This is a genomic window from Phenylobacterium zucineum HLK1, from assembly GCF_000017265.1.
Lineage (GTDB): Bacteria > Pseudomonadota > Alphaproteobacteria > Caulobacterales > Caulobacteraceae > Phenylobacterium > Phenylobacterium zucineum.
In genome coordinates, this window is sequence record NC_011144.1 from 3,546,944 (window position 1) to 3,766,172 (window position 219,229).

General features: G+C 71.0%; 216 protein-coding genes, 2 tRNA genes, 1 other RNA gene and 1 pseudogene (2 of these 220 cut by a window edge). 115 read left to right on the forward strand and 105 right to left on the reverse strand.

What is annotated here, in order from left to right:
- Positions 1-794 carry the 3' portion of a lytic murein transglycosylase gene (locus PHZ_RS17310; protein WP_041374375.1) on the forward strand. 496 nt of this gene lie to the left of the window's left edge, so the window shows 794 of its 1,290 coding nt (coding positions 497-1,290); its start codon lies off the left edge, out of view; its stop codon occupies positions 792-794.
- Here PHZ_RS17310 and PHZ_RS17315 read toward each other — a convergent pair.
- On the reverse strand, positions 791-2,101 hold the full coding sequence (locus PHZ_RS17315; protein ID WP_041373667.1) for an MFS transporter: 1,311 nt from the start codon (positions 2,099-2,101) through the stop codon (positions 791-793). The genes PHZ_RS17310 and PHZ_RS17315 overlap by 4 nt on opposite strands.
- Positions 2,102-2,206: 105 nt before the next feature.
- Between PHZ_RS17315 and motA the strand changes: the two genes are divergently transcribed.
- From motA to PHZ_RS17335, 4 genes are all read left to right on the forward strand, one after another.
- Positions 2,207-3,076, forward strand: coding sequence for a flagellar motor stator protein MotA (motA, locus tag PHZ_RS17320; RefSeq protein WP_012523670.1), 870 nt, complete (start codon positions 2,207-2,209; stop codon positions 3,074-3,076).
- A gap of 163 nt (positions 3,077-3,239) precedes the next feature.
- Positions 3,240-3,521: a hypothetical protein gene (locus PHZ_RS17325; protein WP_083770988.1), complete on the forward strand. Its 282-nt coding sequence runs from the start codon at positions 3,240-3,242 to the stop codon at positions 3,519-3,521.
- Positions 3,522-3,588: 67 nt separating this feature from the next.
- On the forward strand, positions 3,589-5,364 hold the full coding sequence (gene mnmD, locus PHZ_RS17330) for a tRNA (5-methylaminomethyl-2-thiouridine)(34)-methyltransferase MnmD (protein WP_012523672.1): 1,776 nt from the start codon (positions 3,589-3,591) through the stop codon (positions 5,362-5,364).
- A 66-nt stretch (positions 5,365-5,430) separates the two neighbouring features.
- Positions 5,431-5,832 carry a DUF6491 family protein gene (locus PHZ_RS17335; protein WP_012523673.1) on the forward strand — a complete coding sequence of 134 codons (402 nt, stop codon included), beginning with the start codon at positions 5,431-5,433 and terminating at the stop codon, positions 5,830-5,832.
- 39 nt (positions 5,833-5,871) lie between these two features.
- Here PHZ_RS17335 and PHZ_RS17340 read toward each other — a convergent pair whose 3' ends face one another.
- Positions 5,872-8,829 carry a TonB-dependent receptor gene (locus PHZ_RS17340; protein WP_012523674.1) on the reverse strand — a complete coding sequence of 986 codons (2,958 nt, stop codon included), beginning with the start codon at positions 8,827-8,829 and terminating at the stop codon, positions 5,872-5,874.
- A gap of 360 nt (positions 8,830-9,189) precedes the next feature.
- On the opposite strand from PHZ_RS17340, the gene PHZ_RS17345 reads away from it, so the two are divergent.
- Positions 9,190-10,323, forward strand: a complete 1,134-nt coding sequence (locus tag PHZ_RS17345) for a zinc-binding dehydrogenase (protein WP_012523675.1) — start codon at positions 9,190-9,192, stop codon at positions 10,321-10,323.
- Positions 10,324-10,344: 21 nt separating this feature from the next.
- Here PHZ_RS17345 and PHZ_RS17350 read toward each other — a convergent pair.
- Both PHZ_RS17350 and PHZ_RS17355 read right to left on the reverse strand, forming a co-directional pair.
- A tRNA-Val gene (locus PHZ_RS17350) sits at positions 10,345-10,419 on the reverse strand.
- Between the two features lie 62 nt (positions 10,420-10,481).
- Complete coding sequence (locus PHZ_RS17355) at positions 10,482-10,838, reverse strand: response regulator (RefSeq protein ID WP_012523676.1); 357 nt, start codon at positions 10,836-10,838, stop codon at positions 10,482-10,484.
- Positions 10,839-10,938: 100 nt separating this feature from the next.
- Here PHZ_RS17355 and PHZ_RS17360 point away from each other — a divergent pair, with 100 nt between their 5' ends.
- The 3 genes from PHZ_RS17360 to trhA all read left to right on the forward strand — a co-directional run bounded on the left by PHZ_RS17360 (position 10,939) and on the right by trhA (position 14,775).
- Complete coding sequence (locus PHZ_RS17360; protein ID WP_041374377.1) at positions 10,939-11,847, forward strand: N-formylglutamate amidohydrolase; 909 nt, start codon at positions 10,939-10,941, stop codon at positions 11,845-11,847.
- A 365-nt stretch (positions 11,848-12,212) separates the two neighbouring features.
- Entirely contained in the window at positions 12,213-14,045 is a 1,833-nt protein-coding gene (gene typA / locus PHZ_RS17365; RefSeq protein WP_012523678.1) for a translational GTPase TypA, read from the forward strand.
- Between the two features lie 49 nt (positions 14,046-14,094).
- Complete coding sequence (gene trhA, locus PHZ_RS17370) at positions 14,095-14,775, forward strand: PAQR family membrane homeostasis protein TrhA (protein ID WP_012523679.1); 681 nt, start codon at positions 14,095-14,097, stop codon at positions 14,773-14,775.
- Here the strand turns inward: trhA and PHZ_RS22820 are convergent.
- Both PHZ_RS22820 and PHZ_RS17375 read right to left on the reverse strand, forming a co-directional pair.
- Positions 14,658-15,209: a hypothetical protein gene (locus tag PHZ_RS22820; RefSeq protein ID WP_148216904.1), complete on the reverse strand. Its 552-nt coding sequence runs from the start codon at positions 15,207-15,209 to the stop codon at positions 14,658-14,660. The two genes, trhA and PHZ_RS22820, sit on opposite strands and share 118 nt — an antisense overlap.
- A gap of 80 nt (positions 15,210-15,289) precedes the next feature.
- Positions 15,290-15,742 carry a GNAT family N-acetyltransferase gene (locus tag PHZ_RS17375; protein WP_041373668.1) on the reverse strand — a complete coding sequence of 151 codons (453 nt, stop codon included), beginning with the start codon at positions 15,740-15,742 and terminating at the stop codon, positions 15,290-15,292.
- A 52-nt stretch (positions 15,743-15,794) separates the two neighbouring features.
- On the opposite strand from PHZ_RS17375, the gene PHZ_RS17380 reads away from it, so the two are divergent.
- A complete protein-coding gene (locus tag PHZ_RS17380) occupies positions 15,795-16,967 on the forward strand; it encodes an aminotransferase (RefSeq protein ID WP_012523681.1) in 1,173 nt (390 codons plus the stop codon).
- Positions 16,968-17,038: 71 nt separating this feature from the next.
- Here PHZ_RS17380 and PHZ_RS17385 read toward each other — a convergent pair whose 3' ends face one another.
- A complete protein-coding gene (locus tag PHZ_RS17385; protein ID WP_012523682.1) occupies positions 17,039-17,824 on the reverse strand; it encodes an SDR family oxidoreductase in 786 nt (261 codons plus the stop codon).
- Between the two features lie 80 nt (positions 17,825-17,904).
- Complete coding sequence (locus PHZ_RS17390) at positions 17,905-18,630, reverse strand: extensin-like domain-containing protein (protein ID WP_041373669.1); 726 nt, start codon at positions 18,628-18,630, stop codon at positions 17,905-17,907.
- Between the two features lie 98 nt (positions 18,631-18,728).
- Here PHZ_RS17390 and PHZ_RS17395 point away from each other — a divergent pair, with 98 nt between their 5' ends.
- From PHZ_RS17395 to PHZ_RS17410, 4 genes are all read left to right on the forward strand, one after another.
- Positions 18,729-20,204, forward strand: coding sequence for a M20 family peptidase (locus tag PHZ_RS17395; RefSeq protein ID WP_012523684.1), 1,476 nt, complete (start codon positions 18,729-18,731; stop codon positions 20,202-20,204).
- A gap of 123 nt (positions 20,205-20,327) precedes the next feature.
- Positions 20,328-20,945: an ATP-dependent Clp protease proteolytic subunit gene (locus tag PHZ_RS17400; protein WP_012523685.1), complete on the forward strand. Its 618-nt coding sequence runs from the start codon at positions 20,328-20,330 to the stop codon at positions 20,943-20,945.
- Positions 20,946-20,952: 7 nt separating this feature from the next.
- Entirely contained in the window at positions 20,953-22,557 is a 1,605-nt protein-coding gene (locus PHZ_RS17405) for an alpha-glucosidase family protein (protein ID WP_012523686.1), read from the forward strand.
- Positions 22,558-22,574: 17 nt separating this feature from the next.
- Positions 22,575-23,663 (forward strand): aromatic ring-hydroxylating oxygenase subunit alpha, encoded by a 1,089-nt coding sequence (locus tag PHZ_RS17410; RefSeq protein WP_012523687.1) that lies wholly within the window; start codon positions 22,575-22,577, stop codon positions 23,661-23,663.
- On the opposite strand, the gene PHZ_RS17415 is transcribed toward PHZ_RS17410, so the two are convergent.
- On the reverse strand, positions 23,660-24,736 hold the full coding sequence (locus tag PHZ_RS17415) for a L,D-transpeptidase family protein (protein ID WP_012523688.1): 1,077 nt from the start codon (positions 24,734-24,736) through the stop codon (positions 23,660-23,662). The genes PHZ_RS17410 and PHZ_RS17415 overlap by 4 nt on opposite strands.
- A 44-nt stretch (positions 24,737-24,780) precedes the next feature.
- Between PHZ_RS17415 and PHZ_RS17420 the strand changes: the two genes are divergently transcribed.
- Together PHZ_RS17420 and PHZ_RS17425 are read left to right on the forward strand one after the other, a co-directional pair.
- The gene (locus tag PHZ_RS17420; protein WP_148216905.1) at positions 24,781-25,686 is read left to right on the forward strand and encodes a D-alanyl-D-alanine carboxypeptidase family protein; all 906 of its coding nucleotides are present in this window, start codon (positions 24,781-24,783) and stop codon (positions 25,684-25,686) included.
- A 60-nt stretch (positions 25,687-25,746) separates the two neighbouring features.
- A complete protein-coding gene (locus tag PHZ_RS17425; protein ID WP_041373670.1) occupies positions 25,747-26,541 on the forward strand; it encodes an alpha/beta fold hydrolase in 795 nt (264 codons plus the stop codon).
- Here PHZ_RS17425 and PHZ_RS17430 read toward each other — a convergent pair.
- Positions 26,538-27,167 carry a glutathione S-transferase family protein gene (locus PHZ_RS17430; RefSeq protein ID WP_041373671.1) on the reverse strand — a complete coding sequence of 210 codons (630 nt, stop codon included), beginning with the start codon at positions 27,165-27,167 and terminating at the stop codon, positions 26,538-26,540. The two genes, PHZ_RS17425 and PHZ_RS17430, sit on opposite strands and share 4 nt — an antisense overlap.
- Before the next feature lie 67 nt (positions 27,168-27,234).
- On the opposite strand from PHZ_RS17430, the gene PHZ_RS17435 reads away from it, so the two are divergent.
- Positions 27,235-28,881, forward strand: a complete 1,647-nt coding sequence (locus PHZ_RS17435) for an acyl-CoA dehydrogenase family protein (protein WP_012523692.1) — start codon at positions 27,235-27,237, stop codon at positions 28,879-28,881.
- Between the two features lie 49 nt (positions 28,882-28,930).
- Here the strand turns inward: PHZ_RS17435 and PHZ_RS17440 are convergent, their stop codons facing one another.
- On the reverse strand, positions 28,931-29,566 hold the full coding sequence (locus PHZ_RS17440) for a TetR/AcrR family transcriptional regulator (RefSeq protein ID WP_012523693.1): 636 nt from the start codon (positions 29,564-29,566) through the stop codon (positions 28,931-28,933).
- A gap of 21 nt (positions 29,567-29,587) precedes the next feature.
- Positions 29,588-30,238: a TetR/AcrR family transcriptional regulator gene (locus PHZ_RS17445; protein ID WP_012523694.1), complete on the reverse strand. Its 651-nt coding sequence runs from the start codon at positions 30,236-30,238 to the stop codon at positions 29,588-29,590.
- 320 nt (positions 30,239-30,558) lie between these two features.
- On the opposite strand from PHZ_RS17445, the gene PHZ_RS17450 reads away from it, so the two are divergent.
- Together PHZ_RS17450 and PHZ_RS17455 are read left to right on the forward strand one after the other, a co-directional pair.
- Complete coding sequence (locus PHZ_RS17450; RefSeq protein WP_012523695.1) at positions 30,559-30,762, forward strand: twin transmembrane helix small protein; 204 nt, start codon at positions 30,559-30,561, stop codon at positions 30,760-30,762.
- An 8-nt stretch (positions 30,763-30,770) separates the two neighbouring features.
- The gene (locus PHZ_RS17455) at positions 30,771-31,346 is read left to right on the forward strand and encodes a cob(I)yrinic acid a,c-diamide adenosyltransferase (RefSeq protein ID WP_012523696.1); all 576 of its coding nucleotides are present in this window, start codon (positions 30,771-30,773) and stop codon (positions 31,344-31,346) included.
- Here PHZ_RS17455 and PHZ_RS17460 read toward each other — a convergent pair.
- Positions 31,343-31,630, reverse strand: coding sequence for a hypothetical protein (locus tag PHZ_RS17460; RefSeq protein WP_049758315.1), 288 nt, complete (start codon positions 31,628-31,630; stop codon positions 31,343-31,345). The two genes, PHZ_RS17455 and PHZ_RS17460, sit on opposite strands and share 4 nt — an antisense overlap.
- 158 nt (positions 31,631-31,788) lie before the next feature.
- Here PHZ_RS17460 and PHZ_RS17465 point away from each other — a divergent pair, with 158 nt between their 5' ends.
- The 14 genes from PHZ_RS17465 to PHZ_RS17530 all read left to right on the forward strand — a co-directional run bounded on the left by PHZ_RS17465 (position 31,789) and on the right by PHZ_RS17530 (position 45,220).
- Positions 31,789-32,538: an electron transfer flavoprotein subunit beta/FixA family protein gene (locus tag PHZ_RS17465; RefSeq protein ID WP_012523697.1), complete on the forward strand. Its 750-nt coding sequence runs from the start codon at positions 31,789-31,791 to the stop codon at positions 32,536-32,538.
- Positions 32,538-33,482, forward strand: coding sequence for an electron transfer flavoprotein subunit alpha/FixB family protein (locus tag PHZ_RS17470; RefSeq protein WP_012523698.1), 945 nt, complete (start codon positions 32,538-32,540; stop codon positions 33,480-33,482). The genes PHZ_RS17465 and PHZ_RS17470 overlap by 1 nt, the downstream gene beginning before the upstream one ends.
- 242 nt (positions 33,483-33,724) lie before the next feature.
- A complete protein-coding gene (locus PHZ_RS17475; protein WP_012523699.1) occupies positions 33,725-34,603 on the forward strand; it encodes a 3-hydroxybutyryl-CoA dehydrogenase in 879 nt (292 codons plus the stop codon).
- 67 nt (positions 34,604-34,670) lie between these two features.
- Positions 34,671-35,063: a YciI family protein gene (locus tag PHZ_RS17480; RefSeq protein WP_012523700.1), complete on the forward strand. Its 393-nt coding sequence runs from the start codon at positions 34,671-34,673 to the stop codon at positions 35,061-35,063.
- A gap of 3 nt (positions 35,064-35,066) precedes the next feature.
- Entirely contained in the window at positions 35,067-36,329 is a 1,263-nt protein-coding gene (locus tag PHZ_RS17485; protein ID WP_012523701.1) for an RNA polymerase sigma factor, read from the forward strand.
- Between the two features lie 77 nt (positions 36,330-36,406).
- Positions 36,407-36,829, forward strand: coding sequence for a VOC family protein (locus PHZ_RS17490; RefSeq protein ID WP_012523702.1), 423 nt, complete (start codon positions 36,407-36,409; stop codon positions 36,827-36,829).
- Positions 36,830-36,896: 67 nt separating this feature from the next.
- On the forward strand, positions 36,897-37,313 hold the full coding sequence (locus PHZ_RS17495) for a DoxX family protein (protein ID WP_012523703.1): 417 nt from the start codon (positions 36,897-36,899) through the stop codon (positions 37,311-37,313).
- A gap of 94 nt (positions 37,314-37,407) precedes the next feature.
- Positions 37,408-38,670, forward strand: coding sequence for a flagella assembly cyclic-di-GMP phosphodiesterase TipF (tipF, locus tag PHZ_RS17500; protein WP_012523704.1), 1,263 nt, complete (start codon positions 37,408-37,410; stop codon positions 38,668-38,670).
- Between the two features lie 46 nt (positions 38,671-38,716).
- On the forward strand, positions 38,717-39,604 hold the full coding sequence (locus PHZ_RS17505) for a TIGR01459 family HAD-type hydrolase (RefSeq protein WP_012523705.1): 888 nt from the start codon (positions 38,717-38,719) through the stop codon (positions 39,602-39,604).
- Between the two features lie 28 nt (positions 39,605-39,632).
- Complete coding sequence (locus tag PHZ_RS17510; RefSeq protein WP_012523706.1) at positions 39,633-40,055, forward strand: MaoC family dehydratase; 423 nt, start codon at positions 39,633-39,635, stop codon at positions 40,053-40,055.
- A complete protein-coding gene (locus tag PHZ_RS17515) occupies positions 40,052-40,999 on the forward strand; it encodes a bifunctional riboflavin kinase/FAD synthetase (protein WP_012523707.1) in 948 nt (315 codons plus the stop codon). The genes PHZ_RS17510 and PHZ_RS17515 overlap by 4 nt, the downstream gene beginning before the upstream one ends.
- Positions 41,000-41,173: 174 nt before the next feature.
- The gene (gene ileS, locus PHZ_RS17520; protein WP_012523708.1) at positions 41,174-44,098 is read left to right on the forward strand and encodes an isoleucine--tRNA ligase; all 2,925 of its coding nucleotides are present in this window, start codon (positions 41,174-41,176) and stop codon (positions 44,096-44,098) included.
- Positions 44,095-44,586 (forward strand): signal peptidase II, encoded by a 492-nt coding sequence (gene lspA / locus PHZ_RS17525; RefSeq protein WP_012523709.1) that lies wholly within the window; start codon positions 44,095-44,097, stop codon positions 44,584-44,586. The genes ileS and lspA overlap by 4 nt, the downstream gene beginning before the upstream one ends.
- A 79-nt stretch (positions 44,587-44,665) precedes the next feature.
- A complete protein-coding gene (locus tag PHZ_RS17530) occupies positions 44,666-45,220 on the forward strand; it encodes a DUF3035 domain-containing protein (RefSeq protein ID WP_041374382.1) in 555 nt (184 codons plus the stop codon).
- A 15-nt stretch (positions 45,221-45,235) separates the two neighbouring features.
- Here PHZ_RS17530 and PHZ_RS17535 read toward each other — a convergent pair whose 3' ends face one another.
- The gene (locus PHZ_RS17535; RefSeq protein ID WP_012523711.1) at positions 45,236-46,198 is read right to left on the reverse strand and encodes a TraB/GumN family protein; all 963 of its coding nucleotides are present in this window, start codon (positions 46,196-46,198) and stop codon (positions 45,236-45,238) included.
- 50 nt (positions 46,199-46,248) lie between these two features.
- Between PHZ_RS17535 and mutL the strand changes: the two genes are divergently transcribed.
- A complete protein-coding gene (gene mutL / locus PHZ_RS17540; protein WP_012523712.1) occupies positions 46,249-48,117 on the forward strand; it encodes a DNA mismatch repair endonuclease MutL in 1,869 nt (622 codons plus the stop codon).
- On the opposite strand, the gene rsmD is transcribed toward mutL, so the two are convergent.
- Together rsmD and PHZ_RS17550 are read right to left on the reverse strand one after the other, a co-directional pair.
- Positions 48,114-48,677 (reverse strand): 16S rRNA (guanine(966)-N(2))-methyltransferase RsmD, encoded by a 564-nt coding sequence (rsmD, locus tag PHZ_RS17545; protein WP_012523713.1) that lies wholly within the window; start codon positions 48,675-48,677, stop codon positions 48,114-48,116. The two genes, mutL and rsmD, sit on opposite strands and share 4 nt — an antisense overlap.
- 2 nt (positions 48,678-48,679) lie before the next feature.
- A complete protein-coding gene (locus PHZ_RS17550; RefSeq protein ID WP_083770989.1) occupies positions 48,680-49,912 on the reverse strand; it encodes a pseudouridine synthase in 1,233 nt (410 codons plus the stop codon).
- A gap of 12 nt (positions 49,913-49,924) precedes the next feature.
- On the opposite strand from PHZ_RS17550, the gene tadA reads away from it, so the two are divergent.
- Positions 49,925-50,377, forward strand: a complete 453-nt coding sequence (tadA, locus tag PHZ_RS17555) for a tRNA adenosine(34) deaminase TadA (RefSeq protein WP_041374385.1) — start codon at positions 49,925-49,927, stop codon at positions 50,375-50,377.
- Positions 50,374-50,829 carry a DUF6265 family protein gene (locus PHZ_RS17560; protein WP_012523715.1) on the forward strand — a complete coding sequence of 152 codons (456 nt, stop codon included), beginning with the start codon at positions 50,374-50,376 and terminating at the stop codon, positions 50,827-50,829. The genes tadA and PHZ_RS17560 overlap by 4 nt, the downstream gene beginning before the upstream one ends.
- Here the strand turns inward: PHZ_RS17560 and PHZ_RS17565 are convergent.
- From PHZ_RS17565 to PHZ_RS17580, 4 genes are all read right to left on the reverse strand, one after another.
- The gene (locus PHZ_RS17565; RefSeq protein ID WP_012523716.1) at positions 50,822-51,472 is read right to left on the reverse strand and encodes a GNAT family N-acetyltransferase; all 651 of its coding nucleotides are present in this window, start codon (positions 51,470-51,472) and stop codon (positions 50,822-50,824) included. The genes PHZ_RS17560 and PHZ_RS17565 overlap by 8 nt on opposite strands.
- 244 nt (positions 51,473-51,716) lie before the next feature.
- The gene (locus PHZ_RS17570; RefSeq protein WP_012523717.1) at positions 51,717-52,481 is read right to left on the reverse strand and encodes a sulfite exporter TauE/SafE family protein; all 765 of its coding nucleotides are present in this window, start codon (positions 52,479-52,481) and stop codon (positions 51,717-51,719) included.
- Between the two features lie 174 nt (positions 52,482-52,655).
- Positions 52,656-53,948 carry an MFS transporter gene (locus PHZ_RS17575; RefSeq protein ID WP_012523718.1) on the reverse strand — a complete coding sequence of 431 codons (1,293 nt, stop codon included), beginning with the start codon at positions 53,946-53,948 and terminating at the stop codon, positions 52,656-52,658.
- Between the two features lie 99 nt (positions 53,949-54,047).
- On the reverse strand, positions 54,048-55,373 hold the full coding sequence (locus PHZ_RS17580; RefSeq protein ID WP_012523719.1) for an acyl-CoA dehydrogenase family protein: 1,326 nt from the start codon (positions 55,371-55,373) through the stop codon (positions 54,048-54,050).
- Between the two features lie 135 nt (positions 55,374-55,508).
- Between PHZ_RS17580 and PHZ_RS17585 the strand changes: the two genes are divergently transcribed.
- The gene (locus PHZ_RS17585; protein WP_012523721.1) at positions 55,509-56,807 is read left to right on the forward strand and encodes an acyl-CoA dehydrogenase family protein; all 1,299 of its coding nucleotides are present in this window, start codon (positions 55,509-55,511) and stop codon (positions 56,805-56,807) included.
- Positions 56,808-56,860: 53 nt separating this feature from the next.
- Here PHZ_RS17585 and PHZ_RS17590 read toward each other — a convergent pair whose 3' ends face one another.
- From PHZ_RS17590 to PHZ_RS17600, 3 genes are all read right to left on the reverse strand, one after another.
- Positions 56,861-57,256 carry a hypothetical protein gene (locus PHZ_RS17590; RefSeq protein ID WP_041373673.1) on the reverse strand — a complete coding sequence of 132 codons (396 nt, stop codon included), beginning with the start codon at positions 57,254-57,256 and terminating at the stop codon, positions 56,861-56,863.
- A gap of 262 nt (positions 57,257-57,518) precedes the next feature.
- The gene (locus PHZ_RS17595; protein ID WP_012523722.1) at positions 57,519-57,881 is read right to left on the reverse strand and encodes a VOC family protein; all 363 of its coding nucleotides are present in this window, start codon (positions 57,879-57,881) and stop codon (positions 57,519-57,521) included.
- 25 nt (positions 57,882-57,906) lie between these two features.
- Positions 57,907-58,314 (reverse strand): hypothetical protein, encoded by a 408-nt coding sequence (locus PHZ_RS17600; protein WP_041373674.1) that lies wholly within the window; start codon positions 58,312-58,314, stop codon positions 57,907-57,909.
- Between the two features lie 150 nt (positions 58,315-58,464).
- Between PHZ_RS17600 and ctaD the strand changes: the two genes are divergently transcribed.
- Complete coding sequence (gene ctaD, locus PHZ_RS17605) at positions 58,465-60,120, forward strand: cytochrome c oxidase subunit I (RefSeq protein WP_012523723.1); 1,656 nt, start codon at positions 58,465-58,467, stop codon at positions 60,118-60,120.
- Between the two features lie 106 nt (positions 60,121-60,226).
- A complete protein-coding gene (locus PHZ_RS17610) occupies positions 60,227-60,673 on the forward strand; it encodes an RrF2 family transcriptional regulator (protein ID WP_012523724.1) in 447 nt (148 codons plus the stop codon).
- On the opposite strand, the gene PHZ_RS17615 is transcribed toward PHZ_RS17610, so the two are convergent.
- Positions 60,670-61,371 (reverse strand): NifU family protein, encoded by a 702-nt coding sequence (locus PHZ_RS17615; RefSeq protein ID WP_012523725.1) that lies wholly within the window; start codon positions 61,369-61,371, stop codon positions 60,670-60,672. The genes PHZ_RS17610 and PHZ_RS17615 overlap by 4 nt on opposite strands.
- Before the next feature lie 84 nt (positions 61,372-61,455).
- Between PHZ_RS17615 and PHZ_RS17620 the strand changes: the two genes are divergently transcribed.
- Complete coding sequence (locus PHZ_RS17620) at positions 61,456-61,869, forward strand: group III truncated hemoglobin (protein WP_041373675.1); 414 nt, start codon at positions 61,456-61,458, stop codon at positions 61,867-61,869.
- On the opposite strand, the gene PHZ_RS17625 is transcribed toward PHZ_RS17620, so the two are convergent.
- Positions 61,866-63,083, reverse strand: a complete 1,218-nt coding sequence (locus tag PHZ_RS17625) for an SAM-dependent methyltransferase (RefSeq protein WP_012523727.1) — start codon at positions 63,081-63,083, stop codon at positions 61,866-61,868. The genes PHZ_RS17620 and PHZ_RS17625 overlap by 4 nt on opposite strands.
- A gap of 216 nt (positions 63,084-63,299) precedes the next feature.
- Between PHZ_RS17625 and groES the strand changes: the two genes are divergently transcribed.
- Entirely contained in the window at positions 63,300-63,611 is a 312-nt protein-coding gene (groES, locus tag PHZ_RS17630; protein ID WP_012523728.1) for a co-chaperone GroES, read from the forward strand.
- A gap of 48 nt (positions 63,612-63,659) precedes the next feature.
- On the forward strand, positions 63,660-65,303 hold the full coding sequence (gene groL, locus PHZ_RS17635; protein WP_012523729.1) for a chaperonin GroEL: 1,644 nt from the start codon (positions 63,660-63,662) through the stop codon (positions 65,301-65,303).
- Positions 65,304-65,370: 67 nt separating this feature from the next.
- On the opposite strand, the gene PHZ_RS23265 is transcribed toward groL, so the two are convergent.
- Together PHZ_RS23265 and PHZ_RS17640 are read right to left on the reverse strand one after the other, a co-directional pair.
- On the reverse strand, positions 65,371-65,547 hold the full coding sequence (locus tag PHZ_RS23265) for a hypothetical protein (protein WP_183280302.1): 177 nt from the start codon (positions 65,545-65,547) through the stop codon (positions 65,371-65,373).
- Between the two features lie 60 nt (positions 65,548-65,607).
- Positions 65,608-65,964, reverse strand: coding sequence for a phage holin family protein (locus PHZ_RS17640; protein WP_012523730.1), 357 nt, complete (start codon positions 65,962-65,964; stop codon positions 65,608-65,610).
- A gap of 125 nt (positions 65,965-66,089) precedes the next feature.
- Here PHZ_RS17640 and PHZ_RS17645 point away from each other — a divergent pair, with 125 nt between their 5' ends.
- On the forward strand, positions 66,090-67,859 hold the full coding sequence (locus tag PHZ_RS17645) for an ATP-binding protein (protein WP_012523731.1): 1,770 nt from the start codon (positions 66,090-66,092) through the stop codon (positions 67,857-67,859).
- Positions 67,860-67,866: 7 nt separating this feature from the next.
- Here PHZ_RS17645 and PHZ_RS17650 read toward each other — a convergent pair whose 3' ends face one another.
- From PHZ_RS17650 to ssrS, 3 genes are all read right to left on the reverse strand, one after another.
- On the reverse strand, positions 67,867-68,706 hold the full coding sequence (locus PHZ_RS17650) for a TIGR00282 family metallophosphoesterase (protein WP_012523732.1): 840 nt from the start codon (positions 68,704-68,706) through the stop codon (positions 67,867-67,869).
- The gene (locus PHZ_RS17655) at positions 68,703-69,284 is read right to left on the reverse strand and encodes a 5-formyltetrahydrofolate cyclo-ligase (protein ID WP_012523733.1); all 582 of its coding nucleotides are present in this window, start codon (positions 69,282-69,284) and stop codon (positions 68,703-68,705) included. Before PHZ_RS17655 ends, PHZ_RS17650 begins: the two co-directional genes overlap by 4 nt.
- 44 nt (positions 69,285-69,328) lie before the next feature.
- Positions 69,329-69,488: non-coding RNA, 6S RNA (gene ssrS / locus PHZ_RS22265), on the reverse strand.
- Between the two features lie 111 nt (positions 69,489-69,599).
- Between ssrS and PHZ_RS17660 the strand changes: the two genes are divergently transcribed.
- Positions 69,600-70,637, forward strand: a complete 1,038-nt coding sequence (locus tag PHZ_RS17660; protein WP_041373676.1) for a fatty acid desaturase family protein — start codon at positions 69,600-69,602, stop codon at positions 70,635-70,637.
- Here the strand turns inward: PHZ_RS17660 and PHZ_RS17665 are convergent.
- Together PHZ_RS17665 and PHZ_RS17670 are read right to left on the reverse strand one after the other, a co-directional pair.
- Positions 70,634-70,969 carry a cell division protein ZapA gene (locus PHZ_RS17665; protein WP_012523735.1) on the reverse strand — a complete coding sequence of 112 codons (336 nt, stop codon included), beginning with the start codon at positions 70,967-70,969 and terminating at the stop codon, positions 70,634-70,636. The genes PHZ_RS17660 and PHZ_RS17665 overlap by 4 nt on opposite strands.
- A gap of 2 nt (positions 70,970-70,971) precedes the next feature.
- The gene (locus PHZ_RS17670) at positions 70,972-71,250 is read right to left on the reverse strand and encodes a DUF4164 family protein (protein ID WP_041373677.1); all 279 of its coding nucleotides are present in this window, start codon (positions 71,248-71,250) and stop codon (positions 70,972-70,974) included.
- A 137-nt stretch (positions 71,251-71,387) separates the two neighbouring features.
- Between PHZ_RS17670 and tkt the strand changes: the two genes are divergently transcribed.
- The 5 genes from tkt to fba all read left to right on the forward strand — a co-directional run bounded on the left by tkt (position 71,388) and on the right by fba (position 78,094).
- Positions 71,388-73,358 carry a transketolase gene (gene tkt, locus PHZ_RS17675; RefSeq protein ID WP_012523736.1) on the forward strand — a complete coding sequence of 657 codons (1,971 nt, stop codon included), beginning with the start codon at positions 71,388-71,390 and terminating at the stop codon, positions 73,356-73,358.
- 4 nt (positions 73,359-73,362) lie between these two features.
- Positions 73,363-74,559 (forward strand): formate-dependent phosphoribosylglycinamide formyltransferase, encoded by a 1,197-nt coding sequence (purT, locus tag PHZ_RS17680; protein ID WP_012523737.1) that lies wholly within the window; start codon positions 73,363-73,365, stop codon positions 74,557-74,559.
- Between the two features lie 197 nt (positions 74,560-74,756).
- Positions 74,757-75,767, forward strand: a complete 1,011-nt coding sequence (gene gap / locus PHZ_RS17685; protein WP_012523738.1) for a type I glyceraldehyde-3-phosphate dehydrogenase — start codon at positions 74,757-74,759, stop codon at positions 75,765-75,767.
- Between the two features lie 13 nt (positions 75,768-75,780).
- Positions 75,781-76,983, forward strand: coding sequence for a phosphoglycerate kinase (locus PHZ_RS17690; RefSeq protein WP_012523739.1), 1,203 nt, complete (start codon positions 75,781-75,783; stop codon positions 76,981-76,983).
- A 25-nt stretch (positions 76,984-77,008) separates the two neighbouring features.
- Positions 77,009-78,094 carry a class II fructose-bisphosphate aldolase gene (fba, locus tag PHZ_RS17695; protein WP_012523740.1) on the forward strand — a complete coding sequence of 362 codons (1,086 nt, stop codon included), beginning with the start codon at positions 77,009-77,011 and terminating at the stop codon, positions 78,092-78,094.
- Between the two features lie 73 nt (positions 78,095-78,167).
- Here fba and PHZ_RS17700 read toward each other — a convergent pair whose 3' ends face one another.
- Positions 78,168-78,938, reverse strand: coding sequence for a M48 family metallopeptidase (locus PHZ_RS17700; protein WP_012523741.1), 771 nt, complete (start codon positions 78,936-78,938; stop codon positions 78,168-78,170).
- Between the two features lie 91 nt (positions 78,939-79,029).
- Here PHZ_RS17700 and PHZ_RS17705 point away from each other — a divergent pair, with 91 nt between their 5' ends.
- Positions 79,030-79,278, forward strand: a complete 249-nt coding sequence (locus tag PHZ_RS17705) for a hypothetical protein (protein WP_041373678.1) — start codon at positions 79,030-79,032, stop codon at positions 79,276-79,278.
- Between the two features lie 140 nt (positions 79,279-79,418).
- The gene (locus PHZ_RS21900; RefSeq protein WP_012523742.1) at positions 79,419-79,955 is read left to right on the forward strand and encodes a 2'-5' RNA ligase family protein; all 537 of its coding nucleotides are present in this window, start codon (positions 79,419-79,421) and stop codon (positions 79,953-79,955) included.
- Between the two features lie 3 nt (positions 79,956-79,958).
- Here the strand turns inward: PHZ_RS21900 and bfr are convergent, their stop codons facing one another.
- Complete coding sequence (gene bfr / locus PHZ_RS17715; protein ID WP_012523743.1) at positions 79,959-80,444, reverse strand: bacterioferritin; 486 nt, start codon at positions 80,442-80,444, stop codon at positions 79,959-79,961.
- 109 nt (positions 80,445-80,553) lie between these two features.
- Positions 80,554-80,739, reverse strand: coding sequence for a (2Fe-2S)-binding protein (locus PHZ_RS17720; RefSeq protein WP_041373679.1), 186 nt, complete (start codon positions 80,737-80,739; stop codon positions 80,554-80,556).
- A 203-nt stretch (positions 80,740-80,942) separates the two neighbouring features.
- On the opposite strand from PHZ_RS17720, the gene PHZ_RS17725 reads away from it, so the two are divergent.
- The 6 genes from PHZ_RS17725 to PHZ_RS17745 are packed head-to-tail and all read left to right on the forward strand — an operon-like array spanning position 80,943 to position 86,109.
- Complete coding sequence (locus tag PHZ_RS17725) at positions 80,943-82,343, forward strand: cytochrome ubiquinol oxidase subunit I (protein ID WP_012523745.1); 1,401 nt, start codon at positions 80,943-80,945, stop codon at positions 82,341-82,343.
- On the forward strand, positions 82,343-83,368 hold the full coding sequence (gene cydB / locus PHZ_RS17730) for a cytochrome d ubiquinol oxidase subunit II (protein WP_012523746.1): 1,026 nt from the start codon (positions 82,343-82,345) through the stop codon (positions 83,366-83,368). Before PHZ_RS17725 ends, cydB begins: the two co-directional genes overlap by 1 nt.
- Positions 83,352-83,498, forward strand: a complete 147-nt coding sequence (locus PHZ_RS22490) for a DUF2474 domain-containing protein (RefSeq protein ID WP_086004018.1) — start codon at positions 83,352-83,354, stop codon at positions 83,496-83,498. The genes cydB and PHZ_RS22490 overlap by 17 nt, the downstream gene beginning before the upstream one ends.
- Positions 83,499-83,513: 15 nt before the next feature.
- Positions 83,514-84,164 carry a thiamine phosphate synthase gene (thiE, locus tag PHZ_RS17735; RefSeq protein WP_012523747.1) on the forward strand — a complete coding sequence of 217 codons (651 nt, stop codon included), beginning with the start codon at positions 83,514-83,516 and terminating at the stop codon, positions 84,162-84,164.
- A gap of 47 nt (positions 84,165-84,211) precedes the next feature.
- Positions 84,212-85,009 carry an inositol monophosphatase family protein gene (locus PHZ_RS17740; RefSeq protein WP_012523748.1) on the forward strand — a complete coding sequence of 266 codons (798 nt, stop codon included), beginning with the start codon at positions 84,212-84,214 and terminating at the stop codon, positions 85,007-85,009.
- Positions 85,010-85,050: 41 nt separating this feature from the next.
- Positions 85,051-86,109 carry a glycerophosphodiester phosphodiesterase gene (locus PHZ_RS17745; RefSeq protein WP_012523749.1) on the forward strand — a complete coding sequence of 353 codons (1,059 nt, stop codon included), beginning with the start codon at positions 85,051-85,053 and terminating at the stop codon, positions 86,107-86,109.
- Here PHZ_RS17745 and PHZ_RS17750 read toward each other — a convergent pair.
- The gene (locus PHZ_RS17750; RefSeq protein ID WP_012523750.1) at positions 86,106-87,953 is read right to left on the reverse strand and encodes an ABC transporter transmembrane domain-containing protein; all 1,848 of its coding nucleotides are present in this window, start codon (positions 87,951-87,953) and stop codon (positions 86,106-86,108) included. The genes PHZ_RS17745 and PHZ_RS17750 overlap by 4 nt on opposite strands.
- Positions 87,954-88,070: 117 nt before the next feature.
- On the opposite strand from PHZ_RS17750, the gene rpmE reads away from it, so the two are divergent.
- On the forward strand, positions 88,071-88,295 hold the full coding sequence (gene rpmE / locus PHZ_RS17755; RefSeq protein WP_012523751.1) for a 50S ribosomal protein L31: 225 nt from the start codon (positions 88,071-88,073) through the stop codon (positions 88,293-88,295).
- A 245-nt stretch (positions 88,296-88,540) separates the two neighbouring features.
- Here the strand turns inward: rpmE and rcdA are convergent, their stop codons facing one another.
- A complete protein-coding gene (gene rcdA, locus PHZ_RS17760) occupies positions 88,541-89,050 on the reverse strand; it encodes a protease adaptor protein RcdA (protein WP_012523752.1) in 510 nt (169 codons plus the stop codon).
- An 81-nt stretch (positions 89,051-89,131) separates the two neighbouring features.
- Positions 89,132-89,338, reverse strand: coding sequence for a DUF1192 domain-containing protein (locus PHZ_RS17765; RefSeq protein WP_012523753.1), 207 nt, complete (start codon positions 89,336-89,338; stop codon positions 89,132-89,134).
- Between the two features lie 94 nt (positions 89,339-89,432).
- Between PHZ_RS17765 and PHZ_RS17770 the strand changes: the two genes are divergently transcribed.
- Positions 89,433-90,398, forward strand: coding sequence for an NAD(P)H-quinone oxidoreductase (locus PHZ_RS17770; RefSeq protein WP_086004043.1), 966 nt, complete (start codon positions 89,433-89,435; stop codon positions 90,396-90,398).
- Between the two features lie 8 nt (positions 90,399-90,406).
- On the opposite strand, the gene PHZ_RS17775 is transcribed toward PHZ_RS17770, so the two are convergent.
- Together PHZ_RS17775 and PHZ_RS17780 are read right to left on the reverse strand one after the other, a co-directional pair.
- A complete protein-coding gene (locus PHZ_RS17775; RefSeq protein WP_012523755.1) occupies positions 90,407-91,639 on the reverse strand; it encodes a TetR/AcrR family transcriptional regulator in 1,233 nt (410 codons plus the stop codon).
- 71 nt (positions 91,640-91,710) lie between these two features.
- Positions 91,711-93,150: a helix-turn-helix domain-containing protein gene (locus PHZ_RS17780; RefSeq protein ID WP_012523756.1), complete on the reverse strand. Its 1,440-nt coding sequence runs from the start codon at positions 93,148-93,150 to the stop codon at positions 91,711-91,713.
- Positions 93,151-93,308: 158 nt separating this feature from the next.
- Here PHZ_RS17780 and PHZ_RS17785 point away from each other — a divergent pair, with 158 nt between their 5' ends.
- The 3 genes from PHZ_RS17785 to aceB all read left to right on the forward strand — a co-directional run bounded on the left by PHZ_RS17785 (position 93,309) and on the right by aceB (position 96,864).
- Positions 93,309-94,901 (forward strand): isocitrate lyase, encoded by a 1,593-nt coding sequence (locus PHZ_RS17785; RefSeq protein ID WP_041373680.1) that lies wholly within the window; start codon positions 93,309-93,311, stop codon positions 94,899-94,901.
- Positions 94,902-94,950: 49 nt separating this feature from the next.
- Complete coding sequence (locus tag PHZ_RS17790; RefSeq protein WP_148216907.1) at positions 94,951-95,160, forward strand: DUF4170 domain-containing protein; 210 nt, start codon at positions 94,951-94,953, stop codon at positions 95,158-95,160.
- Positions 95,161-95,262: 102 nt separating this feature from the next.
- Positions 95,263-96,864, forward strand: coding sequence for a malate synthase A (aceB, locus tag PHZ_RS17795; protein ID WP_012523759.1), 1,602 nt, complete (start codon positions 95,263-95,265; stop codon positions 96,862-96,864).
- On the opposite strand, the gene PHZ_RS21905 is transcribed toward aceB, so the two are convergent.
- The 5 genes from PHZ_RS21905 to PHZ_RS17820 form a co-directional block, all read right to left on the reverse strand.
- Positions 96,833-97,711: a DMT family transporter gene (locus PHZ_RS21905; protein ID WP_049758323.1), complete on the reverse strand. Its 879-nt coding sequence runs from the start codon at positions 97,709-97,711 to the stop codon at positions 96,833-96,835. The genes aceB and PHZ_RS21905 overlap by 32 nt on opposite strands.
- A 97-nt stretch (positions 97,712-97,808) precedes the next feature.
- On the reverse strand, positions 97,809-98,171 hold the full coding sequence (locus tag PHZ_RS17805) for a YdbL family protein (protein ID WP_012523761.1): 363 nt from the start codon (positions 98,169-98,171) through the stop codon (positions 97,809-97,811).
- Between the two features lie 11 nt (positions 98,172-98,182).
- The gene (locus tag PHZ_RS17810; protein WP_049758324.1) at positions 98,183-98,395 is read right to left on the reverse strand and encodes a YnbE family lipoprotein; all 213 of its coding nucleotides are present in this window, start codon (positions 98,393-98,395) and stop codon (positions 98,183-98,185) included.
- A gap of 36 nt (positions 98,396-98,431) precedes the next feature.
- The gene (locus tag PHZ_RS17815) at positions 98,432-101,446 is read right to left on the reverse strand and encodes an intermembrane phospholipid transport protein YdbH family protein (RefSeq protein WP_012523762.1); all 3,015 of its coding nucleotides are present in this window, start codon (positions 101,444-101,446) and stop codon (positions 98,432-98,434) included.
- A gap of 63 nt (positions 101,447-101,509) precedes the next feature.
- Positions 101,510-102,298: an SDR family oxidoreductase gene (locus PHZ_RS17820; RefSeq protein ID WP_012523763.1), complete on the reverse strand. Its 789-nt coding sequence runs from the start codon at positions 102,296-102,298 to the stop codon at positions 101,510-101,512.
- Positions 102,299-102,432: 134 nt separating this feature from the next.
- Here PHZ_RS17820 and PHZ_RS17825 point away from each other — a divergent pair, with 134 nt between their 5' ends.
- Positions 102,433-104,508: a 3-hydroxyacyl-CoA dehydrogenase NAD-binding domain-containing protein gene (locus PHZ_RS17825; RefSeq protein ID WP_012523764.1), complete on the forward strand. Its 2,076-nt coding sequence runs from the start codon at positions 102,433-102,435 to the stop codon at positions 104,506-104,508.
- An 82-nt stretch (positions 104,509-104,590) separates the two neighbouring features.
- Positions 104,591-105,796 (forward strand): acetyl-CoA C-acyltransferase, encoded by a 1,206-nt coding sequence (locus PHZ_RS17830; protein WP_012523765.1) that lies wholly within the window; start codon positions 104,591-104,593, stop codon positions 105,794-105,796.
- Between the two features lie 54 nt (positions 105,797-105,850).
- Here the strand turns inward: PHZ_RS17830 and PHZ_RS17835 are convergent, their stop codons facing one another.
- Together PHZ_RS17835 and PHZ_RS17840 are read right to left on the reverse strand one after the other, a co-directional pair.
- Positions 105,851-106,462: a YceI family protein gene (locus PHZ_RS17835; protein ID WP_012523766.1), complete on the reverse strand. Its 612-nt coding sequence runs from the start codon at positions 106,460-106,462 to the stop codon at positions 105,851-105,853.
- A 113-nt stretch (positions 106,463-106,575) separates the two neighbouring features.
- The gene (locus PHZ_RS17840; protein ID WP_049758325.1) at positions 106,576-107,166 is read right to left on the reverse strand and encodes an alpha-ketoglutarate-dependent dioxygenase AlkB; all 591 of its coding nucleotides are present in this window, start codon (positions 107,164-107,166) and stop codon (positions 106,576-106,578) included.
- Positions 107,167-107,336: 170 nt separating this feature from the next.
- On the opposite strand from PHZ_RS17840, the gene PHZ_RS23490 reads away from it, so the two are divergent.
- The 4 genes from PHZ_RS23490 to PHZ_RS17860 all read left to right on the forward strand — a co-directional run bounded on the left by PHZ_RS23490 (position 107,337) and on the right by PHZ_RS17860 (position 110,012).
- On the forward strand, positions 107,337-108,668 hold the full coding sequence (locus PHZ_RS23490; RefSeq protein WP_012523768.1) for an APC family permease: 1,332 nt from the start codon (positions 107,337-107,339) through the stop codon (positions 108,666-108,668).
- Complete coding sequence (locus PHZ_RS23495) at positions 108,665-109,243, forward strand: SAM-dependent methyltransferase (protein WP_012523769.1); 579 nt, start codon at positions 108,665-108,667, stop codon at positions 109,241-109,243. The genes PHZ_RS23490 and PHZ_RS23495 overlap by 4 nt, the downstream gene beginning before the upstream one ends.
- A gap of 77 nt (positions 109,244-109,320) precedes the next feature.
- A complete protein-coding gene (locus PHZ_RS17855) occupies positions 109,321-109,560 on the forward strand; it encodes a DUF2061 domain-containing protein (RefSeq protein ID WP_012523770.1) in 240 nt (79 codons plus the stop codon).
- 20 nt (positions 109,561-109,580) lie between these two features.
- Positions 109,581-110,012, forward strand: coding sequence for a Dps family protein (locus PHZ_RS17860; RefSeq protein ID WP_236611851.1), 432 nt, complete (start codon positions 109,581-109,583; stop codon positions 110,010-110,012).
- A 7-nt stretch (positions 110,013-110,019) separates the two neighbouring features.
- Here the strand turns inward: PHZ_RS17860 and PHZ_RS17865 are convergent, their stop codons facing one another.
- Positions 110,020-111,375: an erythromycin esterase family protein gene (locus PHZ_RS17865; RefSeq protein ID WP_012523772.1), complete on the reverse strand. Its 1,356-nt coding sequence runs from the start codon at positions 111,373-111,375 to the stop codon at positions 110,020-110,022.
- 80 nt (positions 111,376-111,455) lie between these two features.
- Between PHZ_RS17865 and PHZ_RS17870 the strand changes: the two genes are divergently transcribed.
- The 4 genes from PHZ_RS17870 to PHZ_RS17885 all read left to right on the forward strand — a co-directional run bounded on the left by PHZ_RS17870 (position 111,456) and on the right by PHZ_RS17885 (position 114,088).
- Entirely contained in the window at positions 111,456-112,025 is a 570-nt protein-coding gene (locus PHZ_RS17870; RefSeq protein WP_012523773.1) for an NUDIX domain-containing protein, read from the forward strand.
- Complete coding sequence (locus PHZ_RS17875) at positions 112,022-113,299, forward strand: nicotinate phosphoribosyltransferase (protein ID WP_012523774.1); 1,278 nt, start codon at positions 112,022-112,024, stop codon at positions 113,297-113,299. Before PHZ_RS17870 ends, PHZ_RS17875 begins: the two co-directional genes overlap by 4 nt.
- Before the next feature lie 12 nt (positions 113,300-113,311).
- A complete protein-coding gene (locus PHZ_RS17880; RefSeq protein WP_012523775.1) occupies positions 113,312-113,683 on the forward strand; it encodes a hypothetical protein in 372 nt (123 codons plus the stop codon).
- Positions 113,684-113,815: 132 nt separating this feature from the next.
- Positions 113,816-114,088 carry an usg protein gene (locus PHZ_RS17885; protein ID WP_012523776.1) on the forward strand — a complete coding sequence of 91 codons (273 nt, stop codon included), beginning with the start codon at positions 113,816-113,818 and terminating at the stop codon, positions 114,086-114,088.
- A gap of 15 nt (positions 114,089-114,103) precedes the next feature.
- Here the strand turns inward: PHZ_RS17885 and PHZ_RS17890 are convergent, their stop codons facing one another.
- The 4 genes from PHZ_RS17890 to PHZ_RS17905 are packed head-to-tail and all read right to left on the reverse strand — an operon-like array spanning position 114,104 to position 115,917.
- Positions 114,104-114,571 (reverse strand): hypothetical protein, encoded by a 468-nt coding sequence (locus PHZ_RS17890; protein ID WP_012523777.1) that lies wholly within the window; start codon positions 114,569-114,571, stop codon positions 114,104-114,106.
- A gap of 9 nt (positions 114,572-114,580) precedes the next feature.
- Positions 114,581-115,156 (reverse strand): response regulator, encoded by a 576-nt coding sequence (locus PHZ_RS17895; RefSeq protein ID WP_012523778.1) that lies wholly within the window; start codon positions 115,154-115,156, stop codon positions 114,581-114,583.
- Between the two features lie 25 nt (positions 115,157-115,181).
- Positions 115,182-115,529, reverse strand: a complete 348-nt coding sequence (locus PHZ_RS17900) for a hypothetical protein (protein ID WP_012523779.1) — start codon at positions 115,527-115,529, stop codon at positions 115,182-115,184.
- Between the two features lies 1 nt (position 115,530).
- Positions 115,531-115,917 (reverse strand): response regulator, encoded by a 387-nt coding sequence (locus PHZ_RS17905; protein WP_012523780.1) that lies wholly within the window; start codon positions 115,915-115,917, stop codon positions 115,531-115,533.
- Between the two features lie 358 nt (positions 115,918-116,275).
- On the opposite strand from PHZ_RS17905, the gene PHZ_RS17910 reads away from it, so the two are divergent.
- From PHZ_RS17910 to PHZ_RS21910, 3 genes are read left to right on the forward strand one after another with little or no spacing between them, the layout of a single operon-like run.
- Positions 116,276-119,248: a chemotaxis protein CheW gene (locus tag PHZ_RS17910; RefSeq protein ID WP_236611852.1), complete on the forward strand. Its 2,973-nt coding sequence runs from the start codon at positions 116,276-116,278 to the stop codon at positions 119,246-119,248.
- Positions 119,245-119,793, forward strand: a complete 549-nt coding sequence (locus tag PHZ_RS17915) for a chemotaxis protein CheW (RefSeq protein ID WP_012523782.1) — start codon at positions 119,245-119,247, stop codon at positions 119,791-119,793. The genes PHZ_RS17910 and PHZ_RS17915 overlap by 4 nt, the downstream gene beginning before the upstream one ends.
- A 49-nt stretch (positions 119,794-119,842) precedes the next feature.
- On the forward strand, positions 119,843-122,251 hold the full coding sequence (locus PHZ_RS21910; RefSeq protein WP_012523783.1) for a methyl-accepting chemotaxis protein: 2,409 nt from the start codon (positions 119,843-119,845) through the stop codon (positions 122,249-122,251).
- Positions 122,252-122,389: 138 nt separating this feature from the next.
- Here PHZ_RS21910 and PHZ_RS17925 read toward each other — a convergent pair whose 3' ends face one another.
- Together PHZ_RS17925 and PHZ_RS17930 are read right to left on the reverse strand one after the other, a co-directional pair.
- Positions 122,390-123,223, reverse strand: a complete 834-nt coding sequence (locus tag PHZ_RS17925; protein ID WP_012523784.1) for a CheR family methyltransferase — start codon at positions 123,221-123,223, stop codon at positions 122,390-122,392.
- On the reverse strand, positions 123,220-124,251 hold the full coding sequence (locus tag PHZ_RS17930) for a protein-glutamate methylesterase/protein-glutamine glutaminase (RefSeq protein WP_148217003.1): 1,032 nt from the start codon (positions 124,249-124,251) through the stop codon (positions 123,220-123,222). Before PHZ_RS17930 ends, PHZ_RS17925 begins: the two co-directional genes overlap by 4 nt.
- A 535-nt stretch (positions 124,252-124,786) precedes the next feature.
- Between PHZ_RS17930 and PHZ_RS21915 the strand changes: the two genes are divergently transcribed.
- Together PHZ_RS21915 and PHZ_RS17940 are read left to right on the forward strand one after the other, a co-directional pair.
- Entirely contained in the window at positions 124,787-125,377 is a 591-nt protein-coding gene (locus PHZ_RS21915) for a BLUF domain-containing protein (protein ID WP_049758329.1), read from the forward strand.
- A gap of 81 nt (positions 125,378-125,458) precedes the next feature.
- Positions 125,459-127,123, forward strand: coding sequence for an ATP-binding protein (locus PHZ_RS17940; RefSeq protein ID WP_012523787.1), 1,665 nt, complete (start codon positions 125,459-125,461; stop codon positions 127,121-127,123).
- On the opposite strand, the gene PHZ_RS21920 is transcribed toward PHZ_RS17940, so the two are convergent.
- The 5 genes from PHZ_RS21920 to PHZ_RS17970 form a co-directional block, all read right to left on the reverse strand.
- A complete protein-coding gene (locus PHZ_RS21920; protein ID WP_012523788.1) occupies positions 127,099-127,932 on the reverse strand; it encodes an FkbM family methyltransferase in 834 nt (277 codons plus the stop codon). The genes PHZ_RS17940 and PHZ_RS21920 overlap by 25 nt on opposite strands.
- Positions 127,933-127,975: 43 nt before the next feature.
- Positions 127,976-128,512, reverse strand: a complete 537-nt coding sequence (locus PHZ_RS17950) for a glycosyltransferase (protein WP_041373682.1) — start codon at positions 128,510-128,512, stop codon at positions 127,976-127,978.
- Between the two features lie 1,147 nt (positions 128,513-129,659).
- A tRNA-Ser gene (locus PHZ_RS17960) sits at positions 129,660-129,749 on the reverse strand.
- An 88-nt stretch (positions 129,750-129,837) separates the two neighbouring features.
- Positions 129,838-130,260 (reverse strand): PaaI family thioesterase, encoded by a 423-nt coding sequence (locus PHZ_RS17965; RefSeq protein WP_049758331.1) that lies wholly within the window; start codon positions 130,258-130,260, stop codon positions 129,838-129,840.
- Positions 130,257-130,721: a PaaI family thioesterase gene (locus tag PHZ_RS17970; RefSeq protein ID WP_041373683.1), complete on the reverse strand. Its 465-nt coding sequence runs from the start codon at positions 130,719-130,721 to the stop codon at positions 130,257-130,259. The genes PHZ_RS17965 and PHZ_RS17970 overlap by 4 nt, the downstream gene beginning before the upstream one ends.
- A gap of 169 nt (positions 130,722-130,890) precedes the next feature.
- Here PHZ_RS17970 and PHZ_RS17975 point away from each other — a divergent pair, with 169 nt between their 5' ends.
- The 3 genes from PHZ_RS17975 to PHZ_RS17985 all read left to right on the forward strand — a co-directional run bounded on the left by PHZ_RS17975 (position 130,891) and on the right by PHZ_RS17985 (position 132,971).
- Positions 130,891-132,084, forward strand: coding sequence for a thiolase domain-containing protein (locus PHZ_RS17975; protein ID WP_012523792.1), 1,194 nt, complete (start codon positions 130,891-130,893; stop codon positions 132,082-132,084).
- Positions 132,085-132,086: 2 nt separating this feature from the next.
- Positions 132,087-132,488 (forward strand): Zn-ribbon domain-containing OB-fold protein, encoded by a 402-nt coding sequence (locus tag PHZ_RS17980; RefSeq protein WP_041373684.1) that lies wholly within the window; start codon positions 132,087-132,089, stop codon positions 132,486-132,488.
- 171 nt (positions 132,489-132,659) lie between these two features.
- Positions 132,660-132,971 (forward strand): hypothetical protein, encoded by a 312-nt coding sequence (locus PHZ_RS17985; protein ID WP_049758332.1) that lies wholly within the window; start codon positions 132,660-132,662, stop codon positions 132,969-132,971.
- Positions 132,972-132,981: 10 nt separating this feature from the next.
- On the opposite strand, the gene PHZ_RS17990 is transcribed toward PHZ_RS17985, so the two are convergent.
- The gene (locus PHZ_RS17990) at positions 132,982-134,205 is read right to left on the reverse strand and encodes a CaiB/BaiF CoA transferase family protein (protein WP_012523794.1); all 1,224 of its coding nucleotides are present in this window, start codon (positions 134,203-134,205) and stop codon (positions 132,982-132,984) included.
- Between the two features lie 71 nt (positions 134,206-134,276).
- Between PHZ_RS17990 and PHZ_RS17995 the strand changes: the two genes are divergently transcribed.
- Both PHZ_RS17995 and PHZ_RS18000 read left to right on the forward strand, forming a co-directional pair.
- Entirely contained in the window at positions 134,277-135,443 is a 1,167-nt protein-coding gene (locus PHZ_RS17995) for an acyl-CoA dehydrogenase family protein (protein WP_012523795.1), read from the forward strand.
- On the forward strand, positions 135,440-136,222 hold the full coding sequence (locus tag PHZ_RS18000; RefSeq protein WP_012523796.1) for an enoyl-CoA hydratase/isomerase family protein: 783 nt from the start codon (positions 135,440-135,442) through the stop codon (positions 136,220-136,222). The genes PHZ_RS17995 and PHZ_RS18000 overlap by 4 nt, the downstream gene beginning before the upstream one ends.
- Positions 136,223-136,225: 3 nt before the next feature.
- On the opposite strand, the gene PHZ_RS18005 is transcribed toward PHZ_RS18000, so the two are convergent.
- Genes PHZ_RS18005 through pyk form a run of 6 tightly spaced genes read right to left on the reverse strand, consistent with a single transcriptional unit; the run spans position 136,226 to position 142,031 of the window.
- Complete coding sequence (locus PHZ_RS18005; protein WP_041373685.1) at positions 136,226-136,486, reverse strand: hypothetical protein; 261 nt, start codon at positions 136,484-136,486, stop codon at positions 136,226-136,228.
- A gap of 2 nt (positions 136,487-136,488) precedes the next feature.
- On the reverse strand, positions 136,489-137,124 hold the full coding sequence (gene eda, locus PHZ_RS18010; protein ID WP_012523797.1) for a bifunctional 4-hydroxy-2-oxoglutarate aldolase/2-dehydro-3-deoxy-phosphogluconate aldolase: 636 nt from the start codon (positions 137,122-137,124) through the stop codon (positions 136,489-136,491).
- Positions 137,121-138,092, reverse strand: a complete 972-nt coding sequence (glk, locus tag PHZ_RS18015; protein WP_012523798.1) for a glucokinase — start codon at positions 138,090-138,092, stop codon at positions 137,121-137,123. Before glk ends, eda begins: the two co-directional genes overlap by 4 nt.
- Positions 138,092-139,906, reverse strand: a complete 1,815-nt coding sequence (gene edd / locus PHZ_RS18020) for a phosphogluconate dehydratase (RefSeq protein ID WP_012523799.1) — start codon at positions 139,904-139,906, stop codon at positions 138,092-138,094. The genes glk and edd overlap by 1 nt, the downstream gene beginning before the upstream one ends.
- 19 nt (positions 139,907-139,925) lie before the next feature.
- Positions 139,926-140,582, reverse strand: a complete 657-nt coding sequence (gene pgl / locus PHZ_RS18025; RefSeq protein WP_012523800.1) for a 6-phosphogluconolactonase — start codon at positions 140,580-140,582, stop codon at positions 139,926-139,928.
- Positions 140,583-140,618: 36 nt separating this feature from the next.
- Positions 140,619-142,031 (reverse strand): pyruvate kinase, encoded by a 1,413-nt coding sequence (pyk, locus tag PHZ_RS18030; RefSeq protein WP_012523801.1) that lies wholly within the window; start codon positions 142,029-142,031, stop codon positions 140,619-140,621.
- Positions 142,032-142,170: 139 nt separating this feature from the next.
- On the opposite strand from pyk, the gene PHZ_RS18035 reads away from it, so the two are divergent.
- Positions 142,171-144,075 (forward strand): glycoside hydrolase family 15 protein, encoded by a 1,905-nt coding sequence (locus tag PHZ_RS18035; RefSeq protein ID WP_012523802.1) that lies wholly within the window; start codon positions 142,171-142,173, stop codon positions 144,073-144,075.
- A 56-nt stretch (positions 144,076-144,131) separates the two neighbouring features.
- Positions 144,132-144,377, forward strand: coding sequence for a hypothetical protein (locus PHZ_RS18040; RefSeq protein WP_041373686.1), 246 nt, complete (start codon positions 144,132-144,134; stop codon positions 144,375-144,377).
- Positions 144,378-144,390: 13 nt separating this feature from the next.
- Here PHZ_RS18040 and zwf read toward each other — a convergent pair whose 3' ends face one another.
- The gene (gene zwf / locus PHZ_RS18045) at positions 144,391-145,854 is read right to left on the reverse strand and encodes a glucose-6-phosphate dehydrogenase (RefSeq protein WP_041373687.1); all 1,464 of its coding nucleotides are present in this window, start codon (positions 145,852-145,854) and stop codon (positions 144,391-144,393) included.
- A gap of 181 nt (positions 145,855-146,035) precedes the next feature.
- Between zwf and otsB the strand changes: the two genes are divergently transcribed.
- The 3 genes from otsB to ligD are packed head-to-tail and all read left to right on the forward strand — an operon-like array spanning position 146,036 to position 150,829.
- Complete coding sequence (gene otsB / locus PHZ_RS18050; protein WP_012523804.1) at positions 146,036-146,758, forward strand: trehalose-phosphatase; 723 nt, start codon at positions 146,036-146,038, stop codon at positions 146,756-146,758.
- The gene (gene otsA / locus PHZ_RS18055) at positions 146,755-148,155 is read left to right on the forward strand and encodes an alpha,alpha-trehalose-phosphate synthase (UDP-forming) (RefSeq protein ID WP_012523805.1); all 1,401 of its coding nucleotides are present in this window, start codon (positions 146,755-146,757) and stop codon (positions 148,153-148,155) included. Before otsB ends, otsA begins: the two co-directional genes overlap by 4 nt.
- A gap of 10 nt (positions 148,156-148,165) precedes the next feature.
- Entirely contained in the window at positions 148,166-150,829 is a 2,664-nt protein-coding gene (ligD, locus tag PHZ_RS18060; RefSeq protein ID WP_012523806.1) for a DNA ligase D, read from the forward strand.
- A gap of 7 nt (positions 150,830-150,836) precedes the next feature.
- Here ligD and PHZ_RS18065 read toward each other — a convergent pair whose 3' ends face one another.
- Positions 150,837-151,190, reverse strand: coding sequence for a hypothetical protein (locus PHZ_RS18065; protein WP_041373689.1), 354 nt, complete (start codon positions 151,188-151,190; stop codon positions 150,837-150,839).
- Between the two features lie 144 nt (positions 151,191-151,334).
- Between PHZ_RS18065 and PHZ_RS18070 the strand changes: the two genes are divergently transcribed.
- Entirely contained in the window at positions 151,335-152,819 is a 1,485-nt protein-coding gene (locus PHZ_RS18070; RefSeq protein ID WP_012523807.1) for a carboxylesterase/lipase family protein, read from the forward strand.
- A 15-nt stretch (positions 152,820-152,834) separates the two neighbouring features.
- On the opposite strand, the gene PHZ_RS18075 is transcribed toward PHZ_RS18070, so the two are convergent.
- The 3 genes from PHZ_RS18075 to PHZ_RS18085 are packed head-to-tail and all read right to left on the reverse strand — an operon-like array spanning position 152,835 to position 155,810.
- Complete coding sequence (locus PHZ_RS18075; RefSeq protein ID WP_012523808.1) at positions 152,835-153,332, reverse strand: DUF421 domain-containing protein; 498 nt, start codon at positions 153,330-153,332, stop codon at positions 152,835-152,837.
- A 7-nt stretch (positions 153,333-153,339) separates the two neighbouring features.
- Positions 153,340-154,230: a non-homologous end joining protein Ku gene (ku, locus tag PHZ_RS18080; protein ID WP_012523809.1), complete on the reverse strand. Its 891-nt coding sequence runs from the start codon at positions 154,228-154,230 to the stop codon at positions 153,340-153,342.
- A 59-nt stretch (positions 154,231-154,289) separates the two neighbouring features.
- Positions 154,290-155,810, reverse strand: a complete 1,521-nt coding sequence (locus PHZ_RS18085) for a carboxylesterase/lipase family protein (protein ID WP_012523810.1) — start codon at positions 155,808-155,810, stop codon at positions 154,290-154,292.
- A gap of 176 nt (positions 155,811-155,986) precedes the next feature.
- Here PHZ_RS18085 and PHZ_RS18090 point away from each other — a divergent pair, with 176 nt between their 5' ends.
- The 7 genes from PHZ_RS18090 (at position 155,987) to PHZ_RS18120 (ending at position 166,729) form a co-directional block, all read left to right on the forward strand.
- Complete coding sequence (locus PHZ_RS18090; RefSeq protein ID WP_041373690.1) at positions 155,987-158,239, forward strand: outer membrane beta-barrel family protein; 2,253 nt, start codon at positions 155,987-155,989, stop codon at positions 158,237-158,239.
- A 57-nt stretch (positions 158,240-158,296) separates the two neighbouring features.
- Complete coding sequence (locus PHZ_RS18095; RefSeq protein WP_012523812.1) at positions 158,297-159,484, forward strand: aspartyl/asparaginyl beta-hydroxylase domain-containing protein; 1,188 nt, start codon at positions 158,297-158,299, stop codon at positions 159,482-159,484.
- 74 nt (positions 159,485-159,558) lie between these two features.
- A complete protein-coding gene (locus tag PHZ_RS18100; protein WP_012523813.1) occupies positions 159,559-160,359 on the forward strand; it encodes an ImuA family protein in 801 nt (266 codons plus the stop codon).
- On the forward strand, positions 160,280-161,869 hold the full coding sequence (locus PHZ_RS18105; RefSeq protein ID WP_083770995.1) for a DUF6504 family protein: 1,590 nt from the start codon (positions 160,280-160,282) through the stop codon (positions 161,867-161,869). Before PHZ_RS18100 ends, PHZ_RS18105 begins: the two co-directional genes overlap by 80 nt.
- A 163-nt stretch (positions 161,870-162,032) precedes the next feature.
- Positions 162,033-165,290 carry an error-prone DNA polymerase gene (locus tag PHZ_RS18110; protein ID WP_012523815.1) on the forward strand — a complete coding sequence of 1,086 codons (3,258 nt, stop codon included), beginning with the start codon at positions 162,033-162,035 and terminating at the stop codon, positions 165,288-165,290.
- A gap of 57 nt (positions 165,291-165,347) precedes the next feature.
- Positions 165,348-166,469 carry a WD40/YVTN/BNR-like repeat-containing protein gene (locus PHZ_RS18115; protein WP_012523816.1) on the forward strand — a complete coding sequence of 374 codons (1,122 nt, stop codon included), beginning with the start codon at positions 165,348-165,350 and terminating at the stop codon, positions 166,467-166,469.
- Positions 166,466-166,729 (forward strand): ubiquitin family protein, encoded by a 264-nt coding sequence (locus PHZ_RS18120; RefSeq protein ID WP_148216909.1) that lies wholly within the window; start codon positions 166,466-166,468, stop codon positions 166,727-166,729. Before PHZ_RS18115 ends, PHZ_RS18120 begins: the two co-directional genes overlap by 4 nt.
- Here PHZ_RS18120 and PHZ_RS18125 read toward each other — a convergent pair.
- The 5 genes from PHZ_RS18125 to PHZ_RS18145 form a co-directional block, all read right to left on the reverse strand.
- Positions 166,726-167,463, reverse strand: coding sequence for a glutathione S-transferase family protein (locus PHZ_RS18125; RefSeq protein WP_012523818.1), 738 nt, complete (start codon positions 167,461-167,463; stop codon positions 166,726-166,728). The genes PHZ_RS18120 and PHZ_RS18125 overlap by 4 nt on opposite strands.
- Before the next feature lie 55 nt (positions 167,464-167,518).
- A complete protein-coding gene (gene serA / locus PHZ_RS18130) occupies positions 167,519-169,093 on the reverse strand; it encodes a phosphoglycerate dehydrogenase (RefSeq protein WP_012523819.1) in 1,575 nt (524 codons plus the stop codon).
- A gap of 72 nt (positions 169,094-169,165) precedes the next feature.
- Complete coding sequence (locus tag PHZ_RS18135) at positions 169,166-170,350, reverse strand: phosphoserine transaminase (RefSeq protein WP_012523820.1); 1,185 nt, start codon at positions 170,348-170,350, stop codon at positions 169,166-169,168.
- Between the two features lie 121 nt (positions 170,351-170,471).
- Entirely contained in the window at positions 170,472-170,912 is a 441-nt protein-coding gene (locus tag PHZ_RS18140; RefSeq protein WP_012523821.1) for a hypothetical protein, read from the reverse strand.
- 66 nt (positions 170,913-170,978) lie between these two features.
- The gene (locus tag PHZ_RS18145) at positions 170,979-171,314 is read right to left on the reverse strand and encodes a hypothetical protein (RefSeq protein WP_012523822.1); all 336 of its coding nucleotides are present in this window, start codon (positions 171,312-171,314) and stop codon (positions 170,979-170,981) included.
- A 191-nt stretch (positions 171,315-171,505) separates the two neighbouring features.
- On the opposite strand from PHZ_RS18145, the gene PHZ_RS18150 reads away from it, so the two are divergent.
- The gene (locus PHZ_RS18150; protein ID WP_012523823.1) at positions 171,506-173,437 is read left to right on the forward strand and encodes an ATP-binding protein; all 1,932 of its coding nucleotides are present in this window, start codon (positions 171,506-171,508) and stop codon (positions 173,435-173,437) included.
- 125 nt (positions 173,438-173,562) lie between these two features.
- Complete coding sequence (locus PHZ_RS18155) at positions 173,563-173,952, forward strand: hypothetical protein (RefSeq protein ID WP_012523824.1); 390 nt, start codon at positions 173,563-173,565, stop codon at positions 173,950-173,952.
- 139 nt (positions 173,953-174,091) lie between these two features.
- Here the strand turns inward: PHZ_RS18155 and PHZ_RS18160 are convergent, their stop codons facing one another.
- Entirely contained in the window at positions 174,092-174,907 is an 816-nt protein-coding gene (locus tag PHZ_RS18160) for a PhzF family phenazine biosynthesis protein (protein WP_012523825.1), read from the reverse strand.
- 83 nt (positions 174,908-174,990) lie between these two features.
- On the opposite strand from PHZ_RS18160, the gene PHZ_RS18165 reads away from it, so the two are divergent.
- Positions 174,991-175,443 carry a GNAT family N-acetyltransferase gene (locus tag PHZ_RS18165; RefSeq protein WP_012523826.1) on the forward strand — a complete coding sequence of 151 codons (453 nt, stop codon included), beginning with the start codon at positions 174,991-174,993 and terminating at the stop codon, positions 175,441-175,443.
- On the opposite strand, the gene PHZ_RS18170 is transcribed toward PHZ_RS18165, so the two are convergent.
- The 5 genes from PHZ_RS18170 to rpsU form a co-directional block, all read right to left on the reverse strand.
- On the reverse strand, positions 175,440-176,009 hold the full coding sequence (locus PHZ_RS18170) for a nucleotidyltransferase family protein (protein WP_012523827.1): 570 nt from the start codon (positions 176,007-176,009) through the stop codon (positions 175,440-175,442). The genes PHZ_RS18165 and PHZ_RS18170 overlap by 4 nt on opposite strands.
- Entirely contained in the window at positions 176,006-176,806 is an 801-nt protein-coding gene (gene thiD / locus PHZ_RS18175; RefSeq protein ID WP_012523828.1) for a bifunctional hydroxymethylpyrimidine kinase/phosphomethylpyrimidine kinase, read from the reverse strand. Before thiD ends, PHZ_RS18170 begins: the two co-directional genes overlap by 4 nt.
- 8 nt (positions 176,807-176,814) lie before the next feature.
- Positions 176,815-177,639 (reverse strand): dihydropteroate synthase, encoded by an 825-nt coding sequence (gene folP, locus PHZ_RS18180; RefSeq protein ID WP_012523829.1) that lies wholly within the window; start codon positions 177,637-177,639, stop codon positions 176,815-176,817.
- 99 nt (positions 177,640-177,738) lie between these two features.
- Positions 177,739-179,622, reverse strand: coding sequence for an ATP-dependent zinc metalloprotease FtsH (ftsH, locus tag PHZ_RS18185; protein WP_012523830.1), 1,884 nt, complete (start codon positions 179,620-179,622; stop codon positions 177,739-177,741).
- A gap of 247 nt (positions 179,623-179,869) precedes the next feature.
- Positions 179,870-180,103 carry a 30S ribosomal protein S21 gene (gene rpsU, locus PHZ_RS18190; RefSeq protein WP_041373691.1) on the reverse strand — a complete coding sequence of 78 codons (234 nt, stop codon included), beginning with the start codon at positions 180,101-180,103 and terminating at the stop codon, positions 179,870-179,872.
- 177 nt (positions 180,104-180,280) lie between these two features.
- Here rpsU and PHZ_RS18195 point away from each other — a divergent pair, with 177 nt between their 5' ends.
- Entirely contained in the window at positions 180,281-180,940 is a 660-nt protein-coding gene (locus tag PHZ_RS18195; RefSeq protein ID WP_012523832.1) for a COQ9 family protein, read from the forward strand.
- Between the two features lie 4 nt (positions 180,941-180,944).
- Here PHZ_RS18195 and PHZ_RS18200 read toward each other — a convergent pair whose 3' ends face one another.
- Together PHZ_RS18200 and purE are read right to left on the reverse strand one after the other, a co-directional pair.
- Positions 180,945-182,027 carry a 5-(carboxyamino)imidazole ribonucleotide synthase gene (locus PHZ_RS18200; RefSeq protein ID WP_012523833.1) on the reverse strand — a complete coding sequence of 361 codons (1,083 nt, stop codon included), beginning with the start codon at positions 182,025-182,027 and terminating at the stop codon, positions 180,945-180,947.
- An 8-nt stretch (positions 182,028-182,035) separates the two neighbouring features.
- Positions 182,036-182,530: a 5-(carboxyamino)imidazole ribonucleotide mutase gene (purE, locus tag PHZ_RS18205; RefSeq protein WP_012523834.1), complete on the reverse strand. Its 495-nt coding sequence runs from the start codon at positions 182,528-182,530 to the stop codon at positions 182,036-182,038.
- A gap of 143 nt (positions 182,531-182,673) precedes the next feature.
- Between purE and PHZ_RS18210 the strand changes: the two genes are divergently transcribed.
- Positions 182,674-183,309, forward strand: coding sequence for a GGDEF domain-containing protein (locus PHZ_RS18210; protein WP_012523835.1), 636 nt, complete (start codon positions 182,674-182,676; stop codon positions 183,307-183,309).
- 29 nt (positions 183,310-183,338) lie between these two features.
- Here PHZ_RS18210 and PHZ_RS18215 read toward each other — a convergent pair whose 3' ends face one another.
- Genes PHZ_RS18215 through PHZ_RS18225 form a run of 3 tightly spaced genes read right to left on the reverse strand, consistent with a single transcriptional unit; the run spans position 183,339 to position 184,609 of the window.
- A complete protein-coding gene (locus PHZ_RS18215) occupies positions 183,339-183,554 on the reverse strand; it encodes a YdcH family protein (protein WP_012523836.1) in 216 nt (71 codons plus the stop codon).
- 14 nt (positions 183,555-183,568) lie between these two features.
- Complete coding sequence (locus PHZ_RS18220; protein WP_012523837.1) at positions 183,569-184,012, reverse strand: TIGR02444 family protein; 444 nt, start codon at positions 184,010-184,012, stop codon at positions 183,569-183,571.
- A 3-nt stretch (positions 184,013-184,015) separates the two neighbouring features.
- On the reverse strand, positions 184,016-184,609 hold the full coding sequence (locus PHZ_RS18225) for a UbiX family flavin prenyltransferase (protein ID WP_012523838.1): 594 nt from the start codon (positions 184,607-184,609) through the stop codon (positions 184,016-184,018).
- 133 nt (positions 184,610-184,742) lie between these two features.
- Here PHZ_RS18225 and PHZ_RS18230 point away from each other — a divergent pair, with 133 nt between their 5' ends.
- Entirely contained in the window at positions 184,743-184,916 is a 174-nt protein-coding gene (locus PHZ_RS18230) for a YdcH family protein (RefSeq protein ID WP_041373692.1), read from the forward strand.
- Between the two features lie 41 nt (positions 184,917-184,957).
- On the opposite strand, the gene PHZ_RS18235 is transcribed toward PHZ_RS18230, so the two are convergent.
- From PHZ_RS18235 to PHZ_RS18270, 8 genes are all read right to left on the reverse strand, one after another.
- Positions 184,958-185,656, reverse strand: a complete 699-nt coding sequence (locus PHZ_RS18235) for a DUF1013 domain-containing protein (RefSeq protein WP_041373693.1) — start codon at positions 185,654-185,656, stop codon at positions 184,958-184,960.
- A 92-nt stretch (positions 185,657-185,748) separates the two neighbouring features.
- Complete coding sequence (locus tag PHZ_RS18240; protein ID WP_012523841.1) at positions 185,749-187,404, reverse strand: M10 family metallopeptidase C-terminal domain-containing protein; 1,656 nt, start codon at positions 187,402-187,404, stop codon at positions 185,749-185,751.
- A gap of 134 nt (positions 187,405-187,538) precedes the next feature.
- A complete protein-coding gene (locus PHZ_RS18245; protein WP_012523842.1) occupies positions 187,539-188,288 on the reverse strand; it encodes a DUF72 domain-containing protein in 750 nt (249 codons plus the stop codon).
- Positions 188,289-188,328: 40 nt separating this feature from the next.
- Positions 188,329-189,474 (reverse strand): 3,4-dihydroxy-2-butanone-4-phosphate synthase, encoded by a 1,146-nt coding sequence (gene ribB, locus PHZ_RS18250; RefSeq protein ID WP_012523843.1) that lies wholly within the window; start codon positions 189,472-189,474, stop codon positions 188,329-188,331.
- Positions 189,471-190,040 (reverse strand): NADPH-dependent FMN reductase, encoded by a 570-nt coding sequence (locus PHZ_RS18255; RefSeq protein ID WP_041373694.1) that lies wholly within the window; start codon positions 190,038-190,040, stop codon positions 189,471-189,473. Before PHZ_RS18255 ends, ribB begins: the two co-directional genes overlap by 4 nt.
- 79 nt (positions 190,041-190,119) lie before the next feature.
- The gene (locus tag PHZ_RS18260; RefSeq protein ID WP_012523845.1) at positions 190,120-191,877 is read right to left on the reverse strand and encodes a class I adenylate-forming enzyme family protein; all 1,758 of its coding nucleotides are present in this window, start codon (positions 191,875-191,877) and stop codon (positions 190,120-190,122) included.
- Between the two features lie 6 nt (positions 191,878-191,883).
- The gene (locus tag PHZ_RS18265) at positions 191,884-193,221 is read right to left on the reverse strand and encodes an acyl-CoA dehydrogenase family protein (RefSeq protein ID WP_012523846.1); all 1,338 of its coding nucleotides are present in this window, start codon (positions 193,219-193,221) and stop codon (positions 191,884-191,886) included.
- Positions 193,222-193,322: 101 nt separating this feature from the next.
- Positions 193,323-194,090: a crotonase/enoyl-CoA hydratase family protein gene (locus PHZ_RS18270; RefSeq protein WP_012523847.1), complete on the reverse strand. Its 768-nt coding sequence runs from the start codon at positions 194,088-194,090 to the stop codon at positions 193,323-193,325.
- A 70-nt stretch (positions 194,091-194,160) separates the two neighbouring features.
- Between PHZ_RS18270 and PHZ_RS18275 the strand changes: the two genes are divergently transcribed.
- Positions 194,161-195,384, forward strand: a complete 1,224-nt coding sequence (locus PHZ_RS18275; protein ID WP_041373695.1) for a serine hydrolase domain-containing protein — start codon at positions 194,161-194,163, stop codon at positions 195,382-195,384.
- Here the strand turns inward: PHZ_RS18275 and PHZ_RS18280 are convergent.
- Entirely contained in the window at positions 195,381-196,856 is a 1,476-nt protein-coding gene (locus tag PHZ_RS18280; RefSeq protein ID WP_012523849.1) for an MATE family efflux transporter, read from the reverse strand. The two genes, PHZ_RS18275 and PHZ_RS18280, sit on opposite strands and share 4 nt — an antisense overlap.
- Positions 196,857-197,045: 189 nt before the next feature.
- Between PHZ_RS18280 and rfbB the strand changes: the two genes are divergently transcribed.
- From rfbB to rfbA, 3 genes are read left to right on the forward strand one after another with little or no spacing between them, the layout of a single operon-like run.
- The gene (rfbB, locus tag PHZ_RS18285; RefSeq protein ID WP_012523850.1) at positions 197,046-198,110 is read left to right on the forward strand and encodes a dTDP-glucose 4,6-dehydratase; all 1,065 of its coding nucleotides are present in this window, start codon (positions 197,046-197,048) and stop codon (positions 198,108-198,110) included.
- Positions 198,107-199,009, forward strand: a complete 903-nt coding sequence (rfbD, locus tag PHZ_RS18290; RefSeq protein ID WP_012523851.1) for a dTDP-4-dehydrorhamnose reductase — start codon at positions 198,107-198,109, stop codon at positions 199,007-199,009. The genes rfbB and rfbD overlap by 4 nt, the downstream gene beginning before the upstream one ends.
- Positions 199,006-199,899, forward strand: coding sequence for a glucose-1-phosphate thymidylyltransferase RfbA (gene rfbA / locus PHZ_RS18295; RefSeq protein WP_012523852.1), 894 nt, complete (start codon positions 199,006-199,008; stop codon positions 199,897-199,899). The genes rfbD and rfbA overlap by 4 nt, the downstream gene beginning before the upstream one ends.
- Before the next feature lie 15 nt (positions 199,900-199,914).
- Here the strand turns inward: rfbA and PHZ_RS18300 are convergent, their stop codons facing one another.
- The gene (locus PHZ_RS18300) at positions 199,915-201,339 is read right to left on the reverse strand and encodes an amino acid permease (RefSeq protein ID WP_012523853.1); all 1,425 of its coding nucleotides are present in this window, start codon (positions 201,337-201,339) and stop codon (positions 199,915-199,917) included.
- Between the two features lie 116 nt (positions 201,340-201,455).
- Here PHZ_RS18300 and PHZ_RS18305 point away from each other — a divergent pair, with 116 nt between their 5' ends.
- Positions 201,456-203,207 (forward strand): DUF885 domain-containing protein, encoded by a 1,752-nt coding sequence (locus PHZ_RS18305; protein WP_012523854.1) that lies wholly within the window; start codon positions 201,456-201,458, stop codon positions 203,205-203,207.
- Positions 203,208-203,322: 115 nt separating this feature from the next.
- Positions 203,323-205,410, forward strand: a complete 2,088-nt coding sequence (locus PHZ_RS18310; protein WP_012523855.1) for a redoxin family protein — start codon at positions 203,323-203,325, stop codon at positions 205,408-205,410.
- Positions 205,411-205,491: 81 nt separating this feature from the next.
- Here the strand turns inward: PHZ_RS18310 and PHZ_RS18315 are convergent, their stop codons facing one another.
- On the reverse strand, positions 205,492-206,130 hold the full coding sequence (locus tag PHZ_RS18315) for a TetR/AcrR family transcriptional regulator (RefSeq protein ID WP_041373696.1): 639 nt from the start codon (positions 206,128-206,130) through the stop codon (positions 205,492-205,494).
- Positions 206,131-206,286: 156 nt separating this feature from the next.
- On the opposite strand from PHZ_RS18315, the gene PHZ_RS18320 reads away from it, so the two are divergent.
- The 3 genes and pseudogenes from PHZ_RS18320 to PHZ_RS18325 all read left to right on the forward strand — a co-directional run bounded on the left by PHZ_RS18320 (position 206,287) and on the right by PHZ_RS18325 (position 208,567).
- Complete coding sequence (locus PHZ_RS18320) at positions 206,287-207,102, forward strand: UDP-2,3-diacylglucosamine diphosphatase (RefSeq protein WP_012523857.1); 816 nt, start codon at positions 206,287-206,289, stop codon at positions 207,100-207,102.
- 52 nt (positions 207,103-207,154) lie between these two features.
- A pseudogene (locus tag PHZ_RS23660) lies at positions 207,155-207,337 on the forward strand (TetR/AcrR family transcriptional regulator); the annotation flags it as partial.
- A 132-nt stretch (positions 207,338-207,469) separates the two neighbouring features.
- The gene (locus tag PHZ_RS18325) at positions 207,470-208,567 is read left to right on the forward strand and encodes a glycosyltransferase family 4 protein (protein ID WP_012523858.1); all 1,098 of its coding nucleotides are present in this window, start codon (positions 207,470-207,472) and stop codon (positions 208,565-208,567) included.
- A 67-nt stretch (positions 208,568-208,634) separates the two neighbouring features.
- Here PHZ_RS18325 and PHZ_RS22270 read toward each other — a convergent pair whose 3' ends face one another.
- Positions 208,635-209,855, reverse strand: a complete 1,221-nt coding sequence (locus PHZ_RS22270) for an OprO/OprP family phosphate-selective porin (RefSeq protein WP_012523859.1) — start codon at positions 209,853-209,855, stop codon at positions 208,635-208,637.
- A 204-nt stretch (positions 209,856-210,059) separates the two neighbouring features.
- On the opposite strand from PHZ_RS22270, the gene PHZ_RS22835 reads away from it, so the two are divergent.
- From PHZ_RS22835 to PHZ_RS18345, 3 genes are read left to right on the forward strand one after another with little or no spacing between them, the layout of a single operon-like run.
- Complete coding sequence (locus tag PHZ_RS22835; RefSeq protein WP_012523860.1) at positions 210,060-210,704, forward strand: DUF47 domain-containing protein; 645 nt, start codon at positions 210,060-210,062, stop codon at positions 210,702-210,704.
- A 28-nt stretch (positions 210,705-210,732) separates the two neighbouring features.
- Positions 210,733-211,734 carry an inorganic phosphate transporter gene (locus tag PHZ_RS18340; RefSeq protein WP_041374418.1) on the forward strand — a complete coding sequence of 334 codons (1,002 nt, stop codon included), beginning with the start codon at positions 210,733-210,735 and terminating at the stop codon, positions 211,732-211,734.
- 1 nt (position 211,735) lies between these two features.
- The gene (locus PHZ_RS18345) at positions 211,736-212,182 is read left to right on the forward strand and encodes an NUDIX hydrolase (protein ID WP_012523862.1); all 447 of its coding nucleotides are present in this window, start codon (positions 211,736-211,738) and stop codon (positions 212,180-212,182) included.
- Positions 212,183-212,199: 17 nt separating this feature from the next.
- Here the strand turns inward: PHZ_RS18345 and phnE are convergent, their stop codons facing one another.
- The 3 genes from phnE to phnC are packed head-to-tail and all read right to left on the reverse strand — an operon-like array spanning position 212,200 to position 214,807.
- Positions 212,200-213,003: a phosphonate ABC transporter, permease protein PhnE gene (gene phnE, locus PHZ_RS18350; protein WP_012523863.1), complete on the reverse strand. Its 804-nt coding sequence runs from the start codon at positions 213,001-213,003 to the stop codon at positions 212,200-212,202.
- On the reverse strand, positions 213,003-214,016 hold the full coding sequence (phnD, locus tag PHZ_RS18355) for a phosphate/phosphite/phosphonate ABC transporter substrate-binding protein (protein WP_012523864.1): 1,014 nt from the start codon (positions 214,014-214,016) through the stop codon (positions 213,003-213,005). The genes phnE and phnD overlap by 1 nt, the downstream gene beginning before the upstream one ends.
- Positions 214,013-214,807: a phosphonate ABC transporter ATP-binding protein gene (gene phnC / locus PHZ_RS18360; protein ID WP_012523865.1), complete on the reverse strand. Its 795-nt coding sequence runs from the start codon at positions 214,805-214,807 to the stop codon at positions 214,013-214,015. Before phnC ends, phnD begins: the two co-directional genes overlap by 4 nt.
- Positions 214,808-215,241: 434 nt before the next feature.
- Here phnC and PHZ_RS18365 point away from each other — a divergent pair, with 434 nt between their 5' ends.
- Positions 215,242-216,513, forward strand: a complete 1,272-nt coding sequence (locus PHZ_RS18365; RefSeq protein WP_012523866.1) for a type III PLP-dependent enzyme — start codon at positions 215,242-215,244, stop codon at positions 216,511-216,513.
- A 104-nt stretch (positions 216,514-216,617) separates the two neighbouring features.
- Positions 216,618-217,673 carry a 1,9-bis(guanidino)-5-aza-nonane synthase gene (locus PHZ_RS18370; RefSeq protein ID WP_012523867.1) on the forward strand — a complete coding sequence of 352 codons (1,056 nt, stop codon included), beginning with the start codon at positions 216,618-216,620 and terminating at the stop codon, positions 217,671-217,673.
- Positions 217,674-217,718: 45 nt separating this feature from the next.
- Here PHZ_RS18370 and PHZ_RS18375 read toward each other — a convergent pair whose 3' ends face one another.
- The 3 genes from PHZ_RS18375 to PHZ_RS18385 form a co-directional block, all read right to left on the reverse strand.
- The gene (locus PHZ_RS18375) at positions 217,719-218,105 is read right to left on the reverse strand and encodes a VOC family protein (protein ID WP_012523868.1); all 387 of its coding nucleotides are present in this window, start codon (positions 218,103-218,105) and stop codon (positions 217,719-217,721) included.
- Between the two features lie 10 nt (positions 218,106-218,115).
- Positions 218,116-218,949: a TIGR00266 family protein gene (locus tag PHZ_RS18380; protein WP_041373697.1), complete on the reverse strand. Its 834-nt coding sequence runs from the start codon at positions 218,947-218,949 to the stop codon at positions 218,116-218,118.
- Positions 218,950-219,011: 62 nt separating this feature from the next.
- Positions 219,012-219,229 carry the 3' portion of a molybdopterin-binding protein gene (locus tag PHZ_RS18385; RefSeq protein ID WP_012523870.1) on the reverse strand. 547 nt of this gene lie beyond the right edge of the window, so the window shows 218 of its 765 coding nt (coding positions 548-765); its start codon lies off the right edge, out of view — the gene reads right to left on this strand; it ends in the stop codon at positions 219,012-219,014.

Consider the following 219,229-nt stretch of genomic DNA (forward strand, 5'->3'; position numbering starts at 1 on the left):
CGGTCGCCACCCTGGCCGCCCAGGGCCGACGCCGGGCCTGGGCCGAGGGCGAACTGATCGCCGCGCTAAAGATCATCCAGTCGGGCGAGCACCCGCGCGCGCGCCTGAAGGGTTCGTGGGCCGGGGCCATGGGCCAGACCCAGTTCATCCCCACCACCTTCCTCTCCACCGCCGTGGACTTCGACGGCGACGGCCGGCGCGACATCTGGGGCTCGCGCGGCGACGCCCTCGCTTCGGCCGCCAACCTGCTGTCGAAGGCCGGATGGGTCCGCGGCCAGAGCTGGGCCCGCGAGGTGACCGTGCCCGCGGACTTCGACTTCAGCCTCACCGAAGGGCCGCGCCTGACGCCGGCCGAGTGGGCCGCCCGGGGCGTGACCCGCGCCGACGGCCAGCCATGGACCGACGCCGACCTGCAGGCGCAGGCCCAGCTCGTCGCGCCCGCCGGCGCCAGGGGGCCGCTGTTCCTGCTGTTCCCGAACCACTTCGCCATCCGCCGGTACAACAACAGTCTGGCCTATGCCCTGGGCGTGGGCATGCTGGCGGACAGCTTCCTGGGCATGAACGGGACCGTGCGTCCCTGGCCGGACGAGCAGCCCCTGTCGCTGGTGGACCGCATGACCGCCCAGCGCGCCCTGGCGGCCCTGGGCTTCGATCCGGGCGCGCCGGACGGGGTCGTGGGCATGAACACCCGCACCGCCCTGCGCAACTGGCAGAAGGCGCGCGGCGTCGTCGCCGACGGCTATCTCTCGCCCGAGATGGTCCGGCGCCTGAAGGCCGAGGCGGGCGTCAGTTAGCTGCCGCCCTCGTCGCGCTTCTCGAGGGTGGCGATGGCGGTGGCCGCGCGCGTGGCCGGCTCGGGGTCGGCATTGCGCAGCTGGCGGTTGCGGAAGGCGTAGACCAGCATCGCGCCCATCAGCACCGCGTTCAGCAGGAACGGCGCGGGCCCCACGTGCTGGTAGAGCCAGACGAACAGCGGGGCGAGCACCACGTTGATCCCGTTCACCGCCGCGATCGCGCCGGCGACGCGGGCCTGCTCGTCCATGTCCACGGCGATGGACGAGCCGGCGGTGAATCCGGGTCGGGCGAAGCCGAAGCCGAGGCTGGAGATCGCATAGCCGGCGACCACGATGTAGTAGTCCGGCGCCAGGGCCACGACCAGGTTGCCCAGCGCCGCCACCGCCACGCCCCAGCGCAGCAGCTGGCGCGGCGTCATCTGGAACATGCGGATCAGGCCCCACTGGGCCAGCAGGCCCGCGACGGCCCCGAACATCATGGCGATGGCGATGAAGTACTGGGCCTGGGTCGGCGACATGCCGAGCTTGTCGATGATCAGGAAGCCCAGGGTCTGGGCCTGCGCCGTCTGGCAGGTGGCGACGATGAAGCCGTAGAGCAGGAAGGGCGTGACCCGGGGATCGCGCCACATGGGCTTTTCCTTCGGGGCGCCGGCCACCACCGGCTTGCGCGGACGCCTGGCCTCGGCCGAGACGGGCGTCTCGGGCAGGTAGCGCCAGACCACGAACAGCATGGCCGCGGCGATCAGGGCGAAGGTGAAGAGCGGCCCGGCCAGGCCGATCACCGGATAGATGAAGAGCGGCGCCAGGAAGGGGCCGATGACGGTGCCGAGGCCGAAGGCGCCGGCCAGGCTGGCCATGGCCTGGGTCCGCCCTTCCGGCGGCGTGCGCTCGGCCACGTAGGCCTGGGTCGCCGGATTGGACGCGGCCCCGAACAGGCCGAACAGCGAGCGCGCCAGCAGGAAGAGCACGAAGATCACGATCGGCGCGGCCATGTGCCGGAGCCCGGCGCTGACCACCAGTCCGCACATGAACATCGAGACCATGAAGCCCGAGAGGCCGACCAGCATCAGCGGCTTGCGCCCATAGCGGTCGGACGCGCGCGCCCACCAGGGCGAGGAGACCGCCCAGAGCACCGCCGAGAGCGAGAAGATCGCCGCCACCATCGGGTCGGGGATGCCGATCGAGCGGCCGATGGCCGGCAGGACCGAGATCAGCCCCGTGTTCCCGAGGGCCGTGGCCAGAGAGACGCCGAAGATGATGGCGAACGGCCGGCGGGCCAGGCCCTGCGGAGGCTCGGGATTGGGCATCGTGGGCCGGGTTATGCCCGTCAAGCCCGCGCCCGCAAACCGGGAATGACGCTCACCCGCCATTAAACATTAACCGCCATGCTCCTCCGACCTTCGGGGGACCTGATGTTTCAGATCATCGGCATCGTGCTGCTGTTCGCTCTGGTGTTCGGCAGCTACATCATCTCGGGCGGCAACATGGGGGTCATCCTCCATGCGCTTCCCCATGAGATGATGGCCATCGGCGGCGCGGGCGTGGCCAGCTTCCTGATCGCCAACTCCCTGCCGGTGATCAAGGCGACGGTGGGCAACTTCGGAAAGGTGTTCGGCGGTCCCAAGTGGAAGGCGGCCGACTACCGGGACCTGCTCAGCCTGCTGTTCCTGCTGACCAAGACGATGAAGTCGAAGGGCGTGATCGCCCTCGAAAGCCACATCGAGAACCCCACCGAAAGCACGATCTTCACCCGCTTCCCGAAGATCATGAAGGACCACTTCGCCATCGACTTCATCTGCGACACGCTGCGGATGATGACCATGAACCTGGAGGACCCCCACCAGGTCGAGGACGCGATGGAGAAGCAGCTCGAGAAGCACCACCACGAGGCGCAGCAGCCGAGCCACGCCCTGCAGACGCTCGCCGACGCCCTGCCGGCCCTGGGCATCGTGGCCGCCGTGCTGGGCGTCATCAAGACGATGGGCTCGATCACCGAGCCGCCGGAAGTGCTGGGCGGCATGATCGGCTCGGCCCTGGTCGGCACCTTCCTCGGGGTGTTCCTCGCCTACGGCCTCGTGGGACCGATGGCCACCCGGATGCGCGAGGTGATCGACGAGGAGGGCTCGTTCTACCGGATCATCCAGTCGGTGCTGGTGGCGCACCTGCACGGCAACGCCGCGCAGATCTCGGTCGAGATCGGCCGGGGCAGCGTGCCCTCGGGCGCGCAGCCCAGCTTCATCGAGCTGGAAGAGGCCCTTTCCAACATCCCGAACGAGGCGTGACGCCCCGCCCCTGCGGGCGCCGTCATATGTTAAGAATTTCGATCACAAACGCGTGATTTTTCGCCTTGCGGAGCCGCCCTGCCCCGGCTTATTCCTCCGCTGCGCCCCTGGCCTGCTCCGCTGGCGAGGGGACCGCGAGTGACACTCAAAGAGGACTAGGGACATGACCAACGAAATGCTCCGCAAGCTGCTCGTCGCCGGCGCCGCTGTCGCCGCCCTGACCGTGGCCGCCTGCCAGAAGACCGAAACCACCGAAGCCGCTCCGGAAGCTGCTCCGGAAGCCGCCGAAGCTCCGGCCGCCGACGCCGCCGCCGCGACCGACGCTGCTGCTGCTGACGCCGCCGCCGCCGCCGAAGGCGCCGCTGCTCCGGCCGCCGACGCCGCCGCTGCGACCACCCCGGCCGCTCCGGCCGCGGACGCCGCTGCTCCGGCCGAGAAGCACTAAGCTTCTTCACGCGATTTCGCGTAAAGGAAGGGCCGCTCCCGAGGGGGCGGCCCTTTTCTTTTGGCCCATGACCGACGTCCCCCCGCCGCATAGCCCGCTCGCCTGGACCGACGACGGCCAGCCGCGCTCGCGGCTGTTCGGCGACGTCTACTTCTCCGCCCAGGACGGCCTGGCGGAGACGCGGACGGTGTTCCTGGAGGGCTGCGGCCTGCCGCAGGCCTGGGCCGGCCGGCGGCGGTTCACGGTGGGCGAGCTGGGCTTCGGCACAGGCCTGAACATCGCCGCCCTGCTGGATCTCTGGCGCCGCGAGGCTCCCGCCGGCGGCCGCCTGCACGTCTTCACCGTCGAGGGCTTTCCGATCACCGCGGAAGAGGCCGGACGGGCGCTCTCGCGCTGGCCCGAGCTGGCCGAAGCTGCGCAGGCGCTGGTCAGCCGCTGGCCGGGCCGCGCGCGCGGCGTCCACCGGCTGGAGCTGCCCGAGTACGCCGCCATCGTCGACGTGGCGGTCGGCGACGTGCGCGAGGCCCTGGAGGGCTGGACCGGCCGCGCCGACGCCTGGTTCCTCGACGGCTTCTCGCCCGCCCTGAACCCGCAGATGTGGAGCGACGAGGTCCTGGCTCTGGTGGGCGCGCGCTCGGCGCCCGGGGCGCGGGCCGCCACCTTCACCGTCGCCGGCCAGGTGCGCCGCGGCCTCGCCGCCGCGGGCTTCGAGGTCGAGAAGCGCCCCGGCTTCGGCCGCAAGCGCGAGCGCCTGGAGGCCCGCAGGCCTGGCGCGCCGGCCGACTTCGAGCCGGGCCGGGTGGCCATCGTCGGGGCTGGGATCGCCGGGGCCGCCGCCGCGCGGGCCGTGCGCGCCCTGGGCGGCGAGGCGCTGGTCTTCGACGCCGAAGGACGCGGCGCCGGCGGGTCCGGCAATCCCGCGGGGCTGGTGACGCCGCGGCTCGACGCCGGCCTCGGGCCTCCCGCCCAGCTGTTCGCTCGCGCCTTCGCCCGCGCCGTCGGCCTCTATGAGGCGCTGCCCGAGGCGATCGTGGCCCGCGGCGTGCTGCAGCTCGCGTCCGCCGAGCGGGACCCCGCCCGCTTCGGGAAGATCGCGGCCTCGGACCTCTTCGAGCCCGGCGCCCTGACCCTGCTGGAGCCCGCCGAGGCCGCCGACAGGCTGGGGGAGCCCGCCCCCGCGGCCCTGGACCAGCGGCCGGCGCTCGTGGTGGACCCTGCCCGCATCCTCGCCGCCTGGGCCCCGGACGTCCGTCCCGCCCGCGTGGCGCGGATCGAGCGGGCCGACGACGGCTGGCGCCTCATGGACCCGGAGGGGACCGAGATCGTCCGCGCGGGCGCCGTCATCCTGGCGGCGGCGCTGGACTCGCGGGACTTGGCGCCCGACGTGCCGCTGCAGCCGGTGCGGGGCCAGGCGAGCTGGGCGCGCGGGCAGAGCGTCGGTTCGGCCGCGGCCTGGGGCGGCTATGTCCTGCCGACCGGCGAGGGCGTGCTGTTCGGCGCCACGCACGACCGCGACGACGCCGGCCGCGACCTGCGCCCCGCCGACCACGCCCGTAACCTCGAGACCCTCGCCCGCGCCCTGCCCCGGCTCGCGGCCCGGCTTTCGCAGGGGCCGCTGGAGGGCCGCGCCTCGGTCCGCGCCGTCACGCCCGACCGCCTGCCGGTCGCGGGCGGGGCGGACGGCCGCTTCCTCCTGACCGGCTTCGGCTCGCGCGGGCTCTCCATGGCGCCGCTCCTGGCCGAGCACGTCGCCGCCCTCGCCCTCGGCGCGCCCTCGCCTCTGACCGCGGCCCAGCAGGCGCTGGTCGCGCCGGACCGCTTCGGCCGGCGCGTGCGTTCCTAACGAGCGGCGCGGACCCTATAGTGGCGTTGCTCGGGGGACGTCCTATCCGCCAGGAGGATCCGAGACATGAACTGGAAGATCGCACCCGTAGCCGTGGCCGCGGGCCTGCTGGCCCTGGGCGGCTGCGCCGCGCCCCGGGCCGCGGCGACGGCCGAGCCGGGCGCGCGGCCGGACCGCCAGTGCTTCTGGAACCACCAGGTGAACAGCTTCGCCTCGGCGGACAACCGGATCGTCAACGTGCGGGTCGGCGTGCGCGACGTCTACCAGATGGAGATGTTCGGCCCGTGCCACGACGTGGACTGGTCGCAGAAGATCGCGCTGGTCTCGCGCAGCGGCTCGATCTGCACCGGCTTCGACGCCGAGATCGTCGCGGAATCGCCGCTCGGGCCGCAGCGCTGCCAAGTGAAGAACATCCGCAAGCTCACCCCGGCCGAGATCGCGGCCCTGCCCAAGCGGGCGCGGCCCTGAGAAGGAAGCGCGCCGGAGAGGCTCCGGCGGCGCCAGTCCCTAGAACCGCTTGCGGACGCCGACCTTGAAGGTCCGTCCCAGCGGGCTGCCCGTGAACGGGTCGTAGCTGAGGTCCAGCCGGGCGAACGACGGGTCCTCATCGAAGACGTTGTCGACCGAGAGGGTGACCGTCGTGTCCCAGGGCAGGAGGACGCGGTAGTCGATCTCGGCCAGCCAGGTCTCGTCGATGGTCTTGCCCGGCCCGGTGATCGCCGCACGCTGGTCCACGTAGGAGTCGATGTAGTTCACCGTGAAGCGCAGGTTGTGCGGCCCGGTGGAGTACTCGACGTAGCCCGACCCCTTCAGTTCGGGCAGCGAGGTGGCGATCAGCTGGTAGTTGAGGAAGCCGGCCGCGTCATAGGCCTGCTCGACGGTGACGCCCTCCACTTCGAAGTCGTCGATCTTGTACTCGAGTGTGTAGGTCGCCGACAGGCCGGCCCGCAGGTTGCCCCCGAACACTTCGCCGAAGTCGTAGTCCGCCAGGACGTCGATGCCCGACGTCTTGATCTTCGGGCCGTTCACCCACTGCGTCCGGACCCGCGCGATCGTGGCGGTCGAGCAGGCGCCCTGGAAGTCGAACCGCGACTGCAGCCCGGCGTACTCGGCCGTGCCGCAGCGGGTGGTCGCCCCGCCCGGGAACATGGTGTTGACGATCGAGCCCGACGGCTCGCCGACGATCGGGTTGTCGAAGTCGAACCGCCACCAGTCGACCGTGGCCTTGAACCGGCCGACGTCGAAGATCGCGCCCAGGCTGAAGTTGTCGGCGGTCTCGGGCTCCAGGTCCGGGTTGCCGAACAGGTCGATGGCGCGGAACGAGCCGGCGATGAAGCTCAGCGCCGTCACGCTGCTGTTGTTCAGCTGGGTCAGCGGCGGGCCGCGGAAGGTGGTGCCCACCGAGCCGCGCAGGGCCAGCCAGTCCGCCACCTGCCAGCGCACGTTGGCCTTGGGATTGGTGGTGGTGCCCACCGCCTCGTAGTCCTCGTAGCGGATGGCCAGCTGCACCTGGATCGCGTCGCTGACCGGCACGCTGAGCTCGGCGAAGGCCGCCCAGACGTCGCGCGACAGGTCGGCCTCCTCCCCCGTGCCCAGGAACACCAGCGGGCCGTTGCGGACCGCGCACGAGCCGGTTCCGGTGACCGGGGTGTCGATGCAGGGGTTGGCGTCGATGTCGCTGAGGTCGTTGTACTCGGACTCGAACCCGTCGCGGCGGAACTGGAAGCCGGCCGCCCACCGCACCTCGCCGCCGGGCAGTTCGAAGCCCGTGGTCCCGTTCAGCACCGCGTCGGTGACGAAGATCCGCTGGGTCTGCTTGGTCGAGACCTGGTCGAAGAACCAGCGGATGACGTCCGGATTGTTGGCCGCCGCCGCGCTGAACTGCGGGTTCGACGCGCCCGAGACCGCGTTCGAGGCGAAGGCGTTCGAAAACGGGTTGAACCAGTAGCAGCCGATCGCCTCGTTGCCGGCGTTGGTGGTGAAGTTGTTGGTCTCTGCCGCGGTGCAGCCTCCGCCGGCTCCCGTCGCAGCGCTGCCGTAGCCGCGCAGCGCGAGCTGCAGGCGCGAGACGACGGTGTCGTAGCCGGTCCGCCAGCCGGTCTCCTGGCCGTAGGTGACCGCGACGTCGTAGCCGATGCCCATCCAGGGCAGGTCGCCGCGCAGGCTGCCCGAGACGCGGGCGGCCTCGTACTGGCGCATGCCTTCGGACGCCCCTTCGTTGCCGTCGAAGATCGGATTGCCGCCGAAGGACAGCGGCCGGTAGAACACGCCGGGGAAGTGAGCGCCCGTCGCGGCGGCCGGGATGGCTCCGGGGTTGGCGGCGCGATAGGCCACGAAGCCGGGGTTGTTGGCCGGCACGAACCAGCCGCGGAGCACCGCCGGCGTCAGCGAGCCCACCGTCGGGTTGGTGGTCGCCGTCGGCGTCTGCAGGGTCAGGTAGGACGGCGAGGTCTTCCAGTTGGGCACCTCGGTCTTGGCGTAGAGCGCCTCGACGTGCAGCCGGTGGCCCTCGGCGAGATCGGCGTTGAACTCGCCGTAGAGCTGGATGCGGTCCTCGGCCTCGGTGATGTTGTCGTACTCGATGTAGTGGAATCGGCACTGCGGCAGCGCCCCAGCCACCGGGATGCCGCCGAGCGGCGCGCAGCCCGCGTCGAGAACGCCCGCGCCGGCCGGAACCCACGCGCCCGTCGGCGTCTGGGCGACCGGCAGGAAGCCGGTGACGCTGGAGCCGCCGGACCAGCCGCCTTCGGGGTTCTCGGCGAAGGGCCGCACGGCCCAGTCGCGGTCGGTCACCTTCAGCTCGGAACGGTGCTGCCAGCCGGCGCTGAGCAGGATGTTGCCGTTGTCGAAGGTGTGGCCCCAGAGGAGCCCGCCCGTGTAATCGCCCTTCGAGCCGTCGATGTGCCGATAGCTGCCCGACACCTCCAGGCCGTCGAAGTTGGTGCGGGTGATGAAGTTGACCACCCCGCCGATGGCGTCCGAGCCGTAGGTCGCCGCGGCGCCCTCCTTCAGCACCTCCACCCGGCCGATGGCCACGGTAGGCAGGGTGTTGGTGTCGACGATGCCGGCGCCGGCCTGGCCGAACGGGTTGGGCGACATGCGCCGGCCGTTCAGCAGGACCAGGGTGCGCTGCGCGCCCAGCCCCCGCAGGTTGATCGAGCCCGAGCCCTCCGAGCCCTGGGCGCGGGTGTCGAACTGGTTGGTGTCGCCCAGCACGCCGCTGGAGACCGACAGCTGCTTGATGAGCTCAAGGGTGGACGGCGCGCCCTGACGCTCGATGTCGTCCTGGCTGATCACGTCCACCGGCAGAGCCGCATCCTCGGGCGTGCCGCGGATGAACGAGCCGGTGACGACGACCTCGCCGACCTGGGTTGGGGACTGCTGGGCCAGCGCCTGGCCGCCTGCGCCGAGGGCCGCGACAGCGGCCATGGCGGATACGCTGCAGAAGAACCTGCTCTTGGTCATTTGGTTTTCCTCCCCTCGGCGCCTCTGGACGGGCGGCCTGAGTGGCGGAATTACGGACCAAATGGCGGACCTGCGCCATACGTATTTCGCGGTTCGGCAAACACTGAAATGTGAACAGACCCGCCGGGACAACGTCTTGACCGGCAATGCTTTCCCTTCGAACGCCCGGTCTGCAGACCGGCCGGCACGCCGCTCGACCGCCGGCGGCGAACATACCGGAGTCGCGAAAAAGCGAGCGACGCCCGGAGGTTAGGCCAAGGCCCGGCCGCCGACCCACACTCCGCCCTTCAGCTCGGCCTTGCGCCGTCCTATGTGGGACGCAGCGCCGGCCTGACAGGCGCAGGACACGAGGGGACGGACATGACGCACAAGGGCCTGGAACTGCGCTCGCTGGTGAAGTCGGACGGCGAACTGGAGCTGTCGCTCGCCGAGGTGGAGGTTGCGGACCCCGGTCCCGACGAGGTGCTGGTGCGCGTCGAGGCCACGCCGATCAACCCCTCGGACCTCGGCCTGCTGATCGGTCCGGCGGACCTCTCCACCCTGAGGGCCGCGGGCTCGAAGGATCGGCCGGTGGTCACCGCCACCGTGCCGCCGGCCGGGCTGAAGGCGCTGAAGGCCCGGCTCGATCAGTCGATGCCGGTGGGCAACGAGGGCGCGGGCGTGGTGATCGCCGCGGGGGCCTCGCCCGAGGCGCAGGCGCTGATGGGCAAGACCGTCGCGATGATCGGGGGCGCCATGTACGCCCAGTACCGGATCGTCCGCGCGGCCGACGTGCTGGCGCTTCCCGACGATGCGACCCCCGCCGAGGGCGCCTCCTGCTTCGTCAATCCGCTGACCGCGCTGGGCATGACCGAGACCCTGCGCCGCGAGGGCCACAAGGCCCTGGTCCACACCGCGGCGGCCTCGAACCTGGGCCAGATGCTGGTGCGGATCTGCAAGGCGGACGGCATCCCGCTGGTGAACGTGGTCCGCAGCGCCGAGCAGGAAAGGCTGCTGCGCGACCAGGGCGCCGAGCACGTGGTCGATTCCACCGCGCCGGACTTCATGGACAGGCTGACCGACGCCGTGGCCGCCACGGGCGCGACGCTCGCCTTCGACGCCATCGGCGGGGGCCGGATCGGCGGCCAGATCCTCTCGGCCATGGAGGCGGCGGCCAACCGCACCGCCGGGGCCTACAGCCGCTACGGCTCCTCGACCCACAAGCAGCTCTACATCTACGGGGGCCTCGACACCCGGCCCACCGAGCTCGTCCGCAACTTCGGCTTCGCCTGGGGCGTGGGCGGCTGGCTGCTGACGCCGTTCCTGGCGAAGATCGGCCCCGAGGCGGCGGGACGGCTACGCCAGCGCGTGGCGGCCGAGCTGAAGACCACCTTCCAGAGCCGCTACACCGCCGAAATCGGCCTGGCCGAGGCGCTCGACCCGAAGGTCATCGCCGCCTACAGCCGCCGCGCGACCGGCGAGAAGTACCTGATCAATCCCGCCAAGGGATTGTGACGCCTGGATTTTTCGGGGGGATGGTGGACGCGGCTGGGATTGAACCAGCGACCCCTACGATGTCAACGTAGTGCTCTCCCGCTGAGCTACGCGTCCGAACCGTCTCGTCGGGAAGGCGGGGATATAACGGGGCGCCCCGGCCGGCGCAAGCGCCAGACTTAGGCTGCGATCATCCGCTCCACTTCGGAGACGATCTCGCGCAGGTGGATGGGCTTGGACAGCACCTTCGATCCGGCGGGCGCCCGCTCGCCGGCGGCCAGGGCCACGGCGGCGAATCCGGTGATGAACATGATCCGCAGGCCCGGATGCTTGGCCGCCGCCTGGCGGGCGACCTCGATGCCGTCGAGGCCGGGCATGACGATGTCGGTGAGCAGCAGGTCCCACGGCTCGTCGAGGTAGGTCGCCGCCTCGTCGCCGTCGGCGCAGGCCGTCACCTCGTAGCCGGCGCGTTCGAGCGCGCGCGCGAGGAAGCCGCGCAGGGAATCGTCGTCTTCGGCAAGCAGGATACGGGGCATGGCGGTCGGTTCAGGGTTCAGCCGCCGACCATAGCGCCCCAACCGTAAACCCGCCATGAACCCTTTGACCCAGGAAGGCGCTCAGCGTTCAATGCAGATGATGAATGCCTGGGAGCGTCTCGGCGGCGAGCAAGCGCCTGTTGGCGCGGCGCCCTTCGACCTGCGCCGCGCGGCGCCCGAGGGCGAGCCGCCGCCGACTCCGCTGGTGTTCGCCTCGCCCCACTCCGGACGGTTCTATCCCGACGACATGATGTCGGCGGCGGCCCTGGACGCCGTCAGCATCCGGCGCTCCGAAGACGCCCTGGTCGACGACCTGATCGCCGCCGCGCCCGGCTATGGCGCGGCGACCCTGACGGCCAACTACGCCCGCGCCTACATCGACCTGAACCGCGAGCCGTTCGAGCTCGACCCCAACATGTTCGTCGACGAGCTGCCCGAGTTCGCCCGCGCCCGGACGGCCCGCGTCGCGGCGGGACTGGGGGCGATCGCCCGCGTGGTCTCGGAAGGCCAGGAGATCTACCGGCGCAAGCTCACCTTCGCCGAGGCCCGCAAGCGGATCGAGTGCGCCCACCGGCCCTATCACCGCGCCCTGGAGCGCCTGCTGGCCGAGGCCCAGGCCGCCCACGGCTTCGCCATTCTGGTCGACTGGCATTCGATGCCCGCCGCGGCGGCCCGGGCGGGCGGGCGCGACAAGCCCTGCGACATCGTGCTCGGCGACCGGTTCGGGGCGGCCTGCGCCGGCGTCCTGCCCGCCCGCGTCGAGCGCGAGCTGGAGGGCGTCGGCTATCGGGTGGCGCGCAACACGCCCTACGCCGGCGGCTACACGACCGAACACTACGGCCGGCCGGCCCGGCGGACCCACGCGCTGCAGATCGAGATCAACCGGGCGCTCTACCTGGACGAGGCGAGCCTCGCCCCCACGGCGGGCTTTTCTTCGCTGAAGGCGCACATCGAGCAGCTGACCAGCGCCCTGGCGGCCGCCGACTGGTCAGCCCTGAAGCCGGGCTGAACCGCCGCCTCGCGCCTGCGGGCGAAAAAAAGCCGCGCCCGGAGGCGCGGCAGTTCAATAGGGAGGAAACGCCCAGGAAGGGCAAAGGCGTCAGCGACGCCTAACAAGCGCTACATACGCTGCAGCGCACAAAAATGCAAGTGTGCTGAGCATCAAAATTGCCACGCCCAGGCGGCGAAGTTGAAATTCGTGCCCGCGATCTCCACCTACGCGCAGCACACCTGCCGCTTGGATATCGTGCGTCGCACAATGTTCATCCCCTGCGGCTCATAAGCCCTTCAACGACTTCTTGCTGGCGGCGAAGCCCGCCGTCCCCTACAAGCGCGCCCTCCCAGATCATCGAACCCCGTTTCCGCACGCCCTTCATGTCGCTCCGCAACATCGCCATCATCGCCCACGTCGACCACGGCAAGACAACGCTCGTGGACCAGCTGCTCGCCCAGTCCGGCGTGTTCCGAGCCAATGAGGCGACGGTCGAACGCGCCATGGACTCCAACGACCAGGAGCGCGAGCGCGGGATCACCATCCTCGCCAAGTGCACCTCGGTGCTGTGGAACGGGAAGGCCGGCGAGACCCGCATCAACATCATCGACACGCCCGGCCACGCCGACTTCGGCGGCGAGGTGGAGCGGATCCTCGGCATGGTGGACGGCTGCGTCCTGCTGGTCGACGCCGAGGAAGGCGTCATGCCGCAGACCAAGTTCGTGCTGACCAAGGCCCTGAAGATGGGCCTGAAGCCGATCCTGTGCATCAACAAGGTGGACCGCGCCCACGCCGATCCCGACCGGGTGCACCTGGAGACCATCGACCTGTTCTCGGCGATCGGCGCCACCGACGAGCAGCTCGACTTCCCGCACATCTACGCCTCGGGCCGCAACGGCTGGGCGACGCTGGACCTCAACCAGCCGTCCGACACCCTGACCCCGCTGTTCGACCTGATCGTCGACCACGTGCCGCCGCCGGCCGTGGAAGCGAACAAGGACAAGCCGTTCCGGATGCTGAACGTGCTGATCGAGAGCGACCCCTTCCTGGGCCGCCTGCTGACCGGCCGCATCGAGAGCGGCAAGGCCGTGGCCGGCATGGCCATCAAGGCGCTGGACCGCAACGGCAAGCAGATCGAGCAGGGCCGCATCACCAAGGTGCTGGCCTTCCGCGGCCTGAAGCGCCAGCCGATCGACGAGGGCGCCGAGGCCGGCGACATCGTCGCCATCGCCGGCATGTCCAAGGCCACCGTGGCCGACACGCTCTGCGCGCTGGAAGTGACCGAGCCGCTGGACGCCCAGCCGATCGATCCGCCGACCATCTCGATGACCGTCAGCGTCAACGACAGCCCGCTGGCGGGCCGCGAAGGCGACAAGGTGCAGAGCCGCGTGATCCGCGACCGCCTGCTGAAGGAGGCCGAGGCCAACGTCGCCATCCGGGTGTCCGAGACCCCCGGCGCCGACGCCTACGAAGTCGCCGGCCGCGGCGAACTGCAGCTGGGCGTGCTGATCGAGAACATGCGCCGCGAGGGCTTCGAGCTCTCCATCTCCCGCCCGCGGGTGGTCTACCAGACCGGCGAGAACGGCGAGCGGCTGGAGCCCATCGAGGACGTCGTCATCGACGTGGACGACGAGTACACCGGCATCGTCATCGAGAAGCTGTCGGCCCGGAAGGCCGAGCTGAAGGACATGGGCCCCTCGGGCGCCGGCAAGACGCGCATCCAGCTGATGTGCCCGTCGCGCTCGCTGATCGGCTACCAGGGCGAGTTCCTGACCGACACCCGCGGCTCGGGGGTGCTGAACCGCGTGTTCAGCCACTACGAGCCGCACAAGGGCGCCATCGAGGGCCGTCCGAAGGGCGTGCTGGTGTCCAACTCCGACGGCGAGACCGCCGCCTACGCCCTGTGGAACCTCGAGGAACGCGGCGTGATGTTCGTCGGCGCCGGCGAGAAGACCTACCAGGGCATGATCATCGGCGAGAACTCCCGCTCGGACGACCTCGACGTCAATCCGATCAAGGGCAAGCAGCTGACCAACGTCCGCGCCTCGGGCAAGGACGAGGCCGTGCGCCTGACCCCGCCGCGGCGCCTCACCCTCGAACAGGCCATCGCCTACATCGAGGAGGACGAGCTGGTCGAAGTGACGCCGAAATCGATCCGCCTGCGCAAGGAGGTGCTGAACCCCTCCTTCCGCAAGAAGCGCGTCAGGGAAGAGTAGACGCCGGCGCCACACCCGTGACACTTGGGAAGCGTATGGAGTCTCCGAGATGACGCTTCCCGCCCCAGCCGCCGCGCACGCCAAGCCGCCCCGCCACTACCCGACCCCCGCCGCCAAATGCGCGGACTTGGTGGTGCATGTGGTCGGGCTGACGCTGGCGCTGGTGGGGGGGATCGTGCTGCTGACGCTGGCGGTGCAGGCCGGCTCGATCAGCAAGGTCGTGGGCGTCTCGATCTACGCCGCCGGCATCATCGCCATGCTGGCCTTCTCCACGGCCTACAACTTCGCCAGGCCCCAGCACCGCCCGACCCTGCGGCGGCTGGACCACGCCGGGATCTTCCTGATGATCGCCGGCTCCTACACGCCCTTCACCCTCGGCCTTCCCGGCGCCTGGGGCTGGGGCATGACCGCCGCCGTCTGGTCGATCGCCACCCTCGGCGCGCTCGGCAAGCTGTTCCTGAAGGGCCTGGACCGGAAGTTCTGGGTGGGCGTCTACCTGGCGCTCGGCTGGCTGGTGGTCATCGCCCTGAAGCCGATCATCGACAGCCTGGCCTGGTACGCCTTCGTCCTGCTGGTGACGGGCGGGGTCCTCTATTCGACCGGCGTGATCTTCTACGTGAACAAGCGGCTGAAGTTCTCGCGGGCCATCTGGCACGGCCACGTCGTGGCCGCGGCCGGCGCGCACTGGGCGGCGGTGCTGCTGGGGGTGGTGCTGGCCGCCCAGCACTGAGCCCCGATCTCGCCCTCGACCTCGGCCTCGACGAAGCAGCCGTTCATCGCCAGCACCTGGGCCACGATGCAGGCCGCGGCCCCCAGCGAGGCCGGCGGGACCGCGTCCAGCAGGTCCGACAGCCTGGCGTCCATGGCGTCGTAGGCTTCGGCCTGGGCGAAGGCGAACACGTCCAGCATCGCCCGCTCGTCCCGCGTCACCGCCGGGTCGCCCGGCCTCGAGACCGTGAGGCGTCGCCGGCCGTGCAGGGCGAGCTGCTGCAGGAACACCTCCAGCGTCCGGCAGGCCTCCTGCCCCGTCCAGCCGCAGACGAACTCGAACTGCGCCACCGCGCCGGGACAACCGGTCCCCAGCGCCAGCCGGCGGATCGCCCCGACCAGCAGGCGCTCGCCCCGGAACAGGGACAGGAATAGCGACAGGTCCTGATCGCACATGGCCGACTCCTGCGTTGGGAGCCGACGGTAGTGCTATTGAGAATCGTTCGCAACAACTCTCTGCCGGGAGATTCGGGGCGTCAGAGCGGCCGCTCCATCCACACGTCGCAGCGGGCGTACTCGGTGTCGGTCGGGGCCAGGTCGCGGAAGCCCATGGCGCGGTAGAGGCCGAGCGCCGGCGCCAGCCCCGAGTTCGTCTCCAGATAGAGCCGCGGCGCACCCGCTTCCCGCCCGGCCTCGATGCAGCGCTCCATCAGCCGGCGGCCCAGGCCCGAGCGTCGCGCCGCCTCCGACACCGTCATCTTGGCCACCTCGTAGCCGCCGTCGGCCATGCGGATCAGGGCCACGCAGCCGACGGGCCGACCGTCCTGCAGCGCGATGAAGATCCGCCCCCCCGGGTCGATGATCTTGCCCTGGGGATCCTCCAGCACCTCGCGGTCCTTGGCCTCAAGGGTGAAGTGCCGCGAAATCCAGGCCTCGTTGAGGGTGCGGAAGGCCTCGGCGTAGCGGGGCTCGAACTCGACGATCTCCATGGAACCCTCCGGATGGTGGCGCTGGCCCGACTCTGGGGCCAAGGTTGATGTGATGGCCAATCCGATTTTCTCCAACCTGCCCACCACCGTCTTCGAGGAGATGTCGGGCCTGGCGCGCGACCTGGGCGCGATCAACCTCGGCCAGGGCTTCCCCGACGATCCCGGCCCCGAAGCCGTCCGCGCGAAGGCCGCGGACGCAGTGCTGAACGGCTACAACCAGTATCCGCCCATGCGCGGCCTGCCGGACCTGCGGCGCGCGGTGGCCGCGCACTATGCCCGCACGCAGGGCCTCGACCTCGACTGGGAGGCCGAGGTCACCATCACCTCGGGCGCGACCGAGGCGCTGACCGCCGCCTTCCTGGCGCTGATCCGGCCCGGCGACGAGGTGGTGCTGTTCCAGCCGCTGTACGACAGCTACCTGCCGATGATCCGGCTGGCGGGCGGCATCCCCCGTCTCGTGCGCCTCGCCCCGCCGCACTGGCGCTTCGACCGGGCCATGCTGGAGGCGACGTTCTCGGACCGCACCCGCTTCGTTGTGCTGAACAATCCGATCAATCCGGCCGGCGTGGTCTTTCCCGAGGAGGACCTGGCGCTGCTGGCCGAGTTCTGCGCGCGCTTCGACGCCACGGTCATCTGCGACGAAGTGTGGGAGCAGGTGGTGTTCGGCGCCGCCCGCCACCGGCCGCTGATCGCCTTTCCCGGCATGCGCGAGCGCACGGTGAAGATCGGCTCGGCGGGCAAGATGTTCGGCCTCACCGGCTGGAAGGTGGGGTTCCTGTGCGCCGCACCGGCGCTCACCCACAGCCTGGCCCGCGCGCACCAGTTCCTGACCTTCACCACCGCGCCCAACCTGCAGGCGGCGGTGGCCTGGGGCCTGGACAATTCCGGCGACTGGTTCGAGGCCATGCCGCGGCAGCTCGAAGCCTCCCGCGACCGGCTGGCCGGGGGTCTGCGGCGCGAGGGCTTCGCCGTCCTCCCCAGCCAGGGCACCTATTTCCTTAACGTGGACCTGGCCGCCTCGGGGGTGGCCGAGGGCGACCGCGCCTTCTGCCTTCGCGCGGTCCATGAGGCGGGCGTCGCCGCCATTCCGGTCTCGGCCTTCTACGAGGTGGCGCCGGTGACCCACATCATGCGGCTGTGCTTCGCCAAGGCCGACGCCGTTCTGGACGAGGGCGTAAGGCGGCTGGCCCGCGCGCGCGAGCTCTCGCGTGCGAAGGCCGGCTGATGGAGCGCTGAGCGAATGATGGGAGGGACGAGGGTTCTGCAGTGCGCTTGGCCCGCCCCTCTACCATCAACTCAGCAGGTCGTGCCGCCGTCGACGACGATCGTCTGACCGGTCGTCCAGGCGCCGGCGCGCGAGGCCAGGTAGATAGCCGCGCCCGCCAGGTCGTCGGGCTCGCCCAGGCGGCGCAGCGGCGTGCCCGAACTGGCGCGCTTCTCGCCCTCGGGCGTGTCCCACAGGGCGCGGGCGAAGTCGGTCTTCACCAGGCCCGGCGCGATGCAGTTCACCCGGATATTGTCCGGTCCCAGCTCCTGGGCGAGGTTGCGGGCGAGCTGCATGTCGGCCGCCTTGGAGATGCAGTAGGCGCCGATCACCGTCGAGCCGCGCAGACCGCCGATGGACGAGACGATGATGATCGCGCCGTCCTTCCGCTCGCGCATCTCGGGCGCGACCATGCCCACCAGCCAGTTGTTCGCGATGATGTTGTTCTCGAGGATCTTCCGGAACGCATCGTCCGTGATGTCGAGCTGGCTGCCGTAGAACGGGTTCGAGGCGGCGTTGCAGACCAGGATGTCGATCTTGCCGAAGGCCTTGCGGGTCTCGTCCACCAGCCGCTGAAGGTCCTCCTTCGAGGAGATGTTGGCCGGCACGGCGATGGCGTGGCCCGGACGCGCGGCGTTGATGGCTTCGGCGACCTCCTCGCAGGGGCCGGCCTTGCGGGACGAGATCACCACCTTGGCGCCCTGCTCGGCCATGCGCTCGGCGATGGCCCGGCCGATGCCGCGCGACGATCCGGTGATCACCGCCACCTTGCCCGTCAGGTCGAACAGACCGCCCGCGCCGACCTTCAGTTTGTCCATCGTCTCGCTCACGGCGCTCTCCCAAACAGTTGTTTGACTCGGCCGCCATTTGCGACGGGCCCTGCCGCCCGGTCAAGCGCTCAGCGGCAGACGGCGTAGCGGCCGAAGTCCAGGTGCAGGTGGTCGCGGTGGGCGGCGTTATAGTCGGGGCTCAGCACCGCCCGGAACCATGGGCAGGCTCCGTCGCGGACCCGCCGCAGGAAGCGGCCCCGGGGCCCCTCCGAGCGGAAGTCGCGCAGGACGCTGACCTGCTCGCCCGAGGCCGTGCGGAAGGCGGCCACGTCAAGCGCGTTGGCGAAAGCGTGCTCGCTGCGCCGGCCCTCGCTCCGGCCATAGACGTTCCGGCAGGCGTAGGTCCCGTAGTGCTCCACCCGCGCGATCGGCTGGCCCAGCTCCTGGCGTGCGGCGGGCTGCAGGACGTGCCGGCTCCAGAAGGCGTAGCCCAGCGCCACCGGGCAGGTGACCACCGGCGCCGCCGGGCTGAGCGGCGCGGCCGCCCCGTCGCGGATTCGCACCGTGTTCCGCGTGGCGCATTCGCCCAGGTCGCGGTCCGGCTCCTCGACGAAGGCGACCTCGCCCTCCGACAGCACCTTGCGGCACAGCTCCGGATCGGCGGCGGCGCGGGCGAACTTCACCTGAGTGGCGAGGCCCACCGGCTGGTCCAGGCGCAGCGGCTTCCAGGGCAGGTCCTCCGGCGGAGCCCAGCGGTCGACGGCGATCAGCAGCAGCAGTCCCGCGAACGTCCAGTCGAGCAGGGTCGCCCAGAGGGCGGAGAGCGCCAGCGCCTCGGGCGGGACGGGCTTCAAACTGGGGAAACGCAGCCGCACGAGGTCCCAACGGGCGCCGGCGCTTGCGGTTCAGGAGGCCAGCGGCCAAGCTTCGGGCCAGTCGGGAGGGACCTCACATGCGTATCCTGGGGCGGATCGCGCTCGGCCTGCTCGCCGTGGCGCTGGGGCTGGCGGCCGTAGTGGTGGTGCGGACGTTGACCTACGAGGCGCCGGCGGGGGCGGACACGTCGGACGTGGTGCTGGCGGGGCCCGTGCCGGTGGACGTCGCCCGCGCCGCCCAGCGCCTGAGCGCCGCGATCCAGATCCCCACCGTGCGCCACCAGGACAGGGCCGAGGACCAGCCCGCCGAGTGGGACCGGCTGCACGCCCTGCTGCAGGCGGCCTATCCCGCCGCCCACGGCGCCATGACCCGCGAGGTCGTGGACGCCCAGACGCTGATCTACACCTGGGCCGGGACCGACCCGTCGCTGGCCCCGATCATCCTGATGGCGCACCAGGACGTGGTGCCGGTCACCGCCGGGACCGAGGCGGACTGGAAGCACCCGCCCTTCGCCGGCGTCATCGCCGAGGACGCGGTCTGGGGCCGGGGGGCGATCGACGACAAGGGCTCGCTGATCGGCCTCTTCGAGGCGATCGAGATCCTCGCCGGCCAGGGGTTCAAGCCGAAGCGCACCGTCATCCTCCTGTCGGGCGGCGACGAGGAGGTGCTGGGCTCGGGCGCCCAGGCCGCCGCCCGCCTGCTGCAGGCCCGCGGCGTGAAGGCCGAATTCGTCCTCGACGAAGGGCTCGTCGTGCTCTCGGACAACCCGATCACCGGTGGGCGGCTGGCCGTGATCGGCACGGCCGAGAAGGGCTACGGCACCCTGAAGGTCACCGCCCGCGCAACCGGCGGCCACTCCTCGGCCCCGCCGCCGGACGCCGGCGGGGTGGCGACCCTGGCCAAGGCGATCACGGCCATCGTCGAGGCCCCCTTCCCGCTCGCCTTCCGCGGGCCGGGCGCCGACATGCTGAAGACGGTCGCGCCCGACGCGCCGTTCGCGGTGCGGATGGCGGTGGCCAACGAGTGGCTGTTCGGCCCGCTGCTGACCCGGCAGGTCGGCGCGACGCCCGCGGGCGCGGCCCTGCTGCACACCACCATCGCCCCGACCATGCTGAAGGGCAGTCCCAAGGAGAACGTCCTGCCGCAGGACGCCACGGCCTGGATCAACTACCGCATCGCGCCCGGCGACAGTTCGGCGAGCGTCATGGCGAAGGCGAAGGCGGCGGTGGGCGACCTGCCCGTCACGCTGGCCTGGAATGCGACGCCCGGCGAGCCCTCGCCGGTGTCGTCCACGGACTCCTGGGCATGGAAGACCCTCGCGGCCGTCGCCCGCGACGTCACCGGCGCGCCGGTCGCCCCCAGCCTCGTCACCGCCGCCACCGACAGCCGCTGGATGCATCCGGTGGCCAAGGACGTCTACCGCTTCCAGCCGGTCGAGTTCGCGATGTCGGACATCCAGATGATCCACGGCACGAACGAGCACCTGAGCCTGAAGAACCTCGAGGCCATGGTGCAGTTCTACGCCCGGCTGATCGCCACGGCGGCCGGCTGAGGCGATTTCCCGGCGGCGCCCGCTTGCCGGAACGCCCGCGGACCAATAACTCGGTAGGAGACGAAATCTGCCCGCGGGACCTTCGCGCGACATGCGCGTTTCCGCCGGCGCGAAGGAGCCGCCATGCTGAAGTGGATCGCCTACATGGACGAAGACGGGGACGACGAGGACAAGGGCCGCCTGCCCGACATGCCGATGACGTCGGGGCCGGTCCAGAACGCCCTCTTCAAGTCCCGCACCGTCCTCGTCTTCGGCGAGATCGACATGCGCCTGGCCGAGCGGGTCACCGCCCAGCTCACCGCGCTGGCGGCCGAGAGCGACAAGCCGATCCGGATGATCATCAACTCGCCGGGCGGCCACGTGGAGAGCGGCGACACCATCCACGACATGATCCAGTTCAGCCCGGCGCCGGTCACCGTGATCGGCACCGGCTGGGTCGCCAGCGCCGGGGCGCACATCTACCTGGGCGCGCCGAAGGAGCACCGGCTCTGCCTGCCCAACACCCGCTTCCTGCTGCACCAGCCGGCGGGCGGCGTGCGCGGCCAGGCCTCGGACATCGAGATCGAGGCCGAGGAGATCATCAAGATGCGCGAGCGCGTGAACCGGATGATCGCCCGCGAGACCGGCCAGTCCTACGAGAAGGTCGACAAGGACACGACCCGGAACTTCTGGATGAGCGCCGAGCAGGCGGTCGAGTACGGCCTCGTCTCGCGGATCATCAAGAACACGGCCGAGATCTGAGCCGGTCATGACGCCGTGGTGGAAGGGCGCGGTCCTCTACCACGTCTACGTCCGCAGCTTCTATGACAGCGACGGCGACGGGCACGGCGACCTGCCCGGCGTCCAGGCCAAGCTCGACTACATCGCAAGCCTCGGGGTGGACGGGATCTGGCTGTCGCCGATCCACCCCTCGCCGAACCGCGACTGGGGCTACGACATCGCCGATTTCGAGGGCGTGCAGGCCGACTACGGCCGCCCGGAGGACTTCCGGCGCCTGCTGGACGCCGCCCACCGGCGGGGCCTGAAGGTCGTGCTGGACGAGGTGCTGAGCCATACCTCGGACGAGCATCCCTGGTTCGTGGAGAGCCTGACCGGCGGTCCGACCGGACCCAAGGCCGACTGGTATGTCTGGGCCGACCCGAAGCCCGACGGGACCGCCCCGAACAACTGGCTGTCGGTGTTCGGCGGGCCGGCCTGGGCCTACCAGCCCAAGCGCCGGCAGCACTACCACCACAAGTTTCTGCGCCAGCAGCCCAAGCTGAACTGGCGCAACCCCGCGGCCCGGGAAGCGGCTCTCTCGGTGCTGGACTTCTGGCTGGAGAAGGGGGTGGACGGCTTCCGCCTGGACGTCGCCGGGACCTACCTCCACGACGCCGATCTGACCGACAATCCGCCGGTCCCGGTGGACGAGCGCACGCGCCTCCACTGGAGCCACGCGGGCAACCTGCAGCGGCACCTCCACGATTCCAACCTGCCCGAGAACATCGAGGTGCTGGACGCCATCCGCCGCCGCGTCGAGGCGCATGGCGAAGACCGCTTCGTCTTCGGCGAGTTCTCGGAGGAGGAGGCTCGCTGCGGCGCCTATTGCAGCCACGAGGACGGGCTGCACAGCGGCTACACCTTCGTGATGCTGCTGGCCCGCAAGCTCGACCCCGGCTTCGTGCGCGAGCACTACCGCACGCTCTCGGATTACCCGCTGCACTGGCCGACGATCAGCTTCTCCAACCACGACGTGCCGCGCACGGTCAGCCGGTTCGGCGGCGGGGCCGACACGCCCGATCTCGCCCGGATGCTGTTCGCCCTGCTGGTCGCCTTGAAGGGCACGACCCTGGTCTACCAGGGCGAGGAGCTGGGCCTGCCGCAGGCGACGCTGACCCGCGACCAACTGCGCGATCCCGTCGGCGACCTTTACTGGCCCTACGACGGCGGGCGGGACGGCTGCCGCACGCCGATGCCCTGGCAGCCGGGCGAGACGCTCGGCTTCACGACCGGAACGCCCTGGCTGCCGCCCGCCGCCGAGCACCGCGGCCTGACCGTCGCCGAGCAGGAGAAGGACCCCGACTCCACCCTGGCCTTCGCCCGCCGGATGATCGCCTTCAAGAAGGACTCGGCCGCCCTGCGCCTCGGCGAACTGACTTTCCTCGACCTGGCCGAGCCGGTGCTGGCGTTCGTGCGCGAGCATGCCGGCGAGCGGATCGCCTGCCTGTTCAACTTCAGCGCCGAGCCGCGTTTCCTCGACGCGCCGCAGCTGGCGGGCGCCCAGCTCCTGCCGGTTCGCGCGGGCGACGCCGACCTGCGCGGCGGCTCCATCGGGCTGTCGCCCCACGCGGCGGCGTTCCTCAGACTCGCTTAAGCGGCTAAAAGCCCGCCATGGCCGAGGGTGAAGCCACGATCGCGCGCAAGGGTGTGAAGTTCGGCCAGGGGTTCCTGACCGACATCTGGTACTTCGCCGCGCTCTCGTCCGACCTGAAGCCGGGCCGGCCGGCGCGATACGAAATCCTGGGCGAGCCGGTGATGCTGGGCCGCGGCCCGTCGGGCCAGCTCTTCGCCCTGCGCGACATCTGCCCCCATCGGGCGGCGCCGCTGTCGGCGGGACGCATCGTCCGCGACGGCCAGGGCGAGGCGGTGGAGTGCCCCTATCACGGCTGGAAGTTCGGCGCCGACGGCGGCTGCACGGCTATCCCCTCGCTGACCGCCGACCAGGCCATGGACATCGGCCGCATCCGCGTGCGCCGGTATCCGGTGGCCGAGAGCCAGGGGCTGGTGTTCGTCTGGATCGGCCGCGACGCCGCAAGCGAGCCCGACCAGCCGCCGCCGGTCTTCCCCGGAGTTGTGGGGGGGCCGCCCAAGCTGGTCGACCGGATGGTGTTCGACGCCCACATCGACCACGCGGTCGTGGGCCTCATGGACCCGGCGCACGGCCCCTACGTGCACCAGCAGTGGTGGTGGCGTTCGGCCAAGAGCCAGCACGAGAAGGCCAAGCGGTTCGAGCCGCGCGAGGCCGGCTTCGCCATGGTCCGCCACGAGCCGTCCAAGAACAGCCGCGCCTATGCCATCCTGGGCGGCCAGCCGCTGACCGAGATCACCTTCCGTCTGCCGGGCCTGCGCTGGGAGCACGTGACGGTCGGCAAGCGGCAGGTGCTGTCGCTGACCTGCCTGACCCCCGTCGACGCGCGCCGGACGCGGATCACCCAGATCGTCTGGTCCGACCATCCGGCCTTCGTGCTGCTGAAGCCCTTCATCGCCGCCGGCGCCCGGGCCTTCCTGCGCCAGGACGCGCACATGGTCGACCTGCAGAACGAGGGCCTGCGCTACGACCCCACCCTGCTGTGGATCGACGACGCCGACCGCCAGGCCAAGTGGTACCAGCAGCTCAAGCGGGAATGGGCGGCCAGCCGCGGCGAGGGGCGGCCGTTCCGCAATCCCGTCGAGCCGGCGATCCTGCGCTGGCGGAGCTAGATCTTCGCCTTCGCCGGGCGTTCCGAGCCGGTGAACACCACGCGCGTGCCCTTCTTCACCGCCCCGCCCAGCTGGCGGGCGTCCCAGTTGGTCAGGCGCACGCAGCCATGGCTGGCGGTCTTGCCGACGAGCCGCGGCTCGGGGGCGCCGTGGATGCCGTAGGTCTCCTTCGTCAGGTCGATCCAGACGGCGCCCACGGGGTTGTTGGGCCCCGGCTTGATGTCGAGCTTGCCGGCCGACTTGTCGCCGAAGTTCAGCTTGTCGGGGTCATAGTTCCAGTGCGGATCGTAGGCGACGAGGTTCACCGCCCACTCCCCGTCCGGCGTCGGCATGTCGGACGAGCCCACCGTAGCGGGATAGGACGCCAGCAGCGCCCCGTCGGCGCCGTAGGCGCGGACCTGGTTCCGGCTCTTGTCCACCTCCACCAGCGTCACCGGCGCGGGCAGGGTCTCGGGCCCCGGCGCGGCGACGACGATCCGCGTCCCCGCGACCGAGAAGTCGGCGCCCGGGTTGAGCGCGGCCAGCAGGCTCTCGTCCATGTGGAATTTCTCGGCGAGCGCCTCGCGCGGGCTCGTGAAGCCGAGCGCGTCCAGTTCGGCCATCTCCTCGTAGTCGCTGGGGATTTCCTCGGTGAACGGCCCCGCCACGTCCGCCTCGGTGATGACGTAGTCGGTCACCACCGGCCGGGTGTCGCGGACCAGCAGCGCCCAGACCTCGGCGTCGAGGCGGCCGTCCTCTGGCAGGCCCCGGGCCCGCTCGAAGGCGGCCACGGCGTTCATCAGGTTCTCGCCGTCGGCGCCGTCGATCACCCCCGGCGAGAAGTGGGCGCGCGACAGCAGCACCTGGGCGCGGATCAGCATGGCGCGGTGGGCGTCCGGCGGCAGGGGCTGGGCCGAGAAGGCGGCTCGGTCGATCGCCTGGGCGAGCGGCGAGGAGGACGCGACGATCTGCGGCGCCGCGGGCGCCGGGGGTTGGGCCGGCGCCTGGGCCTGCTCCTGGCCGCCGCCGTCGCTGCACGCCGAGAGCGCCAGGGCCGCCGCGCCCGCCAGGAAAGCCGCCTTCACCGAGTTCATGCTGGACCTCTGCACTGCGCCGCGCGTTTGTGGGCGGCGTGATTGTGAAGGTCTCAGACGTCCTGCGGTTCCTGGGCGCGCTCGCCGCGTGCCTCGTCCTGCTGCTGCTCCTGGCGCTGCGGGTGACCAGCTGCACGCCCCTGGAGAAGGCGGGCCCCGCGCCAGGGACCGCGCCGCCGCCGCCAACCGCGGAGGCCGGCTGCGCCCGGCCGGGCTGGAGTTCGGCCGCCCGGCGGAACGCGCAGACCCTGACGGACCGGGCCTGGGCGCCGTTCGGCCGCACCGAGGTCGGATGGGAGACCTACGCCCCGCTCCTCCAGCGCGAGATCGGCACCGCCTGCCCGCCGGACTCCGAGGGGTTCGCCGCCGCCTTCGCCGCCTGGCAGGACGAGCAGCGCCTGCCGGCCGACGGGGTGGTGGGCGAGGCCGACTTCCAGCTCCTGAAGAACGCGGTGCAGAGCCGCCGGCCGGTCGTCCAGCTGTCGGCGGAAGGGATATGTCCGGACACGCCGGAGGTGATCGCCGCGGCGCGCCCCGAGGAAGGCTACGGCGGCAAGCTGATCCACCTGCGCCCGGGCGCCCTTTCGGCCTATCGCCGGATGGTCGCCGCGGCCCGCGCCGAGGTCCCCGAGATCGCCGCCGATCCCCGCAACCTGACGATCTTCTCCGGCTACCGCTCGCCGGCCGCCGACGCGGCGCGGTGCGCGGCCGAGGGCAATTGCGACGGCATCGCCCGCGCCCGCTGCTCGCCCCATCGCACGGGCCTGGCCCTCGATCTCTACGTGGGCCAGGCGCCGGGCTTTCCGCCCGACTCCAGCGCCGATCCGAACCGGCTCTTCATGACCCGCACCGCGACCTACCGCTGGATGCTGGCCAACGCCCACCGCTACGGCTTCGTGAACTATCCCTTCGAGCCCTGGCACTGGGAATGGACGGGCGAGCGGCCGTGAGGCGTCCAGGGCCATCCCGTGTATTGCGCACGTGCCGGTTGCGCCCTTAGGGTCCCGCCCATGCCGAGCTTGACCATTGGCGGCGCGAGCCTCGCCTATGACGACATCATGCCGCCGGGAGAGCCGGGGCGGACGGTCGTCCTGCTGCACGGCTTCGCCTCCAACCGCGCCGAGGGCTGGCGGCGGACGGGCTGGTACGGCGCCTTCGAGCGGCGGGGCATGCGGGTCATCGGCATCGACCACCCCGGCCACGGCGAGAGCGGCAAGCCGCACGACCCGGCCGCCTACGAGCGGGCCCACATGGCCCACGCCATGCTCGAGCTGCTGGACGTCCTGGGCGTCGGCCGCTGCGACCTGATCGGCTATTCCATGGGGACGCGGACGGCGATCGCCATGGCCCTGTCCGCGCCCGACCGGTTCTCGAACCTGATCCTGGGCGGCGTCGGCGGGCGGATGTTCGAGCCCTCGGATCCCGCACGCGCCGAGGCGCTGGTCGGGGCGATGCTGGCCGACGATCCCGACTCCATCGCCGATCCGCTGCTGCGCAGCTTCCGCCACTTCGCCGACGAGCAGGGCGAGGACCGGCAGGCGCTGGCCGCCTTCAGCGAGGCGCCGAACCCGCCGCCGGCGCGGGAATCGCTCGCCGCCCTGCCGATGCCGGTGCTGGTGGTCGCGGGCCAGCGAGACCACCTCGCGGGCGACCCGGAAGAGCTGGCGCGCGCCTTCGCGGACGGCCGGTCGGTGACCGTGGCCGGCTGCGACCACTTCTCGGCCATCCCGCACGCGCTCACCAAGGCCGCGGTGTTCGATTTCCTGGACGGCCTCTTGGACGATCCCTTCGAGGGCCGGTTCTAGCCGCGGGCGAAGCTGTAGGCGCCGCCCTTCTCCAGCGCCGTCCTGTAGGCCGGGCGGGCCTGGAACCGCTCGACCCAGGCGGCGACGTTCGGGAACGCGGCCAGCCGGCCGAACACGCCCGCGACCTCGCCCACGAAGCTGAGCTGGATGTCGGCCCCGGTCAGCTCGGCGCCCAGCAGCCAGTCGCGGCCGGCCAGCGCCTGGTCGATGTAGCCGACGTGGTTGGCGATCTCGCTGTCGATGCGCGGCTGCAGCGGCGCGCCCGCCTCGCCCAGCCGGCCCACGTAGAGCTGCAGCATCAGCGGCAGCATGGCCGACCCTTCGGCGTAGTGCATCCACTGGCTGTAGATCTCGTAGGCGTCGGATCCCGCCGCCGGGGCCAGCCGCCCGCCTCCATGGCGCCGGATCAGGTAGTCGATGATCGCGCCGGACTCGTGCACCGTCCGGCCGTCGTCGGTGATCACCGGCGACTTGCCGAGGGGATGGACGGCCTTCAGCTCGGGCGGAGCAAGGCGGGTGACGGCGTCGCGTTCGTAGCGCCGGATCTCGTACGGCGCGCCCAGTTCCTCGAGCAGCCAGAGGACGCGCTGGGAGCGGGAGTCGTTGAGGTGATGGACGACGATCATCGGAGTTCCTTTTCGCAGGACGGGAGCTTGGCTGACCCTGCGCCACGGCGCCACCTATAGTCGGGCCATGAGTCTTGTCCTGCCCGATCTGATCGACCTCCTGGACCGCGCCGCCGCGGCGGCCGCGGCGCTGACCGCCGACCTGCAGGCGGCCGTGGCCCGGCGGGTGAGTCCCGACGGCCGGCCCGACCGCGCCGCCCTCGACGCCGAGCAGCATGCAGCCCACGGCCTGGCCTGGGCCGCGGCCTACGCCGAGACCCTGCGCCAGACGGCCGCCTGGGCCCACGCGCTGGAGGCCCAGGGCCGGTTCGGCGAGGCCGAGGCCCTGCCGGCGCAGCTTCTGGCGCACGAGTACCTCAGCCAGCTCGCCGGCGGCCTGCCGATGAACCAGGGCGAGATGTTCCGGCCCGCGACGCTGGAGGTCTCGGCCGCCCGGCTCGAGCCGGTGATCGCCGCCCTCCGGCCCGGCGCCGCGCCGGCGGTACGGCTGCGGATCGTCGAGCTGCTGGACCAGGCCCGCGGCCGCCCCTCGCTGGAGGCGAGCGGCCTCGACGAGACGCTGGAGGCGATCCGCGACCAGTTCACCGCCTTCGCCGCCGAGAAGATCACCCCCTTCGCGCACGGCTGGCACCTGCGCGACGAGCTGATCCCGCTGCCGCTGATCGAGGAGCTGGGCGCCCTCGGCGTGTTCGGCCTCACCGCGCCCGAGGCCTACGGCGGTTCGGGACTCGGCAAGGTGGCCATGTGCGTCGTCTCCGAGGCTCTGTCCCGCGGCTGGATCGGGACCGGCTCTCTGGGCACCCGCTCCGAGATCGCGGCCGAGCTGATCGTCGCCCACGGCACGGACGAGCAGAAGCAGCGCTTCCTGCCCGGCATCGCCTCGGGCGCAGTCATCCCGACGGCGGTGTTCACCGAGCCCGAGGCGGGCTCGGACCTGGGCTCGCTGCGTACGCGCGCCGAACGGGACGGCGATGTGTGGAAGGTCTGGGGGGCCAAGACCTGGATAACCCACGCGGCCCGCGCCGACCTGATGACCCTGCTGGTGCGGACCGATCCGGCCAGCCGCGACCACCGGGGCCTGTCCATGTTCCTGGCCGGGAAGCCGCGCGGGACGAGCGCCGATCCCTTCCCGGCGCCCGGCATGGGCGGGGGCGAGATCCCGGTCATCGGCTATCGCGGGATGAAGGAGTACGAACTGGCCTTCGAAGGCTTCGAGGTCCCGCACGCCAACCTGCTGGGCGGCCGCGAGGGCCAGGGCTTCATCCAGCTGATGGCGACCTTCGAGAGCGCCCGCATCCAGACCGCCGCGCGGGCCATCGGCGTGGCGCAGAACGCCCTGGACCTGGCGCTCGACTACGCCCTGCAACGGCGCCAGTTCGGCCAGCCCCTGGCCGCCTTCCCGCGGGTGGCCGACAAGCTCGCGATGATGGCGGCCGAGATCCTCGGGGCCCGTAGGCTCGCCTGGTTCGCGGCCGAGGCCAAGGACGCCGGCCGCCGGTGCGACCTGGAGGCCGGCATGGCCAAGCTGACGGCGGCGCGCATCGCCTGGGCGGCGGCCGACAACGCCGTGCAGATCCATGGGGGGACCGGGTTCGCCGTCGAGCAGCCGGTGAGCCGCGTCCTGGCGGACGCCCGCATCCTCAACATCTTCGAGGGCGCCGGCGAGATCCAGGCGCAGGTGATCGCCCGGCGCCTGCTCGAAGGCGCCAACTAAGGCGCGCGCCTGCTCGAAGGCGCGAACTGAGGGCGCCGGCGGAGCCCGGTCAGCGGGGCTGGAAGCCCTCGGCGATGAGGCCGATCTGCCGGTCCATCACCTCGGTCAGGCGCTTGGCGTCCGCACCCTCGGTGACCACCAGCCGGTAGGTCCAGGCATAGGCGGACATCAGCAGGTCCACGATGTCCTGCAGCCGCGCCTCGGGACGCACGTCGCCCTGGTGCACGCCCTTGTCCAGGCATTCCAGGATGATCTCCTGCAGCCGTGGGGTGCGCCCATAGGGCCGCGCCGTCGGCGGAAGGGTCCAGTCGTAGGCCGCAGCGATGTGGGAGAGGAACAGGCGCACGTTCGGCGCCTCGAAGTTGAAGTGGATGGCGAACATGGTCCGCAGCCGGTCCGCCGTCGAGCCGCGCAGGTGCGGCATCACGCGGTCGAGCTCGCCGTAGAGCCGGTCCAGCCGGCTCTGCATCACCTCGGAAAGGATCTCGCCCTTCGATGCGAAGGTTGTGAAGACGCTGCCCACGGCCACCCCGGCGTGCCGCGCGATCTCGCGGATCGTGGTGCCCTGGTAGCCGTGGGTGTCGAACAGCTCGCGCGCAGCCGCAAGCACCCGCTGGCGGGTCGCCTCCTTCTGCGACCGCCGAGCGGGCGTCCGTTCCGAGCCGTTGTCGGCGTCTGCCTTCATGACCCCCCCAGGTCTAAAGGCCTAGCCGCGGCGGGCGCCGGCCAGCAGGATGCGGATCTGATCCCGCGCCCGAGCCTGCAGCGCCTCGAGGCTCCAGCCTTCGAAGATCGCCTGAACGTAGTTCGACAGATAGGCGTCGAACAGCATCTGGCTGCGCAGCTTCACCTCGGCCTCCTGCCGCAGCTCGCCGCGCTCGACCGCCAGGTTGAGCTGCTCGGCGAACAGCTCGCTCATGCCCTGGACGGGACCCAGGCCGCGCAGCGTCGGGCCGCCGTCGGGGCTCCACGACACGCCGAAGGCGGCCCGGGCGAGCGGCAGGCGGCTCTTGTAGAAGCCGTAGCCCGCCATGAAGACCTTCAGCAGGGCCTCCTCGACGTTGCGCGCCTTGCCGGCGGCCTCGCGCATGGCGTCGAGCAGCGCCTCGCAGTCCGCGGTCATGATCTCGCGGAACAGGTCGGACTTGTCGGTGAAGTTGGCGAACACGGCGCCGGTCGACATCCCGGCGGCGGCCGCGATGTCGCGGATGGTGGCGCCTTCGTAGCCCTGCTCGGCGAACAGCCGGCGGGCGGCGGCCAGCACCTTCTGACGGGTCTGCTGCTTGGCGAGGGCGCGGCGGGTGGGAGCGCGGACCGGGGATTCGGCTGCGACCTGGGTGGGGGAGATGTGCTTCATCGTTCTCGTGGTCTGATCGGGGAGGATCGGGTGGGTTGCTCTTATTTGCACCGCCGCCTGCCGAGCAAGCGTCGATGAACGCGTTCAAATAACCTGTTACTCAAGCGCCAAGGTGGCGATCTTCGCGGCGTTGCGCAAGGGCCTGTCGGCCATCGCGCGAACGTACTCGGTCCCTAATACAATCAGGTGTTGAAGCAGCGCCGAATCTCGACGTTCGGCTTGGAGCGACGCTCGTTGAACATGATCAACGACCAAAATGTCAAGGTCGAACCCGACATTGGGGTTTGCCGATGGCCGCCGCGGCGGTACGCGCCTAGATTATGGACATGGACCTCTTCGACATCCTGATCCCCGCCGCGCTCGTCGCCGTCGGCCTCGTGCTCGCGCTGGGCATCTACGCGCTGTTCCGCGGCGGCGATTTCGGGCGCTCGTACTCGAACAAGCTGATGCGCCTGCGGGTGGTCCTGCAGGCGGTGGCGATCGCGGTGCTGGTCGCCGCGGTCTGGTGGCGCACCCAGTCCTGAGATCCGGCATGGTCACGCTGAACCGCATCTACACCCGCACCGGCGACCAGGGGACGACCCGGCTCGCCACCGGGGAGCCCGTGAGCAAGGCCGCCGCGCGCGTGGAGGCCTACGGCGCCGTGGACGAGACGAACGCCTGCCTCGGGATGGCCCGGGTCCACACCGCCGCAGACCCAGAGCTCGACACCCTGCTGGCGCGTCTGCAGAACGAGCTGTTCGACCTGGGGGCCGACCTCGCCACGCCGCCCAGGCCGGACGAGGCCGAGGGCGCGGTGCTGCGGGTCTCCGATCGCCAGGTGGAGCGGCTGGAGGCCGAGATCGACGCCCTGAACGACCGGCTGCCGCCCCTGCAGTCCTTCATCCTGCCGGCCGGGACGCCGGCGGCCGCCGCCCTGCACCTGGCGCGCACCGTCTGCCGCCGGGCCGAGCGCGAGGCCGTGCGGCTGGTGGAGGCGGGGGAGACGGTCAGCCCCGCGGCGCTGCGCTACCTGAACCGCCTGTCGGACCTGCTGTTCGTGGCCGCGCGCGCGGCCAACGACCTGGGCCGCTCGGAGGTCTTCTGGAAGTCCGGGGCGACCCGCTAGGGCTGCTGCTGCGGCGCAGGAGCCGGAGCCGGAGCCGGAGCCGGGCGGCCGATCGCGGCGCGGGCCTCGGCCTCGGCCTGCTTGTCCTGGATCGTGCGCCCGGTGATGTCGGAGATCAGCACCGGCTGGGCGCAGACGCGCTGGCCGGGATCCCACCACTTGCGGGCTTCCTTGCAGTTCTTCTCGGGAATGGCCCAACCGAAGGTCCAGACGGCGACGCCCACCACCAGGAGGGCGAACACGCCGAGGAAGATCAGTTTGAGCCGCTCGATCGTCGGGTTCATGGATCACTTCTAGGAGAGTTGGCGGCCTCCTGGCTAGCGCCTCGCGCGGGCCGAATTGCGGCGCCTGCGAAGGCCGCGGGTTTGCAAAGCGCGCCGGAACCTTTATTGCCCCGGGCGTCCCATTTTTTCGCAATGCAAATTTGAGGCGCTAGCGACCCATGAAGGTGTTGGTCCCGGTCAAGCGGGTGATCGACTACAACGTCAAGGCTCGGGTTAAAGCCGACCAGACGGGCGTCGACCTCGCGAACGTTAAGATGTCCATGAACCCCTTCTGCGAGATTGCCGTGGAAGAGGCTGTCCGGCTGAAGGAAAAGGGCGCCGCCACCGAGGTGGTCGCCATCTCCGTCGGCCCGACCCAGGCGCAGGAGACCCTGCGCACGGCCCTGGCGATGGGCGCCGACCGCGCCATCCTCGTCCAGACCGACCAGGACCTCGAGCCCCTGGCCGTGGCCAAGGTGCTGAAGGCCATCGTGGCCGAGGAGAGCCCTGAGCTGGTGGTCATGGGCAAGCAGGCCATCGACGGCGACAACAACGCCACCGGCCAGATGCTGGCGGCCCTGCTCGACTGGCCGCAGGCGACCTTCGCCAGCGCCGTCGAGGTGTCGGGCGGCAAGGCCAAGGTGACCCGCGAGGTCGACGGCGGCCTGCAGACCATCGAGGTCGACCTGCCGGCGATCGTCACGGCCGACCTGCGCCTGAACGAGCCGCGCTACGCCTCCCTTCCGAACATCATGAAGGCGAAGAAGAAGCCCCTCGACGTCAAGGAGCTGGGCTCGCTGGGCGTCGACACCGCGCCGCACCTGAAGGTGGTGAAGGTCACCGAGCCGCCGAAGCGCGCGGGCGGGGTCAAGGTCGAGACCGCCGCCGACCTGGTCATGAAGCTGAAGAACGAAGCGGGGGTCCTCTAATGGCCGTTCTCGTCATCGCCGATCACGACAACCAGAGCCTGAAGGATTCCACCCACAAGACCGTCACCGCGGCCCAGAAGCTGTCGGGCGACGTCGACGTGCTGGTGGGGGGCACGAACGCCGCGGCGATCGCCGCCGAGGCCGCCAAGATCGCCGGCGTACGCAAGGTGCTGGCCGCCGAGAGCGCCGAGCTGGGCCAGGGCCTGGCCGAGGCCTTTGAGGCGCTGGTGGTGCCGCTCGCCGCGAACTACGACGCCGTGCTGACCCCGGCGACCTCGCAGGGCAAGAACATCAGCCCGCGCATCGCCGCCAAGCTGGACGTGGCCCAGATCTCGGACGTGGTCGAGGTCGTCGACGCCAACACCTTCGTGCGCCCGATCTACGCCGGCAACGCGCTGGAGACGGTGCAGTCGTCCGACGCCAAGAAGGTGATCACGGTCCGCCCGACGGTCTTCAAGGCCGCCGGCGAAGGCGGCTCGGCCCAGGTCGAGACGATCGCCGCCCCGGCCGCGCCCGCGAAGGCGCGCTTCGTCGGCCAGGAGATCGTCAAGTCGGCGCGTCCCGAGCTCTCGGGCGCCAAGATCGTCGTCTCGGGCGGCCGCGCCATGGGCTCGGCCGAGGAGTTCCAGCGGGTCATCGAGCCGCTGGCGGACAAGCTGGGCGCGGCGGTCGGCGCCAGCCGGGCCGCGGTGGACGCCGGCTACGCGCCGAACGACTACCAGGTCGGCCAGACCGGCAAGGTCGTGGCCCCGGAACTGTACGTCGCCGTCGGCATCTCGGGCGCCATCCAGCACCTGGCCGGCATGAAGGACTCCAAGGTGATCGTCGCGATCAACAAGGATCCCGACGCCCCGATCTTCCAGGTCGCCGACTACGGCCTGGTGGCCGACTACAAGGCCGCCGTCCCCGAGCTGATGGACGAGCTGTCCAAGGTCGGCAAGTAGACGGCTCCGGCCATCTGACTTCAGTTGAAAGGGCGGCTCTCGCGGGCCGCCCTTTTTCTTTGCGCCCGCCGACACGCTGGAGTTGAGGCGACCGAGACGCTCTCGCAGACGGGGCGATACGCCTCGCCCAAGCGGTGCTGCGGCGCAGCAAATACCTTGCCGCACTGCGCTCCGGCCATGTTAGAAAGCCGTCACATAGATCGGGCGCGCGTGCCAGCGCCGGTTATCGAGGCTTAGGCGGTATGGTTCAGATCAAGTCGGTCGGCGTCATCGGCGCCGGTCAGATGGGTTCGGGCATCGCGCACGTCTGCGCCCTGGGCGGCTATGACGTCCTGCTGCACGACGTCAGCGGCGAACGCATCCAGCAGGGCGTCGCGACCATCGAGAAGAACATGACCCGCCAGGTGTCGCGCGGCCTGATCGAGCCCGCGGTCATGGAAGCGGCGATGGGGCGGATCAAGCCCGCCCCCGAGCTTCAGTCGATCGGCGGCGCCGACCTCGCCATCGAGGCCGCCACCGAGGACGAGGACGTCAAGAAGACCATCTTCAAGGCGCTCTCCCCGCACCTCTCGCCCCAGACGATCCTGGCCTCCAACACCTCCTCGATCTCGATCACCCGGCTCGCGTCCACGACGGACCGGCCCGAGCGGTTCATCGGCCTGCACTTCATGAACCCGGTGCCGCTGATGAAGCTGGTGGAGATCATCCGCGGCATCGCCACCGACGCCGAGACCTATGAGACGGCCGTCAACTTCGCCAAGTCGCTGGGCAAGACCACCTCGAACGCCGAGGACTTCCCGGCCTTCATCGTCAACCGCATCCTGGTGCCGATGATCAACGAGGCGATCTACACCCTCTACGAGGGCGTGGGCACCGTCGACGCCATCGACACGGCCATGAAGCTGGGCGCCAACCACCCGATGGGCCCGCTGGAGCTCGGCGACTTCATCGGCCTCGACACCGTGCTGTCGATCATGAACGTGCTGTACGAGGGCCTGGCGGACTCCAAGTACCGCCCCTGCCCGCTGCTGGTGAAGTACGTCGAGGCGGGGTGGCTGGGCCGCAAGACCGGCCGCGGCTTCTACGACTACCGCGGCGAGAAGCCCGTCCCCACGCGCTAAAATTTTCGCCGACGGCGTCGGCTTGCGGCATGCTCGTCCGTCCTGAGGATCGGACGAGGTCGAACCCATGCTGTACGCGCTGCTCTGCTACAACGACGAGGACGTGGTCTTCTCCTGGACGAAGGAGCAGGACGACGCCGTCATGGCCCGCCTGGACGTGGTCCACGAACGCCTGCGCAAGGCGGGCAAGATGGGCCCCTCGCTCCGGTTGCTGCCGACGACGGCCGCCACCACCCTGCGCAAGAGCGATCCGCCGCTGGTGATCGACGGCCCCTTCGCCGAGACGAAGGAGCAGCTGCTGGGCTTCTACGTGATCGACTGCAAGGACTTGGACGAGGCGCTGGAGGTCGCCCGCGACCTCGGCGAGGCCAACCCCGGCGGCTCGTACGAGATCCGCCCGATCCGCCTGTTCCTGCCGGGCGTCTTCGAGGACGCCGCGGCCCTGGAGACGAGCGCCTAGGCCATGACCGACCTGGCCTGGATCAACGGCGCGATCGCGGCGGCCCGGCCCCAGGCCGTGGGCGCCCTCCTGCGCTACTTCCGGGACCTGGATACGGCCGAGGAGGCGTTCCAGGACGCCTGCCTTCGCGCGCTGAAGAACTGGCCCAAGAACGGCCCGCCGCGCGATCCGGCCGCCTGGCTGATCATGGTCGGCCGCAACGCCGCCCTGGACGGAGTGCGCCGGCAGGCGCGGATGACCGCCCTGCCGTCGGAGGAGGCGCTGTCCGACCTCGACGACGCCGAGGCCCGCACGGTCGAGCAGATCGACGGCTCGGACTACCGCGACGACGTCCTGCGACTCCTGTTCATCTGCTGCCACCCGGACCTGCCGGCCACCCAGCAGATCGCGCTGGCCCTGCGGATCGTCTCGGGCCTGTCGGTGAGGCAGATCGCCCGCGCCTTCCTGGTCTCGGAGGCGGCCATGGAGCAGCGGATCACCCGCGCCAAGGCCCGCATCGCCCAGGCCGGAACGTCCTTCGAGACCCCCGGACCGGTCGAGCGCGCCGAGCGCGTGGCGGCGGTGGCGGCCATGGTCTATCTGGTCTTCAACGAGGGCTACTCGGTCGGCGGCCCCAAGGCCCCCCTGGCCGAGGAAGCGATCCGGCTGGGCCGCCTGCTGCTGCGGCTGTTCCAGACCGAGCCCGAGATCATGGGCCTCCTGGCGCTGATGCTGCTGCAGCACGCACGGACGAGCGCCCGGTTCGCCGAGGACGGCTCGATCATCCTGCTGGACGACCAGGACCGCGCGCTGTGGGACGGCAAGCTGATCGCCGAGGGCCTGGCGCTGATCGACAAGGCCATGCGCCACCGCCGGCCCGGCGTCTACCAGGTGCAGGCGGCGATCGCCGCCCTGCACGCCCGGGCTGAGACGCCGGCCGAGACCGACTGGGGGCAGATCGACCGCCTCTACGCCACCCTGGAGCGGCTGCAGCCCTCGCCGGTGGTGACGCTGAACCGCGCGGTGGCGGTCAGCAAGGTCGAAGGCCCCGAGGCGGCGCTCGCCATGATCGAGCCGCTGGCCGACCGCCTGTCGGGCTATTTCCACTTCCACGGCCTGAAGGGCGCGCTCCTGCTGGAGCTGGGGCGCAACGCCGAGGCGCGGGTCGCCTTCGACCGGGCCATCGCCCTGGCCAACACGCCGGCCGAGGCGGCCCACATCCGCCAGCACCTGGACCGCCTGGCCGCCGACCACGCCCCTGCAGAAGCCGCCACGCCGGCCCGCTGACATCGATTTGTGCGAGCCGGTGTCGGACCGGCGTGCTCTCGTTCGTCCTCGGGGCAGGACAGCAAAGGAGACGTCCGATGTCGGAGACCCTGGAAGCCCAAGTTCCCGCCGCCGTCGAGGTCAAGGGCGGCGTGGTCGCCTATCTGAACGTGGAGGGCGCCGTCCGGGCGGCCGAGTTCTACCAGAAGGCGTTCGGCGCCACCGTGGCCGCCCAGATGCCGCCGGACGAGCAAGGCCGCAGCATGCACGTCCATCTCTATGTGAACGGCAGCTCGGTGATGCTGAGCGACTTCTACCCCGAGCACGGCTTCAGTCCCGTCAAGCCGCAGGCGTTCAGCCTCATGCTGCCGGTGGACGACATCGAGGCCTGGTTCAGGCGCGCCGTGGACGCCGGCTGCGAGGTGGTGCAGCCGGTGCAGAAGATGTTCTGGGGCGACTTCTACGCCGAGGTCCGCGACCCCTTCGGCGTCTCGTGGTCGATGGACCAGCCCGACCGCTGAGCGCCCGCAGCCCGCGGCCGTCCTCCCCCGGCCGCGGGCCACCCTTCAGCCTTCCTGGAACATAGCCATGACCGAGATCACCCACCCGTCGGCGACGGTCCCCGCCGGCCGCGCCCGCCCCATCGCCGGATGGACGCTGACCGGCCTCTTCACCGCCTTCATGCTCTTCGATGTCGGCATCAAGCTGGCGCGCTTGCCGATCGTGGAGGTGACTGGCGCCCAGCTCGGCCTGCCGCCCGGCAGCGGCTTCGCGATCGGGGTGATGGAGGCGATCCTGCTCGGGCTCTATCTCTATCCCCGCACGTCGGTGCTGGGCGCGGTGCTGTTCACGGCCCTGTTCGGCGGGACCTGCGCGGTGCATCTCCTGGCCGGAGATCCCCTGTTCACGCACATGCTGTTCGGCCCCTATCTGGCGGTCTTCGCCTGGGGCGGCCTGTGGCTGCGCGACCCGAAGCTGCGCGAGCTGTTCCCCGTGCGCCGCTGAGGGCGCCCGGGAGGCAGGCGGGGCGCGGCGTTAATCCATTCGACTTCCCGGGATTCCGCGTCGGATACTCCTGGGTGATTCGGATGGCGGACCCATGCGGCGGCTCACGCTAGCGCTTCTGTGCGCGACCTATCTCTGCCTCTCGCTGATCGTCGCCCTCACCCTGTGGAGGAACGGCGGCGGATGGGGCGCGGGCGTGGCCGCCCTGGTCGGTGGCCTCGGCCTCTGCTTCGCCTTCCACGGGCTGATCGCGCGGGCGCTGGAGTCGGGCCAGATCAAGGGCGAGATCGACGCCGTCCGCGAGGCCCACAAGATCCTGCTGGACCAGGTCGAGCGCCTCGACGCCCGCCTCAGCCAGGTGGCCCAGTCGGTCGAGGTGGACCAGCACCGCTCGGAGGAGCTGTCGGACGAGGTCCACATGCTGGAGTCCCTGGTGGCCCGCATGCAGCAGCGCCTCGACGAGCAGGGCGAGATCGCCCTGACGGCGCCGGTCCGCGGCGCCGCCGAGCCCCGCCGGTCGGCCGGCCTGTTCGAGGTGGTCCGCGAGGCCCTGGCCGAGAACCGCGTGGATCTCTACCTCCAGCCCGTCGTCGCCCTGCCCCAGCGCAAGACGGTCTTCTACGAGAGCTTCTCGCGCCTGCGCGATGCCACCGGCCGGGTGATCATGCCGGCCGAATACCTGTCCGTGGCCGAGCCGGCGGGCCTGGTGACGGCCATCGACAACCTGCTGCTGTTCCGCTGCGTGCAGATCGTGCGGCGCCTGGCCAAGCAGGACCGCCGCATCGGCATCTTCTGCAACATCTCGATGGCCAGCCTCGCCGACGAGACGTTCTTCCCGCAGTTCCTGGACCTGCTGTCGGCCAACCGCGACCTGGCGGGCGCGCTGATCTTCGAGATCGGGCAGACCGCCTTCGACGCCCGCGGCTCGGTCGAGGCCCGCAACATGGGCAAGCTGGCCGAGCTGGGCTTCCGCTTCAGCCTCGACAAGGTCACCGACCTCGACCTCGACCTGCAGGACCTGACCCGGGCCGACGTGAAGTTCGTGAAGATCGGCGCCCAGGGCCTGCTCGACGAACTCACCGAGATCGACGGCCGCCTCGTGCTGAAGTCGCTGCCCGACCTCGCCGCCGAGGACTTCGCCCAGCTCACCCGGCGCTACGGAATCGAACTGATCGCCGAGAAGGTCGAGAGCGAGCGCCAGGTCGTGGACATCCTCGAGCTCGACATCGGCTTCGGCCAGGGGCACCTGTTCGGCGAGCCGCGCGCCATCAAGGACCAGGTGCTGGCCGAGGCCGGCGCCCCGCCGTCGGTGGTCCGGCCGTTCCCCCAGGTCCAGCGCCGGGCGGCCTTCGGCTAGCTTCCGTCGTTGACGCGGGCGCGGGGGACCGATACCGCCGCCGCCCATGACTTCCCCTTCTCCCGGCCCCCTTCCGCCACCCGTGCTGGCCGAAGGCCTCTCCGCGATCGCCGAGCGTTACGACGTGCTGCTGTGCGACGTGTGGGGCGTGATCCACAACGGCCGGGAAGCCTTCCCGGAGGCCTGCCGGGCGCTCGCCCGCTTCAAGGCCGAGCGGGGTCCGGTCGTGCTGATCTCGAACGCCCCGCGGCCGAACCCGCCGGTGATCGAACAGCTCGCCGGCTTCGGCGTCGGTCCGGAGGCCTTCAGCGAGGTGGTCACATCGGGCGACGCCACCCGGACGCTGCTGGCTGAGCGCGCGCCCGGTCCGTTCTGGAAGCTGGGCCCCGACCGAGACTGGCCGCTCTACGAGGGCCTGGGCCTGTCGTTCACCGAGCTGGAGCAGGCGCGCTACATCGCCTGCACAGGGCCGTTCGACGACGAGACCGAGACTCCGGAGGACTACCGCGAGCGCTTCCGGGCGGCGGTGGCGGGGGGCCTGGAGATGATCTGCGCCAACCCCGACATCGTCGTCCAACGGGGCGACCGGCTGATCTACTGCGGCGGGGCGCTGGCCCAGCTCTACGAGGCGCTGGAAGGCCGCGTCCACATGGCGGGCAAGCCGCACCAGGCGATCTACGACCTGGCCCTCGCGAAGGCCGCCGCCCACCTCGGCCGGCCCGTGGACCGCGCGCGGGTGCTCTGCATCGGCGACGGCCTCGGCACCGACATCCGCGGCGCGAACGCCCAGGCCCTGGACGTGCTGTTCATCGCCAACGGCATCCACGGCAAGGAGACGGTCCGCGACGGGCGGCTGGACGCCTCGGTCGTCGAGCACCTGCTGGCGATCGAAGGGCTGGCGGCCGCCTGGGCCATGGCCGACCTCGTCTGGTAAGAACCGGGACAGCCGCAGGAGGGCATCTGTGCAGGGCCTCTATTTCGAAGACCTGAGCGTCGGCCAGAGCGCCGAGATGACCCGCGTGGTGGGCGAGGCCGACATCCAGGCCTTCGCCGCCGTCTCGGGCGACGAGAACCCGGTCCACCTGGACGCCGAATACGCCAAGACGACCAGCTTCGGCGAGCGGATCGCCCACGGCATGCTGTCGGGCGCCTACATCTCGGCCGTGCTGGGGACGAAGCTGCCGGGCCCCGGGGCCATCTACCTGAACCAGTCGCTGCGCTTCCGCCGGCCGGTGCGCATCGGCGACGCCGTCACCGCGCGGGTGACGGTGAAGGCCCTGGACGAGCGGCGCGGCCACGTGACCCTGGAGACCGTTTGCGAGGTCGGCGGCAAGGCCGTGGTGGACGGGGAGGCCCTGGCGATGGCTCCGCGCCGCCCCGCATGAAGCGCATCCGGGTCATACGCGGCTGGAAGACCCTGCCGCCGGCCGACCGCGGCGCGGCCGTAGCCATGGGCTCGTTCGACGGCGTCCACCGCGGCCACCAGCAGGTGATCGCCCTGGCGGCCAAGGCGGCCGGCGCCCTGAAGGCGCCGCTGGGCGTCATCACGTTCGATCCGCATCCGCGCGTCTACTTCCGGCCCGACGAGCCGGCGTTCCGGCTGATGAAGCCCGACCAGCAGGCCCGCGCGCTCGAGGCGCTGGGCGTGGACATGCTCTACGTCCTGCCGATGGACGCCGAGGTGGCCGGCATGACCGACCGCGAGTTCGCCGAGCAGGTGCTGCACCGGGGGATCGGCGCGCGCCATGTCGCCGTGGGCTTCGACAACTCGTTCGGCAAGGGCCGCACCGGCAGCCCGGCCACCATGCGGGTCTATGGCGAGGAGATGGGCTTCGGCGTCTCGGTGGCCGACCCGGTGGGCGACGGCGACGGCCGCAAGTTCTCGTCCACCGACGTGCGGGACGCCCTGCGCGACGGCCGGCCCGAGATCGCCGCCGAGATCCTGGGCCGCCCCTTCGCCATCGAGGGCCCGGTGCAACGCGGCCGCCAGCTCGGCCGCAAGCTGGGTTTCCCAACCGCCAACGTGGCGCTCGACGACTATGTGACTCCCAGGTTCGGGGTCTACGCCACCCGCACGCGCCTGCCCGACGGCCGCGAGGTGCCGGGCGTGGCCAACATCGGGATCAACCCCACGGTCGACGGGATCACCCGGCCGCTGCTGGAGGTGTGGCTGTTCGACTTCGACGAGGACCTCTACGACCAGGTCATCGAGACCGACCTGATCACCTTCCTGCGGCCCGAGGAGAAGTTCCCGAGCCTGGAGGTCATGACCCGGCAGGTGATGGCCGACGCCAAGGCCGCCCGCGCCCTCCTGATGCCGGACTTCTGACGACAAGCCCGCGCTTGGGTTCGGGCCCTCTCTCTGTTAGAGCCTCGCCCCATGACCTCGGGTCGGACGAGCCTGCGAATTATCCGCCCGGCGTGACGCCGCCGGACGAGCTCGTTCCAGCGCGCGCCGGGATTTCCCCGCACCTCAAACGACCCGAACCTGCTGGATAGAGTTATGGCCGACGACGCCGAAAAGCCTTCGCGCGATTACCGCGAGACCGTCTTCCTCCCGGAGACGCCGTTCCCCATGCGCGCCGGACTGCCGCAGAAGGAGCCGCAGATCCTGGCCCGCTGGAGCGAGGCCGACCTCTACCACGCCATGCGCGCCGAGCGCCGCCGCGCGGGCGCGCCGCTGTTCGTGCTGCACGACGGCCCGCCCTACGCCAACGGGGCGATCCACATCGGCCACGCCCTGCAGAAGACCCTGAAGGACTTCGTCGTCCGCTCGCGCTTCCTGCTGGGCTACGACGTCGACTTCGTGCCCGGCTGGGACTGCCACGGCCTGCCGATCGAATGGAAGATCGAGGAGGAGCTGCGCGCCAAGGGCCGCCGCAAGGACGAGGTCTCCAAAGCCGAGTTCCGCCAGCGCTGCCGCGAGTACGCCGCCCACTGGATCGACGTGCAGCGCGAGGGCTTCAAGCGCCTGGGCGTGATCGGCGACTGGGAGAACCGCTACGCGACCATGGACTTCGCCAGCGAGGCGGCGATCGTGGCCGAGTTCCACAAGTTCGTCGCCTCGGGCCAGCTGTACCGCGGCTCCAAGCCGGTGATGTGGAGCCCGGTGGAGCGAACCGCCCTGGCCGACGCCGAGGTCGAGTACCACGACCATGTCAGCCCCACGATCTGGGTGAAGTTCCCGGTGACCGAAGGCTCGGACGCGGCGCGCGGCGCCTCGGTGGTGATCTGGACGACCACGCCCTGGACCATCCCGGCCAACCGGGCGATCAGCTACAACCCCGACGTCGCCTACTCGGTCTACGAGGTCGAGGCGATGGAGGAGGGCCTGGCGTTCGAGCCGTGGGCAAAGCCCGGCGACCGGCTGATCGTCGCCGACAAGCTCGTGGCCGACGTGATGGCCGCGGCCAAGGTCGCCAGGCACCGCAAGGTCGAGGCGGTGGACTGCCAGGGCATGGAATGCGAGCACCCGCTCGCGGGCCTCGACAGTCACTACGGCTTCGGCGTGCCGCTGCTCGCCGGCGACCACGTGACCGACGACGCCGGCACCGGCTTCGTCCACACCGCGCCGGGCCACGGCGCCGACGACTACCAGGTCTGGCTTGCCCACGGGCACCGCGAGATCCCCGACACCGTCGATCCCGACGGCGCCTACTATCCGCACGTGGCGCTGTTCGGCGGCCTGAAGGTGCTGGAGACCGAGGGCAAGAAGGCGGGCAAATTCGGGCCGGCCAACGATGCGGTCATCGGCAAGCTGATCGAGGCGGGCCGGCTGCTCGCCCGCGGCCGGCTGGAGCATTCCTATCCGCACTCGTGGCGCTCGAAGGCGCCGGTGATCTTCCGCAACACGCCCCAGTGGTTCATCCGCATGGACGAGCCGGTGGACACCGAGGCGCTGGGCGACCGCACCCTGCGCGAGACGGCGCTGGAGGCCATCGAGGCGACCACCTTCTATCCGCCCCAGGGCAAGAACCGGATCCGCTCGATGGTGGAGAGCCGGCCCGACTGGCTGATCAGCCGTCAGCGGGCCTGGGGCGCGCCGCTGGCCATGTTCGTCGACAAGGAGACCGGTCAGCCGCTGCACGATCCCGAGGTGGACCGCCGGATCATCGAGGCGATCCGGGCCGAGGGCGCCGACGCCTGGTTCAACCGGCCCGCCACGGACTTCCTTGGGAGCCACGATCCCGACCGCTACGAGAAGGTCGAGGACATCCTCGACGTCTGGTTCGATTCCGGCTCGACCCACGCCTTCACCCTGGAGAACCGCGCCAACACCCGCTGGCCTGCCGACCTCTACCTGGAGGGTTCCGACCAGCACCGCGGCTGGTTCCAGTCGAGCCTGCTGGAAAGCTCGGGCACGCGCGGCCGCGCGCCCTACGACAGCATCCTCACCCACGGCTTCGTCATGGACGAGCACGGGGAGAAGATGTCGAAGTCCAAGGGCAACGTCGTCGATCCCGAGCGGGTGATCGGCGAGAGCGGGGCCGAGATCATCCGCCTCTGGACCGCGATGATCGATTATTCCGACGACTGCCGGATCGGGAAGACCATCCTGCAGACCACCTCCGACGCCTACCGCAAGCTGCGCAACACCGTCCGCTACATGCTGGGGGCCTTGGCCGACTACGCGCCCGACGAGGCGGTGGAACTGGCCGAGATGCCGCCGCTGGAACGGTTCATCCTGCACCGGCTGTGGGAGCTCGACGGCCAGGTGCGCGCCGCCTACGAGGCCTACGCCTTCCAGGACGTGATCCGCCCGGTGCTGGACTTCTGCCAGGAGGACCTGTCGGCGCTGTTCTTCGACGTGCGCCGCGACAGCCTCTACTGCGACCGGCCCGACGCCCTCCGCCGCCGTGCGGCGCGCACGGTGATGGACGCGGTGTTCGAGCGCATCACCGCCTGGCTCAGCCCGCTGATCCCCTTCACCATGGAGGAGGCCTGGCTCACCCGCTATCCGGACGCCGGCTCGAACTGCCTGCGGGTGATCCCCGACACGCCGGCCGAATGGCGCGACGACGCCGAGGCCGCCCGCTGGGCCAAGGTGCAGAAGGCGACGTCCGTCGTCACCGGCGCCCTGGAGGTCGAGCGGCGCGAGAAGCGGCTGGGCGCCGCGCTCGAGGCCGCGCCGCGGGTTCACGTCGCCGACGCCGACCTGCTGGCAGCCTTCGAGGGGCTGGATCCGGCCGAGGTGTTCCGCACCAGCCAGGCCACGCTGGTCGCCGGCGACGGCCCCGCCGGCGCCTTCCGCCTGCCCGAGGTTCCCGGCGTGGCCGTCGAGCCGCTGAAGGCCGAGGGCCGCAAGTGCGCCCGCTCGTGGCGCATCCTGCCCGAGGTGGGCCAGGACCCCCGCTATCCGGACCTGTCGCTGCGCGACGCCGACGCCGTCGCCGCCTGGGACGCCGCCCACGGAAAGGTGACCGCATGAGCGCCGTCACGCGTCAGGGCTGGACCGCCTACGCCATCGCCGCGGTCGTGCTGGTGGTCGACCAGATCACCAAGGCGCTGATCCTGCCCCTGCCCGAGCGGGTGCCGCACGAGGTCGTCTGGCCGCTGCAGTTCACGCGGATCTGGAACAACGGGGTCAGCTTCGGCCTCTTCCAGGCCGGCTCGGACCTGGTGCGCTGGGGCTTCGTGGTCTTCTCGATCCTGGTGGGCGTCCTGCTGGCGCTCTGGGCGCGCAAGACCGACCGGCTGCTGCCGGCCGCGGGCCTTGGCCTCGTCATCGGCGGGGCGATCGGCAACGCCATCGACCGGGCCCGGTTCGGCGCGGTGGTCGACTTCATCGACGTCCAGCGCCTCGGCTTCTTCCCGTGGATCTTCAACATCGCCGACAGCGGCATCACCATCGGCGTGATCCTGCTGCTGCTCGACAGCATGCGACCGGAACGCCCAGCGGCGCGCCCGGCGGCCTGACGCCGTTGGCGGACCGGCCCGTTTGGTTTATTCCCTTCCGTCCGAGGCCGGGGGCGGCCCAAGGAGCTTGTTCAAGTTCATGAGCGTCAACCGAGTGATCGTCGCCGCCGCGGCCCTTGCGGCCGTCGGGCTGGCGGGTTGCCAGTCGACCCAGAAGGCGCTGGGCATGTCCAAGGTGACCCCGGACGAGTTCCGCGTCGTCACCAAGGCGCCCCTCGTAGTGCCGCCCGACTACGCGCTGCGTCCGCCGGCGCCCGGCGAGCCGCGCCCGCAGGAGCTGCAGCCGGAAAGCGCCGCGCGCAACGCCCTGCTGGGCCAGCGTGAGGCCGAGCTGCGCTCCGAGGGCGAGAAGCTGCTGGTCGCCAAGGCCGGCGCCGAGCGCGCCGACCCGCTGATCCGCTACGTCGTCGACGACGAGTTCGGCGACATCGCCCACAAGGAAAAGAGCTTCGCCGACCGGGTGATGTTCTGGAAGAAGGACGAGCCGGCCACCGCGGCGGGCGCGGGCCTCGACAACAGCACCGCCCCGCTCGATCCCGAGGCCGAGGCCGAGCGGGTGGCCAAGCTCACCGGATCGAAGCCGATCATCATCCAGCGCGAAGGCAAGAGCCGGATCAAGCTGCCCGGGCTCTAGAACCCGCGAGGCGGCCTACAGCTCTCCGGGCGTCGTCACCTCGAAGCCCTGCCCGCGCAGGCGGTCCAGCACGCCGCCCTGCGCCAGCAGGGGCCTGAGCGGCACGAGCACGATGGCGTGGCCCGGCCGCTCCAGCTGGCGGACCACGGCGGCGGCGGTGTCGGCCTTCATCCGCTCGTCGAACGCCCGCCCCCCGGGAATCATGGTCAGGCACCGCTCGTAGGTCCGCTCGTTCTCGAGCGCGCCCGGAACGTCCCCCTCGGCCCACGCCCGCGCCGCCTGCAGCGTCACGCCCGGCCCCGCCTCGGCTTGGGCCAGCACCTCCTCGAAGCAGACGCGCCCGATCTGCGGCGAGGTGCGGATGATGGCCCCCAGCAGCGGCCCGATGTCGTAGGTCTTCTCCACCACCGGCACGCCCTTTTGCCGGGCCAGCAGCTCGACCAGCTTGGCCGGGTCGGTGGTCGTCAGGTTCGCCCCCTCCCGGTAGTCCGAGGCGAGCTGGACGCCGGCGGCGAGGGGATTCGAGGTCGGATAGTGTCTCGCCTCGAGGCCCATCCGCTCGCGCACCGCCACGAACCGGGCGCGGGTCGCCGCATCCAGGTGCTTCTCGAACGGGCCGCCCGAGCGCAGCCGCAGCAGGTTGAACCCGGCCCCCAGGATCCCCGTGGTCTTCGCCCGAATGTTGGTGAACGGCAGGACGACGGCGTTCGCGCCCTCCAGTCGGTGCTCGAAGATGGTCCGGTCCCACTGCATCCGCTTGGGCGCCAGCGAGGGGACGCCCAGGACATAGACCGTCGTGTCCGCGTCCGAGACCCGCCACCACGCCGGCCCCGGCAGGCGGCCGACGACCACCAGCTCCTCGACCAGGGCCGCGTCGGGATCGGGCGGGACCTGCGCCTCGGGCGCCTGGGCTCTCGCCGGCAGGGCGAGAGCCGCAGCGACGGCGGCGAGACAGGCAAGACGATTCAGCGCACGCATCGGGGACCTCGGAATCGTACTATCTAGGGCGATCCCTGCGAATTACAGCCATGCCGATCCGCCGCCTCCCGCCCGAACTCATCAACCGCATCGCCGCCGGCGAGGTGGTGGAGCGGCCTGCCAGCGCGGTGAAGGAGCTGGTCGAGAACGCCCTGGACGCCGGCGCCACGAAGATCGAGGTGCAGGCCGACGGAGGCGGGCTGACCCGCATCCTGGTGGCCGACGACGGCTGCGGCCTCTCGGCCGAGGAGCTGCCGGTGGCGGTCGAGCGCCACGCGACCTCCAAGCTCAACCCGGGCGAGGACGGCGAATACGACCTGCTGCGGATCGGCACCCTCGGCTTCCGGGGCGAGGCCCTGCCCTCCATCGGCTCGGTCGCCCGGCTCTCCATCGCCAGCCGCGCGCGCAAGGCCGATGGGAGCCAGGCCGAGGCCCACGCCATCTTCGTGGAAGGCGGCGCGGTCGGAGCGGTCTCGCCGGCGGCCTTCCCGGGGCCGCACGGCGCCCGGGTCGAGGTGCGCGACCTCTTCTACGCCACCCCGGCGCGGCTGAAGTTCATGAAGTCCGAGCGCGCCGAGGCCCTCGCCATCACCGAGGAGCTGAAGCGCCAGGCCATGGCCCACGAGGCGGTGAGCTTCGCCCTCGACGTCGACGGCCGCCGCACCCTGCGCCTGCCCGCCGAGGCGGCCGGTCCAGACGGCCGGCTGGCGCGCCTGTCGGCCATCATGGGCCGCGAGTTCTCGGACAACGCCCTGGCCATCGACCACGAGCGCGAGGGCGTGCGCCTGTCGGGCTTCGCCGGCCTGCCCACCTTCAACCGCGGCAACGCCGCCCACCAGTACCTGTTCGTCAACGGCCGGCCAGTCCGCGACCGGCTGCTGCAGGGCGCGCTCAGGGCCGCCTACGCCGACTTCCTGGCCCGCGACCGCCATCCGCTGGCGGCGCTCTATGTGGAACTGGACCCCAGCCAGGTGGACGTGAACGTCCATCCGGCCAAGGCCGAGGTGCGGTTCCGCGACCCCGGCCTGGTGCGCGGCCTGATCGTCGGCGGCCTGCGTCATGCGCTCGCCGCCGCCGGCCACCGCGCCTCCACCACCGTCTCCATGGCCGCCCTGGGCGGCTTCCGGCCCCAATCGATGCCGCCGCCGCAGCCGTCCGCCGCCGGCTTCTCGGCCTGGCGTCAGGGCGGCTGGACGCCCTCGCCCGCCGCCGCCGCAGCGCAGATCCTGCCCGGCCTCTCGGAAGTCTCGGCCCGGGCCGAGCCCGAGGCCCTCGACGCCTACGCCGCTGGAGGCATGGCCGAGGCGGCCTCGCCCGCCCCGGTCTTCGATCCCGTGGACTATCCGCTGGGCGCCGCCCGCGCTCAGGTGCACGAGACCTACATCGTCGCCCAGACCCGCGACGGCGTGGTCATCGTCGATCAGCACGCCGCCCATGAGCGCCTCGTCTACGAGCGCATGAAGGCCGAGATGGCCGAGGGCGGCGTCGCCCGCCAGGCCCTGCTGCTGCCCGAGGTGGTGGAGCTCGATCCCGCCGAGGCCGAACGGGTCGTCGCCCGCGCCGACGAGCTGGCGGCCCTCGGCTTGGTGGTGGAGGCCTTCGGCCCCGGCGCGGTGCTGGTGCGCGAGGTGCCGGCCCTGCTGGGCGAGACCGACGCGGCGGGCCTCGTGCGCGACATCGCCGACGACCTTTCCGAGAACGGCCAGGCCCTGGCGCTGAAGGAGCGGCTGGAGGAGGTCTGCGGGACCATGGCCTGCCACGGCTCGGTGCGCGCCGGCCGCCGGCTCACGGCGCCCGAGATGAACGCCCTGCTGCGCCAGATGGAGGCCACGCCCCACTCCGGCCAGTGCAACCATGGCCGCCCCACCTACGTCGAGCTGAAACTGGCCGACATCGAGCGGCTGTTCGGACGGCGCTAGGGCGCCTTCAGGAACCAGACCTTGGCCGCGCCGTATTCGCGCGCGTCCAGCAGTTCGTAGCCGGGCGCTTCGAGCGGCGGCTCGCCGGCCCCGCGCTCCACCACCGCCACCGCGTCCTTGGCCAGCCAGCCGCCCTCGACGAGGCGGGCCAGCACCACCTCGGCCAGGCCCTTGCCGTAGGGCGGGTCGAGGAAGGCCAGGTCGAACGCCGGGCCGTCGGCGCCGGGGCGGACGCCCAGCTGGGTCGCGTCGCGCCGGTGCACGCGGGTGCGGCCGAAGAGCCCCATCCCGTCCACGTTCTCGCGGATCGCGCCGCGGGCGGCCTCGTCGGTCTCGACGAACAGGCAGAAGGCCGCCCCACGCGAGAGCGCCTCGAAGCCCAGCGCCCCCGAACCGGCGAACAGATCGATCACCCGCAGGTCGCGCACGCCCGGCGACCAGGGCGCGTGCTCGAGGATGTTGAAGATGGCCTGACGGGCGCGGTCCGACGTCGGGCGCGTGCCCTGGCCCGGCGGCGTGACCAGGGCCTTGCCGCGGAATTCCCCCGAGACGATGCGCATGGCTATCCCCGGCCCCGCGGAGCCGTGGTGCGCGGCCGCCCGCCTCCTCGATTGGCGGGTCCGCGCGGGGGACCACGCTGGGGACCGCCCTTCGGCCGCCCCGGCGGCTTTCCCTGGGACGCCGTGCGCTTGCCGGCGGCCGGCTCGTGGCGCGGCCCGATGGTCTTCCCCTCGATCTTGGCCTGCAGCTTGGCCTTAGCCGCCTTGCCGGCGGTTTTGGCGTGCGGCTTCGCCTTGGCCTTCGGCTTGGCCCAGCCGGCCTTGTAGGCCTTCTTCGCCGGCGCCTCGGGGCGGGGCGGGACCAGCTCGGCCTGCCGGCTCTCGGCCTGGGCGCGCCGCGACTTGCGGGCGGGCGAGCGGTATTGCGGCCGGTCGCCCTTGGGCATGTTCTCAGGCGGGATATGGCCTTCCAGCTGCTCGCGGATCACCCGCGGCCCCACCTCCTCGATCTCGCCGACATCGAGCGTGCCCAGCGCAAACGGGCCGTACGACAGGCGGATCAACCGGTTCACCTTCAGCCCCAGCGCTTCCAGCACCCGGCGCACCTCGCGGTTCTTGCCCTCCTGCAGGGTGACCGTCAGCCAGAGGTTCGCCCCCTGGTGGCCCTCCTTGGCCTTGTCGAGCCGCGCCTCGATGGCGCCGTACCGCACACCCTCGACGGTGATGCCGTCCTTCAGCGTGTCGAGCCGCTCCTGGGTGATGCGGCCGTGCGCCCGGGCGCGGTAGCGGCGCACGACGCCGGTGGCCGGCAGCTCGAGGGCCCGGGCGAGGCCGCCGTCGTTGGTCAGCAGCAGCAGGCCCTCGGAGTTGAGGTCGAGCCGTCCCACCGAGATCAGCCGCGGCAGGCCCTCGGGCAGCGCCTCGAACACCGTCGGCCGCCCCTGCGGGTCCTTGTGCGTCGTCACCAGGCCCACGGGCTTGTGGTAGCGGAACACGCGCACCGGCTCGGGCTCGCCCACGACGGCGCCGTCAACGGTGAGGATGTCGCCCGGCTCGACCTTCACCGCCGGCGTGGTCAGGACTTGGCCGTTGATCGCCACCCGCCCCTCGGCGATCAGGCGCTCGACGTCGCGGCGCGAGCCCACGCCCGAGCGCGCCAGGAGCTTGGCGATACGTTCGCCCCCGAGTTCGGTCCCGGGTTCGCCCCCAGGTTCGCTCCCGGACTCAGGGGGATCGTCGGACAGGCGGGCTTGACCGGAGGGGCCCCGGCCGGTTCGGTGCGGATCGTGGATCATGACTGCCGCACCATGCGCATCGCGCTCGAAGCCGCGCAAGCCGCCGCCGCGGCGGGCGAGACGCCGGTGGGCGCGGTCGTGGTCGATCCGGCCACCGGCGAGGTGATCGCGGTCGGCGCCAACAGCCCCATCTCCGCCCACGACCCGAGCGCCCACGCCGAGATCCTGGCCCTGCGCGCCGCCGCCGAACGGCTCGGCAACTACCGGCTCACCGGCCTGACCCTGGTCGTCACGCTGGAGCCCTGCGCCATGTGCGCGGGCGCCATCAGCCACGCCCGCATCGGCCGGCTGGTGTTCGGGGCGGAGGACCCGAAGGGCGGCGCGGTCGTCCATGGCCCGCGGTTCTTCGACCAGCCCACCTGCCACTGGCGGCCCAAGGTCACGGGGGGCGTGCTGGCCGAGGAGAGCTCGGCTATGCTGAAGGCCTTCTTCCGCGCCCGGCGGAAAACGGCAGCCAAGGCATGATCGTCGCGGGCCTGGTCGCCGCCGCCGTGTTGGCCGGAGCCGCCGCCGATGTCGGCGAGCTCTCGTGGATGAGCGGCGCCTGGGTCCAGGAGCGGCCGGACGGGACGCTCGTCCAGGAGACCTGGCTGGCCCCGCGGGACGGCGTAATGGCGGGCGTCAGCCAGACGAACCGCCCCGGCCGCAAGCCCTTCGTCGAATATGTGCGGATCAGCGCCGAACCGGCGGGGATCATCTTCACCGCCCTCCTGCCCGGCCAAGCGCCGACGGCGTTCGTGATGCTGCCCAGGGCCGAGGGCGGCGCCGAGGGCGAGGCGGTGTTCGAGAACAAGGCCCACGACTTCCCGCAGCGGGTCTTCTACCGCCGCTGCGGCGAGGACCTCTGCGCCGGCATCGAGGGGCTGCAGGACGGCAAGCCCCGCCGCGAGGAGTGGCGCTACCGACGGGTCAGGTGAACGCCGCCGAGTAAGCGGCCAGGCGCGCGTCGAGCCGTTCGCGCACGGCGGGCCACTCGTCCGCCAAGACGGAGAAGATCACCGTGTCGCGGATGCGGCCGGTCCAGGTGAACCGGTCCTGGCGGAGGATCCCCTCCTGAACCGCGCCCAGCTTGGTCACCGCCGCCAGGCTGCGGGCGTTGAGCGCGTCCACCCGGTAGACCACTCGCCGCACGCCGCTGTCGAACGCCTCGCCCATCATCAGCCGCTTGGCCGCCGGATTGACGGCCCCGCCCCGCGCGCCCGGCCGGTAGTAGGTGCCGCCGACCTCCAGCACGTGGTTCGCCCGGTCGATCCCGTAGAAGGTCGTGATCCCCACGACCTCGCCGCCCGCGATCACCGCATAGGCCACGGTGTCGCCCCGGGCCTGGTCGGCCTGCAGCTTGGCCCAGGCCGGGTCGAAGTGCTCGTTCGCCCAGGAATAGGGATAGAGCTCGGTCCAGATCCGCTGGTCGGCGTCGACGGCCGCCCTCAGCCCCTCGCGGTGCGTCTCGGCCATCGGCTCTAGCCGCACGAAACGGTTCTCCAGCGGCCGGGGCTCCAGCCGCAGCGGGGGCGGAACGGCGGCGAGGGTCGGCGCTCCGGCGAGGACGGGTTCGGACATGGCGCGGCTCCTTCTGAGGCCTGGCTAGCCGGCAAGTGGACTGGCCGACAGGTCCAGTTGCGGCAAGAGCCCCGGACCACTTCGGCAGCCGAAACTCTTTTTTCCGGCGTGGGGCCAAATTTTTTCGACAGCGGCCTTGCGGGATGGGGGCGCAGACATACCTGAAGGCGTGCCCATCCTGGGCGTTTCCTCCCTATGAACTTCCCAAGCCGGGCCTTTTTGGCCCGGCTCTTTTTTTTGCGCCTCACGCGGCCAGCAGCCGCGCCGCCTGGACGAGGTAGACGAGGCCGATCGCGGTCACGATCCAGCGGGTCCAGCGCTTGAAGTTCACGTCGCTCATCCGGTCCAGCACCATGCCGCCGGCGACGGTCCCCGCTATGGAGAGCGGGATGGCGAGGGCGAAGACCGGCCAGGGCGGCAGGCCCTCCCCCGGCCCCCCGGCCCCGGCGCGCACGGCCAGGGGCGCGCCGTAGACCACGATCTTGGCCAGGTGGGCGAACACCTGGGTCGCGGCCTTGGTGGCGACGATGGCGTGGCGGGACAGCTCGGTGCGGACGAAGAAGATGTCGAGCAGCGGCCCGGCGACGCCCGCCGTCAGGTTCAGCCCGGTGACCGACAGGCCCGAAAGGAACGCCTGAGGCGGGCGGGCCGCGTCCAGCCGGACCCACCGCTGCGGCAGCCAGGTGAGCAGCGGCACGAGGCCCAGCAGCAGGAACAGCAGCGGCCTGGACGGCGTGAACGCCAGCAGCGCCACCGCCAGGCCCGCGACCAGGGAGGCCAGGGCGTACCAGCCGACGATGTCCCAGCGGACGTGCCTACGATGCAGGACCGCCCGCCAGCCGTTGGCGACGAGCTGCAGCACGCCGTGGGCGACGAACGCCGCCTGCACCGGCAGCACCAGGGCGAGCGCCCCCATCAGGACGAGCCCGCCGGCCATGCCGAAGACGCCGGACAGGGTGGCCGTGATGAAGGCCATGGCGACGACGAAGCCGCCGGTCAGAAGGGTCATGATCATCCTCCGGATGTGGAGCCCGCCTCGCGGAGGAGGCACAGGCTCCTCCGGACGGCGGGCCTCCAGCGCACCGTGCGCGGAGAGCGGGAGGCGCTGCGAGCCGCATCGGGCGAGCGCCTTAGGAAAGGGCGTGAGGGATGGCGTCGTGGCCGGTCATCTGACGGCGTTCGCTTACACGGAGCCGGGGGTCAGGGCCAGGCTTCGGCGTCGGCTCCAGGCGGGCGCGAGCAGGGCCGAGGCGACGAGCGCCGCCGACAGCGCCAGCAGGCCCGCGCCATAGGCGCCCGTCCGCTCGCGCAGGAAGCCCATGACGTAGGGGCCGAGGTAGCCGGCCAGGTTGCCGACCGAGTTGATCAGGGCGATCCCGCCCGCCGCCGCGCTGGCCCGGAGGAAGCGGGTGGGCAGGGCCCAGAACGCCGAGCAGGCCCCGTTCACCCCGATCGCGCCGAGGGCGAGGCCCGCGAACTGCACCGCCGTCTCACGGCTCGTCGCCGCCAGCAGAAAGCCGCCCGCCGCCAGCAGCGCCGGCAGGATGAAGTGCCACAGCCGCTCGCCGGTGCGGTCGGCGTGCCGGCCCCAGAGCAGCATGGCGATCGCCGCCAGCAGGTAGGGAACGGCCGTCACAAGGCCGGTCTGCTGGTTGGTGAGCCCGCCGAAGCCCTTGACGATCTGCGGCATCCAGAGGCCCAGGCCGTAGCTGCCCATGACCGCGCCGAAATAGACGAAGGCGTACTTCCAGACCTTAGGACTGGTGAGGGCGTGGCGGAGGGAATGCAGGTGGCTGTCCTCGGCCGCCACATGGTCGCGGTCCAACGCCTGCTGCAGGGTCGCCTTCTCCGGATCGCTCAGCCACGCGGCCGCGGCGGGCCGGTCGGTCATCCAGAAGAAGACGACGACGCCCAGGACCACCGCGGGGAGGCCCTCCAACAGGAACATCGTCCGCCAGCCGGCCAGGCCGAACACCGAGACGTCCAGGAGCGCCGTCGAGAGCGGCGCGCCGACCACCGCCGAGATCGGGATCGCCAGCATGAACGCCGCCACGATCCGCCCCCGCTCGCTCCAGGGGAACCAGTAGGTCAGGTAGAGGATCATGCCCGGGAAGAAGCCGGCCTCGGCCACGCCCAGCAGGAAGCGGACGACGTAGAAGGCGACGGGCCCGTCGATAAGGGCCATCCCGGCCGACAACAGGCCCCAGCTGACCATGATGCGGGCGATCCAGCGCCGCGCGCCCACCTTCTCGAGGATCAGGTTCGAGGGCACCTCGAACAGGAAATAGCCCAGGAAGAAGATGCCGGCGCCGGCGCCGTAGGCCGCCGCCGACAGGCCGATGTCGGCGTTCATGGTGAGCGCCGCGTAGCCGACGTTCACCCGGTCCAGATAGGCGACGAAATAGAGGAGGCCGATGAACGGCAGGAGGCGCAGCGCCACCTTGCGCAGCACCCGGGCCTCGTCGAGCGCCTGCATGAGCCCGTCCTCCCAACATCGTTATGCGGGGAGTTCAGCACATGTTAGCGGTAACTTACAGCCCTCCCCCTTCCGCGGGGGGAGGGCTGTCTGTTCAGGTTAGTTGCGGAACACCGCCGACATCGAGCTGTCGTGCGGCCCCTCGCGGAACTGCTGCAGCTCGTTGCGGCCGACGACCATGTGGTGGACCTCGTCCGGACCGTCGGCGATCCGCAGGGTGCGGGTGTTGGCGTACATGCGGGCCAGCGGGGTGTGCTGCGACACGCCCAGGGCGCCGTGCATCTGGATCGCCTGGTCGATGATCTTGCAGACCCGCTCGGGGACCATGGCCTTGACCATGTGGATCCAGACCCGGGCCTCGCGGTTGCCGAGGACGTCCATCGCCTTGGCGGCCTTCAGCACCATCAGGCGCATGGCCTCGATCTCGATCCGCGCGCGGCTGACGATCTCGAGGTTGCCGCCCAGTTGGATGATCGGCTTGCCGAACGCCACCCGCTGCATGCCGCGCATCACCATCAGGTCCAGCGCCTTCTCGGCCGAGCCGATCGCGCGCATGCAGTGGTGGATCCGGCCGGGGCCGAGGCGAAGCTGGCTGATCTCGAAGCCGCGGCCCTCGCCCAGCAGGATGTTCGAGGCCGGCACGCGGGCGTTGTTGAAGCGGATGTGCATGTGGCCGTGGGGGGCGTCGTAGTCGCCGAACACCTGCTGGCCGCCGACGATCTCGACGCCCTCGCAGGGCAGCGGCACCAGGATCTGCGACTGCTGCAGGTGCGGCGGGTCGTTCTCGCCGCCGGTCCGCACCATGGTGATCATCACCTTGCAGCGCGGGTCGCCCGCGCCCGAGATGTAGTGCTTCTCGCCGTTGATGACGTACTCGTCGCCGACGCGCACGGCGCGGGTGTCGATGTTCTTGGCGTCCGAGCTGGCGGTGTTCAGCTCGGTCATGCAGTAGGCCGAGCGGATCTTCCCCTGCAGCAGCGGCTCCAGCCACTGCTTCTTCTGCTCGGGCGTGCCGACCCGCTCCAGCACCTCCATGTTGCCGGTGTCGGGCGCGGCGCAGTTCATGATCTCGGACGCCAGCCGGTTCTTGCCCAGTTCGACGGCGATGTAGGCGTAGTCGAGGTTCGACAGGCCCTCGCCGGTCTCGGCGTTCGGCAGGAAGAAGTTCCAGAGGCCGGCCGCCTTGGCCTTGTCCTTGGCCGCTTCCAGCACCTCGAGCTGGCCGGGGGCGTAGTCCCAGACGTCGGGACGGCCTTCGCCCAGGCGGTGGAACTCCTCGCTGGCGGGTTCGACCACCTCGCGGATGAACTCCTTCACCTGGTTGTAGAGCGGCAGCGCCTTGTCGGACATCCGCAGGTCGTTGAGCTCGTCCTGCGGGCTAAGGCCGAAACTCGAATTCGCGCGTTCCGCAGCGATGTTGTTCATGCTCACTCCTCCCAGAGCGCTGGCGTCAGTCATCGGGGTGACCGACCATGGGCGCAGAATTGCGGAAAATCAAACAACTGTTCGTCCGCGCAGCCCATAACACATTCAAACAAGCGTTTGAACCGGAGGCCGCAGATGGATTTCGAGTACTCCCCCCGCCAGAAGGAGCTCATCGGGCGCGTCTCCGCGTTCATGGAGGCCCACGTCTATCCCGCCGTGCCGACCTACGAGGCCCAGCACGAGGAGGGCGATCGCTGGAAGGTGATCCCGGTGGTGGAGGAGCTGAAGGCCAAGGCCAAGGCCCAGGGCCTCTGGAACATGTTCATGCCGCCTTCGCCCGGCTATCCGCCGGTGGACGAGACGTTCAGGTTCGAGGGTCTGCAGTGCTCGAACCTGGAATACGCCCTGATCGCCGAGATCATGGGCCGGGTGGGCTTCGCCTCCGAGGTGTTCAACTGTTCGGCGCCCGACACCGGCAACATGGAGGTGCTGGAGCGCTTCGGCTCGCGCGAGCAGAAGGACCGCTGGCTGAAGCCCCTGATGGAGGGCGAGATCCGCTCGGCCTTCCTGATGACCGAGCCGGCGGTCGCCTCGTCGGACGCCACCAACATCGAGACCCGCATCGAGCGTGACGGCGACCACTACGTCATCAACGGCCGCAAGTGGTGGTCGAGCGGCGTGGGCGACCCGCGCTGCAAGGTGGCCATCGTCATGGGCAAGACCGACCCGGACGCCCCCCTGCACCAGCAGCAGAGCCAGGTGCTGGTCCCGATGGACGCGCCCGGCATCAAGGTGGTCCGGATGCTGCCGGTGTTCGGCTACGACGACGCCCCGCACGGCCACGCCGAGGTCGTGCTCGAGAACGTGCGCGTGCCGGTCGAGGAGAGCCTGATCCTGGGCGAGGGGCGCGGGTTCGAGATCAGCCAGGCCCGGCTCGGGCCGGGGCGCATCCACCACTGCATGCGGACCATCGGCGCGGCCGAGGTGGCGCTGGAGAAGATGTGCAAGCGGCTGATGACCCGGAAGGCGTTCGGCAAGTACCTGTCGGAACATTCGGTCTGGGAGGAGCGGATCGCCCGCGCCCGCATCGACATCGAGATGACCCGCCTGCTGTGCCTGAAGGCGGCCGACATGATGGACAAGGCCGGCAACAAGGTCGCCCGACTGGAGATCGCCATGATCAAGGTCCAGGCGCCGACCATGGCGCTGCAGGTGATCGACGATGCCATCCAGGCGCACGGCGGGGCCGGGGTCGCCGACGACTTCGGCCTGGCGCGCGCCTACGCCAACCAGCGGACCCTGCGGCTGGCCGACGGTCCCGACGAGGTCCACAACCGCACCATCGCCCGGCTGGAGATGTCCCGCTACGGCGACCTGCAGGCCAAGATCCGCGCCGAGCGGGAGGCCGAGCGGATCGCCGTCGGCATCCGGTAGAACGAAGCGAGGGCGGCCGCCCGGGCCGCCCTCTCCCGCCTCAGGAGCCCCCCTCAGGCCGCCGCGCGGGCGCGGCGCAGGCTGAGGAACTGCAGGTCGGCCACCACCAGGGCGGCGAGGCCCTGGCCGACCACCAGCGCCATTCCAAGCGCGGTGGGGTGGACCCACCCCAGGACCACCAGCAGGACGCTTTCCATCGCCCAGAGGACATTGAAGCCCACCAGGCACCAGACGACCGCCCGGGGGAGCGAGGGTCGCAGCGCCAGCCAGGCGAGAAGACCGGCATAGCCGATCAGGAAGAGGCCGACGGGCTGGGTGAGCGCGAGCGGCAGGCCGAGCAGGCCCGCGACCGCCGCGCCGCCGGCGGCGAGGCCCAGCCCCAGGACGCCGCATGCGGCGGCGTCCAGCGCGATCACCGCGCGCAGGAAGTTCGAACGGACGGCGGACATGGGAAGGCTCCTTCACGAGAGCGGCCCCATGGACGGGGGCCGCGGACGCATGAAGGCTCCCTCGCGGGTGGCCGCCCGTCGATTACCTGCCAGGTCAAGGGCGCGCGGCCCTCAGATGTACAGAGGACGCCGTGTCGTGATCGCGACGGCGATCGCCACCAGGCCGATCACCGCCACCGCCGGCGTCAGTTTCACCCACCATCCCATGCGGAGCAGTCTGCGCCCGCTAAGGTCAAGCTTGCGTTAAGCCGGACGAACTTTGTTACGCCGGCGGCGCGTGGCGCACGGCCTCGATGTTGTTCCCGTCGGGGTCCAGCACGAAGGCGCCGTAGTAGGTCGGATGGTAGTGGGCGCGCACACCGGGCGGGCCGTTGTCCCGGCCGCCGGCGGCGATGGCGGCGGCGTAGAAGGCGTCCACGCTCGCGCGATCCTGCGCCGCGAAGGCGACATGGGCTCCTGCCCCGCCTGCCCCTTCGCCGATCCAGAAGAACGGCCGGTCCTTGCCGTAGCCCGCCGCGCGGCCCTCGCTCATCACCACCGTCAGCCCCAGCGGCTGCAGCGCCGCGTCGTAGAAGGCCCGCGAACGGTCGAAATCGGCGACCCTGAGGGTGACGTGGTCGAGCATGGCGGATCGCCCCGGCGAGCCTATTTCACCGGAACATGGGCCGCGTGCGGGCAGACCGCCGCCACCAGGGCCTCGTTCTCGGGGCCGCTCGCCTTCTTCGGCTTCTCGTCGCGCCAATTCGCCGGATCTCCAGCGCCACGGACGGCTTGTAGGACGCCACGGTGATCAGGTTCTTCTTGGCGCAGTCGATGGCGTAGACGTAGCCGACGCCGTCCGGCTTGCCGGGGCCCGAGGGACCGATATTGGCCGACGGTTTGGAGACCGCCTGCATCACGACGATCCGGCCGCTCTGCCGATCCTTGTAGGTGTAGTCGGCGTCGTACGACCACTCCGTCCCGTTGGGGCCGTCGGCGAACTTGGTCCAGGTCTCGGCGGCCGCGCCGCCGGCGGCGGCGAGGGCGAAGGCGGCGGCAAGCGTGACGGCGCGGCGCATGCGGGATCTCCATACAGTCGTTCGACCGAACCTAGCGGCCCCGCCCGCCGCCCTCCAGCAGGAAAAGCAGCAAAAGGAACATTCCAGATATTGCTTATGGCGACGCCTAAGATGTATCCCCGATATATCTTCAACATGGCTGGGGAGCTTATGGCGATGGCTGGAACACGCGCGATCGGGGACTCCGGGCCTCACGGCGCCCCGAGCTTCTGGACCCGCTGGTTCTGTTCGACGAACCACAAGGACATCGGCGTGCTCTACCTGGTCTTCGCCGTGGTGGCGGGACTGATCGGCGGCGCGCTGTCCGGCCTCATGCGCTGGGAACTCTACGAGCCGGGCGTGCAGGTGTTCCGCGAGGGCTCGTGGCTGGCCCAGCTCGGCGCGTTCGAGGGCAAGCACGGGTTCAACGTGGCCGTGACGGCGCACGCGCTGATCATGGTGTTCTTCACCGTCATGCCGGCCCAGATGGGCGCGTTCGGCAACTACTTCACGCCGCTGATGATCGGCGCGCCGGACATGGCCTTTCCGCGCATGAACAACGTCTCGTTCTGGCTGCTGGTGGCGGCCTTCACGCTGCTGGTGCTGTCCCTGTTCGTCGACGGCGGTCCCGGCAAAGGCGCGGGAACCGGCTGGACGCTCTATCCGCCGCTCTCCACCAGCGGGCACAGCGGCCCCTCGGTCGATCTCGTGATCCTCTCGATCCACCTGGCCGGCGCCAGCTCGATCCTGGGCGCGATCAACTTCATCACCACCATCCTGAACATGCGCGCGCCGGGCATGACGCTGCTGCGGATGCCGCTGTTCGCCTGGTCGGTGCTGATCACCGCCTTCCTGCTGCTGCTGACCCTGCCGGTGCTGGCGGGGGCCATCACCATGATGCTGACCGACCGCAACTTCGGGACCCACTTCTTCGACGCGGCGGGCGGCGGCGACCCGGTGATGTACCAGCACCTGTTCTGGTTCTTCGGGCACCCCGAGGTCTACATCATGATCCTGCCGGGCTTCGGGATCATCAGCCATGTGGTGGCGACGTTCTCGGGCAAGCCGGTGTTCGGCTACCTGGGCATGGTGGCCGCCATGGCCGCCATCGGGGTGCTGGGCTCGGTGGTGTGGGCGCACCACATGTTCACGGTCGGCATGAGCCTCGCGCTCACCGCCTACTTCTCGGCCGCCTCGATGGTCATCGCCGTGCCGACCGGGATCAAGGTGTTCTCCTGGATCGCCACGATGTGGGGCGGGTCCATCTCGTTCCGCACACCGATGCTGTGGGCCATCGGCTTCATCTTCGTCTTCGTGATCGGCGGGGTGACGGGCGTGGTCCTGGCCAGCGCGGCCATGGACCAGGGCGTCCACGACACCTACTACGTGGTGGCCCACTTCCACTACGTGCTGAGCCTGGGCGCGGTGTTCTCGATCTTCGCGGCCTTCTACTACTGGTTCGAGAAGATCTTCGGGGTGAAGTACAACGAGGCGCTCGGGAACCTGCACTTCTGGGTGTTCCTGATCGGCACGAACATCATCTTCTTCCCGCAGCACTTCCTGGGCCTGCAGGGCATGCCCCGGCGCTACGTCGACTATCCCGAGGCCTTCGCCCTGTGGAACAAGGTCTCGTCCATCGGCTACGTGATCATGGCGGCCAGCATGGGGGTCTTCCTGCTGGTGGTGCTGGAGGCGGCCATCCGCCGGCGGAAGGGAGAGGCCAACCCCTGGGGCGAGGGGGCGACGACGCTGGAGTGGACCCTGCCGTCGCCGCCGCCGCACCACACCTTCAACGAGCTGCCGGTCATCACGGGGGACAAGCCCTGAAGTCAGACCTGAAGCCGGACCTGGGACGGAAGGGCGCGCCCGCGCCCCTATCCTGCCGCGGGTCCGGGGGGCTAGCATGGTCGGCTGAAGCGACACGGCGGGTAACATGCGTCTGACCGGCTACACCGACTTCGCCCTGCGGGTGCTGATGTACATCGCCGTCCACCCCGACCGGCGGCCGACCATCGCCGAGATCGCCGCCGGCTACGGCATCTCCAAGAACCACCTGATGAAGGTGGTCTTCGACCTGGGGCGGGCTGGCTATATCGAGACGGTGCGCGGCAAGAACGGCGGCCTGCGGCTCGCCCGGCCGGCCGAGTCCATCGGGGTGGGCGAACTGGTCCGGCGCACCGAGGGCGACATGGCGCTGGCGCCCTGCCTGGGGCGCGCCGACGGCTGCGTGATCACGCCGGCCTGCCGGCTGAAGGGGGTGCTGGTCGAGGCGCGCACCGCGTTCATGGACGTGCTGGACCGCTACACCATCGCCGACCTCGCGCGGCAGCCCGAGTCGCTGCGGGCCCTGCTGGGCCAGCCGGCCCTCGCCGAGGCCTAGGCCCCCGGCTCGGCCGGCGCGCGGACGACCTGGCCCTTGTGGGTGAAGATGGCTTTCGGCGGCCCGCCGGGCGCTCCGCCGCGCAACCGTTCGGCCCATCGCTTCAGCCGCGAGGCCGCGCCCTCCTGGACCTCGGCCTCGTCGGTCGCCTCCTCGACCCGCAGCACCTCCGGCACGTAGCGCCGCACGATCTGCTCGATGCCGGCCTTCAGCGTCAGCCTGGAGGAGGGACAGCCGCCGCAGGCGCCCTGCATGCGGATCCACAGCACCCCCGTGTCGGGCTCGAAACGGTCGAAGAGCACGTCGCCGCCGTCGCGCGCCACGCCCGGCCGGACGTACAGCCCCAGCACCTGGCGGATCTCGCCTTCCACCTGGCTCTCTTCGGGGTCGGGCGGGTCCGCGCCCTCGGCCGCCACGGCGGGCGCGCCGCTCTCGAGGTGGTCGGCGATCTCGGCGATGGCCTTGATCCGCAAGGTGGTCCAGGCCTCGCCGTCCGTCTCGCGCGTGACGGTCACGAAGTCCTCGGCGATCAGGACGTGGCGCACCGAGCCCAGGGCGAACAGCCGCGCCGCCAGCGGCGAGGCCGCCGGGTCGAACCCCGTACGATCGAAGGCGTGGGCGGTCCCGTCCGTCAGCCGGGCATGCGGCAGGAACTTGCGGGCCTCGGGGTTGGGCGTGGTTTCGGTGAGGATGAGCACGGCGGCTCCTCGCGCTTGCCCTCACCTAGCGCGTCGTCTACTTAGAAGCAATATTTCTTATGCATCTTTAGAAGCAGGCCCACCATGGACGCCGCCGACCGAGCCCGTCTCGCGCCCGGAACCGCCGCCGGGGTCACCGAGCCGATGATCGAGGCCCTGGTGCACGCCTTCTACGGCAAGGTGCGCCGTGACCCGGCGCTGGGGCCGATCTTCGATCGCGTGATCGGCGACGGCTGGGACGAGCACCTGGCGCGCATGTGCGACTTCTGGTCCTCGGTCCTGCTGATGACCGGCCGCTTCAAGGGCGCGCCGATGGCCGCCCACATCCAGGTGGGCGGGATCCGGGGGACGCACTTCGCCCACTGGCTGCATCTGTTCGGCCAGACCGCCGACGAGGTCTGCCCGCCGCCCGCCGCGGCGCTGTTCAAGGTCCGCGCGGAGATGATCGCCCAGAGCCTGCAGCTGGGGATCGCCGCCAGCCGCGGCGAGGCCGCCTAGGCGACCCGACGGGCCGGCGAGGTCAGCGCCCGCTCGGCCTCGCCCATGTAGTCGCGGGTGACCGGCAGGGCGTCGATCCGCTTGGCGAGCTGCACCTGGAAGACGAAGTGGCCGCGATGGCGGAAGGCCATCTCGGAAATGCCGAGGTAGAATTCCCACATCCGGCAGAAGCGCTCGTCCATCATGCCGGCGATCTCTTCCCGCCGGTCGGCGAACCGCTCGCGCCAGTTCTTCAGCGTCTCGGCGTAGTGGAGCCGCAGGATCTCGATATCGGTCACGTAGAGGCCGGCCCGCTCGATCGCCGGCAGCACCTCGGACAGCGCCGGGATGTAGCCGCCGGGGAAGATGTACTTCGCGACCCAGGCGTTGGTGACGTTGGGCCCTTCCGGCCGGCCGATGGAGTGGATCAGGGCCACGCCGTCGTCCTTCAGGAGCCGTGCGACCCCGTCGAAATAGGCCTGGTAGTTGGGGCGGCCGACGTGCTCGAACATGCCGACGGAGACGATGCGGTCGTACGGCCCCGGCACGTCGCGGTAGTCGGTGAGCGAGAAGCGCGCCCGCCCCGAGAGCCCCTTGGCCTCGGCCCGCTGCTGGGCGAGGGCGAGCTGCTCGGTCGACAGGGTGATTCCGTCCACCTCGACGCCGGTCTCCTCGGCGAGGGTCAGGGCCATGCCGCCCCAGCCGCAGCCGATGTCCAGCACCGTCTGGCCGGGCTGGAGGGCCAGCTTGGCGGCGATGTGCCGCTTCTTGGCGAGCTGGGCCTCCTCGAGCGTCATGTCCGGCCGGGCGAAGTAGGCGCAGGAGTACTGCATGTCCTCGTCGAGGAAGCGCCGGTAGAGCTCGTTCGAGAGGTCGTAGTGGTGGGCCACGTTGCGGCGGGCTGCCCGGCGGTGATTGGCCTCGCGGCGGCGGTCGCGCCACCAGCGGGCGAGCGGCCCGCGCTTCTTGCGCTTCTTGAACTTGGCGTTGGCGCCGATCAGGTCGATGAAGTCGGCGATGTCGCCCTGTTCCAGCACCAGGCCGCCGTCCACATAGGCCTCGCCCACGCCGAGGCCCGGCTTGGCCGCGATCCGGGCCGCCCAGGCCGCGCTGGTGATCCTGGCCTTCAGCGGCGGGCCCGAGCCGTCGCCCAGCTTCAGGACATGCCCGCCCGGAAGCTCGAGGGTCAGGTCGCCCTCGCGGACGGTGTTCCGCAGAAAGGATTGCAGGCTCATCACCGCACCCCACATCTCCGACCGAAGATAGGAACGGCGCCGCTACGGCCAAGGTTCCCGAACGTGGATCCTGCAGGCGCCGTCTTGACTCCCGTTCGCCTCTTTCTTACCTCCCCGCCGACGTTAGCACTCAAGGGCCGAGACTGCTAACAGGCGGCCCTTCGGCGCTTCCGTCCCCTTTGAATTTGGCACCGTCTCGAACGGAGAAAGATCATCATGGCGTTTCGTCCTCTGGGAGACCGCGTCCTCGTCAAGCGCGTCGAGGAAGAAGAGAAGACCCGGGGCGGGATCATCATCCCCGACACCGCCAAGGAAAAGCCGCAGGAAGGCGAAGTCATCGCCGTCGGCCCCGGCGCCCGCGATGAGACCGGCAAGGTCCAGCCGCTGGACGTGAAGGTCGGCGACCGCATCCTGTTCGGCAAGTGGTCGGGCACCGAGGTCAAGCTCGGCGGCGAAGACCTGCTGATCATGAAGGAAAGCGACATCCTCGGCGTGCTCGAGGCCGACAAGGCCGCGAAGGCCGCCTAAGGCGCCGCACCGCTTTCCACGCACCCAATCAGAAGAAGGACAGCACACATGGCTGCCAAAGACGTCTATTTCTCCTCCGACGCGCGCGACCGCATGCTGCGCGGCGTCAACACCCTCGCCAACGCGGTGAAGGTGACCCTCGGCCCCAAGGGCCGCAACGTCGTCATCGAGAAGTCGTTCGGCGCCCCGCGCTCGACCAAGGACGGCGTGTCGGTCGCCAAGGAAATCGAGCTGTCGGACAAGTTCGAGAACCTGGGCGCCCAGCTCATCCGTGAAGTGGCCTCGAAGACCAACGACAAGGCCGGCGACGGCACCACGACCGCCACGGTCCTGGCCCAGGCCATCGTCGTGGAAGGCCTGAAGTCGGTCGCGGCCGGCATGAACCCGATGGACCTGAAGCGCGGCGTCGACAAGGCCGTGGCCAAGGTCATCGAGGAGATCAAGGCGACCTCCAAGAAGGTCTCGGCCAACAGCGAGATCGCCCAGGTCGGCACCATCTCGGCCAACGGCGACGTGGAAGTGGGCGAGATGATCGCCCGCGCCATGGAAAAGGTCGGCAACGAAGGCGTCATCACGGTCGAAGAGGCCAAGACCGCCGAGACCGAGCTCGACGTCGTCGAGGGGATGCAGTTCGACCGCGGCTACCTGTCGCCGTACTTCATCACCAACGCCGAGAAGATGGAGGCCGACCTCGAAGAGCCGCTGATCCTGCTCTTCGAAAAGAAGCTCTCCTCGCTGCAGCCCCTGCTGCCGGTGCTGGAAGCCGTGGTCCAGTCGGGCCGCCCGCTCCTGATCATCGCTGAAGACGTCGAGGGCGAAGCGCTGGCGACCCTCGTGGTCAACAAGCTGCGCGGCGGCCTGCGCGTCGCGGCCGTCAAGGCTCCAGGCTTCGGCGACCGCCGCAAGGCCATGCTGGAAGACATCGCGATCCTGACCGGCGGCCAGCTGATCAGCGAAGACCTCGGCATCAAGCTCGAGAACGTCAGCCTCGACATGCTGGGCCGGGCCAAGAAGGTCACGATCACCAAGGAAGACACCACGATCGTGGACGGCTCGGGCGACAAGAGCGGCATCGAAGGCCGCATCGCCCAGATCAAGAAGCAGATCGAGGACACCACCTCCGACTACGACAAGGAGAAGCTCCAGGAGCGTCTCGCCAAGCTCGCGGGCGGCGTCGCGGTGATCCGCGTCGGCGGCGCGACCGAAGTCGAGGTGAAGGAGAAGAAGGACCGCGTCGACGACGCCCTGAACGCCACCCGCGCTGCGGTGGAAGAAGGCATCGTCCCCGGCGGCGGCGTCGCCCTGCTGAAGGCCTCGAAGGTGCTCGACGGCTTCAAGGGCGACAACGACGACCAGGAAGCCGGCATCGCCATCGTGCGCCGCGCCCTGCAGGCTCCGATCCGTCAGATCTCGGAGAACGCGGGCGTCGAGGGCTCGATCGTGGTGGGCAAGGTGCTCGAGAACGCCTCGCCGACCTTCGGCTTCAACGCCCAGACGGAAGAGTACGTCGACCTCGTGCAGGCCGGCGTGATCGACCCGGCGAAGGTGGTCCGCACCGCCCTGCAGGACGCCGCCTCGGTGGCCGGCCTGCTGATCACCACGGAAGCGGCCATCGTCGAGGCCCCCAAGAAGGGCGGCGCCGGCGGCGCTCCGGGCGGCATGCCCGGCGGCATGGGCGACATGGACTTCTAAGTCCGACGCTCAGCATGAAGATGGAGGGCGGGGCCGCGAGGCTCCGCCCTTTTTCTTTGGCGCGGGCCTAGCCGACGATGGCGTCCACGGCCGCGTCGTACTCCTCCTGGGCGTCGTCCACCTCGCGCTGGACGACGGCGCGTTCGGCGTCGGTCGTCACCTGGTCGAGCAGCAGCTTGGCGTCCTCGAGCCGTTCCTTGGCGGCCTGCCAGCGGGCGTATCCGGGATGGTTCTCGATCGACAAAGGCGGCCTCCGGCGTGTTGCGGGCTCCTTCGCCCAAACGGCCGTCCGGCGCAAACGGTCTCAGCCGCGCTCGGGCTCGCGCGCCACCATGTTGCCGATCCAGCTCACGACGCCGGTGACGATCGCCGCCAGGACGCCGGGGACGAGGCCGTCCACCCGGAAGCCGCCCAGCATCATGGCCACCAGGCCGATCATGGCGGCGTTCACCACCAGCAGGAACAGCCCCAGCGTCACGATGGTGATCGGCAGGGTCAGGAGCACCACCACCGGCCTGACGAAGGCGTTGACGAGGCCCAGGAGCACGGCGGCGACGATCAGCGTGCCCGTGTCGTCCACCCGCACCCCCGGGACGATCTTCGAGGCCGCCCAGAGACCCAGCGCGGCGAAGATCGCCCGGACGATGAACCTGGCCAGCATGGGCGCCTCCCGTTCCTGGCGGCACTAGAGCGGCGTTTCCCCGCGACTGCAACCGAGGGACGCCCGGTTACACCAAGCTGGACTGTATCAGGCGAACAGTTCAAAATATTAACTATACTGGGGGCTTGGGTCCCCAGGCGACGGGGCGACAATCGGGGGACGGCGTGGCGGGCGCGCGCTGGAAGGTGCTGGACGAGCGGCTGGACATCGTGGCCCGCACCTCGTGGGACGTGGTGGCGGTCCGCGTCGCAGCCGGCGTCGTCGCCGCGCTGCTCTGCGTGCAGCCCTTCGGCCTGGCCTGGAGCATGGGCTGGCTGGCCGCCTTCGCCGCCACCGAGGCCGGCGCGCGGATCGCCTCCCGCGCGGCCTGGACCGGAGGCGCCCTGACCCGCCCGGCCCGCTTCTGGTACCTGACCTGGATGACCCTCGCGGGCCTGACCTGGTGCGCCCTGGCCCTGCGCGGGTGGCTGTCGGGTCAAGAGTCGCTGCGCCTGGCCGCCATGGCCATCCTGGTGACCGTCCTCGTCCACGCCCAGGGGTTCTCGTCCCGCACCCCGGCGGCGCTGGCGGCGATGGGCCTTCCCGCCGCCCTCCTCTGGATGCTGCTGCCGCTGGTCGGGGGCGGCTACGACGCGCAGAGCCTGGCTATCGTCGGCTTCGGCTTCACCATGGCGCTGTCCTATGTGGCGATCGCGGCCAGGGCCACGGCCCGCAGCGCGGCCGCCCTGGCCGACGCCGAGCGGCGGGCCAACGACGCCAACGAGGCCAAGTCGGCCTTCCTCAGCATGGTCACCCACGAGCTGCGCACGCCGATGAACGGGGTCATGGGCATGGCGCGGGCCCTGCAGCAGACCGACCTGTCGCCCCGCCAGCGGGAGTACGCCGACACCATCGTCCGTTCGGGCGACGGCCTGCTCGCCATCCTCAACGACGTGCTCGACCATTCGAAGATCGAGGCCGGCCGGCTGGACCTGGAGGTCGCCCCGTTCAACCTGCGCGCCGTCAGCCAGCAGTCGCTGCAGCTGTGGACCGAGGCCGCCGCCGCCAAGGGCCTGGAGCTCGACTGCGACATCGACCCCGAGCTGCCGGCGCACGTGCTGGGCGACGAGACCCGCGTGCGGCAGATCATCCTGAACCTGCTCTCCAACGCGCTGAAGTTCACCGAGGCGGGCCGCGTCGCCCTGGCGCTCCGCCGGGCGCCGCACGCCGACGGCGAGGGCGGCGTGGAGATCCTGGTCAGCGACACCGGCCCCGGCATGACCGCCGAACAGGTGGCCCGCCTGTTCCGCCCCTACAGCCAGGCCGAGGCCTCGACGGCGCGGCGGTTCGGCGGCACCGGGCTGGGCCTGTCCATCTGCCACCGGCTGTCCACGATGATGGGCGGCGAGATCGGCGTCGAGAGCGAGCCGGGCCGCGGCTCGACCTTCCGCGTGTGGCTGCCGCTGCCGGCGGCGGAGGGCGGGCCGGTGGAGGTGTCCGAGGCTCCGGAGGTCGCGCTGCCGCCGCTGCGCGTGCTGGTGACCGACGACAACCCGATCAACCTGGCGGTCGCCCGCGCGCTGCTGGAAGCCGCCGGCGCGGCGGTGGAGACCGCGGTCCACGGCGCCGACGCCCTGGAGCGCCTGCAGGTGGATCTCTTCGACCTCGTGCTGATGGACGTGCACATGCCGGTGATGGACGGCCTCGAGGCCGTTCGGCGGATCCGCGCCGGGACGGCGGGGCCGCAGGACATCCCGGTGATCGCGCTGACCGCCGACGGCGCGCCGGGCGAGGAGGAGCGGCTGAAGGCCCTGGGCTTCGACGCCCTGCAGGGCAAGCCGGTGCAGCCCGCCGAGCTGTTCGCGGCGATCGAGCGGGTGATGGCCGCCCGCCACCAGCCCCGCGACGTCGCCTGAGGCGGTCCTAGTCGGCCGCCACGACCTCCAGGCTCGGCACCGTCGGCTTCAGGCGCCCGCCCACGCGGATCGGCTCGATGCGGCGGGCGAGGCCGGTCCTGGCGTCGGTTTCGACGAACACGCCGCAGACGGTGGCCGGCCCCTCGGCGGGCTTGTAGCGGCCGCCCGAGATCTTGGTGGTGAACCGCCGCAGCGGCTCCTCCTTCTGGTTGCCGATCACGCTGTCGTAGTCGGCGCAGGCGCCGGCGTCGGTCTGATAGGCGGTGCCGCCCGGCAGGATCTGGGCGTCGGCGGTCGGCACGTGGGTGTGGGTGCCCACCACGAGGCTGGCCCGCCCGTCGCAGAAATGGCCCATGGCCATCTTCTCGGAGCTGACCTCGGCGTGCATGTCGACGACCACGGCGTCGGCGACGGCGCCCAGCGGGCAGGCTTCCAGCTCGCGGTCCACGGCGGCGAAGGGGTCGTCCAGCGGGTCCATGTAGACGCGGCCCAGCAGGTTCACGACCAGGATGCGCTGGCCCGAGGGCGTGTCGAACAGCTGCGCGCCGCGCCCTGGCGCCTGGGCCATGGGCGGGTAGTTGAGCGGGCGGATCAGCCGGGGCTCGCGGACGATGTAGGTCAGCGCCTCCTTCTGATCCCAGGAGTGGTTGCCGAGCGTCAGGCAGTCGGCGCCGGCGTCGAACAGCTCGTTCGCCGTGGCCTCGGTGATGCCGAAGCCGGCGGCGGCGTTCTCGGCGTTGACGATGACGAAGTCGAGCTGGAGCTGGCGCTTCAGGCTGGGCAGGTGCGAGGCCAGTCCTTCGCGGCCCGACCGCCCCACCACGTCTCCGAAGAAGGCGAATCTCATCGGGTGTCTCTAGCGACGGAGATGAAATCCGTCTCGGTCAGAATGGCGTCGAGCCTCTGGTCGTGCGGCTCCATCGGGATCTCGTCCAGCTCCTGCCCGGCGAACGCCAGGCCCAGGACGAAAACCGGCTTGGTGGCGCGAAGGTTCGACAGCGTCCGGTCGTAGTGGCCGGCGCCCTGGCCCAGGCGCCCGCCCCGGCGGTCGAAGGCGAGCAGCGGGCAGACCACCAGGTCCGGCTCCACCGTGTCGGCCCAGGCGGGCGGGGCGGGGATGCCGAGGGCGTCCAGCTGCAGCGGCGTGCGGCTGTCCCACAGGCGGAACTCCAGCGGCTGGTCCCGGGCGATCGCGGTGGGCAGCGCGGGCTCGGCCCCGGTGTCCAGCAGGCGGGCCAGGAGAGGGCCGGGGTCGATCTCCGAGCCCAGCGGCCGGTACACCGCGAAGCTGTCGAAGGGCGGCAGCGCCTCCAGCGGCAGGCGGGCGGCGGCTTGCTCGCCCGCGTCCCGCCGCTCGGCCGCGAGCGTCCGCCGCCGGCTTCGCAGGCGCTTGCGCAGGGCGGTCTTGTCGAGGTTCGTCTCCACCCCCGCTCTATAGCGGAAAGCCGCCCGGCAGCGGAAAAGAAGGTGGCGGCGCCGCGTGAGCCGTGAAGGTCCGTAAATCCCCTCGACCTGGCGTACCAGGTGGGCGCCGTATACCCGAGACCACGGCCCCGGGCAGGGACAGCTCCCTTCGAGTGAATTAAGGTCGCTGGGATATGTCGCCTTCGACGCGAGCCGCAGCAGGACCCGCCGGAGAGGGAAGGTAGTGCGCCCGCCCCCCGGCCTCAAGCGCGGCCGGTGCGCGCGGGCGCGGAATTTCGCTTGGGGGCCGCCGGCCGCATCACTAAGTCTGCCGCTGTGACCGAAACGCTCGCCTCCGCCGCCGCCTCGCCGTCCCTGGCCCGCCTGGCCAACGACCTGACGCGCGACCTGATGCGGCCGAACCCGCGGATTTACTGGCTGGACCTCGTCGCCACCGCGGCCGTCACCTGGCTCAGCCTCTGGATCGCCGCGACGGCGAGCCCGCCGTGGGCCCTGGCGGCCGCCGCCGTCTGCGTCCTGGCGCTCTACCGCGGCGTCAGCTTCATCCACGAGCTGACGCACCAGCGGCGCGACGAACTGCCGGGCTTCCACTTCGGCTGGAACCTGCTGATCGGCGTGCCCTTCCTGACCCCCTCGCTGCTGTACGAGGGCGTGCACATGCTGCACCACGCCAAGGACCGCTACGGCACGACGCGCGATCCCGAGTACATGCCGCTGGCGCGCCTGCCGCTCTCCAGCCTCCTGGGCTTCGTGCTGATCGCCCTCCTCGCGCCGGTGGGCGTGATCCTGCGGTTCGCCGTGCTGGCGCCGGTCTCGTTCCTGGTCCCGGCGCTGCGCCGCTGGGTGATCGCCAAGACCTCGGCCATGACCATCAACACCGCCTTTTCCCGCGAGGACCTCGACCGGGCCGGCAGGGCGCCGTGGCTGGCCCAGGAGATCGCCTGCTGGCTGTGGAGCTGGACGGTGATCGGCCTGACCGCCGCGGGCGTCATTCCGCTCCGGGCGATCCTGACCGCGGTGGCGGTCTACGCCGTCTTCGCCCTGGTGAACCAGCTCCGCACGGCGGTGGCGCACTACTGGGAGAACGACGGCTCGAAGATGAGCTTCGAGGGCCAGTTCCTGGACAGCGTCAACGTGCCGCCGCCCGCGCTGCTGCCGTTCCTCTGGGCGCCCGTGGGCCTGCGCTACCACGCCCTGCACCACCTGCTGCCCCGGATGCCCTACCACAACCTCGGCAAGGCCCATCGGCGGCTTGTGGCCGAGGTCCCGGCGACCAGCCCCTACCGTCGCGTGGAGGAGGCCGAGCTGGTCCCGGCCCTGGCCAAGCTGGCCCGGAAGGCGCGCCGGGCCTAGGCGGCCTCGTCGCTCGCCAGCTTCTCGATGCGGCGGGCCGCGGTCTCCAGCGCGGCGACGGCGCGGGTCTCCAGCCGCGAGCGGTCGGCCTGCAGCTTGCCGACCTCGACCTGCAGCGCGGCGAGACGGTTCCTGGCGTCGGCCAGTTCGTCCGCCAGCAGCAGGGCGCCCATCAGGAACAGGCGGGTGTCGCCCAGCTGGCCCATGTCGGCGGAGACATGGCGGACCTGCTGGTCGAACATGCGGCCCAGCTCCTGCAGGTGGTGCTCCTGGCCGTCCTCGCAGCCGACCGCATAGGGACGGCCGTTCACCTCGATGCTCACCTGGGCCATGGCTATCGATCTCCCGCGGCCTGACCGTTCAGGGCGGCCTTGATCTCTTCGATGGCGCGACCGAGCGCCTCGGACGCCTGGGCGCCCGCCTCCTCCAGCTCGCGTTCGCGAGCCTTGGCGCGGTCGAGCTCGGCGGCGAGGTTGGCGCGGTCCTGGTCGAACAGGCCGCCGGCCTCGGCCCCCGCCTGCCGCAGTTTCTCCGCCAGCCGCTGCTCCAACACGTGGACGGCGCGCTCCAACCGCTTGGCCGCCAGATCCAGTGCGCTCTCGCCCGGGTTCATGCGTGACTCCCCAAAGGCTTACGAGCCTCTTCTAAAGCGCGTCGTCTCCAATGTGAATCGGCCCTTTTCTTGACCCCCGCGCCCCTACGTGCGAGGGCGCGCCCGCAGCCCCCGCCGTTAACGACTCGCAAGGACCCATGCCCGCGCCGCTCAACACCATGGCCGACGCCATCCGCGTACTCTCGATGGACGCCGTCGAGCAGGCCAACTCCGGCCACCCCGGCATGCCGATGGGCATGGCCGACGTCGCCGCGGTGCTCTGGACGAAGTTCCTGAAGTACGACGCCGCCCGCCCCGACTGGGCCGACCGCGACCGCTTCGTGCTGTCGGCCGGCCACGGCTCGATGCTGCTCTACAGCCTGCTGCACCTGTCGGGCGTGAAGGCGGTCACCCTCGACAGCCTGCGGAACTTCCGCCAGCTCGGCTCGAACACTCCGGGCCACCCCGAGTACGGCCACACGCCCGGCGTCGAGACCACCACCGGCCCGCTGGGCCAGGGCCTGGCCACCGCCGTCGGCATGGCGATGGCCGAGCGGCACCTGGCCGCCCGCTTCGGCGGCGACCTGGTCGATCACCGCACCTGGGTGCTGGCCGGCGACGGCTGCCTGATGGAGGGCGTGAGCCACGAGGCCATCAGCCTGGCCGGCCGGCTTAAGCTCGCCAAGCTGACGGTGCTCTGGGACGACAACGACATCACCATCGACGGCCACGTGGGCCTGTCCGACGCCACCGATCAGCTGGCCCGCTTCAAGGCGGCCGGCTGGGCCGTGAAGCGCATCGACGGCCACGACTTCGGCCAGATCCGCCGCGCGCTGGCCTGGGCGACCAGGCAGGACCGCCCCAGCCTGATCGCCTGCAAGACGATCATCGGCAAGGGCTCGCCCACCTTCGCCGGCACCCACGACGTGCACGGCAAGGCCCTGGGCAAGGACGAGGTCGTCAAGACCCGCGAGAACCTCGGCTGGCCGCACGAACCCTTCGTGGTGCCGGACGAGATCGCGCGCGCCTGGCGTTCGGCCGGCCGCCGCGGCGCCAAGGTCCGCAAGGCCTGGGAGGCGCGCCTCGCCGCCTCGACCCTGCGCGGCGAGTTCGAGCGGGCCATGGCGGGCGAGCTGCCCAAGACCGCCTTCGCCGCCCTCGACCAGTTCATCGCCGACGCCGAGGCCAAGGCGCCGGCCGCCGCCACCCGCCAGCACTCCGGCGCGGTGCTGGAGAAGATCTTCGGCGAAATCCCCGAACTGGTGGGCGGCTCGGCCGACCTGACCGGCTCGAACAACACCTTCGTCAAGAACACCCCGATCCTGGACGCGCCCGACTACGCCGGCCGCTACGTGAACTATGGCGTGCGCGAGTTCGGCATGGCCGCCGCCATGAACGGCCTGGCCCTGCACGGGGGCGTCATCCCCTACGGCGGGACGTTCCTGGTCTTCACCGACTACAGCCGCCCGGCGATCCGACTGGCCGCACTGATGGGCATCCGGGTGATCCACGTCGGCACCCACGATTCCATCGGCCTCGGCGAGGATGGCCCGACCCACCAGCCGGTCGAGCACCTGGCGTCCCTGCGCGCCATGCCGAACGTCAACGTGTTCCGCCCCGCCGACGCGGTGGAGACCGCCGAGTGCTGGAAGCTGGCCCTGGACGCCAAGGCGACGCCCTCGGTGCTGGCCCTGTCGCGCCAGAAGACCGCCGCCGTCCGCACCCAGCCGATCGGCGAGAACCTGTCGGCGCGCGGGGCCTACCAGCTCGCCGCCGCCACCAAGCCGGCGCTGGTGACGATCTTCGCCAGCGGCACGGAAGTGCCCGTGGCGCTCGCGGCCCGGGACCTGCTGGAGGCCGAAGGGATCGGCGCCCGCGTCGTCTCGGTCCCCTGCTTCGAGCTCTTCGAGGCCCAGCCCCGGGACTACCAGGAGACCCTGATCGGCGAGACCGACGTGCGGGTGGCGGTCGAGGCCGGCGTGCGCATGGGCTGGGACCGCTTCATCGGCTCGGACGGGGTGTTCGTGGGCATGGAAGGCTTCGGCGCCAGCGCTCCGGACAAGGCGCTCTACAAGCACTTCGGCATCACGGCCGAGGCCGTGGCGGCGGCGGCCAAGGCGAAGCTGTAGGACGATGCGTCTCGGCACGCCGCTCTCGCCGACCGCGGTCCGGGTGATGCTGCTGGGCTCGGGCGAGCTCGGCAAGGAGGTGGCCATCGAGCTGCAGCGGCTGGGCTGCGAGGTGATCGCCGTCGACCGCTACGCCGACGCGCCGGCGATGCAGGTGGCCCATCGCAGCCACGTGGTGACGATGACCGACCCCGCGGCCCTGCGGCGCGTGATCGAGGCCGAGCGGCCGCACCTGGTGGTCCCCGAGATCGAGGCGATCGCCACCGACGAGCTGGTCCGCATCGAGGCCGAGGGGCTGGCGAGCGTCATCCCCACCGCCCGCGCCGCCCAGCTGACCATGAACCGCGAGGGCATCCGCCGGCTGGCCGCCGAGGAGCTGGGGCTGCCCACCAGCGCCTACGCCTTCGCAGGTTCCGAGGCCGAGCTGGCCAGGGCCGCGGCCGAGGTGACCGGCTTTCCCTGCTTCGTGAAGCCGGTGATGAGCTCGTCCGGCAAGGGCCAGTCCTATGTGGAGAGGCCCGAGGAGATCGCGGGCGCCTGGCGCTACGCCCTTGAGGGCGGCCGGGTGGAGCAGCCGCGGGTGATCGTCGAGGGCCGCGTGGACTTCGACTTCGAGATCACCCAGCTCACCGTCCGCAGCCTGCGGGAGGGCAAGGTCGAGACCAGCTTCTGCGCCCCGATCGGCCACCGGCAGGTCAAGGGCGACTACGTCGAAAGCTGGCAGCCGCAGCCGATGTCCGAGACGGCGCTGGCCCGGGCCCGCGAGATCTCGGCGGCCGTCACCGAGGCCCTGGGCGGACTGGGGATCTTCGGCGTGGAGCTGTTCGTGAAGGGCGACGAGGTCTGGTTCTCCGAGGTCTCGCCGCGGCCGCACGATACGGGCCTCGTCACCCTGGCCGCCCAGCATTTCAGCGAGTTCGCCCTGCACGCGCGGGCGATCCTGGGGCTGCCCACCGACGTCTCCCTGCGCGAGCCGGGCGCCAGCGCCGTCATCTACGGCGGCATGGAGGCCAAGGGGATCGCCTTCGAGGGCGTCGCCGAGGCCCTGGCCGTGCCCCACGCCGACCTTCGCCTGTTCGGCAAGCCCGAGGCCTATGAGCGCCGCCGAATGGGCGTGGCGCTGGCGAGGGGCGGCGACGTGGACGAGGCCCGCGCCCGGGCCCGCGAGGCGGCCGGCAAGGTCCGTCCCATCAAAGGTTAGCCGCGGGAACAGGCTTGACCTTTGGGCATTGAAACGGCGGCGCTGGTCAGGGGACCGGCGCCCCCGCCATTCATCCGGCAATCCATTGTCGCCATTCGTGTTCTGGCCTTTCCGGCCCGGGGGGTTGACTTCCCACCCCCCGGCTAGAAGAACGCCCGGCACACAGCGCCAATACGCCGCACTCAGGAGATCCACGCATGCCCGTCCGCGTCGCCATCAACGGTTTCGGTCGCATCGGCCGCCTGGTCCTGCGCTCGATCGTCGAGCATGGCCGCCGCGACATCGAGGTCGTCGCGATCAACGACCTGGGCCCGGTGGAGACCAACGCCCACCTGCTGCGCTACGACAGCGTGCACGGCCGCTTCCCGGCCGAGGTGAAGGTCGTGGGCGACACCATCGAGGTCGCCGGCTACGCCCCGATCAAGGTGACCGCGGTGCGCAATCCGGCCGAGCTGCCGCACAAGGACCTGGGCGTCGACATCGCCCTGGAATGCACCGGCATCTTCACCTCGAAGGACAAGGCCTCGGCCCACCTGGAGGCCGGCGCCAAGCGGGTGATCGTTTCGGCCCCGGCCGACGGCGTCGACAAGACCATCGTCTACGGCGTGAACCACGAGACCCTGACCAAGGACGACCTGGTCATCTCCAACGCCTCGTGCACCACCAACTGCCTCGCGCCCGTGGCCAAGGTCCTGCAGGACCTCTGCGGCATCGAGCGCGGCTACATGACGACGATCCACTCGTACACGGGCGACCAGCCGACCCTGGACACCCTGCACAAGGACCTCTACCGCGCCCGCGCCGCGGCCATGTCGATGATCCCGACCTCGACCGGCGCCGCCAAGGCCCTGGGCCTCGTGATCCCCGAACTGACCGGCAAGCTGGACGGCAGCTCGATCCGCGTGCCGACTCCGAACGTGTCGGTGGTCGACCTGAAGTTCGTCCCCGGCAAGAAGGTGACGGTCGAGGAGATCAACGCGGCCCTGGAAGCGGCCGCGAACGGCGCGCTGAAGGGCGTGCTGGCGGTCACCAAGGAGCCGCTGGTCTCCATGGACTTCAACCACAACCCGGCGTCCTCGACGGTGGCCCTGCCGCAGACCCAGGTGATCGACGGCGGCCTCGGCCGCGTCCTGTCCTGGTACGACAACGAGTGGGGCTTCTCGACCCGGATGAGCGACACCGCCGTCCACATGGCGAAGTTCCTCTAAGCCGCAGGATCCCATGGCTTTCCGCACCCTCGACGACGCCGATCTCCAGGGCCGGCGCGCCCTGGTGCGCGTGGATTTCAACGTGCCGATGCAGGACGGGCGCGTGTCGGACGACACCCGCCTGCGCGCGGCGCTGCCGACCATCGACAAGCTCAGGAAGGGCGGCGCGAAGGTCGTCCTCCTGGCCCACTTCGACCGGCCCAAGGGCAAGCGCGTGCCCGAGATGAGCCTGAAGCCGGTGGTGGAGCCGCTGGCGAAGCTGGTCGGCGCGCCGGTGGCCTTCGCCGACGATTGCGTGGGCGGGGATGCGGCCAAGGCCGTCGCGGCCCTGAAGGACGGCGACGTCCTCCTCCTGGAGAACGTCCGCTTCCACGCGGGCGAGGAGAAGAACGATCCGGAGTTCGCCAGGGCCCTGGCCGCGAACGGCGACCTCTACGTCAACGACGCCTTCTCGGCCGCCCACCGGGCGCACGCCTCGACGGAAGGCCTCGCCCGCCTGCTGCCGGCCTACGCGGGCGAGCAGATGCGGCGCGAGCTGGAGGCGCTGGACGCCGCCCTCGGCAATCCCCAGCGGCCGGTGCTGGGCATCGTCGGCGGCGCCAAGGTCTCGACCAAGCTCGACCTGCTGAACAACCTGGTCGGCAAGCTCGACTATCTCGCCATCGGCGGCGGCATGGCCAACACCTTCCGCTACGCGCAAGGATTCGAGATCGGCGGCTCGCTCTGCGAGAAGGAGATGGCCGACACCGCCCGCGAGATCATCGCCAAGGCGCAGGCCGGCGGCTGCAAGCTGATCCTGCCCTCGGACGCGGTGGTGGCCAAGGACCTGGCGCCGGGCGTCCCGACCCGCACGGTGCAGCTGGCCAAGGACGGCGGCGTCGCGGCCGACGAGAAGATCTTCGACGTGGGCCCCGACACCCTGGCCGAGCTGCTGAAGGCCATGGCCGAATGCCGCACCCTCATCTGGAACGGCCCTCTGGGGGTGTTCGAGGTGCAACCCTTTGATAAGGCCACCGTTGAAGCTGCGCGGCAGGCCGCCTCCCTCGCCAAAGCCGGCAAGCTGGTGGCGGTGGCGGGCGGCGGTGATACCGTGGCGGCCCTGAACGCGGCCCACGCGGCGGGGGACTTCACCTTCGTCTCCACCGCCGGCGGCGCGTTCCTGGAATGGATGGAAGGCAAGGAGCTGCCCGGGGTGGCGGCCCTGGCCCAAAAATAGACAGAGCGGGGTGGTAGGTTAGGCCATGGCTAGAATTACGCTTCGACAGCTTCTCGATCACGCCGCCGAGCACGGCTACGGCGTGCCGGCCTTCAACATCAACAACATGGAGCAGGCGCTGGCGATCATGGAGGCCGCCGAGGCCACCGACTCGCCCGTCATCATGCAGGCCTCGCGCGGCGCGCGGTCGTACGCCAACGACATAGTGCTGAAGCACCTGATCGATGCCATGGCCGAGATGTACCCGCACGTCCCGATCTGCATGCACCAGGACCACGGCAACAACGAAGCCACCTGCGCCACGGCCATCCAGTACGGCTTCACCAGCGTGATGATGGACGGCTCGCTGATGGCGGACGGCAAGACGCCGGCCGACTACGACTACAACGTCCGCGTCACCCGCGCCGTGGTCGATATGGCCCACTGGGTCGGCGCCTCGGTGGAGGGCGAGCTCGGCGTGCTGGGGTCGCTGGAGACCGGCATGGGCGAGAAGGAAGACGGCCACGGCTTCGAGGGCAAGCTCGGCCACGACCAGCTGCTGACCAACCCCGACCAGGCGGTCGAGTTCGTGAAGGCCACCGAGGTCGACGCCCTGGCCATCGCCATGGGCACCAGCCACGGCGCCTACAAGTTCACGCGCAAGCCGGACGGCGAGGTGCTGGCGATGAACGTGATCGAGGAAATCCACCAGCGCCTGCCGAACACCCACCTCGTCATGCACGGCTCCTCGTCCGTGCCGCAGGAGCTGCAGGACATCATCAACCAGTACGGCGGCCAGATGCCCCAGACCTGGGGCGTGCCGATCGAGGAGATCCAGCGCGGCATCAAGCACGGCGTGCGCAAGATCAACATCGACACCGACAACCGCATGGCGATCACCGGCGCCATCCGGAAGGTGTTCGCCGAGAAGCCGGGCGAGTTCGATCCGCGCGGCTACCTGAAGCCCGCCAAGGAAGCCATGCGCAAGGTCTGCGTCCAGCGCTTCGAGGAGTTCGGCACCGCCGGCCACGCCTCGAAGATCAAGCCGCTGCCGATGTCGGCCATGGCCAAGCGCTACGCCTCGGGCGAGCTCGCCCCGAAGATCGGCCTCACCAAGGTCGCCGCCGAGTAAGGCCGCAAGCCAACGCCGTCATCACGGCCGCGTCGGACCTCCGGCGCGGCCGTTTCCGTTGCGGCCGACCGCTTCACCGCGGCCGGGCGGGCATGCCGGCGATGTAGCGCTCCAGCTCGGCGATCCGGGTCGCTTCCGAAGGGTGGGTGGACAGGAGCTGCGGCGGGCGGCCTCCGGTGCTGGCGGCCTGCATGTTGCGCCAGAGCTTCACCGCCTCGGCGGGGCGGTAGCCGGCGCGGGCCATGAAGTCGACCCCCAGGCGGTCGGCCTCCAGCTCGTGCCGCCGCGAGAACGGCAGCAGCACCCCGAGCTGGGCCCCGACCCCGCCGAAGGCCGAGATCTGCTTTGCCGTCTCGGCGCCGACCCGGCCGCCCAGGGCCGACTGGCCAATGCCGAGGGCGAGCTGGGTCGCGGCGGTCTGGGAGTAGCGCTCGCCGGCGTGGTTGGCGACGCTGTGCGCCAGTTCGTGGCCGATCACGGCGGCGAGCTGGTCGTCGTTCTCGACCACGGACAGCATGCCGGTGTTCACGCCGATCTTGCCGCCCGGCAGCACGAAGGCGTTGGCCTGCGGGTCTTCGAAGACCACGTACTCCCAGGACCGGTCGCCCAGGCCCGCGGCCTCGACGAGTCGGGCGGCGACGCGCTGCACCCTGGCCTGGGCCGCGCGGTCGTTGGAGACCTTGCTGGTGGCCAAGGTCTGGGCCCAGGCCTGCTGCGCCGACTGGGCGAGCGCGGCGTCGTTGACCAGCAGGAACTGGCTGCGGCCCAGGTCCTCGTTGTAGGCGCAGGCGGCAAGGCCGAGGACGCCGGCGGCGCCGGCCGCCGCGATCGGAATGAATCTCATGTGTTCCTCCGGCTGCATAATGCACGAAACGCCTCACAGCTGCGCCGCGGGCGCACAGGAACAGCGGCTCGCGCCCGCAGGTTGTGGCGGCATGCGCAAGCACGCCGTCGTCCTGGGACTGACCTTCGCCGGCCTCGCGGCCTTCGCGGTCTTCGCCGGCTGGGCGTTCTACGAGGGCTCGCAGCTCGGCGGCGGGTGGGCGAGCCTGGGGCCGGTCTGGCCGTACGTGCTGGGCGGGGCGGCGGTGGTCGCTGCGCTCGCCGGCTTCCTGATGTGGCTGGCATTCTATTCGGCCCGGCACGGCTATGACGACCGGGTCGATCCCGAGGGGCCGCCCTGAACGGTCTCCCGGAGGAGCCCCGGAGGAGTTCCAGAGGAGCCCCAGAGCGGGCGCCTTTCGGTTAACCCGGCGGGGACTATGCTTGTGCGCCGCCCATGGGCCGGGCCATCCGTCCAGGCCCGGACGGCCGGGAGTCGTCCATGGAGTCGCTCGAGGTCATCGCGCGTCCCCAGTTCGAGAAGCCGGACCTGGCCTGGCTGACCGACATCCGCTCGCGCCGCGCCGGAAACCGGGGACCGCCGTACTTCACGCTCGTCTTCGCCGGAGCCGAGATGCCGGCGCACGACTTCGCCGCCCACGTCCGTGCGGCGGCGGCGGACATCCCCCGCATCCGCTTCCGCCTGCGCGCCGCCCTCGTGGCGCCCGAGCCCACCGTGGCGCGCTTCCACGTCTTCCTCGTGCCGGACGAAGGCTTCGGCGCGATCCTGCGGCTGCACGAGGCGCTGCACACCGGCCCCGTGGAGGCCGCGCTGAACCCCGAGCGCCCCTACATCCCGCACATCACGGTGGCGACGCTGGCGGACTACGCGGAGGCGCGGCGGCTGGCGGCGGCGCTGAACCGCGGCGACATCGACATCCAGGGCCAGATCGAGAGCCTGGAGGTCGAGCGGCGGACGGGCGACACCATCCGCAAGGTGGCCGACGCCCCGCTGGCCAAGGCGAACTGGTTCGGCTGAGGCCTACTCGGTCTCGCCCAGCTCGCCCATGGCGCTCTGCAGATAGTTCTGCTCGCCCAGGCTCTTTAGCAGCGAAAGCTGGGTTTCGAGGAAGTCGATGTGCTCCTCGGTGTCCTCGAGGATCTCGACCAGCACCTCGCGCGAGACGAAGTCGGCGGCGGCCTCGCACTGCTTGATCCCCTCGACCACGGTCGTGCGGCCGCGAACCTCCAGCGCCAGGTCGGCGGCCAGGCCCTCGCCGACGCTCTCGCCGATGGCCAGCTTGTGCAGGTCCTGCAGGTTGGGCAGGCCGTCCAAGAAGAGGATGCGCTTGATGAGCTTGTCGGCGTGCTTCATCTCGCCGATCGACTCTTCGTAGGTGATCTTGCCGAGGCGCGCGAAGCCCCAGTTCTCGTACATCCGGGCGTGCAGATAGTACTGGTTGACCGCCGTCAGCTCGTTGGTGAGCACCGCGTTCAGCAGCCGGATGATCGCCTTGTCGCCCTGCACGGCCAGTCTCCTCGTCCTACGAAACGCGGAAACTCGGGCGACGCGCCCGGCCTGTCAAAGCCTATGTTTGCAAGTGATTTTCGCTCGCCCGGAACCGCGCGGCGGGGCCCTATTCGGCCGCGTAGCGCAGCGCGTCCTGCTCCTGGTCGAGCATCTCGCGCATGTCGCAGACGCAGCGCGCGCATTGCGGGCGGGCGTCGCAAGCCTTGAAGATCTCGACCGGGCGGGAGGCGCCCGCGGCGATCGCGTCGCGGACTTCGCGTTCGCGGATGCCGTTGCAGTTGCACACGTACATGGGGCGCAGGCGCTCCTGATCTACGATCCCACAGCTAGCGGACTGCGAACGCTTTTGCAAGTCATTCGCAGCCGATAAGCCTGCGACGGATCGCCCGCGGGTGCGACGGGATGTCACAGGTTCAAGGCGAAGGTTCAGGCGTTGAACAAGTGGACGGGAGAAACGCTCCGGGGCGCGCCCTCTAGGAGCCTGCGAGGCCACGCATGGAACTCGACGCCCTGCTGCTGTCGCGATTGCAGTTCGCGTTCACGATCGCCTTCCACATCATCTTTCCGAGCTTCACCATCGGCCTGGCCAGCTTCCTGGCGGTGCTGGAGGGACTCTGGCTCACGACCCGGAACGAGGCGTTCAAGACCCTCTATCTCTTCTGGGTGAAGATCTTCGCGATCTCGTTCGGGATGGGCGTCGTCTCGGGCGTGGTGATGAGCTACCAGCTCGGCACGAACTGGAGCGTCTTCTCGACCATCGCCTCGCCGGTGATCGGGCCGCTGCTGGCGTTCGAGGTGCTGACCGCCTTCTTCCTCGAGGCCAGCTTCCTGGGCGTGATGCTGTTCGGCTGGCGCAAGGTGGGGCCGGGCCTGCACTTCACCGCCACGCTGATGGTGGCCATCGGCACGCTGATCTCAGCCTTCTGGATCATCTCGGCCAACAGCTGGATGCAGCATCCGACCGGTTTCGAGCACATGCCGGACGGGACCCTGCGCGCGGTGGACTGGTGGCAGGTGATCTTCTCGCCGACCTTCCCCGAGCGGTTCGCCCACATGGTGTTCGCCGCATACCTGACCACCTCGCTGGTGGTCGGCGCGGCCTCGGCCTGGCGGCTGCTCAAGCAGCCGGACGAGCCGGAATCGCGCATCGCCCTGCGCATGGCCATCGGCATGTTCGCCATCGTCGCCCCGCTGCAGCTCTTCGTCGGCGACCTCTCGGGCAAGGAGGTGCTTCGCGTCCAGCCGGCCAAGCTCGCCGCCATCGAGGCGTTCTGGGAGACCCGCACCGACCAGCCGTTCCACATCGCCGCCTGGCCCGACCGCGCCGTCGAGGGCAACCGCTGGGAGCTGTCGATCCCCAGCGTCGGCGGCTGGATCGTGGCCGGCGACAGCACCGCCGAGATCAAGGGCCTGAAGGCCTTCCCGCCCGAAGATCGCCCGCCCGTGGCCCTGGTCTTCTGGTCGTTCCGGGTGATGGTGGGCCTGGGCCTGGCGATGATCGCCCTAGGCCTGTGGGGCGCCTGGCTGATCTGGCGAACGCGTGGGCCCGAAACGGTCCGGCCCTTCCTCTGGTCTTGCGTGGCGATGGGGCCCGCCGGCTTCGTCGCGGTGATCGCCGGCTGGATCGTCGCAGAGGTAGGCCGCCAGCCCTATGTCATCTACGGCGTGCTGCGCACCGCCGACGGGGTCTCGCCGGTCGCGGCGGGGCCCGTCTCGGCCTCGCTGCTCGCCTTCATCGTCGTCTATGCGGTCGTGTTCAGCGTCGGCGCGCTCTACATCCTGCGCCTGATCGCCGAGGGGCCGAAGCCGCCCGAGGCCGAGGACACCGAACCGCCCACGAAGCCCCGCCCGCCCGGTTACGCCCTGGGCGCGGCCCCCGATCCGGAGGCGCGGTGATGGACCTGGACCTGCCGCTGATCTGGGCCGGGATCATCGCGATCGCGGTGCTGATGTACGTCCTGCTCGACGGGTTCGACCTGGGCGTCGGCATCCTGTTCCCGTTCGCGGGGTCCCCGGCCGAGCGGGACACGATGATGGACTCGGTCGCCCCCGTCTGGGACGGCAACGAGACGTGGCTGGTGTTGGGCGGCGGCGGCCTGTTCGCGGCCTTCCCCGCTGCCTACGGCGCCCTGATGCCGGCGCTCTACATCCCGATCCTCATCATGCTGATGGCGCTGATCCTGCGGGGCGTGGCGTTCGAGTTCCGGCTGCGCGGCCGCCGGCGCGGCAAGCGGTTCTGGACGGCGGCCTTCGCCGGCGGATCCATCGCCGCCACCCTGGCCCAGGGCTTCGTGCTGGGCGGCTTCATCCAGGGCGTGACCCTGCGCGAAGGCCAGTTCGCCGGCGGCGCGTTCGACTGGCTGACCCCCTACACCCTGCTGGTCGCCGCGGGGCTGCTGGCCGGCTACGCCCTGCTGGGCGCGACCTGGCTGATCTGGAAGACCGAGGACGAACTGCACGGCCGCGCCCGCCGCTGGGCCTGGCTCTCGACCGCCGCCACGGCCGCCCTTCTGGCGGTGGTCAGCGTCGCGACCCTCCTGGTGCACCCGCGGATCGCCGAGCGGTGGGGGTTCCAGGACGGCGGGATCAACACCGGCGAGATCCTGCCCCTGCTGGCCATCCCGCTGGTGGGCCTCGCGGGTCTCATCATGGTCGCCGCGGGTCTGCGCCGCCGCTCCCACGGCCTGCCGTTCCTGGGCGCCTTCGCGATCTTCCTGTCCGGCTACCTGGGGCTGGCGGTGGGCTTCTTCCCCAACATCGTGCCCTACGACATGACCTTCCGGCAGGCCGCGTCCGCCGACAACGCGCTGGGGCTGATGCTGGTGGGCGTGGCGATCCTGCTGCCGTTCATCCTGGGCTACACCGCCTGGGTCTACTGGGTGTTCCGCGGCAAGGTCAGCGCCGATGCCGGCTATCATTGAGCCGCCGCCCGAACCGGGCGCGCCGCTGCCGCCGCTATGGAAGCGCCTGGCCTGGTTCTTCGGCCTGGCCGCCGGGACCCTCCTGGCCACCGCGGCCGTCGCGTACGCCTTGAAAGCGCTCCTGAAGTAGGCTCTAGGGCGGGCCATGGCCGAGCCGCTCTGCCGCCTTTACCTGATCACCCCGCCCCGGATCGACGATCTGGCGGCGTTCGGCCACGTGCTGGCCCACGCCCTGGACGCCGGCGACGTCGCGGCCCTGCAGATCCGCCTGAAGGACCAGCCCGACGAGGTGGTCGCCGCGGCGGTGGACGCCCTTGCCCCCATCGCCCAGGCCCGCGGGGTGGCCGTGATCCTGAACGATCGGCCGGACCTGGCGGCCCGCCTGGGCTGCGACGGGGTCCACGTCGGCCAGGACGACGCCCCCTACGCCGAGGCGCGGAGGATCATGGGCAAGGACAAGATCGTCGGCGTCACCTGCCACGACAGCCGCCACCTGGCCATGGAAGCGGCCGAGGCCGGCGCCGACTACGTCGCCTTCGGGGCCTTCCACCCCACCGCCACCAAGGAGCCGAAGACCCGGGCCGACCCCGAGATCCTGACCATCTGGCAGGAGACCATGGAGACCCCCTGCGTCGCCATCGGCGGGATCACCGTGGAGAACGCCCGCGCGCTGGCCGCCGCCGGGGCCGATTTCCTGGCCGTGTCGGCCGGCGTCTGGAGCCATGGCGAGGGTCCCGCAGCCGCCGTGAAGGCCCTCAACGACGAGATCGCCAAAGGCCTGGCGGACCGCGCGTGAGCGCGCGCCTTGCCTTGGGAAGGTCCGACCACTAGGTTCCGCCGCCCATGATCGCCCAATCGGCCCTCCTGAAAGTGATGAGCGACGCCGCGCGCAAGGCCGCGCGGGGGCTCAACCGTGATTTCGGCGAAATCGCCGAGCTGCAGGTGGCCAAGAAGGCGCCCGCCGACTTCGTCTCCGCCGCCGACCTGAAGGCCGAGCAGGTGCTGTTCGAGGCCCTGACCAAGGCCCGCCCCGGCTACAGCTTCTGGGGCGAAGAGCGCGGCATGATCGAGGGCACCGACAAGACCCACACCTGGATCGTCGACCCGCTCGATGGGACGACGAACTTCCTGCACGCCATCCCGCACTTCGCCATCAACATCGCCCTGGAGCGCGAGGGCGCCGGCGTCGTGGCCGCGGTGACCTACAACCCCGCCACGAACGAGCTGTTCTGGGCCGAGAAGGGCAAGGGCTGCTACGTCAACGACAAGCGCCTGCGCGTCGCCGCCCGCCAGCGGCTGGACGAATGCGTCCTGGCGACCGGCATCCCGTTCCTGGGCCACGGCCAGCACGCGCGGTTCCTGAAGGAGCTGCACCAGGTCACCCAGCGGGTGGCGGGCGTGCGCCGGTTCGGCTCGGCGGCCCTCGACCTCGCCTGGGTCGCGGCCGGCCGCTACGACGGCTACTGGGAACGCGACCTGAAGGCCTGGGACCTGGCGGCCGGCGTGCTGATGGTCACCGAGGCCGGCGGCAAGGTCACCGACGCCGACGGCGGGTCGGACATGCTGAAGCAGGGCTCGATCGTCGCCGGCAACCTCGACATTCATCCCCTGCTGCTGGACCGCCTTCGCGCCGCCGGCTGAGGGCGGGTGGAATCGTCACAGAAGCCGGTAAGGTTCGGGCCATGAGCCTGACCCGCCGCACCCTCGCCATCTCCGGCCTCGTCGCCGTCGCCGCTCCCGCGTTCGCAAAGCCTGCCCTCGCGAAGCCTGCGCTCGCGAAGTCCGGGCGCCCGCTCGTCATCGCCCACCGCGGAGCCAGCGGCGAGCGGCCCGAGCACACCCTGACGGCCTACAAGCTGGCGATCGAACAGGGCTGCGACTTCATCGAGCCTGACCTCGTCCCCACCCGGGACGGCCATCTCGTCGCCCGGCACGAGAACGAGATCGGCGGCACGACCGACGTGGCGCAGCGCCCCGAGTTCGCCGCCCGCAAGGCGACGAAGGTGATCGACGGCGAGACGGTGGAGGGCTGGTTCACCGAGGACTTCACTCTGGCCGAGCTGAAGACCCTGCGGGCCCGCGAGCGCCTGCCGCAGCTTCGGCCGGGAAGCGCGAAGTTCGACGGCCAGGAGGCGATCCCGACCTTCCAGGAGGTGCTGGAGCTCGCCAAGGCCAGGGGCGTCGGCGTCTATCCCGAGATGAAGCACCCCGGCTACTTCAGCCGCCTGGGCCTTGCGCTCGAAGGACGGGTCGCCGAGGTGCTGAAGGCGAACGGCCTCGACAGCCGGACCGCGCCGGTCTTCGTCCAGTGCTTCGAGGCCGGGCCGCTGAAGACCTTCGGGACGCTGTCGAAGGCGCGCCGGGTGTTCCTCGTCTCGCTGGACGGCGGCCCGGCGGACCGGCCTGGGACCACCTACGCCCAGATGCTCACCCCCGCGGGCCTCAAGGAAGTCGCCGGGTTCGCCGAGGGCCTGGGACCGGAGTGGCCGCTGGTGATCCCCGTGGCCGACGGCGCGCTGGCCCCGCCCAGCCCGCTGGTGCGCGAGGCTCACGCCGCGGGCCTGCAGGTGCATCCCTGGACCGTGCGGGCCGAGAACCACTTCCTGCCGAAGGCGCTGCAGGGGCCCGGCGGACCCGCCGGCCACGGCGACGCCGCCGCCCTGCTGAAGGCGCTCTACGCCGCCGGCGTGGACGGGGTGTTCAGCGACTTCCCCGCCCTGGCGGTGAAGGCCCGCGGCTAGGCCGCGTCGCCGAACTGCAGGGCGGCCAGGCGCGCGTAGAGGCCGCCGGCGGCGACGAGTTCGGCGTGCGTGCCGGCCTCCACCACCCGCCCCTCGTCCAGGACCACGATGCGGTCGGCCTTGAGCACCGTCGCCAGGCGGTGGGCGATGACGAGGGTCGTGCGGCCCTGCATCGCCTCGTCCAGCGCCTGCTGCACCGCCTGTTCGTTCTCGGCGTCGAGGGCGCTGGTCGCCTCGTCCAGCAGCAGGACGGGCGCCTCGCGGATCAGGGCGCGGGCGATGGCCAGCCGCTGCCGCTGGCCGCCCGACAGGCTGCGCGCCCGCTCGCCCAGCGGCGTGTCCAGGCCCTGCGGCAGGGCCTCGAGGAAGCCGTCGGCGTGGGCGGCGCGGACCGCCGCCAGGATCTCGGCGTCGCCGGCCTCGGCCCGGCCGAAGCGGACGTTCTCGCGCGCCGATCCCGAGAACAGCGGCGCCTCCTGGGCGACCAGGGCCATCCGCGCCCGCACCTCGGCGGGATCGACATCGCGCAGGTCCACCCCGTCCAGCAGCACCTGGCCGGCCTGGGGATCGTAGAGGCGCAGCAGCAGCCGGAAGACCGTGCTCTTGCCCGATCCCGAAGGGCCCACCAGAGCCACCCGCTCGCCCGGGCGCACGTGCAGCGAAAAGCCCCTGAGCGCCGGCAGGTCCGGCCGGCCGGGGTAGGCGAAGGTCACGTCGCGGCACTCCACCTCGCCCCGCGCCGGCGTCGGCAGCGGACGTGGGCGCGCGGGCGGAGCGACGCCGGGCCGGGCGTCCAGCAGCTCGCCCACCCGCTCCATGGCGCCGGCGGCCTTCTGGACGTCGCCCCAGGTCTCCCCGAGGGCGCCCACGGCGCCGGCGGCGATCACCGACAGGAAGGCGAACTGGAACAGCGTGCCCCAGCTGATCTCGCCGCGGAGGCCCGCGTGCACGCCCAGCAGGAAGACGCCGACGATGCCGCCGAACACCAGGGCGATGACCAGGGCGGTCATGACGGCGCGGGCGGTCATCCGCTTCACCGAGGTACGGAAGGCCTGCTCCACGGCCTCGCCGAACGTGCGGGCCGCGGCGTCCTCGCGCCCGAAGGCCTGCACCGTCTCCAGGGCGTCGAGGTTCTCGCCGGCGTGGCCCACCGCGCCGGCGAACCGGTCCTGGGCGGTGGCGGTGAGCTTGCGCACGCGGCGGCCGAACAGGAACAGCGGCGCGAGCACCACGGGGAAGGACAGCAGCACCAAGCCCGTCAGCTTCGGGCTGACGATCAGCAGCAGGATGATGGCGCCGACCAGCGTCAGCAGGTTGCGCAGGGCGACCGAGATGGACGTGCCGAGCAGGTTCTCGACGATGGCGATGTCGGTGGTCAGGCGCGACAGCACCTCGCCCGTGCGGGTCTGCAGGAAGAACGCGGCGTCGAGGGTGAGGATGTGGGCGTAGACCGCCTTGCGCAGGTCGGCCACGACCCGCTCGCCCAGCTTGGTGACGAAGAAATACCGAAGGGCCGAGGACAGCGCGAGCGCCAGGGCGACGGCGCCCACCAGCAGGAACCAGCGGTCCACCGACGCGCCGGTGGGGTCGCCCGAGGTGAGGTGGTCCACCACCAGCCGGATCGCGCCCGACATGCCCAGGGTCGCGGCGGTCGAGGTGAGCAGGAACACCGCCGCCCAGCTCGCGTCGCCCCAGTGGGCGGCCATGAACGGCAGCAGCCGGCGCAGGGCGCCGACGTTGCGGCTGCGGCCCCGGCGGTCCGCGGCCTCGGCCAGGTTCTGGGCCAGCGTCTGGCCCGCGCTGGGCCGTCCTGGCGCGGAAACCTCGGGGCCAGGCTCACTCATACGTCACGCACCTTGCAATCCGGCCGGGGTTTCTCTATACGCCCGGCTTCCTTTCGCGGCCGCCCTCGCCGGCGGCCGTTCCAATTTGGCCGCTCCTTTACGTCAGGCGCCGACGCGATGAAACAAGACACGCACCCCGACTACCACTTCATCACCGTGGTGATGACGGACGGCACCACCTACAAGACCCGCTCGACCCTCGGCAAAGAGGGCGACACCCTGAACCTGGACATCGACCCGAAGACCCATCCGGCGTGGACGGGCGGCGGTCACCAGCTTCTGGACCGCGGCGGTCGCGTGTCGCGCTTCAACGCCAAGTTCGGCGCGTTCACCCGGAAGTAGGCCCGCTTCAGCGGGACCCATCCCCGCGACGGCGGGGATCCGAGGGGTCTGCAGAGATTCGAACGCCGCGAGGGGACCGCCCTTCGCGGCGTTTTTCGTGGGCCGCGTCGGCTCTCGTCCCTTCCCGTCGTCATGGCCCGACCTGTTCGGGCCACCCATCCCGACGCCGGTCCGCAGCCGGGGGCGGGGCCGCGCCGGGCTGGGTCGGCCGGACGATGACGAGGAAGAAATCGCTCCCCGCGGGTTCAGGCCCCGAAGGCGGTCTTCAGCCGGTCGAGGTGCGACAGCACCGGATTGTGCGGCTGGGCGGTGGCGCCCTCGACATACATGCGCCGGTCCAGATGGCGGACCCGCTCGTAGAGCCGCTCGGCGCGGTCGAGCAGCAGGAGCAGCGGGCTGGGCAGGTCCTCGATCGCCTCCTCGTGCTCGCGGGCGTACTCCTCCGAGAGGCGGTAGCGGTCCTCGCAGGCGGCGGCCGGGGGCATGTCGCCCTCGCGCACGGCCCGCTGGACCAGCAGCCACGAGGCCACCTGCATCAGCCGGGTGGTCAGCCGCATGCTCTCGGAGGCGTAGGCCAGGGCGGCGTTGCGCGAGAGCAGCTTGGATTCCTGCCGGCCCGCCCCGTCGAGATAGGCGGCGGTCTCCTCGACCAGCTCCATCCCCTCCTGGAAAGTCCGCTCGAACAGCTCCGAGCGGGCGAAGTCCTGGATCACGTCGGCGCGCCAGGCGGGGCTGAAGGCGGTGGTTTCGGGCATCTGTCGTTCTTCAGCTTCTCTCCGGCGCGAGGCCGATTTGATCCGTGTCCTGCGGGACGTTGCAACGGCCGTGCCAGCGCGTCAGCCCGACCGGGGAGAAAACAGGGCGTCGGCCGCCGCGCGGCCCGCCTGCTTGCGGTCGAGCTGGGCCCTCACCCGGGCGATCTCGCTTTCGAGCACCCGGATGCGCTCTTCCAGCTCGGCCACCGCGTAGAGTTCGAGGTCCTCGCGCACCGCCTCCGCGAGGCGCTGACCGCGGCCGATCCGGACGTCCGCCGGCTCATCCATGCCTGCCTCCCTTTCGGCCCCCCGCAATGGGCGCTATCCAACCTCGCAAGCCGCGGAAGCGCAAGTTCGGGAGCGTCGCATGAGCCTTAACGAGATGACCGCCATCGCGATCGAGGGCGGCAAGGGCCCGGCCGCGGCGCTGAAGCCGGTGCGCGCGCCGGTTCCGCAGCCGAACGCCGGCGAAATCCTGATCCGCGTGCGGGCCGCGGGCGTGAACCGTCCCGACATCGTCCAGCGCAACGGCTTCTATCCCCCGCCGCCCGGCGCGCCCGATACGCTCGGCCTGGAGGCCGCCGGCGAGGTCGTGGCGGGCGCCGGGCGCTGGAAGGCGGGCGACCGGGTCTGCGCCCTCCTGGGCGGCGGCGGCTACGCCGAGTACGCGGTCTGCGACGCCCGCCACGCCCTGCCGATCCCCGAGGGCCTGTCGTTCGAGGAGGCCGCCGGCCTGCCCGAGACGGTCTTCACCGTCTTCGCCAACGTCTTCGAGCATGGCGCCCTGAAGAGCGGCGAGACCCTGCTGCTGCACGGGGCGACCTCGGGCATCGGCACCACCGCCATCCAGATGGCGAAGGCGGCGGGCGCCCGGGTGATCGCCACCGCCCGCGGGGCGGCGAAGGCCGAGACGGCCCGCCGCCTCGGCGCCGACATCGCGATCGACGCCGCCGCCGAGGACTTCGGGGCGGTCGCCAAGGCGGCGGGCGGCGTCGACGTGGTGCTCGACATGGTGGGCGGCGACTATTTCGCGAAGAACCTCGAGGCGCTGAAGACCGGCGGGCGCATCGTCTACATCGCCAGCCTCGCGGGGGCCGAGATCACCGTGCCCATCTTCCGGATCATGCAGAAGCGGGCGGTGATCACGGGATCGACCCTGCGGCCGCGCGACGCCGACGAGAAGGCCCGCCTCGCCGCAGAGGTCGAGCGCATCGTCTGGCCCTGGATCGCGGCCGGCAAGGTGAAGCCGCAGGTGGACCGCACCTTCCCGCTGGCCGAGGCGGCGGCGGCGCACGCCCACCTGGAGAGCGGCGGGCACGTGGGCAAGGTGATCCTGACCGCGGGGTGATCCCCCCGTCAGTGCAGGAAGACGCCCATCATCATGGGCTTGGCGAACACCGCCGGCGCGGCCTTCGGCCGGACGTCCGGCACGAGCGCCCCGAGGTCGGCGCAGGCGTTCAGGGTGGCGTTGAGCATCTGGGCGGCGATGACCGGGTCCACCGGCCGGATCGAGCCCTCGGCGATGCCGTCCGAGATCATCGAGGCGAAGCGGTCCGAGACCCGGTTGGCGTGCTCGACCATCTGGCGGCGCATCTGCTCGGGCAGCGCTGTCAACGCCGAAGTCCGCAGCAGCGGGCCGTGCTCCGAGAGCTGGAACTCGGCGAGGGCGGCGGCGCAGGCGCACAGCCGCTCCCACTGGTTGCCGGGCAGCTCCATGGCCAGCCGCTGGGCCCGGCGCATGACCTCGAACGTCCGCTCGAAGCAGGCGACCACCAGGTCGTCCTTGGCCTCGTTGTGATGGTAGAAGCTGCCCTTGGTGACATTCAGCTCGGCCGAGATCTTGTCGACCGAGGCGCCCCGGTAGCCGCGCTTGTTGATCAGCCGGGTGGCCGCCAGCAGGAAGGTCTCGCGGGCCAGTTCGGGTCCCTCGCGCGCGGCCAGCTCCTCCATGGGGATCGGCTGGGGGGTCCAGGTGTCGCCGGGCGCGGCGACCCCGTGGACCAGGATGTCGTGCATCCGGTCGCGGACGCGGGAGTAGTCCTCGGGATCGTACTTCGGCAGCCAGGTCTGGGCCCAGAACAGCTGCTCGAGCAGCATGCGGGTGCGCGCCGTGCGCCGGCCGCGCGACATCCAGGCGAGATCGGGGGTGTCGAAGATCTGCCGGACCTTGCGGAACAGCTTGCCGTAGGCCGTGGAGGCCTCCTCGCGGCGGGGCGAGCTCAGCGCCCGCATGTCGGAGATGACCGGCAGGGGCGCGGCGTCCTCGGCGACGGTCTGGCGCATGCGCTCGAAATAGAGCGTCAGGAGGCGGTGCAGGCGGTCGGACGGCGTGGCGGGCGCCAGGGCCTGCTCGGCCATGTCGTGCAGCGCCTCGACCCCGCGGATGATGCAGGCGGCGGCCAGGTCGTCCTTGCGCTTGAAGTAGTAGGTGACGCTGGTCGTCGAGAGGTCCACGGCCGCGGCGGCGTCGGACAGCGTCAGGCCCTTGACGCCCTTGCGGTTCAGGATGCGGGTCGCCGCATCCAGGATGGCCTCGCGCTTGCGTTCGAACCGGTCCGTTGATCGCGCCGCCGCGCCGCGTGGGGCCATGAAGCCTTGTTACTCCGTTGCAACGCCATTTCTGCCCCGGAACGGGCCCGCGCGCAAAGGGTGACGCCCCGTCAGGTGGAGGCGAACGGATAGGGCGAGATGGATTTGGTGAAGTCGTCCACCGTCAGCGTGCGGCTGATCGGCTCGGCGGCGCGCTGCGGACAGGCCGGCCGCTCGCAGATCCGGCAGGCCGGGCCGATGCCCGTGGCGACCGGCTCCTTCAGGTCCAGGCCGCGGGAATAGACCAGCCGCTCGGCGTACTTCAGCTCGCAGCCCATGCCGATGGCGAGCTCGGCGTCGTCGCCGGCGTAGGGGGTCGCGATCCGCGAAACGGTCCGCGACAGCGTGAAGTAGCGCTGGCCGTCCGGGGTCTCGATGATCTGGGTGACGATCCGTCCCGGCGTGCGGAAGCTGGAGTGCACGTTCCAGCGCGGGCAGGCGCCGCCGAAGCGCGAGAACGGGAAGTTGCCGCCGGCGAAGCGCTTGGAAATGTTCCCGGCCGAGTCCACCCGGACCATGAAGAAGGGCACGCCCCGCGCGCCGGGGCGCGCCAGGGTCGTCAGGCGGTGGCAGGCCTGCTCGTACGAGACGCCGAAGCGGGCGCGGATCAGCTCGATGTCGTAGCCGGTCCGCTCGGCGGCCTCGTGGAAGGCGCCGTAGGGCATCAGCTGGGCCGCGGCGAGGTAGTTGGCGAGGCTGACCTTCAGGAGCGAGCGCGTGGGCCGGTCGGGCGGCCCCGCCCGGTCGGCCAGTCCGTTGAGCAGCTCGCCGTTCTCGAGCACCGCCAGCTGGTAGGCGAGCGAGAACGAGCGGCCGGCGCCGGTCAGCACCTCGGACAGGAACAGGCGCTTGCGGTGGTAGTCGAAGCGCCGGACGCTCTCGGGCAGCACGTCCACGGGCACGACGCGGACCTGCACGTTGTGCTTGCGCAGCAGCCGCTCGCGGGCGGCGGCGGCGAAGTCCTGCGGCTCGGGCTTCAGGTCGGCGACCAGCCGATCGGCGGCCTCCTCCAGCTCGCCGAAATAGTTCTTCTGGGCCTGGATGTAGTCGCGCACCCAGTCCGAGGGCGTGACGACCGAGTTCTCGAACGCGCCCTCCTCGGGGCGGCCCACCTGGCCGAGCTCGCTGAGCCGGCGCTGATCGAGGTAGGCGCGGTACAGCCGCACGATCGCCTCCGAGACGCCGGGCGCGCTGTCGGCCACCTCGGCGACCTCGTGCCGGGCCACGCCCAGGTCGCGGAACATCTGGTCCGAGAACACTTCGGCGAGGTCCGTGGCGCTGGCCGACTCGGGATCCGACGAGAGGGTCTTCAGATCGAGGTCGTAGGCTTCGGCCAGCCGCAGCAGCACCTGGGCCGTCACCGGCCGCTGGTTGCGCTCCAGCAGGTTCAGATAGCTGGGCGAGACGCCCAGATCCTCGGCCATCCGGGTCTGGGTCAGGCCCAGGTCGCGCCGCAGCCGCTTCAGGCGCGCGCCGAGGAAGAGCTTGCGGTCTGTCGGGGCCAGGGCCATGCCTGTGCGATTGTCACAGATTTACATGATTTACAAGGTTCGTCTGTGACAACTGCGCCTTTTGCCCGCGCCAACGTCCTCGACCCCAAGGGATTTCAAGCGTTAGTGGCCCCGGACGGCTTGTCAAAAAGCCATGACCGGAATTGTGGAAGAGGCAGATGGCGTATCAGGACCACATCATCGAGATGAGCCAGCTCGTTCAGGCGAAGAACGGCGCGTGGGACGGGATCGATCCCGAGGCCGTGGCGCGGATGCGCCTGCAGAACCGGTTCAAGACCGGCCTGGAGATCGCCAAGTACACCGCCGACATCATGCGCAAGGACATGGCGGCCTATGACGCCGACCCCTCGCAGTACACCCAGAGCCTCGGCTGCTGGCACGGCTTCGTCGCCCAGCAGAAGATGATCGGCATCAAGCGCCACTTCGGCACGACCAAGCGCCGCTACATCTACCTGTCGGGCTGGATGATCGCCGCGCTGCGCTCGGAGTTCGGCCCGCTGCCCGACCAGTCGATGCACGAGAAGACCTCGGTCCCGGCGCTGATCGAAGAGATCTACACCTTCCTGAAGCAGGCCGACGCCCGCGAGCTGGGCGGCCTGTTCCGCGACCTCGACGCCGCCCGCAAGGCCGGCGACGCAGCCAAGGAACAGCAGATCCAGGACAAGATCGACAACTTCGAGACGCACGTCGTTCCGATCATCGCCGACATCGACGCCGGCTTCGGCAACGCCGAGGCGACCTACCTGCTGGCCAAGAAGATGATCGAAGCCGGCGCCTGCGCCATCCAGATCGAGAACCAGGTCTCGGACGAGAAGCAGTGCGGCCACCAGGACGGCAAGGTCACCGTCCCCCACGAGGACTTCATCCAGAAGCTGCGGGCCGTCCGCTACGCCTTCCTGGAGCTGGGCGTCGACAACGGCGTCATCGTCGCGCGCACCGACAGCCTGGGCGCCGGCCTGACCAAGCAGATCGCCTTCTCGAAGGAGCCGGGCGACCTGGGCGACCAGTACAATAGCTTCCTCGACTGCGAGGAGATCGATCCGGCCCAAGTCGGCAACGGCGACGTGGTGATCACCCGGAACGGCAAGCTGCTGCGTCCGAAGCGCCTGCCCTCCAACCTGTTCCAGTTCCGCGAAGGCACCGGCGTCGACCGGGTCGTGCTGGACTGCGTCACCTCGCTCAAGAACGGCGCCGACCTGCTGTGGATCGAGACCGAGAAGCCGCACGTCGAGCAGATCGCCAGCATGGTCGACCGCATTCGCGAGGTCGTCCCGAACGCCAAGCTCGCCTACAACAACAGCCCGTCCTTCAACTGGACCCTGAAGTTCCGCGAGCAGGTCTTCGAGGAGTGGACCAAGGAAGGCAAGGACGTGTCGGCCTACGACAAGTCCAAGCTGATGAGCGCCGAGTACGACGAGACCCCGCTGGGGATCGAAGCGGACCAGAAGATCCGCAGCTTCCAGGCGGACTCGGCCAAGCGCGCCGGCATCTTCCACCACCTGATCACGCTGCCGACCTACCACACGGCCGCGCTCAGCACCGACAACCTGGCCAAGGAGTACTTCGGCGACCAGGGCATGCTGGGCTACGTCCTGGGCGTCCAGCGGCAGGAGATCCGCAAGGGCCTGCCCTGCGTGAAGCACCAGAACATGTCGGGCTCGGACATCGGCGACGACCACAAGGAGTACTTCGCGGGCGAAGCGGCCCTGAAGGCCGGCGGCGTCCACAACACGATGAACCAGTTCGCCTAACCGCTTGAAGGAGCGCGCCCGGCCGCAAGGCCGGGCCGCCGGAGTGACCATGATGACGAAGGAAAGGTTCTGGGTGGTCGGCGGCGAATACAGCTGCCTGGCCTTCAAGTCTCTGAAGAGCGGCGCGCCCGAGGTGCTTGGTCCCTACGACACCCGCGAGGAGGCCCGCGCGGCCTGGCGGCGCAAGTCGGACGAGACCCGCGCCTGCGCCACGGCCCGCTACGCGATCGCCACCGAGCATCTCGTCCTGCCGGCCTGACGTCGTCTAAGATCTGACGGCCCCCGCGCCTCTCCGAGGGCCCGCGCGGGGGCCGGTTTTTCGCACGTGCCCTCGGCCCTGCTTTCGACCCCGGAGCGTCCCATGTCCGTCGACCTCGCCACGCGGCCTGCCGTGAAGCTGACCCAACCGTTCGAGGGCCGCGATTCCGAGGTGCTGACGCCCGAGGCCCTGGCCTTCCTCGGCCAGCTGCACGCCCGCTTCAACGACCGCCGCCTCGAGCTGCTGGCCCTGCGCGAGGAGCGCCAGACCCGCTTCGACGCCGGCGCCAAGCCCGACTTCCTGGCCGAGACCAAGGCGATCCGCGACGGCGACTGGAAGGTCGCCCCAATCCCCGCCGACCTGCAGGACCGCCGGGTCGAGATCACCGGCCCCGTCGACCGCAAGATGATCATCAACGCCCTGAACTCGGGCGCGCGGGTGTTCATGGCCGACTTCGAGGACGCCAGCGCCCCCACCTGGCGCAACATGGTCGACGGCCAGATCAACCTGATGGACCGCTGGGGGGGCAGGATCGGCTTCACCGATCCCAACACCGGCAAGAGCTATGCGCTGAAGGACAAGGTCGCGACCCTGATCGTCCGCCCGCGCGGCTGGCACCTGCCGGAGGCCCACGCCCTCGTCGACGGCGAGGAGATGAGCGGCGGGCTATTCGATTTCGGCCTCTACTTCTTCCACTGCGCCAAGACCTCGCTGGCCGCGGGCTCGGGTCCCTACTTCTACCTGCCCAAGATGGAGAGCCACCTCGAGGCGCGGCTGTGGAACGAGGTGTTCGTCTACGCCCAGGACGCGCTGGGCGTGCCGCAGGGCACGATCAAGGCCACCGTGCTGATCGAGACCCTGCCCGCCGCCTTCGAGATGGACGAGATCATCTACGAGCTGCGCGACCACATGGCGGGCCTCAACTGTGGCCGCTGGGACTACATCTTCTCGTTCATCAAGCGCCTGAAGGCCCATCCCGACGCGCTGACGCCCGACCGGGCGGTGATGACCATGGGCAAGGCCTTCCTGCAGGCCTACTCGTACAAGCTGATCCAGACCTGCCACCGCCGGGGCGCCTTCGCCATGGGCGGGATGGCCGCCCAGATCCCCGTGAAGGGCGATCCGGCCGCCAACGAGGCCGCCTTCGCCAAGGTCCGCGCCGACAAGGAGCGCGAGGCGACCAACGGCCACGACGGCACCTGGGTGGCCCACCCCGACCTGGTGCCCGTCGCCATGGAGGTGTTCGACCGGCTGATGCCGACCCCGAACCAGCTCGGCAAGCTGCGCGAGGACATCACCGTCACCCGCGAGGACATGCTGCAGGTCCACGACGGCGAGCGGACCGAGGCAGGCCTGCGCGAGAACATCCGCGTGGGCGTGCAGTACATCGAGGCCTGGCTGCGCGGCCGCGGCGCGGTGCCGCTCTACAACCTCATGGAGGACGCGGCGACGGCCGAGATCAGCCGCACCCAGATCTGGCAGTGGATCCACCACAAAGCCAAGCTGGCCGACGGCCGCGAGGTGACCCCCGAGCTGTTCCGCCAGGTGCTGGACGAGGAGATGGCGGGCCTGCGCCAGACCCTGCCGGGCGGGTCGTTCGAGACTGGCCGCTTCGCCGAGGCCCAGAAAATCTTCGTCGAGATGTGCCTCGCCGAGACCCTCGAGGAATTCCTCACGCTGCCGGCGTACCGGGTGCTGGATTGACGACCGCTCGCCGGGGCAGCAGCAGCGCCCCGGCCGAGACGATCAGGGCGGCGCCGATCAGCACGGGGCCGCCCGGCACGTCGCCGAACGCCAGGTAGCCGATCGCGGCCGAGCCCAGCAGCTCCAGGTAGCTGAGCGGCGCCAGCGTCGAGGCCTCGGCCCGGCGGAAGGCCAGCACCGACAGCACGTGGGCCAGGACCCCGAAGGTCCCCATGGCCGCGAACAGCCACAGGTCCGAAACCCTGGGCGTGGTCCAGTTCAGCGCCGCCTGCGGCGCGAGCAGGAAGAGGCCCACGAGGTACTGGAACGCCAGCGTCTGAAAGGGCGAGCTGCCCTCGGCGATCTTGCGCGTGACGACCTGGAAACAGGCGTAGGCGACGCCTGAGCCGAAGGCGAGCAGCAGGCCGGGCTCGATGGCGCCGCCGCCGGGCTGCAGGATGATCGCCGCCCCGCCGACGCCGAGCGCCAGGCTCGCGAGCTTGGCCGGCGTCATCCGCTCCTTGAGCACCACCACCGCCAGCAGGGCCGCGACGACGGGGCCGATGAAGTAGGCGCTGACCGCCGTCGCCAGCGGGATGCGGGCGATGGCCATGTAGTAGAGCGTCGCCGCCGCCAGCAGGAACACCAGCCGCAGCAGGTGCAGGCGCCGCTGGGTCTGCGGCAGCAGGGAGAGCCCGTGCAGCCGCACGGCGACGGGCGTGACCAGGCAGGCCGAGGCGGCGAAGCTGACCCAGCCGATCATCAGCGGCGAGTAGGTCGACGACAGGTGCTTCGCCAGCCCGTCGACCGCCGGGATGATGAACATGGCGAGGGCCATCATCAGGACGCCCTGCGCCCTTCGGCTCATCCCTCCGGTCATGCGATCGCCCCCCCGAGCGCTCTTCGAGACTAGATCGGATTCCGGCCCTCGGCGACGCCGCCGGGACGGGCCGGGCTCCGTCCGCTCACTTGCGCGTCCAGTCGCCGCCGGCGGGCTTGAAGTACTCGCCGGGCTTCAGCCGGCTCTGCACCACCGTCGTGAACGCCGAGGCGCCCGCGGCGGCCGGCGAGACGCCGTTCTTGGCCGCCGCCTGGCGGTAGAGCTCGGCCCGGCCGGCGTTGATCTCTTCCACCGCGGCCCGGAGCGCCGGATCGGTGGTCGGCTTCACGTAGCCGAGGAAGCCGTCGGCCTGCTCGCCCACGATCCCGCTCGCCTTGGCGGCGTCGACCACGGCCTTGGCGTTGGCCGCCTGGGCCGCCACCGGGGTGGCCGCCGAGAGCGCCAGCAGCACGGCGGCGCCCACGTTGAAGAAGTCGCGTCCCTGCATCGCCAGGTCTCCTAGAACAGCTCGGGGTTCTGCCGGATGAGGGCTTTGACGTCCTCGTCCAGCCGCAAGCGGACGTCGGCGTCCAGCTTGGCGTAGATGTTGATCGGGGCCACCTCGACCCGGACGGTCGGGGTGCAGGCGCCCAGGCCCAGGAGGACCACCCCTCCCAGGGCAGCCAGTGGGACGGCCGCTGGGGAGGCCAGGGATCGTCTGCGGAGGGTCATGCATCGGTCTCCGTGTCTAGCGTTCTCGTTGGACGGTCACGGCTGAACCGGGCCTGAACTGCGCAGCCGCAGGTACTCCGCGTAATCGGCCAAGAGATCGTCCAGGTTCAGCGTCGTGTCGAGCGTGAGGTTCACTTCCGTGCCCGATGGCAGGGGCAGGGCCTTGTTCATGAAGTCCCGCTGGACCAATTCGAAGATCCCCAGGCGCAGCTGCTGCCGCTTGGGCGGATCGTGCCGGCCGCGGATGTGGAACAGCACCCCCAGCCTGCCGTCCGCCTGGGAATTGAGCCCGGCCTCGAGCCGGTCGAACGACAGGTTCTCCATGGCCTCGTAGGCGAACTCGGTGATCATGTCCGAGGTGGAAGACTCGTCCGCGGGCGCTCCCGCACCGGGCGCTGCGACGCCCGCGGACTCCGTGACAGCCGAGCCGAGGCCGCCGGTGAAGGTGGAACGGTCGATCGACAGCCGCCCCGGCTGGATGGCCCGAAGGTCGCCGCCCGTGATCCGGACCTGGTTGCCGTTGGCCTCGAACGGGACGCGGCCGCTGACCCGCGCGTCCAGCTCCACCTTGTCTCCGAAAGGCGAGGCCTCGACGACGTCGTGCAGCTGCACGCCCTCGAACAGCAACGTCCCGCGGGTTGGGGCGGTGCGGTCGAACGGGACTTCCAGGGCCTCGATCCGCACCTTGCCCCCGCCGACCTCGGCCTCGCCGCCCGAGATCCTCACCACCTCGTCCTTCAGGCCGAAGGTCGCCGTCACGTTGGTGAGGGGAGCGATGGCGTCCAGCCGCTCGACCGTGAGCGTCTGGCCCGGCACGGCGTCGAGCGGGGCGAGGCTGGCGAGGGCGATGGTCCCCGAAAGGCCGGTGACGGCGCCCGCGGGGCTTTCGAAATCCAGCCGCGGGATGGCGAGCTCGCCGCCGCTGGTCGCCCCCTCGGCCGTCCAGGAAAAGCGGCCCGTGAACCGCGCCTGGCCCGTCGCAGGCGAGCCCAGGGCGGCGGTGAGGGGGGAGAGCTGCTCGGGCTGCAGTCCGCCCTCGGCGAAGACGAGCGCGCCGGTGTCGATGTCCACCCCGCCCTGCCCGCGCACGGCGTCGTGGCGCAGGACGGCGGTCGCCACCGGCTGGCCGGCGAGGGTGCGGAAGGCGAGGTCGGCGGTCCAGACGTCCCGGGCGAGTTCGGCCCGGCCGGTCATGACGAGCGGGTTGAAACGGGTCTCGGGCGCGGCGTCCTCGACGCGGGCGCCCTCGATGGCGGCTCGGGCCTGCAGCCGCCCCGCTGCCTGGCCGAAGGCGACGGGCCCGGCGGCCTGCTCCACACGGGCCTGGAGGAAGGGGGCGTTCGCCCGCACGTCCTCGGCCCGCCCCGAGAGGCGCCAGCCACCGTCGGCCATGCGGAACAGCGGCCCGCCTCCGGGGCAGAGGCGGCCGGCCAGCCGCTCCACGTCGTTCTCGCCCAGCTCCAGCCGCTCGGCGGACAGCGCGGCGCAGCGGCTGGCGGTGAAGCCGACCACCCCGCCGCCGATCCGGAGCCGGCCGGCGGCGTCGAGGGCGCCGTGCTGGATGGGCCCGAACGACAGCCGCGCCTTGGCCGAGACGCCGGCGCTGGCACCGCCGTTCGCGAGCCTCAGGTCGGTCACCGCCACGTCCGCCTCGGGCAGGCCGCCGCCGGCCGAGACCAGCCGCCAGTCGTCGGCGCCGGTGGACGACAGCACGACCTCCCCGCCCCGGTCCGGCAGCAGGCGCACCGGCCGCGGCAGCCGCAGCGAGACGCCGGCGCCGGGGCCGGGGGTGGGGGCGAGCGAGAGGCCTACCCCCGGTGCGGCGATCCGGAAGCCGGCCGCCGCTCGCTTGATCGCCGCCGTCTCGGGCGAATCCTCTGCGGCGGGCGCGCCGAGGCCGGCGTAGCGGCCGCGGCCGACGACGTCGCCCGAGAGCGTCAGTCGGGCGCCCGCCTTGTCGGCCGAGAGGGGCCCTGAGAAGCTCGCGGCCAGGCGCTCCAGGGTCAGGTCGGCGGCCTGGACCTGGCCCAGCGAGCCGGTCAGGCGCAGGGTGGCGGCCAGGCGATCGCCGCCCCGGCGCGTCCAGCGGAGGTCATCGCTCACCGCCGCCGCGAGGATCCGCCGGCCCTGCGTGCCGCCGATCTCCCCCGAGGCTGCGCGCACGTCGGCGACGGCGCGGCCGGCGAGGGTCAGGTCGGGGATCCAGCCGGTCGCCTGGCCCACGAAGGCGGCCTGCGCCTCCACGTCCTCCAGCCGTCGGTCTCCCGCCGCCAGCGCATCGGCGGCGAGGCTCGCGTTCAGCGTCACGCCGCCATCGCCACGGCGGTTCTGCAGGTCGGGATAGGGGCCGTCGGCGGTGATCCGCAGCAGGCCGCCATCGAGCGCCAGGCCCTCTGGCCCCGCTACGGACAGCGGCGCGTCCAACCGCACGGACGTCCGCGCGCCCCGGGTCGTGACGGCCAGGGCCGCGCGGCCGGTGCGCAGGGTGACGCCGCGGCCGGCCAGCGTCGCCGGTTCGGCGCCGGCCTGCAGCCACATCAGCTTGTTGTCCTCGACCCTGGCGTCGGCGCGCAGGCGCAGGGGACCGTAGTCGGTCGCCAGCCACAGGACGCCCCCATCCACCAGGATGCGCGGCCGGGCCGCATCGGGCCTGGGCGGGCGGCTGCGGAACTCCTCGACGATGGGGTCGAGCGAGCCGACGCTGAGACGCCCGCCGCGCAGACTGGCGCGCAGCACCGGCTCGCGAAGGGTCACCGAAACCACCTCGAAACCGAAGCCCCTGACCCGATACCGCACCTCTGCCCGGGCGGCGGTGAAGTCGGGCCGGCCGGGGTCGCCGATCCGCAGGCGGGCGGTGAAGGTGGACGGCCCGAAGGCGTAGACCTCGGCCTCGGAAGCCACGCCCTTCGAGCGCAGCCAGCCGGTCAGGGCCTCCCGCGCCAGCATCCGCCGGTTCAGGTAGAGCAGGGCGGCGAACACCACCAGGGCCACGCCGAACAGCGCCAGGAAGAGGCGCAGGCGTCGGGGCTTGGCGGCGGCGGCGTCGGTCAAGGGCAGGCTCGTCTCAGGCTCAGGAACACCTGATAGCGCATAAACGAGCCAAACCGTGGCGCCCTATCCCGCGATCGCCTCTCGCGGCAGGGTCGCGAGCGCCACGCCGCCGTCCACCGGGATGGTGGCGCCCACCACGTAGTCGCCGGCGCGCGAGGCCAGGAAGATCGCCGTGGCGGCCATGTCGTCGTCGCGGCCGATGCGGCCCAGCGGGACCCGGCGGGCGATCTCGTCGCCATGGTCGCGCGCGGCGCGGTTCATCTCGGAGGCGAAGGGGCCCGGGGCGATGGCGGTGACCACGATGCGGTCCTTCACCAGCCGGGCGGCCATGCGCCGGGTCAGGTAGATCAGGGCCGACTTGGAGGCGTGGTACGAATAGGTCTCCAGCGGATTGAGCGCCATGCCGTCGATCGAGGCGATGTTGATCACCTTGGCCGGCCGCTCGTCGCTGGCCGCCGCCTTCAGGGCGCCGTGGAGCTGCTGGGTCAGGAAGAAGGGCGACTTCAGGTTCAGGTTCATCACCTTGTCCCAGCCGTGCTCGGGGAACTCGTCGAAGTCCGCCGCCCAGGCCGCGCCGGCGTTGTTCACCAGGATGTCGAGCTTCGGCTCGCGCTCGGCGAGCGCCGCGGCCAGCGCCTTCACCCCCTCCACCGTCGAGATGTCCTGCGGCAGCGAGATGCAGTTGGGGCCCAGCTCCTCCGCCGTGGCGTCGCAGGCGTCGGCCTTGCGCGAGCTGACGTAGACCTTGGCGCCCTGTTCGACGAAGCCGCGGGCGATCATCTTGCCGATGCCCCGCGAGCCGCCGGTCACCAGGGCCACGCGCCCCTCCAGCGAGAACAGACCCGACGCCATCTCCACCTCCCGTTTCCTCAGCGGCACGATTGACTTGGCCGCCCCTGGCGAGGCCTATAACACGCGTTTGAATTCCGGGCCGCGGCAAGTTTCGAACAGGCGGTCTGCCAGCGATATTTGAGGGACGCTCTTCGATGACCGAGATCAATTCGGTGACCACCCTGACGCGCGACGGCGACGTGGCGATCGTGACCCTGAACTCGCCGCCGGTGAACGCCCTGTCGGCCAACGTCCGGGACGGCCTCTACGAGGGCTTCAAGCAGGCCATCGACAGCGACGCCAAGGCGATCGTGCTGATCTGCGAGGGCCGCACGTTCATCGCCGGGGCCGACATCACCGAGTTCGGCGGGGCCATGAAGGGCGCGAGCCTGCCGGACGTCCAGGCGATGATGGAGAACTCGCCCAAGCCGGTGGTGGCGGCGATCCACGGCACCGCTCTGGGCGGCGGCCTGGAAGTGGCGCTTTGCGCCCACTACCGCGTGGCGGTCCCCTCGGCGCGCCTCGGCCTGCCGGAAGTGAACCTCGGCCTCCTGCCGGGCGCCGGCGGCACCCAGCGCCTGCCCCGCATCGCCGGGGTCGAGAAGGCGCTGGAGATGGTCACCTCGGGCCGGCACGCCCCGGCCAAGGAGGCGCTGGCCATGGGCCTGGTCGACGAGCTGGTCGAGGAGGGCAAGCTGAAGGACGGCGCGGTCGCCTTCGCCCGCAAGCTGGTGGCCGAGAACAAGCCCCTGGTGAAGGTGCGCGAGAACAACGCCAAGCTCGAAGAGGCCAAGGGCAAGCCCGAGATCTTCGCCGAATTCCGCAAGAAGAACGCCCGCAAGTTCCGCGGCTTCCTGGCCCCCGAGTACAACATCCGCTGCATCGAGGCGGCGGTGAACTCGAACTCGTTCGAGGAAGGCCTGGCCGTCGAGCGCAAGCTGTTCATGGAGCTGATGACCGGCCCGCAGTCGGCCGCCCAGCGCTATTACTTCTTCGCCGAGCGTACGGCCCAGAAGATCCCGGACGTGCCGGACGACACCCCCACCCGCCCGGTCAAGAAGGTCGGCGTCCTGGGCGCCGGCACCATGGGCGGCGGCATCGCCATGAACTTCCTCAACGTCGGCATCCCGGTGACGATCGTCGAGCTGAAGCAGGACGCGCTGGACCGCGGCCTGGCCACCATCCGCAAGAACTACGAGCGCTCGCGCGGGGCGGTCCCCGAGCAGACCGAACAGCGCATGAGCCTGCTGACCGGTTCGCTGAGCATGGACGACTTCGCCGACTGCGACCTCATCATCGAGGCCGTGTTCGAGCGGATGGACATCAAGAAGGACGTGTTCGCCAAGCTGGACGGCATCGCCAAGCCCGGCGCGATCCTGGCCACCAACACCAGCTACCTGAACATCGACGAGATCGCCTCGGCCACCAAGCGGCCGCAGGACGTCATCGGCCTGCACTTCTTCTCGCCGGCCAACGTGATGAAGCTGCTGGAGGTGATCCGCGCCGACCACACCGCCAAGGACGTGATCGCCACGTCCATGAAGCTGGCCAAGCAGATCGGCAAGGTGGCGGTGCTGGCTGGCGTCTGCCCGGGCTTCATCGGCAACCGCATGCTCAGCCAGCGCCAGCGCGAGGCCAACAAGCTCGTCCTGGAAGGGGCCATGCCCTGGGACATCGACCGGGTCCTGTACGACTTCGGCTTCCCCATGGGCCCGTTCGCCATGAGCGACCTGGCCGGCCTCGACATCGGCTGGGTGAAGGAGAACTCGAAGGGCGAGACCCTGCGCGACGTGCTCTGCGAAATGGACCGCCGAGGCCAGAAGACCGGCGCGGGCTTCTACGACTACGACGAGAACCGCACCGCCAAGCCCTCCCCCGTCACCGAGAAGATCATCCAGGACTTCCGCGCCAAGAAGGGCATCAACGCCCGCACCATCTCCGACGAGGAGATCCTGGAGCGCTGCATCTATCCGATGATCAACGAGGGCGCGAAGATCCTCGAAGAGGGCAAGGCCATCCGCCCGTCGGACATCGACGTGGTCTGGGTCAACGGCTACGGCTGGCCGGTCTACCGCGGCGGGCCGATGCACTACGGCGACTTCGTCGGCCCGGACAAGGTGCTGGCCAAGATGAAGGAGTTCCAGGGCGCCATGGGCGACGACTTCAAGCCCGCGGCCCTGCTCGAGAAGCTGGTCGCCGAAGGCAAGAAGTTCTCGGACCTCAAGGCCTGATCAGCATAGCGCGGCGGGGCGGCCCAGCGGTCGCCCCGCCGTTTTTTCACCTACCGCCTAACGTAACGTCAGGATCCTCCCCATGCGTGAAGCCGTCATCGTCGCCGCCAAGCGGACCCCCATCGGCAAGGCCTACCGCGGCGCGTTCAACAACACCTACGGCGCGACGCTCGGCGCCGAACCCATCAGGGCCGTGGTCGCCCAGGCGGGCATCGATCCCGGCGAGGTGGACGACGTGGCCATGGGCTGCGCCATGCAGCAGGGCACGACGGGCCAGAACATCGCCCGCCAGGCGGCCCTGCGCGCCGGCCTGCCGAACACCGTCTCGGGCATGACCATCGACCGGCAGTGCAGCTCAGGCCTGATGGCGATCGCTACGGCGGCCAAGTACATCACCGTCGACGGCGCTCCGATCGCCATCGGCGCCGGCATCGAGTCGATCAGCCTGGTGCAGAACGACAAGATGAACCGCTTCATGGCCTCGGACCCGTGGCTCTCCGAGAACGTGCCCGAGCTGGCCTGCTCGATGATCGAGACGGCCGAGATCGTCGCCGATCGCTACGGCGTCAGCCGCGAGGCGCAGGACGAATACGCCCTGCAGTCGCAGCAGCGCACCGCCCAGGCCCAGGCCGAGGGCCGCTTCGCCAGCGAGATCGTCCCCGTCACCACCGTCATGAAGGTGCTTGTGAACAAGGAGACCGGCGAGACGGCCGACAAGGAGATCACCCTCGACCGCGACGAGGGCAACCGCCCCCAGACCACCCTGGAGGACCTGCAGAAGCTGCAGCCGGTGTTCCGGGGCGGCCGCTACGTGCCGCAGGGCAAGTTCATCACCGCCGGCAACGCCAGCCAGCTCTCGGACGGCGCGGCCGCCGTCCTGCTGATGGAGCGCAAGGAGGCCGAGAAGCGCGGCCTCGAGCCGCTCGGCGCCTACCGCGGCATGGCCGTGGCCGGCTGCGGCCCCGAGGAGATGGGCATCGGCCCGGTGTTCGCGATCCCGAAGCTCTTGGAGCGCAACGGGCTGACCATCGACGACATCGACCTGTGGGAGCTGAACGAGGCCTTCGCCAGCCAGGTGCTCTACTGCCGGGACAAGCTGGGCATCCCGAACGAGAAGCTGAACGTCTCGGGCGGCTCGATCTCGATCGGCCACCCCTACGGCATGACCGGCGCCCGCTGCACCGCTCACCTGCTCTACGAGGGCAAGCGCCGCGGCGCGAAGTACGGCGTCGTCACCATGTGCGTCGGCGGCGGGATGGGCGCGGCGGGTCTCTTCGAGATCTTCTGATCCACGCCCCGGACAGGAGCGTCAGGGCCGCCCTTCGGGGCGGCCCTTTTCGCGTCAGGAGGCGGCGATGAACTCGGCCTCGATCTTCAGGGTGACCTCGTCGCCGACCGCCGGCAGGGCGTAGGTCATGCCGAAGTCCGACCGCTTGATCTTGGCCTCGCCGTCGAAGCCGACGGTGTAGACCTTGTTCATCGGGTTCGGCCCGGCCTGGTTGAACTCGGCCTCGATGACGATGGGCTTGGTCACGCCGCGCAGGGTGAGCTGGCCGTGGATGTCGGCTTCGTCCTTGTCGGTGAGGACGATGCGGGTCGCGCGGAACGTGGCCGTCGGGTGGTTGGCGGCGTCGAAGAAGTCGGCGGACTTCAGGTGCTTGTCGAGGGCGGCGTTCAGTGAGCCGACGTCGTCGATCTTCACCGTCGCCTGCAGCTGCGAGCGTTCGGGCGCCTTCGGGTCGATGGTCAGCGTCCCGGTCGCGCCCGCGAACTGGCCGGCGTAGGTCGAAAAGCCCATGTGGTTCACCGACCAGGTGATCTTCGAATGCTCGGGATCGAGGGTGTAGGTCCCGGCGCGGACCTGGGCCGGCTCGCGGGTCAGGCCGTCCTGGGCCTGGACCACCCCCACGGAAACGAGCAGGGCGGCGGCGCCGGCGGCGAGCGACAGGTGCATGCGGTTCAAGATCGAGACTCCTCAGACTATGAAAACGGAAGTCCCGAGATATGGGCTGCCGCGGCGGGATGATAATGCGCCCGGCCGGGACAGGACTGATTCCGGAACCGAAATTATCGCGCGCGCAGGTTGCGGAAGGTGATCGAGTAGCGGAGGGCCTTGGCCTCGGGCAGGCTGTGCTCCCATTCCGTGCGCGCCGGCCCGTCCAGGAGGTAGATCGAGCGCGGCGCCAGGGGGACGTTCAGGCGCTCGAACCGCTCCCCTGCGCGGCGGCGGAAGCGCATCACGCAGGGCGCGCCCAGGGAGATCCCGGCCACCTTCTCGAACACCGGACGGTCCTTGTGCCAGCCGATCGGGGCGCCTTCGCGGTACTCGTTGATCAGCACGTGGCCGAAGGCCTCCGGCGGCAGGCCGGCAAAGTCGGCCGCCCGGTCGCGGACGGGCCGCAGCCAGCCGGGCATGGGCTCGGCCTCCACCAGTCCGGGGCCGTTGAAGTCGTAGCGCCAGCCGAACGAGACCACCCGCCGCCGCCCCTCGTATCCGCGGAACTGGAAGGGCTCGAACGGCAGCCTTGAGAGCCGGTCCAGCAGGTCCGCCTCCTCGGCCGCCGTCAGGAAATCCGGGCGGTAGGCGAGCCCCTCGGGCGCCCTCGCGGGAAGCGCGGGGGGCGGGGCCTCGAACAGGCTGGGCTGGGCGGCGGGCATGGTTCCGATCAGGTGGGGACGACCGGCGGCCGGCGGAAGATGCGGCCCCGGCTCACGCGGCCGTGAACCGCTGGCGGGCCTGCGCCCGCCATTCGAGGTTGACCCCGCCCGCCTCCCCGCACCCAAACTCGCCCCCTCGGAGCCGACGCGGCCGGAAGGGGCGGATGCGGATGGGGACGGTCGGGAGCGGCGGCCTGCGGGAGACCCTCGGCGTCCGCGACGCCATGGCGATCACCGTCGGCATCGTGGTCGGCGCGGGCATCTTCCGAACCCCGTCCCTGGTCGCCGGCGCCGCCGACAGCTCGGCCGGCGTGCTGCTGGCCTGGGCGGCGGGCGGGGTGATCTCGCTGGTGGGCGCCCTCTGCTACGCCGAGCTGGCGTCGGCCTACCCGCACGCCGGCGGGGACTACCACTACCTGGGCCGGGCCTTCGGCCGGAAACTGGCCTTCCTCTACGCCTGGGCGCGGCTGGCGGTGATCCAGACGGGGTCGGTGGCGCTGCTGGCGTTCGTGTTCGGCGACTATGCGAGCCAGCTCCTGCACCTGGGGCCGTTCTCCAGCGCCCTCTACGCCGCCGGCGCCGTGGTCGCGATCACCGCCGTTCAGTGGATCGGCGTGCGCGCCGGCGCCGGAACCCAGGCCTGGCTCACGCTCGCGGAGATCGTCGGCCTCTGCGCGGTGATCGTGGCAGGCCTGCTGATCGCGCCGGCCGCCGCCCCGGCGCCGCCGCCCTCCGAGACGACCGCCTTCGGGCTGATGATGGTGTTCGTGCTGCTGACCTTCGGCGGCTGGAACGAGGCGGCCTACGTCTCGGCCGAGCTGAAGGACGCCCGCCGGCGCATGGCCCCGGTGCTGGTGGCCAGCCTGCTGCTGATCACCGCCCTCTATCTGCTCGCCAACGCCGCCTACCTGCGGGCCCTGGGCCTGGCGGGCGTGGCCGGATCGGACGCCGTGGCCGCCGACCTCATGTGGCTGGCCTTCGGCGCCCCCGGCGCGACGCTGGTCAGCCTGTTCGTGGCGGTCGCAGCCCTCACCTCGGCCAACGCCACCGTGTTCACCGGCGCGCGCACCGCCTGGGCGCTGGGGCGCGACCATCCGCGGCTCGCGGCGCTGGGACGCTGGGACGAGCGCGCCGCCACGCCGCGCAACGGCCTGCTGCTGCAGGGCGCGGCGGCCCTGGCGCTGGTGGGGCTGGGCGCCTTCGCCCGCGACGGCTTCCAGCTCGCCGTCGAGTACACCGCACCGGTGTTCTGGGGCTTCTTCCTGCTGGTCGGCGTCGCGCTGATCCGGCTGCGGATGATCGAGCCCCACGCCGATCGGCCGTTCCGCACCCCGCTCTATCCGCTGCTGCCCGGCGTCTTCATCGTCACCAACGCCTACCTGCTCTACTCCAGCCTCGCCTACACCGGCCGCGGCGCCCTGCTGGGCCTGGCCGTGCTGGCCGCCGGCGGCCTCCTGCTCATCCCCCTTCGCACCCGGAAGACAGAGGAGACGACCTCGTGAAAGCCCATGCGTACGCCTTCGCCGCCGCGCTCGCGCTGATCGCCTGCCAGGCGCCCCCCGCCGTCCAGGACGCCAACGCCCAGGACAGGTCCGCCGCCGCCCCGACCCGGGGACCGGACGTGATCTACGTGCCGACGCCCCACGAGACCGTCGACGCCATGCTGAAGCTGGGCGAGGTGAGGCCCGGCGACGTGCTCTACGACCTGGGCTCCGGCGACGGCCGCATCCCCATCGCCGCGGCCAGGCAGTTCGGGGTCCGCGCCGTCGGCATCGACATCGACCCCCGGCGCATCGCCGAAGCGAACGCCAACGCCGAAGCGGCCGGAGTCACCAAGCTGGTCAAGTTCCGCAACGAGGACCTGTTCGAGGCCGACTTCAGCGACGCCACGGTCATCACGCTCTACCTGCTGCCCAGCCTGAACGAGAAGCTGGCGCCCCGGCTGCTCGAGCTGAAGCCCGGCACGCGGATCGTCAGCCACGCCTTCCCGATGGGCGACTGGGCGCCGGAGCAGACGGTGCAGACCCCCGGCGGCGGCGTCATCTACCGCTGGACGGTGCCGGAAAGAGGCCGGTGAAAGAAACTTTCTTTCGATAATTGCGTTTTGATCGGCGAGGGCTATATTAAGAACCGTTCGCAATAAGGACGCCTGTCATGCGCTTCGCCATGAAGACCGCCAGCTGGTCCGTGACCCACATGATCGTGGCGATCGCCGTCGCCTATGCGCTGACCCAGAACTGGCGCGCGGCGCTCGCGGTCGGTCTGATCGAGCCCATATTCCAGACCATCGCCTTCGCCGTACACGAGCGGGCGTGGATGAAATTCGCGCCGGCCCGGACCCAGGAAGCCAGGGAGGGAACGACCCCCCGCCTGGCGGGTTCGGCGCGGGCCTGAACATGCGAAGGGAGACCACCATGGCCGACAAGGAAAACGCCGCCGCGGGCCTGTCCAAGCTGCTCGCCGACACCTACGCCGTCTATCTGAAGACCCACGGCTACCACTGGAACGTGCGGGGGCCGAACTTCCACGCCCTGCACGGCATGTTCATGGAGCAGTACACCGAGATGTGGCAGGCGATCGACACGGTCGCCGAGCGCATCCGGGCGCTGGGCGAGCTCGCGCCGCAGGGCTACCGAACCTTCGGCAACCTCTCGTCCATCCGGGATGGCGACCCGGAGAAGGACGCCGACGGCATGCTGCGCGAGCTGCTGGCCGACCACGAGGCGCTGATCAAGACCGCCCGCGCCGCCCGCGAGGGCGCCGACGACGTGACCGCCGCGGTCATCGACGACCGCATCGAGGCGCACGAGAAGCACGCCTGGATGCTGCGCGCCTCGCTGGGCTGAGGACGGGCTAGAGCCCGAACGGCCAGGTCTCCTCGTCGCCCGCCTCGTGGTCCTCGCGGATCCGGGCCGGCAGCGGGGCGACCGCGGCGGTTTCGTCGAACCAGACGTAGGCGTCGAACTGCTGGGCCGGCCGCGCCTCGACATAGTGGCTCAAGCGCTCGGTCTCGGGCCGGTAGATCACCCCGATGAACCGCTCCAGCCGCGGCTCGGCCAGGGCCGCGCGGACGTCGTCGTGGACGCCGGGCCGCAGGTCGAGGAGGAACCGCTTCACGCCGGCCTCGTGCGCCAGCCGCTCGAGGCTGCCCTCCAGCGACGGGCGCACCGCCTTGACCTCCATCGGCTCGTCCCAGTCGCTCGCGCAGGCGACCGTCCCCGCGTGGGTCCCGAAACCGATCAGCCGCGCCTCGTCGCCCCACCGCTCCCGGCAGAGTTGGCCGATGTTCAGCTCGTCGCGCACCGCGCCCATGTCGGTCGCCCGGGCGTCGCCGATGTGGGAGTTGTGGGCCCAGACCACCGCCCGGGCGTCGGGCCCCTTGGCGGCCAGCAGCGCCTCCAGCGTCTCGAACATGTGGGTGTCGCGCAGATTCCAGCTCTCGGCGCCGCCGTAGTACATGACCCGGTAGTAGCGCTCGGCGTCGCGCACCAGACGCGCGCTCTGGGTGGCGTCCAGCAGGGCCTCCTCGTCCTCGGCCGCGCCGTCGAGGCGGCGGGCCAGCATCTCGGACAGCATGGCGGTCACTGGCCCCTCGCAGCCGGCGTAGCGTCCCGACACCGTCATCCGTCCGTAGGCCGCCGGCTCGTCGGCCCAGGGGGTGAGGCAGCCGTAGCGGTCGCGGGCGACCCGCGCCGCCTCGGGGTCCTCGCGGTCCAGGTAGTCGATCACCGCCCGCATCGAGCCCGACAGGTTGTAGAGGTCGAGGCCGTAGATCCCCGCCTGCCGCCGGGGGCTGCGGAAGCGGTTGTGGTCGGCGAGCCATTCCAGGAATCGGTCGAACTCGCGGTTGCGCCACATCCAGGTCGGGAAGCGGGTGAAGGCGTCCTTCGCCCCCGCCGGGCGCTTACGGTGGCGGACCCGCGCGTCCAGCACCCGCGCGTCCGGCCAGTCGGCCTCCAGCGCCACCACGTTGAAGCCGCGCTGTTCGATCAGCCAGCGGGTTATGGACGCCCGGGCGCGGTAGAACTCGGATGTGCCGTGGCTAGCCTCGCCCAGCAGCACGATGCGGGCGTCGCCGAAGCGGTCGAACAGGCGCCCGAAGGCCGGATCGTCGATCTCCGGCAGGGGTTCTGCCCTGGCTGCGATCAGGGCTGAGGCGCCTCCGCGCACGTCTCTCGCCTCCTCGACGCGGCGATCAATGTCAGGCATGCCGGCCTCCGTCCTTGAGCTGTCGCAACCGCGGGCCGCGCCGGCGGTTCCGCAGGGCGAGACAGGAGCCAGGAGCGCGGATGCCGGTCGAACTTCGCAAGGTCGAGACGATCCACCAGGGCTATTCCACCCTGATGCTGGCCACCCTCGCCGCCCCGGACGGAAGCACGTTCACCCGCGAGATCGAGCACCACGGGCGGGCCGCCGCCGTGCTGCCGTACGACCCCGAGCGGCGATGCGCCCTTATGGTCAACCTGCCCCGGCCGCCGGTGATCTGGGCGGGCGGGCCGCCCGAGCTCCTCGAGGCGCCCGCCGGCATGGTCGAGAACGAGGACGCCGAGGAGACGGCGACCCGCGAGGCCCTGGAGGAGGCGGGCGTGAAGCTCGGCCGGCTGGAGGCGGTGGGCTCGCCGTTCTCCTCCCCCGGCGTCTCCAGCGAACGGATCGACCTGTTCCTGGCGGCCTATTCCACGGCCGACCGGGTCGGGGACGGCGGCGGCCTTGCCGAGGAGCAGGAGCACATCACCGTCGAGGAGGTCCCGCTGGCCCAGCTCTGGACCTGGGTCGAGCAGCGGCGGATCGAGGACCTGAAGACCCTGGCCCTGATCCTGGCCCTGAAGGTGCGCCGGCCGGAGCTGTTCGAGCCATGAACCGCGCGCCCGACCGGCCGGCGGTGGGCTCGCTGCTGGACACCGACCTCTACAAGCTCCTGATGCTGCAGCTGATCTGGCGCCGGCACGCGGACGTGCCGGTGGTCTTCTCGCTGGTCAACCGCAGCCGCAGCGTCCGGATCGCGGACGAGATCGACCTCTCCGAGCTGCGGGAAGAGCTGGACCATGTCCGCAGCCTGAGGTTCGCCGCGGACGAGCTCGCCTGGCTGGGCGCCGCCGAGATCTACGGCCGCCGCGACCTCTTCGCCCCCGACTTCCTGGCCTGGCTCGCGGGCCTGCGCCTGCCCGAGTACGCGCTGGAGGCGCGGGACGGGCAGATCGCGCTGGCGTTTCACGGGACCTGGGCCGAGACGACGCTGTGGGAGATCCCCGCCCTGGCGGTCGTCACCGCCCTGCGGGCGCGCCGGGTCGTGAACGCCCTGGGCGAGGCGCCGGGAGGGGCGGGTCGCGAGACCCTCTACCGCTGCGCCCTCGGACGACTCGAGGCCAAGGCCGAGCGGCTGGCGGCGCTCCCCGGCCTGGCCCTCAGCGACTTCGGCACCCGCCGGCGGCACAGCCTGGCCTGGCAGCGCACCTGCCTGGAGGTGCTGCGCGAGCGGCTGGGGCCGGCCTTCCGCGGCACCAGCAACGTCCTGCTGGCCCGGACGCTGGACATGCCCGCGGTCGGCACCAACGGCCACGAGCTGCCGATGGTGCTGGCCGCCCTCGCCCCGGACGACGCGGCCCTGAAGCGCGCGCCCTACCGCGTGCTGGAGGAATGGGCGCAGCTCTACCCGCAGCCGCTGCGCATCGTCCTGCCCGACACCTTCGGATCGGCGGCGTTCTTCCGCGAGGCGCCGGACTGGGTCGCGGACTGGGCCGGCGTGCGGCCCGACTCGGCCCCGCCCCTGGAGGCCGGCGAGGCCCTGATCGACTGGTGGGGGGCGATGGGCCGCGATCCGCGCGAGAAGACGCTGGTCTTCTCCGACGCCTTGACCGTCGACCGGATCGAGCAGCTCCACGCCCGCTTCCACGGCCGGGTCGGCGTCAGCTTCGGCTGGGGCACCCGGCTGACCAACGACCTGGAAGGCTGCGCCGAGGCGCCCGGGCTGAAGGCGATCTCGCTGGTGTGCAAGGTGACAGAGGCGGGCGGTCGCCCGGCGGTGAAGCTGTCGGACAATCCCGAGAAGGCGACCGGCGATCCGGCCGAGGTGGAGCGCTACAAGCGCGTGTTCGGGACCGAGGGCCACATGGCCCGGCGGCCCGTCGTCTAGGAGGCGGCGGCGATGGGCGTCTATGTCGGCTGGGCCCTGGACCGCGGCGAGCGCGAGGCGCTGCTGGCGCGCTTCCCGGCGAGGTACGCGCGGGCGGTGGCCGACCACGTGACCCTGGCCTTCGAGCCGACGGAGCCCGCGCTGCCGACCGAAACGTCCGGCGAGATCGTCGGCGAGGCCGACGACGGCCGGGGCGTGCAGGCGATGGTGGTGCGCATCGCCGGGACCACCGACCGGCCCGACGGCTCGACCTATCACATCACCTGGTCGCTGGCGGACGGCCGGCGGGCGGTCGAGAGCAACGACGTGATCCGGCAGCACGGCTGGCGGCCGCTGGACGCCCCGGTCAGGGTCAGGCTGGAGCCGCGGCTGTTCCGGCCCTGAGCGCTTGGCAGCAGCTCCGTATGCTGAGTGCTAACAATTTGAATTAGCGGAACTTTCACCAGAATCACGCATATCCTCGTGGTGCGCACGGCGATGCGCCGGCGCTCGGATCCACAGTGACGAGGTCGCGTGATGCAAGCGTCGCCCGAATTCCGGAAGCAGCTCGAAGGCTATGGGCTGACCACGGCGGAGATCCTCTACCGGCTGCCCGACCATCCGGCCCTGCTGCAGAGCTACATTTGGCAGGACTACGACGTCTTCCCGGAATTCCCGGTGCTGAAGAAGTTCCTGGGCTTCTGGGAGACCAGCCTGGAGGGCCCGCTGTTCAAGGTGACGGTCGGCCACCAGAAGCTGATCCGGCCGGCCGAGCTCAAGGCCATCGGCGCCGAGTTCCGGCTGCACTAGGCGGCCCGGGGCGGTCTACTCGACCACGCCCACCGCCTCGCGCATGCCCCGCAGGCGCATCAGGATCACCTCGTTCTCGGGCGTCATCCCGCCGCCCGAGGCGTTGACCAGGGCCAGCGCGTCGAGATGCAGGCGCAGGGCGTCGGTGTGCCAGACGCCGCTGGAGATCAGGTTGTCGACCATGGCGCTGATCCCCCGCGCCACCTCGCCCACGGCCTCGAGGCCCGCCGCGCCGGCCACCTCGGCGACGTTCATCGCCGTCTCGCCCAGGGTCCGGCACTCGGCGAAGAGCACGTCCTCGCTCTGCTCGGCGAAGGCGCGGATCTCCTCCAGCTTCTCGGCGACGTAGGTCCGGATCGCGTCCCCCAGCGCCTCGACGCGGCTCTCGGCGTCGGCGATCAGCTCGGCCGCCGTCGGCGCCTGGATCGCCTCGAGGATCTTCGCCAGCCGGTTCTCGGGCGTGAAGATGCGGGCCACGGTCATCGGCGGCTCCTAGCCAAAAAGCGAATCGACCTCGTCCTGGGACATGGCCCGTTCAGGGTTGGCGGTCAGCGCGATCGCGTCCGACCGCCGCTCGGCGACGTCGCCCGGGAGGGGCTGGTTCTTGAACCGGCGGTCGGGTCCGCAATAGGACTGGGTGGTGACGAACTGGCGCGAGTTGCGGGCCAGCCATTCGATGCGGCTGAGCAGCACGCCGGGCGCGATCGGCTTCTTGACCACGAAGTTCGCGCCGGCGTCGCGGGCGGTGGTCACCTTCTCGACCGGCGTGTGGCCGCTGACCACCACGATCGGGGCCGTGAAGTTCGGCGCCTCGCGCTGGCTGCGGATGTGCCGGGCCAGCGAGATCCCGTCCTCCTCAGGCATCTCCCCGTCGATGATGATCAGGTCGTAGGCGACCGCGGCGACCGTCTCGCGCGCCTCCTCGGCCGAACGGCAGGTGGCGATCCGCCCCACCCGGAAGCCCACGAGCACCTGGCTCATCAGCTCCAGCGACTGGGGATTGTCGTCCACCAGCAGGACCTTGGCCTTCCGCAGATCCAGGCGAGTCGACGACGACAGCATCCTCATTCATCCGCCTGCGGGGGTCCGGTCCTTAGGGCTTGTCGAAATCCATCAGGGCGTCGGCCGCGGCCTGGTCCAGCCCCTCGCCCGCCAGGGCCGGGCCGTTCAACAGGGGGTCGCCTTCCGACCGGCCGAGGGCGACATCGCCGATCATCGCGTCCAGCTTGGCGAGCCGCTGGCCCGTCAGGTCCTGGAAGGCGCAGGCCTCGAGGATGGCGCAGAGCATCCGCTCCAGGCCGTCGAGCGCCGAGGCGTCGCCGTCGCGCGCCGCCTGCACGTCCTTCAGACCCTTCTCGGCGGCGGCCAGCATGGCGTCGGCGGCCTCCTCGATCTCGCGGCGGACGTTGGCGATGATCGCGCGCGCCTCGGCCTCCGCCATGTCAGAGCTCCCCGAAGACGGTCGTGAGCTTCTGCTTCAACACCGCGAGGTTGAAGGGCTTGATGATGTAGTTGTTCACGCCGGCCTGGCGGGCGGCGATGACGTTCTCGGTCTTGGCCTCGGCCGTGACCATCACGAACGGCACGTCCTTCGTCCGCGGCTCGGCGCGGACGGCCTTCAGCAGGTCGTAGCCGGTCATGGGCTGCATGTTCCAGTCCGACAGGATCAGCCCGTAGTCCTTGTGCTTGATCTTCTCGAGCGCGGTCGGGCCGTCGGTGGCGTCGTCGACGTTCCGGAAGCCGAGCTGCTCCAGCAGGCCGCGCATGATCCGGATCATCGTCTTGTAGTCGTCGACCACCAGCACGTTCATCGATTTGTCGACCGCCATCCGCGTCCCTCGCTGTGAGCCGTCGCCACTGGGGCGCCTGTCCTGCAAACGAGTCTCGCAAAGTGACTAATAAACGGTAACATTACTTATAAGTGTGGGTCGCACCCGTCCCGTTTCAGTTATCAAATTGCACCTGAAGAGCATTTGTCAGCTCTACAGGCGCATCATCAGCCTCGCAATCGATGAACTAGACCGATGGTGCTCGCGCGCTTCCACGTGAAATCGGTACGCGTCCCGCGCGATATCTTCATTTCACCGCCACTTTTACTTCCGGATTAGGCTTCCGTTAACCGCTTCAGCCTCGCTTTGGGACACCGGGAAGGCTGTGATTCCAGCGGGGGCGGCTTTGGACGATCTGGTGAGCGACTTCATCGCGGAGACCCGGGAGGGCCTCGAAGCGCTGGACAGCGAACTCGTGCGCTTCGAGCAGCAGCCCGACGACCCCGAGACCCTGAGCGGCATCTTCCGGCTCATCCACACCATCAAGGGCACGTGCGGGTTCCTGGGCCTGATGCGCCTGCAGACGGTCGCGCATGCGGCCGAGAACGTGCTCGGCGGCTTCCGGGACGGCGTCGTGCCGGTGACGCCGACCGCCGTCTCCGCGGTTCTCGACACGGTGGACCTGATCCGCTCGCTGGTGGATGCGCTCGCGTCCACGGGCGCCGAGCCGGAAGGCGACGACAGCGCCCTCATCGGCCGCCTGGAGGCGGTCATGGAGACCGCCGCAGGGGATGAACCGGCCGCCGCCGCGCCGACGGCCGAGGCGCCGCAGCCGGCGGCGAAGGACGCCCGCAGCCTGATCGAACAGCTGGGCGGCGACGCGACGCTGGACGCCGCGGCCGAGATGTCGCTGGCCCGCCTGCGGGACGACGCGCGGCTGGGCGGCCTGTTCGCCCGCGCCGACACGGACCGGCTGCTGGCCGCGGTTCGCGACGGCCTCTGCGGGATCGCCCGCAAGGGCGAGGCGAGCGACGCCCTGGCCCGGGCGCTGGCCCAGGTCGCCGACGGCGCCGTGGACGCTGGAGCGGTGGGCGCCGTGTTCGACGTGGCCGCCGCGGCGCTGGCCGACCTCGAGGTGGACGCCGCCGCCATCGCGGCCCTGCGGAGCCTCGCCTGCCCGCCCCCGGAACCCCGGGCCGAAGCGGACCCGGAACCGGCGCTGGCCGAGGCCGAACCCGAAGCCTCGTCCGCGCCCGACCCGGAGCCCGCGCTGGAGGCCAGCCCCGCGCCGGTGGCTGCGACCGCGCCGGCGGCCCGCTCCGCGCCCCCCGCCGCCGGCGGCGAGGCCGCCGGCCCCGCCCAGACGATCCGGGTCAGCGTCGATGCGCTGGAACACCTGATGACCGTGGTCAGCGAGCTGGTGCTGATCCGCAACCAGCTCATCCAGACCCTGCGCCTGGAGCCCGAAAGCCCCTTCGCCGCCCCGCTCAATCGCCTGAACCAGGTGACCAGCGAGCTGCAGGAAGGGGTGATGACCACCCGCATGCAGCCGATCAGCGGCGCCTGGGCCAAGCTGCCGCGCCTGGTCCGCGACCTCGCCCAGGACCTCGGCAAGAGCATCGACCTCGTCATGCTGGGCCAGGAGACCGAGCTGGATCGCCAGGTGCTGGAGCTGATCAAGGATCCGCTCACCCACATGATCCGCAACGCCGCCGACCACGGGCTGGAGACGCCCGCCGAGCGGCGCGCGGCCGGCAAGCCCGAGACCGGACGCATCACCCTGCAGGCGCGGCACGAAGGCGGCGCCATCGTGATCGAGGTGGCCGACGACGGCCGCGGGCTCTCGGCCGAGAAGATCCGCGCCAAGGCGCTCGCCTCGGGCCTGATCACGCCGACCCAGGCCGAGCAGATGTCGGACGCCGACGCGCGCCAGCTGATCTTCCTGCCCGGCTTCTCGACCGCCTCGCAGGTGACCGCCGTCTCCGGACGCGGCGTCGGCATGGACGTGGTGCGCACGAACATCGAGAAGATCGGCGGCGCCATCGAAGTGGGCGCGACCGACGGCGGCGGGACCCGGTTCACCATCCGCATTCCGCTGACGCTGACGATCGTCTCGGCCCTGATCGTGGAGTGCTGCGGCGAGCGGTTCGCCATGCCGCAGTCCGCCGTCGTCGAGCTGGTCAGCGCCTCGGGCGCCTCGGGCCACGCCATCGAGTACATCGACGGGAGCGCGGTGCTGCGCCTGCGCGACCGGCTGCTGCCGCTGGTCTCGCTGCAGAGCCTGCTGGGCCTGGAGCCCGTGGGCGAACCGTCGAACGAGACCTGCATCCTGGTGGCCCGGGTGGGCGCCTTCACCTTCGGCGTGATCGTCGACCGGGTGTTCGACACCGAGGAGATCGTGGTCAAGCCCGTGGCCACGGTGCTGCGCCACCTGAAGCTCTATTCCGGCGCCACCATCCTGGGCGACGGGTCGGTGATCCTGATCCTCGACCCCAAGGGCATCTCGCTGGAGGCCGGCGCCGGCCAGACCGGCTCCCTGGCCCAGGACGACGCCGACGCCCTCGGCGGCGCGGGCTCGACGTCCCGCGAGGCGCTGCTGGTCTTCCGGGCCGCCAACGAGACGCTGAAGGCCGCCCGGCTGGCCACCGTCTCGCGCATCGAGGAGCTCGCCGCCGACCAGATCGAGCGCGTCGACGGCCGCGCGGTGGTCCAGTACCGTGGGCGGCTGATGCCGGTCCTGGGCGTCGACGCCCAGCCGGCGGCGGCCTGGGAAGGCGAGGGCCGCCGCCCCCTGCTGGTGTTCGCCCAGGAGGACCGCGCCGTCGGCCTGCTGGTCGACGAGATCGTCGACATCGTCGAGAGCTCCACCGAATCCGAGCTGGGATCGCGCGGCGAGGGCGCGGCGGGCAGCCTGATCATCGGCGGCAAGGCCACCGAGCTGATCGACGTCGGTTACTACTGGGCCCGGGCCGTGAACGACGACGAGCCGGCGCGGCCGGCCGGCCAGGCGACGTCCGCGGGCCCGGCCGCCGGTCCCGCCAGCATGAAGCGGCTGCTGGTCATCGACTCCAGCCCCTTCTCCCAGCTGCTGCTCCGGCCGCTGCTGGCCCAGGCGGGCTACGACGTGACCGTCGCCACCGACCCCGAGGCGGCCCTCGGCCTCTACGAGAGCGGCGAGCACTTCCACCTGATCATGGCGGACACGAGCTCGGGCGAGCCCGACATGAAAGCCTTCGCCAAGGCGTTCGCCCAGGCGCCCGAGTGGCATCGCACGCCCCTCCTCAGCCTGGCGCTGCACAACCTCAAGGCCGCGGGCGCCGGCGGGCTCGACACCACCACCCTGCTGGACGCCGTGTCCGGCGCGCTCGACGAGATGAAGGGGGCCGCATGAGCTTCGGGAACGACGCGGCGGCGCCGGCCGACGGCGCCGCCGAGGGCCTGGTGTCCATCCGGATCGGACGCCAGGCGTTCGGCGTGCCGGTCCTGCAGGTGCAGGACGTGATCGCCCAGACCGCCATCAACCGCGTGCCGCTGGGCCCGCCCGAGGTGGCCGGCTCGCTGAACCTGCGCGGCCGCATCGTCACGGCGATCGACATGCGCCGGCGCCTCGGCATGGAGCCGCGCGGCGCCGACGACGGCTTCATGTCGGTGATCGTCGAGCGCAACGGGGAGCTCTACGCCCTGCTCGTGGACGACGTCGGCGACGTCCTCTGGCTGCCCCAGTCCTCGCACGAGCCGCCGCCGATCACGCTGTCCAGCGAGTGGCGGGGGCTGTGCAGCGGCCTCTACCGCCTGGAGGGCGAGCTGCTGCTGGTCCTGAAGGTCGAGGAGGTGCTGGCGCTGAGCCGCCATGCGCCGCCGGCGGCCGCCACCGCGAGCGGTCAGGCGACGCCGGCCAGGGAGCCGGAACCGGAACCCGTGGAGACCGCGGCATGAGCCCGGTCGCACGCGACCTACTTGGGACCATCCAACGGGAGGGGGAGTGATGGCCAGCAAATCGGCCGCCGTACGCAAGGCGAGCACCGTCGAGCCGCCCACGCTGTTCGAACGCCTGGGCGGCGCCCCGGCGGTCGATGCGGCGGTGGAGCTCTTCTACGCCAAGGTCCTCGCCGACGACCGGATCAACCGGTTCTTCCAGGGCGTGGACATGGTGCGGCAGGCGGGACGCCAGAAGGCGTTCCTGACCATGCTGATGGGCGGGCCCAACACCTACACGGGCCAGAACCTGCGGCTCGGCCACCGGAAGCTGGTCGCCGCCGGGCTGGACGACAGCCACTTCGACGCCGTGGTCGGGCACCTCGCCCAGACGCTGCGGGAGCTCGGGGCGGCCGAGGACGACATCGCTGAAGCCGGCGCCCTGGCGGAATCCGCCCGCGCCGATGTGCTCAATCGGGATACGGAGGACGAGATGGCCGGCAGCAACGCCGTGGCGCGCGCGGTTCAGGAGCGGTGGGAGGCGGCGGAAGGCTCGACCGACCTCCAGGCGCTCCTCGAGGACTACAAGGGGCAGGTCGACGCGATCCGCCGATCGCAGGCGGTGATCGAGTTCGGCGTCGACGGCAAGATCCTGGACGCCAACGACAACTTCCTGAACGCCCTGGGCTACACGATCGACGAGGTGCGCGGTCAGCACCACTCGATGTTCGTCGATCCGGCCGAGCGCAGCTCGTCCGAGTACCGCGCCTTCTGGGACCGGCTGGGCCGCGGCGAGTTCGACGCCGGCCAGTACAAGCGGATCGCCAAGGGCGGGCGCGAGATCTGGATCCAGGCCAGCTACAACCCGGTCTTCGATGCGTCGGGCAAGCCGTACAAGGTGGTGAAGTACGCCTCCGACATCACCGCCGAGAAGCTCGCCGCCGCCGACGCGGCCGGCCAGCTGGCGGCGATCGACAAGGCCCAGGCGGTGATCCAGTTCGAGCTGGACGGCACCATCATCGAGGCGAACGCCAACTTCCTGGGCGCGGTCGGCTACACGGCCGACGAGGTGCGCGGCAAGCACCACTCGATGTTCGTCGACGCCGAGCTGCGCGCCTCGCCCGAGTACCGTGCGTTCTGGGACAAGCTGGGCCGGGGCGAGTACGACGCCGGCCGCTACCGCCGGATCGGCAAGGGCGGCCGCGAGATCTGGATCCAGGCCAGCTACAACCCGATCCTCGACGCCTCGGGCCGGCCCTTCAAGGTCGTGAAGTACGCCACCGACATCACCGAGCAGGTGCTGCGCGAACAGGAGAACGACCGCCTCAGCCGCGTGCTGGACCAGGCGCCGTTCAACGTCATCGTCTGCGAGCCGCAGGACCTGCGGATCAACTACGTCAACAAGCGCACGATCGACACCCTGCGCGGCCTCCAGAGCTTGATCCCGGTCCCGGCCGACAAGCTGCTGGGCGAGTCGATCGACATCTTCCACAAGAACCCGCAGATGCAGCGCCGGCTGCTGGCCGATCCGAACAACCTCCCGCACCGGGCGACGATCAAGCTCGGCGAGGAGATGATGGACCTGAACGTCCAGGCCCTGAAGAGCGACAGCGGCGCCTACATCGGCGTCATGCTGAGCTGGAGCGTCATCACCGAGCAGCTGCGGTTCATCGGCCGGGTCAACGACTTCAGCCGCGAGGTGGCGGACGCGGCCGACAACATGCGCGGCATGGCCCAGACCATGGCCGCCAGCGCCGAGGAGACCAGCAACCAGGCCGCGGCGGTGGCCGCCGCCTCGGACGAGGCCTCCTCGAACGTCCAGACCGTGGCCTCGGCGGCCGAGGAGCTGTCGGCGTCGATCCAGGAGATCACCCGCCAGGTCGAGCAGTCGTCCAGCATCGCCCGCCAGGCGGTGGAGGAGGCGCTCGCCACCGACGAGACCATGCGCGGCCTGGCCGACTCGGCCGACCGGGTGGGCGAGGTGGTGGGCCTGATCCAGGAGATCGCCTCCCAGACCAAGCTGCTGGCCCTCAACGCCACCATCGAGTCGGCCCGCGCCGGCGAGGCGGGCAAGGGCTTCGCGGTCGTGGCCTCGGAGGTGAAGAACCTGGCCGACCAGACCGCCAAGGCGACCAAGCAGATCGCCGAGCAGATCGGCTCGATCCAGAAGGCCTCCAACGCGGCGGTCTCGGCGATCGAGAGCATCCGCCGGACGATCGAGCAGGCCAACGAGGCCTCGGCCGCCATCGCCTCGGCGGTGGAGGAGCAGGGCGCGGCCACCCAGGAGATCACCCGCAACGTGCAGGAGGCGGCCTCCGGCACCCGGGAGGTCTCGGCCAACATCTCGGGCGTCACCGACGCGGCGGCCCAGAACTCGCAGTCGGCCTCCGACATGCTGGGGGCGACCAACGCCCTGGCCACCAAGGCCGAGGAGCTGGACACCCTGCGGGCCGAGATCGAAGCCTTCATGAAGAAGTAGGGCCACGGCGGCTCCGGCCGCGCCGCCCGGGAAGACGCCCCGCAGCCTCCGGGCTGCGGGGCTTTTCTTTGGTCCGCGGCGGCCGCACGAAAAAGCCCCGCGCCTGACGCGCGGGGCTTGCGAGGACGCGTCGACGGCTCAGGCCGAGCGGGCGAGGCGCGCCGAGCTGGGCAGGTAGAGCCCGCGCGCGGCGGGCGAGAGCGTGAAGGCGTCGGTGATCCCGATCACCGTCTCGGCGCTGCCCAGGAACAGGGCTCCGTCCGGCGCCAGGCTGCGGGCCAGTTCGGCGAGGATGGTCCGCTTCTGGGCCACGTCGAAGTAGATCAGCACGTTGCGGCAGAAGATGACGTCGAACATGCCCAGGCCGCCCACGCCGTGCAGGAGGTTGTGCGTGCGGAAGCTCACCATCTGCTTCAGCTGGGGCGCGATGCGCCACGAGCCGCCCTCGCGGGTGAACCAGCGCTTCAGGCGCTCCTCCGACAGGCCGCGGTTGACCTCGAAGTCGCTGTAGAGGCCGCTGCGGGCCTTCGACAGGATCGGCTCGGACATGTCGGTGGCGACGATCTCCAGCCGCCAGCCGCCGAGCTGCGCTCCCGCCTCCTGCAGCACCATGGCCACCGAATAGGGCTCCTGGCCGCTCGAGCAGGCGGCGCACCAGATCCGCAGTGTGCGGACCGCGCGACGGGCCTCGATGAGCTCGGGCAGCAGGCGGTTGGCCAGCTGCTCGAACGGCGCGCCGTCGCGGAAGAAGAACGACTCGTGCGTGGCCATCGCCTCGACGCACCGCTGGATCAGCGGCTCGGGCGCGCCGGCTCGCAGCCGCGCCAGCAGCTCGGGCACGCCCGCCAGGCCCTCGGCCCGGGCCACCGGCCCGAGGCGGCTGTTGACGAGGTAGGCCTTCTCGGGCGTCAGCACGAGGCCCGAGCGGGCCCGGATCAGCTGGCAGAAATGCTCGAAGTCAGGACCGGTCATGCCGCCACCTCGGTCGCACGGCGGATCCAGCCCCCCACCTCGGACAGGGGCAAGACCCCCTCGGCCCGTCCGGTGGCGGCGGCCGCGCCGGGCATGCCCCAGACCACGCTGGTCGCCTCGTCCTGGACGATGAACCGGCCGCCGGCGGCGGCGATGGCCTCGCAGCCCTTGGCGCCGTCCGAGCCCATACCTGTCAGGATCACCGCGAGCGCGGCGGGTCCGTAGGCCTGGGCGACGCTGCGCAGCATCGGATCGACCGCCGGGCGGCAGAAGTTCTCGGGCGGCTCCTGGTTCAGGCGGATGAACACGCCGGCGCCCTCGCGCTCGACGGTCATGTGCCAGCCGCCCGGGGCGACGTAGCACCGGCCGGGGACGACCGGCTCGCCGTCGCGGGCCTCGGCGCAGGGCCGGTCTCCCGCCCGGCCAATCTGTTCGGCCAGCAGGGCGGTGAAGGTCGCGGGCATGTGCTGGGTCAGCAGTATGGGCAGGCGCACGGCGCCCTTCAGCGCCTCGAAGACCTGCAGCAGGGCCGGCGGCCCGCCCGTCGAAGCGCCGATGGCGAGGACCTGAGGCAGGGTCCGCCGCAGGGCCGGGACGATCGGACGGCGGGCGGCGGGCGAGGCCGGCGCGGGCGCGGGCCGGGCTCGGCGGGGGGCGAGCGCCAGGATCTTGGAGGTCAGCTCGCGCTGGAACTCCTGCGCGCCGGCGAGGCCGTTCTCGGGCTTGGCCACATAGTCCGAGGCCCCGAGCTGCAGGGCCTTCAGGCTGATCTCCGCGTTCCGGAGGGTGAGGGTGGACGCCATGATCACGCGCACGCCCGGGTGCTCGGCGACGATGCGCTGGAGCGCGGTGAGGCCGTCCATCACCGGCATCTCGATGTCGAGCACCACCACGTCGACCGGGTGGCGCGCCAGCTCGCGCAGCGCCAGTTCGCCGTTGGAGGCGGTGCAGACCACCTCCAGCCGAGAATCCGATTCGAGCTGCCGGGTGATCAGGCCGCGCACCACGGCCGAGTCGTCGACAACCATGACGCGCGCCCGGACGTCGGAAGCCACGGCGTTCGCACCTGCTGACAAGTCCCCACTCCTCCTGGCGATCCGCACCAACGGTCGCCGAATATCGTTCCGCCTCGCGCGATCAAGGGAAAAACCAAGCAATCGCACAGGTCAAATCTGTGCCTGTCGCGCGAATTATTAGTTAACCCACGGCAACCCTTGATTGGTGGGGCGACTCCGGAAATCGTGTCTAGCTAGTATGTGCATATACAAAACCTCAATATGGGTAAGCATGAGGTCGTAGACCCAAGTCGTTGCACCTACGGGGTAAATTACACCTGAAGTGTATTGACATATATTGGAGGTAGCATGCCGTTCCGTTCGCTCATGCTGACGGGTGAACAGATCCGGGCCGCCCGGGCCCTGGCGCGCATCGAGCAGGCCGAGCTGGCCAGGCGCAGCAGCCTCAGCCTCGAGACGATCAAGCGTCTGGAGCGAATCCGCGGGCCGGTGGACGCCAACGTCCGGACGCTGAACGCCATCTTCGCGGGCGTTCGAGGCGATCGGGGTGTTCTTCGAGGGCAGCGCCGACGGCGGCGTCGGGGTCTGCCGCCCCGCGGTCGGCGGCCATGGTCTGCGCCCGCCGCCGGCGACGCTGGTGGCGCCGGCGCGTCGGACCGACGAGCGTCCGGCGCCCGCCCTGCAGCGGCTGATCTACGCCAGCGCGGCGACGCCCGAGACCGCGGCGGACATGGCCGGCGTCCTCGACGACATCCTCCAGGCGGGCCGGGCGTGCAACGCCGCGCTGGGGGTGACCGGCGCCCTGCTCGTCTGCGACGGCTGGTTCCTCCAGCTCCTGGAAGGGCCGAAGGAGTCGGTGCGCCAGGTCTACGGCGCCGTCTCCTCGGACCGGCGCCACACGGATCTGCGGCTGATCGAGAACCGGCCGGCGGCGGTGCGGCAGTTCGGCGACTGGAGCCTCTGCTGCGGCGTCTTCCGCCCGGACGACGAGGCCTTCGCCGGCGAGCCGGCCATGCGCGACGGCTTCCGCCCCGAGACCCTGACGCCGGCCTCCTCCCTTGGCCTGCTCAGCATCCTGCGCGACCTGCAGCACGGCGCCGGCGCAGGCGGCCTGGACAGCGCCCGCCCCGCGGCCTGAGCGAGCCGACATCCCGGCGCTTGCGCGCATTCGTCCCTAGGGTGCTGGCCACAACGGCCCCAGATCGGCTGAGTAGAGTTCGTGAGCGTTTCCGATCCTCCCAAGACCCGCGGCGCGATCCGGCAGGTCCTGAGCCAGCGGGGCCGGCGCATGGGCGCGGCCCTGCGGCGCGCGCTCGCCGCCCGCGCCGGCCTGAACGACAATCTCGAGGACGTGCTCAACGGGATCCTCAACATCTCGTCCGAGGGCATCGTCGTGCTGGACGCCCGGCTGCGCATCCTGGTGTTCAGCCCCGGCGCCGAGGCGGCCTTCGGCTGGTCGGCGGACGAGATGGTCGGGCAGTCGATCGAGCGCCTGATCCCGCCGGCCCTGCGGGCCTCGCACCGCAAGCACGTCGAGGCCTTCGCGGCGGGCGAGGCGCAGAGCCGCCGGATGAGCGATCGCAGCGACATCTTCGGCCTGCGTCGCAACGGCGAGGTGTTCCCCCTGGAGGTGGGGCTCTCGAAGCTGATGACCTCCAAGGGCCAGATCTACACGGCCCTGCTGCGCGACGTCTCCGACCGGCGCGAGGCCGAACAGGCCCTCGCCCTCGCCGCCGCCGAGGCCCAGGCGGCCAACCAGGCGAAGAGCGCCTTCCTGGCGGCGATGAGCCACGAGATCCGCACGCCGCTGAACGGCGTGCTGGGCATGGCCCAGGCCATGGCGATGGAGGACCTGCCGCCGCACCAGCGCGAGCGGCTGGAGGTGATCCGTCAGTCCGGGGAGAGCCTGCTCGCCATCCTCAACGACCTCCTGGACCTCTCGAAGATCGAGGCCGGCAAGCTGGAGCTCGAGGACGCCGAGTTCGACATCCAGGAGCTGGCCCGCGGCGCCCACGCCACCTTCGTCGCCGTCGCCGAGGCCAGGGGGCTGGCGTTCGAGGTGGCCGTCGCCCCCGCCGCCCGCGGCGTCTATCGCGGCGATCCGCTGCGGGTGCGGCAGATCCTGCACAACCTGATCTCGAATGCGCTCAAGTTCACCGAGGCCGGGTCGGTGCGGGTCACGGTCGGCCGCAGCGGCGGGGCGCTGTCGCTCGTCGTCCAGGACACCGGCATCGGCATTCCGCCCGAGAAGGCCGCCCGCCTGTTCCAGAAGTTCGAGCAGGCCGACGCCTCGACGACCCGGCGGTTCGGCGGCACGGGGCTCGGCCTCGCCATCTGCCGCGACCTGGCCCAGATGATGGGCGGCTCGATCGGCGTCGAGAGCGCGCCCGGAGAGGGCGCAACGTTCACCGTGCTCCTGCCGCTGAAGCGCATCGCCCGCGCGCCAGCCCCGCCGACCGCCGCCCCGCCGCCGCCAACCCCGCGGGAGACCGCCTTGAAGGTGCTGGTCGCCGAGGACAACGCGGTCAACCAGGTGGTGCTGAAGACCCTGCTGGAGCAGCTCGGCGTCGCCGCCACCGTGGCCCCGGACGGCCGCGCCGCCGTGGCGGCCTGGGAGCGGGAACCCTGGGACGTGATCCTCATGGACGTCCAGATGCCCGAGATGGACGGACCGACCGCCACCGGCGTGATCCGCCGCCGGGAGGCCGCCGAAGGGCGGCCGCGCACGCCGATCGTCGGCCTGACCGCCAACGCCATGCAGCACCAGATCGCCGAGTACCGGAACGCCGGCATGGACGACGTGGTGGCCAAGCCCGTGCAGGTGGACCGGCTGGTCGAGGCCCTGAACGCGGCGGCGGCTCAGCCGGGCGTCAGCGGCGCATAACCGTAGGACAGCAGGTAGTCGTAGCCCGCGACGCTGGGCGGCGCAGGCTCGCCAGGGTCCTGCACCCGCTGCAGCGGCCAGGGCGGCGTAACGCCCGGCGGCGTCGCCACCACGTTCACGTCGCCCACCACCGGATTGCCCGGCTTGCCCTTCGGAGAGGCGGGGGTGGCGAATGGGGCGTAGAACCAGTGGACGTCGTAGCCCGCCGCCTGAAACCGGCCGATGGTCGAGGCCCGCGCCTCCCGATCGCGCCCCGCCGCCTCGATCAGCCAGATCGCCCGGCGGCTCTCGATGAGCCCGCCGGCGCCGTCCAGGACCTGGGCCTCGAAACCCTCGACGTCGATCTTCACGAGCCGGGTCTCGGGCGGCGCGAGGTCGTCCAGCGTCAGCATCCGCACCGTCTCCTTCGGCGCGTCGAAGCCGAAACCGACGCCGCCGAAGTTCAGGGATGCGTCCAGCGGCGGAGCCGGGAACCGCGCCAGACCCTCCTTCGGCCCGGCGGCGGCGTGGATCGCCTCGACATTGTAGAGCTGGTTGTTGAGCGCGTTGGCGGTGAGCAGCCCGGCGAGCCCGCGGTGCGCCTCGATCGAGATCACCCGCCAGTCGGGCCGGCGCCTGGCGAACGGCAGGGAAATGGCGCCGACGTTCGCCCCCACGTCGATGAACACGCCCGGCTCGCCGGCGCAGGCGAGCAGGAAGTCCACCTCGGGCCGGGCGAACTCGCCGTACAGCCGCAGCGACAGGCCGATGGCCCTGTCGCCGGCCGGAACGAGGAAGGTGAGCCCGTAGGCGATCGTGGAGTCCAGCATCGCCCTCGGATAACACGGCGCCGCCGGCTGGCAATCTCCGGCGTCAGCCGGGCCCCAGCGTCACGAACCCCATCTTGGCCAAGACGCCGGCCGCGTTGACCACGCTGCGCAGGGGCCGCCCCAGCGCCTCGGCCGCCGCAGCCGCCGTCAGCGGCCCCTGCTCGAGGAGACCCCATAGCGGCGCAACCGCGCCGGCCGCGGCGGCTCCGCCTGGATAAAGCGCATGCCCAGCGAGCACGCGGTAGGCGGCGGGGTCGGCCTCCGGCCGCAACGCGATCGTCGTCTCGCCGGAAATCGCACGGGTTGGGTAGCTCGCGAAGGCGGTGAAGGGCTCGAGCTGCCCGCCGCTGCGCGGGGTCTGGACGTCCCCGCCCTCGGTGCGGCGGCGGGCGTCCAGCTCCGCCCACAGGGAGCCATAGGCCGCGTAGACGTGCGACCAGTCGAAGATCGCGCGGGCGTGCGCCTGGCCGGCCGCGCCCATGCGGCGCCGCAGCCCGGGACTGGCGATCAGCTCGGCCAGCGCCGCCACGAGCCGCTCGGCGTCCACCGAGGTGGCGGCCGCCGCGCCCCAGCTGAGCATGTCGTCTGTGATCGTCCGCCCCTGATGGGCGAACGCCAGGTGGTTTCCGAGACCCGGCGAGGGTGCCCAGGTCGGGACGAGGAATCCGTCCACCCCGTCGCGCACCGTGTCGCGATAGCCGTCCCAGTCGCTGGCGACGACCGGCAGGCCCGTGGCCATCGCTTCCAGGGGGTCAGGCCGAAGGTCTCCTGGATGTTGTCCGAAAGCGAGACGAACAGATCGGCGCCTGACCAGGCGAGCGACCGCGCCGCCGCGTCGTTTCCGTCGACCGAGATCCGGCGCAGGCCGGGTGCGAGCAGCGCGGGGCCGGTGCGGAAGGCCTCCTCGTCGTTTGGAGTCTTGGGATAGCCGCACTCGATCAGCGCCACCCGGGCGCCGGCGCGCGCGGCTGCGGCTGCGAGGCCCTGGTAGGTCTGCCCTGGATGGGTCTTCGACATCAGCGACAGCCGTCCGACGAAGAGAGCAACGACCTCGTCCTCAGCCAGCCCGAGCGCCGCCCGCGCCGCCGCACGGCCTTCCTGCAGGCGCGCGAAGTCGTCGCAATGGACGCCCAAGGGAATGACGGGAAGCTGCGGGAGCCGGGGCTCCGCCGCCGCGCCGTAGCGCCAGCGCGCATACTCGCATTCGGCGGCGAACACCTCGCGGACGACCGACTGCAGCGCCCGGGAGGGGCAGACCAGCGCGTCCCAGGGCATGAGGGGCTCGCGCACCAGCTGGGCGAGGTCGGCGAGGCGGTCGAAGACCGTATGCGCCACCGCAGTGATCGAATAGCGCCCGACGCCGGTCCAGGCGCGGGTCCAGACCTCGGCCTGCACGCCGGGATCGAGGCGGTGGATCACCCCCTGGGCGGCCAGGGCCTCGACGTCGGTCGTCAGCAGCCACCGCGCCTCGGCCGCCGGGTCGATCGCCCGGACCGCGCTCGCGAACTCGGGGCCGTGGTGGTCCTCGTAGCCGTAGCCGGTCACCGGCGCGCCGCCCCCGGCTGGGGCAGTGGCCTGCACGGCGGCCCGCAGGAATGCGGCGTTCGCCACCCGCCGCCCCAGCGCTCGGCCTTTCAGGCCGTAGGTGTCGGGCGTGAAGCTGAGCGCGGCGTGGATCATTGGACCCTGCGGGAGAGAGCCGATCCTGATCGATGGTCTTCAGGAGATGGCGGAGAGGGAGGGATTCGAACCCTCGATACCCTTGCGAGTATGCCGCATTTCGAGTGCGGTGCTTTCAACCACTCAGCCACCTCTCCGAGCCGGGTGCGAGGCCGTCCGCGGAGGGGGCCTGCCGAGTGAGCGGCGGAACCTACTCATCCGCCCTCGGCTCCGCAAGGGGCTGCGTCACTTCGGATAGAGGATCATCTGCGTGCAGCGGAACAGGGCCATGGTCTTGCCGGTGGTCTCGTTCCTGGCCTCGGCGTCCCAGACCTGGGTCATGCGCCCGCCGTGGACCAGCCGGGCCTCGCAGGAGACGACCTCGCCCTCCTTTGCGGTGGCGAGATAGTTGGCCTTCAGCTCGATGGTCGTGAAGCCGCTCGCCCCCTCGGGCGCGGAGGCCATGCAGGCGTAGCCGCAGGCGGAGTCCCCGAGGGCGATCACCGAGGCGGCGTGGAGGAAGCCGTTCGGGGCCGTGTGCCCCTTGCGGACCGTGAAGCGGCCCCGCGCGCGGCCGTTCGCCACCTCCTCCCATTCGAGGCCGAGCTCGCCCGGCAGCGTGCCCTTCTGCCGCTCGGCGAACTGCGCCGCCAAATCGCCGTCCATCATGCCTGGCCTCCCTTCAATCGGTCGAAGGCGCGGACCGCCATCGAGGCCAGCGCCACCGCGCAGAGCGTCTCGACGCCGTCCTTCACCGCATAGACCCGCGCCTCCACGGGGATCAGCGTGCGCCCGGCCTTGATCGTCTCGGCCCGGCAGACGAGCCGCTCGCCCACGCCGGGCGCGACGAAATTGATCTTGTACTCGGCGGTGAGCACCGTCTCGCCGTCGCGCACGACGGTCGCGGCCGCCGCCGCCGTGGCGTCGTCCACCAGGAAGCCGATCGCCCCGCCGTGGAAGAAGCCGTTCTGCTGGGCCACCTCCTTGCGGAACGGGAGCGACAGCACGACCCGCCCCGGCGCGACCTCGTCGATGCGGACGTCCAGGTGGTGCAGCATGCCCTGGCCGTTCAGGCCTGCATGGATGCGTTCGCGGATCGTCGCGAACCCGGGCTCGGCTGTCTCGCTCATCGTGATTCCCCCACGCCTTCACGGTCGAGGTAGGAAGCGGACCTTGCGGAAACCAAGACCTGGCGTCAGCCCCTTCGCGCGCGGGTTCCCCGCCGTCACGATTGCAGGCCTGAGGCCCGGCGCGCTAAGCCCTCGTCCGATCCTTCGAAAGCCGGGTTTGGGGAGGCGCATGAGCATCAGGGGCCAGGCCTATGTGATGGGGGCGTTCGAGCACCCCACGCGCGATGCGCCGGAAAAGACCACCGCACAGCTGCACGCCGAGAGCGCCCGCGGCGCCCTGGCGGACGCCGGCCTCTCGTTCGCGGACGTCGACGGCTATTTCTGCGCAGGCGACGCCCCTGGGTTCGGCGGCCTGTCGATGGTCGACTACATGGGCCTGCGCAACGTCCGGCACCTGGACTCCACCGAGATGGGCGGCTCGTCCTACATCGCCCACGTGGGGCACGCGGCCCAGGCGATCGCGGCGGGCAAGTGCAGGGTCGCGCTGATCACCCTGGCCGGGCGGCCGCGCAACGGCGGCAACCGGCCCGGCGCGAGCATGCGGCCCGGCGGCGGCGGAACGGGGCTGTCGGACGGCCCGCCCGAAGCCGGCTTCGAGCACATCTACGGCGGCTCGACCCACAACACCTACGGCATGGCCGCCATGCGCCACATGCACGAGTACGGCACGACCTCGGAACAGCTCGCCTGGATCAAGGTGGCCGCCAGCCACCACGCCCAGTGGAACGAGCACGCCTTCCTGAAGAACGTGGTCACCGTCGAGGAGGTGGTGAACTCGCGGATGATCTCGGATCCGCTGCACCTCCTGGACTGCTGCGTCGTCACCGACGGCGGCGGCGCCCTGGTGGTGACCAGCCCCGAGATCGCGAAGAGCCTGAACCGGCCGAAGGTGCGCGTGCTGGGCGCCGGCGAGGCGCCGAAGGGGCAGATGGGCGGGGACCTCGACCTGACCTATTCGGGGGCGGTGTGGTCGGGGCCGCGGGCGTTCGAGGAGGCCGGCGTCACGCCCGCCGACATCAAGTACGCCTCGATCTACGACAGCTTCACCATCACGGTGCTGATCCAGCTGGAGGACCTGGGCTTCTGCGCCAAGGGCGAGGGCGGCCGGTTCGTGGCCGACGGAAACCTGATCTCCGGCGTCGGCAAGCTGCCCTTCAACACCGACGGCGGCGGCCTGTGCAACAACCACCCCACCAACCGCGGCGGCATGACCAAGGTGATCGAGGCCGTGCGCCAACTGCGCGGCGAGGCTCATCCGAAGGTGCAGGCGCCGAACTGCGACCTGGCCATCGCCCACGGCACCGGCGGCTCGCTGGGGATCCGCCACGGCTCCGCGACCGTGATCCTGGAACGGGAGGCTTGAGCATGTCCGAGGTCATGAGCCGGCCGATCCCGGCCCCGCCGGTCACCGTCGAGAGCAAGCCCTTCTGGGACGCCGCCTCCGAGGGACGCTTCCTCATCAAGCGCTGCACGGCGTGCGCGAAGGCCCACTGGTATCCGCGGACCATCTGCCCCTTCTGCGCCTCGGACGCGACGGTGTGGGAGGAAAGCCCCGGCGAGGGCGAGGTCTACAGCTTCTCCATCATGCGCCGCTCGCCGACCGGCCCGTACGCCCTGGCCTACGTCACCCTGAACGAGGGCCCCCGAGTGCTGACCAACATCGTGGACGTGACGCCCGAGGACCTGAGGATCGGCATGCGGGTGAAAGTGCGCTTCCAGGAGACCGAGGGCGAAGGCCCGCCGGCGCCGGTTTTCGCCCCCGCCTAAGGGCGGCGACCAAGATCGAAGCCGCGTGGACCCGACCCATCAAATGAGTATTCGATCACCTGGAGCGGTCATCAAAGTAGAAGACCTTGCGCCAATTCACGATTTTGCGACGGCCGCTTTGTGTATAGAGTGGCGTCACGGTCGGGGGGTTACGGTTCAGGGAGATTGAAAGTGAAGCTTCGACTGATCACCGTCGCCGCGATCGCGACCGCCGCCGGCCTCGCCGCCTGCCAGCAGCGCACCGAAGAGCCCGCCGAAGTGACCGCGCCGCCCGCCGATGCGGCGACCACCGGCACGATGGGCGACACCGGCGCCATGGCTCCCGCTCCGGCCCCGGGGACGATGGGCGACACGACCGGGACGACCGGCACGATGGGCGACACCACGGGAACGATGGGCGCGACGACCCCGCCCCCCACCACGACCCCGCCGCCGACCGACGGCACGGGCACGACCGGCTCCACCACCACCCCGCCGCAGTAGGCGGACCCGGCTACCCGGCCTTCGCCGGGTCGCTCACCTCGGCGAGCACCTCCTCGGTGTGCTCGCCGAGCCTGGGCGCGTGACGCCGGATGTTCGCCGGCGACTTCGAGAACTTCACCGGCGGCTTGATCATCCGGTAGCGGCCGACCTCGGCGTGCTCGTAGGTCTGGAAGAAGTCCACCGCCTGCAGGTGCGGATCGGCGTCCAGGTCCTCGAACGTGTTGGTCTTCACCACCGGGATCGACAGCGGCTTGAGGATGTCGAGCCACTCCTGGGTCGTCTTGGTGGCCGCGGCCTGCTCGATGAGGCCGTAGAGCTCGCGCGTGTGCTTCGCCCGCGTCGCATAGTCGGCGAAGCGGGGATCGGATTTCACCGCCTCGCCGAAACCCGCAGCGTCGAAGAACTGGTCCCACTGCCGGTCGGTGTAGGGCAGCAGGCCGATGTAGCCGTCCTTGGTCCGGAACGGCTTGCGGTTGGGATTGATCACCCGCTGGTAGCCCCACTGGCCGGTCGGCGGCTCGTAGGCGCGGTCGTAGAGGTGCTCGACCAGCAGGAAGCTCGTCACGCACTCGTACATCGGCACTTCCACGAACTGGCCCTCGCCGGTGCGCTGGCGGTGCAGCAGGGCGGCGGTGACGCTCTGGGCGAAGAAGAGGCCCGAGACCTTGTCGGCGATCAGCGTCGGCAGGATGCGCGGAACCGGGTTCCCGTCCGTGCGCGGCAGGATGTCGGCCATGCCCGAGGCCGACTGGATCAGGTCGTCGTAGGCGGGCTCGCCCGCATAGGGCCCGTCCGAGCCGTAGCCGGCGGCGTGAGCGTAGACGATGTCGGGCCGTACCTGCGCCACATCCTCGTAGGCCAGGCCCAGGCGCTTCAGGCCCTCGTAGCGGATCGAGGTGGCGAAGACGTCGCAGGTGCGGATCAGCCGCCGCAGGGCGCGCCGCGCGCTCTCCTGCTTCAGGTCCAAGAGGATCGAGCGCTTGTTGCGGTTGATGGTCAGGAAGATCGGGCCCATGTCGCGCGGACAGCCCTCGGGCGTGTGGCCCGCCCAGCGCATGATGTCGCCGCCGTCGCCGCGGCCCGAGCCGGGGTCCTCCAGCTTGATCACATCGGCGCCCTGGTCGGCCAGGATCTGGGTGCCGTAGGCGCCGTTCACGACGCTGGTGAGGTCCAGGACCCGGATCCCGGCGAGCGGTCCGGTGGCCTTGTCCGCAAGCCGCTTGGCTTCCCCCACGTTACGTCTCCCCTGTGACCGGCGCATCGCTATGATGCCACCACAACACCAATTTCCGCCGGGGGAGGCCAGTGGACTTCGAGCTGTCCGAAGAGCACCGCATGCTCAAGGACCTGGTCGCCAGGTTCGTCCGCGACGAGCTCACGCCGCTGGAGGCCGGAGTCATGGCCCGCGAGGCCGAGGGCAAGGGCGCCTATCTCGCGCCCGAGGAGCACGCCCGGCTGGACGAGGTGTCCCGCCGTCTTGGGCTCTGGGGCCTGGACGCGCCCGAGGACGTCGGCGGCTCGGACCTGCCGATGGTCGCCATGGTCGGCGTCGAGGAGGAGCTGGGCCGCACCGTCACGCCCTACACCCTGCCGCCCGACAGCCCGAACCTGCGCATGCTGATGGCCACCGTCGACGAGCGCCAGCGGGCGGCCTACCTCGCGCCCTACGTGGCCGGCAAGACGGTCTCGGCGATCGGCATCTCCGAGCCCGGCGCCGGCTCGGACCCGGCGGCCATGACCACCCGCGCCGTGCGCGACGGGGACGACTGGGTGATCGACGGCCGGAAGATCTGGATCAGCCGCGCCGACCACGCCGACTTCACCATCCTGATGGCGGTCACCGACAAGGAGAAGGGCGCCCGCGGGGGCGTCTCGGCCTTCCTCGTCGACAAGGGGACTCCCGGCTTCAACGTCCTGCGCCGGATCCCCATGCTGGGCGGACAGTATACCTACGAGATCGCCCTGGAGGGCTGCCGGGTCGAGGGCTGGAAGCTGCTGGGCCAGGAGGGCGCAGGCTTCGCGCCCATGCAGACGCGGCTGGGGACCCGGCGCATCCAGATGGCCGCCTGGTCGGTCGGCATGGCGCAGCGGGCGCTGGACATGGTCGTGGACTATGCGCCCCAGCGGAAGACCTTCGGCGTCCCGCTGTCCGAGCGCCAGGCCATCCAGTGGTGGGTGGCCGAGGCCGCGACGAAGATCCACGCCGCGCGGCTGATGACCTACGACTGCGCCTGGAAGCTGGACCAGGGCCGCGACGTCCGCTCCGAGATCAGCATGATCAAGTGGTATGCGACCGAGATGGCCTATGAGACGGTCGACCGCGCCATGCAGGCGTTCGGCGCCATGGGCATGACCAAGGAGCTGCCCCTGCAGCTGATGCAGGCCAAGCTCCGCACCATGCGGATCTACGACGGGCCCACGGAAGTCCACAAATGGGTGGTGGCCCGAAACCTCCTGGGGACGAGAAGATGAAATCGGCTTTCGGCGACCACGTGACCGTGGCGATGGACGGACACGTGGCGGTGGTCACCCTGGACCGGGCCCCGCACAACTTCGTCTCGGTGGAGTTCATGCGCGACCTGGCCGACGCCATGGACGCGATCGACAACAACGACACGGCCCGGGCCATTGTGCTGCAGACCGAGGGCCGGACGTTCTGCGGCGGGGCGGACTTCTCCTCGCCCGACGACAAGGTGGCCTCGGGCATGGACGGGGTGCAGGCGCTCTACGCCCAGGCGGTGCGGCTGTTCTCGGTGGAGACCCCGATCGTCGCGGCCGTGCAAGGCGCGGCGGTGGGCGCGGGCCTGGGCCTGGCGCTGACGGCCGACTTCCGCGTCGCCGCGCCCGAGGCGCGGTTCGTGGCCAACTTCGTCAAGCTGGCGTTCCATCCCGGCTTCGGCCTCACCCACACCCTCCCGCGGGTGATCGGCCAGCAGCGCGCCAGCCTGATGTTCCTGACCGGCCGGCGGATCAAGGCCGAGGAGGCGCTGGCCTGGGGCCTGGTGGACGAACTGGTCCCGGCCGAGGAGGTGCGCGCCGCCGCCCTGCGGCTCGCCCACGAGATCGCCGAGAACGCGCCCCTGGCGGTCGTCTCCACGCGCAAGACCCTGCGCGCCGACCTCGCCGCCGCAGTGAAGGCCCAGACGGCGCACGAGCACCAGGAGCAGGCGCTGCTGCGCCAGACCGAGGACTTCAAGGAAGGCGTCCGCGCCGTCGCCGAGCGCCGCCCGGGGAACTGGGTCGGCCGCTGAGGCTCAGCCCAGGTTGAACCGCTCGCCGGCGGCGCGTTCGCACTCGGCGGCGAGCTCCTTGAACAGCAGCGACAGGATCACCAGCGCCCTGCCCTCCACGTCGGCCGCCTCGGCGCCCGGATGCCAGTCCACGGCCATGTCGAAGGCCAGTTCGGGGATCATGGCGTTGCGGCCCAGGACGCTGACCACGGCCGAGCCGGGCTCGCCCGGGCGGGCGCGGGCGGTGACCACCCAGCGGAGCTGTTCGTTGGCCCGGTCGGCCACCCCTAGCCCTCCACCGGCGCCGGGGCGCGGGGCGCCAGGGCCGCGGCTTCCCGGGCGAGCGCGGTGATCCGGTCCCAGTCGCCGGCGCGGACCGCGTCGGCCGGGGCCACCCAGCTGCCGCCGACGCAGATCACGTTCGGCAGGGCCAGGTACTCGGCGGCGTTCTTCGCGCCGACCCCGCCGGTGGGGCAGAACTTCGCCTGCTGGAAGGGACTCTGGTAGGCCTTCAGGGCGTCGACCCCCCCGACGATGTTCGCCGGGAAGAGCTTGAAGTGCGTAAAGCCGGCCGCGAGGCCCGCCATCAGTTCGGTGGCCGTGGCGACGCCGGGCAGCAGCGGCGCAGGGCCGTCGGGGCCCTCGCCCTCGATCAGGCCCGGGCTGACCACGAACTTCGCGCCCGCCTCGGCCGCGGCGCGGCGCATCTGACGGTTCAGCACGGTGCCGGCGCCGACGATGGCGCCCTCGATCCCGGACATGGCGCGGATGCAGTCCAGGGCCACGGGCGTGCGGAGCGTGACCTCCAGCACCGGAAGGCCGCCCGCCACCAGCGCCCGGCCGAGGGGCACGGCGTGGGCCACGTCGTCCACCACCAGCACCGGGATGACGGGCGCGCGGGTCAGGATGTCGGGCAGGGTCATAGACGCTCCATCTGCTCAAGTTCGCGCGCGGCGCCGACGATGGCCGGATAGGGATGCAGCACGAGATAGGTCGGGACGCCGCGAACATAGTCCGAGAGGCGGCCCTTGTCCTCGAAGCGGGCGCGGAAGGGGCCGGCGGCCAGCCGGTCGGCCATGCGCGGGGCGATGCCGCCCGAGACATAGACCCCGCCGCGGGCCCCGAAGCTGAGCGCGAGGTCGCCGGCCACCGAGCCCAGGATGCCGGCGAACCGGTCCAGCGCCGCGCCGGCCAGGGGATCGCCCGCCAGCCCCTCGGTCATCACCGCCGGCGGGTCGGCGAGCGGCGCGGGACGGCCCTCGATGTCCGCCAGCCCCTGGTAGATGTCGAACAGCCCCTGCCCCGACAGCAGCCGCTCGATCGAGACCCGGCCGTAGCGCGCCTTCAGCCGGCGCCAGAGCTCGACCTCGATCTCGTCGGTGGGGGCGAAGGCGGCGTGGCCGCCCTCGGTCGCCACGGCCACGTCGCCGCGCTCGCTGCGCGCCACGCCCGCCACGCCGAAGCCCGTGCCCGCGCCCAGGACCACCACCGGACAGTCGTAGGCGCCGCGGCCGAGGTCGGGACCGATGGCCCGCAGGTCGCCCGCGTCCAGCCGCGGGCACGCCAGCGCCTGGGCCGCGAAGTCGTTGATCAGCTTGACCGCCTCGAACTCGAAGTGGGCCAGGAGGTCGCCCTCGGTGACGTGCCAGTCGAGGTTGGTGAACTCGATCTCGCCGTCGAGCACCGGCCCGGCCACCGCGATCACCGCCCGGGGCGGCCGCCGCTTCCCCGCAGTGGTCTGGATGTACTCGGCGACGATGTCGGTGAGGCTGCCGTACTCGCGCGACTCGAAGGTGCGCGGGTTGCGGATGCGCCCTTCGACGTCCACCAGGGCGAAGCGGGCGTGGGTGCCGCCGACGTCGCCCACCAGGCCTGCGTACTGCGGCTTCATCAGGCCGCCTCGAACAGGGCGCAGGCGCCCGTGTCGGCGGGCCCGGCCGCCCGGCGCATCCAGCCGAACAGCTCGCGGCCGTAGCCGACCTCGGAGGACCGGCCGGTCGCCGGCTCGCGGGCCATCAGTTCTTTCACCTCCACCTTGATCTCCAGCCGTCCCGCCTCGGCGTCGAGGCGGATGACGTCGCCGTCCCGCACCCGGGCCAGCGGCCCGCCGTCCGCCGCCTCGGGAGTCATGTGGATCGCCGCCGGCACCTTGCCCGAGGCGCCCGACATCCGCCCGTCCGTGACCAGGGCCACCTTGAAGCCCTTGTCGAGCTGGACGCCGAGCGCGGGCGTCAGCGAGTGCAGCTCGGGCATCCCGTTCGCCCTCGGCCCCTGGAAGCGGACCACGGCCACGAAGTCGCGGTTCAGCTCGCCGCGCCTGTGCGCCGCCAGCAGCGCCTCCTGGTCGTCGAACACGAGGGCCGGGGCCTCGACGATCCGGTGCTCAGGCTTGACCGCCGAGGTCTTGATGACGCCGCGGCCGAGCGGGCCGGTCAGCAGCCGCAGGCCGCCCTCGGCCTGGAAGGGGTCGTCCGCCGGCCGCAGGATGTCGCGGTCGAGGGTGGCGGCGGGCCCCTCGCGCCAGACCAGGCGGCCGCCGTCGAGGAACGGCTCCTGCTGGTAGCGGCGAAGGCCGGGGCCGGCGACGGTCATGACGTCCTCGTGGGCCAGGCCCGCGTCGAGCAGCTGGCGTGTGACGAAGGCCATGCCGCCGGCGGCGTGGAAGGCGTTCACGTCCTCGGTCCCGTTCGGATAGACCCGGGCGATCAGCGGCGTCACGCGCGAGAGGTCGTCCATGTCCTCCCAGGTGATCCGCACGCCGGCGGCGCGGGCCATGGCCAGGATGTGCAGGGTGTGGTTGGTCGAGCCGCCGGTGGCCAGCAGGCCGGCGATCGCGTTCACCAGGCTCTTCTCGTCCACCACCGCCGAGAACGGGGCGTAGCCGTTGGTCCCGTCGCGGATCTCGAGCGCCCGGCGAGGAGCCGCGGCGGTCAGGGCGTCGCGCAGCGGGGTGTTGGGCGTGACGAAGGCCGCGCCGGGCAGGTGCAGGCCCGACAGCTCCATCATCATCTGGTTGGAGTTGGCCGTGCCGTAGAAGGTGCAGGTGCCGGGGCCGTGGTAGGACTTCATCTCGGAGTCCAGCAGCTCGTCGCGGGTCGCCTTGCCCTCGGCGTACAGCGCGCGGACCCGCGCCTTCTCGGAATTGGATATCCCCGAGGTCATCGGCCCGCCCGGCACGAAGATCACCGGCAGGTGGCCGAAGGCGGCGGCGCCGATGAACAGGCCGGGCACGATCTTGTCGCAGATGCCCAGCATCAGGGCCGCGTCGAAGGCGTCGTGGGTCAGGGCCACCGCCGTCGACATGGCGATCACGTCGCGGCTGAACAGCGACAGCTCCATGCCCGGCCGCCCCTGGGTGACGCCGTCGCACATGGCGGGCACGCCGCCGGCGTACTGGGCGGTGGCGCCGGCCTCGCGAGCCGCGTGCTTGATGATGGCGGGGAAGCGCTCGTACGGCTGATGGGCCGAGAGCATGTCGTTGTAGGCCGAGACGATGGCCACGTTCGGCGCCGCGGGGTCGCGCATCCGCTGCTTGTCGCCCTCGGGCGAGGCGGCGAAGGCGTGGGCCCAGTTGGCGCAGGACAGCTTGCCCCGGCCGGGCGACTGGCCGCGGGCGGCCTCCATCCGGGCCAGGTAGTCGGCGCGGCTCTCCCGGCTGCGTTCGACGATCCTCTGGGTGACCTCGGCCGTGACGGGATGCAGCATGGGCGCGTCCTTTGCGGGGCTAGTGGGTGGGCGACCAGAAGATTCGCACCGGCGCCGCCGAGCCCGCGAGCAGCCGCCCCACGGGCAGATCCTCGCCGGCCTGGGCGCGCCGGATCACCTCGCGCTTAGCGTCCCCCGCGATCAAGAGGAAGACGCTGCGAGCCTGGGTCAGGGCAGACATCGTCAGACTGACACGGGCGGTCGGCGGCTTGCCGAGCCCTTCCGGCACATCGACGAGATGCTCCTTCGTGGAGAGCGCATGGGCAAGCCCCGGATCGCCCGGGATCAGCGACGCGACATGGCCATCCTCGCCCATCCCCAGCAGGACCGCATCGAACGGAAGCAGGGCCCGGATCGCCGCCGGATCGGGCCTTGGCCAGAGCGGCAGCAGGTGCGCCTTGGCCGCCTCGCCGACCAGCAGCCGTTCGCGGACCTGCCGGGCGTTGGAGTCGGGCGACGAAGCCTCCACGCAGCGCTCGTCCGACAGCGTGACGACCACCCGCGCCCAGTCCAGCCTGGCCTTGGCCAGCCGGTCGTAGACGGGGCCCGGCGAGCGGCCGCCGGTAGCCACCAGCCCCGCCCGTCCGCGGGTCTTCAGGGCCTCGGACAGGCAGGCGGCGACGGCGTGCGCGCAGGCCTCGCCCAGGGCGTCGGCGGAGGAATAGGTTTCCAGCATCCAGGCCACCTTAACGCGCCGCGCGGCGGATGGCGCCTAGCGCCGAGGGGTGTGCGCCAGCCGCAGGATATTGGCCGCGCCCGGCGCGCCCATCGGCAGGCCGGCCAGGATCAGGATCCGCTGGGCGGGGCCGGCCAAGCCCGCGGCCATGGCCTCGTGGCAGGCGAGCTTGGGGATGTCCTCGGGGTCGCGGATGTCGGCCACCACGCGCGCCTCGACGCCCCACGCCAGGGCGAGCCGGCGGGCGGTGGCGAGCCGGGGTGTCAGCGCCAGCGTCGGCTGCACCGGCCGCTCGCGCCCGAGCCGCAGCGCCGTCTGGCCGGTGAGGGTGAAGGCGGCCACGCAGGCGGCCGAGGCCGTCTCGGCGGCGTGGAAGGCGGCCGAGACGAGGGCGTCGGCGTCGCCCACCTCGTGCTGGGCGCGCATCAGCTCGGACCAGCGCGGGTCCTGCTCCACCCGGGTGATGATGCGGTCCATGATCGAGACCGCCTCGAGCGGATAGTCGCCCGCCGCCGTCTCGGCCGAGAGCATCACCGCGTCGGCGCCCTCGTAGACCGCGCCGGCCACGTCCGAGGCCTCGGCGCGGGTCGGGGTCGGCGAGTGGATCATCGACTCCAGCATCTGGGTGGCCACGATCACCGGGATGCCGCGCATCCGGGCGGCGCGGATGAGCTGCTTCTGGGCGACCGGCACCTCCTCGGGCGCGAGCTCGACGCCGAGATCTCCGCGGGCGACCATCACCGCCTCGGAGAGGTCGAGGATCTCGTCGAGCGCGTTGAGGGCGGCCGGCTTCTCGATCTTGGCAAGAACCCCGGCCCGGCCGGCCACGATCTGGCGCAGCTCCGCCATGTCGGACGCCCGCTGGACGAACGACAGCGCCACCCAGTCGACGCCCTCCTGCAGGGCGAACGCCAGGTCCTTGCGGTCCTTCTCGGTGAGCGCGGGAATGGGGATGGCCGAGCCCGGCAGGTTCAGCCCCTTGTGGTCCGAGAGCTGCTCGCCGGCCTCGACGACGGTGTCGGCCCAGTCGGGGCCGTGCTTGACCACCCGCAGCCGGACCTTGCCGTCGTCCAGCAGGACCACGGCCCCCTCGCGGATGGCGGCGAACACCTCGGGGTGGGGCACGCCGACCCGCTCCGAGTCCCCCGGCGTCTTGTCCATGTCGATGCGGAAGCGCTGGCCCGCCTTCAGCGGCGCCGAACGCTCGGCGAACCGGCCGAGGCGCAGCTTGGGCCCCTGCAGGTCGGCGAGGACGGCGATGGGGCGACCGACCGCCTGCTCGGCCTTGCGCACGTTTTGGATCGTGCGCGCATGGTCGGCGTGGGTCCCGTGGCTGAAGTTCACCCGGAACACGTCGGCGCCGGCCAGGGCGAGCTCGCGCACCTTGTCGAGGTCGCGGCTGGCGGGGCCAAGGGTCGCGACGATGCGCGCGCGGCGGGCTCGGATCATAATCTTCCGTCGGTCTTCCTGGGAGCGGGCTCTGACGAACGCGCAAGCGAGTCGCGAGCTTCCGGCGCCAAAGTTATCCAATCACGTTTAACTCACGTCGAGCGGAAACGGGGGGCTATGACGTGACCGCGCCCGCAGCATGGAGATACGCCTGTTGAGCCAGACGCTTGACCTGTTCCCGATCGGCAACTGCGCCGCCAGCGCCCTCATCGACCGGACCGGCCGCTACATCTGGGCCTGCGTTCCCCGGGTGGACGGAGACCCGGTGTTCTGCGCCCTGCTGGACGGCCGCGATCCGGCGGCGGAGAAGGCGCAGGGCCTGTGGGCGATCGACGTGGAGGGCGCCGCCGAGATCACCCAGGCCTATCTGCGCAACACCCCCATACTCCGGACCGAGATCCGCACCGCCGACGGCGCTGCGGTGGAGATCATCGACTTCTGCCCCCGCTACCGCCACCTGGGCCGGCAGTACCGGCCGATGGCCTTCGTGCGGATCGTGCGTCCGCTCGCCGGCGCGCCGCGCATCCGCGTGCGGCTGAGCCCGATGATGAACTACGGCGAGCGGGCCTGCTACCAGACCGCCGGCTCGAACCACATCCGCTTCGTCGGCGAGGTCATGACCCTGCGCCTGACCACCGACTGCCCGGTCAGCCACGTGCAGGAGGCGCGCACCTTCCGGCTGGAGGAGCCGCTGGGCTTCTTCCTCGGACCGGACGAGGGCCTCGACGCCGACGTCGCCACCGTCACCGAGCGGATGCTGCGCGAGACCACCGAGTACTGGCGGCGCTGGGTGCGCACCCTGTCCGTGCCGCTGCAGTGGCAGGAGGCGGTGATCCGCGCGGCCATCACGCTCAAGCTGTGCACCTACGAGGAGACCGGGGCCATCGTCGCGGCCCTCACCACCTCGGTCCCGGAGCACGCCGCCGACGACGGCGCCGGCCGCAACTGGGACTACCGGTACTGTTGGCTGCGCGACGCCTACTACGTCGTCCAGGCCCTCAACCGGCTGGGCGCGGCCGACATCCTGGAGAACTACCTGGGCTACCTGCGCAACATCGTCGACCAGGCCGGCCGCGGCTCGATCGAGGGCGGTCCGAACGGAAACGGCCAGCCGGCCCTGCCGGGGCTCGGGCCCTGCGGCGTCGACCGGGGCCGCGCCGGCCACGTGCAGCCCGTCTACGGCGTCGGCATGGAGCCGGTGCTGACCGAGTGGATCGCGCCCCACCTGCGCGGCTATCGCGGCATAGGGCCCGTGCGGGTGGGCAACCAGGCGCACGAGCACATGCAGCACGACGTCTACGGCCAGATCATCCTGTCCACCGTGCAGGCGTTCTTCGACGAGCGGCTGCTGCGCCCCGCCACGGTGGACGACTTCTGCGCCCTGGAGCCGATCGCCGAGCGGGCCTTCGAGCTGCACGACAAGCCGGACGCCAGCCTCTGGGAGTTCCGCGGCCGCGAGGCGGTGCACACCTACTCGTCGGTCATGTGCTGGGCCGCGTGCGACCGGCTGGGCAACGCCGCGGTCAAGCTGGGCCTGACCGAGCGGGCGGCCTATTGGAACGACCGGGCCGCCAGGATCCGCGCCACCATCGAGGCGCGGGCCTGGAACGAGGCCGAGGGCCGCTTCGCCGCCACCTTCGACGGCGACGAGCTGGACGCCTCGCTGCTGCAGCTCGTGGACGTGCGGTTCGCGTCGCCGGACGACCCACGCATGCAGGCCACCATGGCGGCCGTCGAGCACGGCCTGCGCCGCGGCCCGTTCATGCTGCGCTACGCCATCGCCGACGACTTCGGCGTGCCCAAGACCGCGTTCAACTTCTGCACCTTCTGGCTGATCGAGGCCCTGCACCTGTCGGGCCGCAGCGACGAGGCGCGCGCGCTGTTCGAGGAGATGCTGGAGCGCCGGACGGCCGCGGGCCTGCTGTCGGAGGACATCTCGTTCACCGGCGACGAGCTGTGGGGGAACTACCCCCAGACCTACTCGCTGGTCGGGCTGATCAACTGCGCCATGCTGCTGTCCGAGCCCTGGTCGAGCGTCCGGTAGGACCGAGCCGAGACCCCCTCCCGGGAACCTTCGCCGTCGTCGCGGGTAGTTCCGGCATGACCGACGAGACCAAGCTGCGCGAGGCGCTGCAGGCCGCCAACGCGCTGATCGGCCGGCTGCAGGAGCTGGTCGCCGACAGGCTGTCGCAGAAGGGCGAGTTCGACGAGGCGCGCGCCTTCTACGACGTGGTCGAGATCCTGGAGACCTCGCAGGAGATCTCCAAGGTGCGGATGGCGCTGGACGACGACCCGTTCCGTTTCGGCGACCCGACGCCCGCGGCGGCGGGAGACAACACGGGCTAGAGCGAAGACGCGGCTAGTCCGACCAGGCCCGCCCGACGCGCTCGATGAGCGCGAAGGCGCCCGGCGGTCCCCAGGAGCCGGCCGGATAGGTCTTGGGCGCCATCCCGGCGTCGGCCCAGGATTGCGCCACCCCGTCCACCCACTTCCACGCCTCCTCCACCTCGTCGCGGCGGACGAACAGGGTGGAGTTGCCGTGGATCACGTCCAGCAGCAGCCGCTCGTAGGCGATCCGCCGGCGTGCGCCGGGCCCCGAGTAGGCCCGCAGCAGCGACAGCGACAGGGGCAGGGACTGCAGGCGCATGCCGCCCTGACTGATCCCCGGCGCCTTGTTCATCAGCAGCAGCTCGATGTCCTCGTCCGGCTGCAGGTCGATGACCAGGCGGTTGGCCACCAGGTCGTGCCGGCTGTCCTCGCCGAAGATGGAGTGCGGCACGCATTTGAACTGGATCGCGATCTGGGTGCGCCGCTCGGGCAGGCGCTTGCCGGTGCGCAGGAAGAACGGCACGCCGGCCCAGCGCCAGTTGTCGATGTCGGCCCGCAGCGCCACGAAGGTCTCGGTCCCGCTGGGCTGGCCCCGCTCGGCCTCGTAGGCCTGGGCCGCAGCCCCGCCGACCACCCCGCCGGCGTACTGGCCGCGGATCGAGGCGTTCTGGGCGTCGGCGCGGGTGAAGGGCCGCAGGCTCTTCAGCACCTTCACCTTCTCGTTGCGGACCGAGTCCGGCTCCATGTCGGTGGGCGGCTCCATGGCCACCAGGCAGAGGAGCTGCAGCATGTGGTTCTGCAGCATGTCGCGCAGGGCGCCGTACTCGTCGTAGTAGGGCCAGCGGTCGCCGACCCCTTCCGTCTCGGCTACGGTGATCTGCACGTGGTCGATGAGCTGGTTGTTCCAGAGCGGCTCGAACAGCGTGTTGGCGAACCGCAGGGCGATCAGGTTCTGGACCGTCTCCTTGCCGAGGTAGTGGTCGATGCGGAAGATCCGGTCCTCCTCGAAGACCTCGCCCACGGCGGCGTTGATCACCCGCGAGCTCTGAAGGTCCCGGCCGATCGGCTTTTCGAGCACGATGCGGGTCCCCTCGCCCGCCAGGCCGGCGCCCGCCAGGGCCGCGCAGACGCGCCCGTAGAGGCTGGGCGAGAGGGCCAGGTAGAAGATCGGCCGGCGGGCCTCGCCCAGGGCCTCCTTCAGCGCCGCCGCGCCCTCGGCATGGGTGGCGTCGGCGGCCACATAGTCCAGCCGCTCGGCGAACCGGCGCCAGGCCGCTTCGTCCAGCCCCTCGGCGCGAGCCTTGAGGGCGGCGTGGACCTCGTCGCGGAACGCCTCGCGGCTCATCTCCTGGCGCGCCGTGGCCACGACCCGGAAGCCGTCCGGCAGGAAGCCGTCGGCGTCGAGGAAGTAGAGCGAGGGCAGGAGCATCCGCCGCGCGAGGTCCCCCGTGCCGCCGAACAGCACGATCGCATCGGCCTGTGGCGTCTCTGCCATCTGGTTTCCTTCGGTTAGACTGCGCGCGGAGCCGGGAAGGCAGCGCGAAGGGCGCCCTTGCGTCAAGGCCTAGCCGCCGCCCTCGCTACAGCCAAGCTCGGATCGAATATGTGCCCCCGAGCGTTAAGCAGCGGCCTGGGGGTTGGGATCCTGCATGTCAGTGGAAGCTCTTAAAATCGGTTTGCCTGCGCCGAAACCGCTGCGTCTGAGCGGTGCGGCGCTGTTCCTGGACCTCGACGGCACCCTCGCGCCCATCGCCGCCCGGCCGCAGGACGTGCGTCCCGATCCCAGGCGCACCCGGCTGCTGGAGAAGCTGGAGGCGGGGCTGGACGGCCGCCTCGCCGTGGTCAGCGGCCGCACCCTTTCCGACGTGGACCGGATCCTGGAGCGGCGGGTTCCCTGCGTGGCCGCCGTCCATGGCCTGGTCCGGCGCGGCGCCGACGGCCAGGTGCACGAGGAGCCGGCGCATCCGCGGCTGGCCGAGGCCGTGCAGCGGCTGCGCGACTTCGCGGCCCGCGACTCGGGCCTGCTGGTCGAGGAGAAGGGCGCCAGCGTCGCGCTGCACTTCCGTCTGGCCCGCAGCCAGGCCGACGCCGCCCGCGCGCTGGCCCACGAGATCGCGGGCGAGACCGGCCTGACCGTGCAGGACGGCGACATGGTCGAGGAGCTGCGCACCCCCGGCCCGACCAAGGGCGATTCCGTGCGCGCCTTCATGCAGGCCGGCCTGTTCGATGGCGCAAGGCCGATCTTCGTGGGCGACGACGCCACGGACGAGCACGGCTTCGAGGCGGCGGCGCGGCTCGGCGGCTTCGGCGTCCTGGTCGGCCCCGAGCGGCGGACCCACGCCCAGTTCCGCCTGCCTGGCGTGGACGCGGTGATCGCCTGGCTGGAGGCGGCGTCATGAACCGGCTGATCGTCGTCTCGAACCGCGTGAACCCGCCCTCGGGCGAAGGCGACGAGAGCGTCGGCGGCCTGGCCATGGCCCTGGCGGCGGCGCTGCGCGAATACTCGGGCCTGTGGTTCGGCTGGAGCGGCAAGACGACGCCCGAGTTCACCGGCCAGCTCAACATCGAGAAGGTCGGCGGGGTCACCGCCGCCACGGTCGACCTCGAGGAGACGGACCTCGACGAGTACTACAACGGCTACGCCAACAAGACGCTGTGGCCGCTGTTCCACTACCGCAACGACCTGGCCGCCTTCGACCGCAGCTACGGCGAGGGCTACCGGCGGGTGAACTGCCGCTTCGCCGACACGCTGGCGCCGCTGATCGAGCCCGACGACCTGATCTGGATTCACGACTACCACCTGATCCCGCTGGGGCGGGAGCTGCGCAAGCTGGGCGTGAAGAACCGGATCGGCTTCTTCCTGCACATCCCCTGGCCGGCCCACCAGGTGTTCATCAACCTGCCGCGCCACCGCCAGCTGGTGGAGGCGATGTTCGACTACGACCTCGTCGGCTTCCAGACGGCCGAGCACCAGCAGGCCTTCGAGGAGTACGTGCTGAGCGAGGCCGGCGGCTCCCAGCCCGAGCCCGGGGTGCTGGAGGCCTTCGGGCGGCGGGTGGAGGTGGGCGCCTTCCCGATCGGGATCGACGCCGAGGACTTCGCGCGCCTGCTGCGCAACAGTCGCGCCCGGCGCATGCGCGACCTGATGACCGCCTGCACCGTCTTCCGCCACCTGATCGTGGGCGTCGACCGGCTGGACTACTCCAAGGGCCTGGAGGAGCGGTTCCTCGGCTTCGAACGGTTCCTGACCGAGAACCCGGACATGCGCCGCGAGGTGCTGATGCTGCAGATCGCGCCGGTCAGCCGCGAGAGCGTCGAGGCCTATCAGCAGATCCGCGAGCGGCTGGATTCCCTCTCCGGCCGCATCAACGGCGCCTTCGCCGACGTGGACTGGGCGCCGATCCGCTACGTGAACAAGAACTACCGCCGGGACGAGCTGGCGGGGATCTACGGCGCGGCCCGGGTCGGGCTCGTCACGCCGCTGCGCGACGGCATGAACCTGGTCGCCAAGGAGTTCGTGGCGGCGCAGAACCCCGAGGATCCGGGCGTGCTGGTCCTCTCGCGCTTCGCCGGCGCGGCGCGGCAGATGCCGGACGCCCTGCTGGTCAACCCGAACAGCGCCGAGGAGATTTCCGACGCCCTCAAGCGGGCGCTGGCCATGGACAAGGCCGAGCGGATCCGCCGCTGGAGCGCGCTCTTCGAGACCGTCCAGCGCGAGGACGTCACCGCCTGGCGCGACGCCTTCGTCCAGGCCCTCGCCGGCCAGAAGGCGCAGGCGCCCGCCCTGGCCAGCTGAGGAGGAGCGCTTGGCCGACAAGCTCGCCCGCTACCGGGCCATGCGCGACTTCTCCAAGACGGCCGAGCCGGCCGGGGCCGAGAAGACGAAGGCCTCCCGGCGCCTGCGCTTCGTGATCCAGAAGCACGCGGCCACCCGCCTGCACTACGACTTCCGGCTCGAGCTGGACGGGGTGTTCCTGTCGTGGGCGGTGACCAAAGGGCCGTCGCTGAACCCCGCCGACCGCCGGCTGGCCGTGCAGACCGAGGACCACCCCCTCGACTACGGCGACTTCGAAGGCACGATCCCCAAGGGCCAGTACGGCGGCGGCACGGTGATGCTGTGGGACCGCGGCTACTGGGAGCCCGAGGGCGACGCCAGGGCCATGCTGAAGAAGGGCGACCTGAAGTTCACCCTGGACGGCGAGCGGCTGAAGGGCTCGTGGGTGCTGGTCCGCATGAAGCGCCGCGAGCGCGAGAAGCGCGACAACTGGCTGCTGATCAAGCACCACGACGGCTGGTCGGTGGAGGACCACGGCGAGTTCCTCGTCGAGGGAGAGACCAGCTCGGTCGCCTCGGGCCGCGCCATGGACGAGATCGAGGCCGGCAAGGGCAAGGGTCCGACGAAATTCATGACCGGCAAGGGCCGCGCCTCGGGCAAGGACGTCTGGCAGTCCAACCGCGCCGACCCGAAGGCTCCGCCGCCCGCCGCCGAAAAGGCCGCGCCGGCGCCGAAGCTGAAGGCCGCTGCCCTGCCCGGGTTCGTGGCCCCCCAGCTCGCCAAGTCGGTGGACCGGCCGCCGCAGGGCGCCGGCTGGGGCCACGAGATCAAGTTCGACGGCTATCGGCTGCAGCTGCGCGTGGAGAACGGCAAGGCGACGCTGAAGACCCGCGCGGGCCTGGACTGGACGGCCAAGTTCAAGGAGATCGCCGCCGACGCGAAGCCCCTGCCCGACGGCCTCTACGACGGCGAGGCCTGCGCCCTGGACCACAACGGCTCGCCCGATTTTCCGGCCCTGCAGGCGGCGCTGTCCGAGGACAGGACCGCGGACCTGGTGTTCTTCGTGTTCGACGCCCTGTTCCTGGACGGCGAGGACCTGCGCGCCCTGCCGCTGACCGAGCGCAAGAGCCGGCTGGAGGCGGCCGTGGCGGCGGCCGGCAAGCGCCTGGAGCGGCGGATCCGCTACGTCGCCCACTTCGAGACGGCCGGCGACGCGGTGCTGAAGTCGGCCTGCCGCATGTCGCTGGAGGGCATCGTCTCCAAGCGTCTGGACGCGCCCTACCGCTCGGGCCGCTCCGATACCTGGCAGAAGTCCAAGTGCCGCGCCGGCCACGAGGTGGTGATCGGCGGCTGGACCGGCGAGCGCGGCCAGCTCCGCTCGCTGCTGGTGGGCGTGAACCGCGACGGCAAGCTCGTCTATGTCGGCCGGGTAGGCACCGGCTTCGGCCGCGAGACGGTGGGCCGCGTGCTTCCGCGCCTGGAGAAGGTCGCCTCGGACAAGAGCCCCTTCACGGGCCCGAACGCCCCTCGCAAGAGCGGCGACATCAACTGGGCCCGGCCCGAACTGGTCGCCGAGATCGAGTTCGCCGGCTTCACCGGCGACGGCAACGTCCGCCAAGCGTCCTTCAAGGGCCTGCGCGAGGACAAGCCCGCCGCCGAGGTGGAGGCCGAGACGCCTGCGAAGACGCAGCTCGCCGAGCCCGCGCCGGCCGGCAAGGCGAAAGCCGGGCCCAGAACGGCGCCGGCGAAACCCGCGACCAAGCCTAGGGCCAAGCCCAGGGCCAAGCCCAGGGCGGGAGACAACGTCGTCATGGGCGTCGTCCTGTCCAATCCGGACAAGGCGCTCTGGCCCGACGACGGCAAGGGCGGCGTGGTCACCAAGCTGGACCTCGCCCGCTACCTGGAGACGGTCGGCCCGTGGATGATGGAGCACATCAAGGGCCGGCCCTGCTCGATCATCCGCATGCCGGACGGGATCGAGGGCCAGCAGCGGTTCTTCCAGCGCCACGCCGGCAAGGGATCGTCCGCGCTGATCTCCGAGGTGCAGGTCTTCGGCGACCATAAGCCGTACATCCAGATCGACCGGATCGAGGCCCTGGCCGCCCTCGCCCAGATCGGGGCCGTGGAATACCACCCGTGGAATTGCCAGCCCGGCCAGCCCGAGGTCCCGGGGCGGCTCGTCTTCGACCTTGATCCCGACGAGGCCATCCCGTTTCAGCGGGTGATCGACGCGGCCTGGGAGGTGAAGGAGCGGCTGGAGAGCCTGGGCCTGGCCGCCTTCTGCAAGACCACCGGCGGCAAGGGCCTGCACGTGGTCACGCCCCTCAAAGCCGGCAAAGGCGAGATGGACTGGCCGACGGCCAAGGCGTTCGCCCGCGACGTCTGCCTGGCGATCGCCGCCGACGCCCCCGACCGCTACGTGGTCAACATGGCCAAGGCCAAGCGCAAGGGACGGATCTTCCTCGACTATCTGCGCAACGACCGGATGTCGACGGCGGTGGCCCCGCTCTCGCCGCGCGGACGTCCCCTGGCGCCGGTGTCCTTCCCGCTGACCTGGGACCAGGTGAAGACGGGCCTCGAGCCGAAGCGGTGGACGATCCGCACCGCGCCCGCCCTGCTGAAGAAGACCAAGGCCTGGGCCGACTACTGCGACGCCGAGCGCCCGCTGAAGGACGCCATCCGGAAGCTGAAGTGAGCCGCCGCTAGCGCCGCGCCACCCGCCGCTTCGCCAGCGGGTCCGAGACGCACGCGGCGCGGACCTTGTGGTTCAGCGCCTGCCGCTCGTCGTCCTTCAGACGGCTCATGGCGTAGGACGCCGCGCTGCCGGCGAATGGCACGACCAGGTTGCCGACGACGGCGATCGCCATTCGCCCGTCCTTGTTCTCGTCGAAGGCGGCGGCCTCCTTGCGGGCGGCCACGCAGCGCTTGGACTTCCACTTGGCGTCGCTGCGATCGAGGCCGGCCACCGTCTTGTCCGGCGACGTCGTGGCGCACGCGCCGAGCGTCAGTCCGGCGCAGGCCAGGGCCGCGCACCCCAGGACCACAGCCGCTCGCATGGGGGTTCCTCCAGCAGTTCCGCCGGAGCCAACAGCGGCAGAGCCTGTTCGGTTCCCCGCCTCCGCCGCACCCGTGCCGGACACAATCGCGAAACACGGCCGGGGCTACATACCGGCCATACGAAGAATCCGGGGGGATATTCCATGATCAGCCGCCGTCTCGCCGCCTGCGCCGCGCTCGCCGTCCTGGCGCTGTCGCCCGCCGCCTTCGCCCAGGCGCCCGCCGGCGCCTTCGCCTCGGACGTGTCCCAGACCGTCAAGGTGAAGCAGGGCGCGCTGAAGGGGACGGTGAAGGACGCGATCGCCTACCACCTCGGGATCCCCTACGCCGCCGCGCCGGTCGGCGAGCTGCGCTGGAAGCCGCCGGCCGCCGGACCCCGCTGGAGCGGCGAGCGCGACGCCTCGGCGCCGGGCGCGAGCTGCCAGGCCGAGGAGGACTGCCTGTTCCTCAACGTCGTGCGCCCGGCCGGCGCCAAGGCCGGCGACAAGCTGCCGGTGATGGTGTGGATCCACGGCGGCGCCTATGTGATCGGGACCAGCATGGGCGCCTTCGGCGGCGACACCGAGGGGACGAACTTCGCCAAGAGGGGGATCGTCCACGTCAGCCTGAACTACCGCCTGGGCCGCGCCGGCTGGTTCGCCCACCCGGCCCTGACCAGGGAAGGTCCCACCGGCAACTACGGGATGATGGACCAGGTCGCCGCGCTGCAGTGGGTGCGGGACAACATCGCGGCCTTCGGCGGCGACCCTGCGAACGTCACCATCTACGGCGAGAGCGCCGGCGGCGTCTCGGTGCACTACCTGATGCTGGCGCCGCAGGCGAAGGGGCTGTTCGCCAAGGCGATCGGCCAGTCCAGCTTCGCCCGGCACGTCCCCGAGCCGCTCGCCAAGGCCGAGGCCAAGGGCGTGCAGGCCGCGAAGGCCGCCGGCGTGGAGGGCGAGGACGCCGCCGCCGCCGCGGCGCTGCGCAAGCTTCCCCTCGCGTCCCTGCCCTACACCGGCGGTTTCGTCGGTCGCGCCGGCCCGATCCTCGACGGAACCTACATCACCGGCGGGATCGCCCAGGGCTACGCCGCCGGCCGCCAGGCCAAGGTCCCGCTGATGATCGGCGGCAACTCCAACGAGGCCAGCCTGTTCCGGCCGCAGCCGGCCCTGCTCGACTCGCTGCCCGAGACGGCGCGCGCGGCGGTCTCGTCCGCCTTCGATCCCGAGGGGACGGGCGACAAGGCGAGGATCGTCCACGCCCTGCAGACGGCCCAGCTCATCACCGAGCCCGACCGCAACCTCGCGCGCCTGCACGCGGGAGCGGGCCAGCCGACGTGGCTGTACTACTTCTCGTACGTGCCGCCGTCCAAGGCTGCGCAGAAGCCCTATGGGGCGGCGCACACCGACGAGATCCGCTTCGTGTTCGGCGCGCCGCGCGCCGGCTTCGCGCCCGAGGACCTGCCGCTGTCCGGGGCGATGAACGAGCTGTGGGCCAATTTCGCCAAGACGGGCGCGCCCGGCGCGGCCTGGCCGAAGTTCCTGCCGGGCGAGACCTCGGTCGAGTTCGGGAACGACGGCGTCCAGGTCCGCCGCGAGCACCTGAAGGCCCGTCTCGACCTGGTCGAGGCGATGCAGCCGAAGTAGGCGGCGAGGGGCGGATCAGCGGCGGACGACGCTGATCTGCCCGTCCCGCTCGATCCAGGCTTCCTTCACATCCCGGCAGTCGAGGACCCCGCCCTTGCGCAGGGCCTCTTCCAGGTCGTTGGTCCCGACGCCCTGGCGGCGCATCGCCTCCTGGTCGGGCTCGCCGTCGCTGACGATGCGGACCGACCGGCCCTTCACCGCCGGCCCCAACCAGGAGAAGCGCACGGCCAGGGCCGAGAACACCCCGTGCAGCAGCACGAGCAGCGCCGTGGCGCTCAACGTCGGCAGGAACGGCGCCCCGCCCGTCAGCGTGCGGCTGAGGTTCGAGCCCAGGATCACCGCGACGACGGTGTCGATGGCGCCCCATTTGCCGAACATCCGCTTGCCGGCGACGCGGACAAGGACCAGGCCCACCAGCATGATGACCGTGGCCCGGACCCACATCTGCCACCAGAGGATCGGCTCGTCGTCGCGGCCCACCAGCTGATGCAGGAGGTCGAGGGCCTCGGCCATCGGCCGCTCACGCGCGCTTCTTGGCGGGCGCCTTCTTCGCCGCCGGCTTCTTGGCGGAGCCGGCGGTCTTGCCCGAGGACTTCTTGGTGGCCGCCGCCGCGCGCGGGGGCGCCTTCCGCCGCTCGCCGCCCTGGCCCAGGCTGCGCTTCAGGGCCTCCATCAGGTCGATGACCTCGGCCTCCTTCGGCTGGTCCGGCGCCTTCACCGTGTGGCCCTTCTCCTTCTCCTTGATCAGGGCCCGCAGGGCGTCCTCGTAGCGGTCGTTGAACTGGGAGGGGTCGAAGGGACCCTCCTGCTGCTCGATGATCCGGGCGGCGATATCCACCATCTGCTTGTCGACCTTCACCTCCGGGATCCGGTCGAACACCTCGGCCGCATCCTTCACCTCGCGGTTGGTGCGCAGGGTGTAGGCGAGGATGCCCTTGTCGCGGGGCTCGAGAGCCATCAGCCGCTCGCGCTGGTGCATGACGAGGCGGCCGAGGGCCACCTTGCCCGAGCTTTCCATGGCCTGACGGATCACGGTGAACGCCTCCACCGCCATGTCGCCGTCGGGGACCAGGAAGTAGGGATCGTTCCAGTAGAGCCGGTCGATCTCGTCCTCGCCGACGAACCGCTCGATATCGAGGGTGCGGGTCGTCTCCAGCCGGACGTTCTGGATCTCCTCGCTGGTGACGACGACGTAGCGGCCCTTCTCGATCTCGTAGCCCTTGACGATGTCGGACCGGTCCACCGGCCCCGTCTCGGGGTCGGTGGGGATCATCTTGATCCGGTTCATCGTGTCCTTGTGCAGCATGTTGAAGTGCACCTCGCCGCTGCGCGAGGTGGCGGTGTAGAGCGCCACCGGGCAGCTCACGAGGGACAGGCGCAGATAGCCCTGCCAGGACGGACGCGTGGCCATGAAGGTCTCCGGATCAGACTCCGGAAACGCGGCCGTATCGATTCAGTTCGTGAGTCGGATCAGCGGCTTAGCCCCAGGCCCGGCAGCGCCACGGCCTCCTGGAAGTCGAGGCGTGGCTTGTGGAAGCCCGAGCGCACGCCGCTCTGGACGCCGAACTCCATGAGCCGGTCGCTCGCGGGGTCGTAGGCGGGCCAGTCCTGGGCGCCGCACTTGGGCTCGCCCGCCTTGGCGAAGGTGACCCAGCAGGCGTGCATCAGGGTGGCCATCGCGCGGTCCTCCTCGCTCACCAGGCTCATGGGCGTGCGCCGGCCCCAGTACTCCCAGACGTAGGGGATCTCGGCGGCGTGGGCGGCGCTCCTCACAGTCGGGCGCAGCCGGGTGGCCACGTAGCTGAAGTGGTAGAGCCAGGCCGGGCGGCCGCCCGCCGCCTGGGCCGCCACCCAGCGGGCGGGCGCGCCGAACACCCGGTCGGTGAACAGCGCCCGCGCCAGGGCCTCGTCGCCCTGCGCCGCCTCTGCGGGATAGTGGCGGGCCGCGAGCCGCACGGCCGCCAGCCGGCCGGCGGGCAGCGGTCCGGGCCCCAGCAGCGAATCCTCGCCCGAGTTCCAGCCGATGATCAGCGGGACGTCGTCGAAGCGCCCGGCGGCGAGCGCCTGGGTCGTGGTTTCGGTCAGCAGCATGCCGTCCACGAAGGGGCCGAACGGGCCGTCCACGGCCACCAGCCGTTCGAACGGCAGCGCCCGCAGCGCCGTGAGGTCCGGCGCGGCGATCCCGGCGCGCGCGAGGGCCGCGGCGCTCTCGGCCTCCTTCTCGGAGAGGCTCTTGGGCTCGAACCAGCCCAGGCCCGATTGCACGATGGCCCTGTGGTACAGCCCCCGCGCCGCCGGCGTCGTGAGGAGCGCCAGCGTGCTGGCCCCGCCCGCCGACTCTCCGAACACGGTGACGTTCCCCGGGTCGCCCCCGAACCTGGCGATGTTCCGCTGCACCCACTTGAGGGCCGCGATCTGGTCCATCAGGCCGTACGCGCCGACCGGCTCGCTCCCCGCGGCCTTCGTCAGCTCGGGATGGGCGAAGTAGCCCAGCGCGCCCAGGCGGTAGTTGATCGCCACCAGGACGACCCCGTCGCGGGCGAAGTTCTGGCCGTCGTAGATCCAGCCGGCGCCCGTGCGGTGCGAGCCGCCGTGGATCCAGACCATCACCGGCGCCCCCTTCGCATCCTTGGGCGCGAAGACGTTGAGCTGCAGGCAGTCCTCCGACACGGCGCCGTTGGCGCCGCCGGAGTTGGGGGTCCCGTTCGCGTTCATCGGCTGAGGACAGGAGGGGCCGGCATGCACGGCGTCGCGGTCGCCCTTCCACGCCCGCGCGGGCCGCGGCGGGGCCCAGCGCAGCTCGCCAACCGGCGCCGCCGCATAGGGGATGTTGCGGAACACGTTCGCCCGTTCGGTCGCTTGGCCGACGAGCACGCCGGTCTCGACCTCGACCCGGGGCGGCGGCGGCGGCTCCTGAGCCGGCTCCTGGGCGCGGGCCGCGCCCGTCGCGACCGCCAGGGCCGCCGAAACTCCGATCCAGAACCGCTTCATCGCCGCCTCCCCAAAGGCCTGCCCCACAGGCCTGCCCCACAGGCCTGCCCGACATGAACGCGAATTAACCCGCCGAACCGTCGCCTGCGCAATCTCGGCCACGATCTCGCCGCTAAGCTTCACAATTGAATCGGACGTCCGCGGCACGCATGCCGCGACTCTCGGGGGAGATCTGCTTGGAAGATCGGAAGGCCGGCGGATGGCTCCGCCCCAGGTTCCTGCTGCTCGCGGCCGTCGCCCCGGCGGCGCTCGCCGCGCCGGCGGCCGCGCAGGCCCAGGCCCCGTCCCAACCCCAGGCGCAGCCTGCCCCGGCCGCGCCCGCCAAGTCCCAGGAGGGCAAGCCGGGCCAGTCGCTGGAGGGCGTCGTCGTCACCGGCGAGCGCAGCACCTTGCGCACCGACATCGACCGGCGCAGCTACAGCGTGGCCGGCGATCTGCAGGCGACCACCGGCTCGATCAGCGACGCCCTGCGCAACATCCCCTCGCTGCAGGTGGACGTGCAGGGCAACGTCAGTCTGCGCGGCGATTCCAACGTCACCATCATGATCGACGGCAAACCCTCGGGCATGTTCCAGGGCGAGGGCCGGGCCGCGGCGCTGCAGGCCCTGCCGGCCGACCAGATCGAGCGGGTCGAGGTGCTGACCAACCCGTCCGCCGCCATGAATCCCGAGGGCTCGGCCGGGATCATCAACCTCGTCAGCAAGCAGAACCGCAAGCTTGGGGCATCCGGCTCGGTCCGCGCCAACGTCGGCTCGGACGGGCGCTGGAACGCCGGTGTGAGCGGCGCGCGCAACAACGGCAGGTTCACCGTCTCGGGCGACCTGAGCTACCGGCACGACACCCAGAAGGCCGAGATCGACGACCGCCGCGCGCGGCTGGACGGGGCCACGGGCGCGTTCATCGAGAACCGCCAGCAGCTCACCTCCCTCAACGAGATCGACATGGTCTTCGCCCGCGGCGGCCTCGACTACGATCCCGACGACAAGACCCGCATCACGCTCCAGGCGACAGCCCACGTCATGCGGCCGACCTCGGACGGTTTCGAGCACCTGGAGACCGACGACGCCGCCGGCGCCCTCGCCCGGGTGATCGATCGGGTCTCCGACTTCGAGCAGGCCCGGGACCGGCTCGACCTTTCCACCAGCTACCGCCGCAAGTTCGCGGGCGAGGAGCACGAGTTGGTCGCCAACCTCGGCCAGGAGTTCGGCCGGGTGGAGCGCGACTTCGAGCGGGCCACCTTCCTCAGCCTGCCGCCCGCCCCCGACCTCGCCGAGGTCTCGGCCTACGACAACCGCACGCGGAAGACCGAGCTGAAGGTCGACTACACCCGGCCGATGCCGCTCGAGGCCAAGCTGAAGGCCGGCTACCTCCTGCAGCTCGACGACAACCGCTACGAACAGGTCGGCCGGCGCGGGCCGGCCGGCGCCGCCCCGCCCGTGGACCCGCGGCTGACGTACGAATTCGACTACGACCAGGCGATCAACGCCGCCTACGCCACCTACCAGCAGCCGCTGGGCGACGGCTTCAGCGTGCTGGCGGGCCTGCGGCTCGAGGACGTGCGGCTGGACCTCGACCTGACCACCGGCGGCCCGGTGAGCGCGAAGAACGACTACTTCCGCGCCTATCCCAGCCTGCACCTCCAGCACGAGTTCGGCGAAGGCCGGCAGCTCACCGCCAGCTACAGCCGCCGCGTCCAGCGGCCGACGGCGGACGACCTCAACCCGTTCCGCGTCGAGCTGGACCCCTTCAACCTCAGGGCCGGCAACCCCAACCTGAAGCCGCAGGAGACCGACGCCTTCGAGCTCGCCTACCAGCACCGCAAGGGGGCGACCTACTACCTGACCACGCTCTATTACCGGCAGAGCGACAAGGGGATCACCGACGTGGTCCAGGACCTGGGGAATGGCGTCTTCCTCACCACCCGCGAGAACCTGCGCGAAAGCCGCTCGGGCGGGCTGGAGCTGGTGGCTAACGGACGGCTGACGCCGAAACTCACCTATAACCTCAGCGGCAACGTCTTCTGGAACGAGATCGACGCCTCCAGCCTCGGCTTCTCCGACAAGCGCGACGCCTTCACCGTCAGCGGCCGCGGCAACCTGAACTGGCAGGTCACGGACAAGGACTTCCTCCAGCTCAACGGCTTCGTCAGCGGCAAGCGTCTGACCGCGCAGGGCCACGTGCAGGGCTTCTCGATGCTGAACATCGGCTATCGCCACAAGTTCACCGACAAGCTCTCGCTGGTGATCACCGCCCAGGACGTGCTGGGGACCTTCCGGGAGACCCAGGTGCTGGACACGCCCACGCTGCAGGGCCGCACCCGGCGCGAGTTCAGCCTGCGCGGCGTCTACGTCGGCTTCACCCGCACCTTCGGCGGCGGCCGCCAGCGGGATCCCGGTTTCGAGTTCGGCGGGGGCCCGCCCGCGCAGTAGCGCAAAGCGACACCGTAGCGGCTTGACCGGAGACCGGCGTTCGGGAGCCTATGCTCCATGACCGAGATTCTCTGGGCCGACCCCGCCGACCTTCAGGCCGCCTGGCGCGACGGGGCGCGGGCCCTGCGCGAGGGCCGGGCCGGCGAGGCGCTGGCGATGTTCCGCCGGATCACCGACGAGGGCCAGCCGACGGCGGCGGTCTGGATCGGCGTGGCCATGGCCCACAGAGCGCTGGACGACCGGAGCGCGGAACGGGCGGCGCTGGAGCGGGCGCTGGCCCTCGATCCGCGGAACATCCACGCCCTGATGATAAGCGGCGACAGCCATGCCGCGACGGGCGACGCCAAGGCGGCGACGGCCTTCTACGACGCGGTGGTGAAGCTGGCGGCCATGGGGCCCGTGGACCCGGCGCTGCAGCCCGAGGTCGCCCGGGCCGCCCGGATGCGCGAGCGCTACGCCCAGGACTACGAGGCGCACCTGCGAGGCGTGCTGGACGCGCACGGCCTGGACGGCCCCGAGGGTCGGCGGATGCGCCGCGCCGTGGATCTGCTGCTGGGCAAGACCAGCCTCTATCTGCAGCAGCCGAAATACTTCTACTTCCCCGAGCTGCCGAACATCGAGTGGGCCGAGCGGGGCGACTTCCCCTGGCTGGACAGGGTCGAGGCGGCCGCCGACGACATCCGGCGCGAGCTGCTGCAGGTGCTGGAGGAGGACGCCGCCTTCCAGCCCTACGTACAGGCGGCGGAAGGCCGGCCGAACTTCGACAACCTGGGCCTGATGGGCAATCCGGAGTGGAGCGCCTTCTACATCTGGAAGGACGGGGCGATCGTCCCGGAGAACGCCGCCCGCTGCCCCTCGGTGGTGCGGGCGATGGAAGGGGTCCCGCTCTGCACGATCCCGGGGCGGACGCCGTCGGTGCTGTTCTCGCTGCTGCGGCCGGGCGCGCACATCCCGCCGCACCACGGCTTCACCAACGCCCGCTACATCTGCCACCTGCCGCTGATCGTGCCCGGGAACTGCGCCATGCGGGTGGGCTCGGAGACGCGGCCGTGGGTGGAAGGCAAGGCCTGCGTCTTCGACGACAGCATCGAGCACGAGGCCTGGAACCGGCACCCCGACCAGCTGCGGGTGGTGCTGATCTTCGACATCTGGCGGCCCGAGCTCAGCGCCGCCGAGCGCGAGCTGATCGGCGCCACGCTGCAGGCCGTGGACGCCTTCGGCGGCGCCCCGCACACGGGCGACTAGACCCTCCGTTCGGAACTTGACTCCGCCCTTCCGGTTATGAGAACGGAAGTGGAACAAAAGGAGTCCCCAAAGCCATGTCCGATTTTCGCGGCAAGCGGCTCGCCGCCCTGCAGGCGAAGATCGCCGCCCTCGAGACGGGCGGGCGGACGGGCTTCGGCGTGCTGCCGTTCGGGGCCCCCGCCATCGACGCCTGCCTGCCCGGCGGCGGCCTGCCGATGGGCCGCTGGCACGAGGTCGGCGGCGAGGGGCTGGAGGCCGAGACCGGGGCTGCGCCGGCCGCCTTCACGGCGCTGCTGGCCGCGCCCCTCGCCCGCCGCGGCGAGGCGGTGTGGGTGGTGCGCCGGGACGACCTGTGGGCCCCCGGCCTGGCCGGGCTGGGCTTCCCCGCGGGGCGGCTGATCCAGGTCTGCGCCCGCGACGAGGCCGAGGCCCTGGCGGTGATGGAGGACGCCCTCGCCACCCCGGGCGTCGCCTGCGTGGTGGGCGAGGTCGAGGCCGTGGACCTGACCGCCGGCCGGCGGCTGCAGCTGGCCTGCGAGCGGCGCGGGACCACCGGCTTCGTCATCCGCCGCCGCCCGTTCGGAGGGACGGCCCGGCGCGAGGCCGCGGGCTCGGCGTCGGCCACCCGCTGGCGCGTGCTCTCGGCGCCGTCCGAGCCGCCGGCCCACGAGTTCGGCCTGGGCGCGCCGCGCTTCCGGGTCGCGCTGGAGCGCTGCCGGGGCGGGCGGACCGGCGCATGGGTCCTGGAAGCGGCGGGGGCCTATTCCCAAGACACCCTCTACGGGGAGACAGCCGATGGCGCGCATCCTCTGCGCCTGGTCGCCGGACTGGGCGATCGCGAACTGGCGCCGGCGAACGACCTCCGCGCCGCCTGAGGGCGCGGAACCGCCCTTCGCTCTCGTCGAGACGGTCCGCGGCGTGCGGCGGCTGGCGGCCGTCAGCCGCGAGGCGCGGGCCCTGCGCCTCTACCCCGGCCAGAAGGCGACCGACGCGGCGGCCATCGCCCCCGACCTCGTCACCGCCGAGGCCGAGCCCGAGGCCGATGCCGCGGCCCTCGCGGCGCTCGCGGACTGGTGCGTGCGCTTCTCCCCCGCCGTGGCGGCCGATCCGCCCGACGGGCTGTTCCTCGACATCACCGGCGTGGATCACCTGTTCGGCGGCGAGGCGGGGATGATGGCCGAGCTGCGGGAGCGCCTCCTCGCCAACGGCCTGCCGTTCCGCCTGGCGATCGCCGACACGCCGGGCGCGGCCTGGGCGCTGGCCCGCCACGGCCGGGACGGGACCATCGCCCCGCCGGGCGGCCAGGCCGACCTGCTGGCGCCGCTGCCGCCGGCGGCGCTGCGGCTTCTCCCCGAGGACGCCGCCCAGATCGAGCGGCTGGGCCTGCGCCGCATCGGTCAGCTCCTGGACATCCCCCGCGCCCCGCTCGGCCGCCGGTTCGGCGCGCGCACCCTGACCCGCCTCGACCAGGCCCTGGGCCGCCACGCCGAGGCGCTGACCTTCCGCCGCCCGCCGACGCCCTGGGTCGACCGGCTGGCCTTCTTCGAGCCGATCAGCGCGCCCGAGGACATGGCCCGGGTGACCTGGGACGTCTGCGCCCGGCTCTGCGCCCGGCTGGAGGCCGAGGGCCAGGGCGCGCGCCGGTTCGAGGTCGGCTTCTGCCGCGTGGACGGGAAGATCGCGCCGGTCGAGGTAGGCCTCGCCCTGCCCGGACGCGACGCCCGCCGGATCGCCCGGCTGTTCGCGCCCAAGGTCGAGGCGGTCGATCCGGGCTTCGGGATCGATGCGGTGCTGGTCGCCGCCTACGAGGTCGAGCCCCTGGCCGGCCGCCAAGCAGGTCTCGAGACGCGCCTTGAGACGCGCCTTGAGACGGGCCTCGAAACGGGCCTGCCCCCCGCGCCGGAGGACGGCCTCGCGCCCCTCGTGGACCGCCTGGCCAACCGCCTGGGGCCCGAGCGCGTCTGGCGGGCCGCGCCGGTGGAGAGCCACGTCCCCGAGCTGTCGGTGAGGCGCGCGGCGCCGCTGGCCGCCGCCGCCGCACCATCCGCCGTCCCCGCCCCTGCGCCGTGGGACCCGGAGGCGCCGCGCCCCGCCCGCCTGTTCCGCCGGCCCGAGCCGCTGGACGGCGTCATCGCCCTGACGCCCGACGACCCGCCCAGCCAGTTCCGCTGGCGCGGGCGGCTGCACCGCGTGCGCCGCGCCGAGGGGCCCGAGCGGGTCGGCGAGGAATGGTGGAAGCGGGGGATCGAGGAGGCCTCCACCGCCCACGTGCGCGACTACTACCGGGTCGAGGACCAGGACGGCGCCCGCTTCTGGCTGTTCCGCGCCGGCCTCTACGAGCCGGGCCAGCCGGCGAAGTGGTGGCTGCACGGGCTGTTCGGATGAGGGAGCTCGGCCAAGTCGAATTTTCCTCCTCCCCCGTCGGGGGAGGGGGACCGCGTAGCGGTGGAGGGGGCCGGCCCCATCCGCCGAGCTTCCGGCAAACCCCCTCCATCATGCTGCGCATGGTCCCTCTCCCCCGATGGGGGAGGAGGGCTGGAGTTCGGCCATGACCCGCTACGCCGAGCTGCAGGCCGTGACGAACTTCTCGTTCCTGCGCGGCGCGTCCCACCCGGGCGACCTGGTGGTCGCCGCCGACGCCCTGGGGATGGAGGCCGTGGGGATCTGCGACCACAACTCCCTGGCCGGCGTCGTGCGGGCCTGGAGCGCCATGCGGCAGCTGCACGAGGGCGGCTCGGCGGTCCGCGCCCTGACCGGCTGTCGGCTGGACTTCGTGGACGGCTCCCCCAGCCTGCTCGTCTATCCGTCCGACCGCGAGGCCTATGGCCGGCTCACCCGCCTGCTCACCCTGGGCCAACGCCGCTCGGAGAAGGGCGCCTGCACCCTTCGCCTTGCCGATTTCCTGGACCACGCCGAGGGCCAGCTCGTGCTGGCGGTCCCCCCCGACCGGCTGGATGCCGCGTTCGGGGACGCCCTGAAGCGCCTCGCCGGCGATCTGCCCGACGTCTGGCTGGCCGCGGCCCGCCGGTACGGCGCCCGCGACCTGAAGCGCCTCTCCCACCTGCAGGCCCTGGCCGAGGCGAGCGGCGCGCCAATGGTCGCCACCAACGACGTCCTCTACCACGGCCCCGAGCGGCGGCCGCTGCAGGACGTGCTCACCTGCATCCGCGAGAAATGCACCATCCACGAGGCGGGCCTGCGGCTGCAGGCCAACGCCGAGCGCCACCTGAAGGCCCCGGACGAGATGGCCCGTCTGTTCGCCAGGTTCCCGGGGGCCGTGGAGCGCACCGTGGAGATCGCCGGCCGCATCGGCTTCGACCTCTCCCAGCTCCGCTACGAATATCCGGACGAGCCCGTGCCGCCCGGCAAGACCGCCATCCAGCACCTGCGCGACCTCGCCTGGGCGGGCGCGGCGTGGCGCTATCCCGAAGGCGTGCCCGAGAAGGTCCGCAAGCTGGTGGCCCACGAGCTGGACCTGATCGAGAAGCTGGACTTCCCGAACTACTTCCTGACCGTCCACGACATCGTCCGCTACGCCCGCGACGAGCTGAAGATCCTGTGCCAGGGGCGCGGCTCGGCGGCCAACTCCTGCGTCTGCTTCTGCCTGGGGATCACGGCGGTGGACCCCACCAAGGAGGATCAGGACCTCCTCTTCTCCCGCTTCATCTCCGAGAACCGCGGCGAGCCGCCGGACATCGACGTCGACTTCGAGCACGAGCGGCGCGAGGAGGTGATGCAGTACGTCTACGACCGCTACGGCCGCGACCGGGCGGCCATCGTGGCGACGGTGATCCACTACCGCCCGCGCATGGCGATCCGCCAGGTGGGCAAGGCCCTGGGCCTGACCGAGGACGTCACCGCCGCCCTGGCGAACACCGTCTGGGGCAGCTACGGCGACGGGGTCCCCGACCAGCACATCCGCCAGTGCGGCCTCGATCCCGACGCCCCCGAGATCCGCCGGGCCACGGCCCTGGCCCAGGAGCTGCTGGGCTTTCCCCGGCACCTGTCGCAGCACGTGGGCGGCTATGTCCTGACGAAGCGGCGGCTGGACGAGACGGTCCCCATCGGCAACGCGGCCATGAAGGACCGCACCTTCATCGAGTGGGACAAGGACGACATCGACGCTCTGGGGCTGATGAAGGTCGACGTGCTGGCGCTCGGCATGCTGACGGCGCTCAGGAAGAGCTTCGAGCTGCTGCCGCCCCTGCCGGACGGGACCCGCATCACCGACATCGCCCACGTCCCGCAGGAGGACCCGGGCGTCTACGACATGCTGTGCCGGGCCGATTCCGTGGGCGTGTTCCAGGTGGAGAGCCGGGCGCAGATGTCGATGCTGCCCAGGCTGAAGCCCCGCCGGTTCTACGATCTGGTCGTGCAGGTGGCGATCGTCCGGCCAGGTCCGATCCAGGGCGACATGGTCCACCCCTACCTGAAGCGCCGGCAGGGCCTGGAGCCGGCCGAGTTCCCGGCCCCCTCGCCCGCGCACGGCCCCCCGGACGAGCTCCGGGCCGTGCTGGGGAAGACCTATGGCGTGCCGCTGTTCCAGGAGCAGGCCATGCGGCTGGCCATCGAGGCGGCGAAGTTCACCGACAGCGAGGCCGACGGCCTGCGGCGGTCCATGGCCACCTTCCGCGCCAACGGGCGGCTCTGGGAATACCGCGAGAAGTTCATCCGGGGCATGACCGCCCGCGGCTACGACGAGGGGTTCGCCCAGCGCTGCTTCAAGCAGATCGAGGGCTTCGGCTCGTACGGCTTCCCGGAGAGCCACGCGATCAGCTTCGCCCTGTTGGTCTACGCTTCGGCCTGGGTGAAGCGCCACCACCCGGACGTCTTCTGCGTCGCCATGCTGAACAGCCAGCCGATGGGCTTCTACCAGCCGGCCCAGCTGGTCCGCGACGCCCGCGAACACGGGGTCGAGGTCCGCCCGCCCGACGTGATGGCCAGCGTCTGGGACTGCACGCTGGAGGAGACGGAAAGGGCCTCCTCCTCCCCCGTCGGGGGAGGGGGACCGCGAAGCGGTGGAGGGGGTCTCCGCCGCCGCCCCGTCCGCCTGGGTTTCCGGCAGATCAAGGGCTTCCGGCAGGACGACGCCGAGCGGCTGGTCCGGGCGCGCGAGGCCGGCTGCCGCACGATCCAGGACTTCGCCCAGGCGGCAGGGCTGTCGCGCCGGGCGCTGGAGCTGCTGGCCGAGGCCGACGCCTTCCGCAGCCTGAGCATGGACCGCCGCCAGGCGCTGTGGGCGGTGAAGGGCCTGGCGGGCGAGCTGAACGCGCTGGAGGCCGCGCCCCTCCTCGCCCGGCAGTCGGCGAAGGAGCAGCAGGTGCTGCTGCCGTTCATGAGCCCGGCCCAGCACGTGGCCGAGGACTACCGGACCACCAGCCTGTCGCTGAAGGCCCATCCGGTGGGCTTCTTCCGCGAGGATCTGAACCGCATGGGCGCGGTCCGCTGCGGGACGCTGAAGGACGCGCGGGGCGGAAGGCGGCTGTCGGTGGGCGGGCTCGTGCTGGTGCGCCAGCGGCCCGGGACCGCCAAGGGCGTGGTGTTCCTGACGCTGGAGGACGAGACCGGCATCGCCAACATCGTGGTCTGGAAGGACGTCTTCGAGGCCAACCGGCGCACGGTGATGACAGCGGCCTTCCTGGTGGTCCACGGCCGTGTGCAGAGCGAGAGCGGGGTCGTCCACGTGGTGGCCGAGCGCTTCACCGACCTGTCCGAGCGGCTGTCCGAGATGCGCGAAGACACGGCGCCGATCGAGACCCGCTCGAAGGTCTCGGCCCGCCTGATCCGCAGCCGCGATTTCCACTGACGGCGGATGTCGGGAACCGGTGGTATGGTTCGTCCTTCGGTCGGGAGGACATCACGCATGACCGAGGCGATCCGTCTGCTCGTCGGGACCCGCAAGGGGGCCTGGACGCTCGAAAGCGATGAGGCCCGCAGGGCCTGGACCGTGAAGGGCCCGCAGTTCCTGGGCCAGATCATCAACCACTTCGTCGCCGACCCGCGAAACCCCGCGGTGATGCTGATGGCGGCGTCCACCGGCCACCTCGGCCCCACCATCCTGCGCTCGACCGACGGGGGCGCGAGCTGGACCGAAGCCAAGGCGCCGCCGGCGTTTCCCAAAGGCGAGCCGCACGGCCGCTCGGTGAACCACACCTTCTGGCTCGAGCCCGGCCACGCCTCCGAGCCCGGCGTCTGGTGGGCGGCGACCTCGCCCCCGGCGCTGTTCCGCAGCGAGGACGATGGCGACACCTGGGAGAGCGTCAGGGGCCTGAACGAGCACCCGAAGATCCTCGACTGGCTCCCGCCCGACGGCGGCACGCCCGACGGCGCCATCGTGGCCGGGATCGCCATCGATCCCCGGGACGCCCGCCACATGTATCTCGCCACCTGCTCGGCCGGCGTGCTGGAGACCACCGACCAGGGCGCGAGCTGGCGGCCGCTGAACCAGAACGTCGAGGCGAACTTCCTGCCCGATCCCTTCCCCGAGTACGGCCAGGACAGCCACCAGATCGCCCTCGCCCCCACCAACCCCGACCGGATCTGGCAGCAGAACCACTGCGGCATCTATCGCCTCGACCGGCCCGGCGAGCGGTGGGAACGGATCGGCAAGGCCATGCCGCCCGAGATCGGCGACATCGGCTTCTCGATCATCCCCCACGTCCGCTGCGACCAGACCGCCTGGGTCTTCCCCATGGACGGGACCGACGTGTGGCCCCGGGTCAGCCCGGGCGGGCGGCCCGCCGCCTACCGGACCCGCGACGGCGGCGCCACCTGGGAGCGGCAGGACGTCGGCTTCCCCCGCGAGCAGGGCTGGTTCACGGTCAAGCGCCAGGCCTTCTGCGGCGACCGCGCCGATCCCATGGGCCTGTACCTCGGCACCACCGGGGGCGAGATCTGGATGAGCGGCGACGAGGGCGAGAGCTGGCGGCAGATCTGCGCCCATCTGCCGGAAATCTACTCCGTCGTGGCGGCGCCCCTCGCATGATTTCGGTGTTCGTCCCCTCGCAGCTGACGGCCTACACCGGGGGCGTCACGCGCGTGCAGGCCCAGGGCGGAACGGTGGGCGCGGTGCTGGACGACCTCGACCGCGCCTATCCGGGCCTGAAGTTCCGCGTGATCGACGAGCAGGACCGCGTGCGCCGGCACATGCGCCTGTTCGTCGGCCAGGAGGAGACCCGCGACGTCCGCCGCTCCATCGCGCCGGGCGAGGAGCTCTTGATCTTCGGGGCCCTGTCGGGCGGCTAGAGCGCCATCACGCCGCGCTTCGGCGTGCGCGTGCCGACCGTCTGGGCGGTGAGCGGCGCGCCGGCCTCCAGCAGCGCCGCGCGGCGTCCGGCCGGGGTGACGCTGCGCTGGATGTCCTCGTAGCGCAGGAGGCTGTCGAGGCACGGGTGGGCCAGGGTGCGCGCCACGAAGGCCGCTGTCCGCGGCCAGCGGGCGGGATCGGGCTCGAAGCCGGCGTAGGCGGCGTTGCGGAAGAAGCTGGCCAGGGCGATGTCGGCGAGGCCGATCTCGCCGAACAGGAAGCCGTCCGCGGGAAGCTGGCCCTCGAGGTAGTCCAGCGCCGCCGGGATGTCGGTGGAAAGGCTCTTCCCCACCCGGGCCTCGTCGGCGGGCTCGCCCCAGACGATCGGCTTCACGTTGCGCTGGTAGAACAGGCCCCAGATGAACACGTCGCCCAGCCGGGTGTCGGCGAATTCCTCCAGCCAGCGGGCGCGGGCCCGGGCCGCGGGGGCCGCCGGCAGCAGGGCGTGGCCCGGATAGGCCTCGTCCAGGTAGGCGCAGATGACCGAGGAATCGCAGAGCGTCAGGTCGCCGTCGACCAGCACCGGGATGCGCCGCAGCGGACTGATCCGCTCGAACGCCTCGCCGCCGAAGAAGGGCGTGATCGGGTCGATCTCGTAGGCCAGCCCCTTCAGGGCCATGCAGGCCAGGACCTTGCGGACATAGGGGCTGACGTAGCTGCCGATGATCTTCATGGATGACCTCCGCGGCCGGAGCCTCATGCGCCGGCCGCGGAGGGGCAAGGTCCAGTTAGAAGCGGAGGGCCCGGGCTTCCTTCACGTGCGGCAGCTTCTGGATCTTGGCCAGCAGCGCCTCGTCCGGGGCCTGGTCGACGCCGACGAGGGCGATGGCGTCGTCGCCCGCATCGATCCGGCCGAGGTTGAAGGTGGCGATGTTGATCTTCGCATCGCCCAGCAGCGCGCCGAGGGCGCCGATGAAGCCCGGCTTGTCCAGGTTGTTCACGTACAGCATCTGCGGCGCGAACGGGGCGTCCAGGTCCATGCCCTTGACCTCGATGATCCGCGGGGCGCCGGCGAGCACCGAGCCGGCGAACGAGCGCTTGCCCTTCTCGGTGGTGACGGTGATGCGGATCAGGCTCTCGTAGATCGGGCTCTCTTCCTGCCGGCTTTCCGAGACGGTGATGCCGCGCTCCTTCGCCACCGCCGGGGCCGAGACCATGTTCACCTCGGCCAGCATGGGACGCAGCACGCCCGCGAGCGCCGCGGCGGTCAGGGGCTTGGTGTTCAGCTTGGCGACCTCGCCCTCGAAGGCGATGTCCACGGCGGTGACGCCGAAGTCGACCATCTGGCCGGCGAAGGCGCCCAGCTTCTCGGCCAGGGCCACGAAGGGCTTCAGGCGCGGGGCTTCCTCGGCGGTGACCGACGGGCTGTTCAGGGCGTTCGTCACCGCCCCGGTCAGCAGGTAGTCGCTCATCTGCTCGGCGACCTGCAGGGCCACGTTCTCCTGGGCCTCCAGGGTCGAGGCGCCCAGGTGCGGAGTGGCGATGAAGTTCTCGGCGCCGAAGAGCACGTTCTCCTTGGCCGGCTCCTCGATGAAGACGTCGAAGGCCGCGCCGCCGACGTGGCCCTCGTCCAGCAGCTTGCGCAGGGCCGCCTCGTCCACCAGGCCGCCGCGGGCGCAGTTGACGATCAGCACGCCCTTCTTCGTCTTCCTCAGGTTCTCTTCCGACAGGATGTTGCGGGTCTTGTCGGTGAGCGGGGTGTGCAGGGTGATGATGTCGGCGCGGGCCAGCAGCTCGTCCAGCTCGACCTTCTCGACGCCGATCTCGAGGGCGCGCTCGGGCGAGAGGAAGGGATCGTAGGCCACCACCTTCATCTTCAGGCCCAGCGCCCGGTCGGCGACGATCGAGCCGATGTTGCCGGCGCCGATCAGGCCCAGGGTCTTGCCGTAAAGCTCGACGCCCATGAACCGGTTCTTCTCCCACTTGCCGGCCTGGGTGGAGACGTCGGCGGCGGGCAGCTGGCGGGCCAGGGCGAACATCATCGCGATGGCGTGCTCGGCCGTGGTGATCGAGTTGCCGAAGGGGGTGTTCATCACCACCACGCCGGCGGCGGTGGCCGAGGGAATGTCGACGTTGTCGACGCCGATGCCGGCGCGGCCGACCACCTTCAGGTTCTTGGCGGCGGCGATGACGTCCTTGTCGATCTTGGTCGCCGAGCGGATGGCGACGCCGTCGTACTGGTCGACGATCTTCAGGAGCTCGTCCTTGGGAAGGCCGGTCTTGATGTCGGCGTCGACGCCGCGCTGCTTGAAGATCTCGACGGCGGCGGGGCTCAGTTTGTCGGCGATGAGAACGCGGGGCATGGGATGCTCCTTGGGCGGTCCCCTCCCGCCGGGCGGGAGGGGTGCGTTGATGTCAGGGGAAGCGGCGGCCGCTCAGGCGGCTTGAAGGTCGGCGGCGACGGTGGCGAAGGCCCAGTCGAGCCAGGGCGTCAGGGCGTCGACGTCGGACGTCTCGACCGTGGCGCCGCACCAGATCCGCAGGCCGGGGGGCGCGTCGCGGTAGCCGCCCACGTCGAGGGCCACGCCCTCCTTCTCCAGCGCCGAGGCCAGCTTCTTGGCGAAGTCGGCCTGGGCGGCGTCGGGCAGGCCGGTGACGCGCGGGTCCACCACCTTCAGGCACACCGAGGTGTTCGAGACCGTAGCCGGATCCTCGGCCAGGAACTCGACCCACGGGGTCTTGGCGACCCAGTCGGCGAGGATGGCGAGGTTGGCGTCGGCGCGGCGCTTCATCTCGGCCAGGCCGCCGATCCCCTCGGCCCATTTCAGGGCGTCGATGGCGTCCTCGACGCAGAGCATCGAGGGCGTGTTGATGGTCGAGCCCTCGAAGATCTCGGCGTTCAGCTTGCCGCCCTTGGTCATGCGGAACAGCTTGGGCATCGGCCAGGCGGGCGTGTAGCTCTCGAGCCGCTCGACGGCGCGGGGCCCGAGGACCAGGACGCCGTGGCCGCCCTCGCCGCCCAGGGCCTTCTGCCAGGAGAAGGTCACCACATCGAGCTTGGCCCAGTCGAGCGTCTGGGCGAAGGCCGCGCTGGTGGCGTCGCAGATGACGATCCCGTCGCGGTCGGCGGCGATGAAGTCGGCGTTCGGCACGCGCACGCCCGAGGTCGTGCCGTTCCAGGTGAAGACGAGGTCGGCGTCCTTGCGGACCTTCGACAGGTCGGGGAGCTTGCCGTAGGGCGCATCCAGCACCTCGGCGGGGATCTTCAGCTGCTTGGTGACGTCGGTCACCCAGTCCTTGCCGAAGCTCTCGAAGGCCAGCAGCTGGACCGGCTTCGGCCCCAGCATCGACCACAGCGCCATCTCCACGGCGCCGGTGTCCGAGCCCGGCACGATGCCGACCAGGAAGTCGTCCGGGACCTGCAGCACGGCGCGCGTGCGGTCGATCGCCTCTTTCAGCCGCGCCTTGCCCAGCTTGGAGCGGTGCGACCGGCCGAGGACGGCGTTGGCGAGGTTTTCGGGGGCCCATCCGGGGCGCTTGGCGCACGGACCGGATGAAAATTCGGGTCGAGCCGGGCGCATGGCCGGCTTCGGCAGAGTCGTCACAGCGATGTCTCCCATCCTTGCAGATGGGCTGCGCCCCGTTGGGGGGGCGTGGCCCGCCGGCCAAAAGCCAGCGTTCTTGCTGCAGCGCAAGAAAAACTTTCCGGGGGCGCCCGATAGCGGCGCTGTGACGCGGGACTCAGGCGGTCGCGGCGCGGCGCCGGCGCGTCTTGTTCAGCCAGTGACCGGCCACGCCGCCGACGATGCAGAAGATCACGCCCCAGCTGACGAGGTTGTTCACGACGGCGAACGGCGTGTCCAACGCCCGCTCCATCACATAGTAGTAGGCGTGCAGCGAGAACTGGGCCGCCTGCAGCAGCATGGCCAGCCCCAGCCAGACCTTGGCGAACCGCACCGCAAGGGCGAGGAAACTCAGCGCCAGCACACCGTCGATCGCCAGGGCCGCCGTCGCCAGGCTGTCGCCGGCGAGGTTGCGCTGGGCGATCTCCATGCAGAGCGCGATGATGAGATTGACGCCGGCGCCCACGCGCTCGGGCCAGCCGCCCTTCCACACCGCGAAGACGGCGCAGGCGCCGATCACCGCCAGCAGCGAATACTGCGTGTAGAAGGTGTGAAACATTTCGCGCCCCTAACGCGGATTAGGGGCGCGAAACCAGTTAAACTATTGCAACCCTAACTGCCGAACTCAGCCGACGTCGCGCATCTCCACCTGTCCCGTCGCCGACGACAGGTTCTTGTGCATCTCGCCCGCCATCTTGGTGCGGATGCCGAGGCGCAGCTTGGCCTCGCCCAGCTGCGCATGCACGCCGACCATGGCCGACCGCGCCTCGCTGAGCGCCTTCATGGCCTCCATGAGCTTCACCTGGGCGTCGTCCGCGAACACCAGCGAGGCGTCCACGTCCTTCCGCGCGGCGAGCATCACGCTCATCAGTTCGGCCGCCTCGGCCAGGGCGCCGTCCACCGCCGCCTCGGTGGCGAACAGCTTGTTGGCCACGCGCTGCGCAACGAAAACCTTCTCCATGGGAACACCCTCCAGTTGCCCGACACGCGTTAAGGTAAATGTATAGTTAAGCTGCGCGCAAACGATTCATGAGTTGTTAACCACTTTTTATCGGCCATGGGTTGTACCGTGGCGCCGAGGGCACAATCCCTGGGCGCCGGACTCTCCCGAGAAGCGAAGCGTTAGGACTATTACGCCTATGAGCAGGCGCGATGGCCCAGGACTCCGCCCACCCGAACCGGTCCGCGACCCAGACGCCGACCAACGCGACCTTCCAGGCGCGGGTGGCCGGGGTCGGGCTGATCACCACCGTCGTCGTGCTCCTCGCGGCCTGCCTCACGTTCATGCTGCAGCAGTGGGCGGTGGCCCGGACCCAGTCGCACCGCATCCATGAGGGCCTGGCGGCCATCGCGGCCGAGATGGCCGCCCCGACGATGGCGCTCGACAGCCGGGTCCATGTGAAAGCGGCGATCTCGGCGGTGCAGGCCAGCCCCGACGTGCTCTCGGCCCGGCTCACCGATCTTGCGGGCCGCGAGGTGGCGAGCTTCGCGCGGCCCGCGACCGAGGCCCGCGACGTCGCCGTGATCGACAAGCCGGTGCTGGTCGACGGCAAGCCCGTCGGCCGGTTCAGCATGACGGTGCGGCGGCCGCAGCTCGCCCCGCTCCTGCCCAAGTTCCTGGCGCTCACCGCCGTGCTGCTGTTCGGCGGCGTGGGCGTCGCGCTGTTCCTGGCCCGCAGCCTCGCGCACCGGGTGATCCAGCCCGTCGAGACCCTGTCGAAGGCCATGCACGACGTGGCGGCGGGCGGCAGCTTCACGCCCGTCGAGATCGAGACCCACGACGAGCTGTTCGAGAGCCTGGCCGACAGCTTCAACCACCTGCTCGCCAAGCTGGGCGAGCGCGAGGGCGACCTGCGCGCGGCCATGCGCGAGCTGGAGTCCGCCCGCGACGCGGCCAATGCGGCCAACGTGCTGAAGACCCAGTTCCTGGCCAACATGAGCCACGAGATCCGCACGCCGCTGAACGGCGTCCTGGCGATGGCCGAGGTGATGGCCCTGGGCGAGCTCGCGCCGCTGCAGCGCGAGCGCCTGGACGTGATCCGCCGTTCGGGCGGCCTGCTGCTGGCGGTGCTGAACGACGTCCTGGACCTGTCGAAGATCGAGGCTGGCAAGCTCACCCTTCTCGATGAGGACTTCGAGCTCGAGCCCGAGCTCGACCAGGTTCGCGACAACTTCCGGATCGTCGCCCTGGGCAAGGGCCTGGGCTTCGAGGTGACGGTGGCGGAAGAGGCGCAGGGCTGGTGGCGCGGCGACGCCGACCGGCTGCGCCAGATCGTCGGCAACCTGCTGTCCAACGCCGTGAAGTTCACCATGCAGGGCGGCGTGCGCGCCCACGTGGACCTGACGCCGGCGGGCGCGCTGCGGATCGTGGTCAGCGACACCGGCGTCGGCATCGCGCCCGAGAAGCTGCCTACCCTGTTCGAGAAATTCACCCAGGCCGACAACTCGGCCACCCGCCGGTTCGGCGGCACGGGTCTGGGCCTGGCGATCTGCCGCGAGCTGACCCAGATGATGGGCGGTTCGATCGACGTCGAGAGCCGCGAGGGCGACGGCTCGACCTTCACCGTCGAGCTGCCGCTGCAGCGGGGGCAGCCGACCAGCCTGGCCGCCGACGAGACGCCGCCGGCGGGCGAGGACGGCGACCTTCGCCTGCTCGCGGCGGAGGACAACCCCACCAACCAGCAGGTGCTCGCGGCGGTCCTGGGCTCGCTGGGCATCGAAGTCGACATCGTGCCCGACGGCAAGGAGGCGGTGGAGGCCTGGCGGACCGGCGCCTACGACCTGATCCTGATGGACATCCAGATGCCGGTGATGGACGGCATCACGGCCGCGCGGGCGATCCGCGAGCAGGAGATCGCCGAGGGCCGCCGGCGCACGCCGATCGTGGCGCTGACGGCCAACGCCCTGACGCATCAGGTGGAAGAGTACCTCGCGGCCGGCATGGACGCCCACGTCGCCAAGCCGATCGAGATCGCCAAGCTCTACGACGCCATCGCCGCCACGCTCAACGCCGCCGCAGCGGCCGGCAAGGCGCCCGTCGCCGAGGCGAAAGCGGGCAAGGCGAAGGCCGGCCAAGCCGCCTGACGCGGCCTTCACCTAGCTGAACGGCGCACAACCGCGAAGCTCAGGCAGGCTTCAGGGGCCGCGTGTTTTCCTCCGACCATCGAGGCCGCCCATGCGGCCGCCCCCGAGGTTCTGGAGGACCGCAAATGAAGAAGATCATCGCTTCTCTGGCCGCCGTCGCCGCCGTGACCGCGGTCGCCGCCCCCGCCGCCGCCCAGCCGTGGGACTACGGCCGTCCCGGCTACGACCGCGAGTACCGCGACCACGATCGCGGCGGCTGGCAGAACATCAACCAGCGCCAGGCGCGCATCGACCGCCGCATCGACCAGGGCGTTCGCCGCGGCCAGCTCACCCGCCGCGAGGCCGACCAGCTGCGCCGGGAGTTCTGGGGCATCGCCCGGCTGGAGCAGCGCTATCGCCACAACGGCCTTTCGTCGTGGGAGCGCGCCGATCTCGACCGTCGCTTCGATCGGCTCGAGGCCAGGCTCCGCTGGGAGCGGCAAGACAACCAGTACGGCTACAACGGCTGGCGCTAAGCCCCCCGCCCTGCCTGACTTGGGAAACGCGCCCCCGGAGCGATCCGGGGGCGTCGTCATGTCAGGGCCTAGGGTCAGGGCCCAGGATCAGGGCCCAGGATCAGGGCCCAGGATCAGGGCCCAGGATCAGGGCCCAGAATCAAGGCTGCGTGCGGAGGCGGGACTCCAGGACCGTGACCGCCGCTCCGCGGATCAGAACCCGCTCGCCGCGCACCTCGCATTCCAGGTCGCCGCCCCGGCCGGGGAACGCCTGGTGGTAGCGCAGGGCAGGACGGCCCAGCCGCTCGGAGAACAGCGGGGCCAGGATGCAGTGCAGCGACCCGGTCGTGGGGTCCTCCGGGATGCCGGAGCCGGGCGCGAAGAAGCGGCTGACCACCTGATAGGGCCGGTCCGTCGCCAGGGCCGCCACGCCGACGTTGCCGCGGCCGCCGGTCGCCGCGCTGGACACCGCGTTGAGGGCGACGAGATCGGGCCGGAGCGCGTGCACGGCGGCCTCGTCGTCGACGATCGCCACGAGGTAGGTCGAGGCCCAGACCTCGCGCGGTTCGACCCCCAGGGCCTCGGCCAGGCCCGGCGGGTGCTCGACCCGCCGCGGCGGCTGGGCCGGGAAATCCATCTCATAGCCCTGGGCGGTCCGGGCGACAGTCAGGGCCCCGGACTTCGTCTCGAACACCACCCGCTCGGCGTCGACGCCGAGCTCGGCGAACAGCACATGGGCCGAGGCCAGGGTGGCGTGGCCGCACAGCGGGACCTCGAGCAGGGGCGTGAACCAGCGCAGGCCGAAGCGGGCCGGATCGGCCGTCCGCAGCAGGAAGGCGGTCTCGGCCTGGTTGTTCTCGGCGGCCAGGGCCTGCATCCAGGCGTCGGCCGGCCAGGCGTCGAAGGGCTCGACCACGCAGGCGGGATTGCCCCGGAAGGGCTCGGCGGCGAAGGCGTCTACGGTCCACTGGCGCATGACCGGCTCTTGCGACCCGCGGCCGCCGCCAGCAAGAGCCACTTGCGAGCGGCCGGACCTTTGCGGCCCTGGGAGACGCGACCATGGCGCACGAGACGAGCGAGGCCGGCTACCTGCTCAGCGACGATCCCGCGCGCTTCGACCTGGCCCGCGCGCATGGCTGGATAGGCGGGCGGAGCTACTGGGCGCAGGGCATTCCCTTCGACACCTTCCGCCGCGCCTGCGAGGCCAGCCTGACGGTCGGCGCCTACGCCCCTTCGGGCGACATGGCCGGCATGGCCCGCGTCGTCACCGACCGGGCGACCTTCGGCTGGATCTGCGACGTCTTCGTGGACGAGGCGCACCGCGGCGCCGGCGTCGGCAAGATGCTGATGGCCTACCTGAAGGCCCACCCGGACCTGCAGGGATTTCGCCGGATGCACCTGGCGACCCGCGACGCCCACGGCCTCTACGCCGGGTTCGGGTTCGTCCCGCTCACGGGCGTGGACGCCTGGATGGAGATCCGCGATCCCGACGTCTACCGCCGCTCTTCCTAGCCGGGGATCACCTCGATCTCGGGCCAGCGGGCGCTCGCCGAGGCCGCCGTGCGGGCGAAGCCGCCCGTCTTCCGCCAGGGATTCGGCCGCAGCCGCATGGCGAACAGGTCGTCGAGGCCGAAGGGCGCCATGACGGTCAGGCGGTCGTCCGGCTCCAGCCGGACCCCCACCGCGAACAGCGGGCTGACGAACCGTTCCAGCGCCTCGCCGCTGGAGGCCAGCGGCGCATAGGGCTCGCCGAACTTGCCCTCGAACCAGAGATGCACGCGGGCCTGGTTGCGCACCTCGACCATCTCGCGCAGCGGCGGCTCGAAGGCCGCGGCGACGCGCCGGATCACCACGTCCTCGGCCTCGTACGAGACGTCCGAGGCGTCGAAGTAGCCGAGATCGTAGTCCTTGATCCCGTAATCGATGTCGCGCCCGGTGAGGTGATTGAGCACCCGCTGGTAGACGGCGCCCGAGAAGACCAGCCAGTCGGGCAGGTCCAGGTCGCGCGCCGTCCGCAGCACCTGCATCAGCGGCTCGGAGCGGACAAGGATCGCGCGCAGCTCGTCCTCGCGGCTCATGTCCGGCTCCGCACCGGCCAGCCGTGGTCCAGCGGGCCGTGGCCCTTGCCCAGCCCCGGCGCCCGCAGCATGGCCTCCTGCACATAGGCCCAGGCGCGCGCCACCGCCTCGGTGAGCGGCAGGCCCTGGGCCATGCCGGTCGCACAGGCCGAGGCCAGGGTGCAGCCGGTGCCATGGGTGTGGCGCGTCTCGATGCGCTCGGTCTCGAAGACGGTCTCGCCCGCCGGGGTCATCAGAACGTCGACGACGCGGTCGCCGGGCACATGGCCGCCCTTCATCAGCACCGCCTTGGCGCCGGCGGCCAGGAGCGCCTCGCCGGCGCGGCGCAGGTCGTCGGTCGTCTCAACCGGCTGGCCGGTGAGGGCGGCGGCCTCGGGGGCGTTGGGGGTCAGCAGCGCCGCTTGCGGGACCAGCCGCTCGCGCACCGCCGCCACCGCGGCCTGCGCCAGCAGCGGCGCCCCGCCCTTGGCGATCATCACAGGGTCCACCACAGCCGGAACGCCGGCCTCGGCGATCAGGCGGGCGACGAGCTCCACCGTGGGCGCATCGCCCAGCATGCCGGTCTTGACGACGTCGGCGCCGATGTCGTCCAGCACCGCCCGGGCCTGGGCCTCGATCACCTCCAGCGGGATCGGATGCACGCCGGTGACGCCCAGGGTGTTCTGGACGGTGACAGCGGTGATCGCCGTGGCGGCGTAGCCGCCCAGCACGGTGACGGTCTTGATGTCCGCCTGGATTCCGGCGCCGCCGCCGGAGTCGGAACCCGCAATGATGAGAACTCGGCCGAGCGACTGCATGGGGCCGATTAGCCCGCCTGCGCGATCGCCGTCCAGACGCGCAGGGCCTGCACGGTCTCGCGGACGTCGTGGACGCGCACCGCCGCCACGCCCCGGGCGGCGCCGGCGAGCGCCGCGGCGATCGAGCCGCCCAGCCGCGCGTCCGGCGGGGATCCGGCGTCCAGGGCGCCGATGAAGCTCTTGCGGCTCACCCCCAGCAGGACGGGGAAGCCCAGCTCGACGATGCGGGACAAGCCCGCCAGCAGGGGCAGGTTGTGGCGGATCATGTGCTTGCCGAAGCCGATGCCCGGATCGAGCCAGATCCGCTCGCGCGCCACGCCCGCGGCCATGGCGGCCTCGGCCCGGGCGGCGAGGAAATCCGCCACCTCGGCGACGACGTCGTCGTAGCGGGGCTCCTTCTGCATGGTGCCGGGCTCGCCCTGCATGTGCATCAGCACGGCCTCGCAGCCCAGCTCGGCCGCCGCCTCGAGGGCGCGCTCCCCCCGCAACGCCGCCACGTCGTTCCACATCGTCGCGCCGGCGGCCACCGCCGCCCGCGCCACTGCGGGCTTCATGGTGTCGACCGAAATGGCCACGTCACTCTCGGCGCGGATCGCCCGGATCAGCGGGACCACGCGGGCGATCTCCTCTTCCGCCGGCACGGGCGCCGCGCCGGGCCGGGTGGACTCCCCTCCCACGTCCAGCATGTCGGCGCCATCGGCGATCAGCCGCCGGGCCTTCACCAGCCCCGCCTCCACGCCGGACAGCCGTCCGCCGTCCGAGAAGCTGTCGGGGGTCATGTTGATCACCCCCATCACCCGGACGGGGGGAAGCTCGGTTCGGTGGAGGTCCATCATGGGGCGCCCGTCTGCCGTCCGGCGGCTCATAGCAGCCTTCGGCGCGGCCCCGATACGAAGAAGGGCGGCCCTCGCGGACCGCCCTTCCCGTGTTCGCTACGCCGGCTCGGCGCTGGGCCGGGGCGAGATCGGCACCGCCACCGCAGGACCGCTCGGCCGCTTGGCCTCGGCGTCGTCGCGCTTGGGCGGCACGCCCTTGAGCGCGTTGACGATCTCCTCGCCCGTCAGCGTCTCGTACTCGAGCAGCGCCTTGGCCAGGGTGTGCAGCTCTTCCATCTTCTCGGTCAGGATGCGCCGCGCCTCGCTCTCGCCGGCCTCGACCAGGCGGCGGACCTCCTCGTCGATGATCTTGGCGGTCTCTTCCGAGACGTTCTGGTTGCGGGCGACCGAGTGGCCCAGGAAGACCTCCTCCTGGTTCTCGCCGTACTCCACCGCGCCCAGGCGGTCCGAGAAGCCCCACTTCGTCACCATGGCCCGGGCGAGCTTTGTCGCCTGGCTGATGTCGGACGAGGCGCCCGAGGTGATCTTGTCCTTGCCGAAGATCAGCTCCTCGGCCACCCGGCCGCCGAACAGGATCGCCAGCCGGGAGGTCATCTGCTCGAAGGACATCGAGAACTTGTCCCGCTCGGGCAGCTGCATGACCATGCCCAGCGCCCGGCCCCGCGGGATGATGGTCGCCTTGTGCACCGGGTCGGTGGCCGGCACGTTCAGCGCGACCAGGGCGTGGCCGCCCTCGTGGTAGGCGGTGAGCTTCTTCTCGTCCTCGGTCATGACCATAGACCGGCGCTCGGCGCCCATCATGACCTTGTCCTTGGCGTCCTCGAAGTCGCGCATGGTGACCATGCGGCGGTTCTTCCGCGCGGCCATCAGCGCCGCCTCGTTGACGAGGTTGGCCAAGTCCGCGCCCGAGAAGCCGGGGGTGCCGCGGGCGATCACCTTCACGTCCACGTCGGCGGCCAGGGGCACGTTCTTCATGTGGACGCGCAGGATGCGCTCGCGGCCGTTGATGTCGGGGTTCGGCACCACGACCTGGCGGTCGAAGCGGCCGGGACGCAGCAGGGCCGGGTCCAGCACGTCGGGGCGGTTGGTCGCGGCGATCAGGATGATCCCCTCGTTCGCCTCGAAGCCGTCCATCTCGACCAGCAGCTGGTTCAGGGTCTGCTCGCGCTCGTCGTTGCCGCCGCCGAGGCCCGCGCCCCGGTGCCGGCCGACGGCGTCGATCTCGTCGATGAAGATGATGCAGGGCGCGTTCTTCTTGGCCTGCTCGAACATGTCGCGCACGCGGCTGGCGCCGACGCCCACGAACATCTCGACGAAGTCAGAGCCCGAGATGGTGAAGAACGGCACGCCCGCCTCGCCGGCCACGGCCCGCGCGATCAGGGTCTTGCCCGTGCCGGGCGGACCGATCAGCAGCGCGCCCTTCGGGATCTTGCCGCCCAGACGCTGGAACTTCTGGGGATCCTTCAGGAAGTCGACGACCTCCTGCAGCTCCTCCTTGGCCTCGTCGACGCCGGCCACGTCCTCGAAGGTGACGCGGTTCTTGTTCTCGGTCAGCAGCCGGGCCTTGGACTTGCCGAAGCCCATGGCTCCGCGCGCGCCGCCCTGCATCTGGCGCATGAAGAAGATCCACACCCCGATCAGCAGCAGGATCGGCAGCATGTTGAGCAGCAGGCCCATGAAGGTGAACCCGCCCGCCGGCTTCACGGCGATGTCGGCGCCCTGGGCCTCGAGCCGCTTCACCAGGTCTTCCTGGTTGGCCGGGGTGACCGTGGTGAAGGTCTTGCCCGCCTTGTCGGTCACCTCGACGGCCGCGCCGCGGATGACCACCTTGTCGACCTGGCCGGCGTTCACCTTGTCCAGGAGCTGGGAATAGCTGACCTCGGCGGCTCCGGCCGTCCGGCCGCCGCCCGTCATCATGCTGTAGAGGCCGATCAGGACGACGACGATGACGCCCCAGATCACGAAGTTGCGCAGGTTCATCCGTTCCAGACCGCTTTCGGAAATCCGTCGAGGCTAAAGATAGGGGCGAGACCCTTGTTCCACCAGCGCGGCCGTGGCCGGCGCGACCTATTGCCCTCGCATGGGCGCCGCCACCTATCGCCACGGGGGGGCCTGCGGCGATGCGCTGGATCAATTCCTGGCCCGCATATGGGACCTGGCCCCACATGAGAAAGGCCGCGCCCGGGCGGCGCGGCCTTCCTTGAACGTCAGCGAAGCTGGGCTCGGCTCAGCGGCCGGGCTTCTTCGGGGCCACGATCAGGCCTTCGCGCTGGGCGCGCTTGCGGGCCAGCTTGCGGGCCCGGCGCACGGCTTCCGCCTTCTGGCGGGCGCGCTTCTCGGAGGGCTTCTCGTAGTGGACGTGCCGCTTCATCTCGCGGAACGAACCCTCGCGCTGCATCTTCTTCTTCAGCGCCTTGAGGGCCTGATCGACGTTGTTGTCGCGGACGAAAATCTGAACCAGAGGTCTCTCTCCTGTTGTCGCCGGCCGCCCGCCCCGTCCCGGTCAAGAGCGGCGAGCGAAACAAAAAAACTGCGCCCGAAGGTTTTGGGCCTTCGGGTTTGAGCGCGGCGAGATAGCAGAAGCGGACGGCCGAGTCCACGGCGAGACGCAGGTTTCGCAAGGCGCTAGGATCAAACGATGACCGACGCACAGGCCTGGGCCGAAGAGACCGAACAGAAGCTGCTGGACGAGGCGCTGAAGCTCGCGCCCGCCGACGGCTGGACACGCCTGATGGTCGGGCGCGCCGGCGCAAGGCTCGGCCTCACCCCCGGCGAGGTGGAGCTGCTGCTCCCCAACGGCCCCGCCGACCTCGCGGCGCTGCTCTCCCGCCGGCACGACGCCCGCGCCCTCGCCATCCTGGCCGACGTCGACCCCGCCGACCTGAAGATCCGCGAGCGCATCCGCCGCGCCTGCGAGGCGCGCATCGACGCGGCCGGTCCCGACGAGCCGGCCTTCCGCCGCTGGCTGGGCTGGCTCAGCCTGCCGCAGAACATGGCCCTGGGCGGCCGGCTCGCCTGGGAAAGCGCCGACGTCCTCTGGCGGTGGGCCGGCGATACGGCCACCGACGAGAACCACTATTCCAAGCGGGCGATCCTGGCTGGCATCCTGACCGGCGCCTACGCCATCCGGATCTCCTCGGGCCGGCAGGCGGCGCTGACCTTCGTCGACCGGCGGATCGAGAACGTCATGGCCTACGAGAAGTGGAAGGCCACGGGCGGGTTCAGGCCGGGCGCCTGGCTGGCCCAGGCGGCCGGGGCTCTCGGCCGGATGCGCTACGGGCGGACGCCGGGCGCCTGAGCCTTCAGCGCAGCGGCTTGACCTTGTTCACATGGCCCATCTTGCGGCCGGGCTTGGCTTCCCGCTTGCCGTAGAGGTGGATGCGGGTCTCGGGCTCGGCGGCGAGCTTGCGCCAGCCTTCGATCTCCTCGCCCAGCAGGTTCAGCATCTCGACCCGGGCGGCCGGCGCGGTGGGCCCCAGCGGCCAGCCGGCGACGGCGCGGATGTGCTGTTCGAACTGGTCGACCTCGCAGCCGTCCTGGGTCCAGTGGCCGGTGTTGTGCACCCGGGGCGCGATCTCGTTCACCAGCAGCCGGCCGTCCTTCAGCTCGAACAGCTCAATGCCGATCACGCCCACGTAGTCCAGGCCTTTCAGGACCCGCGCGGCGATCCGCTCGGCCTGGTCGGCGAGCGCGGGCGAGGCGAAGGCGGGCGCGAGGCTGCGGCGGAGGATGCCGTTCTCGTGATGGTTCTCGGCCAGGGGATAGACGGCGGTCGCGCCGTCCCGGCCGCGGGCGGCGATCACCGACAGCTCGCGGACAAACTCGGCGGGCGCCTCGACGATCACGGGGACCCCGCCCAGCTCGGCGAAGACGCGGCCCGCGTCGGCGGCGTGCTCGACCCAGCGCTGGCCCTTGCCGTCGTAGCCCTCGCGGCGGGTCTTCATCAGGGCGGGAGCGCCGATGCGGGCGACGGCGGCCTCGGCCTCCGCGGCGGTGTCCGCCGGGGCGAAGGCCACGGTCGGGGCCTGGTTGGCGTTGAGGAAGGTCTTCTCCTCGAACCGGTCCTGGGCGACGGCGAGCGCCAGGGGGCCCGGGGCGACGTCGACGCCCATCTCGGCCAGGCGGGCCACGGCGGCCGCGGGGACGTTCTCGAACTCGTAGGTGACGACGCTCGCCAGCTTCGCCAGCTCGGCCAGGGCCGCGGGGTCGTCGTAGGCGCCGACGATGGCGTGCGCGGCCACGCGGGCGGCGGGGGAGTCCGGCTCGGGCTCGAGGATCGCCACGTCGAAGCCCAGCCGGGCCGCCGCCAGCGCGAGCATGCGGCCGAGCTGGCCGCCGCCGAGGACGCCGATCACCGAGCCGGGCGGCAGGGGAAGCTCGGCCATGGGGCTCCTTACGCGTCCTCGACGGTTTCGGGGATGCTCTCGGTCTGGCGGGCGGTGAAGGCGGCCACGCGCTCGGCGACCCCGGCGTCCGACAGCGCCAGAATCTTGGCCGCCATGATGCCGGCGTTCTTGGCGCCGGCCTCGCCGATGGCCAGGGTCCCCACCGGAATGCCGGCGGGCATCTGGACGATCGACAGCAGGGAATCCATGCCCTTCAGCGCCTTGGACTCGATCGGCACGCCCAGCACCGGCAGGTCGGTGAGCGAGGCGGTCATGCCCGGCAGGTGGGCGGCCCCGCCGGCGCCGGCGATGATCACCTTCACCCCGCGGTTCTTCGCCGACTTGGCGAAGTCGTACATGCGGTCGGGCGTGCGGTGGGCCGAGACGACCTTGGCCTCGTAAGCCACGCCCAGGCCCTCCAGCATCTCGGCGGCGTGGCGCAGCACGGGCCAGTCGGACCGGCTGCCCATGATGATCGCGACGGGCGCGGCGGTTGCGCTCATGTCCTGGTCCCTGCCCCTCCGGTCCCTGGTCCGGAAGGGCGCGGAGTATAGGCGCCGGCTTTGCGCGGGCAACCAAGCACGGCTAGATTCCCCGAGGTTCCCCGGCAAGCGTTGATTCTGCTGGCGGAATCCGAGGATGGCCCATGAAGATCACCGGAAAGACCACGGCCAGGCCCACGGAGCCGCTCGCGCAGATCCGCGAGCGCGATCCCGCCTCGGTCCAGGCCCTGCTCTCCGAGATCGAGGACCTGCGCGGCGAGGTGGGCCGGCTGAAGGCGCGGCTGACCGAGGTGGAGGGGCTCGCCGACCGGGACTCCTTGACCCCGCTGCTCAACCGCCGGGCGTTCCTCAGGGAGCTGTCGCGGGTGCGCACGTTCTCCCAGCGCTACGGCGCGCCGGCCAGCCTGGTGTTCTTCGACCTCGACGGGTTCAAGCGGGTGAACGACCGCTTCGGCCATGCGGCCGGCGACGCGGCCCTGCAGGCGGTGGCCGAGCGCCTGGCCGCCAACGTCCGCGAGAGCGACGTCGTCGGCCGTCTCGGCGGCGACGAGTTCGGGGTCATCCTGGCGCAGGCCGACCACGCGACGGCCGAGGCCAAGGCCGCCGCGCTCGCCCGCGCCATCGAGGCCACGCCCATGCGCTTCGGCGAATGGTCGGCGCCGGTCCGCCTGAGCTGGGGCGTGCGCCAGATCAGCCCGGAGGCCCCGGCCGAGGCGCTGCTGGCCGACGCCGACGCGGCCATGTACGCCCGCAAGCGCGCCCGCCGGGCGGCCGGTTGAGGCCCAGGCGACGATTTCAGGCGACGATTTCAGGCGATGATGTCGGGCGTCAGGTAGTTCTCGACCCGGGCGATCTCGTCCTTCAGCGCCAGCTTCTTGCGCTTCAGCCGGCCGATCAGCAGCAGGTCGGGCATGGGGATCGCCGACAGCGCGTGGATGGCGGCGTCGAAGTCGGCGTGGTCCTGCCGCAGGTCCTTGAGGCGGGCGATCAGCGCCTCTTCGGAGAAGGTCGAGTAGTCGATCATGCGCGGGACCGATCCTAGCCCAGGGCCGCGGCCAAATCAGCCAGGACCCGCCGCGGGGCCACGGGGCCCCAGGCGGCGCTGGCCGCCTCCAGCGCCTCGAGCGCAGGCGTTCCGCCGCCTGTTCCCCCGAGGCCGGCCAGGGCCTGCAGCAGGACGCGCTCGGCATGCAGCTCGCAGGCCTTCACCTCGGTCCGTAAAGCCTCGCGGGCGTCGTCCGCGATTCCCGGCTGCGGCGCCTTGATCGCCCGTCGCGCCTGGCGCAGCGGCAGGACGGCGGCGGCCTCCCAGGCGCGCGCGGTCTCGGCCGCCCGTCGCAGCAGTTCGGGCCCGGACGCGCCGGCCCAGGCGGCCCACAGCAGCAGGCAGGTGTTCTGGCCATGGTCGTCCTGCAGGGCGAGGCAGGCCTCGGGGACGCCCGGCCGGCCGTAGGCCGCGAGGGCCCAGTCCCAGATGTCCATGCCTCAAGCCTCGCCGGCGATGGGACCCACGCCCTCGCCCCAGCGCTTCACCGGCGCCCAGGAGAGGCCGAAGAGGTCCAGCGCCCGGCCCACCGACTGGTCCACCATCTCCTCGATCGAGGCCGGCCTGGCGTAGAAGGCGGGCAGGGGCGGGGCGATCACCGCCCCCATCTCGGCCAGCCGCACCATTGTGCGCAGGTGGCCCAGGTGCAGCGGCGTCTCGCGCACCATCAGCACCAGCGGCCGCCGTTCCTTCAGCGTCACGTCGGCGGCCCGGGTCAGCAGCGAGGAGGTCACGCCGGTGGCGATCTCGCTCATGGTCCGCACCGAGCAGGGCGCCACGATCATGCCAAGCGTGCGGAACGAGCCCGAGGCGATGGCGGCGCCCACGTCGCCGACCTTGTGCACCACGTCGGCCTTGGCCTGCACCTCGGCCGGCGACAGGCCGGTCTCCTGCGACAGCGTCAGCACCGCCGACCGGCTGACGACGAGGTGGGTCTCGACGCCCAGCTCGCGGCAGGCGTCGAGGACGCGCAGGCCGTAGACCACGCCCGAGGCGCCGGTGAGGCCCACGACCAGCCGTTCACTCTTGGACATGGCGCGAAGGTCCCCAACGTCCGGACAGGCGGCGAAGCTTCAGCTGCGCCGCCTGCAAACATATGTGATCTGACAGCGCCGGGAAGCGGGTGTTCACTCGTCAGCGGTCGAACAACTGAGGAGGCACTTCGCCATGGCGTTAGATGCCCGGATCCGTGAACTCGGGTCCCGTCACCAGTCCCTGGAACAAGCCATTCAGGACGAGATGCGCAGGCCTCACGCCGACGACCTCAGACTCAGGGAGCTCAAGCGACAGAAGCTCAGGCTCAAGGAACAGATCGAGGCTCTGAGAAGCCAGATTCACTGAGGCGCAAGCGCCCTCGCCGCACGGCGAGGGCGTTTCGCTTATCAGTCTTCGTCGCCTTCGTACTCGTCGGCGAAGGCCGCTTCGTCCTGCGCCTGGTCCTCGGGCAGGTCCGCGACGTCCTCGGATACGGCGGCGTCCGGCGCGCCGGTCTCGGACGCCGGACGCAGGGTCGGGCCGTCGGGATCGACGTCGCCGCGGCGGGCCGCGTCCTTGGCCTTCTTGTCGGCGGCCTTCCGGACCACCGCGTCCAGCTCGAGCTGGGTGGCGAGGCCGAGGGTCACCGGATCCACCGGCTTGATGTTGGCGCTGTTCCAGTGCGTGCGGTTGCGCACCTGGTCGATGGTCGCCTTGGTCGTGCCCAGCAGGCGGGCGACCTGGCTGTCCGGCACTTCCGGGTGGTTGCGAATGAACCAGGCGATGGCGTCCGGACGGTCCTGGCGGCGCGACACCGGCGTGTAGCGCGGAGCCTTCTTCACCGGCTTCAGCAGCTCGGCGTGGCGGCTCTTCTGGGCCACCATCCGGTACTTGTCGTTCTTCTCGGCCCGGTCGAGCTCGTCGCGGGAGAGCTGGCCGTTGGCGATCGGGTCGGCGCCGCGGATGTCGCGCGCCACCTCGCCGTCGGCGATGCCCTTCACTTCCAGGGGGTGCAGGCCGCAGAAATCGGCGATCTGGTCGAAGGTGAGCGAGGTGTTGTCCACCAGCCAGACGGCGGTCGCCTTGGGCATCAGGATTTGGGTCATGGGGGCGTTCCCGAAACGAAGGCGCCCGGCCTTTCGGCCGGGCGGTGAGGTTTCGTCATATAGGCCGGATCGCCCGGCCTGAAAACGGCCTTTTAAATCAGCCAGCCTGCGGGAAGGGACGAGAGCTGGACGTTGACCAGCACCAGCTGGTCGCCGCCGCCCATCCGCACGACCACGTCCGCGCCCATCTGCAGCGCCTCGTAACCGGTCCCGGCCAGCACGTTCACGCGGTCGCCCTCGGCGGCGTTGAAGTCCAGCACGCGGTCGAGCCCCGCGCCGCCGAACGTGTGGAAGAGGTCGGCGCCCGCGCCCCCCGAGATGGTGTCGTTCCCGCGGTCGCCGGCCATGTAGTCGTCGCCCGTCCCGCCGGCGATCAGGTCGTCGCCCTGGCCGCCGCGGACCACGTCGTTCCCGGCGCCGCCCTCAAGGGTGTCGTTCCCGAGGTTGCCGAGGACGGCGTCCCCGCCCTCGTCGCCGAACAGGCGGTCGTTTCCCTGGCCACCGACCACCCAGTCGCCGCCGTCGCCGCCGGAGACCGTGTCCTCGCCCCAGTTGCCGTGCAGGTCGTCGAACTCGGCGCCGCCGAACAGGCTGTCGTTCCCGTCCTCGCCGCGCAGGAAGTCCTGGCCCGCCTCGCCGTTCAGGGTGTCGCCGCCGACCCCGCCGAACAGCGCGTTGGCCTGGGCGTTGCCGTTGATCAGGTCGCCGCCGGAGCCACCCCGGGCGTTCTCGATCACCGCCCCCTTGGCGATGGCGACGTTGCCGGTCAGACCGCCGACGTTCGAGAAGAAGCCCTCGCGCAGGTCGATGAGCTGGTTCTGGCCATAGCCCGAAAAGTCCAAGGTGTCGGTCCCGCCCGCGTCCCAGACCGCGAAGACCACCCGGCTCGAGGCGGAGCCGGCCTCGAACCACGGCCGCTCCGCCGTGGAGTTGAACCCGTAGACCGTGTCGCCGGTGCGAGTGGTCCAGTTGGGCCCGTACTCGATCTGCGCGGCGGCGATGTCGTCGAGCTGCGGCGTGGCCGGGTAGCGGAGGCCGTAGGACGCCCCCGTGTTGCTCTCCGAGAAGTAGCTCATCACCGTGTACTGGCGGCTGTCCTCGAAGTACTCCGCGTGCTGCGACCAGGTGAAGTTCGAAGTGGCGTCGGCGTCGTAGTCGCCGGGGTGCATCAGGCCGATGGCGTGACCGATCTCATGGACCAGCACGTGGGCGCCGTAGTTGCCGCTGGCCGGCGCCGAATTGTCCCGCGCGGTGATGTTGATCCAGACGTCCCCGGCCGCCGCGCTCCGCCCCGGAAAGGTGGCGAAGGCCGACGCCCCGTCCTGTCCCCCCGAGTAGTTCGAGAACAGCATCTGGGCGTTGTCGGAATAGGCGCCCTCGCCCGACAGGCCGAAGCCCGAGCGGACGAATCGGATGTTGGCGACGTCGGACCAGGCCTGCAGCGCCAGTTCGGTCTGGGCGATCTGCGCGGCGTTGAAGCGCGAGAAGCCCGTGGTGTCGGTGGGCATCTCGAAAGGCGCGTTCGAGCGGAAGGCGTAGCTGACCGTCACGGCCTGGCCCACCGGCCCCCAGCCGCCGTAGGGAACGCCGCTCACCGGATCGAAGCCGGTCAGCTGCTTGGCCGCCCGGTCGATGGTGAAGCTCTCCTTGCCGGCGGTCCAGCCGCCCCGCACGTCGGCGTTCAGGAAGCCCTGTCCGCCGGGCGCGCCGTCGTCGAGAGAGAATCCGGGATAGGCGTCAGTCGGCATCCGTCGCACCCTAGCTGACCCATCCCGTTCAAATGCTTAAGGGAATGGGGAAACACTCGCAATGCGGGCAGGCCGCGCCCTTTGCGCGCAGCCGCACTTGCGGGCCGCTCTATGTGGATGCGGCGGCGGGGAAGTCAGCCCGTGGCGGCTGCGGCCGGTTGACGCCCCAGGAGCCGCGCCTTGAGGTCGAGGGCGTCCAGGGGCGCGGCGCTCTTCACGTCGTTGTCGAAGTAGGCGTGGACGTCCAGGCCCCGGCTGCGCCACGCGGCGATACGCTCGGCCCAGGCGGCGAGCTCGGCCTCGCCGTAGCGGCCGAAGTAGCGCCCGCCGGGTCCGTGGCCGCGCACATAGGCCCAGGACGCGGTGAGCTCCCACGGCGCCGGCGCGTGGTGGTGGTCCGAGATACAGAGCGCCGCGTCGAAGTCCGAGAGGATGCGGAAGACCGCCGGGTCGTACCAGGAGGGGTGCCGGAACTCGACGGTCACCCGCCCGGGCGGCAGCAGCTTCAGGAATCCCGCCAGCCGCTCGTCGTTCCGGTGCAGCATCGGCGGCAGCTGCACCAGGGCGGGCCCTAGCTTGCGCCCCAGCGGCGCCATGCGGCCGAAGACCAGGGCGACCGGATCCCGGCAGTCGTTCAGCTTCTTGTTGTGGGTGATGAACCGGCTGACCTTCCAGGCGAACAGGAAGTCCGCCGGCGTCCGCTCGGCCCAGCCCTGCACCATCTTCTCGGACGGCAGGCGGTAAAAGCTGGCGTTGATCTCGGCCGTGTCGAACCGGGTGGCGTAGTATTCCAGCCGCGCCCGGTCCTTCACCTCCGGCGGATAGAACGGCCCGGTCCAGTCCTTGTAGACCCAGCCCGAGCAGCCGATGCGAAGCTGGCCCATGGCCGGGGAATGCCCGGGCCGCGGCGCCGGTTGCGGCAGGTCAGTCCAGCGGTACGCGGCCGGTGATCTTCAGGCCGTAGCCCGCCGAGCCCGGCAGGACCGTCTTTGACGAGGTCAGCAACTGCATGTCGCGCACGCCGAGATCGAGCAGGATCTGCGCGCCGATGCCGTAGTCGCGCAGGATGTTGCCGGCGTGGTCGGCCTGCGGCTGGCCGTAGCGTTCCGACAGCCAGTGGGGGTTGGAGTCGCGGATGAAGACCGCCACGCCCGCCCCCTTGTAGTCGGCCAGCGCCTGCAGCGCCTTGGGCACGTACTCGCGCCGGGCCTCGACAGCGCCCAGCATGTCGGCGGCCAGGTCCACGCGGTGCATGCGCACCAGGGTCGGCTTGTCGGGATCGATCTTGCCGCGGGTGAGGACCACGTGCTCGGTCTGGTCGAGCACGTTGCGGTAGATCACCATCCGGAACTTGCCGCCGAAGGCGCTCTCGAACGGCGCCTCCAGCACCCGCTCCACCTGGCGCTCGGTGCGGCGGCGGTAGGCGATCAGGTCGGCGATCGTGCCGATTTTCAGCCCGTGCAGCTGGGCGAAGGCGACGAGGTCGGGCAGGCGCGCCATCGACCCGTCGTCCTTCATGATCTCGCAGATCACCCCGGCGGGGTTGAGGCCGGCCATGCGGCTGATGTCCACCGCCGCCTCGGTATGGCCGGCGCGGACCAGCACGCCGCCGTCCTTGGCGACCAGCGGGAAGACGTGGCCCGGCGAGACGATATCGTCGCAGCCCTTGGTGGGGTCGATGGCCACCGCGATGGTGTGGGCCCGGTCGTGCGCCGAGATTCCCGTGGTGACCCCCTCGCGCGCCTCGATCGAGACGGTGAAGGCGGTGCCGTGCCCCGACTGGTTGTCGGTGGCCATCGGCGGCAGGCGGAGCTGGCGCGCGCGCTCGCCGGTGATCGACAGGCAGATCAGGCCGCGGGCGTGCTTGGCCATGAAGTTGATCTGGTCGGGCGTGGCGAACTGCGCCGGGATGATGACGTCGCCCTCGTTCTCCCGGTCCTCGGCGTCGACCAGGATGTACGGCCGGCCGTTGCGGGCGTCCTCGATGATCTCCTCGATCGGACTGATGGCCGAGGCGACGTCGCCGTCGGGACCCTCGGAGGCGGGCGGAACGAGGTAGGGGCGCTTCATGAGCGGGCCTTCATCTGGGCGAAGTCCATTACCTGCTCGGCGACGGTGGCGAGCTGCCAGGTGTCCTTGGGATCGCTGGGCTCGCCGTCCGGTCCGAACAGCTCGGAGGTCGCGTTCAGGGCGGCGCCGAACGGCGTCGGCCAGCCCCGCAGTGCATGTATGATCGCGCGCAGCGCCATCAAAGTGGTGCCGGCGGCCTGCCAGCCATCGGCGGTGATGATCGCGCCGACCGGCTTGCCGGTCAGGTAAGGCGCCGCCTCGCCCCGGGTCAGCTCGAGCGTGTCGAGGGCGTTCTTGATGATGCCGGAAATCGAGCCGTGATAGCCGGGGCTGGCGACGATCACGCCGTCGGCGCGGCAGACCAGGTCCGCCAGCTCCTGCTGCGCCGCCGTCACCTCGACCGGCCGCGGGTCGAAGATCGGCAGCCGGCTCAGGAACTCGCCGCCCAGCAGGCGCGTCTCGGCGCCCAGCGCTTCGCAGCGCCGCAGGCTGGCGGCCAGCGCCCGCTCGCTGGACGAGCCCGGCCGCACCGTCCCGCCGAGGCCGACGATCAGGGGCCGGCTCATCGCATCTTCCCGACGTTCATGGGCCACCTCTAGGCGTCGGGCGCGGCCCGCGCCAGTCCTGCGGCTGAACCGGCGTGCGTCAGGCCGCCTCGGTCTCGCGCGGGAAGGCGTGCTTCAGCTCGGACTTCATGATCTTGCCGTTGGCGTTGCGCGGCAGGGTCTCGGGCCAGAAGGCGATCTTCACCGGGACCTTGAAGCCCGCCAGCCGCGAGCGCACCAGCTCGCGCAGCTCCTCCTCGGTCGCCCGGCCGCCGGGGCGCAGGTGCACCACCGCCGCCGGCTCCTCGCCCAGCGTCTTGTGCGGGATGCCGATCAGGGCCGCGTCCATCACGTCGGGGTGCTCGTAGAGGACGTTCTCCACCTCGACGCAGTAGATGTTCTCGCCGCCGCGGATCAGCATGTCCTTGGCCCGGTCGATGATGAACAGGAAGCCCTCCTCGTCCAGCCGCGCCAGGTCGCCGGTGCGCAGCCAGCCGTCCACGAAGGTCTCGGCCGTGGCCTCGGGCTTGTTCCAGTAGCCCTTCACCACCTGCGGCCCCTTGACCCAGAGCTCGCCGACGGCGCCGGCCGGCAGGACCGTGCGGCCGTCGGCCGGGTCGCGGATCTGCATCTCGCCCACCGGAGCCGCGGGGCCGGCGCTGTCGGGCCGGTGCTCGTAGTCCTTGCCCAGGTGCGAGGTGAAGGTGGCCGTGGTCTCGGTCATGCCCCAGCCGTTGCCGGGCTGCGAGCCCGGGAAGGTCTCGGCGATCTTGCGCACCAGCTCGGGGGCCGAGGGCGCGCCGCCGTAGGTCACCGTCACTAGGGAGGAGAGATCGTACTTGGCCCGCGCCGGGTGCTCGATGAGCTGCCAGGCGATGGTCGGCACGCCGCCGGTGGCCGTCACCTTCTCGCGCTCGATGAGCCGCATGGCGGGCTCGGCCTCCCACTTGCGCATCAGCACGATCTTGCCGCCGGCGTTGAGCGCCGGGGAGAGCGTCGCCGACAGGCCGGTGGCGTGGAACATCGGGATCACCAGCAGGGTGCAGCGCTGGGGCAGCTTGGTCGCGTCCAGCTCGGGCAGCGGCTGGCCGGCCCGCAGGAAGTTGCGCGCCGCCGAGATGCCGCCCGCACCGATGTTCGAGGTCATGTTGCGGTGGGTGCCGAGGGCCCCCTTCGGCTTCCCCGTCGTGCCCGAGGTGTAGAGGATGGTGGCGTCGTCCTCGGGCGCCAGCGGCACGTCGGGCAGGGCCAGCTCGGGCAGGCCGCCCCAGTCGTTCACCGCCCCGATCACCTCCTCCAAGCGCCGGCAGCGGTCGTCGCCCGCCGCCGTCCGCAGGCGCGAGACATAGACCCGCTCCAGCCCCGGCAGGCTCTTCAGGTGCGCGGACAGGCGCTCCAGCCGCTCATCGTCCACGATGGCGACCTTGGCGCCGGAATCGGCCAGGCCGTACTCGAGCTCGGCGCCGGTCCACCAGGCGTTCAGCGGCGTGACGATCGCCCCGGCCAGCTGGCCGGCCCAGAACGCCACCGGCCATTCCGGCAGGTTGCGCATGATCACCGCGACCCGGTCGCCCTTCCTCACGCCGTCGGCGATCAGCCGGTGCGCCAGCGTCAGGGTCGCGCGGCCGAAGGCGTCGAAGGTGGCCCGCTCGTCCTCGTGCACCAGGAACTCGCGATCCTTGAACCGCATCCCGTTCAGGAACACGTCGCGCAGGGTCGGCGGGGCGTTCTTCCAGGTCCGAGTCGGGACGCCCCGGATCGTCGCCTCCGCGATCTCGAAGGGGGCGCCGGGCGCGGTGAGCCGGGCGTGCGCCTCGGCGATGGACATGACCGGCCAGACGGGCGCCGCGTCGTTCATGCTCTGCTACTCCACTTGGGCGTTCGCCGCCGCCCGCGAGCGGCCGGCGTAGTGCGACTTGATCTCCTCCAGCTCCCTGGCGAACCGCTTGTGCGCTTCCTCCCGCAGGCGCGGGATGTGGTAGCTGGGGAAGAGGTCGTTCTCGGGCTGGTAGTCCTTCAGGATCTGCTTGGCCAAGGTCACCTTGTGCACCTCGGTGGGGCCGTCGGCGATGCCCATCACCAGGCTGGACGTGACCATGTGCATGAAGGGCATCTCGTTCGAGACGCCCAGCGCCCCGTGCAGGTGCGCGGCCTTGGTGGCGACGTCGTGGTAGACCTTGGGCATGGCCACCTTGATGGCCGCGATGTCCTTGCGGACCTTGGCGTAGTCCTTGTGCTTGTCGATCAGCCAGGCGGTGCGCAGGACGAGCAGGCGGAAGCTCTCCACCGCGATCCAGCTCTCGGCGATCTGGTCCTGCACCATCTGCAGGTCCGAGAGCCGCCCCTCGCGCGTCGTGCGCGAGACCGCGCGCCGGCACATCAGGTCCAGGGCGTGCTTGCAGGCGCCCACGGTGCGCATGGCGTGGTGCACGCGCCCGCCCCCCAGCCGCACCTGGGCGATCACGAAGGCCGCGCCCCGGTCGCCCAGCAGGGCGTCGCGGGGCACTCGCACGTTCGTGTAGCGGACGTAGGCCTCGTTGCCCCCGCCGATCTCGCCGCCGGCGCCCACGGCCACGTTGCGGACGATCTCCACACCGGGCGTTTCGGTCGGCACGAGGAAGATCGAGGTGCGACGGTAGGGGTCCTTCGCGTCCGGGTCGGTGACGGCGTAGACGACCAGCAGCTTGGCGTACCTGGCGTTGGTCGAGAACCACTTCTCGCCGTTGATCACCCACTCGTTCCCGTCCAGCGCCGCCGTGGTGCGGAAGGTCAGCGGATCGGACCCGCCGGTGGGCTCGCTCATCGAGAAGGCCGAGCGGATCTCGCCCTCCAGCAGGGGCTTCAGCCAGCGGTCCTTCTGCGCCTGCGTCCCGTAGTGGGCGATGATCTCGGCGTTGCCGGTGTCGGGCGCCTGGCAGCCGAAGATGGTGGGCGCCAGGCTGTTGCGCCCCAGCTTCTCGTTCATCAGGGCGAGCTTGAGCTGGCCGAAGCCCTGGCCGCCCAGCTCAGGGCCCAGGTGGCAGGCCCACAGGCCCTGGTCCTTCACCCGCTGCTGCAGCGGCTTGATCAGCTTCTCGCGGCCGACCGACGAATAGGGCGCGACGCCGAGATGCGAGAGGGGCTCGACCTCCTCGCGCATGAAGTCCTCGATCCAGTCCAGCTTCTTCTGGAACTCAGGGTCGGTCTCGAAGTCCCAAGCCATGCGCGCGCCTCCCCGGCGGTCTCGTCTCGGCGTTCTCGTTTTCGAATTCTCGGTATCTCGCGGGCATTATCAACGGCGGGGCGCTCAGTGCAACCGGGGCCTCAGAACGCGCCGCCGCGCCCCTCGCCCGCCGCGAACCGGCTGGCGCCCTCCCGCGACTGGCCCGAGCGCAGCACCGCCATGCCGTACGTCAGCTCGTTGGCGGTCGCCGCCTCCCAGTCCAGCGACCACTGCTCGATAGCGCTCATCCGGTCCCCGCGCAGGCAGGCCTGCGGGAAGGCGGCGATCTGACGGGCGAGATCCAGCGCGGCCGCCAGGGCGCCGCCCGTCGGCGCCAAGCGGTTGGCGAGGCCGATCTCGTAGGCCTCCTGCGCCTCCACCGGCCGCCCGGTGAGAATGAGGTCCATGGCCCGCGAGTGGCCGATCAGCCGCGGCAGGCGCACGGTCCCGAGGTCGATCAGCGGCACGCCGAAGCGCCGACAGAAGACCCCGAACACCGCCCCCTGCGCCGCGACCCGCAGGTCGGCCCAGCAGGCCACCTCCAGGCCGCCGGCGACGGCGTGGCCCTCGATCGCGGCGATCACCGGCTTGCCGAGCTTCAGGCGCGTGCAGCCCATGGGCCCCAGGTCGCCGTCCCGCTCGACCGGATTGCCGCGGTCCTCGCTGATCGCCTTCAGGTCGGCGCCGGCGCAGAAATAGCCCCCGCGGCCGGTGAGCACGGCGACGTCCAGGCTCTCGTCCGCGTCGAAGGCCTTGAAGGCCTCGTAGAGCTGGCGGGCGGTGGGCCCGTCCACGGCGTTGCGCCGCTCGGGCCGCTCGATGGTGACGATCGCGATCCGGTCCTGCCGCTCGAAGCTGACGGTCTGCATGGCTGTGGATCCTCCCGCCGGGCATCGTCGCGCTTGCGACGGCGGGGAAGGCAAGGGCAAAAGGCTTCGCATGAGCAAGGCCAAGTCCCTCGGGTTCGCGCCCGACCGTCTCGCCCGCATCGACCGGTTCCTGCAGGAGAAGTATGTGGGCCCGGGCCGGATCCCTTGCGCCCAGTTCCTGCTCGCCCGCCGGGGCGAGACCGTCCACCAGAGCGTGCTGGGCCGGCAGGATCCCGAGCGCGGCGTCGCGCTCGCCGAGGACACGGTCTTCCGCATCTATTCCATGACCAAGCCGGTCACGAGCGTGGCCCTGATGACCCTGGTCGAAGAGGGCGCGGTGGCCCTCGATGATCCGGTGGCCAGGCACATCCCGGAGTGGGCGGACCTCGGCGTCTTCTCCGCCGGCGCCGGTCCCTACCTGACCACCCCGCCCGCCCGGCCGATGCAGGTGGTCGACCTCCTGCGGCACACCTCGGGCCTGACCTACGGCTTCCAGAACCGCACCAACGTCGACGCGGCCTACCGCAAGCAGAACCTCGACCAGATCTTCGACGGCTACGACTTGGACGGGATGATCCAGGCGCTGGCCCGGCTGCCGCTGGAGTTCTCGCCCGGCGAGGCCTGGAACTACTCGGTGTCGACCGACGTGGTCGGCTACCTGGTGCAGAAGCTCTCGGGCCGGCCGCTGGCCCAGGCGCTGCAGGAGCGCATCTTCGATCCGCTGAAGATGGCCGACACCGGCTTCTCGGTCCGCGAGGACCAGCGCGGCCGCTTCGCCGCCTGCTACGAGGCGGTCCCCGGCGGCGGCATGAAGCTGCAGGACGATCCTGCGGCCAGCCCGTTCCTCGGCGCGCCGAAGCTCTATTCCGGCGGCGGGGGCCTCGTCTCCACGGCGGCCGACTACATGCGCTTTTCCCGCATGCTGCTGAACGGCGGCGAGCTGGACGGGGCGCGGATCCTGGCGCCGAAGACCATCCGGCTGATGGCCTCGAACCACCTGCCAGGCGGGGCGGACCTCACCCAAATGTCGCGCTCGCTGTTCTCGGAGAGCACCAACGCCGGCGTCGGCTTCGGCCTCGGCTTCGCCGTGGTGTTCGACCCGCCGCGCACGCTGATCCCCTGCTCGGCGGGCGAGTTCTACTGGGGCGGCATGGCCTCGACGGCCTTCTGGGTCGATCCGGTGGAGGAGGTCACGGCGGTGTTCATGACCCAGCTGGTCCCGTCCTCGACCTATCCGATCCGGCGCGAGCTTCGGACGCTCGTCTATTCGGCGCTGATGGACTCAAACGCCTAGCGGGACCGCGTGGCCGGCTCGCCTTCCTTGACCGGCATGGCGAGGCCGGTGTCCGCCGCCTCGCCCTCGACCGGCGCCTCGGGGGCGGCCTCGGGCAGCATCCGGGCGCTGCGCCAGTTGCCGAACCGGTAGTAGCCGGCCGCCAGGGCCACCATGACGAGGGCCCCCGCCGGGAAGCTCCACCAGACCGCGTCGGCGCCCCACTGCGGCAGCAGCACGGTGGCGAACGGCACCCGCACGCCCCACAGCGCCACGATCATCGCCACCAGCGGCGGCCAGACGGCCCCGGTCGCGCGCGCCACCCCGTTCAGGATGAAGGCCACGCCGAACGGGATGAAGCCCCACAGGACGATCAGGTTGATATGGCCGGCGATCGGCAGCGACGGGCTGTCGGCGGGAAGGAACGCGCGGATCACCACCGGCTCGGCCAGGATCAGCAGCACGACCAGCACCGTCGTGCCGGCGGCCGAAAACAGCACGCCCTTGCGCGCGACCTCCTCGACCCGGTCCATGCGGCCGGCGCCGACGTTCTGGGCCGCCATGGACGAGACCGCCGCACCCAGGGCCATGGCCGGCATCTGCACATAGGTCCAGATCTGCACCGCCGCGCCGTAGGCCGCCGCCGTGACCGAGCCGAAGCCGTTGACGAGGCTCATCATCGTCGTGGCGGCCAGGGAGATGACCATCATCTGGAAGGCCATCGGCAGGCCCTTCAGCACCAGGGTGCGCACAATGGTTGGGTCGGGCGCCAGGGCCTTCAGCTCGCCGGGCCTGAGCACCAGCATGCTGTTCGTGCGGTACAGGTGCGCCATCAGGGCGATCAGCGCGACCAGCTGCGCGAGCAGGGTGGCGCTCGCCGATCCGGCGATGCCGAGCCTGGGCAGCGGCCCGACGCCGAGGATCAGCAGCGGGTTCAGGATCACGTCCAGGCCCACCGAGACCATGGCGAACAGGAACGGCGTGCGGGAATCCCCCGTCCCGCGCAGGGCCATCATCAGGTACGAGAAGAAGAAGACGAGCGGCATGGCCGCGAAGATCACCTGCAGATAAGCGATCGCCTGGGCGCGGGCGTCGGGCGGCGTGCCCATCAGGTCCAGGATGTGCGGCGTCAGCAGGAAGCCCGCGACGCCCACCAGGCTCGAGACCAGCACGAAGAAGCCGGTGCAGGTCCCGACCACCTTCCGCGCCAGGTTCTGGTCGGCGGCGCCGATGGCCTGGCCGATCAGGATGTTGGCCGCCATGGTCAGGCCGAACATCGCCCCCAGCATCAGGAAGAAAATCTGGTTGGCGTTGGAGATCGCCGCCAGCGACGCCTCGCCCAGGATGTGGCTGACCCAGATGGCGTTGGCCGAGCCGTTGATCGACTGCAGGACGTTGGCGCCCAGCACGGGCAGGGCGAACAGGACCAGCGTCTTGCCGATCGGGCCGGTCGTCAGGTCGCGCCCCTTGGCCGTTCCGCTCCGCCCCTGCACCTTGCGCTCCCCCCGCCCCGACCCCGGCGCTTAAGGCCGCCCGCAGCAAGAATCCAGAGCGCGCGCATCAGCGCGGGCCCCCGCGCGAGGGTTGAGCGCGCGGCGTTTCGCTGTAAGACGGCGCCCGAGGGGTGAGAGATTGCTGTTCCCGCGGCCGGGGCGCCGCAGAGCGAACGTCAGAAAGGCCGCATGAAGATCCTGATCACGGGCGGAGCCGGTTTCATCGGATCGGCGGTGGTCCGCCGGGCCGTCCGCGAGGGGCACGAGGTGGTGAACCTCGACGTCCTCGCCTATTCCGCCAACCTCGAGAACGTCGAGAGCGTCGCGAGCCATCCCGCCTACGCCTTCGAACAGGCCGACATCTGCGACAAGGCGCGTGTCGAGGCGATCTTCGCCCAGCACCAGCCGGACGCGGTGATGCACCTGGCCGCCGAGAGCCACGTCGACCGCTCGGTGGAGGGTCCGCTCGACTTCGTCCGCGCGAACGTCATGGGCACGGCCGTGATGCTGGAGGCCGCCCGCGCCTACTGGTCGCGGCTGGAGGGCGCGCGCAAGGACGCCTTCCGCTTCCACCACGTCTCCACCGACGAGGTGTTCGGCGCGCTCGGCGAGGACGGCGAGTTCACCGAGGAGACACCCTACGATCCCACCTCGCCCTACTCGGCCTCGAAGGCCTCGGCCGACCACCTGGTCCGCGCCTGGGGCCGCACCTACGGCCTGCCGGTGGTGATCACCAACTGCTCGAACAACTACGGCCCCTACCAATTCCCGGAGAAGCTGATCCCGACGGTGATCACCCGGGCCCTGGAGGGCAAGTCGATCCCGGTCTACGGCGACGGGCGGCAGGTGCGCGACTGGCTGCACGTGGACGATCACGCCGAGGCCCTGCTGCTGGCGCTGACCAAGGGCGAACTGGGCGAGACCTACTGCATCGGCGGCGACGCCGACCACCGCAACATCGACGTGGTGCGGATGATCTGCGCCGAGCTCGACAAGGTGGCGCCGGCCAACACGCCGCACGCCGACAAGATCGCCTTCGTCACCGACCGTCCGGCGCACGACTTCCGCTACGCCATCGACGCGTCGAAGATCGAGCGCGAGCTGGGCTGGAAACCCTCGATCGCGCTCGACCGGGGGCTGGCCGAGACCGTCCGCTGGTACGTGGACAACTACGGCTGGGTCGAGCGCATCCGCGCGCGCGGATTCCACTCCGAGCGGCTCGGCCTCGTGGACCCGGGGCTGGTGAAGGCGTGAGCGTCCGCGTCCTGCAGTTCGGGACCACCGGCCAGCTCGCCCGCGAGGTGATCCGCCAGGCGCCGGACCACGACGTGGCCCTGACCGCCCTCTCCCGCGCCGAGGCCGACCTCGCCGATCCGGACAAGGCCGCCCGGCGGGTGGCCGAGCACCGGCCGGACGTGGTCGTGCTGGCCGCCGCCTACACCGCCGTGGACCAGGCGGAGACCGAGACCCTGCTGGCCCGCCGGGTCAACGCCGAGGCGCCGGGGGCCATCGCCCGGGCCTGCGCCTCGTGCGGAGCCGCGCTGGTGCACGTCTCGACCGATTATGTGTTCGACGGGGCCAAGGGCGCTCCCTACCTGCCCAACGATCCGACCGGTCCGCTCAACACCTACGGCCTGACCAAGCTGGAGGGCGAGCGCAAGGTGCTGGACGCCTGCCCGCGCGCGCTCGTCGTCCGCACGTCCTGGGTGGTGTCGGCGCACGGCCGGAACTTCGTGAAGACCATGCTACGGCTGGCGGCCGAGGGCAGACCGCTGAACGTCGTCGACGACCAGTTCGGCCGGCCGACCTCGGCGGCGGACCTGGCCGGGTTCGTGCTCTCCCAGGCGCGCCGGCTGGCGGACGCCCCGGCCGGCGACCCGGCCTTCGGCCTGCACCACTTCGCCAACGCCGGCGAGACCAGCTGGCGCGGCTTCGCCGAAGGAATCTTCGATCTGGCGTATGGCGATCGCGCGCCGGCGGTGGGCGCCATCGCCACCGCCGACCGCCCCGCGCCCGCCGCCCGGCCCGCGCGCGGGACCCTCGACACCTCGGCCACAGAGGCCGTGTTCGGCGTCACGCCCCGGCCCTGGCGCGAGGCGCTGGCCGAGATCGTGGCCGAGCTGCAGAACCAGACGGAGGCTAGCCCCGCATGAGGCGCGGAATCATCCTGGCCGGGGGCTCGGGCACCCGGCTGCACCCGCTCACCCTGGCGGTCTCCAAGCAGCTCCTGCCCGTCTACGACAAGCCGATGATCTACTATCCGCTGTCGGTCCTGCTGCTGGCCGGCGTGCGCGAGATCCTGATCATCACCACGCCCGAGGACCAGCCCGCCTTCAGGCGCCTGCTGGGCGACGGCAGCCAGATCGGCGTGCGGTTCGAATACGTGGTCCAGCCCACGCCAGGCGGCCTGGCCGAAGCCTACATCCTGGGCGAGGAGTTCGTCGGCGGCGAGCCCAGCGTGATGATCCTCGGCGACAACATATTCTTCGGCCAGAACTTCGGCCAGATGCTGCGCCGCGCCCACGGACGGGAGACGGGAGCCACGGTGTTCGGCTATCCGGTGCACGACCCCGAGCGCTACGGCGTGGTCGAGCTGTCGCCCGACAACCGCGCCCTCTCCATCGAGGAGAAGCCGAAGACGCCGAAGTCCAACTATGCTGTCACGGGGCTCTACTTCTACGACGGCCGGGCCAGCGAATACGCCAAGACCCTCACGCGCTCGTCGCGGGGCGAGCTCGAGATCACGTCGCTGAACCAGATCTACCTCGAGCAGGGCGAACTGCACGTCGAGCTGCTGGGCCGCGGCTTCGCCTGGGAGGACGCGGGCACGCACGACAGCCTGATCCAGGCCGGCGAGCTGATCCGCACCTTCGAGCAGCGCCAGGGCCTGCGCATCGGCTGCCTGGAGGAGATCGCCTACCAGCAGGGCTGGATCGGCCGCGAGCAGCTGATCCGCATCGCCGACGCCCAGGCCAAGAGCGAGTACGGACGCTACCTGCGCGAGCTGGCCGAGCGGCCGCCGGGCGAGCCGGCGGCGGAATAGGCCCTGCCCCTCCCGCTACGCGGCGGGAGAGGAGAGCGCCAGCCGGCTCTTGGTCCGCCCGTACGCCAGGTAGACCAGGACGCCGATCACGTTCCAGATCAGGAACCGAACCATCGTGCCGAGGGGCAGGCTGGTGAACAGCCAGATGCACCCCAGGATCGCCGCGGCGCCGACCAGCCACCACAGCGGCGTGCGGAACGGCCGCTTCAGCTCGGGCGCCCGGACCCTGAGGATCATCATGCAGGCGGCCGTCGCCACGAAGGCCGCGAGCGTCCCTGCGTTGGCCAGGGCGGCGATCTCGCCCAGCGGGAAGGCGCCGGCGATGGCCGCCGCGACCAGGCCGGTGAAGATGGTCACGAACACGGGCACGCCCCGGTCGCTCACCTTGGCGAGGCCGGTCGGCAGCAGGCCGTCGCGAGCCATGGCGAAGAAGATCCGGCTCTGGCCGAACATGAAGGCCATGATGACGGTCGGCAGGGCCACGAAGGCCGTGGCCGCCATCATGCCGGCGGCCAGCGGCTGGCCGAGCGCGCGCAGCACCAGCGCCAGCGGCTCCTCGCTCTTGGCCAGCTCGGCGGCGGGCATCGCGCCCAGGGCCGTGGCCGCGACGACCATGTAGATCGCGGTGCAGATCAGCATCGAGCCGACGATGCCGATGGTCAGGTCCCGGCCAGGGTTCTTGGTCTCCTCGGCCGCCGTCGAGATGGCGTCGAAGCCATAGAAGGCGAAGAAGATGATCGCCGCGGCGGCCATGACGCCGACCCGCGTGCCGTCCGCGCCCTCGGTGGCCGCGAACCCGTAGGGCATGAAGGGCTGGAAGTTGTCGGCGTTGAACGCCATCCCCGCCACAGCGACGAACACCGCCAGCGCCAGAAGCTTCAGCACCACCAGGAGGAAGTTGACGTTGGCGCTCTCGCGGGTGCCCGCCAGCAGCAGACCGGTGACCGCGAGCGCGATGAACACCGCCGGCAGGTTGACGATCCCGCCCGCGTGCGGCCCGGCCACCAGGGCGTCGGGCAGCGCGACCCCGAGCTGGTTCTGCAGGAACCCCACGGCGTAGGCGCTCCAGCCGACCGACACCGCGCTGCACACCACGGTGTATTCGAGAATGAGGCTCCAGCCGACGATCCAGGCGAGCAGCTCGCCCAGGACGCCGTACGAATAGGTGTAGGCGCTGCCGGCCGCCGGCATCAGCGTGGCCATCTCGGCGTAGGCCAGGGCGGCGCAGGCGCAGATCGCGCCGGCGATGACGAACGACAGGATGACGCCGGGGCCGGCCAGGCCCGCACCGACGCCCGTCAGCGTGAGGATGCCGGTCCCGACGATCGCGCCGACCCCCAGGGCCACGAGGTGAGGCCAGCTCAGCGTGCGCTTCAGCGCATGCGCGCCCTCGTGAGACTGCGAGGCCGCAAGCGGCTTGCGGCGGGTGGCGAAGCTCATCCGGTAGTTCCCCCAACGACGATCGGCGGGGGACCATGGCCGAGCCGCCCGTGCTGGACAAGCCTTGCCGTGGCAGTAGCTTGGCGGCGCAATAATTTCGCTCGGGGGAACATCGAATGCGCCGCCTTGTCCCGGTCCTGGCCGCCGTCCTGTCGATCCATGCCGCCCCGGCCCTCGCCGACGATTCGGCCGTCAGCCGGCTGGTGGCGGACTACGAGGCCTGGTGGCTGGCCGACGATCCGTTCACCGCCGGCCGGCTGGGAGACGCGGCCGCCCTCGCGCGGCTGCCCGACGTCACGCCCGCCGCGGACGCCCGCCGCAAGGCGGCGCTGGAAGGCTTCCGCGCGCGGCTCGCCGCCACGCCCGACGCCGGCCTGTCCGACGAGGCGAAGCTGAACCGCGACCTCCTGCGCTGGACCGTCGAGAGCCAGCTTTCCCGCCTGTCGTTCGACGAAGCCCGCATGCCGCTCTCCAGCGACGGCGGCTTCTACGACACCCTCGACTACTTCGGCTCCACGACGCGCATCCGCGGCCGCGAGGACGCCGAGGCCTGGATCGCCCGGCTGGAGGGCGCGCCCGGGCTGTGGCGCGACCACCTGGCCAACGCCCGCCGCGGCGTGAAGACCGGCTTCACCCAGCCGCGCGGCACGGTCGAGGCGGTGATCAAGCAGCTGCGCGACCGGCAGGCCGTGCCGCTGGACGACGATCCGCTGCTGAAGCCCCTGGCGCGGCTGCCCGACACCATCGCCCCCGCCGACCAGGCCGCCCTGCGCGCCCGGGCCAGGGCCGCCGTGGAGCGCCTGGCGCCCGTCCGGCAGGAGATCCTGGCCTTCGTCGAGGGAGAGTACCTGCCGGCGGCCCGCAAGGGCCTGGGCGCTCGCGCCCTGCCGAACGGCGAGGCCTACTACCGCTTCGTGGTGCGCGACCACACGACCACCGAACTCACGCCCGACCAGATCCACGAGATCGGCCGCTCCGAGGTCGCGCGCATCCGCGCCCGCATGGAGGCGGCGATGAAGGAGGCCGGATGGGAGGGCGACCTCGCGGGCTTCCTCGCCATGCTGCGCAAGGAGCCCGGCTTCTACGCCGAGAGCCGCCAGGACCTGCTGGAGAAGGCCTCCGAGATCGCCAAGCGCATCGACGACCAGCTCCCCGCCTGGTTCGCCACCCTGCCGCGCCTGCCCTACGGCGTGCGCCCTGTGCCCAGGGAGATCGAGGCCGCCTACACCACCGGCCGGTATTTCCAGGGCAGCCCCGAGCTGGGCGTCGCCGGCGGCTACATGGTCAACACCTACGCGCTCGACCAGCGGCCGCTCTACGAGCTGCCGGCGCTCACCGCGCACGAGGCGGTCCCCGGCCACCACCTGCAGATCGCCCTGTCGCAGGAGCTGGAGGGCGTCCCCGCCTTCCGCCGCGAGGCCGGCTATTCCGCCTTCGTCGAGGGCTGGGGGCTCTATTCCGAGAAGGTCGCCGGCGAGATGGGCATCTACCGCACGCCCTACGAGCGGTTCGGCCAGCTCAGCTACGAGATGTGGCGCGCCTGCCGCCTGGTGGCCGACACCGGCCTCCACTGGAAGGGCTGGAGCGTCGATCAGGCCAAGGCCTGTTTCCTCGAGAACACCGCCCTGTCGCCGCTGAACATCGACGTGGAAGTGGCCCGCTACGTCTCCTGGCCGGGCCAGGCGCTGGCCTACAAGGTGGGCGAGCTGACCTACGTGCGGCTGCGCGACAAGGCGAAGGCCGCGCTGGGCGAGCGGTTCGACATCCGCCGCTTCCACGACGCGGTGCTGCTGGCCGGTCCGCTGCCGATGAATGTGCTGGAGGCCCGCGTGGACGCCTGGATCGCGGCGCAGAAACCGGCTGCGTGAACGCTGTTCAGAAATATTCGTGCAACGTGGTTCTGCTCGGCTATCATACTCGACTTATGAATTCAGGTGGACCGAACGCCGCCTAAGCGGTGACGGCCTGGGGAGGAGATTGGGTATGAGCAAGGCACGCATTTCCGTGCTGGGCCTGCTGGCGAGCGCCGGCCTGGTCTATGGCTGCGCCACCGACGACGGAGCGATGAGCGCCGCCGCGCACGGCACGATGGCCGCGGCGACGGAAACGGCCTCCGCGCCGATGCCCGTCACGATCGACAACTTCATGCTGCCGGACGAGACCCTGATGGGTCACGAGCTGTACCGGCTGGCGGACGCCAAGGCGATCGTCATCGTCACCCAGGCCAACGGCTGCCCGATCTCGCGCACCCTCGCCCCGCATGTTCGCGAGCTGAAGGCCAGGTACGAGGGCCAGGGCGTCGAGTTCCTGATGCTCAACTCGGCCCTGCAGGACAGCCGCGAGGCCATCGCCAAGGAAGCGGCCGAGTTCAACTTCGGCATCCCGGTGCTGCTGGATTCCAACCAGCTCGTCGGCGAGCAGCTGGGCGTCACCCGCACGGGCGAGTTCTTCGTGATCGACCCCAAGACGTGGAAGGTCACCTACCGCGGCCCGCTGGACGACCGCTTCGACTACGGCGTGCAGAAGGCCAAGGCGAACCACACCTGGGCCGCCGACGCCATCGACGCCACCATCGCCGGCCGCCCGGCCCTGGCGGCCAGCAAGCAGAGCCCCGGCTGCCTGATCGACTTCCCCGAGCGGGCGAAGAAGGCGCAGCACGCCAAGATCTCCTACACCACGGACGTGGCCCCGATCCTCGAGGCCAAGTGCGTCACCTGCCACCAGCCGGGCTCGATCGGCCCCATGGCCCTGACCAGCTACGAGATGGTGAAGGGCTTCTCGCCGATGATTCGCGAGGTGATCCGCACCGACCGGATGCCGCCCTGGAACGCCAGCCCGCACGTCGGCAAGTTCGAGGACGACAAGAGCCTGACCAAGGCCGAGATCAAGACACTGGTCCACTGGATCGAAGCCGGCGCGCCGCGCGGCGAGGGTCCCGACCCGCTGGCGCTGGCCAAGCGCGAGGCCCCCGAGTGGCCGCTGGGCAAGCCTGACCTGATCCTCGAGGTGCCGTCCTACACCATCCCCGCCTCGGGCGTGGTGGACTACCAGCGGCCGCACATCGTGAACCCGCTCAAGGAAGGCCGGTGGATCAAGGCGTCGACCTTCAAGGTCGACCAGCGCCAGGCGGTCCACCACTTCCTGACCGGCTACATGAAGGACATCCCCACCGGCCCGGCGAACGAGAGCCGCTGGGGCTCGTCGGTCGGCGGCTACGCCGTGGGCTCGGAATCGGTGCTGTGGCCGACCAACGTCGGCACCTTCCTGCCGCCCGGCGGCGCCATCGGCATCCAGGCCCACTACACCCCGTTCGGCAAGGAAGTGACCGACAAGTCCAAGCTCGGCCTCTACTTCTATAAGGACGACGAGAAGCCGGACCTGGTGATGCGCGGGGCGGTGGTCATCGACAACACCATCGTCATCCCGCCGGGCGCCTCGCGGCACAAGGAGGTGGCCTACCTCGAGTTCCCGAAGGAGGCCCTGCTCTACTCGGCCTTCCCGCACGCGCACTACCGCGGCTACGCCTCGGACCTGTGGCTGCACTACCCGGACGGCAAGAAGGAGATGCTGCTCTCGCTGCCGCGGTATGACTTCAACTGGCAGCGGGACTACGTCTTCGAAAAGCCGATCAAGGTGCCGGCCGGCTCCAGGCTGGTGGCGCACTACTGGTACGACAACTCCAAGCGCAATCCGGCCAACCCGGACCCGACCAAGGAGATCGTGTGGGGCGACCAGTCGTGGGAGGAGATGTTCTTCACGAACGTCCGCTACCGCTGGGTCGACGAGACCGCCGCCAACCCGGTCAACTACGACGAGCTGATGAACCAGACCCGCATGCTGGGCATGCTCGACGACAACCTCGACGGCAAGCTGCAGAAGGCCGAGCTGAAGGGCGAGATGGGCAAGCGCCTGCTGGCCTACTTCGGCCAGATCGACCGCGACAGCTCGGGATCGATCGAGAAGCCCGAGCTGGCCGCCGTGCAGAGCATGTTCGGCCGGCGCCGCAACGCCGACCAGGCCCAGCAGCAGCAGGCTCCGGCCGCGCCGAAGCCGGCCGCCGGCGGCCGCTGAGCCGAACCGGGCGACTGAACGGAAAGGCCCCGCGGGCGACCGCGGGGCCTTTTTCAATTGGGCCGGGCGCTCGGGGCGGCGCTACTCGCTCCAGAGCTCCTGCTTGTCGCCCTTGCGGTTGAGCATCCGCACCGCCCGCTTCACCACCGCGATCAGCCGATCGCGGCGGGCGTCGACGTCGTAGGTCATGGCGCCGCGGGCCAGGCCCTCCAGCAGGAACCGGCCGAGGTCGCGGCTGGTCTGGAAGCGGGGATCGGCGCCGGCCTGCACCATCGCCCCGAACCGGTCGCCGCCCACCTGGGCGTGGTCGAAGGCGTTCTGCGCCGCGCCCAGCCGCTCGCGCAGCATGGCGTCGGTCCGGGCGGCGGCCTCCAGCTCGGCGAAGGCGATGAACGGGACCTCGTGCAGCAGCGACCAGTAGGCGTCGATGGCGTGCTCGGCCGCGTCCATGCCGGCCGGCGGCGGGGCGGCGGCGACCTGCTCCAGCAGGCGCGCGCGGTTCAGCTCGATGTGGGCGATGGCCGCCTCGACCAGCTCCTCGCGGGTGGCGAAATGGTACAGCATCGCGCCGCGGGTCAGGCCGGCCGCATCGGCGATCACCGCGTTGGTGGCGGCGTGATAGCCGATCTCGGCGAACAGCCGCATGGCCGCGTCCAGGATGCGCGCACGGGTCCGCTGCGACTTCGGCGTCGCCTTCGCGGGATAGGTTCGGGCGTCCATGAGACCCAATGTTCCGGCGACCTGGGGAGGGTCTGCTCTTCCGGGGCTTCCCTAGCAGGACAAGGGAAATCCCCGCCAGGGTTTCAAGGGGGTTCACGCAACTGACACGCAATCAGCCTAGCGGCTAGGCGTCGCGTGGCCGCCAAAGGGTTCAAGGTGAGCGATCCCGGTCTCCGCCGCTTCCGCAGCGTGTTCATCTCGGACGTCCACCTCGGGACCCGGGGTTGCCAGGCCGAACTCCTGCTCGACTTCATCCGGCACATGGAGTGCGACCGCCTCTACCTGGTGGGCGACATCGTGGACGGCTGGAAACTGAAGAGCGGCTGGTGCTGGCCGCAGGCGCACAACGACGTGGTCCAGAAGATCCTGCGCATGGCGCGCAAGGGCGTCGAGGTGATCTACATCCCCGGCAACCACGACGACCGGGTGCGCGACTTCTGCGGCGTCCACTTCGGCGGCGTGGTGGTGGCGCGGGACGCTATCCATGAGACCGCGGACGGCCGCCGATTCCTGGTGACCCACGGCGACGAGTTCGACGGCATCGTCCAGCACGCCCGCTGGCTCGCCTTCGTCGGCGACTGGAGCTACCGCGCGATCCTGGCCGCCAACACCCTGATGAACCGCATCCGCCGGCGTCTCGGCTTCGGCTACTGGAGCTTCTCGGCCTTCCTGAAGACGCGGGTGAAGAACGCCCTGCAGTTCATCGAGAACTTCGAGGCCGCCGTCGCCGCCGAGGCGCGCCGCCGCGGCGTGGACGGGGTGATCTGCGGCCACATCCACAAGGCCGAGATGCGCGACATCGACGGGATCGCCTACGTCAACGACGGCGACTGGGTGGAGAGCTGCACCGCGCTGGTGGAGCACGCCGACGGGCGCCTCGAGATTCTAGAGTGGGCCAAGCTGCGCTCGTGGTCGGTGATCGACCGGGCCGCGCCGGCGCCGGCCGCCCCCCCCGAGCCGCTGGCGGCCTGACCTCCCGCCGCTTCGTTGACTTGCGCCCGGAACTCATGACAGTGCGCCTGTCATGACGACGCCCCAGCCCAGCCAGCGCGACCGCCAGCGGGAGGAGACGCGCGAGCAGATCCTGCGGGCCGTGGGCGCCCAGCTCGAGACGCGCTCGCTCGAGGACCTGAGCTTCGGCGAGATCGCCCGCGACGCCGGCGTCGGCGAGCGCACCGTCTACCGCCACTTCCCGACCAAGGAGGCCCTGCTGGGCGCCTTCTGGGCCTGGATGCAGAGCAAGGCCCTCGGCCAGCAGGAGGAGCGCGGCCGGCCCACCCGCCCCTCGGACCGGCGCCTGCGCGAGGCGATCACCGCGCCGCGCGACGCCCAGCGGCCCATGCGGATCCTGCTCGCCACCGACGCCTGGGAGCCGCAGGTCAACGGCGTGGTCCGAACGCTGACCCGCGTGGTCCAGGAGCTGAGGGAGATGGGCCATACGGTCGAGGTGATCCACCCCGGCCAGTTCAAGACCTTCCCCCTGCCCACCTACGCCGAGATCAAGGTGGCGATCGGCGTCTACGAACCGGTGCAGGAACGCTTCAAGGCGTTCGAGCCCGAGGCCATCCACATCGCCACCGAGGGCCCGATCGGACTGGCGGCGCGACGCATCTGCGTCGAATGGAAGCTGCCGTTCACGACCAGCTACCACACCCGCTTCCCGGAATACGTCTCGGCGCGCCTGCCTTTGCCGCTGGCCGCCGGCTACGCCTACATGAAGTGGTTCCACAAGCCGTCGGGCCGGCTGATGGTGGCCACGCCGACCATGCGCGACGAGCTCACGCGCCATGGATTCCGCAATATCTCGTCCTGGTCGCGAGGCGTGGACACCGAGGCCTTCCGCCCCCGGCGCGAGGGCGAGCCCGACGTCTTCGAGGACCTGCCGCGGCCGATCTTCCTCTACGTCGGCCGGGTGGCGGTGGAGAAGAACATCGAGGCCTTCCTCACCCTGGACCTGCCGGGGACGAAGGTGGTCGTGGGCCCCGGGCCGCAGCTCGAGGAGCTGAAGGTCAAGCACCCGAAGGCGGTGTTCACGGGATCGAAGTCCGGCGCCGATCTCGCCGCCCATTACGCCTGCGCCGACGTCTTCGTCTTCCCCTCGCTGACCGACACCTTCGGCCTGGTGATCCTCGAGGCCATGGCCTCGGGAACGCCCGTGGCCGCCTATCCGGCGCCGGGCCCCATCGACCTGATCCCCGGCTCGGGCGCGGGCGCGCTGGCGCCGTCGGCCACCGAAGGGCTGCGCGAGGCCTGCCTCGAGGCCCTGAAGCTGGACCGCCGCCAGGTGCGGGCGTTCGCCGAGACCTTCTCGTGGCGGGCGTGCGCCGAGGACTTCGTGCGCAACCTGCAGCCCTATCCCGAGCCCCAGAAGACCCGCTTCTGGCGCCGCCTGCGCCGCCTCGCCCGGGTGCGCCGCCGCCGCCCCGAGGCCGCCTAGGGCTGAAAAGGAAAGCGCCGCGGCGGGGGAACGCCGCGGCGCCGTTACGCGCGGGTGGAGACGCGCGCTAGAAGTCGAACTGCGCCCGCAGCTGGAAGGTCTGCACGTCCACGTCCAGGCCGGCCAGGCGGTTGTCGTTCTGGGAATAGGTGTAGTTGGCCATGAGCCGCGCGTAGGGGTGCGGGTACCAGTTGGCGCCCAGCGTCCAGGCCGAGTACTCGCCCGCGGTCGACACCCCCGAGACCTCCGTCAGGTCGGCGCTGTCGTAGCGCACCGCCAGCTCCAGCGCCCCCATCCCGCCCTGGGTGACGGGACGCTTGACCTTGATGCGCCCGAACTCGCCGTCCGCGGCGTTGTAGCGGCGGGATTCGCCCGTCGGGAACCAGCTGGCGAAAACGTACCAGGCGCGAACGTCGTCCTCGACGTCTCCGAAGCGCTCGACCCGGGCGTTGGCCCACTCGCCCTGCAGCGAGAGGTTCCCCCGGACCACGGCGCCTTCGAGGCCCACCTGCGTGTCGCGCACGCCGACGCTCCCCGTGGTCACATAGCGCGAGCCGAAGTTGGTGTTGTTGCGCGCCCCATAGCTGAAGTTGGCCTGGTCGGCGCGGTCCCGGCGCCGGACCCAGGCGCCCAGGTGGACCTTCGTCGTGTCGGTCACGACCGGCGCGTAGGCGACCCGCGCCCCGTAGGCGTACTGCTCCTCCGAGCCGGTCGGACGGCCGGACGGGACCTCGGGATTGTTGATGTTGTCGCCCGAGACGAAGACCGCCGCGGACCAGTTCTCGCCGCCGACGCGGGCCTGGGCGTTCAGGGTGCGGCCCACGCCCAGCACGTCGGCGAACGCGCCGCGCTCCATGAAGGTGATGTAGCGCGAGGAGGTGAGGTTCTCGAGCGAGACCGTCTTGAACTGGCCCACCGTGAAGGCCGCGCCGTCCGTGGGGCTGTATTCGACGTAGAGGTCCTCCCAGTCGACGGCGCCGTCCTCCTTGATGTCGACCTCCGCCACGTAGGACCAGTGCTCGCCGTAGCCGCCCTGGACGCCCAGCCGGGCGGTCCGCATGCGGGTGTCCTTGAGGTCGACCGGGGACAGGGTCTCGCGATCGACCTCCTGCCAGACCTGGTCGAGGTAGATCCGCCCGCGCGGCTTGATCGTGAAGTCGCCGAACTCGAATTCGGGCGCGCCCTTGAACTCGCGCGGCGCGTCCTGCGCCTGGGCCCCGCCTGCGGCGGCCAGGGCCAGCAGGGCGGCCGCCCCAGCTCCGCCGATCACGGCGCTCTTAGTCTTCATCTGGCGTGGTCCCGTTGCTCTGGTTGTCCGGACGAGGCGCGGATTACGGGTCTTCCGTGACGCCCCGGCCAAGGTTCGACGACAATTGAATGGCGGTTCGATGACAGAGCGATGACAGCCGACGGTGGCGGCGCGCCGTCCGCCGGTGTAGAGGCCTCTTTCCTCCGTACACGGCGCTAACGCCGGTCGCCCGAAGGGTCCCCGATGCTGAGCTGGTTCAACGCGATCATGCCGAAAGAGGCGGCGTTTTTCGACATGTTCGAGCGGCATGCCCGCGTCACCTGCGCCGGGGCGCGGGCGCTGCGCGAGCTGCTGAACGGCGGCGACCGGGTCCCGGAGCTCTGCGCCGAGGTCGCCCGCCAGGAGGAGGCGGCCGACGAGGTCACCCGCGAGGTGATGCTGGCGGTGCGGCGGACGTTCATCACGCCCTTCGACCGCAGCGACATCCGCAACCTGATCGGGTCGATGGACGATGCGGTCGACCAGATGCACAAGACCGCCAAGGCCGTGACGCTGTTCGACGTGCGCGCGTTCGAACCCGACATGGTGCGGCTGGGCGACATCATCGTCCGGTGCTCGGACCTGACCGCCCAGGCCGTCCCGCTGCTTCGGCAGATGAAGGCCAACGCCGGCCTGCTGAACAGCCTGACCGAGGAGGTCACCCGGCTGGAGGAGGATTCCGACCACCTCTACGACGACGGCATGCGCGCCCTCTACCGCGGCCCGGCGCGCGAGGATCCGATGGCGTTCATCGTCGGCGCCGAGATCTACGACCACCTCGAGAAGGTGGTCGACCGCCTGGAGGACGTCGCCAATCGGATCAGCGGCGTGCTGATCGAGCACCTCTAGGAGGCCCGCGCGCGTGGACATCGGCGGCATGAGCCTCATCCTGATCTTCCTGATCGGGGTCGCGCTCCTATTCGACTTCCTGAACGGCCTGCACGACGCGGCCAACTCGATCGCCACCATCGTCTCGACGCGGGTGCTGCCGGCCCGCTGGGCGGTGATCTGGGCGGCGTTCTTCAACTTCATCGCCTTCCTGTTCTTCGGCCTGCACGTGGCCAACACCATCGGCAAGGGGATCATCGCCCCCGACGTGATCTCGGACGCGGTGATCTTCGGAGCGCTGGGCGGGGCGATCTTCTGGAACGTGTTCACCTGGCTGATCGGCATCCCTTCCTCCAGCTCGCACGCCCTGATCGGCGGCCTGCTGGGCGCGGGCATCGCCAAGGCGGGGCTCGACCCGATCGTCTGGGCGGGGGTGTGGAAGACCGTCTCGGGCATCGTCATCTCGCCCGCCCTGGGCTTCAGCCTGGCCCTCGTCCTGGTGCTGCTGGCCTCCTGGGCCTTCGTGAAGGCCACCCCGCCGCTGGCGGACAGCGTCTTCCGCAAGCTGCAGTTCGTCTCGGCCGCCCTGTTCTCGCTGGGCCACGGGGGCAACGACGCCCAGAAGACCATGGGCATCATCGCCGTGCTGCTCTACTCCCACGGCCACCTGGGGGCGGAGTTCCACGTCCCCTTCTGGGTGGTCATCACCTGCCAGGCGGCGCTGGGCCTTGGCACCCTCTTCGGCGGCTGGCGGATCGTGCACACGATGGGATCGCGGATCACCCGCCTTACGCCCCAGCAGGGCTTCTGCGCCGAGACCGGCGGCGCCATCGCCCTGTTCTTCTTCACCAACCTGGGCATCCCGGTTTCCACCACCCACACCATCACCGGCTCGATCGTCGGCGTCGGCGCGGCCCGGCGCATGTCGGCCGTGCGCTGGGGCGTGGCCAAGAGCATCGTCTGGGCCTGGGTCGTGACGATCCCCATGGCCGGCCTGACCGGGGCGCTGTTCTACTGGGCGGCCCGTCTCCTCGATCGGGCGTTCAGCTAGGATGGCCAAGGACAAGGACCGGCTGCGGCCCGAACCCGATCGCGAGCCCAAGACGCAGTACGCGGCCCTGCCGTGGCGGCGGACCGGCGAGGCGGTGGAGGTGATGCTGATCACCTCGCGCGAGACCCGCCGGTGGGTGATTCCCAAAGGCTGGCCGATCAAGAAGCTGAAGCCCGACGCCTCGGCCGCCCAGGAGGCCTTCGAGGAGGCCGGCGTCACCGGCCGCACCCGCGGCAAGGCGATCGGGCTCTACCACTACGACAAGCGCCTGCGCAGCGGCCGCACCCAGCACGTGCGGGTGTTCGTCTACGGCCTGGAGGTGGCCGAGGTGCGGGACGAATGGCCCGAGATGGCCGAGCGCGAGCGCCGCTGGACGAGCCCTGCCGAGGCCGCCGAGCTGGTGGACGAGAAGGAGCTGAAGAAGCTCCTCGCCGCCTTCCAGCCCTAGAAGCCCGCTAGAGCCCCCTAGAGCAGCCGGCTGCGCATCGCCTGCGAGAGCAGGTCGATCAGGCTGACCGCCACGATGATCACCACGATGATCGCCGCGAGCTGGGCGTAGGCGAAGCCGTTCAGGGCGTCGAACAGCAGCTGACCGATGCCGCCGGCGCCGATCAGGCCCAGCACGGTGGCCGACCGCGAGTTCGATTCGAAGCGGTAGAGGGCGTAGCTGGTCCACAGCGGCGCCACCTGCGGGATGATGCCCCAGATGACCTCCTGCAGCGGCGTCGCGCCCGTGGCGCGCACGCCTTCGACCGGGCCCTTGTCGATCGCCTCGACCGCCTCGGAGAACAGCTTGGCGAGCACCGCGCCGGTGTTGACGGTCAGCGCCATGACGCCGGCGAAGGGGCCAAGGCCCACGGCCACCAGGAACAGCGTGCCCAGCACCAGGTCCGGGACCGAGCGCAGCAGGTTCATCAGGAGGCGCATCGGCTGCTGCAGCCAGATCGGCGAGACGTTGCGCGCGCAGGCCAGGCCGAAGGGGATCGCCAGGACCACCGCCAGCACCGTGCCCCAGATGGCGATCTGGACCGTCAGCCACATCTTCGAGACGTAGAGCTTCCAGTCGGTGAAGTCGGGCCGCAGGAACTCGCGGCCGAACTGGCGCATGTTCTCGGAGTTGGTGAACAGCTTCGAGAAGTTGCTCATCTCGACCGGGCCGAAGCTGATCAGCAGCAGCAGGATGACGCCGCCCCAGACCAGGAAGTCGGGGCCGCGCTGCATCAGCGTGCGGGTCGGGGGCGCGGGAACGTCCGCGGCGGCGTGGCTCATCAGACGGCGGGCTCCCGGGCGCGCTTCTGGGCCGCGTCGGCCCGCACCTTGTCGAACTCGGCCTGCGCCTTGCGGATGCGGCCGGCGTCGCCCGAGCGGCGGGCGTCGGCCAGCGCCTCGGCGGCCTCCATCTCGCGGATCGGGTCGAGGTAGGAATTGTCGGCCGGACGGAAGCCGCCGTACTTCAGGCCCTCCAGGACCTTGCGCTGCTTCTCGGCGACCTCGTCGGTTCCCGTGCCGTAGGTCAGGAAGAACTGGCGGATCTTCTCCTTCACCGCCGGATCGAGGTCCTTGCGCACCAGGATCGAGGATTCCGGGATCGGCGGCGAGCGCCAGATGATCTCGATCCGCTGGAACAGCTCGGGATTGTCGCGCTCGTAGAACTGCAGGCCGATGGTGTTGTTGGTCGCCACGTCCGTCAGGCCGTTGGCCACGGCCATGAAGTTCGACTGGTGGTTGGCGGCGCGGACCGCCTTGAAGCACTTGGCCGGGTCGATGTTGTTGGGCGTGAAGAGGTAGGCCTTCGGCGCCAGCGTGCCCGTGGTGGACTTGGCGTCGCCGATGCCCAGCGCCAGGGTGCGGTCGCACTTCAGCACGTCCTCGAGGGTGACGCCGCTGCCCTTCCGGACGATCAGCACCGACTGGTACGAGCCCTCGCCGCTGGCGTCGACCACGCGGCCGATCACCTCGCCGTCGGCCCGGCGGGTGGCCTCCAGCGCCGGCAGGGCCGAGAACCAGCCGACCTGCGCCTGGTTGAAGCGCATGGCTTCGATCATCGAGGTGTAGTTCGAGATGAAGTAGGGCTTCACCTTCACGCCGATCTGCCGGGACATGTCGTCCAGCAGCGGCTGCCACAGGGGCTGCATCGACTGCTGCCCCTCGGCGGGGGTGATGGCGAAGTTCAGCTCCTTGGGCGTCCCGCCCGAGGCGGCCGTCTCCCCGCCGTCGCCGCAGGCGGCGAGGCCGAGGGTGGCGGCGATCAGGGCCAGGCCCAGGATGCGGCGGCGGATCATTGGGGCGCTCCTTCCCAGAAGACGTCCTCGAACTCGGGCCCGTAGATGTCGATGAGCTGTTCGCGGCGCAGGCCCTCGGCCGGGCCATCGTAGACGATCTTGCCCGCTTTCAGGGCGACCACCCGCTCGCAGTAGCGCAGGGCGTAGTCCACCTGGTGCAGGGTCACGACGACGGTGAGGCCGTCCGTCGCGTTGAGTTCCTTGAGGATCTCCATCACCCGGCGGGCCGAGACCGGGTCGAGGCTGGCGACCGGCTCGTCGGCGAGGATCACCTTGGCCTTCTGGACCAGCGCGCGGGCGATGGCGCCGCGCTGCTGCTGGCCGCCCGACAGCGTATTGGCCCGCTGGGCGGCGTAGTCGGACACCCCGACGCGCTGCAGCGAGGCCATCACGGCGTGCTTGGTCTCGGCCGGCCACAGGCCCAGCACGCCGCGCCACATCGGGATCCGCCCCAGCGAACCCAGGGCGACGTTGGTGAACAGCGACAGCCGTCCGACCAGATTGAACTGCTGGAAGATCATGCCGATGCGGGTGCGCGCCTTGCGCACGCCCGAGCCGATCCGGCCGTTCTCCTGCACCGGCGCGCCGAAGGCCTCGATACGGCCCTCGCCCGCGTCGATGGTCTGCAGCGCGCTGATCGAGCGCAGCAGAGTGGACTTGCCCGAGCCCGACGGCCCGATCAGCGCGATCATCTCGCCCTTGCGGACCTCGAGCGACACCGCGTCGAGGGCCCGGCGCGAGCCGAAGGTCTTGGAGGCGTTCCGTACGGACAGAACGGCGGCGTCGGACATGGGGGGCGGCGCTTTCCCGGTCAGGCACGATCAGGCAGGGCGTGGGCGGTGAAGGCCGTCCTGCGGGGGGCTACATGGCACGCCGCCGTGGCCCGGGTCCAGATGCCGGCGCGCGTGAAGGCGCCGCAGGCGTCCGGATGGAACTCGCCATGAAACTCTGGCGTGCGGGGCCAGCAGAACGCGCCCGACGGGCGGCGGCCCCTCCCCGAACGACCTGCGGGGGCGCCGTTTTCTCCTTGAGAATACTGTCCCCGCGGCGACACACCGCCAGGGTTAAATACCGATGTTCGGTATAGTGACGGGACGTCGCAGGATCTTGTCCCTTTACATCGCGGTCGGGAGACCCTATTTGCGCGGCTTCCGGCGGACCCGATGTCCTAACAAGCGCTGCTAACGCCGGTCTGGGTTCAACAATCCGTTGGGGGTTGCGTGAGGTGCACACGTACCATACGCCCCTGGACCTGGTCCGCGAGCGGTCCCCGGAACGTCCTGTCGCACTTGCGCGACCGGACGCGGTGGCCGTAGCGGCGCGCTGGTTCCAGGACAATTTTCAAGGCGACGTTTTCTACGCTGTGAAGGCGAACCCTTCGCCGTGGGTCATCGAGACCCTGGTGAAGAGCGGCGTGAACTCGTTCGATGTGGCCTCGGTCCCCGAGATCGAGCTGGTGTCGGCGCATGCGCCGGGCGCCCGGATGGCGTTCATGCATCCGGTGAAGAGCCGGCGTGCGATCGCCCAGGCCTACTTCGACCACGGCGTGAAGACCTTCGCCCTCGACACCCATGAGGAGCTGCAGAAGATCCTCGAGGCCACCGGCGGGGCCGACGACCTGTCGCTGATCGTCCGCCTGGGCGTGTCGGCGGAAGGCGCGTCCTACTCGCTGGCCGGCAAGTTCGGGGTCGATGCGTGGGAAGCCCCCTCGCTCCTGCTGGCCGCCCGCCGGGCGACCCAGGACCGCATGGGCGTGTCGTTCCACGTGGGCAGCCAGTGCATGCGGCCGACGGCCTACCAGGCCGCCATGGCCCAGGCGAACCGCGCCATCGTGCGCGCCGGCGTCCTGGTCGATGTCGTGGACGTGGGCGGCGGGTTCCCGTCGGTCTACCCGGGCATGATGCCGCCCGACATGGCCGACTACACGGACTCGATCCACCGCGGCTTCGCCGAGATGAGCGTGCACGAGGACACCGAGCTGTGGGCCGAGCCCGGCCGCGGGCTGGTGGCCGAGGCGACCTCGCTGCTCACCAAGGTCGAGCTGCGCAAGGGCGACGCCCTTTACCTCAACGACGGCAGCTACGGCTCGCTGTTCGACGCCGCGCACATGAAGTGGCCCTTCCCGGTCAAGCTGTACCGGGGCGAGGGCGAGGCGGCGCACGAGGTGGAAGGCCCGCTGAAGCCGTACCGCTTCTATGGTCCGACCTGCGATTCCATCGACCACATGCCCGGTCCTTTCTGGCTGCCCGAGGACATCCGCGAGGGCGACTACGTCGAGATCGGCATGCTGGGCGCCTACGGGATCGCCATGAGCACCCGCTTCAACGGCTTCGGCGACGCCGAGACGGTCGCCGTTGGGGACGCGCCGATGGCCTCCATGTTCGGCCTGGCCGGCCGCTCCATCCGCCTGCCGCGCGAGCGCCAGGAGGACGAGCGCAAGGTCGTGCGCCTGTCGCGTCCCAAGGGCGCGGCCGGCAAGAGGGGCCGCAAGCGGTAACAACCCGCGGGCTTGAAGTGTTATAGGCGCGGCCGGTCGCTCCGTCCCGGTCGCGCCTTTCGTTTTCACGACGGGCGATCACCTTCAGAAGGGAACTTCCGACGATGAACGCTCCCGTTCAGAACACGAACCGCAAGGCCGAGCTGCTGGCCAACACCGTCGAGCACGTGGCGATCGACCAGTACGACGCCCGGCCGATCATCGATTCCATGCGCAAGATGAGCTTCACGAGCCGCGACACGGCCCGTGCGGCCGACATCTGGCAGATGAGCCTGGAGGACGCCGACTGCTCCACCTGGCTGACGCTGGCGGGCTCGACCTCGGCCGGCGGCTGCATGCACATCTACCGTGACATGGTGAAGTTCGGGATGATCGATGCGATCGTCGCGACCGGCGCCTCGATCGTCGACATGGATTTCTTCGAGGCCCTCGGCTTCAAGCACTACCAGGCCCAGTCCAACGTCGACGACCGCGACCTGCGCGACCTCTACATCGACCGGATCTACGACACCTACATCGACGAGGAAGAGCTGCAGGCGTGCGACGCGACGATCTACGAGATCGCCAACGCGCTCGAGCCGCGCCCCTATTCCAGCCGCGAGTTCATCTACGAGATGGGCAAGTGGCTGGCGGCCGGTAACGCCAAGAAGCCCGACAGCCTGATCGAGGTGGCCTACCGCGAGGGCGTGCCGATCTTCTGCCCGGCGTTTGTGGACTCCTCGGCCGGCTTTGGCCTCGTCAAGCACCAGGTCGAGCGGATGAAGGCGGGCAAGCCCTACCTCACCATCGACGCGGTGGCCGACTTCCGCGAGCTGACCGAGATCAAGCTGAAGGCCGGCGCCACGGGCCTGTTCATGGTCGGCGGCGGCGTGCCGAAGAACTTCGCGCAGGACACCGTGGTCTGCGCCGAGATCCTCGGCCACGAGGTCGACATGCACAAATACGCCATCCAGATCACAGTGGCCGACGTGCGTGACGGCGCCTGCTCGTCCTCGACCCTCAAGGAGGCCTGCTCCTGGGGCAAGGTGGACGTGACCTGGGAGCAGATGGTGTTCGCGGAAGCCACCACCGTGGTGCCGCTGATCGCCTCCAACGCCTGGCACCTGGGCGCCTGGAAGACCCGCCAGCGCCGCCGCTGGAACGACCTCTTCCAGAAGTAGCGACGATGAAGGCCCCGGAGCGATCCGGGGCCTTTTTCCTGGGACTCAGCCCCCGGCGGAAGAGATCGAGAGCAGGTTGCCGTCGGGGTCCTTGAACCAGGCGACCTGGGCCGCCCCGCCGGGCACGGTCCAGATTCCGTCGGCCCCCTGGTCCGCCCCCAGGAAGTCGTAGCGTTCGAACGTCACGCCACGGTCCGCGAGCGCGGCGGCGACCTCGCGCACGTCGGCGACCTCCCAGCCGAAGACGGTGTTCCGGGGCGGATGCACCTCGGGCAGGCGGGTGATCCGCACGGTGACCCCGCCGGAGCGGACGACGAGCGCGTAGTCGTCCTGCCGCACGAACTCCAGGCCCAGCACGCCGACGTAGAACGCCCGGGCCCGCTCGTAGTCGGTCGTGGCGATGAAGCCGACCGGTCGCTCGCCCCCCAGCATCGCAGCCTCCCTATCTGTTGCCGCCGATCAGGTCGCCGAAGCCGCCCAGGACCGAGCCCTCGCCGCGGTTCTGACCGCCGTAGCCGCCCGCCGCGGCCATCATCCGGCCCGCGAGCCTGGAGAACGGCAGCGACTGCACCCAGACCTTGCCCGGCCCGCGGAGCCTGGCGAAGAACAGCCCTTCGCCGCCGAAGAAGACGCTCTTCACCCCGCCCGCCATGACGAGGTCGAAGTCCACCGAGGGCGTGTAGGCGGCCAGGCACCCGGTATCGACGTGGATCTCCTGGCCGGCGGCGAGCTCGCGCTCGACCACCGTGCCGCCCATCTGAACGAACACCCAGCCGTCGCCCTCCAGGCGCTGCATGATGAAGCCCTCGCCGCCGAACAGGCCGGTCATCACGCGCCGCTGGAACTGCACGCCGATCGAGACGCCCCGGGCGGCGGCGAGGAAGCTGTCCTTCTGGCAGATCAGCGTCCCGCCGACCTCGGCGAGGTTCAGCGGCAGGATCGCGCCCGGCGTGGGCGAGGCGAACGCCACCCGGGCCTTGCCCTGGCCCTGGTGCGTGAAGACCGTGGTGAACAGGCTCTCGCCGGTGATCAGGCGCTTGCCGGCGCCCAGCAGCTTGCCCATGAAGCCGCCGCCCTGGCCGCCCGAGCCGTCGCCGAACACCGTGGTCATCTCGACGCTGGCGTCCTTCCAGACCAGCGCCCCGGCCTCGGCCACGGCGCTCTCGCCGGGATCGAGCTCGATCTCGACGAACTGCAGCTCCTGGCCCTTGATCTCGAAATCGACGTCGTCAGCGACGTTGGGGTTGCGGTGATGGCTCCAGGGGCTCTGCGACATGGGCTCCAAACTCCGAAGGTCAGGCGCGCACTCTAGCGAGGCGCGGGGTCGTGGCCTACGCCTCAGATCCCCGCGTACCACGCATAGCCGCGGTCCTCCCAGAACCCGCCCTGGCCGCCGCCGATGTGGGCGAAGTCCTCCACGACCTCGATGCGCATGACGTACTTGGCGTGCTTGTAGCCGAGCTGGCGCTCGACCCGCAGGCGCAGCGGCGCGCCGTGGCGCACGGGCAGGGGCGCGTCGTTCATGTCGTAGGCGAGGATGGTCTGCGGGTGGTAGG

What these genes read in the sequence shown, in the direction of transcription:
- PHZ_RS18300 (WP_012523853.1), bottom strand. Translation starts at nt 201,339, where the DNA reads ATGAGCTTCGCCACCCGCCGCAAGCCGCTTGCGGCCTCGCAGTCTCAC.
- PHZ_RS22270 (WP_012523859.1), bottom strand. Translation starts at nt 209,855, where the DNA reads ATGAAGACTAAGAGCGCCGTGATCGGCGGAGCTGGGGCGGCCGCCCTG.
- PHZ_RS17570 (WP_012523717.1), bottom strand. Translation starts at nt 52,481, where the DNA reads ATGACCCTTCTGACCGGCGGCTTCGTCGTCGCCATGGCCTTCATCACG.
- rcdA (WP_012523752.1), bottom strand. Translation starts at nt 89,050, where the DNA reads ATGCCCGAAACCACCGCCTTCAGCCCCGCCTGGCGCGCCGACGTGATC.
- PHZ_RS18230 (WP_041373692.1), top strand. Translation starts at nt 184,743, where the DNA reads ATGGCGTTAGATGCCCGGATCCGTGAACTCGGGTCCCGTCACCAGTCC.
- groL (WP_012523729.1), top strand. Translation starts at nt 63,660, where the DNA reads ATGGCTGCCAAAGACGTCTATTTCTCCTCCGACGCGCGCGACCGCATG.
- PHZ_RS18275 (WP_041373695.1), top strand. Translation starts at nt 194,161, where the DNA reads ATGAGCAAGGCCAAGTCCCTCGGGTTCGCGCCCGACCGTCTCGCCCGC.
- PHZ_RS17380 (WP_012523681.1), top strand. Translation starts at nt 15,795, where the DNA reads ATGGCCAATCCGATTTTCTCCAACCTGCCCACCACCGTCTTCGAGGAG.
- serA (WP_012523819.1), bottom strand. Translation starts at nt 169,093, where the DNA reads ATGCCCCGCGTTCTCATCGCCGACAAACTGAGCCCCGCCGCCGTCGAG.
- PHZ_RS17425 (WP_041373670.1), top strand. Translation starts at nt 25,747, where the DNA reads ATGCCGAGCTTGACCATTGGCGGCGCGAGCCTCGCCTATGACGACATC.
- PHZ_RS22490 (WP_086004018.1), top strand. Translation starts at nt 83,352, where the DNA reads ATGCCGGCTATCATTGAGCCGCCGCCCGAACCGGGCGCGCCGCTGCCG.
- PHZ_RS17975 (WP_012523792.1), top strand. Translation starts at nt 130,891, where the DNA reads ATGAGCATCAGGGGCCAGGCCTATGTGATGGGGGCGTTCGAGCACCCC.
- zwf (WP_041373687.1), bottom strand. Translation starts at nt 145,854, where the DNA reads ATGGCAGAGACGCCACAGGCCGATGCGATCGTGCTGTTCGGCGGCACG.
- PHZ_RS17575 (WP_012523718.1), bottom strand. Translation starts at nt 53,948, where the DNA reads ATGCAGGCGCTCGACGAGGCCCGGGTGCTGCGCAAGGTGGCGCTGCGC.
- edd (WP_012523799.1), bottom strand. Translation starts at nt 139,906, where the DNA reads ATGCTGCATCCCGTCACGGCCGAGGTCACCCAGAGGATCGTCGAACGC.
- PHZ_RS17930 (WP_148217003.1), bottom strand. Translation starts at nt 124,251, where the DNA reads ATGGTTGTCGACGACTCGGCCGTGGTGCGCGGCCTGATCACCCGGCAG.
- PHZ_RS17600 (WP_041373674.1), bottom strand. Translation starts at nt 58,314, where the DNA reads ATGCGCCGCGCCGTCACGCTTGCCGCCGCCTTCGCCCTCGCCGCCGCC.
- PHZ_RS17345 (WP_012523675.1), top strand. Translation starts at nt 9,190, where the DNA reads ATGACGCACAAGGGCCTGGAACTGCGCTCGCTGGTGAAGTCGGACGGC.
- PHZ_RS18270 (WP_012523847.1), bottom strand. Translation starts at nt 194,090, where the DNA reads ATGCAGACCGTCAGCTTCGAGCGGCAGGACCGGATCGCGATCGTCACC.
- glk (WP_012523798.1), bottom strand. Translation starts at nt 138,092, where the DNA reads ATGAAGCCGCAGTACGCAGGCCTGGTGGGCGACGTCGGCGGCACCCAC.
- PHZ_RS17720 (WP_041373679.1), bottom strand. Translation starts at nt 80,739, where the DNA reads ATGTACGTGTGCAACTGCAACGGCATCCGCGAACGCGAAGTCCGCGAC.
- PHZ_RS18200 (WP_012523833.1), bottom strand. Translation starts at nt 182,027, where the DNA reads ATGGCCGAGCTTCCCCTGCCGCCCGGCTCGGTGATCGGCGTCCTCGGC.
- PHZ_RS17490 (WP_012523702.1), top strand. Translation starts at nt 36,407, where the DNA reads ATGTCGGAGACCCTGGAAGCCCAAGTTCCCGCCGCCGTCGAGGTCAAG.
- PHZ_RS17740 (WP_012523748.1), top strand. Translation starts at nt 84,212, where the DNA reads ATGATCGCCCAATCGGCCCTCCTGAAAGTGATGAGCGACGCCGCGCGC.
- PHZ_RS17455 (WP_012523696.1), top strand. Translation starts at nt 30,771, where the DNA reads ATGGTCACGCTGAACCGCATCTACACCCGCACCGGCGACCAGGGGACG.
- PHZ_RS17820 (WP_012523763.1), bottom strand. Translation starts at nt 102,298, where the DNA reads ATGGCGTCGGGTCTGTTCTCGCTGGAGGGGCGCGTGGCCCTGGTGACC.
- ku (WP_012523809.1), bottom strand. Translation starts at nt 154,230, where the DNA reads ATGGCCACGCGTCCGTCCTGGCAGGGCTATCTGCGCCTGTCCCTCGTG.
- PHZ_RS17705 (WP_041373678.1), top strand. Translation starts at nt 79,030, where the DNA reads ATGCGCAAGCACGCCGTCGTCCTGGGACTGACCTTCGCCGGCCTCGCG.
- PHZ_RS17875 (WP_012523774.1), top strand. Translation starts at nt 112,022, where the DNA reads ATGAACCGCGCGCCCGACCGGCCGGCGGTGGGCTCGCTGCTGGACACC.
- PHZ_RS17905 (WP_012523780.1), bottom strand. Translation starts at nt 115,917, where the DNA reads ATGGCGGTCGACAAATCGATGAACGTGCTGGTGGTCGACGACTACAAG.
- PHZ_RS17970 (WP_041373683.1), bottom strand. Translation starts at nt 130,721, where the DNA reads ATGAGCGAGACAGCCGAGCCCGGGTTCGCGACGATCCGCGAACGCATC.
- PHZ_RS17620 (WP_041373675.1), top strand. Translation starts at nt 61,456, where the DNA reads ATGGACGCCGCCGACCGAGCCCGTCTCGCGCCCGGAACCGCCGCCGGG.
- PHZ_RS18085 (WP_012523810.1), bottom strand. Translation starts at nt 155,810, where the DNA reads ATGAAGCGGTTCTGGATCGGAGTTTCGGCGGCCCTGGCGGTCGCGACG.
- cydB (WP_012523746.1), top strand. Translation starts at nt 82,343, where the DNA reads ATGGACCTGGACCTGCCGCTGATCTGGGCCGGGATCATCGCGATCGCG.
- PHZ_RS18150 (WP_012523823.1), top strand. Translation starts at nt 171,506, where the DNA reads ATGGCCCAGGACTCCGCCCACCCGAACCGGTCCGCGACCCAGACGCCG.
- PHZ_RS18100 (WP_012523813.1), top strand. Translation starts at nt 159,559, where the DNA reads ATGTCCGATTTTCGCGGCAAGCGGCTCGCCGCCCTGCAGGCGAAGATC.
- PHZ_RS18135 (WP_012523820.1), bottom strand. Translation starts at nt 170,350, where the DNA reads ATGGGAGACATCGCTGTGACGACTCTGCCGAAGCCGGCCATGCGCCCG.
- ftsH (WP_012523830.1), bottom strand. Translation starts at nt 179,622, where the DNA reads ATGAACCTGCGCAACTTCGTGATCTGGGGCGTCATCGTCGTCGTCCTG.
- PHZ_RS17750 (WP_012523750.1), bottom strand. Translation starts at nt 87,953, where the DNA reads ATGAGTGAGCCTGGCCCCGAGGTTTCCGCGCCAGGACGGCCCAGCGCG.
- PHZ_RS17395 (WP_012523684.1), top strand. Translation starts at nt 18,729, where the DNA reads ATGCGTATCCTGGGGCGGATCGCGCTCGGCCTGCTCGCCGTGGCGCTG.
- PHZ_RS17360 (WP_041374377.1), top strand. Translation starts at nt 10,939, where the DNA reads ATGAATGCCTGGGAGCGTCTCGGCGGCGAGCAAGCGCCTGTTGGCGCG.
- PHZ_RS17530 (WP_041374382.1), top strand. Translation starts at nt 44,666, where the DNA reads ATGAGCGTCAACCGAGTGATCGTCGCCGCCGCGGCCCTTGCGGCCGTC.
- PHZ_RS17785 (WP_041373680.1), top strand. Translation starts at nt 93,309, where the DNA reads ATGGCGTATCAGGACCACATCATCGAGATGAGCCAGCTCGTTCAGGCG.
- pgl (WP_012523800.1), bottom strand. Translation starts at nt 140,582, where the DNA reads ATGCTGGAAACCTATTCCTCCGCCGACGCCCTGGGCGAGGCCTGCGCG.
- PHZ_RS17895 (WP_012523778.1), bottom strand. Translation starts at nt 115,156, where the DNA reads ATGAGGATGCTGTCGTCGTCGACTCGCCTGGATCTGCGGAAGGCCAAG.
- PHZ_RS18340 (WP_041374418.1), top strand. Translation starts at nt 210,733, where the DNA reads ATGAGCCTCATCCTGATCTTCCTGATCGGGGTCGCGCTCCTATTCGAC.
- trhA (WP_012523679.1), top strand. Translation starts at nt 14,095, where the DNA reads ATGACGCTTCCCGCCCCAGCCGCCGCGCACGCCAAGCCGCCCCGCCAC.
- rfbB (WP_012523850.1), top strand. Translation starts at nt 197,046, where the DNA reads ATGAAGATCCTGATCACGGGCGGAGCCGGTTTCATCGGATCGGCGGTG.
- PHZ_RS18255 (WP_041373694.1), bottom strand. Translation starts at nt 190,040, where the DNA reads ATGAGCCGGCCCCTGATCGTCGGCCTCGGCGGGACGGTGCGGCCGGGC.
- PHZ_RS18075 (WP_012523808.1), bottom strand. Translation starts at nt 153,332, where the DNA reads ATGGCCGAGGCCCTCGACCTCCTGCATCAGCTGGTGGGCCGCGACGAC.
- PHZ_RS18195 (WP_012523832.1), top strand. Translation starts at nt 180,281, where the DNA reads ATGACCGACGCACAGGCCTGGGCCGAAGAGACCGAACAGAAGCTGCTG.
- PHZ_RS18155 (WP_012523824.1), top strand. Translation starts at nt 173,563, where the DNA reads ATGAAGAAGATCATCGCTTCTCTGGCCGCCGTCGCCGCCGTGACCGCG.
- PHZ_RS17805 (WP_012523761.1), bottom strand. Translation starts at nt 98,171, where the DNA reads ATGCAGGGACGCGACTTCTTCAACGTGGGCGCCGCCGTGCTGCTGGCG.
- PHZ_RS18345 (WP_012523862.1), top strand. Translation starts at nt 211,736, where the DNA reads ATGGCCAAGGACAAGGACCGGCTGCGGCCCGAACCCGATCGCGAGCCC.
- PHZ_RS18070 (WP_012523807.1), top strand. Translation starts at nt 151,335, where the DNA reads ATGATCAGCCGCCGTCTCGCCGCCTGCGCCGCGCTCGCCGTCCTGGCG.
- PHZ_RS17535 (WP_012523711.1), bottom strand. Translation starts at nt 46,198, where the DNA reads ATGCGTGCGCTGAATCGTCTTGCCTGTCTCGCCGCCGTCGCTGCGGCT.
- PHZ_RS17950 (WP_041373682.1), bottom strand. Translation starts at nt 128,512, where the DNA reads ATGCTCAGCTGGGGCGCGGCGGCCGCCACCTCGGTGGACGCCGAGCGG.
- PHZ_RS18095 (WP_012523812.1), top strand. Translation starts at nt 158,297, where the DNA reads ATGACCGAGATTCTCTGGGCCGACCCCGCCGACCTTCAGGCCGCCTGG.
- PHZ_RS18110 (WP_012523815.1), top strand. Translation starts at nt 162,033, where the DNA reads ATGACCCGCTACGCCGAGCTGCAGGCCGTGACGAACTTCTCGTTCCTG.
- PHZ_RS18145 (WP_012523822.1), bottom strand. Translation starts at nt 171,314, where the DNA reads ATGGAGAAGGTTTTCGTTGCGCAGCGCGTGGCCAACAAGCTGTTCGCC.
- PHZ_RS18240 (WP_012523841.1), bottom strand. Translation starts at nt 187,404, where the DNA reads ATGCCGACTGACGCCTATCCCGGATTCTCTCTCGACGACGGCGCGCCC.
- PHZ_RS22820 (WP_148216904.1), bottom strand. Translation starts at nt 15,209, where the DNA reads ATGTGCGATCAGGACCTGTCGCTATTCCTGTCCCTGTTCCGGGGCGAG.
- PHZ_RS18245 (WP_012523842.1), bottom strand. Translation starts at nt 188,288, where the DNA reads ATGGGCCAGCTTCGCATCGGCTGCTCGGGCTGGGTCTACAAGGACTGG.
- PHZ_RS17855 (WP_012523770.1), top strand. Translation starts at nt 109,321, where the DNA reads ATGCGCTTCGCCATGAAGACCGCCAGCTGGTCCGTGACCCACATGATC.
- PHZ_RS17690 (WP_012523739.1), top strand. Translation starts at nt 75,781, where the DNA reads ATGGCTTTCCGCACCCTCGACGACGCCGATCTCCAGGGCCGGCGCGCC.
- PHZ_RS18065 (WP_041373689.1), bottom strand. Translation starts at nt 151,190, where the DNA reads ATGCGAGCGGCTGTGGTCCTGGGGTGCGCGGCCCTGGCCTGCGCCGGA.
- PHZ_RS17650 (WP_012523732.1), bottom strand. Translation starts at nt 68,706, where the DNA reads ATGAGATTCGCCTTCTTCGGAGACGTGGTGGGGCGGTCGGGCCGCGAA.
- PHZ_RS23490 (WP_012523768.1), top strand. Translation starts at nt 107,337, where the DNA reads ATGGGGACGGTCGGGAGCGGCGGCCTGCGGGAGACCCTCGGCGTCCGC.
- PHZ_RS18105 (WP_083770995.1), top strand. Translation starts at nt 160,280, where the DNA reads ATGGCGCGCATCCTCTGCGCCTGGTCGCCGGACTGGGCGATCGCGAAC.
- ctaD (WP_012523723.1), top strand. Translation starts at nt 58,465, where the DNA reads ATGGCGATGGCTGGAACACGCGCGATCGGGGACTCCGGGCCTCACGGC.
- PHZ_RS18305 (WP_012523854.1), top strand. Translation starts at nt 201,456, where the DNA reads ATGCGCCGCCTTGTCCCGGTCCTGGCCGCCGTCCTGTCGATCCATGCC.
- PHZ_RS18140 (WP_012523821.1), bottom strand. Translation starts at nt 170,912, where the DNA reads ATGTTTCACACCTTCTACACGCAGTATTCGCTGCTGGCGGTGATCGGC.
- mutL (WP_012523712.1), top strand. Translation starts at nt 46,249, where the DNA reads ATGCCGATCCGCCGCCTCCCGCCCGAACTCATCAACCGCATCGCCGCC.
- PHZ_RS18235 (WP_041373693.1), bottom strand. Translation starts at nt 185,656, where the DNA reads ATGACCCAAATCCTGATGCCCAAGGCGACCGCCGTCTGGCTGGTGGAC.
- PHZ_RS18380 (WP_041373697.1), bottom strand. Translation starts at nt 218,949, where the DNA reads ATGTCGCAGAGCCCCTGGAGCCATCACCGCAACCCCAACGTCGCTGAC.
- PHZ_RS18375 (WP_012523868.1), bottom strand. Translation starts at nt 218,105, where the DNA reads ATGCTGGGGGGCGAGCGACCGGTCGGCTTCATCGCCACGACCGACTAC.
- mnmD (WP_012523672.1), top strand. Translation starts at nt 3,589, where the DNA reads ATGACCGACGTCCCCCCGCCGCATAGCCCGCTCGCCTGGACCGACGAC.
- rsmD (WP_012523713.1), bottom strand. Translation starts at nt 48,677, where the DNA reads ATGCGCATCGTCTCGGGGGAATTCCGCGGCAAGGCCCTGGTCACGCCG.
- PHZ_RS17890 (WP_012523777.1), bottom strand. Translation starts at nt 114,571, where the DNA reads ATGACCGTGGCCCGCATCTTCACGCCCGAGAACCGGCTGGCGAAGATC.
- gap (WP_012523738.1), top strand. Translation starts at nt 74,757, where the DNA reads ATGCCCGTCCGCGTCGCCATCAACGGTTTCGGTCGCATCGGCCGCCTG.
- otsA (WP_012523805.1), top strand. Translation starts at nt 146,755, where the DNA reads ATGAACCGGCTGATCGTCGTCTCGAACCGCGTGAACCCGCCCTCGGGC.
- PHZ_RS17725 (WP_012523745.1), top strand. Translation starts at nt 80,943, where the DNA reads ATGGAACTCGACGCCCTGCTGCTGTCGCGATTGCAGTTCGCGTTCACG.
- PHZ_RS17515 (WP_012523707.1), top strand. Translation starts at nt 40,052, where the DNA reads ATGAAGCGCATCCGGGTCATACGCGGCTGGAAGACCCTGCCGCCGGCC.
- PHZ_RS17440 (WP_012523693.1), bottom strand. Translation starts at nt 29,566, where the DNA reads ATGAAGGCAGACGCCGACAACGGCTCGGAACGGACGCCCGCTCGGCGG.
- PHZ_RS17585 (WP_012523721.1), top strand. Translation starts at nt 55,509, where the DNA reads ATGGATTTCGAGTACTCCCCCCGCCAGAAGGAGCTCATCGGGCGCGTC.
- PHZ_RS17590 (WP_041373673.1), bottom strand. Translation starts at nt 57,256, where the DNA reads ATGTCCGCCGTCCGTTCGAACTTCCTGCGCGCGGTGATCGCGCTGGAC.
- PHZ_RS17475 (WP_012523699.1), top strand. Translation starts at nt 33,725, where the DNA reads ATGGTTCAGATCAAGTCGGTCGGCGTCATCGGCGCCGGTCAGATGGGT.
- aceB (WP_012523759.1), top strand. Translation starts at nt 95,263, where the DNA reads ATGTCCGTCGACCTCGCCACGCGGCCTGCCGTGAAGCTGACCCAACCG.
- PHZ_RS17550 (WP_083770989.1), bottom strand. Translation starts at nt 49,912, where the DNA reads ATGATCCACGATCCGCACCGAACCGGCCGGGGCCCCTCCGGTCAAGCC.
- PHZ_RS17450 (WP_012523695.1), top strand. Translation starts at nt 30,559, where the DNA reads ATGGACATGGACCTCTTCGACATCCTGATCCCCGCCGCGCTCGTCGCC.
- PHZ_RS17430 (WP_041373671.1), bottom strand. Translation starts at nt 27,167, where the DNA reads ATGATCGTCGTCCATCACCTCAACGACTCCCGCTCCCAGCGCGTCCTC.
- PHZ_RS18000 (WP_012523796.1), top strand. Translation starts at nt 135,440, where the DNA reads ATGAAATCGGCTTTCGGCGACCACGTGACCGTGGCGATGGACGGACAC.
- PHZ_RS21905 (WP_049758323.1), bottom strand. Translation starts at nt 97,711, where the DNA reads ATGAGCCGAAGGGCGCAGGGCGTCCTGATGATGGCCCTCGCCATGTTC.
- PHZ_RS18265 (WP_012523846.1), bottom strand. Translation starts at nt 193,221, where the DNA reads ATGGCTTGGGACTTCGAGACCGACCCTGAGTTCCAGAAGAAGCTGGAC.
- PHZ_RS17610 (WP_012523724.1), top strand. Translation starts at nt 60,227, where the DNA reads ATGCGTCTGACCGGCTACACCGACTTCGCCCTGCGGGTGCTGATGTAC.
- PHZ_RS18370 (WP_012523867.1), top strand. Translation starts at nt 216,618, where the DNA reads ATGAACGCTCCCGTTCAGAACACGAACCGCAAGGCCGAGCTGCTGGCC.
- PHZ_RS17385 (WP_012523682.1), bottom strand. Translation starts at nt 17,824, where the DNA reads ATGGACAAACTGAAGGTCGGCGCGGGCGGTCTGTTCGACCTGACGGGC.
- PHZ_RS18210 (WP_012523835.1), top strand. Translation starts at nt 182,674, where the DNA reads ATGAAGATCACCGGAAAGACCACGGCCAGGCCCACGGAGCCGCTCGCG.
- PHZ_RS17315 (WP_041373667.1), bottom strand. Translation starts at nt 2,101, where the DNA reads ATGCCCAATCCCGAGCCTCCGCAGGGCCTGGCCCGCCGGCCGTTCGCC.
- PHZ_RS18040 (WP_041373686.1), top strand. Translation starts at nt 144,132, where the DNA reads ATGACCGACGAGACCAAGCTGCGCGAGGCGCTGCAGGCCGCCAACGCG.
- PHZ_RS21900 (WP_012523742.1), top strand. Translation starts at nt 79,419, where the DNA reads ATGGAGTCGCTCGAGGTCATCGCGCGTCCCCAGTTCGAGAAGCCGGAC.
- PHZ_RS17885 (WP_012523776.1), top strand. Translation starts at nt 113,816, where the DNA reads ATGCAAGCGTCGCCCGAATTCCGGAAGCAGCTCGAAGGCTATGGGCTG.
- tkt (WP_012523736.1), top strand. Translation starts at nt 71,388, where the DNA reads ATGCCCGCGCCGCTCAACACCATGGCCGACGCCATCCGCGTACTCTCG.
- PHZ_RS17410 (WP_012523687.1), top strand. Translation starts at nt 22,575, where the DNA reads ATGGCCGAGGGTGAAGCCACGATCGCGCGCAAGGGTGTGAAGTTCGGC.
- typA (WP_012523678.1), top strand. Translation starts at nt 12,213, where the DNA reads ATGTCGCTCCGCAACATCGCCATCATCGCCCACGTCGACCACGGCAAG.
- PHZ_RS17965 (WP_049758331.1), bottom strand. Translation starts at nt 130,260, where the DNA reads ATGATGGACGGCGATTTGGCGGCGCAGTTCGCCGAGCGGCAGAAGGGC.
- PHZ_RS17665 (WP_012523735.1), bottom strand. Translation starts at nt 70,969, where the DNA reads ATGGCCCAGGTGAGCATCGAGGTGAACGGCCGTCCCTATGCGGTCGGC.
- rfbA (WP_012523852.1), top strand. Translation starts at nt 199,006, where the DNA reads ATGAGGCGCGGAATCATCCTGGCCGGGGGCTCGGGCACCCGGCTGCAC.
- PHZ_RS17830 (WP_012523765.1), top strand. Translation starts at nt 104,591, where the DNA reads ATGCGTGAAGCCGTCATCGTCGCCGCCAAGCGGACCCCCATCGGCAAG.
- motA (WP_012523670.1), top strand. Translation starts at nt 2,207, where the DNA reads ATGTTTCAGATCATCGGCATCGTGCTGCTGTTCGCTCTGGTGTTCGGC.
- purE (WP_012523834.1), bottom strand. Translation starts at nt 182,530, where the DNA reads ATGAGCGCAACCGCCGCGCCCGTCGCGATCATCATGGGCAGCCGGTCC.
- PHZ_RS18225 (WP_012523838.1), bottom strand. Translation starts at nt 184,609, where the DNA reads ATGTCCAAGAGTGAACGGCTGGTCGTGGGCCTCACCGGCGCCTCGGGC.
- PHZ_RS17810 (WP_049758324.1), bottom strand. Translation starts at nt 98,395, where the DNA reads ATGACCCTCCGCAGACGATCCCTGGCCTCCCCAGCGGCCGTCCCACTG.
- PHZ_RS17495 (WP_012523703.1), top strand. Translation starts at nt 36,897, where the DNA reads ATGACCGAGATCACCCACCCGTCGGCGACGGTCCCCGCCGGCCGCGCC.
- PHZ_RS17925 (WP_012523784.1), bottom strand. Translation starts at nt 123,223, where the DNA reads ATGACCGGTCCTGACTTCGAGCATTTCTGCCAGCTGATCCGGGCCCGC.
- PHZ_RS17835 (WP_012523766.1), bottom strand. Translation starts at nt 106,462, where the DNA reads ATGCACCTGTCGCTCGCCGCCGGCGCCGCCGCCCTGCTCGTTTCCGTG.
- PHZ_RS17400 (WP_012523685.1), top strand. Translation starts at nt 20,328, where the DNA reads ATGCTGAAGTGGATCGCCTACATGGACGAAGACGGGGACGACGAGGAC.
- PHZ_RS17900 (WP_012523779.1), bottom strand. Translation starts at nt 115,529, where the DNA reads ATGGCGGAGGCCGAGGCGCGCGCGATCATCGCCAACGTCCGCCGCGAG.
- purT (WP_012523737.1), top strand. Translation starts at nt 73,363, where the DNA reads ATGCGTCTCGGCACGCCGCTCTCGCCGACCGCGGTCCGGGTGATGCTG.
- PHZ_RS17580 (WP_012523719.1), bottom strand. Translation starts at nt 55,373, where the DNA reads ATGAACAACATCGCTGCGGAACGCGCGAATTCGAGTTTCGGCCTTAGC.
- PHZ_RS17595 (WP_012523722.1), bottom strand. Translation starts at nt 57,881, where the DNA reads ATGCTCGACCACGTCACCCTCAGGGTCGCCGATTTCGACCGTTCGCGG.
- PHZ_RS18170 (WP_012523827.1), bottom strand. Translation starts at nt 176,009, where the DNA reads ATGAGCCGCGAGGACGAGCTGCGCGCGATCCTTGTCCGCTCCGAGCCG.
- rpmE (WP_012523751.1), top strand. Translation starts at nt 88,071, where the DNA reads ATGAAACAAGACACGCACCCCGACTACCACTTCATCACCGTGGTGATG.
- PHZ_RS17415 (WP_012523688.1), bottom strand. Translation starts at nt 24,736, where the DNA reads ATGAACTCGGTGAAGGCGGCTTTCCTGGCGGGCGCGGCGGCCCTGGCG.
- ileS (WP_012523708.1), top strand. Translation starts at nt 41,174, where the DNA reads ATGGCCGACGACGCCGAAAAGCCTTCGCGCGATTACCGCGAGACCGTC.
- lspA (WP_012523709.1), top strand. Translation starts at nt 44,095, where the DNA reads ATGAGCGCCGTCACGCGTCAGGGCTGGACCGCCTACGCCATCGCCGCG.
- PHZ_RS17790 (WP_148216907.1), top strand. Translation starts at nt 94,951, where the DNA reads ATGATGACGAAGGAAAGGTTCTGGGTGGTCGGCGGCGAATACAGCTGC.
- PHZ_RS17865 (WP_012523772.1), bottom strand. Translation starts at nt 111,375, where the DNA reads ATGCCTGACATTGATCGCCGCGTCGAGGAGGCGAGAGACGTGCGCGGA.
- PHZ_RS17840 (WP_049758325.1), bottom strand. Translation starts at nt 107,166, where the DNA reads ATGCCCGCCGCCCAGCCCAGCCTGTTCGAGGCCCCGCCCCCCGCGCTT.
- PHZ_RS17375 (WP_041373668.1), bottom strand. Translation starts at nt 15,742, where the DNA reads ATGGAGATCGTCGAGTTCGAGCCCCGCTACGCCGAGGCCTTCCGCACC.
- PHZ_RS17625 (WP_012523727.1), bottom strand. Translation starts at nt 63,083, where the DNA reads ATGAGCCTGCAATCCTTTCTGCGGAACACCGTCCGCGAGGGCGACCTG.
- PHZ_RS17700 (WP_012523741.1), bottom strand. Translation starts at nt 78,938, where the DNA reads ATGAGATTCATTCCGATCGCGGCGGCCGGCGCCGCCGGCGTCCTCGGC.
- PHZ_RS17915 (WP_012523782.1), top strand. Translation starts at nt 119,245, where the DNA reads ATGAGCTTCGGGAACGACGCGGCGGCGCCGGCCGACGGCGCCGCCGAG.
- PHZ_RS17335 (WP_012523673.1), top strand. Translation starts at nt 5,431, where the DNA reads ATGAACTGGAAGATCGCACCCGTAGCCGTGGCCGCGGGCCTGCTGGCC.
- PHZ_RS17780 (WP_012523756.1), bottom strand. Translation starts at nt 93,150, where the DNA reads ATGGCCCTGGCCCCGACAGACCGCAAGCTCTTCCTCGGCGCGCGCCTG.
- PHZ_RS18325 (WP_012523858.1), top strand. Translation starts at nt 207,470, where the DNA reads ATGCGGATCCTGCTCGCCACCGACGCCTGGGAGCCGCAGGTCAACGGC.
- phnE (WP_012523863.1), bottom strand. Translation starts at nt 213,003, where the DNA reads ATGAGCCACGCCGCCGCGGACGTTCCCGCGCCCCCGACCCGCACGCTG.
- PHZ_RS18315 (WP_041373696.1), bottom strand. Translation starts at nt 206,130, where the DNA reads ATGGACGCCCGAACCTATCCCGCGAAGGCGACGCCGAAGTCGCAGCGG.
- PHZ_RS18125 (WP_012523818.1), bottom strand. Translation starts at nt 167,463, where the DNA reads ATGAAGATCATCGGCAGCTACGTCAGCCCCTATGTCCGCAAGGTCCTG.
- PHZ_RS17775 (WP_012523755.1), bottom strand. Translation starts at nt 91,639, where the DNA reads ATGGCCCCACGCGGCGCGGCGGCGCGATCAACGGACCGGTTCGAACGC.
- PHZ_RS17325 (WP_083770988.1), top strand. Translation starts at nt 3,240, where the DNA reads ATGACCAACGAAATGCTCCGCAAGCTGCTCGTCGCCGGCGCCGCTGTC.
- PHZ_RS17640 (WP_012523730.1), bottom strand. Translation starts at nt 65,964, where the DNA reads ATGCTGGCCAGGTTCATCGTCCGGGCGATCTTCGCCGCGCTGGGTCTC.
- tipF (WP_012523704.1), top strand. Translation starts at nt 37,408, where the DNA reads ATGCGGCGGCTCACGCTAGCGCTTCTGTGCGCGACCTATCTCTGCCTC.
- PHZ_RS17565 (WP_012523716.1), bottom strand. Translation starts at nt 51,472, where the DNA reads ATGTCCGAACCCGTCCTCGCCGGAGCGCCGACCCTCGCCGCCGTTCCG.
- pyk (WP_012523801.1), bottom strand. Translation starts at nt 142,031, where the DNA reads ATGATCCGAGCCCGCCGCGCGCGCATCGTCGCGACCCTTGGCCCCGCC.
- PHZ_RS17860 (WP_236611851.1), top strand. Translation starts at nt 109,581, where the DNA reads ATGGCCGACAAGGAAAACGCCGCCGCGGGCCTGTCCAAGCTGCTCGCC.
- fba (WP_012523740.1), top strand. Translation starts at nt 77,009, where the DNA reads ATGGCTAGAATTACGCTTCGACAGCTTCTCGATCACGCCGCCGAGCAC.
- PHZ_RS18115 (WP_012523816.1), top strand. Translation starts at nt 165,348, where the DNA reads ATGACCGAGGCGATCCGTCTGCTCGTCGGGACCCGCAAGGGGGCCTGG.
- PHZ_RS18160 (WP_012523825.1), bottom strand. Translation starts at nt 174,907, where the DNA reads ATGCGCCAGTGGACCGTAGACGCCTTCGCCGCCGAGCCCTTCCGGGGC.
- PHZ_RS18035 (WP_012523802.1), top strand. Translation starts at nt 142,171, where the DNA reads ATGGAGATACGCCTGTTGAGCCAGACGCTTGACCTGTTCCCGATCGGC.
- eda (WP_012523797.1), bottom strand. Translation starts at nt 137,124, where the DNA reads ATGACCCTGCCCGACATCCTGACCCGCGCGCCCGTCATCCCGGTGCTG.
- PHZ_RS18120 (WP_148216909.1), top strand. Translation starts at nt 166,466, where the DNA reads ATGATTTCGGTGTTCGTCCCCTCGCAGCTGACGGCCTACACCGGGGGC.
- PHZ_RS17745 (WP_012523749.1), top strand. Translation starts at nt 85,051, where the DNA reads ATGAGCCTGACCCGCCGCACCCTCGCCATCTCCGGCCTCGTCGCCGTC.
- PHZ_RS17355 (WP_012523676.1), bottom strand. Translation starts at nt 10,838, where the DNA reads ATGCCCCGTATCCTGCTTGCCGAAGACGACGATTCCCTGCGCGGCTTC.
- PHZ_RS17470 (WP_012523698.1), top strand. Translation starts at nt 32,538, where the DNA reads ATGGCCGTTCTCGTCATCGCCGATCACGACAACCAGAGCCTGAAGGAT.
- PHZ_RS17465 (WP_012523697.1), top strand. Translation starts at nt 31,789, where the DNA reads ATGAAGGTGTTGGTCCCGGTCAAGCGGGTGATCGACTACAACGTCAAG.
- PHZ_RS21920 (WP_012523788.1), bottom strand. Translation starts at nt 127,932, where the DNA reads ATGCTGGACTCCACGATCGCCTACGGGCTCACCTTCCTCGTTCCGGCC.
- PHZ_RS17480 (WP_012523700.1), top strand. Translation starts at nt 34,671, where the DNA reads ATGCTGTACGCGCTGCTCTGCTACAACGACGAGGACGTGGTCTTCTCC.
- PHZ_RS21910 (WP_012523783.1), top strand. Translation starts at nt 119,843, where the DNA reads ATGGCCAGCAAATCGGCCGCCGTACGCAAGGCGAGCACCGTCGAGCCG.
- PHZ_RS17770 (WP_086004043.1), top strand. Translation starts at nt 89,433, where the DNA reads ATGACCGCCATCGCGATCGAGGGCGGCAAGGGCCCGGCCGCGGCGCTG.
- PHZ_RS17445 (WP_012523694.1), bottom strand. Translation starts at nt 30,238, where the DNA reads ATGAAGCACATCTCCCCCACCCAGGTCGCAGCCGAATCCCCGGTCCGC.
- PHZ_RS17980 (WP_041373684.1), top strand. Translation starts at nt 132,087, where the DNA reads ATGTCCGAGGTCATGAGCCGGCCGATCCCGGCCCCGCCGGTCACCGTC.
- PHZ_RS17435 (WP_012523692.1), top strand. Translation starts at nt 27,235, where the DNA reads ATGAGTCTTGTCCTGCCCGATCTGATCGACCTCCTGGACCGCGCCGCC.
- PHZ_RS18310 (WP_012523855.1), top strand. Translation starts at nt 203,323, where the DNA reads ATGAGCAAGGCACGCATTTCCGTGCTGGGCCTGCTGGCGAGCGCCGGC.
- PHZ_RS17765 (WP_012523753.1), bottom strand. Translation starts at nt 89,338, where the DNA reads ATGGATGAGCCGGCGGACGTCCGGATCGGCCGCGGTCAGCGCCTCGCG.
- folP (WP_012523829.1), bottom strand. Translation starts at nt 177,639, where the DNA reads ATGGACCTCCACCGAACCGAGCTTCCCCCCGTCCGGGTGATGGGGGTG.
- PHZ_RS18260 (WP_012523845.1), bottom strand. Translation starts at nt 191,877, where the DNA reads ATGAACGACGCGGCGCCCGTCTGGCCGGTCATGTCCATCGCCGAGGCG.
- PHZ_RS17405 (WP_012523686.1), top strand. Translation starts at nt 20,953, where the DNA reads ATGACGCCGTGGTGGAAGGGCGCGGTCCTCTACCACGTCTACGTCCGC.
- thiD (WP_012523828.1), bottom strand. Translation starts at nt 176,806, where the DNA reads ATGCAGTCGCTCGGCCGAGTTCTCATCATTGCGGGTTCCGACTCCGGC.
- phnC (WP_012523865.1), bottom strand. Translation starts at nt 214,807, where the DNA reads ATGTCCGACGCCGCCGTTCTGTCCGTACGGAACGCCTCCAAGACCTTC.
- PHZ_RS18215 (WP_012523836.1), bottom strand. Translation starts at nt 183,554, where the DNA reads ATGATCGACTACTCGACCTTCTCCGAAGAGGCGCTGATCGCCCGCCTC.
- PHZ_RS17870 (WP_012523773.1), top strand. Translation starts at nt 111,456, where the DNA reads ATGCCGGTCGAACTTCGCAAGGTCGAGACGATCCACCAGGGCTATTCC.
- PHZ_RS18220 (WP_012523837.1), bottom strand. Translation starts at nt 184,012, where the DNA reads ATGGACATCTGGGACTGGGCCCTCGCGGCCTACGGCCGGCCGGGCGTC.
- PHZ_RS17460 (WP_049758315.1), bottom strand. Translation starts at nt 31,630, where the DNA reads ATGAACCCGACGATCGAGCGGCTCAAACTGATCTTCCTCGGCGTGTTC.
- PHZ_RS18165 (WP_012523826.1), top strand. Translation starts at nt 174,991, where the DNA reads ATGGCGCACGAGACGAGCGAGGCCGGCTACCTGCTCAGCGACGATCCC.
- groES (WP_012523728.1), top strand. Translation starts at nt 63,300, where the DNA reads ATGGCGTTTCGTCCTCTGGGAGACCGCGTCCTCGTCAAGCGCGTCGAG.
- thiE (WP_012523747.1), top strand. Translation starts at nt 83,514, where the DNA reads ATGGCCGAGCCGCTCTGCCGCCTTTACCTGATCACCCCGCCCCGGATC.
- tadA (WP_041374385.1), top strand. Translation starts at nt 49,925, where the DNA reads ATGCGCATCGCGCTCGAAGCCGCGCAAGCCGCCGCCGCGGCGGGCGAG.
- PHZ_RS17825 (WP_012523764.1), top strand. Translation starts at nt 102,433, where the DNA reads ATGACCGAGATCAATTCGGTGACCACCCTGACGCGCGACGGCGACGTG.
- PHZ_RS17670 (WP_041373677.1), bottom strand. Translation starts at nt 71,250, where the DNA reads ATGAACCCGGGCGAGAGCGCACTGGATCTGGCGGCCAAGCGGTTGGAG.
- PHZ_RS17340 (WP_012523674.1), bottom strand. Translation starts at nt 8,829, where the DNA reads ATGACCAAGAGCAGGTTCTTCTGCAGCGTATCCGCCATGGCCGCTGTC.
- PHZ_RS17560 (WP_012523715.1), top strand. Translation starts at nt 50,374, where the DNA reads ATGATCGTCGCGGGCCTGGTCGCCGCCGCCGTGTTGGCCGGAGCCGCC.
- PHZ_RS17485 (WP_012523701.1), top strand. Translation starts at nt 35,067, where the DNA reads ATGACCGACCTGGCCTGGATCAACGGCGCGATCGCGGCGGCCCGGCCC.
- PHZ_RS17880 (WP_012523775.1), top strand. Translation starts at nt 113,312, where the DNA reads ATGGGCGTCTATGTCGGCTGGGCCCTGGACCGCGGCGAGCGCGAGGCG.
- PHZ_RS17505 (WP_012523705.1), top strand. Translation starts at nt 38,717, where the DNA reads ATGACTTCCCCTTCTCCCGGCCCCCTTCCGCCACCCGTGCTGGCCGAA.
- ribB (WP_012523843.1), bottom strand. Translation starts at nt 189,474, where the DNA reads ATGAAGCGCCCCTACCTCGTTCCGCCCGCCTCCGAGGGTCCCGACGGC.
- phnD (WP_012523864.1), bottom strand. Translation starts at nt 214,016, where the DNA reads ATGATCCGCCGCCGCATCCTGGGCCTGGCCCTGATCGCCGCCACCCTC.
- PHZ_RS22835 (WP_012523860.1), top strand. Translation starts at nt 210,060, where the DNA reads ATGCTGAGCTGGTTCAACGCGATCATGCCGAAAGAGGCGGCGTTTTTC.